The organism is Janthinobacterium sp. SUN026 (assembly GCF_030397625.1).
GTDB lineage: Bacteria > Pseudomonadota > Gammaproteobacteria > Burkholderiales > Burkholderiaceae_D > Janthinobacterium > Janthinobacterium kumbetense.
Genome location: NZ_JAPQNU010000002.1, coordinates 512,451 through 743,136, shown reverse-complemented (window position 1 = coordinate 743,136; position 230,686 = coordinate 512,451). Strand labels below are relative to the sequence as shown.

Annotated in this window: 167 protein-coding genes (2 of these 167 only partly in view); 104 read left to right on the top strand and 63 right to left on the bottom strand. The window is 64.7% G+C overall.

The features are described 5' to 3' along the window. The 4 genes in view from lpxB to OX459_RS12870 are tightly spaced (at most 44 nt apart) and all read left to right on the top strand, a layout consistent with a single transcriptional unit that may run on beyond the window. Positions 1-325: the 3' portion of a lipid-A-disaccharide synthase gene (lpxB, locus tag OX459_RS12885; protein ID WP_289905331.1), read on the top strand. 860 nt of this gene lie to the left of the window's left edge; only the last 325 of its 1,185 coding nucleotides appear in the window; its start codon lies beyond the left edge, outside the window; it ends in the stop codon at positions 323-325. A gap of 44 nt (positions 326-369) precedes the next feature. Then, positions 370-1,008 carry a ribonuclease HII gene (gene rnhB, locus OX459_RS12880; protein WP_289905330.1) on the top strand — a complete coding sequence of 213 codons (639 nt, stop codon included), beginning with the start codon at positions 370-372 and terminating at the stop codon, positions 1,006-1,008. After that, positions 1,005-1,790 (top strand): RNA methyltransferase, encoded by a 786-nt coding sequence (locus OX459_RS12875; RefSeq protein ID WP_251349116.1) that lies wholly within the window; start codon positions 1,005-1,007, stop codon positions 1,788-1,790. The genes rnhB and OX459_RS12875 overlap by 4 nt, the downstream gene beginning before the upstream one ends. A gap of 11 nt (positions 1,791-1,801) precedes the next feature. Next, positions 1,802-3,004 (top strand): aminotransferase class V-fold PLP-dependent enzyme, encoded by a 1,203-nt coding sequence (locus tag OX459_RS12870; protein WP_289905329.1) that lies wholly within the window; start codon positions 1,802-1,804, stop codon positions 3,002-3,004. A 124-nt stretch (positions 3,005-3,128) separates the two neighbouring features. Here OX459_RS12870 and OX459_RS12865 read toward each other — a convergent pair whose 3' ends face one another. After that, positions 3,129-3,977 carry a pyruvate, water dikinase regulatory protein gene (locus OX459_RS12865; protein WP_035818186.1) on the bottom strand — a complete coding sequence of 283 codons (849 nt, stop codon included), beginning with the start codon at positions 3,975-3,977 and terminating at the stop codon, positions 3,129-3,131. Positions 3,978-4,129: 152 nt separating this feature from the next. On the opposite strand from OX459_RS12865, the gene ppsA reads away from it, so the two are divergent. The 5 genes from ppsA (at position 4,130) to OX459_RS12840 (ending at position 9,703) form a co-directional block, all read left to right on the top strand. Further along, positions 4,130-6,562, top strand: a complete 2,433-nt coding sequence (ppsA, locus tag OX459_RS12860) for a phosphoenolpyruvate synthase (RefSeq protein WP_077409088.1) — start codon at positions 4,130-4,132, stop codon at positions 6,560-6,562. 146 nt (positions 6,563-6,708) lie between these two features. Next, positions 6,709-7,206 (top strand): Dps family protein, encoded by a 498-nt coding sequence (locus tag OX459_RS12855; protein ID WP_289905328.1) that lies wholly within the window; start codon positions 6,709-6,711, stop codon positions 7,204-7,206. A gap of 177 nt (positions 7,207-7,383) precedes the next feature. Further along, a complete protein-coding gene (locus tag OX459_RS12850) occupies positions 7,384-7,800 on the top strand; it encodes an NfeD family protein (protein WP_099664321.1) in 417 nt (138 codons plus the stop codon). Positions 7,801-7,815: 15 nt separating this feature from the next. Further along, the gene (locus OX459_RS12845) at positions 7,816-8,760 is read left to right on the top strand and encodes a stomatin-like protein (RefSeq protein ID WP_099664320.1); all 945 of its coding nucleotides are present in this window, start codon (positions 7,816-7,818) and stop codon (positions 8,758-8,760) included. Between the two features lie 634 nt (positions 8,761-9,394). Then, positions 9,395-9,703, top strand: a complete 309-nt coding sequence (locus OX459_RS12840) for an H-NS histone family protein (protein WP_010397665.1) — start codon at positions 9,395-9,397, stop codon at positions 9,701-9,703. A 313-nt stretch (positions 9,704-10,016) separates the two neighbouring features. Here the strand turns inward: OX459_RS12840 and smpB are convergent, their stop codons facing one another. Beyond that, a complete protein-coding gene (gene smpB, locus OX459_RS12835; RefSeq protein ID WP_034784131.1) occupies positions 10,017-10,466 on the bottom strand; it encodes an SsrA-binding protein SmpB in 450 nt (149 codons plus the stop codon). Between the two features lie 93 nt (positions 10,467-10,559). On the opposite strand from smpB, the gene OX459_RS12830 reads away from it, so the two are divergent. From OX459_RS12830 to OX459_RS12800, 7 genes are all read left to right on the top strand, one after another. After that, positions 10,560-10,991, top strand: a complete 432-nt coding sequence (locus OX459_RS12830) for a type II toxin-antitoxin system RatA family toxin (RefSeq protein ID WP_034752216.1) — start codon at positions 10,560-10,562, stop codon at positions 10,989-10,991. Next, positions 10,984-11,280 (top strand): RnfH family protein, encoded by a 297-nt coding sequence (locus tag OX459_RS12825; protein WP_289905327.1) that lies wholly within the window; start codon positions 10,984-10,986, stop codon positions 11,278-11,280. Before OX459_RS12830 ends, OX459_RS12825 begins: the two co-directional genes overlap by 8 nt. A gap of 144 nt (positions 11,281-11,424) precedes the next feature. Then, positions 11,425-12,885 carry an IMP dehydrogenase gene (gene guaB, locus OX459_RS12820; RefSeq protein WP_034752206.1) on the top strand — a complete coding sequence of 487 codons (1,461 nt, stop codon included), beginning with the start codon at positions 11,425-11,427 and terminating at the stop codon, positions 12,883-12,885. Between the two features lie 176 nt (positions 12,886-13,061). After that, positions 13,062-14,672 carry a glutamine-hydrolyzing GMP synthase gene (guaA, locus tag OX459_RS12815; protein WP_034777714.1) on the top strand — a complete coding sequence of 537 codons (1,611 nt, stop codon included), beginning with the start codon at positions 13,062-13,064 and terminating at the stop codon, positions 14,670-14,672. 261 nt (positions 14,673-14,933) lie between these two features. Beyond that, on the top strand, positions 14,934-16,706 hold the full coding sequence (locus OX459_RS12810; protein WP_289905326.1) for a ShlB/FhaC/HecB family hemolysin secretion/activation protein: 1,773 nt from the start codon (positions 14,934-14,936) through the stop codon (positions 16,704-16,706). Positions 16,707-16,779: 73 nt separating this feature from the next. Continuing rightward, positions 16,780-39,282 (top strand): filamentous hemagglutinin N-terminal domain-containing protein, encoded by a 22,503-nt coding sequence (locus tag OX459_RS12805; protein ID WP_289905325.1) that lies wholly within the window; start codon positions 16,780-16,782, stop codon positions 39,280-39,282. After that, the gene (locus OX459_RS12800) at positions 39,279-40,076 is read left to right on the top strand and encodes a hypothetical protein (protein ID WP_289905324.1); all 798 of its coding nucleotides are present in this window, start codon (positions 39,279-39,281) and stop codon (positions 40,074-40,076) included. The genes OX459_RS12805 and OX459_RS12800 overlap by 4 nt, the downstream gene beginning before the upstream one ends. A gap of 131 nt (positions 40,077-40,207) precedes the next feature. Here OX459_RS12800 and OX459_RS12795 read toward each other — a convergent pair whose 3' ends face one another. Continuing rightward, positions 40,208-40,741 (bottom strand): ankyrin repeat domain-containing protein, encoded by a 534-nt coding sequence (locus OX459_RS12795; RefSeq protein ID WP_289905323.1) that lies wholly within the window; start codon positions 40,739-40,741, stop codon positions 40,208-40,210. Positions 40,742-40,975: 234 nt separating this feature from the next. Between OX459_RS12795 and OX459_RS12790 the strand changes: the two genes are divergently transcribed. Then, positions 40,976-41,344: a cupin domain-containing protein gene (locus OX459_RS12790; RefSeq protein ID WP_215409092.1), complete on the top strand. Its 369-nt coding sequence runs from the start codon at positions 40,976-40,978 to the stop codon at positions 41,342-41,344. A 30-nt stretch (positions 41,345-41,374) separates the two neighbouring features. Here the strand turns inward: OX459_RS12790 and OX459_RS12785 are convergent, their stop codons facing one another. Next, complete coding sequence (locus OX459_RS12785; protein ID WP_289905322.1) at positions 41,375-42,574, bottom strand: YbfB/YjiJ family MFS transporter; 1,200 nt, start codon at positions 42,572-42,574, stop codon at positions 41,375-41,377. 311 nt (positions 42,575-42,885) lie between these two features. Between OX459_RS12785 and OX459_RS12780 the strand changes: the two genes are divergently transcribed. The 4 genes from OX459_RS12780 (at position 42,886) to OX459_RS12765 (ending at position 45,363) form a co-directional block, all read left to right on the top strand. Then, positions 42,886-43,560: a CsgG/HfaB family protein gene (locus OX459_RS12780; RefSeq protein WP_077403418.1), complete on the top strand. Its 675-nt coding sequence runs from the start codon at positions 42,886-42,888 to the stop codon at positions 43,558-43,560. An 8-nt stretch (positions 43,561-43,568) separates the two neighbouring features. After that, positions 43,569-43,937 (top strand): DUF4810 domain-containing protein, encoded by a 369-nt coding sequence (locus tag OX459_RS12775; RefSeq protein WP_231958215.1) that lies wholly within the window; start codon positions 43,569-43,571, stop codon positions 43,935-43,937. A gap of 47 nt (positions 43,938-43,984) precedes the next feature. Continuing rightward, a complete protein-coding gene (locus tag OX459_RS12770) occupies positions 43,985-44,596 on the top strand; it encodes a DUF799 domain-containing protein (protein ID WP_257219234.1) in 612 nt (203 codons plus the stop codon). A 74-nt stretch (positions 44,597-44,670) separates the two neighbouring features. Continuing rightward, on the top strand, positions 44,671-45,363 hold the full coding sequence (locus tag OX459_RS12765; RefSeq protein WP_289905321.1) for a hypothetical protein: 693 nt from the start codon (positions 44,671-44,673) through the stop codon (positions 45,361-45,363). 22 nt (positions 45,364-45,385) lie between these two features. Here OX459_RS12765 and OX459_RS12760 read toward each other — a convergent pair whose 3' ends face one another. Further along, complete coding sequence (locus OX459_RS12760) at positions 45,386-46,234, bottom strand: SIP domain-containing protein (protein WP_289905320.1); 849 nt, start codon at positions 46,232-46,234, stop codon at positions 45,386-45,388. 92 nt (positions 46,235-46,326) lie between these two features. On the opposite strand from OX459_RS12760, the gene OX459_RS12755 reads away from it, so the two are divergent. Further along, positions 46,327-46,905: a TetR/AcrR family transcriptional regulator gene (locus tag OX459_RS12755; RefSeq protein ID WP_289905319.1), complete on the top strand. Its 579-nt coding sequence runs from the start codon at positions 46,327-46,329 to the stop codon at positions 46,903-46,905. Positions 46,906-46,957: 52 nt separating this feature from the next. Here OX459_RS12755 and OX459_RS12750 read toward each other — a convergent pair whose 3' ends face one another. Together OX459_RS12750 and OX459_RS12745 are read right to left on the bottom strand one after the other, a co-directional pair. Continuing rightward, complete coding sequence (locus tag OX459_RS12750) at positions 46,958-48,058, bottom strand: tryptophan 7-halogenase (RefSeq protein ID WP_289905318.1); 1,101 nt, start codon at positions 48,056-48,058, stop codon at positions 46,958-46,960. Further along, positions 48,055-49,920: a LodA/GoxA family CTQ-dependent oxidase gene (locus OX459_RS12745; RefSeq protein ID WP_289905317.1), complete on the bottom strand. Its 1,866-nt coding sequence runs from the start codon at positions 49,918-49,920 to the stop codon at positions 48,055-48,057. Before OX459_RS12745 ends, OX459_RS12750 begins: the two co-directional genes overlap by 4 nt. A gap of 249 nt (positions 49,921-50,169) precedes the next feature. Here OX459_RS12745 and OX459_RS12740 point away from each other — a divergent pair, with 249 nt between their 5' ends. The 3 genes from OX459_RS12740 to OX459_RS12730 all read left to right on the top strand — a co-directional run bounded on the left by OX459_RS12740 (position 50,170) and on the right by OX459_RS12730 (position 52,393). After that, positions 50,170-50,346: a hypothetical protein gene (locus OX459_RS12740; protein WP_289905316.1), complete on the top strand. Its 177-nt coding sequence runs from the start codon at positions 50,170-50,172 to the stop codon at positions 50,344-50,346. 77 nt (positions 50,347-50,423) lie between these two features. Continuing rightward, entirely contained in the window at positions 50,424-51,089 is a 666-nt protein-coding gene (locus OX459_RS12735) for a response regulator transcription factor (RefSeq protein ID WP_289905315.1), read from the top strand. Beyond that, on the top strand, positions 51,083-52,393 hold the full coding sequence (locus OX459_RS12730; RefSeq protein ID WP_289905314.1) for an ATP-binding protein: 1,311 nt from the start codon (positions 51,083-51,085) through the stop codon (positions 52,391-52,393). The genes OX459_RS12735 and OX459_RS12730 overlap by 7 nt, the downstream gene beginning before the upstream one ends. A gap of 68 nt (positions 52,394-52,461) precedes the next feature. Here the strand turns inward: OX459_RS12730 and OX459_RS12725 are convergent, their stop codons facing one another. The 3 genes from OX459_RS12725 to OX459_RS12715 form a co-directional block, all read right to left on the bottom strand. Then, on the bottom strand, positions 52,462-59,019 hold the full coding sequence (locus OX459_RS12725; protein WP_289905313.1) for a DUF3320 domain-containing protein: 6,558 nt from the start codon (positions 59,017-59,019) through the stop codon (positions 52,462-52,464). Between the two features lie 265 nt (positions 59,020-59,284). Further along, on the bottom strand, positions 59,285-59,923 hold the full coding sequence (locus OX459_RS12720) for an NAD(P)H-dependent oxidoreductase (protein ID WP_099664303.1): 639 nt from the start codon (positions 59,921-59,923) through the stop codon (positions 59,285-59,287). 120 nt (positions 59,924-60,043) lie between these two features. Further along, the gene (locus OX459_RS12715) at positions 60,044-61,042 is read right to left on the bottom strand and encodes an aldo/keto reductase (protein ID WP_289905312.1); all 999 of its coding nucleotides are present in this window, start codon (positions 61,040-61,042) and stop codon (positions 60,044-60,046) included. A 115-nt stretch (positions 61,043-61,157) separates the two neighbouring features. On the opposite strand from OX459_RS12715, the gene OX459_RS12710 reads away from it, so the two are divergent. Beyond that, on the top strand, positions 61,158-62,045 hold the full coding sequence (locus OX459_RS12710; protein ID WP_289905311.1) for a LysR family transcriptional regulator: 888 nt from the start codon (positions 61,158-61,160) through the stop codon (positions 62,043-62,045). Here OX459_RS12710 and OX459_RS12705 read toward each other — a convergent pair whose 3' ends face one another. Together OX459_RS12705 and OX459_RS12700 are read right to left on the bottom strand one after the other, a co-directional pair. Then, positions 62,046-63,131: an ATP-binding protein gene (locus OX459_RS12705; RefSeq protein WP_099664300.1), complete on the bottom strand. Its 1,086-nt coding sequence runs from the start codon at positions 63,129-63,131 to the stop codon at positions 62,046-62,048. Beyond that, positions 63,131-63,880: a response regulator gene (locus OX459_RS12700; RefSeq protein ID WP_289905310.1), complete on the bottom strand. Its 750-nt coding sequence runs from the start codon at positions 63,878-63,880 to the stop codon at positions 63,131-63,133. Before OX459_RS12700 ends, OX459_RS12705 begins: the two co-directional genes overlap by 1 nt. A gap of 133 nt (positions 63,881-64,013) precedes the next feature. Here OX459_RS12700 and OX459_RS12695 point away from each other — a divergent pair, with 133 nt between their 5' ends. Genes OX459_RS12695 through OX459_RS12685 form a run of 3 tightly spaced genes read left to right on the top strand, consistent with a single transcriptional unit; the run spans position 64,014 to position 69,739 of the window. Then, positions 64,014-65,171 carry an efflux RND transporter periplasmic adaptor subunit gene (locus OX459_RS12695; RefSeq protein ID WP_289905309.1) on the top strand — a complete coding sequence of 386 codons (1,158 nt, stop codon included), beginning with the start codon at positions 64,014-64,016 and terminating at the stop codon, positions 65,169-65,171. A 33-nt stretch (positions 65,172-65,204) separates the two neighbouring features. Continuing rightward, the gene (locus OX459_RS12690; RefSeq protein WP_289905308.1) at positions 65,205-68,351 is read left to right on the top strand and encodes an efflux RND transporter permease subunit; all 3,147 of its coding nucleotides are present in this window, start codon (positions 65,205-65,207) and stop codon (positions 68,349-68,351) included. Next, positions 68,351-69,739 (top strand): efflux transporter outer membrane subunit, encoded by a 1,389-nt coding sequence (locus tag OX459_RS12685; protein ID WP_289905307.1) that lies wholly within the window; start codon positions 68,351-68,353, stop codon positions 69,737-69,739. Before OX459_RS12690 ends, OX459_RS12685 begins: the two co-directional genes overlap by 1 nt. A 43-nt stretch (positions 69,740-69,782) precedes the next feature. Here OX459_RS12685 and OX459_RS12680 read toward each other — a convergent pair whose 3' ends face one another. Genes OX459_RS12680 through OX459_RS12670 form a run of 3 tightly spaced genes read right to left on the bottom strand, consistent with a single transcriptional unit; the run spans position 69,783 to position 71,217 of the window. Continuing rightward, a complete protein-coding gene (locus OX459_RS12680; RefSeq protein WP_289905306.1) occupies positions 69,783-70,322 on the bottom strand; it encodes a contractile injection system tape measure protein in 540 nt (179 codons plus the stop codon). Positions 70,323-70,329: 7 nt separating this feature from the next. Continuing rightward, positions 70,330-70,902, bottom strand: coding sequence for a type VI secretion system tube protein Hcp (locus tag OX459_RS12675; protein ID WP_289905305.1), 573 nt, complete (start codon positions 70,900-70,902; stop codon positions 70,330-70,332). A gap of 42 nt (positions 70,903-70,944) precedes the next feature. Continuing rightward, entirely contained in the window at positions 70,945-71,217 is a 273-nt protein-coding gene (locus OX459_RS12670; protein WP_289905304.1) for a DUF6150 family protein, read from the bottom strand. 196 nt (positions 71,218-71,413) lie between these two features. Here OX459_RS12670 and OX459_RS12665 point away from each other — a divergent pair, with 196 nt between their 5' ends. Then, positions 71,414-73,063 carry a DUF4394 domain-containing protein gene (locus OX459_RS12665; RefSeq protein ID WP_289905303.1) on the top strand — a complete coding sequence of 550 codons (1,650 nt, stop codon included), beginning with the start codon at positions 71,414-71,416 and terminating at the stop codon, positions 73,061-73,063. A 24-nt stretch (positions 73,064-73,087) separates the two neighbouring features. Here OX459_RS12665 and OX459_RS12660 read toward each other — a convergent pair whose 3' ends face one another. Then, positions 73,088-74,569: a phage tail sheath C-terminal domain-containing protein gene (locus OX459_RS12660; protein ID WP_289905302.1), complete on the bottom strand. Its 1,482-nt coding sequence runs from the start codon at positions 74,567-74,569 to the stop codon at positions 73,088-73,090. Positions 74,570-74,721: 152 nt separating this feature from the next. Here OX459_RS12660 and OX459_RS12655 point away from each other — a divergent pair, with 152 nt between their 5' ends. The 4 genes from OX459_RS12655 (at position 74,722) to OX459_RS12640 (ending at position 78,602) form a co-directional block, all read left to right on the top strand. Further along, positions 74,722-76,002, top strand: coding sequence for an arsenic transporter (locus OX459_RS12655; RefSeq protein WP_289905301.1), 1,281 nt, complete (start codon positions 74,722-74,724; stop codon positions 76,000-76,002). A gap of 46 nt (positions 76,003-76,048) precedes the next feature. After that, positions 76,049-76,678: an NAD-dependent dehydratase gene (locus OX459_RS12650; protein ID WP_289905300.1), complete on the top strand. Its 630-nt coding sequence runs from the start codon at positions 76,049-76,051 to the stop codon at positions 76,676-76,678. Positions 76,679-76,724: 46 nt separating this feature from the next. Continuing rightward, complete coding sequence (locus tag OX459_RS12645; RefSeq protein ID WP_289905299.1) at positions 76,725-77,174, top strand: GNAT family N-acetyltransferase; 450 nt, start codon at positions 76,725-76,727, stop codon at positions 77,172-77,174. A gap of 159 nt (positions 77,175-77,333) precedes the next feature. Continuing rightward, a complete protein-coding gene (locus OX459_RS12640; RefSeq protein WP_289905298.1) occupies positions 77,334-78,602 on the top strand; it encodes a nucleotide disphospho-sugar-binding domain-containing protein in 1,269 nt (422 codons plus the stop codon). Between the two features lie 20 nt (positions 78,603-78,622). Here OX459_RS12640 and OX459_RS12635 read toward each other — a convergent pair whose 3' ends face one another. From OX459_RS12635 to OX459_RS12625, 3 genes are all read right to left on the bottom strand, one after another. Next, a complete protein-coding gene (locus OX459_RS12635; protein ID WP_289905297.1) occupies positions 78,623-79,549 on the bottom strand; it encodes a DUF2145 domain-containing protein in 927 nt (308 codons plus the stop codon). Continuing rightward, positions 79,546-79,977, bottom strand: a complete 432-nt coding sequence (locus OX459_RS12630; RefSeq protein ID WP_099664287.1) for a hypothetical protein — start codon at positions 79,975-79,977, stop codon at positions 79,546-79,548. Before OX459_RS12630 ends, OX459_RS12635 begins: the two co-directional genes overlap by 4 nt. A 92-nt stretch (positions 79,978-80,069) precedes the next feature. Beyond that, on the bottom strand, positions 80,070-80,936 hold the full coding sequence (locus OX459_RS12625) for an HDOD domain-containing protein (RefSeq protein WP_289905296.1): 867 nt from the start codon (positions 80,934-80,936) through the stop codon (positions 80,070-80,072). A 206-nt stretch (positions 80,937-81,142) separates the two neighbouring features. Between OX459_RS12625 and OX459_RS12620 the strand changes: the two genes are divergently transcribed. From OX459_RS12620 to OX459_RS12610, 3 genes are read left to right on the top strand one after another with little or no spacing between them, the layout of a single operon-like run. Next, entirely contained in the window at positions 81,143-82,228 is a 1,086-nt protein-coding gene (locus tag OX459_RS12620; RefSeq protein WP_289905295.1) for an alpha/beta hydrolase, read from the top strand. Next, the gene (locus OX459_RS12615) at positions 82,228-82,635 is read left to right on the top strand and encodes a carboxymuconolactone decarboxylase family protein (protein WP_289905592.1); all 408 of its coding nucleotides are present in this window, start codon (positions 82,228-82,230) and stop codon (positions 82,633-82,635) included. The genes OX459_RS12620 and OX459_RS12615 overlap by 1 nt, the downstream gene beginning before the upstream one ends. Before the next feature lie 36 nt (positions 82,636-82,671). Next, complete coding sequence (locus tag OX459_RS12610) at positions 82,672-83,163, top strand: cupin domain-containing protein (RefSeq protein ID WP_289905294.1); 492 nt, start codon at positions 82,672-82,674, stop codon at positions 83,161-83,163. Between the two features lie 27 nt (positions 83,164-83,190). On the opposite strand, the gene OX459_RS12605 is transcribed toward OX459_RS12610, so the two are convergent. Continuing rightward, positions 83,191-84,297: an acyl-CoA dehydrogenase gene (locus OX459_RS12605; RefSeq protein WP_289905293.1), complete on the bottom strand. Its 1,107-nt coding sequence runs from the start codon at positions 84,295-84,297 to the stop codon at positions 83,191-83,193. A 119-nt stretch (positions 84,298-84,416) separates the two neighbouring features. On the opposite strand from OX459_RS12605, the gene OX459_RS12600 reads away from it, so the two are divergent. From OX459_RS12600 to OX459_RS12590, 3 genes are all read left to right on the top strand, one after another. Further along, the gene (locus tag OX459_RS12600; RefSeq protein ID WP_289905292.1) at positions 84,417-84,710 is read left to right on the top strand and encodes a hypothetical protein; all 294 of its coding nucleotides are present in this window, start codon (positions 84,417-84,419) and stop codon (positions 84,708-84,710) included. Between the two features lie 62 nt (positions 84,711-84,772). Beyond that, positions 84,773-86,434 (top strand): SulP family inorganic anion transporter, encoded by a 1,662-nt coding sequence (locus tag OX459_RS12595; RefSeq protein WP_289905291.1) that lies wholly within the window; start codon positions 84,773-84,775, stop codon positions 86,432-86,434. A gap of 48 nt (positions 86,435-86,482) precedes the next feature. Beyond that, positions 86,483-87,103: a ParB-like protein gene (locus OX459_RS12590; RefSeq protein ID WP_289905290.1), complete on the top strand. Its 621-nt coding sequence runs from the start codon at positions 86,483-86,485 to the stop codon at positions 87,101-87,103. Positions 87,104-87,134: 31 nt separating this feature from the next. Here the strand turns inward: OX459_RS12590 and OX459_RS12585 are convergent, their stop codons facing one another. Then, positions 87,135-87,707: a DUF4337 domain-containing protein gene (locus tag OX459_RS12585; RefSeq protein ID WP_251349074.1), complete on the bottom strand. Its 573-nt coding sequence runs from the start codon at positions 87,705-87,707 to the stop codon at positions 87,135-87,137. Positions 87,708-87,858: 151 nt separating this feature from the next. Between OX459_RS12585 and OX459_RS12580 the strand changes: the two genes are divergently transcribed. Continuing rightward, positions 87,859-88,311, top strand: a complete 453-nt coding sequence (locus OX459_RS12580) for a PaaI family thioesterase (RefSeq protein ID WP_289905289.1) — start codon at positions 87,859-87,861, stop codon at positions 88,309-88,311. A gap of 22 nt (positions 88,312-88,333) precedes the next feature. Here OX459_RS12580 and gstA read toward each other — a convergent pair whose 3' ends face one another. Together gstA and OX459_RS12570 are read right to left on the bottom strand one after the other, a co-directional pair. Next, a complete protein-coding gene (gstA, locus tag OX459_RS12575; protein ID WP_289905288.1) occupies positions 88,334-88,948 on the bottom strand; it encodes a glutathione transferase GstA in 615 nt (204 codons plus the stop codon). 108 nt (positions 88,949-89,056) lie between these two features. Then, positions 89,057-89,953: a LysR family transcriptional regulator gene (locus OX459_RS12570; RefSeq protein ID WP_289905287.1), complete on the bottom strand. Its 897-nt coding sequence runs from the start codon at positions 89,951-89,953 to the stop codon at positions 89,057-89,059. Positions 89,954-90,046: 93 nt separating this feature from the next. Between OX459_RS12570 and OX459_RS12565 the strand changes: the two genes are divergently transcribed. Continuing rightward, complete coding sequence (locus tag OX459_RS12565) at positions 90,047-91,441, top strand: MFS transporter (RefSeq protein WP_289905286.1); 1,395 nt, start codon at positions 90,047-90,049, stop codon at positions 91,439-91,441. On the opposite strand, the gene OX459_RS12560 is transcribed toward OX459_RS12565, so the two are convergent. Then, on the bottom strand, positions 91,421-92,281 hold the full coding sequence (locus tag OX459_RS12560; RefSeq protein WP_289905285.1) for a LysR substrate-binding domain-containing protein: 861 nt from the start codon (positions 92,279-92,281) through the stop codon (positions 91,421-91,423). The two genes, OX459_RS12565 and OX459_RS12560, sit on opposite strands and share 21 nt — an antisense overlap. 118 nt (positions 92,282-92,399) lie before the next feature. Here OX459_RS12560 and OX459_RS12555 point away from each other — a divergent pair, with 118 nt between their 5' ends. From OX459_RS12555 to OX459_RS12515, 9 genes are all read left to right on the top strand, one after another. Then, entirely contained in the window at positions 92,400-93,932 is a 1,533-nt protein-coding gene (locus tag OX459_RS12555) for an MFS transporter (RefSeq protein ID WP_289905284.1), read from the top strand. 47 nt (positions 93,933-93,979) lie between these two features. Beyond that, the gene (locus tag OX459_RS12550) at positions 93,980-94,777 is read left to right on the top strand and encodes a hypothetical protein (protein WP_289905283.1); all 798 of its coding nucleotides are present in this window, start codon (positions 93,980-93,982) and stop codon (positions 94,775-94,777) included. A 21-nt stretch (positions 94,778-94,798) separates the two neighbouring features. After that, entirely contained in the window at positions 94,799-95,848 is a 1,050-nt protein-coding gene (locus OX459_RS12545) for a hypothetical protein (RefSeq protein WP_289905282.1), read from the top strand. 147 nt (positions 95,849-95,995) lie between these two features. After that, positions 95,996-96,808, top strand: coding sequence for a hypothetical protein (locus OX459_RS12540; protein ID WP_289905281.1), 813 nt, complete (start codon positions 95,996-95,998; stop codon positions 96,806-96,808). 268 nt (positions 96,809-97,076) lie between these two features. Beyond that, entirely contained in the window at positions 97,077-97,694 is a 618-nt protein-coding gene (locus tag OX459_RS12535; RefSeq protein WP_289905280.1) for a hypothetical protein, read from the top strand. Between the two features lie 75 nt (positions 97,695-97,769). Further along, a complete protein-coding gene (locus tag OX459_RS12530; protein ID WP_289905278.1) occupies positions 97,770-98,087 on the top strand; it encodes a hypothetical protein in 318 nt (105 codons plus the stop codon). Positions 98,088-98,181: 94 nt separating this feature from the next. Beyond that, a complete protein-coding gene (locus tag OX459_RS12525; RefSeq protein WP_289905277.1) occupies positions 98,182-98,571 on the top strand; it encodes a hypothetical protein in 390 nt (129 codons plus the stop codon). 127 nt (positions 98,572-98,698) lie between these two features. Then, the gene (locus tag OX459_RS12520) at positions 98,699-99,103 is read left to right on the top strand and encodes a hypothetical protein (protein WP_289905276.1); all 405 of its coding nucleotides are present in this window, start codon (positions 98,699-98,701) and stop codon (positions 99,101-99,103) included. A gap of 120 nt (positions 99,104-99,223) precedes the next feature. Then, positions 99,224-99,775 carry a phospholipase D family protein gene (locus OX459_RS12515; RefSeq protein WP_289905275.1) on the top strand — a complete coding sequence of 184 codons (552 nt, stop codon included), beginning with the start codon at positions 99,224-99,226 and terminating at the stop codon, positions 99,773-99,775. On the opposite strand, the gene OX459_RS12510 is transcribed toward OX459_RS12515, so the two are convergent. Next, complete coding sequence (locus OX459_RS12510) at positions 99,776-100,672, bottom strand: LysR family transcriptional regulator (RefSeq protein WP_289905274.1); 897 nt, start codon at positions 100,670-100,672, stop codon at positions 99,776-99,778. A gap of 130 nt (positions 100,673-100,802) precedes the next feature. On the opposite strand from OX459_RS12510, the gene OX459_RS12505 reads away from it, so the two are divergent. After that, positions 100,803-101,957 carry an agmatine deiminase family protein gene (locus tag OX459_RS12505; protein ID WP_289905273.1) on the top strand — a complete coding sequence of 385 codons (1,155 nt, stop codon included), beginning with the start codon at positions 100,803-100,805 and terminating at the stop codon, positions 101,955-101,957. 22 nt (positions 101,958-101,979) lie between these two features. Beyond that, entirely contained in the window at positions 101,980-103,071 is a 1,092-nt protein-coding gene (locus OX459_RS12500; RefSeq protein WP_289905272.1) for an agmatine deiminase family protein, read from the top strand. A 20-nt stretch (positions 103,072-103,091) separates the two neighbouring features. Here the strand turns inward: OX459_RS12500 and OX459_RS12495 are convergent, their stop codons facing one another. Next, positions 103,092-104,153, bottom strand: a complete 1,062-nt coding sequence (locus tag OX459_RS12495; protein WP_289905271.1) for a nitronate monooxygenase — start codon at positions 104,151-104,153, stop codon at positions 103,092-103,094. A gap of 87 nt (positions 104,154-104,240) precedes the next feature. On the opposite strand from OX459_RS12495, the gene OX459_RS12490 reads away from it, so the two are divergent. Next, a complete protein-coding gene (locus OX459_RS12490) occupies positions 104,241-105,113 on the top strand; it encodes a LysR family transcriptional regulator (protein ID WP_289905270.1) in 873 nt (290 codons plus the stop codon). Beyond that, positions 105,110-106,240 (top strand): YbfB/YjiJ family MFS transporter, encoded by a 1,131-nt coding sequence (locus OX459_RS12485; RefSeq protein WP_289905269.1) that lies wholly within the window; start codon positions 105,110-105,112, stop codon positions 106,238-106,240. Before OX459_RS12490 ends, OX459_RS12485 begins: the two co-directional genes overlap by 4 nt. Before the next feature lie 3 nt (positions 106,241-106,243). Here the strand turns inward: OX459_RS12485 and OX459_RS12480 are convergent, their stop codons facing one another. From OX459_RS12480 to OX459_RS12470, 3 genes are read right to left on the bottom strand one after another with little or no spacing between them, the layout of a single operon-like run. After that, the gene (locus OX459_RS12480) at positions 106,244-107,293 is read right to left on the bottom strand and encodes a serine hydrolase domain-containing protein (protein ID WP_289905268.1); all 1,050 of its coding nucleotides are present in this window, start codon (positions 107,291-107,293) and stop codon (positions 106,244-106,246) included. Beyond that, positions 107,284-108,099 (bottom strand): alpha/beta hydrolase, encoded by an 816-nt coding sequence (locus tag OX459_RS12475; RefSeq protein WP_289905267.1) that lies wholly within the window; start codon positions 108,097-108,099, stop codon positions 107,284-107,286. Before OX459_RS12475 ends, OX459_RS12480 begins: the two co-directional genes overlap by 10 nt. Continuing rightward, positions 108,096-109,112, bottom strand: coding sequence for a M14 family zinc carboxypeptidase (locus OX459_RS12470; protein WP_289905266.1), 1,017 nt, complete (start codon positions 109,110-109,112; stop codon positions 108,096-108,098). The genes OX459_RS12475 and OX459_RS12470 overlap by 4 nt, the downstream gene beginning before the upstream one ends. Before the next feature lie 209 nt (positions 109,113-109,321). Between OX459_RS12470 and OX459_RS12465 the strand changes: the two genes are divergently transcribed. The 11 genes from OX459_RS12465 to OX459_RS12415 all read left to right on the top strand — a co-directional run bounded on the left by OX459_RS12465 (position 109,322) and on the right by OX459_RS12415 (position 134,346). Beyond that, positions 109,322-110,059: a hypothetical protein gene (locus OX459_RS12465; RefSeq protein ID WP_289905265.1), complete on the top strand. Its 738-nt coding sequence runs from the start codon at positions 109,322-109,324 to the stop codon at positions 110,057-110,059. Further along, positions 110,056-110,631 (top strand): RNA polymerase sigma factor, encoded by a 576-nt coding sequence (locus tag OX459_RS12460; protein ID WP_289905264.1) that lies wholly within the window; start codon positions 110,056-110,058, stop codon positions 110,629-110,631. Before OX459_RS12465 ends, OX459_RS12460 begins: the two co-directional genes overlap by 4 nt. Before the next feature lie 8 nt (positions 110,632-110,639). After that, positions 110,640-111,623 carry a DUF4880 domain-containing protein gene (locus tag OX459_RS12455; RefSeq protein WP_289905263.1) on the top strand — a complete coding sequence of 328 codons (984 nt, stop codon included), beginning with the start codon at positions 110,640-110,642 and terminating at the stop codon, positions 111,621-111,623. A gap of 165 nt (positions 111,624-111,788) precedes the next feature. Further along, the gene (locus tag OX459_RS12450) at positions 111,789-124,385 is read left to right on the top strand and encodes a filamentous haemagglutinin family protein (RefSeq protein ID WP_289905262.1); all 12,597 of its coding nucleotides are present in this window, start codon (positions 111,789-111,791) and stop codon (positions 124,383-124,385) included. After that, positions 124,382-125,098 (top strand): sigma-70 family RNA polymerase sigma factor, encoded by a 717-nt coding sequence (locus OX459_RS12445; protein ID WP_289905261.1) that lies wholly within the window; start codon positions 124,382-124,384, stop codon positions 125,096-125,098. The genes OX459_RS12450 and OX459_RS12445 overlap by 4 nt, the downstream gene beginning before the upstream one ends. A 115-nt stretch (positions 125,099-125,213) precedes the next feature. Next, positions 125,214-125,861 carry an aldehyde dehydrogenase iron-sulfur subunit PaoA gene (gene paoA, locus OX459_RS12440; protein ID WP_099664257.1) on the top strand — a complete coding sequence of 216 codons (648 nt, stop codon included), beginning with the start codon at positions 125,214-125,216 and terminating at the stop codon, positions 125,859-125,861. Further along, entirely contained in the window at positions 125,858-126,817 is a 960-nt protein-coding gene (locus OX459_RS12435) for a xanthine dehydrogenase family protein subunit M (protein WP_289905260.1), read from the top strand. Before paoA ends, OX459_RS12435 begins: the two co-directional genes overlap by 4 nt. Before the next feature lie 4 nt (positions 126,818-126,821). Next, positions 126,822-129,020 carry an aldehyde oxidoreductase molybdenum-binding subunit PaoC gene (paoC, locus tag OX459_RS12430; protein ID WP_289905259.1) on the top strand — a complete coding sequence of 733 codons (2,199 nt, stop codon included), beginning with the start codon at positions 126,822-126,824 and terminating at the stop codon, positions 129,018-129,020. A gap of 133 nt (positions 129,021-129,153) precedes the next feature. Then, positions 129,154-130,791, top strand: coding sequence for a response regulator (locus OX459_RS12425; RefSeq protein WP_289905258.1), 1,638 nt, complete (start codon positions 129,154-129,156; stop codon positions 130,789-130,791). Beyond that, positions 130,788-131,816, top strand: coding sequence for an NrtA/SsuA/CpmA family ABC transporter substrate-binding protein (locus OX459_RS12420; protein WP_289905257.1), 1,029 nt, complete (start codon positions 130,788-130,790; stop codon positions 131,814-131,816). Before OX459_RS12425 ends, OX459_RS12420 begins: the two co-directional genes overlap by 4 nt. Before the next feature lie 10 nt (positions 131,817-131,826). Further along, positions 131,827-134,346: an ATP-binding protein gene (locus OX459_RS12415; RefSeq protein WP_289905256.1), complete on the top strand. Its 2,520-nt coding sequence runs from the start codon at positions 131,827-131,829 to the stop codon at positions 134,344-134,346. 57 nt (positions 134,347-134,403) lie between these two features. On the opposite strand, the gene OX459_RS12410 is transcribed toward OX459_RS12415, so the two are convergent. The 4 genes from OX459_RS12410 to OX459_RS12395 form a co-directional block, all read right to left on the bottom strand. After that, on the bottom strand, positions 134,404-134,955 hold the full coding sequence (locus tag OX459_RS12410) for a hypothetical protein (RefSeq protein ID WP_289905255.1): 552 nt from the start codon (positions 134,953-134,955) through the stop codon (positions 134,404-134,406). 158 nt (positions 134,956-135,113) lie between these two features. Further along, complete coding sequence (locus OX459_RS12405; protein ID WP_289905254.1) at positions 135,114-137,534, bottom strand: TonB-dependent receptor; 2,421 nt, start codon at positions 137,532-137,534, stop codon at positions 135,114-135,116. A 62-nt stretch (positions 137,535-137,596) separates the two neighbouring features. Further along, positions 137,597-138,565: a FecR domain-containing protein gene (locus tag OX459_RS12400; protein WP_289905253.1), complete on the bottom strand. Its 969-nt coding sequence runs from the start codon at positions 138,563-138,565 to the stop codon at positions 137,597-137,599. A 1-nt stretch (position 138,566) separates the two neighbouring features. Then, entirely contained in the window at positions 138,567-139,094 is a 528-nt protein-coding gene (locus tag OX459_RS12395) for a sigma-70 family RNA polymerase sigma factor (RefSeq protein WP_289905252.1), read from the bottom strand. A 185-nt stretch (positions 139,095-139,279) separates the two neighbouring features. Between OX459_RS12395 and OX459_RS12390 the strand changes: the two genes are divergently transcribed. Beyond that, a complete protein-coding gene (locus OX459_RS12390; RefSeq protein ID WP_099664247.1) occupies positions 139,280-140,266 on the top strand; it encodes a magnesium and cobalt transport protein CorA in 987 nt (328 codons plus the stop codon). A gap of 9 nt (positions 140,267-140,275) precedes the next feature. Here OX459_RS12390 and OX459_RS12385 read toward each other — a convergent pair whose 3' ends face one another. The 5 genes from OX459_RS12385 to OX459_RS12365 all read right to left on the bottom strand — a co-directional run bounded on the left by OX459_RS12385 (position 140,276) and on the right by OX459_RS12365 (position 144,887). Continuing rightward, the gene (locus OX459_RS12385) at positions 140,276-140,974 is read right to left on the bottom strand and encodes an alpha/beta hydrolase (RefSeq protein ID WP_289905251.1); all 699 of its coding nucleotides are present in this window, start codon (positions 140,972-140,974) and stop codon (positions 140,276-140,278) included. A gap of 79 nt (positions 140,975-141,053) precedes the next feature. After that, positions 141,054-141,992 carry an alpha/beta fold hydrolase gene (locus tag OX459_RS12380; protein WP_289905250.1) on the bottom strand — a complete coding sequence of 313 codons (939 nt, stop codon included), beginning with the start codon at positions 141,990-141,992 and terminating at the stop codon, positions 141,054-141,056. Beyond that, complete coding sequence (locus tag OX459_RS12375) at positions 141,989-142,111, bottom strand: hypothetical protein (protein ID WP_289905249.1); 123 nt, start codon at positions 142,109-142,111, stop codon at positions 141,989-141,991. The genes OX459_RS12380 and OX459_RS12375 overlap by 4 nt, the downstream gene beginning before the upstream one ends. 101 nt (positions 142,112-142,212) lie before the next feature. Then, positions 142,213-143,058 (bottom strand): universal stress protein, encoded by an 846-nt coding sequence (locus OX459_RS12370; protein ID WP_251349026.1) that lies wholly within the window; start codon positions 143,056-143,058, stop codon positions 142,213-142,215. A gap of 23 nt (positions 143,059-143,081) precedes the next feature. Continuing rightward, positions 143,082-144,887, bottom strand: coding sequence for an alpha/beta fold hydrolase (locus OX459_RS12365; protein ID WP_289905248.1), 1,806 nt, complete (start codon positions 144,885-144,887; stop codon positions 143,082-143,084). A gap of 425 nt (positions 144,888-145,312) precedes the next feature. Between OX459_RS12365 and OX459_RS12360 the strand changes: the two genes are divergently transcribed. Beyond that, positions 145,313-145,570 carry a hypothetical protein gene (locus OX459_RS12360; protein ID WP_289905247.1) on the top strand — a complete coding sequence of 86 codons (258 nt, stop codon included), beginning with the start codon at positions 145,313-145,315 and terminating at the stop codon, positions 145,568-145,570. 135 nt (positions 145,571-145,705) lie between these two features. Here OX459_RS12360 and OX459_RS12355 read toward each other — a convergent pair whose 3' ends face one another. Further along, complete coding sequence (locus OX459_RS12355; protein ID WP_289905246.1) at positions 145,706-146,608, bottom strand: LysR substrate-binding domain-containing protein; 903 nt, start codon at positions 146,606-146,608, stop codon at positions 145,706-145,708. Positions 146,609-146,731: 123 nt separating this feature from the next. On the opposite strand from OX459_RS12355, the gene OX459_RS12350 reads away from it, so the two are divergent. The 3 genes from OX459_RS12350 to OX459_RS12340 are packed head-to-tail and all read left to right on the top strand — an operon-like array spanning position 146,732 to position 149,790. After that, positions 146,732-148,129 carry an MFS transporter gene (locus tag OX459_RS12350; protein ID WP_289905245.1) on the top strand — a complete coding sequence of 466 codons (1,398 nt, stop codon included), beginning with the start codon at positions 146,732-146,734 and terminating at the stop codon, positions 148,127-148,129. Beyond that, positions 148,126-148,749, top strand: coding sequence for a glutathione S-transferase family protein (locus tag OX459_RS12345; protein ID WP_289905244.1), 624 nt, complete (start codon positions 148,126-148,128; stop codon positions 148,747-148,749). Before OX459_RS12350 ends, OX459_RS12345 begins: the two co-directional genes overlap by 4 nt. An 18-nt stretch (positions 148,750-148,767) precedes the next feature. Further along, entirely contained in the window at positions 148,768-149,790 is a 1,023-nt protein-coding gene (locus OX459_RS12340) for an LLM class oxidoreductase (protein WP_289905243.1), read from the top strand. Between the two features lie 7 nt (positions 149,791-149,797). Here the strand turns inward: OX459_RS12340 and OX459_RS12335 are convergent, their stop codons facing one another. The 8 genes from OX459_RS12335 to OX459_RS12300 all read right to left on the bottom strand — a co-directional run bounded on the left by OX459_RS12335 (position 149,798) and on the right by OX459_RS12300 (position 159,938). After that, complete coding sequence (locus OX459_RS12335) at positions 149,798-151,084, bottom strand: DUF445 domain-containing protein (protein ID WP_289905242.1); 1,287 nt, start codon at positions 151,082-151,084, stop codon at positions 149,798-149,800. 77 nt (positions 151,085-151,161) lie between these two features. Continuing rightward, positions 151,162-152,559, bottom strand: a complete 1,398-nt coding sequence (locus OX459_RS12330) for an amino acid permease (RefSeq protein ID WP_289905241.1) — start codon at positions 152,557-152,559, stop codon at positions 151,162-151,164. A 208-nt stretch (positions 152,560-152,767) separates the two neighbouring features. Next, positions 152,768-154,555: an MFS transporter gene (locus OX459_RS12325; protein WP_289905240.1), complete on the bottom strand. Its 1,788-nt coding sequence runs from the start codon at positions 154,553-154,555 to the stop codon at positions 152,768-152,770. Positions 154,556-154,605: 50 nt separating this feature from the next. Next, the gene (locus OX459_RS12320; protein ID WP_289905239.1) at positions 154,606-155,700 is read right to left on the bottom strand and encodes an N-acetylglucosamine-6-phosphate deacetylase; all 1,095 of its coding nucleotides are present in this window, start codon (positions 155,698-155,700) and stop codon (positions 154,606-154,608) included. A 3-nt stretch (positions 155,701-155,703) separates the two neighbouring features. Next, positions 155,704-156,471 (bottom strand): DeoR family transcriptional regulator, encoded by a 768-nt coding sequence (locus OX459_RS12315; protein ID WP_034781637.1) that lies wholly within the window; start codon positions 156,469-156,471, stop codon positions 155,704-155,706. 35 nt (positions 156,472-156,506) lie between these two features. Continuing rightward, entirely contained in the window at positions 156,507-157,850 is a 1,344-nt protein-coding gene (locus OX459_RS12310) for a D-tagatose-bisphosphate aldolase, class II, non-catalytic subunit (RefSeq protein WP_289905591.1), read from the bottom strand. Positions 157,851-157,855: 5 nt separating this feature from the next. After that, the gene (locus tag OX459_RS12305) at positions 157,856-158,803 is read right to left on the bottom strand and encodes an ROK family protein (RefSeq protein WP_289905238.1); all 948 of its coding nucleotides are present in this window, start codon (positions 158,801-158,803) and stop codon (positions 157,856-157,858) included. Further along, the gene (locus OX459_RS12300) at positions 158,790-159,938 is read right to left on the bottom strand and encodes an SIS domain-containing protein (protein WP_289905237.1); all 1,149 of its coding nucleotides are present in this window, start codon (positions 159,936-159,938) and stop codon (positions 158,790-158,792) included. Before OX459_RS12300 ends, OX459_RS12305 begins: the two co-directional genes overlap by 14 nt. A gap of 345 nt (positions 159,939-160,283) precedes the next feature. Between OX459_RS12300 and OX459_RS12295 the strand changes: the two genes are divergently transcribed. The 5 genes from OX459_RS12295 to OX459_RS12275 all read left to right on the top strand — a co-directional run bounded on the left by OX459_RS12295 (position 160,284) and on the right by OX459_RS12275 (position 173,134). Beyond that, on the top strand, positions 160,284-163,634 hold the full coding sequence (locus tag OX459_RS12295; RefSeq protein WP_289905236.1) for a TIM-barrel domain-containing protein: 3,351 nt from the start codon (positions 160,284-160,286) through the stop codon (positions 163,632-163,634). 104 nt (positions 163,635-163,738) lie between these two features. Further along, positions 163,739-166,684, top strand: coding sequence for a TonB-dependent receptor (locus OX459_RS12290; protein ID WP_289905235.1), 2,946 nt, complete (start codon positions 163,739-163,741; stop codon positions 166,682-166,684). 503 nt (positions 166,685-167,187) lie between these two features. Further along, a complete protein-coding gene (locus OX459_RS12285) occupies positions 167,188-170,232 on the top strand; it encodes a TonB-dependent receptor (RefSeq protein WP_289905233.1) in 3,045 nt (1,014 codons plus the stop codon). Between the two features lie 66 nt (positions 170,233-170,298). Further along, positions 170,299-171,690 carry a Gfo/Idh/MocA family oxidoreductase gene (locus OX459_RS12280; RefSeq protein WP_289905232.1) on the top strand — a complete coding sequence of 464 codons (1,392 nt, stop codon included), beginning with the start codon at positions 170,299-170,301 and terminating at the stop codon, positions 171,688-171,690. 127 nt (positions 171,691-171,817) lie between these two features. Then, positions 171,818-173,134, top strand: coding sequence for a DUF3472 domain-containing protein (locus OX459_RS12275; RefSeq protein WP_289905231.1), 1,317 nt, complete (start codon positions 171,818-171,820; stop codon positions 173,132-173,134). Positions 173,135-173,159: 25 nt separating this feature from the next. Here OX459_RS12275 and OX459_RS12270 read toward each other — a convergent pair whose 3' ends face one another. Next, complete coding sequence (locus OX459_RS12270) at positions 173,160-175,229, bottom strand: TonB-dependent receptor (protein ID WP_289905230.1); 2,070 nt, start codon at positions 175,227-175,229, stop codon at positions 173,160-173,162. Positions 175,230-175,422: 193 nt separating this feature from the next. Between OX459_RS12270 and OX459_RS12265 the strand changes: the two genes are divergently transcribed. Beyond that, entirely contained in the window at positions 175,423-176,325 is a 903-nt protein-coding gene (locus OX459_RS12265) for an AraC family transcriptional regulator (RefSeq protein WP_289905229.1), read from the top strand. Here the strand turns inward: OX459_RS12265 and OX459_RS12260 are convergent. The 3 genes from OX459_RS12260 to OX459_RS12250 are packed head-to-tail and all read right to left on the bottom strand — an operon-like array spanning position 176,317 to position 181,043. Beyond that, positions 176,317-178,041, bottom strand: coding sequence for an ABC transporter ATP-binding protein (locus tag OX459_RS12260; RefSeq protein ID WP_289905228.1), 1,725 nt, complete (start codon positions 178,039-178,041; stop codon positions 176,317-176,319). The two genes, OX459_RS12265 and OX459_RS12260, sit on opposite strands and share 9 nt — an antisense overlap. Then, entirely contained in the window at positions 178,028-179,791 is a 1,764-nt protein-coding gene (locus OX459_RS12255; protein WP_289905227.1) for an ABC transporter ATP-binding protein, read from the bottom strand. The genes OX459_RS12260 and OX459_RS12255 overlap by 14 nt, the downstream gene beginning before the upstream one ends. Beyond that, on the bottom strand, positions 179,784-181,043 hold the full coding sequence (locus tag OX459_RS12250) for an MFS transporter (RefSeq protein ID WP_289905226.1): 1,260 nt from the start codon (positions 181,041-181,043) through the stop codon (positions 179,784-179,786). The genes OX459_RS12255 and OX459_RS12250 overlap by 8 nt, the downstream gene beginning before the upstream one ends. Before the next feature lie 180 nt (positions 181,044-181,223). On the opposite strand from OX459_RS12250, the gene OX459_RS12245 reads away from it, so the two are divergent. The 3 genes from OX459_RS12245 to OX459_RS12235 all read left to right on the top strand — a co-directional run bounded on the left by OX459_RS12245 (position 181,224) and on the right by OX459_RS12235 (position 185,258). Then, positions 181,224-181,736 carry a sigma-70 family RNA polymerase sigma factor gene (locus OX459_RS12245; RefSeq protein WP_251348999.1) on the top strand — a complete coding sequence of 171 codons (513 nt, stop codon included), beginning with the start codon at positions 181,224-181,226 and terminating at the stop codon, positions 181,734-181,736. After that, positions 181,736-182,710 (top strand): FecR domain-containing protein, encoded by a 975-nt coding sequence (locus tag OX459_RS12240; protein ID WP_289905225.1) that lies wholly within the window; start codon positions 181,736-181,738, stop codon positions 182,708-182,710. Before OX459_RS12245 ends, OX459_RS12240 begins: the two co-directional genes overlap by 1 nt. 85 nt (positions 182,711-182,795) lie before the next feature. Then, positions 182,796-185,258 carry a TonB-dependent receptor gene (locus OX459_RS12235; protein WP_289905224.1) on the top strand — a complete coding sequence of 821 codons (2,463 nt, stop codon included), beginning with the start codon at positions 182,796-182,798 and terminating at the stop codon, positions 185,256-185,258. 4 nt (positions 185,259-185,262) lie between these two features. Here OX459_RS12235 and OX459_RS12230 read toward each other — a convergent pair whose 3' ends face one another. Both OX459_RS12230 and OX459_RS12225 read right to left on the bottom strand, forming a co-directional pair. Continuing rightward, the gene (locus OX459_RS12230; RefSeq protein WP_289905223.1) at positions 185,263-185,640 is read right to left on the bottom strand and encodes a SirB2 family protein; all 378 of its coding nucleotides are present in this window, start codon (positions 185,638-185,640) and stop codon (positions 185,263-185,265) included. A 90-nt stretch (positions 185,641-185,730) separates the two neighbouring features. Continuing rightward, positions 185,731-186,177, bottom strand: a complete 447-nt coding sequence (locus OX459_RS12225) for a GNAT family N-acetyltransferase (RefSeq protein WP_289905222.1) — start codon at positions 186,175-186,177, stop codon at positions 185,731-185,733. Between the two features lie 283 nt (positions 186,178-186,460). Between OX459_RS12225 and OX459_RS12220 the strand changes: the two genes are divergently transcribed. From OX459_RS12220 to OX459_RS12210, 3 genes are read left to right on the top strand one after another with little or no spacing between them, the layout of a single operon-like run. After that, positions 186,461-187,705 (top strand): nitrate/nitrite transporter, encoded by a 1,245-nt coding sequence (locus tag OX459_RS12220; protein ID WP_289905590.1) that lies wholly within the window; start codon positions 186,461-186,463, stop codon positions 187,703-187,705. Next, positions 187,702-189,087: a NarK family nitrate/nitrite MFS transporter gene (locus OX459_RS12215; RefSeq protein ID WP_251348993.1), complete on the top strand. Its 1,386-nt coding sequence runs from the start codon at positions 187,702-187,704 to the stop codon at positions 189,085-189,087. The genes OX459_RS12220 and OX459_RS12215 overlap by 4 nt, the downstream gene beginning before the upstream one ends. 54 nt (positions 189,088-189,141) lie before the next feature. Next, complete coding sequence (locus OX459_RS12210; RefSeq protein WP_289905221.1) at positions 189,142-189,837, top strand: carbonic anhydrase; 696 nt, start codon at positions 189,142-189,144, stop codon at positions 189,835-189,837. On the opposite strand, the gene OX459_RS12205 is transcribed toward OX459_RS12210, so the two are convergent. After that, the gene (locus OX459_RS12205) at positions 189,823-190,194 is read right to left on the bottom strand and encodes a ribonucleotide reductase subunit alpha (protein ID WP_099393481.1); all 372 of its coding nucleotides are present in this window, start codon (positions 190,192-190,194) and stop codon (positions 189,823-189,825) included. The two genes, OX459_RS12210 and OX459_RS12205, sit on opposite strands and share 15 nt — an antisense overlap. Positions 190,195-190,439: 245 nt before the next feature. Between OX459_RS12205 and OX459_RS12200 the strand changes: the two genes are divergently transcribed. The 9 genes from OX459_RS12200 (at position 190,440) to OX459_RS12160 (ending at position 202,844) form a co-directional block, all read left to right on the top strand. Beyond that, positions 190,440-194,138 carry a nitrate reductase subunit alpha gene (locus OX459_RS12200; protein ID WP_289905220.1) on the top strand — a complete coding sequence of 1,233 codons (3,699 nt, stop codon included), beginning with the start codon at positions 190,440-190,442 and terminating at the stop codon, positions 194,136-194,138. A 1-nt stretch (position 194,139) separates the two neighbouring features. Continuing rightward, positions 194,140-195,690 (top strand): nitrate reductase subunit beta, encoded by a 1,551-nt coding sequence (gene narH, locus OX459_RS12195; RefSeq protein WP_289905219.1) that lies wholly within the window; start codon positions 194,140-194,142, stop codon positions 195,688-195,690. A 9-nt stretch (positions 195,691-195,699) separates the two neighbouring features. Continuing rightward, positions 195,700-196,356, top strand: a complete 657-nt coding sequence (narJ, locus tag OX459_RS12190; RefSeq protein WP_289905218.1) for a nitrate reductase molybdenum cofactor assembly chaperone — start codon at positions 195,700-195,702, stop codon at positions 196,354-196,356. A 27-nt stretch (positions 196,357-196,383) separates the two neighbouring features. Beyond that, on the top strand, positions 196,384-197,070 hold the full coding sequence (gene narI, locus OX459_RS12185) for a respiratory nitrate reductase subunit gamma (protein WP_289905217.1): 687 nt from the start codon (positions 196,384-196,386) through the stop codon (positions 197,068-197,070). 15 nt (positions 197,071-197,085) lie between these two features. Next, complete coding sequence (locus OX459_RS12180; RefSeq protein ID WP_289905216.1) at positions 197,086-197,832, top strand: peptidylprolyl isomerase; 747 nt, start codon at positions 197,086-197,088, stop codon at positions 197,830-197,832. An 88-nt stretch (positions 197,833-197,920) separates the two neighbouring features. Beyond that, complete coding sequence (gene moaA / locus OX459_RS12175; RefSeq protein WP_289905215.1) at positions 197,921-198,907, top strand: GTP 3',8-cyclase MoaA; 987 nt, start codon at positions 197,921-197,923, stop codon at positions 198,905-198,907. Between the two features lie 26 nt (positions 198,908-198,933). Then, complete coding sequence (locus tag OX459_RS12170; protein WP_289905214.1) at positions 198,934-200,835, top strand: type IV pili methyl-accepting chemotaxis transducer N-terminal domain-containing protein; 1,902 nt, start codon at positions 198,934-198,936, stop codon at positions 200,833-200,835. Between the two features lie 24 nt (positions 200,836-200,859). Continuing rightward, the gene (locus OX459_RS12165) at positions 200,860-201,522 is read left to right on the top strand and encodes a response regulator (RefSeq protein ID WP_034781594.1); all 663 of its coding nucleotides are present in this window, start codon (positions 200,860-200,862) and stop codon (positions 201,520-201,522) included. Between the two features lie 110 nt (positions 201,523-201,632). Then, on the top strand, positions 201,633-202,844 hold the full coding sequence (locus OX459_RS12160; protein WP_289905213.1) for an NnrS family protein: 1,212 nt from the start codon (positions 201,633-201,635) through the stop codon (positions 202,842-202,844). Positions 202,845-202,847: 3 nt separating this feature from the next. On the opposite strand, the gene OX459_RS12155 is transcribed toward OX459_RS12160, so the two are convergent. The 7 genes from OX459_RS12155 to OX459_RS12125 form a co-directional block, all read right to left on the bottom strand. Further along, positions 202,848-202,973: a hypothetical protein gene (locus OX459_RS12155; protein WP_257218626.1), complete on the bottom strand. Its 126-nt coding sequence runs from the start codon at positions 202,971-202,973 to the stop codon at positions 202,848-202,850. 33 nt (positions 202,974-203,006) lie between these two features. Then, on the bottom strand, positions 203,007-206,450 hold the full coding sequence (locus OX459_RS12150) for a response regulator (RefSeq protein WP_289905212.1): 3,444 nt from the start codon (positions 206,448-206,450) through the stop codon (positions 203,007-203,009). 97 nt (positions 206,451-206,547) lie between these two features. Next, on the bottom strand, positions 206,548-208,011 hold the full coding sequence (locus OX459_RS12145) for a response regulator (RefSeq protein WP_289905211.1): 1,464 nt from the start codon (positions 208,009-208,011) through the stop codon (positions 206,548-206,550). Next, positions 208,008-208,370 (bottom strand): Hpt domain-containing protein, encoded by a 363-nt coding sequence (locus OX459_RS12140; protein WP_289905210.1) that lies wholly within the window; start codon positions 208,368-208,370, stop codon positions 208,008-208,010. Before OX459_RS12140 ends, OX459_RS12145 begins: the two co-directional genes overlap by 4 nt. 34 nt (positions 208,371-208,404) lie before the next feature. Beyond that, the gene (locus OX459_RS12135) at positions 208,405-209,031 is read right to left on the bottom strand and encodes a response regulator (RefSeq protein ID WP_289905209.1); all 627 of its coding nucleotides are present in this window, start codon (positions 209,029-209,031) and stop codon (positions 208,405-208,407) included. Between the two features lie 139 nt (positions 209,032-209,170). After that, on the bottom strand, positions 209,171-209,815 hold the full coding sequence (locus tag OX459_RS12130) for a hypothetical protein (protein ID WP_289905208.1): 645 nt from the start codon (positions 209,813-209,815) through the stop codon (positions 209,171-209,173). Between the two features lie 49 nt (positions 209,816-209,864). Then, positions 209,865-211,544: a methyl-accepting chemotaxis protein gene (locus OX459_RS12125; protein WP_289905207.1), complete on the bottom strand. Its 1,680-nt coding sequence runs from the start codon at positions 211,542-211,544 to the stop codon at positions 209,865-209,867. A gap of 312 nt (positions 211,545-211,856) precedes the next feature. Here OX459_RS12125 and OX459_RS12120 point away from each other — a divergent pair, with 312 nt between their 5' ends. Next, positions 211,857-214,307 carry a membrane-bound PQQ-dependent dehydrogenase, glucose/quinate/shikimate family gene (locus tag OX459_RS12120; protein ID WP_289905206.1) on the top strand — a complete coding sequence of 817 codons (2,451 nt, stop codon included), beginning with the start codon at positions 211,857-211,859 and terminating at the stop codon, positions 214,305-214,307. A gap of 63 nt (positions 214,308-214,370) precedes the next feature. Here OX459_RS12120 and OX459_RS12115 read toward each other — a convergent pair whose 3' ends face one another. Then, positions 214,371-215,465 carry a hypothetical protein gene (locus tag OX459_RS12115; RefSeq protein WP_289905205.1) on the bottom strand — a complete coding sequence of 365 codons (1,095 nt, stop codon included), beginning with the start codon at positions 215,463-215,465 and terminating at the stop codon, positions 214,371-214,373. Positions 215,466-215,485: 20 nt separating this feature from the next. Next, complete coding sequence (locus OX459_RS12110) at positions 215,486-218,944, bottom strand: DUF748 domain-containing protein (RefSeq protein ID WP_289905204.1); 3,459 nt, start codon at positions 218,942-218,944, stop codon at positions 215,486-215,488. 276 nt (positions 218,945-219,220) lie between these two features. On the opposite strand from OX459_RS12110, the gene OX459_RS12105 reads away from it, so the two are divergent. The 11 genes from OX459_RS12105 to OX459_RS12055 form a co-directional block, all read left to right on the top strand. Further along, positions 219,221-221,344 (top strand): TonB-dependent siderophore receptor, encoded by a 2,124-nt coding sequence (locus OX459_RS12105; protein WP_354669659.1) that lies wholly within the window; start codon positions 219,221-219,223, stop codon positions 221,342-221,344. Continuing rightward, positions 221,344-222,039, top strand: coding sequence for a hypothetical protein (locus OX459_RS12100; protein ID WP_289905202.1), 696 nt, complete (start codon positions 221,344-221,346; stop codon positions 222,037-222,039). Before OX459_RS12105 ends, OX459_RS12100 begins: the two co-directional genes overlap by 1 nt. Further along, a complete protein-coding gene (locus tag OX459_RS12095) occupies positions 222,029-223,054 on the top strand; it encodes a substrate-binding domain-containing protein (protein WP_289905201.1) in 1,026 nt (341 codons plus the stop codon). Before OX459_RS12100 ends, OX459_RS12095 begins: the two co-directional genes overlap by 11 nt. After that, positions 223,051-224,058: a substrate-binding domain-containing protein gene (locus OX459_RS12090; RefSeq protein WP_289905200.1), complete on the top strand. Its 1,008-nt coding sequence runs from the start codon at positions 223,051-223,053 to the stop codon at positions 224,056-224,058. The genes OX459_RS12095 and OX459_RS12090 overlap by 4 nt, the downstream gene beginning before the upstream one ends. A gap of 55 nt (positions 224,059-224,113) precedes the next feature. Next, the gene (locus OX459_RS12085; RefSeq protein WP_143451320.1) at positions 224,114-224,509 is read left to right on the top strand and encodes a DUF2946 domain-containing protein; all 396 of its coding nucleotides are present in this window, start codon (positions 224,114-224,116) and stop codon (positions 224,507-224,509) included. Between the two features lie 88 nt (positions 224,510-224,597). After that, positions 224,598-226,685, top strand: a complete 2,088-nt coding sequence (locus OX459_RS12080; RefSeq protein WP_289905199.1) for a TonB-dependent receptor — start codon at positions 224,598-224,600, stop codon at positions 226,683-226,685. 229 nt (positions 226,686-226,914) lie between these two features. Next, positions 226,915-227,136 carry a hypothetical protein gene (locus tag OX459_RS12075; RefSeq protein WP_289905198.1) on the top strand — a complete coding sequence of 74 codons (222 nt, stop codon included), beginning with the start codon at positions 226,915-226,917 and terminating at the stop codon, positions 227,134-227,136. A gap of 62 nt (positions 227,137-227,198) precedes the next feature. Beyond that, positions 227,199-227,630, top strand: coding sequence for a hypothetical protein (locus OX459_RS12070; protein ID WP_289905197.1), 432 nt, complete (start codon positions 227,199-227,201; stop codon positions 227,628-227,630). Positions 227,631-227,751: 121 nt separating this feature from the next. Then, entirely contained in the window at positions 227,752-229,083 is a 1,332-nt protein-coding gene (locus OX459_RS12065; RefSeq protein ID WP_289905196.1) for a D-serine ammonia-lyase, read from the top strand. Then, the gene (gene dsdC, locus OX459_RS12060; protein WP_289905195.1) at positions 229,083-230,018 is read left to right on the top strand and encodes a DNA-binding transcriptional regulator DsdC; all 936 of its coding nucleotides are present in this window, start codon (positions 229,083-229,085) and stop codon (positions 230,016-230,018) included. Before OX459_RS12065 ends, dsdC begins: the two co-directional genes overlap by 1 nt. A gap of 43 nt (positions 230,019-230,061) precedes the next feature. Continuing rightward, a protein-coding gene (locus tag OX459_RS12055; RefSeq protein WP_289905194.1) for a ferritin-like domain-containing protein crosses the window boundary here: on the top strand, positions 230,062-230,686 show its 5' portion. It continues 188 nt past the right edge of the window; 625 of the gene's 813 nt are visible here — the first part of the coding sequence; its start codon is at positions 230,062-230,064; its stop codon lies beyond the right edge, outside the window.

Sequence of the window (230,686 nt, the reverse complement as noted above, 5' to 3'; positions counted from 1 at the left end):
GCTGGAAGTAGCGTTGTACAAGAAACCCATGGTCATCGCCTACAAGATGATGCGGGCGTCGTGGGAAATCATGCGCCACATGGGTTACCAGCCGTGGATCGGTTTGCCGAATATCCTGGCGCGCGACTACCTGGTGCCCGAGCTGCTGCAAAACGCGGCCAGCCCGGAAGCGCTGGCCGAGGCCATGTGGCAGCAGCTGAGCGACGTGCCGGGCCGCCTGCGCCTGGTGCAGCGCTTCACGGACATGCACCACAGCTTGCTGCGCGACAGCGCGCGCGAAAGCGCCAACGCCGTCATGCAAGTCATCGCCGCCAACCGCAAGTAACTCCCGATCACCGCTTCAACTGCAGTACCAACCAAAGATTCAACGTGAAAAATATCTATCCCGGCCTGTTTGACGACTTGCCATTCTCGCTCGATGAAATCATCTGCGGTGTCGACGAGGCAGGGCGCGGTCCGCTGGCCGGCCCCGTGTTCGCCGCCGCCGTGATCCTCGACCCGAACCGGCCCATCGACGGCTTGCGCGATTCGAAAAAGCTCACCGAAGCCAGGCGCGACCTGCTGGCGCCGAAAATCAAGGCCAAGGCCCTGGCCTGGGCCATCGCCGAAGCGTCGGAAGAGGAAATCGACCGCCTGAACATTTTGCAGGCGTCGATGCTGGCCATGCGCCGTGCCGTCGAGGCTTTGACTACCGTGCCGACCCTGGCCCTGATCGACGGCAACCGCTGCCCCGTGATGCCGATACGCGGCATGGCCATCATCGGCGGCGACGACAAGGTCGATTCGATTTCCGCCGCCTCGATCCTGGCCAAGACGGCGCGCGACGCGGCACTGGTGCACCTGCATGCGGCCTATCCCGAATACTGCTTCGATCAGCACAAGGGCTATGGCACGAAATTGCACCTGGAGCGCCTGCACCTGCACGGCGCCTCGCCCGTGCACCGCCGCTCGTTCGCGCCCGTGCGCAACGTGATCGCCCTGTTTGGCGCGCAGGAGGTGGTGGCATGAAGACGATTACCTCGCGCGACAATGCGCAATACAAGGATTTGCTGAAACTGGCGGGCAGTTCGCAGGCGCGCCGCAAGTCGGGCCGCACCCTGCTCGACGGCGTGCACCTGTGCCAGTCCTATCTGCAGCTGCGCGGCATGCCGGAGCAGTGCATCGTCAGCGAAAGCGCCTTGCAGAACCCGGAAGTGGCAGACATCGTCGGCCAGCTGGAAAGCCAGCGCGCGCATGTGCTGGGCTTGCCCGACGCGCTGTATCACGCCGTGAGCCAGGTCGAGCACGGCGTGGGCGTGATGTTTCTGATCGAGACGCCGGAACGGGCCGTCACGCAGCCGCTGAGCGTGTCGGCCGTGCTGCTCGATAACCTGCAAGATCCGGGCAACGTGGGTTCCATCCTGCGCAGCGCGGCCGCCGCCGGCATCACGCAGGTGTATTGCAGCGCCGGCACGGCCTTCTGCTGGTCGCCGAAGGTGCTGCGCGCGGCGATGGGCGCGCACTTCGTGCTCGATATCTTTGAAAACGTCGACCTGGCAGCGCTCGTTTCCGGCGCCAAGGTGGCGACGCTCGCCACCAGCGGCTATGCCACGCAGCGATTGTACGACGTCGACCTGCGCCAGCCCGTCGCCTGGCTGTTCGGCCATGAAGGGCAGGGCGTGGCCGACGATCTGCTGTCGATGGCGACGCACCAGGTGGTCATTCCCCACCTGGGCCAGATCGAATCGCTGAACGTGGCCGCCTGCGCCGCCGTCTGCTTCTTCGAGCAGCTGCGCCAGGGCCAGGCCTGAACAGGGTAGCCATGTCCTTCCCCCTGCTTGCCGACGGTGCGGCCCGGGACGAGGCCTGGTGGTGCCAGGTGGCCGCCTTGTATCCTGCGCCGCCGGACGCGATCGTCAATCTCGAACACGGCTATTTCGGCGCCATGGCCGCGCCCGTGCAAGCGGCCTTCGAGCAGGCCGTGCGCTACACCAATGAACAGCTGAGTCCTTTCGTGCGCGGCGAGTTCACGCGCACGCATGTGGATATCCTGCGCCGGCGCGTCGCGGAACTGATCCATGCCGAACCGCACGAAATCCTGCTGACGCGCAGCGGTACCGAGTCCATGCAGGTGCTGATCACGCAATACCACGGCCTGGCGCCCGGCGATACGGTGCTGTGGAGTAATCTCGACTATCCGGCCATGCGCACGGCCATGCGCTGGCTGGCGCAGCGCCGTGGCGTCACCAGCACGCAAGTCACATTGCGCTTGCCCATCAGCGATGACGAGATCGTCGCCCGTTACGCGCAAGCCATGCGCCAGGTCGTCCAGCCCAAATTGCTGCTGCTGTCGCAGGTGACACCGGCCAACGGTCAGCAACTGCCGGTGCGGGAGATCATGGCGCTGGCGCGCGAGCATGGTATCGACGTGCTGCTCGACAGCGCCCATGCGCTGGGGCAGGTCGACGTGGACGTGCAGGCCATGGGCGTCGATTTCGCCGGTTTCAATCTGCACAAATGGCTGGGGGCACCGGCGGGACTGGGTGTCGTGTATATCCGCGCCTCGCAGCTGCACAAGATCGAGCCGCATTTTGGCGACGAGGATTATCCGTTGGATGATATCCGCGGCCGGCTGCACATGGGCATGCCGCCGATCGGCGCCATCCTGGCCGCGCCTGCCGCATTGGACTTCCATGCGCGCCTGGGCGGCACGCCGGCCAAGATGGGGCGCCTGGCCTGGCTGCGCAATTACTGGGTCAGCCGCGCCGCGCAACTGCCCGGCGTGCGGCTGCTGTCGCCGCTCGATGCGAAGCGGGGCACGGCGCTGGTGGCCTTTGCCGTCGACGGCATGAGCTCGCGCCAGTTGCAGCAAACCTTGCTGCAGCGCTTTGGCATCTTCACGGTGGAGCGCAACATCGGCGACACCGATGTCGTGCGCGCCACGGTGGCCATCACGACGCAGACCAGTGAACTCGATCAGCTGGTCGCCGCGCTGACGGTGCTTTCGAGCGAAACGAACGCCTGACAAAACCGTAGCGAGCGGAAGGGAGAGGTGGCCGAGAAGCGCAACCGTACTTGGTACGGGGGCGCCGAGCCGGTGAGCATCGCAAGCCGCCTATACCGACGCGCAGCAGGTTTGGTCAAGCGTTCTAGTACTCGCGGCGGTTCGGCTTGATCTCCTGCAGGATCGTCGTGGAGATCTCTTCGATCGACTTGGTGGTCGACGACAGCCAGCGGATACCCTCGCGTTTCATCATTTTTTCCGCCTCGTTGACCTCGTAACGGCAGTTTTCGATGGCCGCATACTTGCTTCCAGCGCGTCTTTCGTTGCGTATTTCCGACAAACGTTCGGGCGTAATGCTCAATCCGAAAATTTTATTCTTAAATTCAAGCAAGGCCGATGGCAGCTTGTCGCGCTCGAAATCGTCGGGAATCAGCGGATAATTGGCCGCCTTGATGCCATATTGCATGGCCAGGTACAGGCTGGTCGGGGTCTTGCCAGAGCGCGAAACACCCACCAGAATGACATCGGCCGAGGACAGGTTCTTGTGCGACTGACCATCGTCGTGCGCCAGCGAATAGTTGATCGCCTCGATGCGGTTCTTGTATTCCTCGCTGTCGACGATGTTGTGCGAACGCCCGATGGTATGGGTCGACATCACGCCCAGCTCCTGCTCCAGCGGGGCGACAAAGGTCTGGATCAGGTCCATGTGCATGCCGCTGGACTTGCGGATCACGGCCGACAGGTCGTTCTTCACCAGGGTCGAGAAAATGATCGGGCGCTGGCCATCGGTGGCGAAGGCTTCGTTGATCTTGCGCGCCGCCTCGTAGGCCTTGTCCATGGTATCGATGAAGGGCAGGCGGATCTGGCGGAAGCGCAGATCGAACTGCGTCAGCACCGAGTGGCCGAACGTCTCGGCGGTGATGCCGGTGCCGTCGGAAACGAAGAAGACGGTGCGGGCCGCGGAGGGCAGAGGAGGGCGTGGTTCTTGTGTCATGGGTTTTCGGATCAAGATTGTGCGTCGTCAATTTGCGCCGCACAAGGTAAAATGGCTGCAACGGTATGATTGTGCTGCACGACGCCAAGAATAACAAGAAGACTGTCTGTGCGCCGCGCGTAAAGATTTCTATCATCAGTAAGGGTGTCATTATGACCAACGCAGTATCGCAACAGCAGGAAGACAAGGACGCGGTGTATGTCGCCTCGTTCGAGCATTTGCGCATGACGGATGTCGAATCCGTCGGCGGCAAGAACGCCTCCCTGGGCGAAATGATCAGCCAACTGGCGGAAGCCGGCGTGCGCGTGCCCGGTGGCTTTGCCACCACGGCGCAGGCATTCCGCGATTTCCTGTCATATAGCGCCAACGGCGGCTTGCCGCTGGCCGAACGCATCGCTCAGCGCCTCGAAGGGCTGAACATCGATGACGTGCGCTCGCTGGCGCAAGCCGGCGCCGAGATCCGTCAATGGATCGTGGAAACACCATTCCAGCCACGCTTGGCCGCCGAAATCGACCAGTTCTACGCCAAGTTGGTGGCCGATTCCGACACCGAAATGTCGTTTGCCGTGCGTTCCTCGGCCACGGCGGAAGACTTGCCGGACGCTTCTTTTGCTGGTCAGCAAGAAACCTTCCTGAACGTGGTCGGCATCGACAACGTGCTCGAGGCCATGAAGCAGGTGTTCGCGTCGCTGTACAACGACCGCGCCATCTCGTACCGCGTGCACAAGGGCTTTACGCACGCTGAAGTAGCCTTGTCGGCCGGCGTGCAGCGCATGGTGCGCTCCGACCTGGGCGCGGCCGGCGTGATGTTTACCATCGATACCGAATCGGGCTTCAAGGACGTGGTCTTCGTCACTTCCAGCTATGGCCTGGGCGAAACCGTGGTGCAGGGCGCCGTCAATCCCGACGAATTCTATGTGCACAAGCCGATGCTGGAAAAAGGCAAGTCGCCTGTGATCCGCCGCAATATCGGCTCGAAACTGCTGAAGATGGAATTCACGAACGAAGCGAAAGCCGGCCGTTCCGTGAAAACCGTCGATGTGCCCGTCGAAATGCGCAACCGCTACTCGCTGAACGACAGTGAAGTGGTGGAACTGGCCAAATACGCCGTCATCATCGAAAACCACTACGGCCGTCCGATGGACATCGAGTGGGGCAAGGATGGTCGCGACGGCAAGCTGTACATCCTGCAGGCGCGTCCTGAAACCGTCAAGTCGCAGCAAAAGGCGACCGACGTGCAAGAACGCTTCAAGCTGAAAAGCACCGGCACCGTGCTGACCTCCGGCCGCGCCATCGGCCAGAAGATCGGCGCCGGCCCCGTGCGCGTGATCCACGACCCGGCCGACATGGAACGCGTGCAGCCAGGCGACGTGCTCGTTGCCGACATGACGGACCCGAACTGGGAACCGGTCATGAAGCGCGCTTCGGCCATCGTCACCAACCGTGGCGGTCGTACTTGCCACGCGGCAATTATTGCGCGTGAGCTGGGCGTACCTGCCGTCGTCGGCTGCGGTAACGCCACCGACGTGCTGAAAGACGGCACCTTTGTCACCGTGGTGTGCTCCGAAGGCGACGAAGGCAAGATCTACGATGGCTTGCTGGAAACGGAAGTGTCGGAAGTGTCGCGCGGCGAATTGCCGAAGCTCGACACCAAGATCATGCTCAACGTGGGCAATCCGCAGCTGGCGTTCGACTTCCAGTCCGTGCCGAATGCCGGCGTGGGCCTGGCGCGCCTGGAATTCATCATCAATAACAATATTGGTGTGCACCCACGCGCGATCCTGGAATACCCGAACATCGATGCCGACCTGAAAAAGGCCGTGGAATCGGTGGCGCGCGGCCACGCTTCGCCAAAAGCGTTCTACATCGACAAGCTGGCCGAAGGCATCGCCACCATCGCCGCCGCGTTCTGGCCGAAAAAAGTCATCGTGCGCCTGTCCGACTTCAAGTCGAACGAGTACAAGAAGCTGATCGGCGGTTCGCGCTACGAGCCGGACGAGGAAAACCCGATGCTGGGCTTCCGCGGCGCGGCGCGCTACCTGTCGGCCGACTTCTCCGAAGCGTTCAACATGGAATGCGAAGCGATGAAGCGTGTGCGCAATGACATGGGCCTGACGAACGTGGAAATCATGGTGCCCTTCGTGCGCACCCTGGGCCAGGCCGAGAAAGTCATCGACTTGCTGGCGAAGAATGGCTTGAAGCGCGGCGAGAACGACTTGCGCGTCATCATGATGTGCGAAGTGCCGTCGAACGCCATCCTGGCCGACCAGTTCCTCGACCATTTCGACGGCTTCTCGATCGGTTCGAACGACCTGACCCAGCTGACCCTGGGCCTGGACCGCGATTCCGGCATGGAATTGCTGGCCGCCGACTTCGACGAGCGCGATCCTGCCGTGAAAGCCCTGCTGGCCCTGGCCATCAAGGCTTGCCTGGCACGCGGCAAGTACATCGGCATTTGCGGCCAGGGTCCTTCCGACCATCCGGACTTCGCCGTCTGGCTGATGGAGCAGGGCATCGAATCGATGTCGCTGAACCCGGACTCGGTGATCGATACCTGGCAAAAGCTCGCTGCGCTGAAAGCGTAAGCGTCTTGTCCGCCCTCTGAAAACCCGCTGCCGCTCACCCGGCAGCGGGTTTTTTTATGCCTGCCATGCGGCGCACGCCTGTATTCGATGGCATTGCGCCAGATCAGCTAAAATGATTCCACCAATACATTGAAACGGGAGTTCTCATGGCAAGCAAGAAACCGAGCAAAGTGGCAAAGATCGACATCGGCATTTCCGAGGCGGACCGCGCGAAGATTGCGGAAGGCCTGTCCGGCCTGCTGGCCGACAGCTACACCTTGTACCTGATGACCCATAATTTTCACTGGAACGTCAAGGGGCCGATGTTCAACACTCTGCACCTGATGTTCATGACGCAATACACGGAACAGTGGACCGCGCTGGACCTGATCGCCGAGCGCATCCGCGCCCTCGGCTATCCTGCGCCCGGCACCTACAAGGAATTCGTCAAGCTGGCCTCGATCAAGGAAATCGACGGCGTGCCGCCGGCGCTGGACATGGTCAGCCACCTGGTATCGGCACAGGAAGCGACTGCGCGCACGGCGCGCCGCCTGTTCCCGCTGCTGGAAAAAGCCAATGACCAGCCGACGGCCGACCTGATCACGCAGCGCCTCGATTTGCATGAAAAGACGGCGTGGATGCTGCGCAGCCTGCTGGAAGAGTAATTGCCGGGCCTGCGGCGCTAATTCGCCCCTGCCTATTGACGCCATCAGGAATTGCGTTAGACTGTTTGTATATAGGTGTTTGGCAAGAATAATATCAGGCAGTAATACGCATTAAACCCCGTCGCTTATATAGGCTGCGGGGTTTTTTATTTTCGGATTCGCAAAGATGGAGGCATCATGGCTGAATGGGTAGGCTGGTTTGTGGCGGCTGGCGCGGTATTGATCCTGGAGCTGTTTACGGGCACGTTTTATTTGCTGATGATCGCCATCGGTATCAGTGCCGGAGGACTGGTGGCCCTGGCGGGCGGCAATGGCGGCTGGCAAGCCCTGACGGCCGCCATTGTCGGCGTGGCGGCCACCCTGTTATTGCGGCGCAGCCGTTTTGGCAAGGCGGCGCGGCGCGATGCGGCGCAGGATCCGAATGTCAATCTCGATATCGGCCAAAGCGTGGCGGTCGCGCATTGGGTCGATGGCGCGGCGCGCGTCATGTACCGTGGCGCCTTGTGGGATGTGGAACTGATTCCCGGCAGCGATACGCAAGCCGGCCATTACACCATACGCGCCGTGCGTGGCAGCCGTTTGATTGTTGGATAACCTGGAGAGTAGATTATGGAAGTAAGCATCGGAAGCATGTCGTTGATCTTGTTATTGTTGGCATTGGTATTTGTCTTCAAGACGGTCAATGTGGTACCGCAGCAGCATGCCTGGGTGGTGGAGCGCTTGGGCAAGTTCCATGCGGTATTGGGCCCTGGCTTGAATATCGTCGTGCCTTTTGTCGACCGTATCGCCTATAAGCACGTGCTCAAGGAAATTCCGCTCGACGTGCCGCCGCAGGTATGTATTACGCGCGACAATACGCAATTGCAGGTCGATGGCATTCTGTATTTCCAGATTACCGACGCCATGCGTGCTTCGTATGGCTCGTCGAATTATATCGCCGCCATTACGCAACTGGCGCAAACGACCTTGCGTTCGGTGATCGGTAAAATGGAACTCGACAAGACATTTGAAGAACGCGACCATATCAATACGGCCATCGTGAATGCCATCGATGAATCGGCGGCGAATTGGGGCGTCAAGGTATTGCGCTATGAAATCAAGGATTTGACGCCGCCCAAGGAAATCCTGCATGCGATGCAGGCGCAGATTACGGCTGAACGCGAAAAGCGTGCGCTGATTGCCGCCTCGGAAGGGCGCAAGCAGGAGCAGATCAATATCGCCAGCGGCGAGCGCGAAGCGGCGATTGCCCGCTCGGAAGGCGAAAAGCAGGCGTCGATCAACCGCGCCGAAGGCCAGGCCACGGCCATCGTCGCACTGGCGCAAGCCAGTGCCGAAGCGCTGCGCCAGGTGGGCGCCGCCATCCGCGAGCCGGGCGGCGAAGATGCCGTCAACCTGAAAGTGGCCGAGCAGTATGTGGGCGCGTTCGCGCAATTGGCGAAAACAAATAACTCGATTATCGTGCCGGCCAATCTGGGCGATATGAGCGGTTTGATCGCCACGGCGATGCAGGTGGTGAAAACGCAAAAGCCGAAAAGCGGCGTGGCTATTCCCTGATTGCCTGGTGAATAGCAAACTCGTAGCAAGTTAGTCGTCAAAACTGCCCGCCATATCGCGGGCAGTTTTCATTTGCGCTGCTGGAATATATGCTGGCAACAGGGCTCGAGTATCTGCGTTCTAAATGGCAATGTTGAAAATATTTTCTTTATGCTATGCTGTGCGCACTTTCGGGATTATATGCTGTCGTGCGACGCTTATCTTTTTGATTGAAGTAGAATCTGCTGCTTATGCATTGCGATGATTTAACCGATATCCGCGGCGGATACTTGAGTAGTGTTTGGGAATCGATGCATCATTGGCGATAGTATTGCTCCCATGTATATTTTGAATTGCAATTTATGATTACTATAAATTGCAATGAAGCAGAAAGTGCTGCAAAATAAATACTGCCGATGGTGCTGCATTGAATCGCGATCGCACAAGGAAGGGAAGTCGGCGCAGACAGTCGGTCCGGCGCTATGTCCGCTCCCTGGATTGAAGACTTACATCATCTGAAGGTCGGGGAAGTCGGGTTTTTGGTAAAAGAATTGTAAAAAACAATCAAATCTCAAGAAAAATCACCTCAGTCGCGTTACAATTGGATAGAATTTAACTGTTCAGTTATATTTTTCAACTCACACAAGGAAATATCATGGATCTGTCCAGCTTATCCCTGTCCGAACTGCGCACCTTGCAGGACGACATCAAGAAGCAAATGAAGAAACGCGAACAGGACGATCTGTCCAAAGCGCGTGAACAAATCCTGGCAATCGCCCAGAGCGTTGGCGTTTCCGTAAAAGATCTGGTTGGTACCGGTATCCGCGCTAAAACCGGCACGGTCGCAGTACGCTATCGCAATCCGGATGATGCGACGCAGCAATGGACTGGCCGTGGCCGTCAACCGAAATGGGTCAAAGAGTGGACCGATTCGGGCAAGTCGCGCGATCTGCTGAAGGTTTGATCCTGAAGGTTTAACAAACCGTTCATTCGGATGCTTGTCCTGTGGAGTAGTACAGGTGTAGTACAAGGCAGCATGCAAGCATCCGGAACTTTCCTGATTAATCGTCTTTGGCCAGGCAGGCAAAGCTGATTCATTCGCTTATCTCCATGGTATTTTCGATAATGCCTGTCTTATTCCCGCAGTATCTCTTCCTTTTCCTGTTTTCATCCCATTGCGCTGTGCATTTCCGTTTGCCGCAGGTACCGGCAAAATAAAACCCGGCATATAGCCGGGCTTGGTGGTATTGGCGCAGATCGCTGCGCGTGGTGCCGGATCAGCGGCGGTGCGACTTCATTGCCGCCTGCACTTCGCGCGCGCCGTCGCGGTCGCGTTCCGCTGCCCGCTTGTCGTGTTGTTTCTTGCCCTTGGCCAGGCCGATTTCGCATTTTACGCGGCCGCCCTTGTAGTGCAGGTTGAGCGGCACCAGCGTATAGCCGGAGCGTTCCACCTTGCCGATCAGTTTATCCATTTCCGCACGGTGCAGCAGCAGCTTGCGCGTGCGTACGGCTTCCGGGTGGATGTGGGTAGAGGCGGTCGGCAGGGCGCTGATATGCGCGCCGAACAGGAAGAGTTCATCGCCGCGGACGACAACGTAGGCTTCCTTGATTTGTACGCGGGCGTCGCGGATGGCTTTGACTTCCCAGCCTTCCAGCACGATGCCGGCTTCGTAGCGATCCTCGATAAAGTAGTCGTGGAAGGCTTTTCTGTTGTCTGCTATGGTCATGAGATGGTAAATGTGCGCGGGTCGGTTAAACTACTGTCTCGCGCAAGCGCGATAAAATCAAATGTATCCAACATCATAGCAAATGGTTCTTCAATGGCAGTAGTACATAAATCAGTTTTTCTCGGCTATAGCGCCGAACAAATGTTCGCGCTGGTGGCGGCGGTGGAGGATTATCCCAAATTCCTGCCCTGGTGCGGTGCGGTCGAGATTCGCGAGCGGGGCGAGAACACGGTCGTCGCCAGCGTGGGCATACATTACCACGGCGTGCGCCAAAGCTTCACCACGTCCAACGAGAACGTGCCGCCGAGCTCCATCAAGATGAAGCTGGTGGACGGTCCTTTCAAGACCCTCGACGGCGTGTGGACCTTCAAGGCCCTGCGTGAAGATGCGTGCAAGATCGAACTGGACCTGCACTACGAGTTTTCCAGCCGTGTGCTCGAGCAGATCATCGGCCCCGTCTTCGGCATGATCGCCAACAGCATGGTCGATTCCTTCTGCAAGCGCGCGGAGACCGTGTATGGCTGAAGTGAGCATCCAGGTGCAAGTCTGCCATGCCTTGCCCGATAGCAGCTTCCTGCGCACCTTGACGGTGTCTGCAGGCGCCACCATCGGGCAGGCGGTGGAGCAGAGCGGCTTGCTGCAGGAAGTCCCCGGCATCGACCTGGCCGTGAATATGGTCGGCATCTATGGCAAGAAGAAGTCGTTGGACACCGTCTTGCGCGAGCATGACCGGATCGAGGTGTACCGTCCGCTGCAGGCGGACCCGAAAGAAGCGCGCCGTCGGCGTGCCAGCGGCAAGCCCGCCAAGACCTGACGGGTCTGGAAGAGGGCAGGGCTGCGGCTTGCGGCAGGCCCTGGCGGGACATTTTTTTTGCTATTTCCAAATATCTTTTCTATGCTGCAAGGACGGAGGGCGCTTTTTTCTGTATAATCTGCTTTTGCGCCAATAGGAAATGCTATGCGTCTACTTCAAAAAGCACTCACATTCGATGACGTGCTGCTCGTCCCAGCCTACTCCAACGTTCTGCCCGCCGATACGTCCCTCAAAACTCGCCTGACCCGCAATATCACCCTGAATATTCCCTTGCTGTCCGCAGCCATGGATACGGTGACGGAAGCCCGCCTCGCGATCGCGATGGCCCAGGAAGGCGGCATCGGCATCATTCACAAGAATTTGAATCCGAAAGACCAGGCACGTGAAGTGGCCCGCGTGAAGCGTTTCGAAGCCGGCGTGCTGCGCGACCCGATCACGATTCCGCCGGAAATGAAAATCCGCGACGTGATCGCCCTGACGGAACAATACGGCATCAGCGGTTTCCCTGTTGTCAAAGGCAAGGAAGTCGTCGGCATCATCACCAACCGCGATTTGCGCTTTGAGCAGGAACTCGACGCGGAAGCTTCCGCCAAGATGACCCCGCGCGAAAAACTCGTGGTCGTCAAGGAAGACGCCGATACGGCCGAAGCCAAGCGCCTGATGAACAAGCACCGCCTGGAGCGCGTGCTGGTCGTCAACGACGCATTCGAACTGCGCGGTCTGATCACCGTCAAGGATATCCAGAAGTCGACTTCCCACCCGTTCGCGTCGAAAGACAGCCAGGGCAAGCTGCTGGTCGGCGCTGCCGTCGGCGTAGGTGCCAAGGATGAAGAGCGCATCGACCTGCTGGTCGCTGCCGGCGTCGACGTGCTGGTGGTCGATACTGCCCACGGCCACTCGCAAGGCATCCTCGACCGCGTACGCTGGATCAAGACCAAGTATCCGCAAGTCGAAGTGATTGGCGGCAACATCGCTACGGCTGCTGCCGCCAAGGCGCTGGTCGAATACGGCGCCGATGCGGTCAAGGTCGGCATTGGCCCTGGCTCCATCTGCACCACGCGTATCGTCGCCGGTGTGGGCGTGCCGCAAATCACGGCCATCTCGAATGTGGCTGAAGCACTGGAAGGCACGGGCGTGCCATGTATCGCCGACGGCGGTATCCGCTTCTCGGGCGACATCTCGAAAGCGCTGGCCGCTGGCGCCTCGACCGTCATGATGGGTTCCATGTTTGCCGGTACGGAAGAAGCACCGGGCGAAGTGATCCTGTACCAGGGCCGCAGCTACAAGTCGTACCGCGGCATGGGTTCGCTGGGCGCGATGTCCGATGGCTCGGCTGACCGTTATTTCCAGGACGCCACGATGAAGGCCGACAAGTTCGTGCCTGAAGGTATCGAAGGCCGCGTGGCCTACAAGGGCAGTGTGCTGGCGATCATCTTCCAGCTGGTGGGCGGCGTGCGTCAATCGATGGGTTACTGCGGTTGCGCTACCATCGACGAACTGCGCGAAAAAGCGGAATTCGTGGAAATCACCTCGGCCGGCATGCGCGAGTCGCATGTCCATGATGTGCAGATCACGAAAGAAGCGCCTAACTACCGCTCCGAGTAAGTGTACTGGAGAAACTGTCCAAGGCTGCGTTCCAGTGCCTCGCCGTACTATTCGTACTGTCTTCGGCACTGCGCCTTGCCCTGAACAGTTTTCCAGCTACGCTATTGTGGTAGCGAAAGTCCAGACCGGCGCCCAGTGCGCCGGTTTTGCAATTGACCCTGAATAAAGCTCCGACCATGCACTCTAAAATCCTCATTCTCGATTTCGGTTCCCAAGTCACCCAGTTGATCGCCCGCCGCGTGCGCGATTCCGGCGTGTTTTCCGAAGTCTTCCCGTATGACGTCAGCGACGAATTCGTGCGCAACTACGGCGCCGCCGGCGTGATTCTGTCGGGCAGCCACAATTCCACCCTGGACGGCGATTCGCCGCGCGCGCCGCAAGCCGTGTTCGAGCTGGGCGTGCCCGTGCTGGGCATCTGCTACGGTATGCAAACCATGGCGGCCCAGCTGGGCGGCAAGGTGGAAAACGGCCTGGTGCGCGAATTCGGCTACGCCGAAGTACGCGCCCGCAGCCATACCAAGTTGCTCAACGGTATTGCCGACTTCGTCACCGATGAAGGCCACGGCATGCTGAAAGTGTGGATGAGCCACGGCGACAAGGTGCTGGAAATGCCGCCAGGCTTCAAGCTGATGGGCAACACCCCGAGCTGCCCGATCGCCGCCATGGCCGACGAAGAGCGCCAGTTCTACGGCGTGCAATTCCACCCGGAAGTGACGCACACGGTGCAGGGCAAGGCCATGATCGGCCGCTTCGTGCATGAAATCTGCGGCTGCAAGTCGGACTGGAACATGCCTGACTACATCAGCGAAGCGGTGGAAAAGATCCGTGCGCAAGTCGGTAGCGACGACGTCATTCTGGGCCTGTCCGGCGGCGTCGATTCGTCCGTCGCGGCTGCCCTGATCCACCGCGCCATCGGTGACCAGCTGACCTGCGTCTTCGTCGACCACGGCCTGCTGCGCCTGGACGAAGGCAAGATGGTGATGGACATGTTCGCCAAGAACCTGGGCGTGAAAGTCATCCGCGTCGATGCGGAAGACCAGTTCATGGGCCATTTGGCCGGCGTCACCGACCCCGAGCAAAAGCGCAAGATCATCGGCCGCGAATTCGTCGAAGTCTTCCAGGTCGAATCGGGCAAGTTGGTCAACGCCAAATGGCTGGCGCAAGGCACGATTTACCCGGACGTGATCGAATCGGCCGGCAAAGGTAAAAAGGGCCAGACCATCAAGAGCCACCACAACGTGGGCGGCTTGCCGGACACCATGAAGCTCAAATTGCTCGAACCCTTGCGCGAACTGTTCAAGGATGAAGTGCGCAAACTGGGCGTCGCGCTCGGCTTGCCGCATGACATGGTCTACCGCCACCCATTCCCGGGCCCGGGCCTGGGTGTGCGCATCCTCGGCGAAGTCAAGAAAGACTATGCCGACCTGCTGCGCCGCGCCGATGCCATCTTCATCGAAGAGCTGCGCAACACGCCGTACGAGTTCGTCGCCGGCCAGGCCGTCGACCCGGACGCGCTGCCAGCGAACTGGTACGAAGCGACCAGCCAGGCGTTCGCCGTCTTCCTGCCCGTCAAATCGGTGGGCGTGATGGGCGATGGCCGTACCTACGAATACGTAGTGGCCCTGCGCGCCGTGCAAACGCAAGACTTCATGACGGCCCATTGGGCGCACTTGCCGCACAGCTTGCTGGGCAAGGTCTCCAACCGCATCATCAATGAAGTGCGCGGCATCAACCGCGTCGTCTATGATATTTCGGGCAAGCCGCCGGCGACTATCGAATGGGAGTAAGTTTCCTCTAGGAAGCTTTACATCCCGGAATGACTGAGTAAGTGAAAGCCCTGTTTCTACAGGGCTTTTTTTATGGCCTCGATGCCGGGGCTCCCATTGCCTGCTTTGACGCCACGAGGTCGCGTGCCTGTTTACTAGTGGTAATTCGATAGATGAGAGGCAGTTACCAAAGAGGTAAAGTTCTCAAGAAATAAATATTGTTGCTATATGGAAATGGTTATTTTATAATTTCCTTACATAAATAATTATTTGAGGCAACATATGCACCTGCGCTTGACGCCATGGTGCGGTGTATTTTTGTTAAGCGGCACCTTGTGCGCCGCCGTGTCCGCGCAGACCCGTCCTGAAATCGCGCCGCCCCTTTCCAATCCGCCTGGCGCCAGCCAGCGCGACGATGCCAGCCAAGAACTGATCCGCCAGCAAGAACGTGAGCGCCTCCTGCGCCAGCAGCAGGAACGCACTCCCGACGTGCGCCTGCTCGAGGCGCCCGCGGCCGCCTCCGCCAACCGCCTGCCCGCCGGCGAATCGCCATGCTTCACGATTGACCAGCTGGTGTTGCGTGGCGAGGACGCAGCGCAATTCCAGTGGGCGCTGGCCGCCGCCGGGCGCGACGACCTGGGCGTGCCGGACTCTGCGCTGGGGCGCTGCCTGGGCACGCAGGCCATCAATGTACTGATGGGCCGGCTGCAGAACGCCATCATCGCGCGTGGCTATGTCACGACGCGCGTGCTGGCGGAACCGCAGGATTTGAGCAAGGGGACGCTGGCCTTGAGCGTGATATCGGGGCGTATCCGCCAGATCGGCTTTGCGCCCGGCACGAATCCCCGCGCCACGTGGTGGAATGCCGTGCCGGCGCGCCCGGGCGACTTGCTCAATGTCCGCGATACGGAACAGGCGCTGGAAAACTTCAAGCGCGTGCCGACGGCCGAGGCCGATATCCAGATCATGCCGGCCGAGGGCGGCAATGAGAAACCGGGCGAGAGCGACTTGCAGATCCAGTGGAAGCAGGGCTTGCCATTCCGTTTGGCGCTGGGCCTCGACGATGGCGGTTCGCGCTCGACGGGCAAGCTGCAGGGCAGCGTGACCCTGTCGTATGACCACTGGCTGACCCTGAACGACCTGTTTTACCTGAGCCTGAATCAGAACGTCGACGGCGACCGCGACGGCCCGCGCGGCACGGCCGGCATGGTGGCCCACTATTCGATTCCCTATGCTTACTGGCTGCTGGCCTTCACGGTCAGCGACAGCCATTACCACCAGTCCGTTGCCGGCATCAGCCAGGACTACAACTACAGCGGCGCCAGCCAGAATCGCGAAGTCAAGTTGTCGCGGCTGGTGTACCGCGACGCCTCGCGCAAGACGACTGTGTCGCTACGGGGCTGGCAGCGTTCCGCGCAAAACTTCATCGATGACACGGAAGTGGAAGTGCAGCGTCGTCGTATGGCCGGTTGGGAAGTCGGCATCGGCCACCGCGAATTCTTCGGCCAGGCCACGTTTGACGTCAACCTGCAATACCGGCGCGGCACGGGCGCGATGGAGGCGCTGGCCGCGCCTGAGGAAGCGTTTGGCGAGGGCACCTCGCGCATGCGCTTGCTGCTGGCCGACGCGGCCGTGTCGGCGCCGTTCACGCTGGCTGGCCAGCCGCTGCACTACACGGGCAGCTGGCGCACGCAGCACAACCGTACGCCGCTGGTGCCGCAAGACCGCTTCGCCATCGGCGGGCGCTACACGGTGCGCGGCTATGACGGCGAAAGCAGCCTGTCGGCCGAGCGTGGCTGGCTGCTGCGCAATGAAGTCGGCGTGCCGCTGGGCAGCAGCGGCCAGCAAGCGTATGCGGGACTCGATCATGGCGAGGTATCCGGGCCGTCCGCGGAATGGCTGATCGCGCGCCGCCTGACGGGCGGCTTCGTCGGCTTGCGGGGGCAATGGCTGGGCGTGCAGTACGACGCCTTTGTCGGCTGGCCCGTGCACAAGCCTGAACTCTTCCGCACGGCCAGCCATACGGCCGGTTTCAGCCTGAACGCCAGTTATTAATGTGAGACACCGCGACTATTCAGCCGTTCTCTTCTTTCTCTATCGCATCATTTAATTGTCACTAGGACATTTCATGAACAAGAACCTGTACCGCATCATCTTCAACAAACGCCGTGGCCAATTGATGGTCGTCGCCGAAAACGCTTCGTCGCAGGGCAAGGCGGCCAAGGGCGAAGGCAGCTTGACGAATGGCGTGTTTGAAGGCGATGGCGGTGGCGGGTTAAGTTTAAGTGTGAATGGCAAGTTACGGCCGCTGGCGCTGGCCGTGTTTGGCGCGCTGGGCATGGTGAGTTTTGTCGCCGGGCCGGCCATGGGACAGATCGTGGCCGACCCGAACGCGCCGGGCCGCCAGCGTCCGACCGTGGTGCAAAGCGCAAATGGCGTGACGCAGGTCAATATCCAGACGCCGAGCGCGGCAGGCGTGTCGCGCAATACCTACAGCCAGTTCGACGTGACGGCGAATGGCGCCATCCTGAACAATAGCCGCGGCAATGTGCAGACGCAGACGGGCGGCTGGGTGCAAGGCAATCCATGGCTGGCCGGCGGCAGCGCGCGCGTGATCCTCAATGAAGTCAATTCGGCCAACCCCAGCCAGCTGCGCGGCTATGTGGAAGTGGCGGGCCAACGCGCCGAAGTCGTGATCGCCAATCCGGCCGGCGTGGCCATCGACGGCGGCGGTTTCATCAATGCCAGCCGGGTCGTGCTGACGACGGGCACGCCGATGCTCAACGATGGCAGCCTGGACGGCTACATGGTACAGCGCGGTGTGGTCAGCATCAACGGCCGTGGCCTGGACACGTCGCTGAGCGACTACACGGCCATCCTGGCGCGCGCCGCACAGATCAATGGCGGCATCTGGGCGCAGGAATTGAAAGTGGTCACAGGAGCTAACCAGATCGATGCGGCGCATGGGGTGACGGGCCCCGTCGCTGGCGTTGGCCCGGCACCGGCTTACGCGCTGGACGTGGCGCAACTGGGCGGCATGTACGCAGGCAAGATCACCCTGGTCGGCACGGAAGCGGGCCTGGGCGTGCGCAATGCGGGCGTCTTGGCGGCCACGGCGGGTAATCTGGTGCTGCAATCGAATGGCTGGCTGAGCAACAGCGGCAATATCCAGTCCGCCGGCAGCGGCAGCCAGATGAGCATTGCGGTGACGGGCGACATGGCCAACAGCGGCACCGTGTATGCGGGCGGCGACAGCCAGGTTCAAGCGCAGGGCAATATTGCCAACAGCGGCGTGATCGCGGCCCAGGGCAATGCCAAGGTTCAAGCCACGGGGGCGGCTGCGCGCATTGATGCCACCGCCGGCTCGGTGCTGGCGGCTGGCTTGAATCTGGACAATACCTTGGCCACCAGCGGCAAGCTGAGCGTTTCTGCTGGCGATACCATTGCCGTGCATGGCACGGCCGTTGCCGGCGGCGACAGCAGCCTGGCGGCGGGCCAGCTGGACCTTGCTGGGGCGCAAGTTTCGGGTGGGAACGTCAGCCTGGGCGCCAGCGTCGGCGACCTCGATGCCAGCCATGCGCAGGTCACTGCGCGCGACCGCCTGCAACTGGACGCTGCGCACACCGTGCGCAGCGATGCGGCGCAGTTGACTGGCCAGCAGCTGGGCGTGAATGCGTACGGCTTGTCGAACGTGGGCGGCCAGATCATGCAACTGGGCAACAGTGATCTGGCCATACGCTTGCCGGGTGCGCTGGACAATACGCGCGGCGTCATCGCCACGAATAGCCAGGCCTTGCGCCTGCAGGCCGCCGGCCTGAGTAATCAGGACGGGCAAATTCAGCATGCGGGCACGGGCGCGCTGGAGATTGACGCCGCGCAAATCAACTTGCAGCGCGGCAGCATCCTCAGCAATGGCGCCATGGCGCTGACGGGCGAGCACATCGACCACCGCGATGCGCGCACGGTGGCGGGGCAGCTCAGCATCAACGCCGCTACCCTGGACAACCGGGGCGGCAGCCTGGCGCAGAGCGGCCAGGGTGCGACCGGCGTGCAGGTGCGCGGCGGGTTGGATAACCGCGGTGGTGCGCTGGAAAGCAATGGCGCTTTGAGCGTGCAGGCGGGCAATGTACAAAATCAGAAGGGCCGTATCGTCTCGGGCACGGATGTGGCGCTGTCGACAGGCGCGCTGGACAATACCGAGGCGACCCTGGCGGCGGGTCGCACATTGCGCCTCGACAGCGGGGACATCGACAATACGCGCGGCCAGATCCAGGCGCCGGCGGGCGATGCGGCCTTGACTGTGGCAAAACTGAACAATACGGCCGGCAGCGTCTTTGCCGGTGGCAATCTTGCTACCCGGGCCAGTGAAGTGCTCAATAGCGGTAACCTGTATGCAGCCGGTAGCCAGGCGCTGCAGGTGAGCGGCGCCGTCAGCAACAGCGGCGTGATTGCCGCGCTGGGCGACAACCGCATCGACGCCAGCCGCATCGATAGCGCTACTGGCAGCCTGCTGGGCGCCGGCATCCGCGCCGACGGCAGCCTGGCCGGCAGCGGCCAGTTGCAACTGACGGCCACGCAGGCGATCGCGGCCCACGGCCAGAACCTGGCGGCAGGCAAGACCAGCATGCATGCTTCCGCCATCGACCTGAGCGGCAGCCAGACGGGCGGCGCGGCGATTAGCCTGAACGCCAGCGCCGGTCATGTCGTGACCGATAACGCGCTGGTGACCACTACGGGTGTGCTGTCCGTGACGGCGGCCGGCAGCGGCCAGGCTCTGTCGAACGTGCGCGGCACCCTGAGCGCGGGCCAGTTGGATATCAAAACTGGATCGCTCGACAACCGCGGCGGCACCGTGATCCAGACGGGCACTGGCGACACGGTATTGACAGGCAGCACCCTGGACAACACGGGCGGGCGCATCGCCGTCAACAGCGCCAAGCTGGCGCTGACTGCGGAACAGGTGAATAACCGCGATGGCAGCATAGAACACGCAGGCACGGGCAGCTTGCACCTGGAAGCAACGCGTTTCGACGACGAACGGGGCAAGGTGACGGGCAATGGCCTGGTTGATATCCAGGCGGAAACAATTGATCACCGTCATGCCGTCACGACCGGGCAGCAGGTCACCGTGCAAGCCGGCCAGCTGGACAATAGCGACGGTACCCTGCAGCAGACGGGGGCAGGGCAGATGCGCGTGGATGTGGCGCAAACCCTGGACAATACGCGTGGCAACATTGCCGGCAATGGCAGCGTGCAGGTGCAAGCTAGTGTGCTGGACAACAGCAAGGGCCGTATCACGTCCGCTGCCTCGGCAGATATCACCAGCAAGGGCGCGCTGACCAACATGGATGGCGTGATGGCTGCGACCGCCGACTTGCATGTGGAAGGTGTAAATATTGACAACACGCGTGGTGTATTGCAGGCGGACAATTTACATCTTGACGCGGCGACCTTGCTGAACCAGCAAGGCACGGTCAGCGCCGGTTCGGACCTGACGGCGCGCCTCAGCGCAGACTTGAGCAACACGGGTCTGCTGTACGCGGGCCGCAACCAGCAACTGACGGTGGGCGGTGTGCTGAACAACAGCGGTTCCATCGCTTCCGTTGGCAACACCAATATTTCCGCTAATAAAGTGACCAGCAGCGGCTTGCTCGGCGCCGGCGTGAAAGCGGACGGCAGCTTGGGCGTGGCAGGTGATCTCACCATCAACACGGATGGCATCTTGCAAGCGAACGGCCAGAACCTGGCGGCGGGCAGTGCGGCGCTGACGGGCGCCAACGTGGACTTGTCGGGCAGCCAGACAGGCGCGGCGAACATCGCCATCATGGCCCTTGCTGGCGATGTCATCACCAGCACGGCGGTCATTTCCGCCAGCAACGTGCTGGCCATCACGGCCAATGCAAATAACGCCCAGTCACTGGTGAACAGCCAGGGCCAGCTGGTAGGTGGACAGTTGCAGCTGAACGTCGCGAACCTGAATAACGCCAGCGGCGACATCGTGCAAACGGGCACGGGCGATACCGTTATCACCACAGGCAAACTCGACAACACGGCTGGCCGCATCGCCGTCAACAGCGCTAACCTGGCTTTGAACGCCACGGTATTGACGAACGTCAATGGCAAGCTGGAGCATGCTGGCGCGGGCGTTCTGGCCATTAACGCAGGCCAGTTCAACAACCAGTACGGCAAGATCACGGGCAACGGCAAGCTCGACATCACGGCGGCCGCCTTCGACCATCGCAATGCGACGACGGTGGCGAATCAGCTGACCGTCAACGCCGGCAGCCTGAACAATCGTGCCGGCAGCCTGGCGCAAACGGGTACAGGTTTGATGAGCCTCAATGCCGCCGGCTCGCTGGACAACACGGGCGGCAAGATCGAGGGCAATGGCGACGCGCTGGTGAAGGCAAACACTTTGCTGAACAACACTGGCCGCATCGTGGCGGCGCAGGATGCCACGTTGAATGTAGATCGTCTGGACAATACGGAAGGGATCGTGGCCGCAGGGCGCAACCTGGCATTGAGCGGTGCTGACATCGACAATACCAAGGGCCAGTTGCAAGCCGTGGCCGGCAACGCCACCTTGACCGTGGCGAACTTGAACAATGCGGCAGGCAACGTGTTTGCCGGCGGCAATCTGAGCACCACGCTCGATACCTTGAACAACACGGGCAGCCTGTATGCAGCCGGCAACCAGACACTGAATGCCAGCGGCGCCATTGTCAATACGGGCGTCATCGCGGCGCAGGGCAATACAAGCATCACGGCGAAAACCCTCGACAGCGGCGCAACGAGCCTGCTTGGTGCCGGCATGCAAGCCGATGGCAAGCTGGGCACGTCTGGAGATCTGGCGATCAGCACCGCGCGAGCGCTGCATGCACACGGCCAAGTGCTAGCGGCAGGCAATGCCAATCTGACAGGCGCCACGCTCGACATCAGTGGCAGCCAGGCCAGCGCCGCCAACATCGGCCTGACGGCAACACAGGGCGATGTCATCACGAACAAGGCCGTGGTGACGACGCCGGGCACGTTGAACGTGACGACCGGCGCCGCGTTGCACAACACGGACGGTACCTTGCAGGCGGGCCAGCTCGACCTGCATGTGGCAAACCTGGACAACGGCAAGGGTACGTTGCTGCAAACGGGCACGGGTAACACCATCATCCAGACGGGCAATCTGGACAACACGGCTGGCCGCATCGCCGTCAACAGCAACAAGTTGACCCTCGATGCGACTACGCTGACGAACCGCGATGGCAAGATCGAGCATGCGGGAACCGGCATCCTGTCTGTGCAGGCAGGTGTGCTGGACAACAGCAAGGGCCGCATCACCTCGGCTGCATCGGCGGACATCGTCAGCAAGGGCGTACTGAACAATACCGACGGCGTGATTGCCGCGACTGCTGACTTGCACGTCGGCGGCACCGCACTGGACAACACGCGCGGCGTATTGCAAGCGGACAATTTACGTCTGGACACGGCGACCTTGCTGAACCAGCAGGGCACGGTCAGTGCAGCCACGGACTTGACGGCCAAAATCAGTGGTGACCTGAACAACGCCGGCCTGCTGTATGCAGGCCGCAACCAGCAATGGACGGTCGGCGGATTGCTGAACAACAGCGGTTCCATTGCTTCCGTCAACAACACCCATATTACCGCTGGCAAAGTGACCAGCAGTGGCTTGCTGGGCGCTGGCATCAAGGCGGACGGCAGCCTGGGCACGGCAGGTGATCTGACCATCAACGCCGATGGCGTCTTGCAAGCGAGCGGCCAGAACCTGGCGGCGGGCAATGCCGTGTTGACCGGCGTCAATGTGGATCTGTCGGGTAGCCAGACGGGCGCGGCGAATATCGCCATCACGGCAAATACTGGTGATGTACTGACGAACAAAGCCGTGATTTCCGCCAGCAACGTGCTGGCCATCACTGCTAACGCGAACAACGCTCAGTCACTGGTGAACAGCCAGGGCCAGCTGGTGGCTGGTCAGTTGCAACTGAACGTGGCGAATCTGAACAACGCCAGCGGCGACATCGTGCAGACGGGCACCGGCGACACCGTCATCACCACAGGAAAACTCGACAACACGGCGGGCCGCATCGCCGTCAACAGCGCGAACCTGGCCCTGAATGCGACAGTCTTGACGAACGTCAATGGCAAGCTGGAGCATGCTGGCGCGGGAGTGCTGGCCATTAACGCAGGGCAATTCAACAACCAGTCCGGCAAGATCACGGGCAACGGCAAGCTTGACATCACGGCGGCCGCCTTCGACCACCGCAATGCCACGACGGTGGCAAATCAACTGACCATCAACGCCGGCAGCCTGGACAACCGCGCCGGCAGCCTGGCGCAGACCGGCACCGGACTGATGACGGTGAGCGCTACTGGGCAACTGGACAACACGGGCGGCAAGATCGAGGGCAATGGTGATGCGCTGGTCAAAGCCCAGGTATTGCTGAACAACACAGGCCGCATCGTGGCGGCGCAGGATGCCGGGCTTACGGTAGGCAGCCTGGACAACACGGAAGGCACGGTGGCCGCAGGACGCCATCTGCAGCTGTCCGGTGGCGATATCGACAACACCAAGGGCCAGTTGCAGGCCGTGACCGGCAACGCCACCCTGAATGTGGCGAATTTGAACAATATCGCTGGCAATGTATTTGCCGGCGCCAACCTGAACGCGATACTGGCCAGCCTGAACAACACGGGCAGTCTGTATGCAGCCGGCAACCAGACACTGAATGCCAGCGGCGCCATTGTCAATACGGGCGTCATCGCGGCGCAGGGCAATACAAGCATCACGGCGAAAACCCTCGACAGCGGCGCAACGAGCCTGCTTGGTGCCGGCATGCAAGCCGATGGCAAGCTGGGCACAAGTGGTGACCTCATGGTTAGCGCCACGCAGGACCTCGCCGCACATGGCCAGATTCTGGCTGCGGGTAGCGCCAATCTGACCGGCACCAGCATCGATATCGGCGGCAGCCAGACCAGTGCCGCCAACATCGGCCTGACGGCAACCCAAGGTGACGTCAGTACGAACAAGGCGGTCGTCACGACGCCAGGCACATTGAACATCACGAGCAATGCCACCTTGCACAACACGGAAGGTACTTTGCAGGCGGGCCAGCTCGACCTGCATGTGGCAAACCTGGACAACGCCAGGGGCACTATCTTGCAGACGGGCACGGGTGACACGAACATCGTCACCGGCAATCTGGACAACACGGCCGGCCGCATCGCCGTCAACAGCGCAAACTTGAACATCGATGCCGTTAGCGTCACAAACAAAGAAGGCAAGATCGAGCACGCAGGCACGGGTACGTTGAATTTGCAGGCAGGCGTGCTGGACAACAGCAAGGGCCGTATCACGTCGGCTGCATCGTCGGACATTGTCAGCAAGGGCGTGCTGAACAATACGGATGGCGTAATTGCCGCGATTGCCGACTTGCATGTTGGCGGTGTTGCACTGGATAACACCCGAGGCGTATTGCAAGCGGACAATTTACATCTTGACGCGGCGACCTTGCTGAACCAGCAGGGCACGGTCAGTGCAGCCACGGACTTGACGGCCAAAATCAGTGGTGACCTGAACAACGCCGGCCTGCTGTATGCAGGCCGCAACCAGCAACTGACGGTCGGCGGATTGCTGAACAACAGCGGTTCCATTGCTTCCGTCAACAACGCCCATATTACCGCTGGCAAAGTGACCAGCAGTGGCTTGCTGGGCGCTGGCATCAAGGCGGACGGCAGCCTGGGCATGGCAGGTGATCTGACCATCAATGCCGATGGCGTCTTGCAGGCGAGCGGGCAGAACCTGGCGGCGGGCAATGCCGTGTTGACCGGCGTCAATGTGGATCTGTCGGGTAGCCAGACGGGCGCGGCGAATATCGCCATCACGGCAAATACTGACGATGTCGTGACGAACAAGGCGGTGATTTCCGCCAGTAACGTGCTGGCCATCACCGCTAACGCGAACAACGCTCAGTCACTGGTGAACAGCCAGGGCCAGCTGGTGGCTGGTCAGTTGCAACTGAACGTGGCGAATCTGAACAACGCCAGCGGCGAGATCGTGCAGACGGGTACCGGCGACACCGTCATTACCACAGGCAAGTTGGACAACACGGCGGGCCGTATCGCTGCCAACAGCGCGAACCTGGCGTTGAACGCGACGGTGTTGACGAACATCAATGGCAAGCTGGAGCATGCTGGCGCGGGCGTGCTGGCCATTAACGCAGGTCAGTTCAACAACCAGTTCGGCAAGATCACGGGCAATGGCAAAGTCGATATCACGGCAGCCACCCTGGACCACCGCAATGCGACGACGGTGGCCAATCAGCTGATCATCAACGCCGGCAGCCTGGACAATCGCAGCGGCAGCCTGGCGCAAACGGGTACAGGTTTGATGAGCCTCAATGCCGCCGGCTCGCTGGACAACACGGGCGGCAAGATCGAGGGCAATGGCGATGCGCTGGTAAAGGCCACCACCTTGCTGAACAGTACGGGTCGTATCGTGACGGCGCAGGATGCCACCTTGAACGTGAGTAGCCTGGACAATACGGAAGGGACGGTGGCGGCAGGGCGTCATCTGCAACTGTCCGGTGGCGATATCGACAACACCAAGGGCCAGTTGCAGGCCGTGACCGGCAACGCCACCCTGAATGTGGCGAATTTGAACAATATCGCTGGCAATGTATTTGCCGGCGCCAACCTGAACGCGATACTGGCCAGCCTGAACAACACGGGCAGTCTGTATGCAGCCGGCAACCAGACACTGAATGCCAGCGGCGCCATTGTCAATACGGGCGTCATCGCGGCGCAGGGCAATACAAGCATCACGGCGAAAACCCTCGACAGCGGCGCAACGAGCCTGCTTGGTGCCGGCATGCAAGCCGATGGCAAGCTGGGTACAAGTGGTGACCTCACGGTTAGCGCCACGCGGGACCTCGCCGCACATGGCCAGATTCTGGCTGCGGGTAGCGCCAATCTGACCGGCACCAGCATCGATATCGGCGGCAGCCAGACCAGTGCCGCCAACATCGGCCTGACGGCAACCCAAGGTGACGTCAGTACGAACAAGGCGGTCGTCACGACGCCAGGCACATTGAACATCACGAGCAATGCCACCTTGCACAACACGGAAGGTACTTTGCAGGCGGGCCAGCTCGATCTGTATGTGGGCAATCTGGATAACGCCAAGGGCACTATCTTGCAGACGGGCACGGGTGACACGAACATCGTCACCGGCAATCTGGACAACACGGCTGGCCGCATCGCCGTCAACAGCGCAAACTTGAACATCGATGCCGTCAGCGTCACAAACAAAGAAGGCAAGATCGAGCACGCAGGCACGGGGACGCTGAATGTGCAGGCGGGCGTGCTGGACAACAGCAAAGGCCGCATCACCTCGGCCGCTTCGGCGGACATCGTCAGCAAAGGTGTACTGAATAACACCGATGGCGTGATGGCAGCGACTGCTGACTTGCATGTGGGCGGTGTGAATATCGACAACACCCGAGGCGTGTTGCAGGCGGACAATTTACGTCTGGACGCGGCGACCTTGCTGAACCAGCAAGGCACGGTCAGTGCAGCCACGGACTTGACGGCCAAAATCAGTGGTGACCTGAACAACGCTGGCCTGCTGTACGCGGGCCGCAACCAGCAACTGACGGTGGGTGGTCTGTTGAGCAACACGGGATCGATTGCTTCCGTCAACAACACCCATATTACCGCTGGCAAAGTGACCAGCAGCGGCTTGCTGGGCGCTGGCGTGAAAGCGGACGGTAGCCTGGGCATGGCAGGTGATCTGACCATCAATGCCGATGGCGTCTTGCAGGCGAGCGGGCAGAACCTGGCGGCGGGCAATGTCGTGTTGACCGGCGTCAATGTGGATCTGTCGGGTAGCCAGACGGGCGCGGCGAATATCGCCATCACGGCAAATACTGGCGATGTCGTGACGAACAAGGCGGTGATTTCCGCCAGTAACGTGCTGGCCATCACCGCTAACGCGAACAACGCTCAGTCACTGGTGAACAGCCAGGGCCAGCTGGTGGCTGGTCAGTTGCAACTGAACGTGGCGAATCTGAACAACGCCAGCGGCGAGATCGTGCAGACGGGTACCGGCGACACGGTCATCACCACAGGCAAGCTGGACAACACTGCCGGGCGCATCGCTGCCAACAGCGCGAACCTGGCCCTGAATGCGACAGTGTTGACGAACGTCAATGGCAAGCTGGAGCATGCTGGCGCGGGCGTGCTGGCCATTAACGCAGGTCAGTTCAACAACCAGTTCGGCAAGATCACGGGCAATGGCAAAGTCGATATCACGGCAGCCACCCTGGACCACCGCAATGCGACGACGGTGGCCAATCAGTTGACGGTGAACGCCGGCAGCCTGGATAACCGCGCTGGCAGCTTGGCGCAGACCGGCACCGGACTGATGACGGTGAGCGCTACTGGGCAACTGGACAACACGGGCGGCAAGATCGAGGGCAATGGTGATGCGCTGGTCAAAGCCCAGGTATTGCTGAACAACACAGGCCGCATCGTGGCGGCGCAGGATGCCGGGCTTACGGTAGGCAGCCTGGACAATACGGACGGCACGGTGGCCGCAGGACGCCATCTGCAGCTGTCCGGTGGCGATATCGATAATACCAAGGGCCAGTTGCAGGCCGTGGCCGGCAATGCCACCTTGAATGTGGCGAACTTGAACAATACCGCAGGCAATGTGTTTGCCGGCGCCAACCTGAGCGCGACACTGGCCAGTCTGAACAACACGGGCAGCATGTACGCAGCCGGCAACCAGACCTTGACCGCCAGCGGCGCTATCGTGAACACGGGCGTCATCGCGGCACAAGGCAACAACAGCATCACGGCAAAGACACTCGACAGCAGCGCAAGCAGCCTGCTTGGTGCCGGCATGCGGGCTGATGGCAAGCTGGGCACGGCTGGCGACCTGACGATCAGCACTACACAAACGCTGGCTGCGCACGGCCAAAACCTGGCGGCAGGCAATGCCAAACTGACTGGCGGCACGCTCGATATCGGCGGCAGCCAGACCAGCGCGGCGAACATCGGCCTGACGGCAACACAGGGTGATGTCATGACCAGCAAGGCGATCGTCGCGACAACGGGTACCTTGAACGTCACGACAAACGCCACCTTGCACAACACGGAAGGCAGCTTGCAGGCGGGCCAGCTCGACCTGCACGTAGGCAATCTGGACAACGCAAAAGGCACGGTGTTACAGACCGGCGCGGGCGATACCGTCATCCGGACGGGTAATCTGGACAATACTGGTGGGCGCATTGCCGTCAATAGCAGCAATCTGATCCTCGCAGCGAACGCAATCACGAATGCCGCTGGCAAGATCGAGCATGCGGGAGCGGGAACGCTGGCAATCACGACGCCAGCCTTCAATGGTGCCGGCGGGACGATTACGGGCAATGGCCTGGTCGATATCGTTGCCGGCACGTTCAACCACAGCATGGCGACCACTTCGGCCCAGCAATTGCGTATTACGGCCGATGCGATGAGCAATCAGGGCGGCAAATTGCAGTCGACAACGGCGCTCACGGTGCAGGTGGCGCAGGAGTTGGACAATCGCAGTGGCGTCATCGCAGCAAATGGCGTGCTGCAAATGACGACAGGCAGTCTGGAGAATGCAAAGGGCAATATTAGCGCACAAGGCGATGTCACAATATCGTCGCAGGGTGCACTGAACAACAAGGAAGGCACGATCGTTGGCAAGGAGAATGTGCAGGTACATGCCTTGGCCTTGGACAATACGCAGGGCGTAGCGCAAGCCGCGCGTGGTGCCTTGGGTGTGACGGCTGCCAGCCTGGTCAACGCCGCCGGCGAACTCAGTGCCGCCACCGACCTGACGGTGGCAGTCACTGGCGACATGCTTAACAGCGGCTTGCTGTACGCAGGCGCCCAGCAGTCGCTGGACGTAGCCGGCAGCCTGGTCAATACCGGATCCATCGCTGCGTTGGGCAATACGAGCGTGAAGGCGGGCAGCTTGTCCGGCAACGGCTTGCTGGCGGCTGGCTTGACGACGAATGGCGCGCTTGCGCAGGTGGGCGACTTGACTGTGCGCAGCACTGGCGTCCTGCAGGCAGGCGGCAAGAATCTCGCGGCCGGCACTGTTGCGCTCAGTGGGGCATCGCTGGACCTGGCAGGTAGCCAGACCAGTGGCAGCAATATTACCTTGAACGCTGGCAGCGGCAACATCACGACCGCCAAGGCGGTGCTCGCTACGGCTGGTTTGCTGAGTATTACGGCCAGCGCGCAGAATAGCCAGGCGCTGCTCAATCAAGGTGGCCAGTTAAGCGCCGGGCAGCTTGATGTCAAGGTGGCTAACCTCAATAATGCCGGCGGCAGCATCATCCAGACGGGAAGTGGCGATAGCGCCATCAACCTGGCTGGAGCGGGCCAGCTGGACAATACTGCCGGGCGTATCGCAGTCAACAGCCGCAATCTCCAGTTGACGGCAGGAACCTTGACCAACGTGGACGGCAAGATCGAGCACGCGGGTAGCGGCACACTGGGCATCAGCGTGGCTAACCTGTATGGGCAACGCGGCCAAATTACAGGTAACGGCGCGCTCGACGTGCGCGCCACTTATATCGATCATCGCAACGCCAGCGCCATGGCGCAGCAACTGAGCGTCACCACCGCCATACTGGACAATCGCCAGGGCGAATTATTGCAGCTGGGCAAGGGCAACACATCGCTCACGGCCAGCGCCAGTCTCGACAACGCTGGCGGCAGGATTGAAAGCAATGGTGGCCTGGCGCTGCAAACGGCAGAATTGCGCAATCAGAGCGGTCGCGTGCTGTCTGGCGGCGTGCTGGACGTAACCACCAGTGCGAAACTCGACAACAGCGGCGGCACATTGGCTGGCGCTACCGGGCTGGCCCTGACCGCAGGCGATGTCACCAACACGCGCGGTACCTTGCAGGCGGTTACCGGCGATGCCAGATTGCAAGTGAAAGACCTGGACAATAACGGCGGCAGTGTCCTTGCCGGTGAACAATTGGTCACGCAGGCAGCCAATGTCAGCAATAGCGGCAGCATGTACGGCGCATCGCAAGTGCTGAATGCCACGGGACTGGTGAGCAACAGCGGTACGATTGCCTCGCTTGCCAATACCAGCATCACGGCCGCCAGCCTCGACAGCGGGGCGGGCGGCCTGCTGGCGGCGGGCATGCAGGCGGACGGCAAACTGGCAGGCACAGGGAGTCTGCTGGTCACGACGGCGCAGCAATTGCGCGCAGCCGGGCAAAATCTGGCGGCAGGCAATATGAGCATGACGGGCAGCGGCGTCGATCTTGCTGGCAGCGTGAATAGCGCGGCGAACATCGCGTTGACGGCGACGCAGGGTAATGTCAGCACGGCCGGCGCCAGCATCGGCACGGTCGGTACGCTGAATGTGAGCGCGCAAGCCGGCAATGGCCAGACGTGGGATAACAGCCGTGGCGATATCGTGGCCGGTCAACTGGTGGTGCAGACAGCTAACCTGAACAATAGCAAGGGCAGCATCGTGCAGAGCGGCAGCGGCGATACGGCCATTGTCATGCGCGCGCCAAATGGCGCACTCGATAATACCGATGGCCGGATTGCCGTCAATAGCGCCAACCTTACCCTGGGTGCCGCAATGCTGAGCAATGCCGGCGGGCGGATCGAGCATGCTGGCCTGGGTCAGTTGGCAATCGATACCGGAGCCTTGAACGGGCAGGGGGGACAGATCACTGCCAATGGCAGCCTGAAGATCACCGCTGGCAGTATCGATTTTCGCAAGGCCAGTACGCAGGCTGGGCAGTTGACCATCGACAGCGGCAGCCTGGATAACCGTCAGGGAGAACTGGTGCAGCTGGGGCAGGGCGCCAGCAATATCCGCATCGCGCAAGTTCTGGACAATCAAGGTGGCTTGATCGCCAGCAATGGCAATACCACCGTCAGCGCGCAGGTCATCAACAACCAGGGCGGCACGGTACAGGCGGCGGGCAGCGCCACCTTGGATCTGAGCGCCGGCACTTCTTTGAATAATGACAACGGCGGCAAGATCGCAGCGGGAGGCGCCGCGACGCTTCAGGCCGGCAGTATGTCGAACCGCGGCGGCAACCTGACGACGGGCGGAAGCCTTGCACTGACCTTGAACCAGGCGCTCGACAATAAGGACGGCCTGGTGGCCGCGAATGGCAATCTCGGCATCCAGGCTGCCAGTATCGACAATACGGGCGGCAAACTGGCCAGCGTCACGGGCGATCTGCGCGCGACCACGGGCCAGCTGCGCAACGACAGCGGGCAAATCCAGGCCGGCGCGGACGTTGTTTTGCAAAGCACCAGCCTTGGCAATACGCTGGCTTCCGGCTATGCCTCCGCCGGCAGCATCGTGGGCCGCAACGTCAGCATCGATACGGCGGGACAGGGCTTGAACAATGTCCAGGGAACCATCGTCGCCACGCAAGTACTGAATCTGCAAACGGGGGAGCTGAACAATCACGGTGGTTTGCTGCAAGCAGGCAATGCGATCGTCATCAACACCCATGGCCAGGCGCTCGATAACACCGATGCCGCAGCGTATGCGGCTAGCCATGCCGGCAGCAATGGCGGCATCAGCAGCGGCGGGACGCTGACACTGGCGACTGGCGCCTGGAACAACGCGGCTGGTTTCCTGGGCGCGGCGGGGCAGGTAGGCGGCAGCAGCGGCTATATCAATAATCTGGGCGGAAAAATTGTCTCCAGTGGCGGCCTGGAACTGTCCATCGGCGGGCTGGCCAATCAGGGCGGACAAGTGCAAGTGGTCGGCAACCTGGGCTTGCAGGCGGGCGCCGGCACGATCGACAACACGTCCGGACTGATACGTGGCGGCGCCGCCGTCACGCTGGGGGCTGGCGCCATCGTCAACCAGGCAACGCAGGGGGCCGACAAGGGAATCGAAGGCCGCGACGTCAACCTGTCGGCAGGCACGATCAATAACAGCCAGGGTGGCTTGCGTGCAGGCAATAACCTGAGCATCAACAGCAACGGCAGTGTGAACAATACATCCGGGCTGATCAGTGCGAACAATACCGTCAGCGTCAAGGACGAGGGCGCCAGCCGCGGCCTGAGCATCAGCAATGACGGCGGCACCATCATCGGCGGCGAATTGACGGCGATCAAGGCGGCGGGCTTGAGCGGTAGAGGCAACGTGATGTCCAGGGGCGATCTGAGCCTGGATTTGAGCGGCAATTACATTGTCGAAGCGGGGGCGCAGGTGATTGCCAACCGTAACGCCAGTCTCAGCGTAGGTGGCAGCCTTGTCAACGCGGGCAAGGTCCAGGCAGGCCAGATACTGGCTCTCAATGCCTACAGTCTCGACAACACCAGCAGTGGCGACATCAATGCCGGCACCACCAGGGTGAATGTCGCGACGATCCTTAGTAACCGCGGCGTGATCGATGGCGTGAATACGCAGGTCGATGCGGGCACGCTCAACAATACCGGCAGCGGGCGCATCTACGGCACTGCGCTCAGTATCGGGGCGGGCACGCTGAACAACGATGTGGAGGGCGGCGTTGCCGCCACGATAGCGTCGCGCGGCAGCCTCGATATCGGCGCCACCACCATCAACAACCGGGAACATGCGCTGATCTTCAGCTCTGGGGACATGGCGATCGGCGGCAGTCTTGATGGCAACCGCTATGCCGCAGGCGCTGTAGCCAGCCTGACCAATGCCAGCGCCACCATTCAGGCCATGGGTAACTTGGCGCTGAGGGCTGGCGAAATTACCTTGTTGAACAATCACTTTGCTGTGGAGTTTTCTGCCCCGGTCCAGACGGAATATATCACTGAGTATGAAACACAAGATGGCGCACGTTATTCTGCCAATGCACCAGGCATTAAGACTATCCTGGAGAGCAACGGTAATCGGCGACTGGTGAGTCCCTATCCCGCAGCACGCAATTATGACTTCCGGAAATACACCATCACGCGTACTACCAGTACCAGTACGGTGACAGAAACGGATCCTGCTGTCATCAGCGCGGGAGGCAATCTGACGGTGGATGCCTACAAAATCCGCAATGAAAACAGCCGCTTTGTGGCGGGCCAGGTGCTGAAAGTCAAGGGTGCCATCGAAGAAAATATCTCTACAGGTAATCAGACCTTGATTACCGAAACAGGTTCGGTGACTGAGTACGAGTATCTTGACATGGCAAGGCCAGCGAATGCTGTGAATTGGGAAGTAGGTCACTATACGCGCTCTTATGGCAATACGAGAACGATCAAGGGATCGGACACGCCGTCGTCGGGCGGCGCACCCTCCAACAGCGTCGGGGCACGCGCGAATGTCTCCTCTGCCGGAGCAAGCAGTGGCGCTGGCGCCGCCAATGTCAGTGTCTGGCTCAACACGGTAGGCAATACAGCGGGTTCCGTTGCCGGCGTGGCTGCCAGTAGCGGCCAGGGTGCGGCCAGTGTTGGTGCAGCCAGTGGACCAGGAGATAGCCAACTGGGCAATGTCGGCGGCACGGGCGGGGTCGCTTCGGTGGCGGGCCAGACGGTGTCTGCGGTCGACGGCGGCAGCGCCGATATCCATATGTCCTCTATCCTGCGCTCCAACGTCGGCACGGGCACCAATGTGGCCAGTGCTGGCGTGGCCAGCGGCAGTGGCGGCTTGCAAGGCAGCGACCGGGCCGGCCAAGCTGGCCAGGCCGGCAGCATTTCCGCCGTGGCAGCGGCAGGCGTGGACGCGGCGGTTGGTGAGGGGACAGCCAGCGGCATCGGCGATCCGAGCCAATTGGCATTCCAGTCGCAGGGAGGCCCGAACAGTGTAAACGGCGCAGCAGGCTTGCATGGCAGCGACCGTGCCGGCAACGCGGGCCAGGCAGGTGCGATCGGTGCCGTTGCGGGGCCGAATGCAATGCTCAACGCCGGTACCGGCGCCGTTGCCAGCACCGGAAGTCTGCGGGTGGATGCTCAGGGCGGACCTGCGGGAGTCCAGGGGGCCAGTGGTCCTGGCGGCAGCGACCGCACGGGCAGCGCCGGCCAGGCTGGCAGTGTGGGAAGGGTAGCTGGCAGCAATGTGGCCGTGGCGGGTGCGCCAGCCTTGGGCGGCGTCGATACGGCGGGCCTCGCTGTGGGCGCCGTAGCTGGCCCGGCTGGCGTTGCTGGTGCTAAAGCGATTAATGGCAGCGATCGGACCGGCAATGCGGGTGTGGCGGTGCTGCCTGGCGCGGTGGCGGGAAGTGCCTTGTCCAAGGTCGATGGCGCGGCAGGCGCCACGCAGGCGGCTGTGGGGACGGGCACGCAAGCTGCCATCGGCACGGCGGCTGGCGCTGCTGGCAAGGTCGCGGCAGGCCCTGGCGCAGGCCAGGCGCGCTCGCCGCTGATCCGGCAAGTGGCGCTGGCCAATCCGGGTGGAAAGGCGGAAGTCGTCAGGACCGGGGCCAAACCCCTGCAACTGCCGAATGCCAGCCTGTTCAAGATCAGTCCTTCGACGTCGGCCAAGTATCTGGTTGAGACCGATCCTCGCTTTGCCGAGTACCGCACCTGGACGGGTTCGGACTACATGAGCAGCAAAATGCAACTGGATCCCGCCGTCACGCAAAAGCGGCTGGGCGATGGCTTCTATGAGCAGCAACTGGTACGCGAGCAGGTCGCCGACCTGACTGGCCACCGGTTTACTGGTGACTATAGCAACGACGAAGAGCAATTCCGCGGCTTGATGGACGCCGGCGTCAGCTATGCCCAGCAACATGGCCTGCGCCCCGGCGTGGCACTGACGCCGGAACAGATGGCGGCATTGACCAGCGACATCGTCTGGCTGGTCGAGCGCGAAGTCACGCTGGCCGATGGCAGCACGCAAAAGGCGCTGGTGCCGCAAGTGTACGTGCGGTTGCGTGCCGATGACATTGACGGCACAGGTGCCTTGTTGGCCGGCAAAAATGTCGATATCAATATCACCGGCGACCTGACCAACAGCGGCACCATTGCCGGGCGTGACGTGGTGTTGCTCAATGCGGAGAACGTCAATAACCTCGGTGGCCGCATCGATGGCGATGCGGTTGCCGTCGCCGCCCGCAATGACCTCAACAACATCAGCGGGACTATTTCCGCGAACAGCACGCTGCAAGCCAGCGCCGGACGGGACATCAATATCGCCACTGGCACGCTCGATGGCGGACACGTGATCGACCGCGTGGCGGGCCTGTATGTCAGTGGCGGCGCAAGCGGCAGCGGCAACATGATTGTTTCTGCAGGGCGCGATGTCAGCATCACGGGCGCAATCGTCAGCAATACCGAGCCTGGTGGAGCGACGAGCCTTTCGGCCGGGCGCGACTTGAGTATTGGTTCGGTCGTCGCAAAAGCCACGAACGCTGTGGGGTCGGATTTTGCCAAGGAGCTGGTCAGCGACGTGCAAAGCGACAAAGTGGCATTGATGGCAGGAAACGATATCAATATCCGCGCGAGTGGCGTCGTTGCCGAAACGCAGCTGCTGGCCAGTGCGGGCCGCGACATCAACCTGGTGACGACGATCGTCAGTGATTCCAGTGTAAATCTGCGGGACCGAAAAACCATCAGCGACAGCAGTACGGTCGTCGACAAGGTGGCGGGCCTGTACGTCACGGGCACCGGCGAGGGAAATACGCTGATTGCCCAGGCGGGGAGAGATATGACACTCACCGCTGGCGTCATCGCCAATGCTGGCGTGAATGGCCAGACCAGCCTGATCGCGGGCAATAACCTGACCCTCAATACCGTTACCGTCGCCTCGACGCACGATGAAGTGCGCAATGCGGACAATTACCGAAAAGAAAGCAAGACGGGCGAAGTGGGTAGTCAGATCATCGGTGCCGGCAATGTCAATTTGCAGGCAGGAAATGATTTGCTGGCGCGTGCAGCCGATGTGCAAGCGGGCGGGGCGCTGGGATTGGTGGCGGGCCATGACATCAGCCTGGTCAATGGCGTGGCCACCGACAGCCTGGATGTGGCAAGCAAGGTCAAGAAAAGCGGTACTTTCTCCAGCAAAACGACGACCACGCGCGATCTCGTGCAGACCGGTACGGCGCTGGGGACTTCATTGACGGGCAATACCGTCGATATCGTTGCCGGGCATGACCTGAAGGTGGCGGGTTCATCGGTACTTGCGCACGAGGCCGCCAATTTACTGGCGAAAAACGATATCAGCATCGAATCTGTCGGGCTGGACGGCAAGGAAATCCATTCCAAGGAAGTGAAAAAGAGCGGCACCTTTGGCCTGAGCAAGTCGCTGACCAGCCAGGCCGACGATGGCCGCACCGTTACCCAGGCTGGCAGCGCGATCAGCGGCGGCAGTGTGACGATGGTGGGCGGGCGCGACGTTGCCATCAAGGGCAGCACGGTGGTGGCGGATGGCAATATTGACTTGACCGCCTTGCGCAACCTGAGCATCGTCAGTGCCGAGAATGACAAGGACACGACGTCCAGCAGCTTCAGCAAGAAGTCCGGCTTTATCGGCAGCATCAACCAGCCGGCTTTCGGCACGGTAAAAACCACCAGCGATGGCAAGAGCACGGGCGTGGCGCAAGTGGGCAGCCAGATTGCCAGCCTGGGCGGGAATGTTTCGCTGCGCGCGGGCGAGACCTACACGCAGACGGCCAGCGAAGTACTGGCGACCGGCGCGGGTGCGAGTGGCGGCTTGCCTGGCGATATCAGCATCGTGGGCAAGAATGTGTTGATCAAGGAGGCGTACAACAGCAATACCAGCGAGCAGCACACGACCTTCAGCAAGGTGGCCCTTGGCGGTACGGTCAACGTGCCGATTGTTGACGCGGTGAAAAGCATCGGCAGCCTGGCACAGGCAGCCGAACAGACGAAGGACTCGCGCATGCAGGCCCTGGCGGCCGTGACTTTGGCATCGAAAGCCAAGGATCTGGCTGGATTGGCCTCGGAGGGCTTGACGGATAAGGGCATCAAGATCAGCGTCAGCCTGGGCAGCAGCAAGAGCGAAAGCGAAATGCACCAGAGCAGCAGCACGGTGGTCGGCAGCGCCGTCAATGCTGCGGGCAACGTCAGCATCATTGCGACCGGGGCAGGGGCGGACAGCGACTTGACGGTAGCTGGCAGCAAGATTGCTGCGGGTGGTAATCTTACCTTGTTCGCCGATGACAAGATCAACCTGCTCGCGGCGCAAAACACGGCGACGCAAACGAGCAAGAACAGCAGCAGCGGCTCCAGCATCGGCATCGGCTATACCATTGGTGGAGCGCAGAATGGCTTCAGCCTCGATATTGCCGCAAACAAGGCACGCGGCAAGGCTGATGGCACGGACAATTACTACACCAACACCTATGTGACAGCGGGCAAGACGGCGACCATCGTCAGCGGTGGCGATACGACCTTGCAAGGCGCGATCCTGGCAGCGGATACGGTCAAGGCCGCCATCGGCGGCAACCTGAACATTATCAGTTTGCAAGATACAAGCACCTACGCCAGCAAGAGCAGCAGCGCGGGCTTCAATATGAGCTTGTGCATTCCCCCTGCCTGCTATGGCGCCAGCACCGTCGGCGGCAGCATTTCGCAGAGCAAGGCCAAAGGTGATTTTGCCAGCGTCACGGAACAATCAGGCATCAAGGCGGGCGATGGCGGGTTCCAGATCAACGTCGCCGGCAATACCGATTTGCAGGCGGGCGTGATTGCCAGCAGCGGCAAGGCGATTGTCGATGGCAAGAACTCGCTGATCACGGGTACCTTGACGACGAGCGAGCTGCAAAACAAGGATGAGCATTCAGCGAGCGGGTTCAGCTTGAGCGGATCGTTGGAAGCCAAAGTTGGGACGCAGAATACGGCGAGTACGCCGGAGAAAATCGCTGCAGCGAACAGCAAATCGGGGTCGAGTGGCTCTGCTGGATTTGGTAGCGTGTCAGGCAGCCAAGGAAGTACCACGACATCCGGGATTAGCGGCGGCGCAATCTTGATCAGTGACGCGCAGAAACAAGAAGCATTGACGGGCAAGACAACGGCAGAGATGTTGGCAGGTCTGAATCGTGATGTGAGCAGCGAAAAAGATAGTAGTGGGGCACTAAAGAAAGGCTGGGACGGCAAAAATCTGGACCAAGAAGTGCAGGCGCAGGTGGCGATTACAGAGGCGTTCAGTAAGGCTGCCACTGCTGAAATCGGAAAATTTGCGAACGGAAAGCTGGACGAGGCCGACAAGCTGAAGAAGGCGGCAGCGGATGTACCGGATGGGGCGCAACGTGAGGAGATGTACAAGCAAGCAGCCGAAATTGAGCATAACTGGAGTGAAGGAGGTTCCTCGCGTGTATTGGCCAACGCGTTGGCTGGCGCCTTGGGGGGAGGGCTGGGTGGTGCGGTGGCAAGCGCTGGAGGGAGTAGCGTATCAGGCCTGCTTTACCATGCAAATATTCCTGAGTCCTTGAAGGCACTATCCTATGAGCAACAAGCACGTGTGCAGAAACTTGCAACCGATGCCGGGTTCAATGAGTTCACGTCGAAGGAGGATTGGGAAGCACTGAGGCTCCTAACTAATCTCCGGTTTGACCCCGAGTCTCAAAATCTTCCCCAGAATGAGGTAAATCGTCGCATAGGAAACTACTTGAGTTTGCTTGGCGCATCCCCACAACAAATTGCCGAAGTCACGGCCAATTTTGCAAATGCGGGACTTTCTGTAGTTAACACTCCACGTACGCCGAATGTGGAGGTCAGGCTGATGGGCAATACTGATGCGCCCATGGGCGACGCTGAACATCAGTATGCGCAGGTTGGCCAGAAGCCAGGGCCTTTCTTGGGTACAGAAATCATAGATCAAGGGACGCAAGGGGTCGGCGGTGTTTTAATTACTATCGGAAACTACGTCGAAAGTAATATGGTTGCCAAATATACTTTGGAAACGCTTGATTTCGCCTCTGGCCCTATCATCTATGGGGTGAAGAAGATACCCGCAGTAGAAAACCTCACCGGCCAGGTGACGGAAGTTGTGAGTGGCTATTTCGGCAGCGGATTTGAGGAGGCAGGATACAATGATGAGGCTGTCAAAAAAGGAACAATTGGTGCAACGGGTATTGTGGGATTGGGTTTCGAGGGGTTTGCGGGGACATTGAAGAAACTCGGAGGAATAGGTGGAATATTCAAGAAAGGCAAGATACTTTCTGCCGAATCTAATATTGATATACCACCAGCCAAAGATGTTTTAACAGAAATTGAAAAAGTTGAATCCATTGGGAAAATTGGAGGAAATACCGAGCAAGCCTTAAAGTCTGGTCGGACGTTATTGGAAGAAGGCCGCCTTTCGGAAGTGTGGAAGTTCCACCCAACAACTAGAGGGACGGTTATAGAAGATTTGCTTTCAAAAACAGAATATAAAGAATGGTATAATATTGGGCAAAGTAATTCCGGTTATTTCCCATTGATAGACTTTCAACTTGGAAAGAACGTTGTAAGTTTGAAGACTATAGATACTACGGGGAAAGGCTGGGCCGGAACGATGATGAAAGAAATTGAAAAACTCGGAGATCGAGCTATAAAAGTTGATGGTGTGCCAGCCAATAAAATTCTTGACATTAGAGTTCAGCCAGGAGGGATGGATGCGGCTAAGTTTCTAATTGATCACGGCGCAGAAAACGGGATAACCGTAATAATAAAGGAATTTAAATGAAAAAAGATTTCAGAGAAAGATTGGATGTTGTTTTTGCATATGGGGTTACTCAGAAAAAGATTGGACTGGTAGATGGTTCGGTTGTTTTTGAAGAAGCGGCGGAAAATTTTGGGGTAGACGGGGTATCTGTTTTTAAAAAGATAGTGGAGTATCTGAAGTCAAAGAATGTGTTTAATTGCACGACAATTGATGGGGATTTTGTTTCTTTGGATGGTTTTTATTCCAAAATAAAGAAAAGCGGAAAATGGGTTATTCCTGTGAATGCCGGAGGAATGTCATTTAGGTTTGGAAGCGTGCTGGATAGAGAACATTGCTTTTTGGTGGTGCAGGAAATTGATTTTAATTTAAATACTAATTGGGATGAGCTTGTTAGTATTTTTTGCGATGAAATTTTTTTTGTTCAGGCATGGGTTTCAAATGCTGAGTTTAATTTTTGGCAAAATCAAACAGATGTTGATTTATTTGTAAAAAAAGGTGTTTCTCAGTCCGATTTGAAAATAATTTCAAATGGTTTGCCGCCGCCATTGGATATTTCTATCGTTGATATATCAAGTAATCCAGGTAGGAGGATTCTACGGGATGGATATGTCGAGGCGATTGGCAGAAAAATGTGGCTCAGTGATTTGTTTTGGAAGCCTGTCGGATTTGAAAGAAAGATAAAGATTTTTAAAAATGATAATTTCATAGTGCGTGAAAAAGGTTCTATTGTTATCGTGGAAACAGATGGGATCTGTTTTCTCGATGATGCTAGCAGGGGAAAACAGTTATCGTTAAGAGAGGCTTTGTATGGCTAACGTAGGGCCGGAGTCAGGTCCCAATCCACCCAAGTTAGGGGGGGCGGGGTCAAGTCCGCCATTCGTACACGATTTCAGCCTTGGCCATCTCGATCTGCAGCAAGTTGCGCTTTATTAAATGCTAACATTGGCTATGCCGTCTGCCCCAAGCTGGCCAGGCGTCCCAGGGTTTCCTGCGCATTCATGCTCTTGGCCAGTGAAACGGCAGTCATGCCGCGGCTGTCCACGGCATCGATGCGGGCGCCGTGTTGCAGCAGCAGGTCGAGGATGGCCAGGCGGTTGAACATGGCGGCCATCATCAAGGGGGTCTTGCCGTCCGGGCTGGCGCCTTCCACATTGGCGCCGTGCTGGAGCAGCAGTTCGGCGATGTCCAGGTAACCCTTGTAGGCCACGCCGGCCAGCGGTGTCTGGCCCTGGTCGTTGGGGGCGTTGGCGTCGGCGCCCGCTGCGAGCAGCAGGCGCGACGTTTCCAGGTGGCCATGGTAGCTGGCCAGCATGATCAGGCTGTCGCCTTTTTCGTTGCGAAAGTTCACTGGCACGCCCTGAGCCACCATGGCGCCCAGTTGCTGCGTATCGCCTTCGCGCACCAGGGCGAACAGGCCCTGGATGAATTCCAGCGTTTCCGCATCCATCGTTGCGGGGATTTTTCGTGCATCGGTGTTCATCGTTTTCTTTCCGCGAAGGTGGGCTATGCCTGCAGTGTAAATGGATGTTGAAGCATTGGCCCGGAAGTTTCAATTGTACGATCCGGCTCCGCATTTGAGGTAAGTGCGGCAGGTGCTCTGCTTGTAAATTTCCATTATTAAACTATATTGGAAAATGATGTGATTTTTATATTGTGACAGTTATTCCAATTCGGAAATTTAATACTTCCAGAAATTCCAAAGGAGGGACGGGTCATGAGTGCAATGTTAGAAAAGAAATCCTTGGATAAGCCGGACGAAGTCCGCCCATTCAAGGACGGAGCCGGCCGGATGGCTGTCTTTACGCTTGGCGAACAGACCATGGGGCGCGGCGAATTTGAGCCTGGCTGGCGTTGGAGTCTGCACGTAAAACCGATTGCAGGAACCGATTCGTGCCAGGCAGCTCATACCGGCATGGTCCTTGAGGGACGGATGGTGGTAAGGATGAATGATGGCGCCGAAATGGAATATGGTCCGGGTGACGTCTTCTATATGCCACCAGGGCACGACGCCTGGGTGGTTGGAAACCAGCGTTGTGTACTGTTCGATGTAACAGGCGTCGCAAAGTATGCCAAACCGCAATAAGCGGGGCCAATGCATGTGCGAGACAGTCGCTTACGCGCCCGCCGCCAGCGCCTTTTGCCGCGCGGCCAGCGCCGCGCCGATGAAGAGGGCGATGGCCGAGGCGATCAAGCCCCGTTCCAGGCCGGCCGGGCCGTCGGCGATCCAGCCGACGACGATGGGGCCGACGATCTGGCCCAGCGCGAACACCGTCGTGTAGGCGCTGATGCCGGCCGTCCAGGATTGCTGCGGCAGGTTATGCCGCACCAGGGCCGTGGTCGACGCCACGACCGACAGGAACACGGCGCCGAAGACGAGGCCGGAAAGGAACACGACGGGGACAAAGCTCGTCAGCGCGGGCAGGATGGTCACCGCGCCCAGCACGCCATTCAATATCGCCAGCGATTCGCCGCCCTTGTAGCGGTCGAGCATGCGCGCCCAGATGCGCGACGACGCCACCACCGCCAGACCCAATACCGTGTAGAAAACCGTGACCAAGGTGGGCGGCATGCCTTGCTGCTTGAGCAGGGCGATGACGAAGGTCATGTAGCCGATGTAGCCGACGCCGAACATGAAGTAGCCGGCCAGGCTGGGGGAAAAGTCGCGCCAGGCGAAGCGCCGCGGCGTGTCGACGGCACGCGGCGCTTCGCCGATGGCTTTTGCCGGCAAGGCCATGATGGCGGTGGCGAGCAGGCAGGCGATGCCCAGTGCCAGCCACGGCCATTGCCACGCATGCGCGGCGCCGTGCTCCTGGGCGGACGTCAATGCGGCCGGCACCAGTAGGGCCGACAGCGCGATGCCGAATCCCGTGCCGCCGTAATACAGGCCGATGTAGAAGCCGGCGCGCTGGCTGTGCATGGAGCCGAGCCGCGCCGCCAGCACGCCGCCGGCGATGAAAATGAAGGCGCTGGCCACGCCCGCGCACACGCGCTGCAGGAACAGGGTGGCCGTATCGCTGACGAGGCCCGACATCAGCATGAAGATGCTGGCCAGCACGGAACCGACGATCAGCAAGCGCCACACGCCCAGGCGGCGCATCAGGGCCGGTGTGGCTAGGGCGCCGAGAAAGTAACCGAGCGCATTGAAGGTGTTCATGGCCCCTGCCAGCAGGTAGGACCAGCCCAGGTCGGCGCGCATGGGCGGCAGCAGCAAGCCATAGGAAAAGCGCGACAGGCCCAGGGCGACGGCGGCGCCCAGCGAGAGCGCCAGCGCCGTGGCCAGCGGATGGGCCGGGGAATGATCGTGTATCGGCATGGCCAGGAGACCCGTCTTGGTGGAAAACGTGGAGTTGGCGCCGGAGTGGGGCGGGCCGGCGGGCGAAGTCCGAGAGGGACAGTGGCACAGGGCGCTGACGGCGCGCTTTTTTACTACTAAGTTAATGAATCGGCCCCGGGAAGTCAAGCAGGGCCGCGCCTGAGTAGCGCCGGCAATCATGCAATCCTTGCCATCGTTACTTTTGGAGAGAATTATGAGACATGCAATACCATATAATTGCCATTAGGAAATTAACTTGCCAAAAATCAATTTCGCAGGTTGCTCCTGATCCTCCATATCATAAGGGCACTATGAACAAGAATAAACCCGGCGCGTTGTTGATTGCAGCGCTGATTGGCGCGGCGTTGGCTGGTTGCGCTTCCGAATCCTCGCAAGCTTTGGCTGTCCCCACGGTTGCCAGCGCAGCCCGTCCCTACGTTGGTCCACGCACCCTGATCGCTGTCGGCAAATTCGACAACCGCTCGAACTTCATGCGCGGCATCTTTTCCGATGGCGTCGACCGCCTGGGCAGCCAGTCGAAAACAATTCTGATTGCGCACCTGCAGACGTCCAATCGTTTCAATGTGCTCGACCGCGACAACATGGCGGAACTCAAGCAGGAAGCCGAGTTCAAGAAGCAGGGCCAGAACATCAAGGGTGCGGATTTCGTCGTCACGGGCGACGTGACCGAATTCGGCCGCAAGGAAGTTGGCGACAAGCAATTGTTCGGCATCATGGGCCGCGGCAAGACGCAAGTGGCATATGCCAAGGTCACCTTGAACGTCGTCAACATCGCTACCTCGGAAGTCGTGTTTTCGGCCGCCGGCGCCGGTGAATACAGCCTGTCGAACCGCGAAGTGCTGGGTTTTGGCGGCACAGCCAGCTATGACGCGACCCTCAACGGCAAAGTGCTGGACCTGGCCATGCGCGAAGCGGTCGAGCGCCTGGTGGCTGGTGTCGAAGCGGGCGCAATGCGCAAACAATAAGGTATCCCATGAAAACAATGATGAACAAGGGCGCAGCCCTGCTGGCGCTGCTCGCCTGTGCCGCCCTGACCGGTTGCGCCACGCAATCGAAGACCCTGTACCAATGGGAAGGCTACCAGCCGCAAGTGTACGAATACCTGAAGGGTGAAAGCCCGGAACAGCAGATCGCCGCCATGGAAAAAGACTTGCAAGTGATCGGCGCGAAGGGCAACCACGCGCCGCCGGGTTTCCATGCCCACCTGGGCATGCTGTACTCGATCGCTGGCAAGCCGGAGCAAGTCGAAGCGCAGTTCGAAGACGAGAAAAAACTGTTCCCGGAATCGACGCCGTACATGGACTTCCTGTTGGGTAAAATGAAAAAAGGCGAGAAATTATGATGTCGCGCATGTTGAAAATGGCCTTGTGCCTGGGTCCCGCCATCTTCATGGTCGGTTGCGCCACCAAGCAGGCGGCATACGATTACACCGCCTTCAAGGCAGCCAAGCCCCGCTCCATCGTGGTCTTGCCGCCGTTGAACAACTCGCCGGAAGTCAATGCCGGCAACAGCGTCTACGCGCAAGTGACGTATCCGCTGGCCGAAGCGGGCTACTATGTGCTGCCGGTGGCCGTGGTCGGTGAAACCTTCAAGCAGAACGGCTTGACGAACGCCGCCGATATCCACGGCGTCGATGCGAAAAAGCTCAACGAGATCTTTGGCGCCGATGCGGGCCTGTACGTGACGATCTCCAAGTACGGCACCACTTACGCCGTGATCGACAGCGTGACGGTGGTGTCGGTCGATGCCAAGCTGGTCGACCTGAAGACGGGCGCCTTGCTGTGGCAGGGCGCGGCCAGCGCGTCGAGCAACGAAGGCAACAACAGCGGTGGCGGCGGCTTGATCGGCGCACTGGTGACGGCGGCCGTCAAGCAGATCATCAACACCAGCACCGATGCCAGCCATCCGCTCGCCGGCACGGCAAACGCGCGCATGCTGTCGGCCGGCGTGCCGAATGGCTTGCTGTACGGTCCCCGTTCGGAACGCTACCTGGCGCAGTAATCGTTCGCGAATAGCGTGCTCACGCCCTGCATCAGCCAGGGCAGGGGCAGTGACAACCGGCGCCGGAGGAAATCGTGGACTCGTCCTCCGGCGCTGTCTTTCCTGAGTTCGTGCAGATTCCAGGCAGGGAGCAAGCGATGGGCATTCAATTCAACGTCCGCTACAACGTGGAAACAGACGATTTGCTAGGCAACTCCGTGCTGGTTTTCCTGAAGCTGCACAACCCGCAGGGCCATTACCGCAGCCATGCCTGGCAGGTGTTGACGGGGTCGGCCGGCGCCACCGAATCGTTCCACTACGAGGACAGGATCTCGACCGACGTGAACAGTTTCGGCATCACCGGGAACAAGATCGTCTCGGGCCGCCAGGTCATCGCGCCGGGCCAGCTGCTGTTGGCCGTGAGCCCGCATGGCTTGTCGCCGCTGCTGCAGCCGGCCGCCGCCTCGCTGGCGCAATCGAAGCTGACGCCGGCACAATGCGGCGTCATGAACGAGACCAGCCCATTCATCCCATTCAGCTGCAACTGGTACGTGAACGACCGGCCGGTTGCGACCATGCCCGATGTCGATGCCAACATGACGGTCGGTTTCGAATACCTGCCCAGCCTCTATTTTGTGGTGGCCATGCGGCCGGCGGCGGGCCAGACCTACAGCCTGGAGAGTTTCCAGGACATGACGCAATATGCGATGCCGGTCTCGGCTACCGAAGTGGACGTTACCTTGCACCGCAGCCAGGACGCGTGGCGCTTCGACTTCGCCGCCCGCTAGCGCGCGCCGCGACCGGCGCTGCTCACACTTCGACGGCCAGGTCGTCGAAATCGGCCAGGGTGCCGCCATCGGCGATCAGCTGCTCGAAGCTTTGCCGGCGGCGCAGATCGATGTCCGTGTTGCTGACGCCCCGTTTCCAGTAGCCCGCCACCAGCACCTGGTCTTTCGCCAAGCCCGCGTCGACGCGAAAATGCTGGCGGATGGCGCGCATTTCATCGCGTTCGCCGGCGCCCCAGATCGCGTAATCGTGCGGATCTTGCAACGCCCTGGCCTGGGCCGCCAGCGGCCCGTCCGGCGCCACGTGGGCCGTGCCGAGGCGTTGCAACGCCAGGCCCGGCACGGTGGGTAGCTCGGCAAAGGCGGCCGCATCATCCGTCACCACCCAGCCGATGCCGCTCGCGCCGGCGGGCCACTGTTGCAACATGGCGTACAGGGCGGGCATGCCCGTTTCGTCGAGGAAGAGGGCGATTTTCTTTTCGGCGCCGGCAGGAACGACGAACTGCGGGCGCGGCCCCGTCAGGCGGAAGACCTCGCCCACGCGCAGGTTGTTACCCCAGTGCATCATCGGACTCGCGTGTGCATGCCGTACGATATCGAAGGTAAACGCGCCTGCCTGCGCGTCAAAGCTGCGCACGGTGTAGATGCGCGACGCGCCGCCATACGCTGGCCCGTCGAGATGGATGCGGAAGGCCACGTTGGGCAGCGCCCATTGGGGATCGTCGCCGGAACGGTCCAGGCGGGCCGTGACGCGCAGCACGCTGGGAACGGGGTGCGCGATGGCGCTGACGGCGGCCGTGACTTCATGCAGGCTGCGGTCATGCTCGGCATTGCGCAGCTGGCCGCCGGATTGCTGTTCTACGGGTGTTGCCATGGTAAGTACTCCTTGGTATTGGGTAATTAGTTTCATCATGCTAAACTAATTAACTGAAACCGACAACGCAGCTGCCGCCACGGACAATAACGATGACTATTGCAAGCACTTCGCCCCGCCCCGGGCGTCCCCCCAGCATCACGCGCGAACGCATCGCCGACGCCGGCATGGCGGTGGGCCTGCCCGCCATGACGTTTACCGGTGTCGCCACCTTGCTCGGCGTCAGCCATGTGGCGTTGTACAAGCATGTGGCGAACCTGGCGGCGCTCAAGCTGCTGGTGGCCGAGGAAATTTTTGTTCGATGGAAACTGCCGGCGACGGGCAACGACGACCTGGAGGGCTATCTGCTGCGTTTCAGCGCTTCGCTGCGCGCGCTGGTCAAGTCGCATCCGGGGCTGGCGCCGTACTTGCTGCGCAGAAAAGCGACGACACCGGCCATGCTGGCCCGGATCGACGCCCACCAGGCGCACGTGGCGGACAGCTACCGGCTGCCCAGGGAGCGCGCCCGCTGGCTGCTGTCGACCGTGGCCTTCCACTGCGTGGCCCTGGCCGACACCGTGTATGCGCCGGCCGGCGACGCCTGGGAAGCAGAGGACGATGCGCTCATCGAGGCCGAGTTTGACCTGGGTATGCGCGCGCTGGTGATCGGGGCGCTGGCCATGCAGCCATAGCGGCAGCGCGTGGCGGCGCGGCGGCGCGGCGATTTTTTTGCGGGCCAGCGGGTCAGCGGGCCGCGAGCGGCCGGCGCCGGCTCCAGAATGGCGCCGACGGCCAGCGTGTTTCCTGGCCGTAACAGTATGCCAGGTGGCGTCCGTATGCCGCGCCGATGGCCGCCAGTTCCGCATTGTATTGCTGGCAAGCCGTGGCGTCGCCCTGCAGCGTGCGGTCGGCCGCTTCGGCGGCGGCCAGGCCCGTGTACAGGGCGTTGAAGATGCCTTGCGACGACAGCGGGTCGAAGCTCAGGGCCGCGTCGCCGGCGGCAAACCAGCCCGGTCCCGCGGCGGCGTCCAGGGCGGCCGTATGGGCGGGCGTGGCCAGGGCCGGTGTATCGGCCCCGTAACCTTGCTGCTCCAGCAATTCCCGCGTGGCCGGCAAGCGCCGCGCCGCCGCTTCCAGCCAGCCGACATCGCGCAGGGAGGTGTTGCCGAGCAAGTCCGCATCCGTATGCAGGGCCAGCACGCGGCGCTGGCCGGGCAGGGGCGCGCTGTACCACCAGCCGTATTCGCACGCCTCGATGTGGGCAAAGCCCCGCGTGGAGGGCGTGCGTTCATGTCCGTATTGCCATATCGATACCAGCCGGTCGCTGTGCCGGCGCTGCGCGCCCACTTTGCGGGCCAGCCGGGCGCTGCGTCCCGTGGCGTCGATGACGATGCGCGCCGCCGCGTCGCATGGGCCGCGTTGCGTTTCCAGCCGTACTCTCCAGCCGCCGTCGTCCGGCGCGATGTCCGCGACCCTGGCCGAGGCCAGCAGGGCGGCGCCGCGTTGGCGCGCTTCGTCGCGCAGCCACAGGTCGAAGGTGCCGCGCGCCAGGTGCCAGCCGTGGCCATCGGGGTCGCTGAGGAAGTGGTGTTCCGCCCAGGCGCCGTTCCACCACGCGCGGTTGCCGTGGTAGGGCGCATGGCCCTGGCGCAGGAAGGCGTCCAGCAAGCCCATGTCCTGCAGCAGGCGCGCGGCGGCGGGCGGCAGCGATTCGCCGATGCGCGCCAGCGGCGCGGCCAGCCGGTCGACCAGCAAGACCCGGTGCCGCCCCGCCAGGTTCAGGGCGGCCGTGGCGCCGGCCGGCCCGGCGCCGACGACGAGCACGTCGGCCTGCAGCACCGTCACAAGCGGTGCCGCTGCAGATGCCGCGCTTTTTCCGTGCCTTCCAGCTCGACGTCGACAAACTCGTCCGGTATGGGCGCCGCGGCGCGCAATGGATGCTTGCCGGCGATCGCTTGCGGCAGGTTTTCCACCTGCAGGAAGGCGGGGAAGCCGCTCACGTCCGTGGGGCCGGGGCGCACCTCGACCACGCCCACTTGCGCCAGGTCGGCGATCATGTTGTTGATTTGCTCTTCATAGCTGATGTTGCCCAGCGGACGTATCCACGCGGCGCGCCGGGCGAAGGCGGCCAGGCGGTCGTCGGTGGGGGCTTCCCGGTTCATCACCGTGTCGTAGGCGAGCTTGCTCATCACCTGGTTCGGCACGCGCGCGGGCCAGAAAGTCGGGACGTAGGGATCGTAGTCGGATTGGTAGCCGGAGCGGCAGCTGGCCGTGTCCGTTTGCCAAGGCACGGCCATCCAGCGCGTGACGCCGCCGGCGATCTGCGCCGAGCAGGGGCTGCCGATATTGTCCGGCGTCAACACTGCACCGTAATCCGGCTCCACCCAGCCGGGCGGCCGGTGCGCCAGGCGGAACGGCGCGCTGTACATGCTGGCCTGGCGCATGGGCCAGGTCATTTCGCAGCCGGGGTGGAAGGCGTCTGCCAGGCAGAATTCCATGGCGGCGCGCAGCAGGGTGTCCGGTTGCTGCGCCACTTCCACGTCGGCCAGGCTTTGCGGCGGCGTCTTGCCGGGCGCGTAGTCGTCCGTGAACTTGCCGTCGGCCCATTGCTTGAGGAAGCGCAACTGCAAATTGCTCAGCGCGCAGTTCTGGCGCGGCGTGTCTGCCGGCGGGATGGCCATCGCGTCGCCATACAGCCATGGCCACGGCGATGGCGCCCAAGCGTCGCGCTCGAACTGGCGGAACTGGTTATAGATGACGTTGCGCCACTCCTTGCGGTTTTCGGACGGGCTGGCCAGGCGCGCCATCCATTCGTCGCGGCTGAACGGCGTGCTGCCATCCCAGCCGAAGGCGGCCGCGAAGCCGGCGTTGACCCATTGCAGGTTGGACAGGCGCTCGAAAATGGGACGGATATCGTCCTGGAACGAGGGAACGGCAGGCGCGGTAATTTTGTCTTCGGAAACAAACAAGTCGCGCATCAAGTCCCACATGGTGCGCACCGACTTTTGCTGCGGCGCGTAGTCGGGCGGCGCGACGACCACCCAGGCCATGTCGACGGGCAAGGCATGGCCCTGGTAATGCACCGTGGCGCAGACGGGGCCGTCGGCCGTGTCGTCATGCCAGCCTTCGTTGTTGGCGAAGGTGATGGCGCGCGCGCCATTCCACGAGGCGGACTTGCCATGGCCGCCCAGCACGATCAGCCGTCCCATGGCGTCCGTGCGCAACTCGCCCAGGTAGACGGGCGTGCCCATGAAGCGGCCGCTGTCGAAGGCGACGGCCGGCTGTTCGCTGCCGCCGATCTTGCGCTCGCCCGGCGTGATGGACAGTTGCGCGCGGTCCGTGACGGCCATGTTGCGCAGGAACGAGGGCTGGGTGACATTCGCCTCGGGAATGTCGAGCGCGATCTGGAACTGGTACCACGCCGCCTTGGTGTTGGCCAGCGTGACGGACCATTCGATGTCGGCATTGCTGGCGTTCAACTCGGCCACGGCCACGCCGGCGGCGTTCAAGCCGTAGATGCGAAAGCCCGCCGCCTGGCGCTTGATGGCCCCGGACGCATCGCGGTAATAGCCGGCCGGCCGCGGCGCCGGTTCCGGCACCTCCGGTCCCATAAAGTATTCGCTGGGGCTGTTGCCCACGCGGGCAATGCCGATGGGCGGATAAATCGCCGCCTTGACGATGACGGTATCTTGGGTGGAACTGGACATGGCATGCCTTTCCAGATGCGTGGAGGGAAGGAAAATATACCGCATAAAAAACGCGCCAAATGCGCACATAGTCACGGTATCGCGAATTCACGCCATGCATGGCATGGGCGGACACGCGGGCAATTCAGTTGCTGCGGAGATTGACTTGTTGCCGGCATGTAGCTATCTTGGACTGGCATTGCCTGTTTATTAATATATGAAATAATGTATTGATCCGATATTTTTCTATGCAACCTTTGAAGGAATGATATGAAAATCAAGGCTATTTTCTGTGTTGGCGCGGTATCCCTGCTGGCCGTTCTGCCCGTATCCCAAGCGGCCCAGCCCGGCGAGGCGCTCGCTGCGGCGGCACCGCTTGCGACAGGCGTGGCGCTGTATCCGCAAGAAGGCAATATCCCGCCGTTCCGCGGGTCCGGGTCCAAGTAAGGCCACCGCGGCAGCCCCTGCGGCGCGGCGCCAGTCAAGGTAAGATGGTGGCTTTTTCAAGACTTTGAGAGGCCCGCGTGCGCGTGTTGCTGGTGGAAGACGATCCGATGATCGGGGAAAGCCTGGTCGAGGGCTTGCGCGGCGAGTGCTATGCCGTGGACTGGGTGCGCGATGGCCACGATGCGGAGCTGGCGCTGGCCGGCTTCGCCTACGATTTGATGCTGCTGGACCTGGGCTTGCCCGGCAAGGAGGGCATGGACGTGCTGCGCGCCATGCGCGCGCGGGGCGCCGAGTTGCCCGTGCTGATCATCACGGCGCGCGACGGCACGCCGGCCCGCGTGGAAGGACTCGACAGCGGTGCCGACGATTATCTGGTCAAGCCGTTCGACCTCGACGAGCTGCTGGCGCGCATCCGCGCGCTGCTGCGCCGCCGCGTCAGCCGTTCGCGCTCCGTCATCGAGCATGGCGCGCTGATCCTCGACCTGGCCAGCCACGACGTCACGTTCGAGGGCGAGCAGATCAAGCTGCCGCCGCGCGAGTTTTCCGTGCTGCGCGCCTTGCTCGACCATCCGGGCAAGGTGGTGTCGAAGCGCCAGCTGAGCGAAAAGCTGTACGGCTGGGATAGCGAAGTTGAAAGCAATACCGTCGACGTGTATGTGTACCAGCTGCGCAAGAAGCTCGGTGCGGACGCTATCCAGACCGTGCGCGGCGTTGGATACAAGATGCGACTGGCGCCATGCTGACCATCCGCCGCCAATTGCTGCTCGGTTTGCTGGCCGCCACCCTGCTGTGCGTGCTGGGCGCCGGTATTTCGTTGTTCCGTTCGTTGCTGGAAGAAACCAATGAGCTGGCCGACTTGCAGCTGCGCCAGCTGGCCGTGGCCTTGCCTGACGAGTTCGAGCCGCAGGAGGGACTGGCCGCCGCGCAAGAGCCGGAAGAAGCGTTCGTGCTGCAGGCGTGGGACGAGGATGGCCAGCCCTTGCCCGTCCTGCAGGAGCAGCCGGCACTGCCGCGCTATGCGCTGGCCGGCTTCGCCGATGTCGAGCTGCACGGCGAAGACTGGCGCCTGTACGGCGAAACGCGGCGCGGCCGCTACGTGCAGGTGGCGCAGGCGCAGGCCGTGCGCGACCAGCTGGCCTGGCGGATGACCGTGCGGGCCGGCGCGCCCCTGCTGGTGTTCGCGCTGATCCTGGCGCTGCTGATCGTCGCCGTCGTGGGACGCGCGCTGGCGCCCCTGCACCGGCTGGCCGAGTCCGTGGCGGGGCGTTCGCCGGACGCCCTGACGCCTCTGGCGGCCGACGACATGCCGCCCGAACTGCGGCCCGTGGCGCTGGCGCTCAACAGCCTGATGGGGCAGTTCGAGGCGGCGCTGACGGCGCAACGCACCTTTGTCGCCGATGCCGCGCATGAATTGCGTTCGCCGCTGACGGCATTGAAACTGCAGCTGCAGGTGGCCGAGCGGGCCGGCAGCGAGGAAGAACGCCGCGTGGCGCTGGCGCGGCTGCACGAACGGCTGGACCGCAGCACGCATCTGGTGCGGCAACTGCTCAGTCTGGCGCGCCATGAAACGGCGCTCACGGCCAGCCAGCTGCACATGGTGGACCTGGGACAATTGCTGGAAGCGGCCGTGGGCGACCACAGCGCGCTGGCCGACAGCCGCGCGATCGACCTGGGCGTGGTGGAAGCGCCGCCGGCCAGGGTGCTGGTGCAGGCCGATCCCGACGGCTTGCAAGTGTTGCTGAATAACTTGATCGACAATGCCTTGCGCTACACGCAGCAGGGCGGCCGGGTCGACTTGCAGGCAGCCGTGGAAGAGGGCAGGCCCTTGCTGCGCGTGTCCGACAACGGCCCCGGCGTGCCGCGCCAGCACCATGCGCGCCTGTTCGACCGCTTCTTCCGTCCTGACGGCAACGACGCCTGGGGCTGCGGCCTGGGCCTGTCCATCGTGCGCCACATCGCCGAGCACCACCAAGCCGATATCGCACTGGCCGACGGCGAGGCGGGGCGGGGATTGCAGGTGACGGTGCGCTTCCCGCAGGCGGCCTGAACGGTCAAAAAATAGATGTCGATCAGTATGACATCACTGCTCAACACGCTAAAAATGAAGTACCTGCTCTAGCCCATAGCATTGTCCAGTGCGGTCTCTAGCCTTTTGCGGCTACTGGCTCGAACGTGATGCATACCAAGTCGCTTGGCCATCGCCATCACAGCATTGTCGCCAGAGCAACCTTCGCCGGTAATCAGTTGGGCGAGGGAGATCAGTTCCGCCATGCAAATTTCGTCCACGCTGCGTCCGCCGTTCCCGTTGTGGCTGAATATAATAGGACGCTCAGGTTCTCGGTCCAGTGCCCAGAAGAATATGCCGACGTCTTCCTCTGTGAATTTCAGACACGAAAGCGCTATCGAGGAGACGCGCTCCTGAATGCGCGCCCCGGTACGCTGCCAACCGTGCGCCCGTGCGATCCTGCGTGCCAGTACGGTGTCGCGTGATGGCCCATCGAAATCAATGATCTGCTCAATCATCTCTCGAAGATGGCCATCGTAGGATGCTTCAAAAAAGGCGTCGGCGTTCACGCCGCATACCACTGCAGGGTCAGTCATTTCAAATTGCCGGGTGATCGGTGAGTCAATATCCTGACCGACGACAAAGCGTGAGGCGTATTGGATATCAAGAGCAGGTCTTGTTAATTCGATCATTTCTGTAGGTGCCATCGTTTCTGCTTGTGTCTTGGTTAGGATTTCCTTTGCCTCAGCCTCGGCCGCCTCGCGCTCCGCCACCTTGCTGCGCCTTTGCCGGCTGAACTCCAGCAAGCGCTCCAATGCAGCATGCGTCTTTTCAAGTGTACCTGCCCGGTCTATCCACCAGTCAGTAGACCAGATACGCACTATTTCCCACCCTAAGCTGCGCAATACCTGCTCACGTAACATGTCCCGGTCGCGCGCCGTTGCCGAGCGGTGGTAGGTGGCGCCGTCGCACTCGACTCCGCACAGGTAGATGCCAGGCGCATCGGGATGCACCACGCCCAAGTCCACCCGGAAAGACGAGGCACCGATTTGGGTATGCACCTGCCAGCCGCGAGAGGCAAGTGCTGCGGCGACTGCTTCTTCAAATGGACTGTCGAAGCCACCCAGGCTACCTTTGGTCACCTCGGCCAGTGCGCGGGGGCCACGTTCGGCAAACTCCAGAAAGTGTTTGAGGTCTCGCACTCCTGCGGCCTGCGTGCGAGACAGGTCGAACTGCTCTGGCTTCAGACTAGAAAATACTCTCAACTCCTGGCGCGCGCGCGTGATCGCGACATTCAGCCGACGCTCGCCGCCATCGCGGTTCATCGGGCCAAAGTTCATCGAGACAGCGCCCGCCAGGTCTGGACCATAGGTAATCGAGAAATAAATGATATCGCGCTCGTCACCCTGCACCGATTCCAGGTTCTTGATAAACAGCGGTTCGAGTTCCGTCTCCGAAAAATATGGTTCCAGAGCTGGGTCCTTCCGGCGCTCTTCGTCAAGCAAGTCTTCGATCAGGTTCATCTGTTCGGTATTGAAGGTGACAACACCGATTGTCAGTTTCGATTCCTGGAAGTTTGGCGCGCGCAGCTTTGCAACGATATCGGCCACCAGTTCCTTCGCTTCGCGTTTGTTGATGCGCGCGCCACCTTTCTCGTACACGCCATCTATGTGATGGAAGCTGACGGCACGGTCGTCGGCGACCGGCGATGGGAATGTTACCAGGCCACCGCCATAGTAACGATGGTTGGAAAATGCGATCAGGGATTCGTGGCGGCTGCGATAGTGCCAGGCCAGATTCATTGTCGGCAGGTTCGCCCCCATGCATTCGTCGAGAATACTTTCCAGATCGCCTTCGACATCTGCGTCATGGTCCGACGATTCGGCGCGATCAAAAAACGCGGTCGGTGGCAACTGTTTGGGATCACCCACCATCACTACCTGCTTGCCGCGCGCCATGGCGCCTATCGCATCCCATACTGGAATCTGCGATGCTTCGTCGAACACCACCAGATCAAATGCACTGGCATCAGTTGCCAGATACTGGGCAATCGATAGCGGACTCATTAACAGACATGGCGCCAGCTTGCCCAGTACCGAGGGAATCTTTTGTATCAGCTCGCGCAATGGCATGTGCTGCTTCTTTTTGTTGATTTCATGACGCAAATCGCCCCATTCCGATTGGCGCGCAACTTCCTCGGAGCGCGGCATGCCGGCGCACAGCGAGGCGCGCACCCATGCGCGCGTGACGTCCGTAAATTGTCGGTCAAGTGCGCGGAAGTCCCCGATCCGCTTTTCATGTTCGACAGAAACGAAGTTGCGTATGACGGTTTCGTTGTCGACAGCCTGATTGAGCCACCAGCGGCTGTAATTGGTTTCAAATGCGCGCAGTGCTTCCGCCTGTTTCACCGTGCCGGTCTCCATTGCGTCGACCAGCGATGCCAGCGACAATGACAGCGCTTCTGTGCGCACCTTGCGCCACGCGCACCATGCTTTCAGGCGTGGTTCTCCGGCAACGATCTGTTTGCAGCAGGTGATCAGCTCGTTTAATGGCAGCTCGTTGAACTGCATGGCTACGTCTTCGCTGAATGTGCCGACGGCGGCAAGATTGGCGAGTACGGGCTGCAGGGCGTCATGCGCGGCGCGATACTGAGCGCCAGCACTGGCTAGTACACCGGACGGTGCAAGTAGTGCGTTGCCTTCAACCACCAATTGTTCAAATGCCTGACGTAGCACGCCAGCGTCTTCGATTGTCTCGGCCAGGTTGGCAATTGCCACTGTAAGTACCGAATAAAAGGCTGCTACGCTGTCGATGTCGTCTGCGCGTGTTTGCAGGCCAGCCCAAGTGCCGCCAGTTGAGGCGCGCAGATAATCAAAGGCGCGCAGCTTTTCTTCAAGGATGGCGCGCTGGCGCACATGTTGGTAATCAGTCGCCAGCGCCGGGCCACAGTCTGACGTCGCGACCTCCGCGTGCTCGCCTTGCAGTGCGCCAGCGTCCTGCACAGCGCGCAAGGCAAGCGCGAAGCGCATGGCTGCTGCCAGCAGATGTGGACGTGTCACCTGGCCATTCCACAGTCCACCTGTCTCTGCGTTCAGTGGCTGCATGTCGGCGATCTCGGTATTGAGCGCGCGCAGTTGCCGCAAGCGCTCTAACTCCAGAGCAAGCAACTTGCCACATCGCCCGTTCTCGATGATGTCAAATCCCTGGTCATCCCAGGCTTCCTGTCGGCGCGCCTGCCCCAGCACATGCTGCAAGTAAAGCGCTGCCTGAACAAATTCAGGGCGCGTCTTCAAGCCCGCCCAGACACCTGCGCTTACCGGCCCCATTTCTACCTTGTCGATTGCGGACCGCAATTCGCGGATACGTACCAGCAAAGGCAGGTCGCGTGTGACATCGGTATTGCCGTCGCCGGTCACGCAGTCGGTCAGTACTTTGGTGATCTGGCGCTTGCGCATCCACGACAAGGGCCATGTACTGCGTTCTGCTTCGACCCAGCCACGTTGAAGCTGGTGCACATTTAGTGCGTCCACCTGTTCGCCATACTGCACGGAAAGGCTGCTTGTACTCGCGGCCAGATCGTCGAGCAGTTTCAATCCTTTCTCTAACTCGGTCAGAATATCGTCAGACCACGGTTGGCCCAGTAGTGACATCACGCGGTCACGCTCGTCGAGCAGCGCCAGCGCTTTTTTGCATCGGGCGACGACGGACTCGTTCCATGCAGGACAGATGCGCGCATTCAGTTCACGATGCTGAAGCAGCAGTTGGTGCCCTTCACGTAGATCAGCCAGAAGCTCGCGCGCCTCAGGCCGAAACACGAAGCCCCATTGACGGCCAAAGGCATCAGGCAGCGCCTGCGACAGATCTGCTACTGCCAGGCGCGCGCGACGGCCAGTCGGCAAGCCCGCAAGACTAGTTGCATTTTCAAAATTCGTGATGGCCAATTGTAGTTCTTCAGCTGCTGGCGCCACCGCTCTGGTTGCGCTGATGAATGCCTGTTGCCAGGAAGGTGTCCACTCCGCTTGCCTGACTGCCATCAGCGGTCCCTTGAGTAATTCGCTGGAGCCAACCGCCTCGGCATTGACCTCCAGGCGGACACTCAAATCGCGCATCGCCTCAAGCTGGGTATGGTCATGCGCATTGGCATCGGCCCAGGAAAGATCGAGTTTAGGTACATCTTCACCATCGACCACTATGCCGATCGCCTTGTAAATTGTCAGGCCATTGGGATGTCGATGGTGCAGTCGAGCGACATATTGGTTCAATTCATCGCGCAGTCGCTTCAACTTGACCGCCTGAGCGTTCCATTCTTCGGGATTGACTTCGCCTTGAGCCTCCCAAGCTTTTTGCAGCTGGGTGATCACATCGAGCTTGCGTGCCTTGTTCGAGTGCAGTTCTAGACAAAACTCGCCCAAACCCACTTCGCGCAAGCGCCGGTACACGACGTCAAGCGCTGCGATCTTCTCCGATACAAACAACACTCGCTTTCCCTCGGCCAGACACTGGGCGATCAGGTTGGCAATGGTCTGGCTCTTGCCTGTACCAGGTGGCCCGATCAGTACAAAATTTTTGCCCTTGGCCCCAGCCATGACTGCAGAGAGTTGTGACGAGTCGGCAGGAAGTGGACAGAATGTCTTATCAGGAGAAAATTGCGCATCGAGTTCTTTCGGCGGCGGAAACGCTACCGTGGACGGATAGGGGTCGCGCGGACTGTCGATCAAGTGGCGTACGACCGGGTTCTGGCGCAATTGATCCGTTCGCTGGGTCAGGTCAACCCACATCAGATATTTGGCGAACGAGAACGACGCTAGTACCACTTCGTCTGACACTTCCCAGCCCTTGATGTCTCGCACGGCATGAGAAACGGTACGCCAGATCAGCGCGACATCAAGTCCAGCGGCATCCTGCGGCAACTTGCCATCCATGACACCCAGGTTGAGATGGAAGTCTTGCCGCAGCATCTCGATCAGCGTCGGATTAAAGCGCGGTTCGTCTTCATGCAGGCATAAGGTAAAGCCGGAGCGCGCGCTCTTGCGCTGCAGCGACACTGGAATAAGAATCAACGGCGCCTTGCACTTCTGTCCCGCTTTGTCATCGCGCGTCCAGTTCAAAAAGCCCAGTGCTAGGAACAGCGTGTTGGCTCCCCCCTCTTGCAATACCGTGCGAGCACTACGATAGAGATCGACGAGTCGGGTCTCCAGTTCCGGCTCGTTCACGTTGACGAATACCTCGCGCCGTTTCAGTGCATCGAGGGCGTGCTCGCGACGTACATCTTCACGTGCGCGCTGTTCGTGTACTGCCTGGTTACGTGGATCTTGCCCATCCATAAGGTCCGGTCTTGGTAGCAAGCGTATCGGCGCACCGTTGGACAGCACATCCTCCAGTACGCCTGGTTCCGGTGCGTCGATCCTGAGGGATTTTTTGCCGGTTTTGAAATTGAGAAGATTGTTCCGTAGCGATAGGTCAAGCAATTTGCGTTGCCATCGGGCCAACCTGTCGTTCGGATCGAATCCTGAGGGCTCGGTCGTCACCCCGTAGTCCGGCAAATCAGGTGCACCATCGTCAAACGTGGTTGCGGTTGCTTTCATCGCACTATCGGTGGGTGGAAGGATGTCCGGGCTTGCACCGCTGGCAAGCGGTTTGATTCGTTGCATGCGGGCACGCCGTATATCAACCACCAGCTCGAATTGTTCTTCGACCTGTTCGGCGATCTGATTGGCTGCCAGATCGGTTGCATACGTAAAGGATGGCGCCGGCCGCGAGGTAATCAGTGTTGTTTCGAACAGGATCAGTTCTTTCAACCGGATGCGTTTGCGGATGGCCGTCACGTCATCGACAACTACTGTGGAAAATTCTTCCTGGCGTAGCCATACGCCAGCGAACGCGTGACCCTTCGTGAATACGACAATAGGATTCAAGCCCGCCTGCTCCAGCGCAGAGCAAAACATCAGCGTCAGGTCGAGGCAGGTGGCAATGCGGGCGTCCATCACCTGCGCCGCACTGCGTACCTTCTGGCCTCGGTGCTCGAAACTGGCTGGCGGCAGTGCGTAGTCCAATCCCAGCCCTGCCACGGCTGTCCACAGAGCCGAGGTCAGCTCCCATGCTCGTTTTGCACCCCCCTGATAGCCATCCAGCGCCGGGCTTTTTCCCGCCTGTCGCAATACCTCGGCGACTTGCTTGAGCAACCGGTCGATTGCCGGCTCATTTGGTTGCACGAATGCCGCTACAAGGTCGGGGAGGTGGGATAGTCCTCCCCACTGGTTACGCGGCAACAGCTCAACCTTGCGCTCTTCTGTCGCTAGCACACGCTCCGGGGACGAGCCGGCCTTGCCAACCAGTGTCAATGTAATTGTCGAGGTCTCAGCTTCGGTCAATTTGCCCAGTACGATGCCATCCAGCTGAACATCGCAGTCCCTGATGTCATAGTTGGACTTCGCCTGACAGGCATCTATCAACCAGGTCTTCGATTTCAAAAACGGAGGAAATGATTCTAGGCGCAACCGCAAGTCGGTGATCTCTCCATTACCGTCATTGATAATGGCCAGTTCACGTAGCAGAGGAATGGAGTTCTGGAAGTCTGCTAGGTTCAGCTTGCTGGCATTTGAGATGCGAATTGCGTACTCAGGTGCAGCTTTGACGGGCTGTTCCGCCAGGTCTTCTACTTGTTCCACTTACTTCCCCGTTAATGAATTCAATGAATTTTGTGTCTATTTTTGCAAATTAATTTGCTATAGAGATATTCATCGAACGACATTAACACATGGAAAGAGACAATTACTCACCAAATCTCACTTCAATGAGATTCGGTTCCGTTAGAGTGTTCTTACAGCGACTTGTCCGCGCTGCATGGCCAAGTTAATCAAGGGTGCGGGTGAGTCGCCATGAAAAAAGCGGATGCCGGTCAGGGCATCCGCTTTTCAGTCACTGGCGTAGCGCTTACGCCAGCTCGGTGATGAATTGCTCGCGCGCAGGGCGCACTTTTTTCAAGTCCACCAGCCAGTCGCCTTCGTCGGCGCGGTAGCCCAGCGGCAGCATGACGACGGAACGCAAGCCTTTTTCGCGCAAGTTCAGGATCTCGTCGACCTTGGCCGGATCAAAACCTTCCATCGGCGTCGAATCGACTTGTTCCTGCGCCGCGGCGATCAGGGCCGTGCCCACGCCGATGTAGGCCTGGCGTGCCGCGTGCTGGTAGTTGGTCTCGGCGTCGCGCTGCGGATACGTGGCCAGGATTTGCTGGCGGTACGCTTCCCAGCCTTCATTCTTGAAGCCGCGCACCTCGTTGACCAGGTCGAAACGCGCGTTGATGCGTTCCACCGTGTAATTGTCCCAGGCGGCAAACACCAGCAGGTGCGAGGAATCCGTCACTTGGCCCTGGTTCCACGCATGCGGCTTGATCTGCTCGCGCAGGGCCGGATTCGTCACGACGAAGACTTCATAAGGATGCAGTCCGCTGGAGCTGGCCGTCAGGCGCACGGCTTCCAGGATGCGCTCGACCTTGTCTTGCGGCACCGTTTTCGTCGGGTCCATTTTCTTGGTGGCGTAGCGCCATTGCAGTGTTTCGAGCAGTGCGGACATGTAAATCCCTTTCATAATGAATAGTTCAGATTGGAAATGATAGCGGATTCAGGCATTTCAAGTGCTGAGGGGCAAAGAATTGCTTGGCGTGCTCAACTTAGCGGACTCCAGCACGGTTGTCTACAGGCCAAGCATGGCAAGCTCATGTTGCGGGTAGCGCGCGCCTTGCACGCTGGCGGGCGCGATGGCGGCGCCGATGGCGGCCAGCTCGCTCTCGCCCAGAGTGATACGCGCGGCGGCCACGTTTTCTTCCAGGTGCGCCAGGCTGCGGGCGCCGGGTATCGGCACGAGGTCGCTGCCTTGCGCCAGCAGCCAGGCCAGGGCCAGCTGGGCCGCCGTGACGCCGCGCGCCGCCGCCAGGCGCTGCAGTTCTGCCACCAGGTGCGCGTTGGCCGCCATCGCCTGCGGCTGGAAGCGGGGCAGGCTGTGGCGATAATCGTCGTGCGCCAGCATCGCGCTGGACGTGAGCTGGCCCGTCAGGAAACCCCGGCCCAGCGGGCTGTAGGGCACGAAGCCGATGCCGAGGGCGCGGCAGGCGGGCAGCACCTCCGCTTCCACGTCGCGGCTCCACAGCGAATACTCGGACTGCACGGCCGCAATCGGGTGCACGGCGTGGGCGCGGCGCAGGGTGGCGGCCGACACTTCCGACAGCCCCAGGTGGCGCACCTTGCCCGCGCGCACCAGGCCGGCCATGGCGCCGACGACGTCTTCGATGGGCACGGCGGGGTCCACGCGGTGCTGGTACAGCAAGTCGATGCACTCGATGCCCAGCCGGGACAGCGACGCCTCCACCGCCTGGCGAATATGCTCGGGGCGGCTGTCGACGCCCGCCATGCGTGCCACGCCTTTTCCTTCAGGCAAGATATTGAAACCGAACTTGGTGGCGATGCTGACCTTGCCGCGCAGCTCCTTCACGGCGCGGCCTACCAAGTCCTCGTTGGCGTAGGGGCCGTAGACTTCCGCCGTGTCGATCAGGGTCACGCCCAGTTCCACGGCCCGGTGCAGCACGCGCAGCGAGGCGGCTTCGTCGGCGCCGCCGTAGGCAAAGCTCATGCCCATGCAGCCCAGGCCGATGGGGGCGACGCGCAAGCCGGAGTTGCCCAGTGTTCTGTGTTCCATTTTTCACTCCTCTTCAAAAAAAGATGCAAGGAGTATGGATGAAGCAACAGCATGCGATAAGATGCCTAATATTGCATGTATTACTGAATATTGCTCATGAATTGTTTTCCGAATAATGGCTGACCTGAATGAATTGACGGCCTTTGCCGCCGTCGCCCGCCTGCGCAGCTTTCGCAAGGCGGCCCTTGAACGGGGCGTCTCCGCTTCCGCCCTCAGCCATGCGCTGCGGGCGCTGGAAGAGCGCCTGGGCGTGCGCCTGCTGAACCGCACCACGCGCAGCGTCACGCCGACCGAGGCGGGGCAGCAGCTGCTGGCGCGGCTGGCGCCGGCCATGCGCGAAATCGACGATGCCTTGCTGGACCTGAGCGCCTTGCAGGATGTGCCCGCAGGCAAGCTGCGCCTGAACGTGCCCCGTCCGGCCGCCCGGCTGCTGCTGGCGCCCATGCTGGCCAGCTTCGTCGCCCGCTATCCGCGCGTGCAGGTGGAAGTGGTGACGGATGACGGCATGATCGATATCGTGCGCGACGGTTTTGACGCGGGCATCCGCTTTGGCGAGCAGGTGGCGGCCGACATGATCGCCGTGCCCGTGGGCGCGCCGCAACCGTTCGTCGTGGTGGCGTCGCCCACCTACCTGGCGGCGCATGGGGCGCCAAGCACGCCGCGCGACTTGCTGGACCATGCCTGCATCGGCCGGCGTTTTCCCAGCGGGCGCCAGTATGCGTGGGAGTTCGAGCTGGAAGGGGAAGCCGTCAGCATCGCCGTCGGCGGCCCGCTGCTGTTCGACGACGATGAGATGATGCTGCGCGCGGCCCGCGATGGCGCGGGACTGGCGTATGTGTACGAGGCCGATGCGCGCGCCGATCTCGCGGCGGGGCGCCTGGCGTGCGTGCTGGAGCGCTGCCTGCCGCCGCCGCCTCGTTATTACCTGTACTACCCGAGCCGGCGCCAGATGCCGCCCGTGCTGCGCGCCTTCGTCGACATGCTGCGCGCGCCGCCCGCGTAGTCAGCCGGCGGGCGGCGGGGCGCCGTGTTCGACCGGCCACTTGATGGTGAACAGGCTGCCGCCCGCCTTGCCACGCGTGCAGACGGCGCTGCCGCCGTGGGCGCGCGCGATGGCTTCCACCACGGCCAGGCCCAGGCCGCTGCCCGCGTTCAAGTCGACCCTGGCGCTGTCGCCGCGGCGGAACGCTTCGAACACGTGCGGCGCCAAGTCGTCGGCAATGCCGGGACCCGCATCTTCGACGCTCAGGTAGTACTGGCCGGCCTGCACGCGGGTGCGCACGCGCAGCAAGCCCGGATGCGCGTAGCGGCGCGCGTTGTCGAGCAGGGCCAGCACGATTTGCCGGATGCGCGCCGCGTCGCAGCAGACGGGATGGTCGGACAGGTGCAGTTGCAGCGTAAAACCGGCCGCTTCCATCTCCTGCGCCAGCAGGCGACGCACTTCCCCGATTTCCAGGGTCAGGTCCGTCCATGCCATGCGCAGCTGCATGTGGCCGCTGTCGGCCAGGCTCAGGGTGCGCAAGTCCTCGATCAGGCGGCCCAGGTCCTCGACTTGCGCCAGCAGGCTGGAAAACGGCACTTCCTCGGGCTTGAAGACGCCGTCGACGACGCCTTGCAAGGTGCCGCGCAGGATGGTCACGGGCGTACGCAATTCGTGCGCGATGGCCGCATTCCACGTCTCGCTTTCCTTGGCCGCCCGCTGCAGGCGCTCGGCCATGCTGTTGAAATCGTCGACCAGCATGGCCGTTTCGCCCAGGCTGCGGTCGCCCGCGAAGGCGCGCGCGGACAGGTCGCCATGCGCCACGCGGCGCACGCTGTCCATCACGGAATTGATCGGCTTGAGAATGCGCGAAGCGAGCTTGATGGCGAAAAACGCCGCCAGGCCCAGGCCGAAGATGGTGATGGCGAAGATCCACAGCCATTCGGCCGTCGTCGGCGACCAGTCGTCCGGCTCGGACAGCATGCCGGGGTCGATCTTGAAGGCGATGGCGAAGAAGGTCCAGGAACCGATCCAGATGATCAGGATGCCGCTGACCATCAGCACGGACATCGACAGCACGATCTGCCGGTTCAGGCCCGTGAAGCGCATCAGAGGTCGCTTTCCAGGCGGTAACCCACGCCGCGCAGGCTGGCCGGCATGTTCATCACGCCCGCTTCTTCCAGCTTCTTGCGCAGCTTGCTGACGTGGCTGTCCACCGTGCGTTCCATGGAATTGCTCTCAGGCATGCACGACTCCAGCAATTCCAGGCGGCTGCACACGCGGCGCGGCGTGCGCGCCAGGTGGGCCAGCAGGCGGAACTCCGTCAGCGTCAGGCTGAGCGCCACGGGCAGGCCGTCGCGCAGCACGCTGGCCACATAGGTTTCCTGGTCGATTTCGATGGGGCCGCAGCGCAGGCGCTGGCCGCCGACCGGGTGGTGGCGCACGCGCGAGCGGCGCAGCACGGCGGCCACGCGCGCCACCACTTCGGCCGGATTGAAGGGCTTGATGATGTAGTCGTCGGCGCCCACGCGCAGGGCGGCCAGCTTGTCCGCATCCTGGTCGCGCGCCGTCAGCATGATGACGGGCGTCTCGCCGCGCCGGCGCACTTCCGTCAGCACGCCCCAGCCATCGACCCTGGGCATTTGCACGTCGAGCAGCAGCAGGTCCGGCGCCAGCGCCAGGTGCTGCTGCAGCGCTTCCTGGCCGTCGTGCGCGAAGGCCGTGCGATAGCCGTCGCGCTCCAGGTAACCGGCCAGGATGCGGGCGATTTGCGGTTCATCTTCGGCGATCAGGACGAGGGCGGAAGGCGGCGTGGTGGCAAGGAAGGAGGGCTGGCTGGCGCTGTGATGATAGTTCATATAAATAGTCTAGCATTCTTCGCCGTCTCCATCGAATCTCCACATTTCTTTGACGGAACATCCATGTTGGCCTTCTATGCTCTTGTTATCTGTCGACCGGACCGCCGGTTGGGATCTGCCATAGAGAAAGACCATGCATCCGAGCCACCTCACCAAGAAAAACATGTTGATCGCCGCGGCGCTGCTCAGCCTTGCCGCCTGTTCCAAACCCGCGCCGGAAGACGCCGGCGCGCCGCCCGCCGCCGTGACGGTGCTCAAGCTGCAGGCGGCGCCCGTCGTCCTCAGCGACGAATTGCCGGGCAGGGTGGCGGCCTTCCGCACGGCCGACATCCGCCCGCAAGTGGGCGGCATCGTGCTGCGCCGCCAGTTCGAGCAGGGCGCCGAAGTGCGGGCGGGGCAGAAGCTGTTCCAGCTGAACCCGGCGCCGTTCCAGGCGGACGTCGATTCGGCCGCCGCCGCCCTGCAGCATGCGGTGGCCACGGCGAACCGCGCCAGCAGCCAGGCCGACAGGTTGAAGCCGCTGGTGGAAGCGGACGCCATCAGCCGCCAGGCGTATGACGATGCCGTGGCCCAGCGCGAGCAAGCCGTGGCCACCGTGGCGCAGGCGCGCGCCGCCCTGGCGCGCCGCCGCCTGGACCTGGCCTTTGCCAGCATCGAGGCGCCCATTGCCGGGCGCATCGGCTCGGAACTGGTGACGGAAGGCGCGCTGGTGGGCCTGGCCGATGCCACGCCGATGGCGCGCATCCAGCAGATCGACAAGGTGTATGTGGACGTGCGCCAGCCGGCCGCCGCGCTGGCGGCATTGCAAGCCTCGGGAACGGGCGGCGCGGACAAGCTGCCCGTGACCATCCTGGGCGCCGATGGCCAGCCGCATCCCGTCACGGGGCGCATCCTGTTCTCGGGCATCAGCGTCGATGCGGGCACGGGCGACGCCGTCATCCGCGTGCTGGTCGACAATCCGCAGCGCCAGTTGCTGCCAGGCATGTTCGTACGCGCCCGCATCGCCCGCGCCGTGCAGGCGAATGGCGTGCTGTTGCCGCAGCAAGCCGTCCTGCACAGCAGCGGCGGCCAGGCGCAGGCCTGGGTGCTCGACGGCACGAACAAAGCAAGTCTTAAACCCATTAGCGTGGGCGACGTGATCGAGCACCAGTACGTGGTCAACGGCGGCTTGAAGGCTGGCGAAACCGTCGTCATCGAAGGCCAGGAGCGCCTGCAGCCGGGCGCCACGGCCGCGCCGCAACCGTGGAAGCCAGCCGTCGTGGCAACGGCGGCTGCCGCCAGGGCGCGTTGATGCACCATATGAATACAATGAAAGCCTAATGACATGCCTCAATTTTTCATCAACCGCCCCGTCTTCGCGTGGGTGGTGGCGGTCTTCATCGTCCTGTTCGGACTGATCGCCATACCGCAATTGCCGATTGCGCGCTTCCCCTCGGTGGCGCCACCCAGCGTCAGCATCAGCGCCAATTATCCCGGCGCCACGCCGCAAACCATGAACGATTCCGTGGTGGGCTTGATCGAACGCGAACTGTCGGGCGTCAAGCACCTGCTGTATTTCGAGTCGTCTACCGATACGTCGGGCTCGGCCTCGATCACCGTCACCTTCCAGCCGGGCACGAATCCGGAAATGGCGCAGGTGGACGTGCAAAACCGCCTGAAAGCCATCGAGCCGCGCCTGCCGCAAGCCGTGCGGCAAAACGGCTTGACGGTGGAGTCGGCGTCGTCCGGCTTTTTGATGATCGTCAGTTTGATCTCGGACAATGGTCAGCACGATGAAGTGGCGCTGGGCGACTACCTGGCGCGCAACGTGACGGAAGAACTGCGCCGCATTCCCGGCGTGGGCAAGGTGCAGCTGTTCGGTTCCGAGCGGGCCATGCGCATCTGGGTCGATCCGGCCAAGCTGGTGTCGTACAACATCGCCATGGGCGAGCTGACGGCCGCCATCGCGCAGCAAAATGCGCAGATCGCCCCGGGCCGCCTGGGCGACTCGCCCGCCGTGCACGGCCAGCGCGTGACCATCCCGCTGACGGTGCAGGGCCAGCTGCAAACGCCGGCCGAATTTGCCGCCATCGTGCTGCGCGCGAATGCGGATGGCTCGAAAGTGACCATCGGCGACGTGGCGAAAGTGTCGCTGGGCGCGCAAAGCTTCAATTTCAGCATCCGCGAAAACGGCCAGGCCGCGTCGGGCGCCGCCATCATGCTGTCGCCCGGCGCCAACGCCGTGCAGACGGCGGCCGCCGTGCGCGCGCGCATGGCCGAACTGGCGCACACCATGCCGGCCGGGATCAAGTATTCGGTACCGTTCGATACGGCGCCGTTCGTGAAGATCTCGATCGAGAAGGTCATCGTCACGCTGTTGGAGGCGATGGTGCTGGTGTTCCTCGTCATGTACCTGTTCCTGCAAAAGATACGCTACACCTTGATTCCCGCCATCGTCGCGCCGATCGCCCTGATGGGGACGTTTACGGTGATGCTGCTGGCCGGCTATTCCGTCAACGTGCTGACCATGTTCGGCATGGTGCTGGCCATCGGCATCATCGTCGATGACGCCATCGTCGTGGTGGAAGCGGTCGAGCGCCTGATGGCGACGGAAGGCCTGTCGCCGAAGGAAGCGACCTCCAAAGCCATGCGCGAAATCACGGGTGCGGTAGTGGGCATCACGCTGGTGCTGACGGCCGTGTTCATCCCGATGGCGCTGGCCAGCGGTTCCGTGGGCGCCATCTACCGCCAGTTCACGCTGGCCATGGCCGTGTCGATCCTGTTCTCGGCGTTTTTGGCGCTGACCCTGACGCCGGCCCTGTGCGCCACGATGTTGAAACCCATCGGCCCGCACGACCATGACAAGAAGGGATTCTTCCTGTGGTTCGACCGCCAGTTTGAGCGCATGACGGCGCGCTATGAAAAGGGCGTGGTGGCGATGCTGAAACGCGCTGGGCGCTCGATGGTGCTGTACGGCGCCATCGTCGCGGCGCTGGGCGTGGCCTTCGTGCAGCTGCCGTCGGCCTTCCTGCCGGAAGAAGACCAGGGCTATTTCATCACCTCGATCCAGTTGCCGTCCGACGCCACCATGGAGCGCACGCTCGATGTCGTCAAGTTGTACGAACAGCACGTGGCCACGCGGCCCGGCATTGAGGTAAATCAATCGATCCTCGGCTTCAGTTTTTCCGGCGCGGGGCCGAATGCGGGCCTGGCCTTCACCATGCTGAAGGACTGGAAACAGCGCAACGGCGCCACGGCGCAGGAAGAAGTGGCGCTGGCGCAGGCCGCCATGTCGCAGGCGAAGGAGGGCGTGATCATGAGCCTGATGCCGCCCGCCATCGATGAACTGGGCAACTCGTCCGGTTTTTCCCTGCGCCTGCAAGACCGCGCCAACCAGGGCATCGCTGCCCTGCAGGCGGCGCAGAACCAGCTGCTGGGCCTGGCGGCGCAAAGCGCCAAGGTGGCGGGCGTGTATCCGGACGGCTTGCCGCCCGGCGCCAGCGTGCGCCTCGATATCGACCGCACCAAGGCGGAAGCGCTGGGCGTGTCGTTTACGGCCATCGCCGACATGCTGACGGCGGCCATGGGGTCGACCTACGTCAACGATTTCCCGAATGCGGGCCGCATGCAGCAAGTGATCATCCAGGCCGATGCGCCGTCGCGCATGCAGCTGAACGACGTGCTGGCCTTGCGCATTCGCAATAACGCGGGCGGCATGGTGGCCCTGGGCGAACTGGTGCGCCCCGTGTGGAGCGAATCGCCGCTGCAGCTGGTGCGCTACCAGGGTTATCCGGCGGCGCGCATTTCCGGCAGCGCGGCGCCCGGCGTGTCCAGCGGCGACGCCATGCTGGAAATGGAGCGCCTGGTGAAGCAATTGCCGCCCGGTTTCGCGCTGGCGTGGACGGGGCAATCGCTGCAAGAGAAGGAATCGGCCTCGCAAGCGCCCATGCTGATGGCGCTGTCGATGCTGGTGGTCTTCCTCGTGCTGGCGGCCCTGTATGAAAGCTGGAGCATTCCCGTCTCCGTCATGCTGGTGGTGCCGCTGGGCTTGCTGGGCGCCGTGCTGGCCGTGATGTTGCGCGGCATGCCGAACGACGTGTTCTTCAAGGTGGGCATGATCACGATTATTGGTCTTTCCGCGAAGAACGCCATCCTGATCGTCGAATATGCGCGCCAGCTGCAGGCGCAGGGCAAGGGATTGGTCGAGGCGACGGTGGAAGCGGCCAGGTTGCGCCTGCGCCCGATCCTGATGACGTCGCTGGCCTTCGCGCTGGGCGTGGTGCCGCTGATGCTGGCCACGGGCGCCAGCGCCGAGACGCAGCATGCGATCGGCACGGGCGTGTTCGGCGGCATGATTACCGCCACCGTGCTGGCCGTGTTTTTCGTGCCCGTGTTCTTTGTCGTGGTGCTGGGCGCCGTCGACAAGATGGATACGTACTTCAACAAACGCAGTAATCGCATCGCCGTCAAGGCGGTGGAAGGAGAGTTGTAATGCGTTTGATTTTTATCACGCCGCTGGCCGCGCTGGCCTTGTCGGCCTGTTCATTGACGCCGCCGCTGGTCAAGCCGGCGCCGCCGATTCCCGCCGCGTATGCCGAGGCCGCCGCGCCAGGCACGGCCGACACGGCGGCCAACCTGGGCTGGCGCCAGATGCTGCTGGACGCGCGCCTGCAGCGCCTGGTCGACATCGCGCTGGAAAACAACCGCGACTTGCGCGTGGCGTCCCTCAACGTGGAAGCCGTGCGGGCCCAGTACCAGATCCAGGATGCGGGCCGCTATCCGGCGATTGGTCTCAACGGCGGCGGCACGCGCCAGCGCGCTGCCGATGCCACGGGACAAAATCCCACGGTGCAAAACCAGTTTACGGCCGGCATCGCCATGAGCGCGTTCGAAATCGACCTGTTTGGCCGCCTGCGCTCGCTGTCGGAGGCCGCCTTTGCGCGCTACCTGGCCACGCAGCAGGGCCAGCGGGCCGCCCACATGGCCCTGATCGGCGCCGTGGCCGACGCCTACCTGGAACAGCGCCTGGCCGAGGAACAGCTGGCGCTGGCCCGGCAAACCCTGCTCGATTGGCGCCAGGCCCTCGTCCTGACGCAGCGCCTGCACGGGGCGCAGCAGGGCAGCGGTCTTGATGTAGCGCAAGCGGAAGGGCAGGCGGCCACGGCGGAAGCGGACGTGCAGGCGCGGGAACGTGCCAGCGCCTTGGCGCGCAACAACCTGGAATTGCTGCTGGGCGCGCCGTTGCCCGCCGACTTGCCGGCGGGCCGGCCGCTCGACGGCCAGCCCGTGCTGACGCAGCTGCCGCCCGGCCTGCCGTCGGACTTGCTGGCGCGCCGTCCCGACATCCTGCAGGCGGAATACGCGCTGGTGGCGGCGAATGCGGAAATCGGCGCCGCGCGCGCCGCCTTCTTCCCGCGCCTGTCGCTGACGGCGCAGCTGGGACTGGCCAGCCCGGAACTGGGCGACCTGTTCCGCGGCAGCGCGCGCAGCTGGTCGTTCGCGCCGCAAGTGACGCAGCCGCTGTTCCAGGGCGGCCAGCTGCGCGCGGAATTGCAGCTGTCGCGCCTGCGCAAGGACGTGGCCGTGCTGCAATACGAGCAAGCGATCCAGGCGGCGTTTCGCGACGTGCGCGACGGCCTGGCGGGCAGCGCCACGTATGCGCAGCAGATCGCCGCGCAGGAACGCGTGGTGACGGCGGCGCAGCAGCGCCAGCGCCTGTCGCAGCTGCGCTACGACGCGGGCCAGGACAGCCGGCTGGAATTGCTCGACGCGCAGCGCCAGTCGTATGCGGCGCAGCAAGCCTTGCTCGACGCGCGGCGCGACCAGTTCAAGTCGGCCGTGGCCCTGTACAAGGCGCTGGGGGGCGGGCTGGAAGAGTAGCCCGCTTTGCGGAGGGCGGCCAGCCGGGCGTCGGCTTGCCAGGCTACGCGCCGGGCCAGTCGATCAACAGCGGTTGCGGCATCCACGGGTGCCGGATGGCAGCCAGATTCCACGGCAAGCGGCTCAGCAGTACATCGAAGGGATTGCGCGCGACAGCCAGCGTGCATTTCCCGTCGCCTTTTTGCAGTCGGCCTTCGCGCTGCAGAAAGACCTGGCGCAATCCCTCGGGCGACGTTTGTCCCACCGCTGGCCAATGGCGCATCACGGCGGCCAGCACTTGTTCGCACAGGGCCCGTTCTTCTTCGCCGAGGTCGACGGGGGGAGCCGGGAAGTCCGGTTCCAGGCCGCACAGCAGCTTGTTCAGCAGCAATTGCTGCTCCGGCGCGTCGCTCCTGCCATCGACCAGGTATTGCAGCAAGTGAACGGCGCGTGCGCCGTGTTCGCCGCGCAGCTGCGGCCTGCCATCGCCGCCAGTGGCGAGCAAGTCCAGCCGCTGGAACATTGTGGGCAGGAACGGGTGGAGCAGCGCCAGGCCGGCGTTGCCGATGTCGGCGATGTCAGTAGCGTGTACAGCGTCGTTCATGTGCTTATCATGTAAATGCCCCGATCGGGCGGTTGCGCGCCAGGCTCCAGCCCGTCGTCTGCTGGTCGCCGGGCTGGCCGTCGGCCTGCTGCACGCTGTACGTCCAGAGGATTTCCGTAAAGTTCAGCTTGAACTGCTCGGTGGGCATGTCGTCGGGATGGGTTTGCAGCTGGATTTCGCTGATCAGGGCGTCGTGCTGGGCGATGGTGATGAGGTTGGCCGTCTTGTCGCCCGTCTGGCGGTTGATGTACAGCCTGGTCGGCTGGTCCGGGCCGCTGCCCAGCGGCTTCGCCCGCAGGCACAGATCGTACAGCCTGACCGAGGTCGCATCGACATACTTGACGCAGGTAAATTCGGTGATGACGGGCCGGCCGGACGTGCGCGCAGAGTTGCTGATGTCGGTCGTCACTTGCTGCTTCATGCCTTGATGTAATGACACCAGCTCGAAGCACCGGCCCATGCCCCGCAGCGTGGCAGCGTCGCGCCAGATGGCGTCGATACCGCCGCTCTTGCTTTCACCGTCCGGCGCCTTGCCGAACACGAGTTCCCCGTCGCCGGGTTCCAGTAAGATCAAATCCATGGCGATGCTCCCTTCCAGTGAGTGAACACGGATGCCACCCTGCTACAGGTGGAGATTGCGCGGCCGGGGCGCTTGCCAGCCTGCCTCGCCGTGGCTGTCGACAAAACAGATTTTCAGCTGCGCCATGCCCTGCGAGACGAAAAATACGCTGGCCGTGGCGCTTTGCCGGTCGCGGGTGATGTACCACAGGGCGTCGCCGTGCGCCAGGCCCCAGCTGGCCACGCGGTGCACCAGCAGGTCGGCACTGCCGCGTTCCACCAGGGCCACGCGCACGTCGGCCTCTCCCATGCTCTGCGCTTGAAATATGCGTGCCACCTGTCTTTTTCCCCGTTGCCATCGTGCCCGTGACTATACACCGGTTAAGTTGCTTAAAGACAATCATAAAGGCGCGAAGAATAACTTTTTTTGCGTCGCTGCATCCAAACGGGCGCCTGGCGAGTAGTACAGGGGTGCGCTCGCTGCGACCGCGGCATGGGCGGCACTTCCACTCACTCTTACAGGGGCCACGACCATGCCGATCCTTCCGACCTTGCCAACCTTGCCATTCGCCAAGCTGCTGCTCGCTTCCGCCGTCGCCATGTCGCTCACCGCCTGCGGCGGCAGCGGCAGCCACCATGACCCCGTCACGCCACCCGTGGTGGTGGCTGGCGATGTCTTCGTGCTCACCGCCAGCAACAAACTGCTGTCGTTCGACCGCGCCACGCCCGCCACCATTCGCACCACGGCCACCGTGACGGGCCTGCAGGCGGGCGAGAACCTGCTGGGCATCGATTTCCGTCCCGCCGATGGCCAGCTGTACGGCGTCGGCAGCACGGGGCGCATCTACACCCTGAACGGCGCGACGGGCGCCGCCACGCTGAAGTCCAGCCTGGCGGCCGACGCGGCCGACACGACGGCGCCCTATGCGGCGCTGGCCGGCACGCAATTCGGCGTCGATTTCAACCCGGTCGCCGACCGCCTGCGCATCGTCAGCGACACGGGACAAAGCCTGCGCATCAATGTCGACACGGGCGCCACGACGACGGATGGCAATATCAACGGCGGCGCGGGCAACACGGCCATCACGGCGGCGGCCTACACCAACAGCTTCGCCGGCACGGCCAGCACCACGCTGTTCGTCATCGATGCGGCCAACGCCACCCTGTACACGCAAAATCCGCCCAACAACGGCACCCTGGCCGGCGCCGTGCCGCTGGGCGTGGCGGCCACCGGCGTGGCCGGCTTCGACATCGATGCGCGCAACAACACGGGCTACGCCGTCATGACGGTGGCCGGCGTGCGCAACCTGTACACCGTGAACCTGGCCGCGACCACCGCCCCGGCGACCCTGGTGGCGGCCATCGGCGTGACGGAGGAGCTGCGCGGCATCGCCTTGGCAGGGCCGGGCGCGCCCATCGCCTACGGCTTGACGGACGACGCCCGCATCGTCACCTTCAAGACGGCCACGCCGAACACGCTGGACGCCAACGTGGCTGTCACGGGCCTGGCGGCGGGCGAGCGTTTGCTGGGCTTTGATATCCGTCCCAAGGATGGCGTGCTGTATGGAATCTCGTCGGCGGGGCGCATCGTCACCATCGACCCGGCTACGGGCGCGGCCACCGTCAAGGTGACGCTCGCCGCCGATGCGGCGGATGTCACCGCGCCGTACACGGCCATCGCCGGCACGGCCTTCGGTGTCGATTTCAACCCCGTCGCCGACCGCCTGCGCGTGATCGGCAACACGGGACAAAGCCTGCGCATCAACGTCGACACGGGCGCCACCACGACCGACGGCGCCGTCAACCGCGCGGGCGCGGCGCCTGTCGTCACGGCGGCGGCCTACACCAACAGCTTTGCCGGCACGACGGCCACCATGCTGTTCGATATCGACACGGCCAGCGCCGCGCTCGCCCTGCAAAATCCGCCCAACGACGGCACCCTGGTGAATGTGGGCTTGCTGGGCGTGGCGGCGGCGGGCGATGCGGGCTTCGATATCGCGGGCGGGGCGAACGGCCTGGCCCTGGCGGCCCTGCGCACGTCGGCCGCGGGACCGAGCTCCCTGTACCGCATCGACCTGGCAACAGGCGCGGCCGTGCTGAGCGGCGGCGCGGCCACGCCGGCGGCATCCGCCATCGGCAACGGGGCGGTGGGGCTGACCGATATCGCCATCGCGCTCAAGTAAGGCGGGCTGGCGCCGCCCGGCGTGTCACGATTTCTGCATCTGCTGCTGGAATGTGAGCTCGATGAATTCGGCCGGGCGGCTGACGGCGACCAGGATGGTGACCCGCAAGATGCCTTCCAGGATGTCTTCCGGCGTCATGGTTTCGCCCAGGCCGACGGACACGCTGAAGCTATCCTCCGGCGAGGCGCCCGCCAGGCCGCCGCGCTTCCAGACGCCAGTCAGGAAGTTGTTCGTCATTCCCCGGACGGTGACCCAGGTGCCGGACACGTTTGGCTCGAACACATAGGCCAGGTAGGCCAGGCGCAGCGATTCCGCCAGCATGATCACGGTGCGGCGGACATTAATGTAGCGCCAGTCGAGGCTGTTGCCATCGAGGGTGCGGGCGCCCCACACCAGTGTGCCCTCGCCAGCAAAGCTGCGGATGGCGTTGACCGACGTGCCGCTGCCGCTCACGTTGAGGTCTTCCTGCTCATCGTGCGAGATGTGCACGGCCGGTGCGCTGACGGCGTCGAGGCTCACATTGGCCGGTGCTTTCCACACGCCGCACGCGTTGTCGACCATCGTATATATGCCCGCCATGGCGGCGCCGGGCGGCAGCAGATTGAGCTGGCTTTGCATGGCCAGCAGCAGTTGCCCGTACACGGGGCAGAGGGCGAGCAGCGACTGATGGATGGCAGCGATGCGGCTGGCCTGACCGTCCGCTGACGCAGCTACGCTGGCCATCTGCTCGAACAGGGCGGACACTTGCCGCTGCCGGCCGGCATCCAGCGCCTGCGGCAGCAGGTTTTTCAGCGCGTCCCACTGGCTGGCGCGAAGGCAGGTGAAGTTGAGCTCGTCCAGCGAAACCACCGTGGTTTCCAGCCACGGATAATAGGCGGCGCCATACGCCAGCGCGGCGCTGCCGATGCCGTTCCGGAAAGCGGCTACGGGCCCATCCGTCAATGGGGCTGCGCCGGCATGGATGTCGAGGATGGCGAAGCGGTTGCGCATTTCCTGGCCGCAATGCTCGAGCATGTGCCGTTGCAGCGCATGGCAGTCGTCCTGCGCCAGCAGCATGGCGTCGGGCACGGCCAGCAGCGTGACTTCCGGCGCCTGCCGCAGGGTATCGATGCCGGCGCGCAGTGTGCCGAAATCGGGCGCGTCATGGTAGTTGCCGATGGAAACGATATGGCAGGCGCCGCCGCCGTTGCGGAAAAAAAGCCGCATGCTGTGATACAGCAGGAATCTTCCGCTGGCCTGGTGCAGCGCGAAGGGCGTTGCAGCGCCTGGGGCCGCCTCCGCCTCAAGCGTGAATTCCGGCACGGGCGCGCCGCCGAAACAGGCTTCAAATTCCTCCATCGAGGTGATGCGCCAAGGCTTGTTGTGCAGCGATTTTCCTTGATGGCTGGCGCCGGCCGTGTAGCCGACAAAGGCTGGCACGGCCGGCGCGACCTCGATGACTGAATTGGGGAAGGCGGTTTTTTCCACGATATACACGCCGGGAGTCTGGTATTGCGCCATATGCATGCTTTCCTGGTGGGTCAGAGGGGGGCGGGGCCGAGCGATGGGCTAGTATAATCAGTTATCAGACTGGCATGAGAATTTATGCTCACATCTATTTGATATTTCCAGTATTATTGAAGTATTGAATTCATTGTCTATTTTCGGATGCCCCACCCATGCTGACCGCTTTCCTGATCTTCCTCGCCACCCTCATCCTCGTCATCTGGCAGCCGCGCGGCCTGGGCATCGGCTGGAGCGCCGTCATCGGCGCCTGCGTCGCCTTGCTGGCGGGCGTCATCCACTGGGGCGACATCCCCGTCGTCTGGCACATCGTGTGGAACGCCACCGGCACATTCATCGCCGTGATCATCATCAGCCTGCTGCTGGACGCGGCCGGTTTCTTCGAATGGGCCGCCTTGCACGTGGCGCGCTGGGGCGGCGGCAGCGGCAGAAAACTGTTCGTGCTGCTGGTCTTGCTGGGCGCCCTGGTTTCCGCCGTGTTCGCCAACGACGGCGCCGCGCTGATCCTCACGCCCATCGTCATCGCCATGCTGCGGGCGCTGAAATTTTCCGCCAAGGCCACCCTGGCCTACGTGATGGCGGCCGGCTTCATCGCCGACACGGCCAGCCTGCCGCTGGTGGTGTCGAACCTGGTGAATATCGTCTCGGCCGATTTCTTCAAGATCGGCTTTGCCGAGTACGCGGCCGTGATGGTGCCCGTCAACGTCGTCGCCGTGCTGGCCACCTTGGCGGCCTTGCTGCTCTTTTTCCGCCAGGATATTCCCCGCGATTATGCAGTGGCGCAGCTGAAACGTCCGGACGCCGCCATCCGCGACCTGGCCACCTTCCGCGCCGGCTGGCTGGTGCTGGCGCTGCTGCTGGTGGGCTTTTTCTCGCAGGAAAGCCTTGGCGTGCCCATCAGCCTGATCGCCGCCGTGGGCGCCGCGCTGCTGCTGGGCGTGGCAGCCAAGGGGCACGTGATTTCCACGCGCTACGTGCTGCGCCATGCGCCATGGCACATCGTTGTCTTTTCGCTGGGCATGTACCTGGTCGTGTACGGCTTGCGCAATGCGGGCTTGACGGCTTACCTGACGGGCATGCTGAACCACTTTGCGCAGTACGGCGTGTGGGGCGCGGCCATGGGCACGGGCGTGCTGACGGCGTTATTGTCGTCCGTGATGAACAACTTGCCGACGGTGCTCGTGGGCGCGCTGGCCATCGACCCGACGACGGCGCAGGGCGCCGTGCGCGAAGCGATGATCTACGCGAACGTCATCGGCAGCGACCTGGGGCCGAAGATCACGCCGATCGGCAGCCTGGCCACCTTGCTGTGGTTGCACGTGCTCGACAGCAAGAATATCCACATTTCCTGGGGATACTATTTCCGCGTCGGCATCGTGCTGACCGTGCCCGTGCTGCTGGTGACCTTGGCCGCGCTGGCGCTGCGCCTGTCCTGAGTTCCGTGTATGGTGGTGGCTGTGAGCAACTTTATACTGGGATGCAATGAAAATACTGCTCGTAGGCGCTACCGGGCTCGTCGGCAGCGAAGTGCTGCGCCTGGCGCTGATGGATGCGCGGATCACGGCCATCGTGGCGCCCGTGCGCAAGCCCTTGCCGTCGCATCCCAAGCTGGCCGCGCCGCTCATTGATTTCGATCAATTGCCGCCGGACGCATCCTGGTGGCAGGCGGACGCCGTCATCTGCACCCTGGGCACGACGATGAAGGTGGCCGGCACGCGGCAAGTGTTTTCGCGCGTGGACCACGACTATCCGCTGGCCGTGGCGCGGCTGGCGCTGGCGGCCGGCACGCGCACGTACGTGCTCAATTCCGCGGCCGGCGCCAATGCCGCTTCGCGCATTTTCTATAACCGCGTCAAGGGCGAGCTGGAACGCGACCTGCAAGCGCTGGGTTTTCGTTCGCTCACGCACGTGCGACCGGGCCTGATCGGCGGCGAGCGCGCCGTGGCGCGGGCGGGCGAGGGCGCCGCCTTGCGCGTCCTGCGCGTGCTCAGTCCCATGCTGCCGCGCCGCTGGCGCATCAATCCCGCGCCGCGCATCGCCAGCGCCTTGCTGGAAGCGGCGCTGGCCGCCGCGCCGGGCGTGCACGTGGTGACGTCGGAGCAGCTGCTGTGAGTGCGCGCCCGTATAATCTGCGTTCTTGTTACTGAAGGTACAACACATGCAGACTGTACGCCCTTACCAGGTCGGCGACCGCGATGCCTGCCTGGCCCTGTTCGACGGCAATACGCCGCGCTTTTTCGACCCGTCCGAGCGCGCGGACTTTGCCGCCTGGCTCGATACCTCGACGCATCCCTACCTGGTCATTCTGCGCGACGGCCGCATCGTCGCCTGCGGCGGCCATGCCATCGAGGCGGGCGGCAGCGTCGCCAGCCTGTGCTGGGGCATGGTGGCGCAGGATGCGCATGGCCAGGGACTGGGCCGGGCGCTGACGCAGGCGCGCCTGGACGCCATCCGCGCCGTGCCGGGAATCGCCAGCGTGCGCATGAATACCAGCCAGCACACGCAAGGCTTTTATGCGGGCTACGGTTTCGTGACGGTCAACGTGACGCCGGACGGCTTCGGGCCGGGCATCGATCAATGGGACATGGTGCTGCAACTGCCGCTGTAGCGGCGGCAGGCATGGCGCCGTGCCGCGCTCAATAATTGATTGAAATGCTAACGTTAATCGCTTACTATCGTTGGGTGTTTCAACTAGGAAAGATGCCCATGCACCCCTCGTTCTTGCTTGATTTCCCGCTGAAAATTGCCGCCAGGCAAGGATGGCCGCATGGCTGACCCATCCCCGCTCGTCATCATCGCCAGCAGCGGCACCGGCGGCGACATGCAGCCGTTTATCGCGCTGGCGCAGGGCTTGCAGCAACGGGGCCGGCGCGTGCTGCTGCTGGTGCCGGGCTGGCAGGAAGCGGCCGCGCAGGCGTCAAAGTTGCCGTATCGCACCTTCGGCAGCGCGGAACAGGGGCAGGCCATGCTGGGCAACCCCGGCCTGTGGGATGAACGCAAGGGCTGGGGCGTGGTGTGGAACGGTCTCGTGCCGCACCTGGGCGCCGTGCGCGACATCGTGCAAGGCTTGCCGGCCGATGAGGCTTGCGTGGTGCTGTGCCATCCCATCCTCGTGCCGATGGCGGCCCTGGCGCGTTCCGTGCGCCCGGACTTGCGCATCGTCGCGGCGTATCTCGCGCCATCGAACCTGTGCAGCAGCCATGATTTCCTGACGGCCGGTTCGCTGCGCATTCCCGCGTGGGTGCCGCTGGCCTGGCGCCAGGCCCTGTGGCGGATGATCCACCGCGCCATGATCGACCCGGTGCTGCTGCCTGGGCTGAACGGCGCGCGCGCGCAGCACGGCTTGCCGCCGGAAGCGCATTTTTTTGGACACATGCTGTCCGCGCCGGACGCCTCGCTGGGACTGTTTCCCGCCTGGTTCGCCGCACCGCAGGCGGATTGGCCGCCGCACTTCGCGCAAGCCGATTTCACCGCCGCCGCCATGCCTGGCGCCGCAGCGCTGCCGCCGGAACTGGAACGTTTTCTGGGCGAGGGCGAGCCGCCCATCGTGTTTACGCCCGGTACCGGCCACCAGCATGCGCAACGCTATTTCAGTATCGCGCTGGACGTCTTGCGGCGGCTGGGGCGGCGCGGCCTGTTCCTCACGCCCCATGCGGCGCAAGTGCCGCAGCACTTGCCGGCTGGCGTGCTGTGGCAGGCGCACGCGCCGTTCGCGGCGCTGTTGCCGCGCGTGGCGGCCGTGGTGCACCACGGCGGCATCGGCACCAGCGCGGACGCCTTCCGCGCGGGCATCCCGCAGCTGATCGTGCCGTTCGCGTACGACCAGTTCGACAATGGCTGGCGCGCCAAACGGCTCGGTGTGGGAGAGGTCTTGCTGGCCAAGCGCTTGTCTGCCGGGCGCATGCAGCGGCAGCTGGCGCGCCTGCTGGACGCGCCCGAAGTCAGGCTGGCGTGCGGCGAGGTGGCCCGCCGGATGGGGCAGGGGCTCGAATCAGCGCGCCTGCTGGATCACGTCGAAGCGGCCCTGGCCGCTTAGTCTGCCTGGGGAATGCTGCGCTAGGTATCGTCGAGGGCGATGACCCGGTCGTTTGCGCCGGGCACGCAGCCGTCGGCGATCGGTTCCCAGCCCCGGTGCACCACCACCTGCTTGCCGTCGTGGCAGATTTCCACGCGTTCGCTGGCGGGCAGGCGCTGGCGTGCGAAAGCTTCCAGGCTGGCCGGCAGGCTCACCGCCAGCTGCATCGAGCGAATTGCCTCAGGCGGGTGGTCATCCATGTGCACGAGGGGCACGAAGATGGAGCCGAGCATCAGCCAGCGCGCACCCACGTCGACGGGGGCGGGCGCATATTGGGCGGCGCGCAGCCAGTCCTGGGCGCGGGCGCGCAAGTCGCCGCCTGCCGCCAGTTCGCCCCAGGCGGAGGCCAGCATTTCCACCACCCACTGATTGCAATTCTGGTATGTCAAATTGAAAGCATACGCGTTGGCGCTGTAGCGGCCCGCCAGCAACTGCTGCACGCGCATGGGGTCGAGCAGGGCGCGGCGCAGGGGCGGCACGGTTTCGGCCGGCAATTTCACGAGCGAGATGTAGCCGAGCGCCGGGTTTTCCGTGCCCATGGCGAAACCGGCCGTGCCCTGGTCGAAGATGCGCGGGCGGCCTTCGTCGCAGGCGTAGTACAGCTGGCGCGCGGACCAGCCGCTGTCATTGTCGTGGCGCCAGGCCAGCGCGGCGTGCGAATAGCGGATGCCGAAGCGGGCCAGGTCCAGGCCGGAGCGGCTGATCAGGGCCACGCTGCCTTCGCTGGCGGCCAGTTCCTCGCGCACGACGGCGGCAAAGCGCAAGAGCCGGTCCTGTTCCGTGGCCGTGAGTTCCTGGGCGCGGTCGCAAAAGCGCGAGGAGGACATGGAGGTGCCCGCCTGGGCGGCGCCAGCCAGGACGAGTGCGGCGCAGCCGGCCAGCAGCGGCGCCAGTTTGCGCAAGATCAAAGGCTGACGGGACGCGTGGCCATTTCGCCGTACCAGTCGTCGGCCAGCACGAGGAAGAAGGCGGCGCGCGTGTCGTTGCGCGAGAATTCGATGCCGTAGGCGCGGTTTTGCGCATGCACCACGTCGCCCTGCGCCAGCTGCTGCTTGTCGAGCGCCGCTTGCGGCAAGTCCAGCACCAGCGGCGTGGCCGTGGCGTCGGCCTGCATCGTCAAACGCGTCATGCCGGCGCGGCCCGGCACGGCGGCCACGTCGATGATGCGGTAGGGGCCATTGGCCACCTTGTTGTCGCGCGAAGAGCTGTTGCTCGAACCGTTGAGCGAATCGGAAATGCTGCCGCTCGACTGGGAACCGGCGCTGGAGGCCGAGGAAACGAAGCTGTCGGCGTTGGCGTTGCACGCCATGGTCAGAGCTGCGGCCAGGCCGAGCATGCGTAAGGAGGTAGTCAAGGCAGTTTTCCAGTGAGCATCAATGAAAGCGGACCGGGTCCATCCCGGCTCGCGCCATCATAGCAGATCGGCCATCAGCTGAGCAGTACCTCGATCAGGCCCTTCGCTTCGGCCGACGGCTGCGTGCGCAGCGCCTGCAGCACGGGATCGTGTTCCAGATAGGCTTGCAGCGCCTCGCTGACGGTGACGCCGGCCTGCGGCAGCGGCGAAGGGACGGGAGAGAGCGCCTTGGCCAGCAGCAGGGTGTCGCGCAAGCCCTCGGGCGGCAGCATGATGGTCGAGCCGGGCAAGGCGTTGACGGCATCGGCCACCGGCAGCGGCACGCCCAGCTGGCGCATCAGCGCGCGGCCGATCACTTCCAGCGTGGACGCCATCTGCGTTTCCAGCTGGGCGTACAGGCCCGGAGTCTTGTCGGCCTGGGCCAGCAAATAAAAGCCGGCCACTTCATGCACGATGCCGGCGAACAGCGCCGTATCGGCGTCCGTCTGCGTGACGGTGGCGGCCAGCCCGTGCGCCAGCGCCGCCACGTGCACGGTGTGCGCCCACAGCTGGGTGGCGCGGGCGCGCAAGGCTTCGTCGCGGATGCCCGCGTTCAGCTGGCGGATGACGGCCGCCGTCGCCAGCGCATACAGGTTGCGGTGGCCCAGCCGCTCGACGGCGGCGCGCACGCTGGTGATGGCGGGCGCCTGGCCGGGCGAGAACAGGGCCGAATTGGCCAGCGCCACGGCGCGCGCCGACAAGGTCGGTTCGCACAGCAGCAAGCGGCTGATGTCGGCCGAGTGGCAATCCGGGTTGGCCAGTTCCTTTTGCAGGAGCAGGGCCGTATTGATGCTGGTGGGAAAAGCCAGGGTTTCCGTTTCGGCGCTGGCCAAAAGTTGCGCCAGGCTGCTGAGCGTGTTGACGTGCATGGATAGGGGAGCGGGAAGTAGCAATGTCCCCATCTTATCAGGCAATCCAGGCCGCATGGCGCCCGGCTGCCTTTGCTGTCAGGCACGGCTGGCCGGCGGCGCCATTCATAAGCTGTACTTATAGACTTTAGTGGATTTGCCTGTCTATTCACGGTGGGCGAGGGCGGGTACGCTTGATCTGCCACAAGCGTGCCTCGTACGCGGCTTGTTCCATATCAATGTTTACAAGGAAAATACAGATGCGTGATGAAGTCCCCCAGCCGCAGCGGCGCACCTTCCTGAACACCTCGCTGGCCATGGTGGCCGGCGGCGCCGGCATGGCGCTGGCAGGCGCGGCCCAGGCGCAAGCGCCGGCGTCCGCGCCCACCCGGCCCATGGTCGTGGGCCATCCCCGGCGCAACGGCGTCGCTATCGAACGCGTCGCGTTCCCCAACACCAGCGCGCAGACGGTCATCGCGGCCAACCTGTTCACGCCAGCCGGATTCGATGCGGCCAAAAAATATCCCGCCATCGTCATCGGCCACCCGTTCGGCGGCGTGAAGGAACAGACGGCCGGCTTGCACGCGCAAAAGCTGGCGGAACTGGGCTATGTGACCCTGGCGTTCGACGCTTCGCATTACGGCGACAGCAGCGGCTTGCCCCGCTACACGGAAGTGCCGGGCACGCGCGTGGGCGACTACAGCGCCTGCGTGGATTTCTTCAGCAATCATCCGGCCGTGGATCCGGCGCGCATCGGCGTGCTGGGCATTTGCGGTGGCGGCGGCTATGCCGTCAGCGCGGCGCAGGTCGACCACCGCATCCAGGCCATCGCCACCGTCAGCATGTACGACATGGGCCGCGCGCGCCGCCAGGGGCTGGGCGACACGCTCACCTACGAGCAGCGCATGAAGACCTTGGACGAGGTCGGCGAGCAGCGCACGCGCGAAGCGCGCGGCGAGCCACGGCGCGACATCCGCGCGCTGCCCGAGTCGGCCGGGCCGGACGCGCCGGAAATCGTGCGCGAATTCCTCGATTACTACGCCACGCCCCGGGGCCAGCACCCGCACTCGACCAGCTTGTACGCCTTGACGAGCCTGGCGCCGATGATGAATTTCTTCCCGTTCGCGCAGATCGAGACGATCGCGCCGCGCCCGTTGCTGATGATCGTCGGCGAGCGCGCCGTCTCGGCCTACTTCAGCGAGGATGCGTACGCCAGGGCGGCGCAGCCGAAGGAGCTGTTCGTCGTGCCGGGCGCCTCGCACGTGGACCTGTACGACCGGCCGCCTTACATCGCGCAGTCGCTGGCCAGGCTGGACGCCTTCTTTCGCCAGCACCTGGGGGCGTGATGGGCGTTTTCTCGAACAGCATGGAAGCGGGCTTCCTGGCGGCCTGCCTGGCGCTGCCCGTCTTTGCGCCAGCGCAAACGCTGGATGCGCAGAGCAAGCCGCCCTCGCGCGCGCAGCAATTGATGGGAGACTTCGCGCCGAAGATGGCCGACCTCACGGACAAGGTGCTGTACGGCGACATCTGGGAGCGCCCCCAGCTGTCCAAACGCGACCGCAGCCTGGTGACCGTCAGCGCGCTGGTGGCCATGCACCGTCCCGAGCAGCTGAAATCGCACCTGCTGCTGGCGCGCCAGAACGGCTTGACGGAGGACGAGCTGGTCGAGGCGATCACCCACCTGGCCTTCTATGCGGGCTGGCCGAACGCCGTCTCGGCGCTGGCCGTGGCGAAAGAAGTCTTCCGCAAATAACGACCGCCGCCCCGCGCGGCAAGAAAGGACATCCATATGCACCGATACGCCGCGGCACTCCTGCCGCTTTGCCTGCCCGCCGGGGCCGCGTCTGCCGCGCCGGCTGCCGCGCCAGCGGCCGTCACCGTCACGCGCGCCGCCGCCATGCCCAGCAGCATGGGCGATGCCGCCTATTTCACGGGGAAGGTCGCGGTCGACGCCAGGTTCCAGCGCCTGGCGCCGGCCCGCGTGGGCGGCGCCATCGTCACCTTCGCGCCCGGCGCCCGTACGGCGTGGCATACGCACCCGCTGGGCCAGACCCTGATCGTCACGCAAGGCCAGGGCTGGGTGCAGCACTGGCAGGGCCCGCTGCAGGCGCTGGCCGTGGGCGACGTGGCGTGGATACCGCCCGGCGTCAAGCACTGGCATGGCGCGACGGCCACGTCCGCCATGCAGCACGTCGCTATTGCCGAGGCGCAAGATGGCACGGCGGTGACGTGGCTGGAACAGGTGGCGGACGACAGCTATCTGCGCCAAGGCGCTCAATGACGATGCCGCGCCGGGCGTTCAGGCAGATTACGGCAGCAGCAGCGCATGCTGGCTGGCCGTGTGGAAATCGCGCCACACGCGGTTGATGGCGCTGTCTTCGCGGGCCGCGTACAGGCCGCAATACGGATACACATCACCGACGGCCGCGCGGCATGCGGCGACCAAGTCCAGCGAACGGTCCTGCACGGCTTGCATGGCATCCGCGCCGAGCGCCGCGCCGCCCGCCACCTGCGCCCAGCTGTCGTCCAGCACGGCATAGAAGCGGGTGCGGGCGGATGTGAACGCTTGTTTCCTGGCTTGCAGCATGGCGGCCACTTCCGGCACATCGAGCAGCGGCAAGCCGGCGCGCGCATGGCGGCGGTGGCGCATGCCTTCTTCGGCCAGCTGCATGAAATGGCTGGCCATGCCGGCCACGTTGGCCGCCAGGGTTACGTAGGCCAGCGAATAGAACGGATAGCGGTACAGGGGGCCGCCGGCCGTCGCGGCCGAAGGATCGATGGTGAAACCGTGCTCCTTGGCAACCCATTGACCGTCGATGCGGTAGCTGTGCGAGGCGCTGGCGCGCATGCCGATGCTGTTCCATGAGGGCACCAGCTGCACCAGGGCGGCGGGCACGAGGAAGGCGCGGATGCGCGGCTTGCCATCCGCATCGAGCAGGGGCTGGCCATCGCGCCGCAGCCGGGCGTTCAGCGTGAAGTGGGTCGCCATCGGCGCGCCGCTGGCGTAGTCCCAGCTGCCCGTGATGCGGTAGCCGTCGCCTTCCTCTTCCGCATCACCGGTGGCCGCGCCGCTGCCGCCCAGGCAGACGCGGGGCGTGCCGATGATGGCCCGCGCCATGTCGGGCGCCAGGAAGCCTGCAAACCATCCCGCGCCCGCGCACAGGGTCAGCACCCAGCCCATGCTGCCGTCGACGGCGGCCACGGCTTCTTCCAGGCGCACCACTTGCGGCAAGGGCAGCTCGGCCCCGCCCGCGCCGCGCGGCGCCAGCATCGTCAGCCAGCCGCGCCGGTGCAGCAAGGCTTGCTGGGCCGGATGCAGGAAGCGGGCGGCGTCGGCGGCCGGCGCGTGGCGCGCGATGCGCCGCGCGTCGCGCTCGGAAAGGGTGGCAGGGGTAGCGAGGGCAGCGTGCGGCATGGGCAGAATCCGGCAATGGCGAAGGCGGGCATTTTCGCACAGCGCGGGGTGCCGGCGGTAGCCGGTGCCTGTTGCGGTGCCAGTCCCGCGCCTGTAAGCTGCAGGAAAAGGGGAAAAACATGTGCAGATTCGTCCATGCGGGAAGCGCGGCGGCATTGCTGCTGTGCCTGGCGGCTTGCGCCAGCGTGCCGCCACCGCCGCCCGTGGTCATGCTGGGCAAGGAAGACATCGCCGTGGCGGGCCGGCGCGTCCACACGGTGGACGAGATGCTGGCCGTCCTGTCCGAGGAGCACATTGCCAGCGCTGCCTTGCGCACGCAGCCGGACGTGCCGTATGAGCGCGTCGGTGCCGTGATCTATTCCATCTTTCGCGCCGGCAGGAAAGTGTCGGAAGTGGGCGCCGCAGCGCCGTAAGCCTGCATGCCGCCGTTTTGCCGCATCATGGCGCGGACCGGCGCCACCCACCAGGAGCCTCCATGAGCGCATCGGCTGCGACGCAAATGAACCGCTGGCAAGATGCCAGCGCTGGCCTGTCGATCGCCGGCCTGCTGCTGCCGGAAGCGGTGGCGTATGCCAGCATCGGCAACCTGGCGCCCCAGGCGGGCATCCTGGCCCTGTTTGCGGGCTTGCTGTGCTACGGCGTGCTGGGCACGAGCCGCTTTGCCATCGTCTCGGCCACGTCGTCCTCGGCCGCCGTGCTGGCCGCCGCCATGGCATCCATGCCAGGCGGCACGGCGGGGCACCGGCTGATGCTGATGGCGGGACTGGTGATATTGACGGGGGCATTTTTCCTGCTGGCCTGGCTGGCCAGGCTGGGCAGCATCACGGAATTCATCGCCAAGCCCGTGCTGCGGGGCTTTTCCTTCGGCCTGGCCATCGTGATCATCGTGAAACAGTTGCCCGGCGTGCTGGGCGTGCAGCCGGCGCACGGCGACGTGCCGCATCTGCTGGCGGGCCTGCTGGCAGGCGAAGGGCAGTGGAACGGGAGCGGCGCCGGCCTGTGCGCGGCGGCGCTGCTGTCGCTGTTCCTGCTGCGGCGGCTGCAGCGCTGGCCTGCCGGCCTGATCGTCATCGCGCTGGGCATAGCCGCCGGGCAATGGCTGGACTTGCCGCGCCATGGCGTGGCCCTGGTGGGCGCCATCGATGTGCGCCTGGCCATGCCTGTCTTGCCGCGCCTGACGCAGGCGGAATGGACGCGCCTGGCCGAGCTGGCGTTTGCCCTGGCGCTGATCCTGTATGCGGAATCGTATGGCGCCATCCGCAGTTTTTCCTTGAAGCATGGCGACGCCGTGGCGCCCGAGCGCGACTTGCTGGCGCTGGGCGCGGCGAACGTGGTGGCGGGCCTGTTCCAGGCCATGCCGGTGGGCGCCGGCTATTCGGCCACCTCCGCCAACGAGGCGGCCGGCGCCACCTCGCGCCTGGCGGGGCTGGTGGCGGCCGCCGTCGTGGGCGTCATCGTGCTGACCCTGCTGCCGCTGGTGGCCCTGATTCCCGTGCCCGTGCTGGCCGCCGTGGTCATCCATGCCGTCAGCCATACCCTGAACCCTGTTTCCTTGCGGCCTTATTTCACCTGGCGCCGCGACCGCCTGCTGGTGCTGGCGGCCATTGCCGGCGTGCTGCTGTTCGGCGTGCTCGACGGCTTGCTGGCAGCCATCGCCATGAGCCTGCTGCTGATGCTGCGCCGCCTGTCGCGGCCGGGCCTGTCCGTGCTGGGTCGGCTGGGCGACAGCCACGACTACGTGAAACTGGCGTTGTACCCGGCGGCCCGCGCGCAGCCCGACACGTTGATCCTGCGCCTCGATGAACCCTTGTTCTTCGTCAATGCCGAGCGCAGCCTGCACCTGGCGCGCACCCTGCTGGAGGAGCGGGCCGGTCCGCTGCGCAAGGTGATCCTCAGCCTGGAAGAGTCGCCCGACCTCGATGGCAGCAGCGTCGAAGCCTTGCGCGACTTTGCCGCGTTTGCGCGCCAGCGGGGGCTGGCCCTGGTGCTGGCGCGGCTGAAGGAGCCGGCGTGCACCGTGCTGCAACTGGCGCTGCGCGACATGCTGGCCGCCGAGGCGGCGCCGGCGCTGCTGCTCAGCGAATTGAGCGTGGCCGAGGCCGTGCGCCTGCTGGGCTGCGCCACGCCTGAAAAGTAGCGGCGACTATGCTACGCTGGCGGCCAGGCCATGCATCTGGGAGACGGTATGACAAGCGCGAAACCGCAACTGGTCAAGGGACGGCTGAACAAGCTGCTGCCCACGCAAATCACGGTGGGCATGGCCGAGGTGGCGCTCAAGCGCGCGCATTGGGCCAGCCTGGGCCGGAAGGCGCGGGCGGCGGCGCTGGCCGACCACTGGTTTCCCAGCATTATCGGTCCGGAAGGGCGCCACTACATCGTCGACCACCACCATTTCGGCCTGGCGCTGCACCAGGAAGGCGTGAAAAGCGTCAGTTTGATGATACTCAAGGATTTGTCCTGGCTGGAACCGCTGCACTTCTGGCATGTGATGGACCACCATCAGTGGGTGCACCCGTACGACAGCGAAGGCTTGCGCCGCGATTTTTCCGCCATCCCCCGGCACCTGAGCGGCTTGCACGACGATCCCTACCGCAGCCTGGCCGGCGAATTGCGCAGCGCGGGCGGCTACGCCAAGGACGTGACGCCGTTCAGCGAATTCCTGTGGGCCGATTTCTTGCGCAGCCGCATCGCGCCCGCCAGCCTGCAGAAAAATTTCCCCAAGGCACTGGCGCAGGCCATGAAGCTGGCGCGCAGCCAGCAGGCGCGCTATTTGCCGGGCTGGAGCGGCATCCTGCCGCCCGCCTGACCCAGCCTGACCCAGCCTGAACCTCCTGCCGCTACAGCAGGAAGGCGCTGCCGGCCGCCAGTATGCCGGCCGCCGCCGCACCCACGGAGCCCCACAGCAGCCATCGCCGCCGCGTCAGCACGGTGATGGCGGCCAGCGCCACGGCGATCTGGATGAAGGTCAGGGCCATGGCCAGCCGCTCGTGCGGGCGCAGCTTGGCTTCCGATGCCTCGCCCAGCTTCCTCGACTGCTCTTCCAGCTGGCGCGCCTGCGCCTGCACCAGGGGCTTTTCCCGTTCCTGCCGCGCCTGTTCCGCCAGGAAGCGGGCCCGCACCTCGGGTACGCTGGCCAGCGCGGCCGTCGCTTCGGCGATATGGCCTTTCGTCGACTTCGCCTGGTACAAGGCCCACTGGTCGCTCGCCTGCGCCTGTTTCAGGATGCTCTCGTTCTTCAGGAACATGGCCTCGTTCTGCGCATTGCCGCTCTGGTAGCTGATCAGGGCGCCGATGGTGGCGAGGATGGCCGTCATCAGGGCGATTTTCTGCGTCAGGCCATCGCGCTCCTTCTCCGTCGCCTCTTCCACGGCGTGCTCATGGGGGCTGGGTACTTCGTATTCTTCTTCCATGGCGGACCTTTCGCGGGGGCAGGAGGAGGGATCATGTGTCGACATGGCGATACTACCGCATCCGCCGTGCAGGCTGGTGGGCGCCGTGACATGGTGCGAACGGGCATAAGCGGGTACAGTAAGGCGTTCTTCCCTTGAAAGCGCACAGCCCATGAGCACGTCCCGTCTGCCCGACCCGCACTTCGCCGAAAAAGTCCGCGCCAGTTTCGATCTGCAAAACGCCATGACCCTGATCCAGGCCAGCCTGCCCGTGGTGGCGCATGGCAGCACGGAAATCCACGTGCCGCACTGGCGCGGCATCGAGCAGCAGCACGGTTTCGTGCACGGCGGCGTGGTGGGCATGATCGCGGACTCGGCCGCCGGCTACGCGGCCATGACCATGGTGGCCGACGGCGCGTCCGTGCTGACGGTGGAATACAAGATGAACCTGCTGGCGCCCGCCGATGGCGAGAAACTGATCGCGCGCGGCAAGGTGGTGCGCCCGGGGCGCACCCTGATCGTCACGCAAGCCGAAGTGTTCGCCGTGCGCGATGGCAAGGAAACCCTGTGCGCGCTGATGCAGCAAACCATCATGGTGATGCACGGCAAGTCGGAAAAGACGTGAGCCGTGCACCGGGCGATGGCGCTCAAGCCGCCTTGGCCAGTCCTTCCGCTTCCAAAGCCGCCTTGACGCTGTCGCGCCGTGCCACTCTGGCCAGGAAGGCTTGCACATGCGCCAGCGCGGACAAGTCCACGCCCACGCCTGGCGCCCAGCCCGTGATGACGAACAAATAGGCGTCGGCGACCGTGAACGTGTCGCCCGTCAGGTAGGCCTGGCCTTCCAGGCGGCTGTCCACCCATTTGTATTTTTTGGCCAGTTGCTGGACGAACAAGGCCTTGGCGGCCGCGTCGATGCGCGGATCGAACAGGGGGCTGAACGATTTGTGCAGCTCGGACGTGATGTAGTTCTGCCATTCCAGCACCTTGTAGCGGGCAAAACTGCCCACGGACGGCAGCAAGTCCTGTCGGCCAGCCTGTTCCGCGATGTACTGGGCGATGACGGGGCCTTCGCTCAAGGTCGTTCCATCGGCGAGCGCCAGCAGCGGTACCTGGCCTTTCGGGTTGAGTTCGTAGTAATTGCCGCCTTCCTGCGTTCGGTGCTGCCCCAGGTCGACCTTGACCAGAGTGAAAGGCGTGCCCGTTTCGCGCAGGAGGATGTGCGGCGCCTGCGAGCAGGCGCCCGGCGAATAAAAGAGTTTCATGGCGATCCTTGAACAGGTGGGAAAGTAGCCACTATAGTCCTGCGCCGCCGCACGGTAAACGCATGTTCGTTTGGCGACTGTCCACGCCCGGTGGACGATTGCGCTGGCTCAAACGCGGGGATAGCGCAAGGTGTCGAGCAGCAAGGTAAACGCGGGCGACGGGTGGCGCCGGCTCGGGTAATACAGCTTGTAGCCGGCATACGCGGGGCACCAGTCGTCCAGCACGCGGACCAGGCGGCCATCGGCCACGTAGGGCAGCACCACATCTTCCGGCATGCAGGCCAGGCCCAGGCCATCGAGCGCCGAATGCAGGCGCATGGCCATGTTGTTATAGATCATCTGACCTTCCACGCGCACCTTCAGTTCCTGCCCATCCTTGGCAAATTCCCAGGCAAACAGGCCGCCCAGGGTGGGCAGGCGCATGTTGATGCAGTTGTGCGCCATTAAGTCCTGCGGTGTGACGGGCGGCGGATTCCGGCTGAAATAGGCTGGCGCGGCAACGATGGCCATGCGGAAATCGGGACCGATGGGCATGGCGATCATGTCCTTGGCCACTTGCTCGCCCAGGCGCACGCCCGCGTCGCAGCGCGCGGCCACGATGTCGGTCATGCCGTTGTCGACGATGACTTCGATGTGGATGTCCGGGTAGTCCGGCAGCAAACGGGCGATGGCCGGCTGCAGCACCGTCAGCGCCGAATGCTCGCCCGCGCTGATGCGGATGTTGCCGGCCGGCTTGTCGCGCCGTGCGCTGAGCAGTGCCAGTTCCGCCTCGATCTCGTCGAAGCGGGGCGCCACCGTGCGCAGCAGCTGCTCGCCCGCCTCCGTGGGCGAGACGCTGCGCGTGGTGCGCACCAGCAGGCGCAAGTCGAGCCGCTCCTCCAGCGCCCGCACGGTCTGGCTCAGCGCCGACTGCGACACGCCCAGCTTGGCCGCCGCCCGGGTGAAGCTGCCTTCGCGGGCCACGGCCACGAAGGCGAGTATGTCGTTGAAGTTGGTCTGTGCCATGGCGGATGTCTTTTCAATTCATTAGTTGTGCTAATAAGTTCATGCAGACTTTAGCATCTATTCATGGTAATGCATACGGCTTACAGTGATGGCATGAACAATCCGCCAGTTGCTACTCCCTCTGCCGCGCCGCACAAGGCGGCCATCCTCGCCATCATTCTCGTCAGTTACGTGATGATCGTGCTCGACACGTCCATCGTGTTGACGGGCTTGCCGAACATCCACCAGGAACTGGGCTTTACGGATACGGGCCTGGCCTGGGTGCAAAGCGCCTACACCTTGACGTTTGGCGGCTTGCTGCTGCTGGCCGCGCGCGCTGGCGATGCGTATGGCCGGCGCCGCCTGTTGCAGCTGGGCCTGGCGCTGTTCACCTTGGCGTCGCTGGCCATCGGCCTGACACGCTCGCCAGCCATGATGATTGCCGCGCGCGCCATCCAGGGCGTGGGCGCGGCCATCCTGGCGCCATCCACCCTGGCCTTGCTGCAAACCACATTTGCGGAAGGGCGCGAACGCACGCGGGCCATCGCCCTGTACAGCGCCGTGGCGGGCATCGCCGCCAGCGTGGGCCTGGTGCTGGGCGGCGTGCTGGCCGAATGGCTGTCGTGGCGCGTGGGCTTCTACATCAACCTGCCCATCGGCGCGGCCATGCTGCTGGCCGCGCGCCGTTTCATCGCGGAAAGCCCGCGCAGCCGGGGCCGCTTTGACGTGGCTGGCGCGGCCAGTTTCACCCTCGGCATGTCGGCCCTCGTGTATGGCTTGATCCGTTCGGCCGGCGCCGGCTGGGGGGATTCCTTGACGCAAGCTGCGCTGGCGGCGGGCGTGCTGCTGCTGGCTGCTTTCATTGCCATCGAACGGCGCGCCGCGCAACCGATCCTGCCGCTGCGCCTGTTTGCCGATGCGCAGCGCAATGCCGCGTACGGGGCTAGGGTGCTGTTTCTGGGCGCCATGATCGGGTTTTTCTTTTTCACCACGCAATTTTTGCAAGTGCTGCTGCGCTATCCGCCCTCGCTGACGGGCCTGGCTTTCCTGCCCATGACCCTGGTCAACTTCGGCGTGGCCCTGTGCGTGCCGCGTTTGACGCGCCGCCTGGGCAATGCGCGCCTGCTGGCCATGGGATTGGCGACAACCCTGCTGGGCATGGCATGGCTGAGCCGTATCGATGCGGGCACGGCGTACTGGCTGGGCGTGGCCTTGCCCATGGTGCTGATCGGCGCGGGGCAGGGCATGGCCTTGAGTCCGCTGACGGCGGCCGGCGTGGCGGGCGTGCCCGCGCAGGATGCGGGCGCCGCCGCGGGCGTCGTCAACGTGGCGCACCAGCTGGGCAATTCGCTGGGGCTGGCGGTGCTGGTGGCGATCTCGTCCTTTGGCGCACACCAGCGCGTCGGCGCGGCGCTGCTGGCGCACCGCGTGACGGTGGCCCTGGGCGGCGCGAGCGCCATGCTGGCGCTGGCCTTGCTGCTGGTGCTGTCAAGCCGCCGCGGCGGCTGACCATTCGCGCAGCAACTGTCCGAACGCTTCGGCCGCCGCCGTGCTGCCGGCGGCGCGCCACAGCAGCTGGAAGCGGGCGGCGGGCAGGGCGGGCAAGCCATACTGGCCATCGATGACCACCATGCCGGGCTCCAGGTCGCCTTGCGGCAAGGCCGTGACGGCCAGTCCCGCCAGCACGGCGGCGCGCAAGCCCTGCTGGCTGGGCGAAGTAAATGCCACGCGCCAGTCGATTCCGGCGCCCTCGAGGGCGTCGACGCCCACTTGCCGGTGCATGCAGGGCGCCGGTGAAAACGCCAGCGGCAGGGGCAGCGCGCCGTCGTGCCGGAAATCCTGCGCCGCGGCCCAGACGAAGCGCGTGCGGCGCAGCACGGCCGCTTCATCCTGCCCGTCCGCCAGGGTCATGACGACGGCCAGGTCCAGCGCATCGGCGGCGACCAGTTTTTGCAAGTCAAGATAGGTGCCGACCGTCACATCCAGGCGCACGGCAGGAAACAGGTGGGCGAACTGCGCCAGCAGGGCGGGCAGGCGCGCGCCCATGAAATTTTCCGGCACGCCAAAGCGCACGGCGCCGGCAAGCGAGGAACGCTGGAAGCGGCGCGACAGCGCCTCCTGGGCCGCCAGCACCTGCCGCGCGTGGCGCAGGAAATCCTCGCCATCTTCCGTCAGGCGCAGGCTGCGCGTCGTGCGCACCAGCAAGGGCGTACCCGCCTGTTCTTCCAGGCGGCGGATCTGGTGGCTGATGGCGGACTGGCTCAGGTGCAGTCGTTCGGCGGCGCGCGTAAAGCCGCCCGTGTCCTGTACGGCCACAAAGGCGCGCAGCAGGGCGGTATCGAAGTCCATGGGGTTCCCGTGATTCATGATGAAAATGAATGAATTGTACAAAATTTTATCATTTCCTTCATGAGTCCAGGCTTTCTAGAATGGCGGCTCGCAGTGCGCCGCCTCTACGCGCCCCTCCATGACTACCGACATCAAGGCTTCGATGCTACCGACTACTTCGCAACAAAACGCACTGACCCTGGCCGCCGTCTGCCTGGCCTCGCTCATGTTTGGCCTGGAAATTTCCAGCGTGCCCGCCATCCTGCCCACCCTGGAAACCGTGCTGCATGGCGACTTCAAGGACTTGCAATGGATCATGAACGCCTACACCCTGGCTTGCACCACCGTGCTGATGGCCACGGGCACCCTGGCCGACCGCTATGGCCGCAAGCGCCTGCTGCTGGCCAGCCTGGCGCTGTTCGGCCTCAGTTCGCTGGCCTGCGGCTGGGCTGGCGGCACGGGCGTGCTGATCGCCGCCCGCGCGCTGCAGGGCATGGCTGGCGGCGCCATGCTGATTTGCCAGGTGGCCGTGCTGTCGCAGCAGTTCCCGGCTGGCGCCGCGCGGGGCAGGGCGTTCGGCGCCTGGGGCATCGTGTTTGGCCTGGGCCTGGGCTTCGGCCCCATCATCGGCGCCGCCATCGTCGCGCTGTCGAATTGGCCGTGGGTATTCCTCGTGCACGGACCGCTCGCCGTCGTCGCGCTGCTGCTGGCGGCCCTGGGCGTGAATGAATCGCGCGACCCGCAGCGGCGCAAACTGGACGTGGCGGGCATCGCCATGCTGTCGCTGGCCGTGTTCAGCCTGGCGTGGTGCCTCACGCAGGGGCCGGCGCTGGGTTTCGATGATCCCCTTGCGCTGGCCAGCCTGGCCGTGGCGCTGGCCGGTTTTGCCGCGTTTGCCGTCATCGAACGGCGCCAGGCGGAACCGATGGTCGACTTTTCCGTATTCCGCATCCGCCGCTTCTCGGGCGCGCTGCTCGGTTCGGCGGGCATGAACTGCAGTTTCTGGCCGCTCATGATCTATCTGCCCCTGTATGTGCAGCATGGCCTCGGCTACAGCAGCCTGGACACGGGCCTGACCTTGCTGGCCTACACCTTGCCCACCTTGCTCGTGCCGCCGCTGGCAGAGCGGCTGGCGTTGCGCTACCGGGCCGATGCCGTGATTCCCGCCGGCTTGCTGGCCATCGGCACGGGTTTGCTGCTGATGTGCTGGGGCAGCCGCGCGGACGCCACCAGCTGGCTGACGATCCTGCCCGGCTGCCTGCTGGCGGGCACGGGCCTGGGGCTGACCAATACCCCCGTCACTAACACGACGACGGCTGCCGTGCCGGGCGAACGGGCGGGCATGGCGTCCAGCATCGACATCAGCGCGCGCATGGTCAGCCTGTCCATCAATATCGCGCTGATGGGTTTTATCCTCGTCGCAGCCATCCAGTCCGCCTTGCGCCGGCATATGCCTGCCGGGATTGACGGGGCGGCATTGCGGGCGTTGGCGGAGGAAGTGTCGGCAGGCAAGGGCGGCGCGCTGCCGGCCGGCGTGGCGAAGCTTGCGCTGGCACAAGGTTTTGGCGCCGTGATGCTGTACGGCGGCGTTGCCGCCTGCCTGTTCGCCGTGGCCAGCTGGCTCGTGTTTGGCGTTGGAGGTGCGGGTGCGCCAAGGCTTGGGAGGCTATAATCTGGGCACGTTGACAAGTGTTGCTCAACGTCATTACGAGGCCGTCCATGCATAAACTGATTTCCGAACTCACCCGCCTGTACCTGTTCGATGAACAGCAGCACTATGTCGATGGCGAGGGCGGCGTGCAGCCGCTGACGCCGGCCGTGCTGGCGCGCCATCTGTCGGGCGAGCAGACGGTAGCGGTGCGACTCGTGACCGGGAGTGGCCTGACGCGCGCGCTGGTGCTGGAGTTTGGCGGCAAGGGCGGCGGCGAGGCGCACTGGAGCGCGCTGTGTACGATCGCCAATGCCGTGCAACACGAGCTGGACTTGCCGGCGCCCGCCGTCAGCATCTCGGGCACGGCGTTCCAGTTATGGCTGTCGCTGGCCACGCCCGTGCCCGTCGCCCAGGCGCGCCAGTTCGTGCAACTGCTGCGCTCGACCTTTTTGCCTGCCTCGACCGACATTCTTGCCGCCGCGCCGCCCGCCGACGTGGAACAGGTGGCGCTGCCGCCAAGCCTGCAGCCGTCGGGCAAGTGGGCCGCCTTCATCCACCCCAGCATGGGCGCCGCCTTCGTCGATGAGCCGGGCCTGGACATGCCGCCGCCGCCATCCGCCCAGCTGGGCTTCCTGGAAAGTTTGCGCAGCATCAACCCAGCCCAGTTCGCGCAGGCGCTGGCGAAGCTGCAGGGACATGCGGGCCTTTCGGAGTCTTCGCCAGCGCCTGTTCCCGTGGCCGCATCGCCTGTTGCATCTTCCGCCACCGTGCCAGGCTTGCTGTTGCAGGACGCCACCCTGGAAGACATCGTGCGCTGGCTGCATGCGCGCAACATCGAACCGACCTTCCGGCACCGGTTGCCGTAGCCACGGCATGGCTGGCTTGAGGTGAACAAGCAATATATATCGACATTCAGAACAATTGAAATTTCGGATGAAAGGCAGTATTCAATGGATTTCCATGTAGTCGCAAATTCCTATAATTGCTACGGTGGTCACACAACGTTGTCTCCGATCGGGGATTTTCTTCTCGCGGGCAGCGGCAGTTTTGGCGGCGCGATTCAGGAAATTGCGGTCACGCTTCACTTCAGGGACTCTGGTCCGGCAAAGAAGACGCTGGAATCTCTGTTGGAGAGGCACAATAATTTCCGCGCAACGCTACCGAAGGTCACTTATCGAAGAGCAAAGGGCAAGGTCGAGATCGCTATCGCCAGCGAATTGATGGAAGGCCGGGACTGGACGCATTCTTCAACATTGTCTTTGCCACTTTTTAAAGCAGGTGTGGATGAAGTCATCCATGCATTAGGGCTATTGAGCAAGCGATTGAAGCGCACTGATGATTTTAGCTTGGAGAAATTTCTGGACCACTGTGAAGCTGCCAGGAAACGCGTCCCGGATTCGGAGGAAGCTCTGCAACTCCTGGCATCCGGCTTGAAGGCAGCGGCACAAGCCAAGCGTGATGGAATGTCGGCCTGGGAGCAGTTGGGAATCGACTGGGAAGACTTTCATCCCAAGGCACGCGAGATATTGGATGATCCATTTTTTTGGAACTGCGCGGATGATTTCTCGCCGAACGGCAATGATACTGGCGCTGATCTTCTGGAGAGCTATCGCGATTGGCACAAGACGCACAAGGACGTCACACCAATTCGATTTCTCGAGAAACTGGCAAAGCAATGGGGATACGCCGACATACACGCCATGGACGATGACGTGCGCTGCGAAGCGTCGATTGCTCTCGCATTTGCGGATATAAAGTTAAGAGCGGCATGCAACCAACAGGCGCGACAACTGGCATTGGACGCTATCGGGCAGCAAAGGGCCCAGGCGCTGGCTGCGGGGGACTGGTCTCATCGCGAAGAAAAGCTACATGCTTTGGATCAGATCGAAGCAAAGTTGAAGCAGATGGATAACACCATGCTGCATTTGACGGACTGAAGCGCAGCGATCACTTTGACGTTGAATGTGATTTCGGGCGGCACAATGGGGCGGAACCTGCCAATGACAGCAGCCACAAGCGGCCATGGGAAAGCACTTTTCCGCTAACCCAGTCAATATTACAGATGCACTTGATTAGAGATGTACTTGAAAAAAAATCAGAAAATGATATGCGTGGCGCTAGGTGCGATGCTGTTGTGGCCAGTAGTGGCGCAGGCCGATATTATTCAGCGACACGTGTTTACGGCTATTTCTAACGAGAAAGATAGCAAAGGCGCCGATGTGCTGACCGTGGCGGAATCTACGGCCTGCGGCGGCAATCAGCTGCGCATAAAAGAGGGGATGCTGGAAAACAAAGATGAGTATGCGAGCCTCAGACCCGCACTCGCCGAGCGCATCCGTGACAAGACAGCAATGGTCGTGACCTTGTTTGGCTGCCCTGTCGGGAAAGCCGGCGATGAGGCCATTCCGTTTGCGCGCATGATGACCGACTGTGGCCCGGACTCCTGTCCCGACGGCAAGGCGCGCCTCTACCTGGACGAACAGCTGATGCCGCAGGTCAAGCATCGCTCGCCTTATGTGCTGGTGCTGCCCTTACCAAAAGCAGCGTTGCCCGGCACTTGGAAGGTGGAGATTTTCGATACCATCAAGAGCGATCTGGTACGAATCTCCGGACAGACCAATGCAGCCGATTTTGTTTCTGGCAAGATGGTTGGCGGTTACCGCTATTATGATCGAGATGGCAATGTCAAATCGCAGGTAGAGCTAGATGAGCATGGCCGCGTACACGGCGTAGCAACTACCTATTTTAGTGATGGCAAGCTGGAGTTCCGAGGGCAATGGCGCGATGGCCAGCCCGTGGGTGTGCAAAATAGTTACCATCTCAACGGTAAGGTAAGCATTCGTCAGGTTTACAGTGATAAGGGCGTGCTGCTGAGTACCCAGCAGTTCAACGAGTAAGGTGTGCTGGTGTATTCAAATGGTCAGAAGTCGAAAAAATGAACTGATGCGGTGTGCCAGGCTCCCAGAGTATGTAGAGAGACGTAGCAGTGATGCACGACGTCGTGGGGTTCCGGTTTGTTTTGAAGGTGGAGTGGTTGGCTGAAATCGGCCAGAAGCAGACATTCACGTTGAGGTGATAATTTGTGACTTTTCTCGCGTGGTAATTCGTTATGCTCACAGTCCGCTGGCGTCCAATTTTGGACGTTCAGTATCGCCAAGGGATTCTATGCTGCAAAAGTATTTCGATGAGCTAAAGTGCGCCGACTGGACATCCAGTTCGCTCTTTGACGCGGAGACGGTGCTAGAGCAGAGTAAACTTTTTGCGTTTCATCCGGCAGTGCGGGAACTCCACGGCTACGTGTTGGATGACGAAAAAACAAGTAACCATCATTTTTTAACTACGGTCGAGCCATTGGCTGGAGGTGTATTTTTTCTTTCGCACGACGGCGATTCGCGAATGGTGTTTGAAAGCGTGACTGATTTCTTAGACTCCGTGCGTAAGGCTCAAGCCGAAGGGCTGTCTGTATCTGACCTGCATCCGCGTTTGAGTCCTGTTGCGAGGGACCAAGCGGCACTAGCAAATTTCATTCACGCGCTCCACCGTCAGGAATGTAATGACCTAATCGTCAGCCTTCTGCCTTCGCTGGACCTTGGAGATCTGCCGTTGCTTCAATTGCTCGCCAATGATGACGACTTTTTTCTGGGTGAGGCAGTTGCCATGGAAATCGAAAAGCGACCGTCAAAGGCTCTTCTGCCGATCGCCATCACATGTGCTGACCACGTTCATCCTCAAGTTTCAGTTGCTGGATCGCGCGCTTTGCGACGCATTAAGCAGCTTCTTTAAACGTCAGCAATGGGGCTGAACCTGCCGACGACCGCCATCGGCCAGAAACAGCCGTTCGAGTTGCTAAAATAGTTGATGCGCCTTGCACTACGAGAAGTGAAAAAGAGGAAATTTTACGGGACTAATGAGATGGAAAGATATGAACTCCAATCGCCTCGCCAGCGCCGCTTTGAGCAGTTTAGGAAGTGGGTGACAATTGTTTCTAGTTTGATTGCAGCGTTTCTTTTCTGGGGTTTACTCGCTGCTGGATTGGTCAGGTATTTTTTCAAGGTTTCTGAGGAAGGTGCCCTACTGTATGTTGGCCTTCCAATTGGGCTAGTGGTTGTCATTTTCCTGTGTGCGAAACTGCCAGAACTGACGCGCGCACTGGGTTTTGATGACCATTTACGATAGCCTTGTGACGGCAGCAATCGGCCACAAGCGGTCGTTGATCATGAGTAGATCGTTGTACGGTAACGTTAATCATAGCGTGCGAAATAGGATGTATATGCCAATCAAAGCTAGACCATTTGGCTGCCGAGAACAATTCGAATGGGGGGCGGACATTCATTCAGTTACCTACAATGGACAATTGGTAATACGTGTCGTCCGCAACCATCACAAGGACGATGGAATCGAGGTCACATTTGCTCAGGTGAGCGGCTTCAGGCTCTTGGATGAAGTGCCGCTCGCCGAGTACTGGACCGATGAGGACTTTCCTTCTGGGTATCCGGTCCTTGAGGTATTCGATGGCGGATGGGCGATGGAAGAAGATAGGCGGCTTGGCTATAAGCAGAAGCAGCGAGAGTGGATCATTGTCACAGCTGGGACATGTGTCAGCGTTTTCTCAGAACACGAACCAATGATTCGCGACGCAGCCGGTCCCGCCGAGACCTAGCCGTTGATACAAGCTACGCACCTTCAGCTGGCAAGTATTTTGTCAACCGTCTATATATTCGCCACGGGGCGGAAGCAGCCAAAGACGGCAACCGGCCAGAAGCATACAAAAAACCACAGGAAGATCCATGAAGATCAAACCCTTCCCTATGAAATCCTTGTTTTTGGCGCCGCTGTCGAGTATCCCGGCAGTCACATTGGCAGGTATCGGAAGCTCCGATGCAGGTATCGCGTCTGATGTCGGGGTCGGACTTCTTTTTTCCGTACTACTCGCTGTTCCGATGTCATTTGCGGGTTTGGCACTGGTGGGCCTGCCATTACTCATACTCCTGCGCAAATATGATTCTCCGCTGCTGCTGGCCACCTGTATTGCCGGGTGCGGTGTGCCCTACATAATGTTTCTGGATGCACCGACTCGCACAGCGCTAGGTGCAATCGCTGCTGGTCTTACCGTCGGCATTACAGCCTATCTCCTTCGTCCAGTTGTACGGAACAATGAACTGGACGGCCGTTCGAACCCTCATCAAATTTAAGTATCAATGTCCGCAATGGGGCGACAGCGGACGGTCGCCCAGGCGACGAGTCTGCCTGCAGGCTGCGTTCACATTTTTTGTTCGTCCACCCCCGATTATTGAAACAGGGAAATGTCAGCGATGAAGAATTTCGTACTTGCTGTTGCGCTGTGCCTGGCTAACGGCGTTTCGCCAGCGGCGCTTGCCGCCGACACCGCGCCCGTGGTGACCATCGAGAACGCGTTTTCCCCCGATGGCGGGGCGGAGGCGCTGGTGCTTAAGGTCATCGATAGCGCGGCGTCGAGCATCCGGCTGGCCGCCTATTCGTTCAGCTCGCCCCATGTGGTCGAGGCCTTGCTGCGGGCGCGGCAGCGGGGCGTGGATGTCAGGGTGCTGGCCGATACGCGGCGCAACGCGCGCAAGAACAGCCGGGCCGCGCTGGACCGGCTCGTCGGCGCTGGCATTCCCACGCGCCTGATTTCCCGCTATGCCTTGCATCACGACAAGTATATCGTGGCAGATGGCGTGACCGTGCAGAACGGCAGCTTTAATTACACGGCCGATGCGGCCACCGCCAACAGCGAAAATGTGCTCGTCGTGTGGCACAGCGAGCGCCTGGCGCAGTCGTATCTGGCGCATTGGGAAAACCGCTGGGCCAGCGGCATCGACTATGCGCGCGTGCCGCAGCCCTGATCATTGCCCCTGCGCCGCGCCTTGCGCGCGCAGCCAGTCGAATACTTGTCCGACGATGGGCGAACGCGGATGTTCCGCCACGCCCGACAGCCACCACGTGGCGCCGGGCACGCGCGGATAATCGGGCAACACGTGCAGCAGGCCGCGCGCCAGGCTGGCATCGACCAGCAGGCGCGGCAGGCAGGCGATGCCGCGCCCATCCAGGGTGGCGTCCAGCAACAGGCGCGCATCGTCGTAGATGGCCCGCTTGCGAAAGCGCGCCAGCGGGCCCAGGAACAGGGGCGCCGTAGTGTCGCCCGTCAAGCTTTCTTCCAGACACACCAGATCCGCGTGCAGGTGATGCGCATCCTGCGGCACGCCGGCCAGCCGCGCCGCCAGCTCGCTGTTGGCGACCATCACCCATTCATCGCGCAGCAGGGGGATTTCCTGCAAGTCCGGCTGCAGGATGGGGCGCTCGCCGATGGCGATATCGACGTCGATCTCGTCGACGAAGCGGGCGCTCTCGTCCACCGACAGCAGCAGGCACAGTTCGGGCAGCTGCGCTTCCAGCGCCCGCAGCCGGGGTTGCAGCCAGCCGTGCAGCAGGGGCGCCGGACACACCAGCACGACCAATCCCGGATCGAGATAGGTGGCGATGCGCCCCAGGCCGCTGCGCAGCACGGTCATCGAGCGCTGCACGCTGCGCAGCAGCACTTCGCCTGCCACCGTCAGTTCCACACCCCGTCCCGCGCGGCGGAACAGCGGCTGCTTGACTTGTTCTTCCAGCAATTGCACCTGATGGCTGATGGCCGACTGCGTCACGTGCAGCTCGTCGGCCGCGCGCGAGAAATTGCCGTGGCGGGCGGCCGCTTCAAAGCCCATCAATAACTTCAGCGAGGGAATGCGATGTTCTGACATATGAGAAAACCTAATGAATTGGCGTAAATCATATCATTTGTTTTCATATCTTGATCGCTCCACAATGCCGTCCATGCCAGCGCGTTGAAAAACGGTGCGCGGCACTCTGACTAACTAATCAAGGATGGATATGAACACACGTCGATATTTCTTGCGCCATTGCATGCTGGGCGGCAGCGCGCTGGCCATGGGCGGCATGCTGGCCGGCTGCGGCGGCACGCCGGAAACGGGCCCGGTGGCGCCAGTGCCGCCCATCATCAGCGGCGGCGGCGTCAACCAGACCGACGGCTGGCGCATGCCCGACGAGGCCGAAGCCCACAAGGCGACGTGGATGGCGTATGGCGCCTCGAACGCCGTCTGGACGCGCGCGCAAGTGCCGCAAGTGCAGCTGGCGCTGGTGCGCATCGCCAATGCGATCGCCGCCTACGAACCCGTCAACATGCTGGTGCGTCCCGCCGAGCTGGCCAGTGCGCGGCAGTTGCTCGACGCCCGCGTGAACCTGATTTCCGCCGAGATGGATGATGTCTGGATGCGCGACACGGGGCCCGTCTTCGTGCGCAAGCCGAATGGCGAGCGGGCCGGCGTGAAGTTCAACTTCAATGGCTGGGGCAACAAGCAGCAGTCCGGCAAGGATGGCCAAGTGGCCGACGTGGTCGTCGCCCAGGCCCGGGTGCCGCTGCTGGCCACGCGCCTGGTGCTGGAAGGCGGGGCGCTGGAAGTCGATGGCAAGGGCACGGCCATCATCACGGAAAGCTGCGTGCTGAACAGCAACCGCAATCCGGGCTGGAGCAAGGCCGACTGCGAAGTGGAACTGCAGCGGCTGCTGGGCATCCGCAAGGTGATCTGGCTGCCAGGCATCAAGAACCAGGACATCACGGATGCCCACACGGACTTTTACGCCCGCTTCGTGCGCCCCGGCGTGGTGGCGGCGCACCGCGAGATGGACACTGCATCGTACGATTACGCGCTGACCCGGCGCCACCTGGAGATTCTGCGCGGCGCCACGGATGCCGACAACCGGCCGCTGCAGATCGTCGTCATCGATGGCCCCGAGAAAATTCGGCCTGGAAACAACCCGAACACCTTCGCCGCCGGCTACATCAATTACTATGCCACCAGCAGCGCCATTTTCCTGCCAGAATTCGGCGATGCGCAAGCGGACGCCAGCGCTAGGGCGCAGTATGCGCAGCTGTATCCGGGACGCGCCGTGATCCAGATCAATATCGACCCCATCGCGGCCGGTGGCGGCGGCATACATTGCACCACGCAACAGGAACCGGCGTAAGCGCGCCGCACAGGAGAACAGCATGCAACGACGACATTTTCTGAACGGTGCCATGGGCCTGGCGGCCAGCGCCGCGGCCGGTTTGCCGGCCATGTCCGCGCTGGCGGCCGGCGCCGGCTGGCGCATGCCCGACGAAGGCGAGCGCCACGCCGCCACCTGGATGGCTTTCGGCGCGAATGACGACGTGTGGGGCAAGCGCCTGAAGGCGGGCGCGCAGGCGGACCTGGCGCGCATCGCGCAAGCGATCGCCAGCGTCGAACCCGTGCACATGCTCGTCAACGAGGAAGACTACGACGTGGCGGCTCGCCTGTGCGGCAACAAGGTCAAGCTGCTGGTGCAGCCCATCGACGACCTGTGGATGCGCGACACGGGCCCCGTCTTCGTGAAAAAGGCGGGCGGGGCGCTGGCCGGCGTGAATTTCAATTTCAATGGATGGGGCGAAAAACAGGACTACGACGACGATGCGCGGGTGGCCCCTTTCGTGGCCGGACGCGCCGGCGTGGCCGTGCTGGAAAGCAGCCTGGTGCTGGAAGGGGGCGGCATCGAAGTCGATGGCCAGGGCACGGCCATCATCACGGAAAGCTGCGTGCTGAATGCCAACCGCAACCCCGGCGTTGGCAAGGCAGCATGCGAACGTGAATTGCGCCGGCTGCTGGGCATCGAAAAAGTCATCTGGCTGCCCGGCATCGCCGGCCAGGACATCACCGACGGCCACACGGATTTCTATGCCCGCTTCTGCGCCCCCGGCGTCGTCGCGGCCGGCTACGACAGCGACCCGGCGTCGCCCGAACGGGCCGTCACCCAGCGCCACCTCGACATCCTGCGCAAGGCCACGGATGCGCGCGGCCGTGCGCTGCAGGTGGTGGTCTTGCCCGGACCTAGGTCAGTCCGTCCGCGCTATGAAAACAAGGATTTCGCCGCCGGCTACATCAATTTCTATGTCTGCAACGGCGCCGTGCTGTGCCCGGAATTTGGCGATGCGGCAGCCGACCGCAACACCAGGGCCATCCTGCGCGAGCAATTCCCTGGGCGCGACATCGTGCAGTTGAATATCGACGCCATCGCGGCCGGTGGCGGCGGCATCCATTGCACCACGCAGCAGCAGCCGGCGTGAGGCGGGCGGCCCCGGAAAAGTCAGGCCGTCATTTCCCGCGCCAGGGTGGCGACCAATTCCGCCGCCCCCATTTCCCGCGCCAGCGGCGCGCCCTGGCCAGCCCACTGCGCGGCAAATTCGCTGTCGCCATGCTGGCTGGCTAGCGCGTTCAATTGCTTGGCGGCATCGTAGGCGACGGGATAGTCGGCCGGCGGCGGGCTGCCCGGCGCTTCGCCATATTCGATGAAGCGGTTCACCATGCCGCGCGCCAGGCGGCCCGAGAGCACGCTGGTCAGCCGGGTGCTGGCCGCCCGTCCGCTTTTCAGGTTGGCCCGGTAGCCTGCATTGGCCGACGATTCCGGGCACAGCACGAACGCCGTGCCCAGCTGCGCGGCCGCGGCGCCCAGGTCCAGCGCGGCGCGGATGCCTTGTCCATCCATGATGCCGCCGGCGGCGATGAGGGGCAGGGCGGTGCGGCCCGCCAGCAGGCGCAGCAGCACGGTGGTGCTGTGGCGCTCGTCCGGCGCTTGCGGGTCGAAGACGCCGCGATGCCCGCCCGCTTCCACGCCTTGCGCCACGATGGCGTCGACGCCCGCCTGTTCGATCAGTGCTGCTTCGCGCACATTGGTGGCCGTGGCCAGCGTGTAGATGCCGGCCTGGCGCAGGGCGGCGATCTGCTGCTGCGTCGGCAAGCCGAAATGGAAGCTGACGACGGCGGGACGCTGTTCCAGCAACAGGGCAAACGCCGCCTCGTCGCCGATGAACGTTTTATAGATCTCTTCCAGCTGTGTGGGCAGGGCCGCGCCCAGTTCCGCAAACAGGGGCGCCAGATGGGCCAGCCAAGCCGCTTCGCGCCGCGCATCCCTGACGGCCGGCGCATGGCAGAACACATTGATATTGAAGGGCTTGTCCGTCAGCGCGCGCGTGTCCGCGATCATCTGGCGCGCCTGTGCCACGGTGCCGGCGCCGATGCCCAGCGAACCGAGGCCGCCCGCGTTCGACACGGCGGCGGCCAGGCGCGGCGTGGAAACGCCCGCCATCGGCGCCTGGATGATGGGCAATTGCAAGCCGAGACGGTCGAGGAAACGCTGGATTGACGTCATGATGATTCCTTCATGAAGTTGAGGATGCTGCATTTGATTCGTATTTTAAGAATATAATAGCATAATCATTTTTAAAAAGAGAATGCGATGGATTCGAAATCATTGCGGATTTTTTGCTCGGTCGCCAGTGAACTGAGCGTCACCCAGGCCGCCGCGCGGCTGGGGCGCGCGCCGTCCAGCGTCACCACGCGCATCCAGCAGCTGGAAGCCGATATCGGCGCGGAACTGTTCGTGCGCACCAATAAACGCATGGCCCTGACGGCGGCGGGCGAGCGCTTTCTCGAGTATGCGCAGCGCCTGCTGGCGCTGGCGGAAGAAGCGCGGCATGTCGTCACGGGCGGGCGCGAGGGGGGCACCTTGCGCGTCGGCAGCATGGAAAGCACGGCGGCCAGCCGCTTGCCGGCCTTGCTGGCCGCGTATCATGCGCGCTATCCGGCGACGCGCCTGGCGCTGAGCACGGGGCCGTCGCGGCCCCTGATCGAGCAAGTGCGCACGGGCTTGCTCGACTGCGCTTTCGTGGCCTTGCCGCCAGAATTCGGCGGCGCCGCCGCGCTGGCGGAGCTGGGTCTGGCATCGAGGCCCGTGTGGCGCGAGGAACTGTGCCTGCTGCTGCCGGCCAGCGAAGCGCAGGCGCGCCGCGCCATGGATGTGCGCACGCGCTCCCTGGCGGCGTTTCCGCAGGGCTGCACCTACCGCGGCATCGCGGAAGAGGTGCTGGGCCTGGCCGGCAGCACGCAGTGGCGGGTGCAGGAAATGAGTTCGTATCACTGCATGATCGCCTGCGTGGCGGCCGGCGCCTGCGTGACCCTGCTGCCTGCCAGCGTGCTGGCGCTGTCCGGCGCGCCGGCCACCCTGGCGACTATTTCCGCTGGGCAAATTGACACCGTGCTGGTGTGGCGCGCGGGATTCGACGTGCCCGCGTTCCAGCACTTGCTGGCGCAGCTCGGCGAGGCGGCGTGAGCGGGGTGGCCAGGCTGCGCGCGGCCATCGCGGCGGCCGTCATCCTCGCCATCGGCATGGGATTCGGCCGCTTCGCCTTCACGGCCATCTACCCGCACATGCTCGAGGAAGGCGTCTTGACCTTGCGCGACGGCAGCCTGGCCGCCTCGGCGAACTATGCCGGTTACTTGCTGGGCGCCATCCTGGCCATGCGCGCGCGGGCAAATGGCGCGCACCGGCTGTGTTTATGGTCGGTGGCCGGCACGGCCCTGTGCCTGGGCGTGCTGGCCTGGCCGATGCCCGTCTGGCTCATCGTGACGGTGCGCGGCGTGGCGGGCGTCTTCAGCGCCCTGGCCATGGTGGCGGCGTCGCTGTGGCTGCTGGTGCAGCGCGGGCAGGCGCGCGGCGCGCCGCTGCTGTATGCGGGCGTGGGCGCCGGCATCGCCGTCTCGGCCGAATTGCTGGTGCTGGCGTCGCACCTGGGCTGGCGCAGCGCCGGCATGTGGCTGCTGCTGGCCGGGGTCACCGTGCTGGCGGGGCTGGCGGCCGCGCCAGCGCTTGCCGTGAGCGGCCAGGCGACCCCGGATGCGCCGCCCGCACCGGCCGCGCCGGCGCTGGCGCCCGTGGCGCCTTGGCCGCTGGTGCTGATCTATGGACTGGCGGGACTCGGCTACATCGTCACGGCCACCTATCTGCCTGTGCTGGTGGGTGTGGCCTTGCCCAATCTCAATTCCGCCCACGTGTGGGCCGTGTTCGGCCTGGGCGCGGCGCCTTCGTGTTTCCTGTGGCACCGGCTGCACGAGCGCCTGGGCACGCGCCAGGCGCTGCGGCTGAACTTGCTGCTGCAGGCGCTGGGCGTGGCGCTACCCGTGCTGGCGCCCTCGGCCGCCGGCTATCTGCTCAGCGCCATCCTCGTCGGCGGCACGTTCGTCGGCACGGTGACCATCGCCATGCCGGCCGCGCAGCGGGCAGCTGTCAAGGCGGGCGCCAGCATGATGGCCATCATGACGGTGGTGTACGGCATCGGACAGATTATCGGCCCCGTGCTGGCCGGCAGCCTGTATGCGCAGTCGCACAATTTCAACGGTGCACTACTGGCGGCGGCCGGCGCGCTGCTGCTGGCCATCGCGGTGAGCTTGCGCCTGTAAGCCTCAGAGGCCGAATGCGCAACGCATGAAGTCGCCCCGCAGCGCGTTGACCCGGGCGGAATCGCGCGTGTAATACAGCTTGTTCGTCAGCAGCACGGCATATCGGCCGCGCCGGGGGCTGAGCCACATGGCCGTGCCGGTGAACCCCTGGTGGCACCAGACGTCGTCTTGCGGCCCGGTGCCTGCCGCCGGGTGCCAGAACAGGCCGCGCGAGGGATTTAACGAACCCGTCTGCACCGTCAGCGAGGCGCGCACCCAGCCGGCGTCAAACACCTGGCCTGCGCCATGCAGGCCCGACGCCAGCATCGCCTGCAGGAAGCGCTGCAAGTCGGGCACGTTGGAAAACAGCCCGGAGATGCCGCACACGCCGCCCAGCAGGCGGGCCGAAAAATCATGCACCACGCCGGCAAGGTGGGCGCCCGCCTGTTCGCAATACTCGGTCGGCGCGATTAACTGGCCGTGGCGTGGCGCGAGCGGGCCGTAGCCCGTGGCGGCCATGCCCAGCGGCTGCAGCACATGCTCTGCAAGCGCCTGTTCCAGCGGCTGGCCCAGCAGGCGCTCGATGGCAAAGCCGAGGATCAGGGCGGCGCGGTCCGTGTATTCGACAGCCTGGCCCGGCGTGCCTTCCAGCGGCTCGCGCAGCACGCCGCGCACGATATCGTCGTACACCTCGCCATAGCTGGCGCGCAGCCGGGCGCGCAGCGGCAAGCCGGCCGTGTGGGTGAGCAGCTGGAAAATCGTGATGGGCGCCAGCGCGTAGCCCGCCGTGCCGGGCAAGACGTCGGCCAGCCGGTCGTCCAGGCGCAGGCGTTGCCGGCCAATCAGCCTGCCGATCAGCGACCAGACGCTGACGATCTTGGTCAGCGAAGCGATATCGAACAGGGTGTCGACCTGCATCGCGGCGCTGGCGGGCTCCGGCGTGAGCCGCCCGGCCGCGCCAGCCACGCCATGGTCGACGGTGCCGACGGCCCACGCCGCGCCTGGAAAAATGTGTTCGTGCACGCCGGCCTCTGCCAGCGCCGTCAGTTGCTCCGTGCGATAGGCTATCGGCATGATGATTGTGCCGTGTTGGTCTGCTCATCGCCTGCCGCTGCCACCCCCAGCCAGCGCGCCACCGACTGCGCCAGCCATTCCCCCTCGTCGAGCGGCAAGTCGTGCCCGGCGTCGCCGTGGATCAGGCAATCGGCTTGCCAGGCGCGGGCCAGGCGTTGCGAACAGCGGTGGTCGACCAGCCGGTCTTGCGCGCCGGCCATCACCAGCACGGGCATGGCCGGGCGGACGCCGGGAGCGCGGTAGCGGGCAGCCGACAGCAGCTGGCGCAGCGCGTTGCGGCGGCTGACCGGGTATTCCCGCTGGTAACTGAGCCAGTCGGCCAGCAGCGCGGGAGTGCCGCCCGCATGCCGGCGGCTCGTCAGGCGCAAGATCAATGCTTCCTGGCTGGCGGCATCGCCCAGCAGCAGCTGGCGCAGCAGGGCGCCGTAGTTTTGCCAGCGCAGGCGTTGATGGAAGGGATTGAACGGCCGCATGCTGGTGTTGATCAGCACGCAGCGGACGATTTCCTGCGGGTAGCGGCTGGCCCATTCGACGGCCACCATGCCGCCCAGGGACAGGGCCAGCAAGTGGTAGGGCGCCGGGATGCCCCGCGCCAGCAACTCCCGGCGGCAGTCTTCCACCATGTCGGCCACGCGGGTGGCGCTGTCCTGCGCATGGCGCGTGCCGTTGCCGGGCAGGTCGGGCGTGACGATGCGGGCGCCGGGCAGGGCGCGCGCGAGGGTGGCGGGGAAGCTGCCCCAGTGGCGCTGTTCGCGCATCAGGCCGCGCAGCATGACCCAGTTATCGTGCGTGTTGATCTGCGTCATGATTCATACCATTGCGCCAGGGCGCGCCGGCGCTGTGCCTTGCGCAGCAAGCCTTCCGGCATCCAGCGACCGTGGCTGCTGGCAGCGCGCATGAGGAAATCGAACCACACCAGGTGCCGCCGCAGCACGCGCTGCAGGCGGTGCGCGGCCGTGGGGTTGAAGATGCTGACCCGGTTGAACAGCTGGCGCGGGTTTTTCTTGACCCACAGCCAGGAACCCATTTCCAGGGTCAGCGGCAGGAACACGCGCCCGGTATAGCTGGTGCCGTTCAGGTACAGATAATCCCACAGGTCGCCATGCGTGCGGTATTGCCGGCTTTGCGGCTCGAATACATAGTTGTGGTTGGGGTAGCTCTGGCTGAACAGCTCTTCCAGCGCGCCGATTTCTGCCAGGTGTTCGATGGGCACCTTGGTATGCGCGTGGGGAAACCAGATACGGTCGCGCAAGCCGAAGCCGGAATGGCAATCGAGGGCGATGCTGAACTGGCGCGACAGCAGCTCGCGCTCGACGAGGTCGCACACGGCGGCGCTTTCCAGCTCCATCGGCCCCCCGGCCGCGCCCCGGTACCAGGGCAGGCGGGCGCTGTAGCGCTGTCCGCCCAGCATGAGCGGCACTTTTTCGCGCGCGCTCAGGGGTGCGTTGCGCATCAGGTCCACGCCGCGCGGATTGCAGCGCGTGGCTTGCCACATGCCGCCCGGATTGACCAGCGGCATGAACACGAGGCGCATGGTTTCCAGCTGCTGATGCAGGGTGGCATCCCAGCGCAGGCGCGCGACCAGGCTTTCCAGGAATGACAGGATGACTTGCGTGCCGATGCGCTCGAGGCCGTGGATGCCGCCGAAAAAGCCCAGCACGGGCACGTCGGGGCTCGGATTGCCCAGCGCGATGGAGTACACGGGAAACTCGCGCCCATCCATGGCGATGCTGCAGGGCGCGGACACTTCCAGGTGGCTGCCGCCCTCGTCGATGAGGCGCTTCAGCATGACCAGCTCGGGCAGATTCTTTTCGATCATCAGGCGTCTGAAAGGGAAAGTGACAGCCAGTGTAGCCGAAATAGGTGGCGCGCCGGACGTCCCGCATGGCGAAATTTATGCACGCTGGCGATGTCACGAAGCCGTCATTTTTTCTGTGTAGGCTATTGCAGTTGATGCAAGAGTTGTTACTTGGCAATGCCTTGTTTCCACGCAATTCCCCCCTCACACGATAGCGACTCGATAGCGATATGACAGGCAGCCCGGCATCCGTCCATGTGCTTGCGCTGGCAGGATACCTGGTTTTGCTGGGTTTCCTGGCCACGGTGGGGCCCGTGCGGGCGCAGCCGGCCGACGGCCCCGTGCTGCAGTTCGATATCGCCGCGCAAAACCTGGGCGACGCGCTGGACCTGTACAGCCGCCGCACGGGCATCGCCGTGCTGATGGACCAGCGCTACGCGCAGCGCCAGTCGGGGGCCGTGCGCGGCGCCCATGCGGCCGGCGCGGCCCTGCAAGCCTTGCTGGAAGGCACGGGCCTGCAATCGCGCCTGTCCGATGCGCAAGCCGTCATCGTGTATGCCCCGGCCGGCGCTGCCGCCGCGGCGGAGCTGCCGCAGGCCGCCGTCGTAGCCGCCGCCGACATCCCGGGCGCCGTGCAGGGCGGCGGCGACCATGCGGCCTATGTGAGCCGCCTGCAGCACGTGCTGCTGGGCTTGCTGTGCCGCGCGGCGCAGACGCGTCCCGGCGGCTACCGGCTGGCGCTGCAACTGTATCTGAACCGCGCCGGCGTGGTGGACCGCGTGCACCTGCTCGACAGCACGGGCTTGCGCGCGCGCGACACGGCCATCGCGCGCCTGGTGCTGGGCATGCGCGTGGGCGCGGCGCCGCAGCCGTCGATGCCGCAGCCCGTCTCCATCCTGCTGCTGCCGCAGGGGCCGGGCAGCGAAGTCGATTGTGCCCCCGGAACAATGGGAAGGCTCGCGCCATGAGCATGCCCGACCTGCGCACCAAGCTGAAACGCCACCTCAGTTCGCGCTACGCCGTGCTGCGCTGGCGCCTGGAGCGCGTGGTCGGCTGCAAGCACCATGCGGCCGATGCGCTGCAGGAAACGTGGCTGCGCCTCGAAGCGATGGTGGCGCCCGGTCCCACCGCCGCGCCCGTCCACAACCCGGACGCCTATCTGCTGCGCATGGCGGCCAATATCGCCACCGATGCCTACCGCCGCGACCGCATCATCGTCACCGAGCGCGAGCGCGAAGAACTGATGCACATGGCCGACGAGGCCGGCGACGACATCAGCGACCCGGCGCGCATCGTCTCGGCGCGCCTCGATGTGCAGGCGCTCGACGCGGCGCTGGCGGGCCTGTCGCCGCGCCGCCGCGCCATCCTGACGGCCGCCAGGGTCGATGGCTTGCTCAATGCGGACATTGCCGAGCGCTTCGGCATTTCCGTAGCGATGGTGAAGAAAGAATTGCAGGCCGCCATGCAACACTGTAAAACGTGCATGGCCGACGCCGATGCCGCCCAGCGCAGCGATGTGTCGGGCCGCCGTAAATATTGATGAATCTCATGACTGCTCCTGACCGCGATCCACGCGACCCTTCCAGTACCGCCGAGAGCGACGCTGACATCGGCCGGCAAGCCGCTGCCTGGTGGGCGCGGCTGCGCGGCGACGATTTTACGCAGGCGGACGCCGACGCCTTGCGCGCCTGGTGCGCGCGCAGCCCCGCGCATGCGCGCGCCTGGCGCGAACTCCAGCAAGTGTGGCAGGCGCTGGCCCCCGCGTTGGACCGCGCCGCCGATGCCGCGCCGCAGCGGGCGAACGTGCTGGCGTTCCCTGCGCGCCCCGGGCGCCGGGCTTTCCTGGGCGGCGCGCTGGCGGCCGGCGTGGCCGTGCTGGCCTTGCGCCCGCCGCTGGGCGCCTGGCCGTCGCTGCAGGAATGGAGCGCCGACTACCGCACGGGCACGGGCGAGCAGCGGCAGGTGGCCGTGTCGCAGCAGATGACGGTGCAGATGAATACGCAGACGCGCATCGATGTGCGGGCGCCGGAAGCCATCGAATTGCTGGGCGGCGAAGCGGAAATCCTCGCCAGCGGCGCGCGCCAGCCCGTCACGGTGGTGGCGGGCGCGGGGCGCCTGCTGGCGCAGTCGGCCCGCTTCAATGTGCGCCATACGGACGACGCCGTCTGCGTCACCTGTTTGGCGGGCGCCGTGGACGTGGTCTGGCAGCAGCGCCGCCAGACCCTCGATGCTGGGCAGCAACTGGTCTACGACGACCGGGGCGTGCAGGCGGCCACGGCCGCGCCAGCGGAGGAAGCCAGCGCGTGGCGCACGGGCGCGTTGTCGTTTGTCGGCAAGCCGCTGGCCGAAGTCGTCGATGAAATCAACCGCTACCGGCCGGGCCGGGTGGTGCTGCGCAATGCCGAACTGGGGCGCCGTCTCGTGCGCATGCGTTTTTCCATCGGGCAAACCGATGGCGCGCTGGCGATGATACGCGACCTGTACGGCGCGCAAATGACCAGTTTGCCGGGCGGCATCGTGCTGCTCAGTTGATTTCCGCTGATTCCAGGTTTCCCTTTGGCAGGCTTATTTGAAAATATTTAAAAATATTTTTCAAAAAACATTATCCCTTCCGCCATCCGGCTACGTCATGGAGGCATGGACGCTTGCGCTACCGCCAGGCTCCGTTCCCTTCTCTCTAGCCAGGAAACCATTGCCATGACCAAGCTTCACACTGCCCAGCGCCCAGTCCCGAACGTCGACATGGACGCGCAGCGTACCTCCACGCTGGGCAGCCGCTTGCGGCTCACGCCGCTCGCCTACGCACTGACCACCATGCTGATGGCGGGCGCCTTTGCCACGCCGGCCCGCGCGCAGCAGGCGTTCAGCGGCGGCTGGTTCGCGGCCAAGGGCGCGGCGCAGAATACGGCGGCCACTTCGGGCCGCCTGCCGAATGGCCAGCCGCTGCCGTTGGGCAGCCGGCCCGAGGGTCAGCAACAGCAGGCAAATCAGCAGTTGCAGCGCTCGCTTAACAACCTGAACCTGGCCGCGCGCGCCATCGCCGCGCAGCAAGCGATCCAGGCGCAGGCGCGCCAGGCGGCGGCTGGCGTGCCCGGCGCACCCGATGGCCTCGTGAAAGGCGGCTTGCAGGTCGACACCAACAGCCTGACGGCCGGCTGGCTCAACGCCCAGGCGCCCGTGCAGACGGTAGCGAACGGCAAGACGGCCGTGGTGGTGCAGCAAACGGCGGACAAGGCCATCCTGAACTGGGAAATGTTTAACGTCGGCAAGGACACGACCTTGACGTTCCAGCAACAAAAGGATTGGGCCGTGCTGAACCGGGTCAACGATCCGCAAGCCCGTCCCAGCCAGATCCAGGGCCAGATCAAGGCCGACGGCACGCTGCTGCTCGTCAACCGCAACGGCATCGTCTTCAACGGCGCGAGCCAGGTCGATACGCGCAGCCTGGTGGCGGCCGCGGCCCGCATCAGCGATGCGCAATTCCAGAAAAACGGCATCTACAGCCCCGGCACGGCCGGCGCCACGACGTTCACGGACGCGGCCGGCAAGGTGCAGGTGCAGGCCGGGGCGCGCATCGCCAGCAATGCGCCCAAGGGCAGCACGGAAGGCGGCGGCTATGTGATGCTGCTGGGTAAGGAAGTCCACAACGGGGGAGAGATCGGCACGCCGAAAGGCCAGGCCCTGCTGGCCGCCGGCGACAGCTTTACCATTAAAAAAGGCGTAGGCACGGATGGCAACCCCCTGTCGACCACGCGCGGCAGCGAAGTCACGCCGCAGTTCGCGGCCGGCAGCACGGCGGGCAAGGTGGTCAACACGGGCCTGATCCAGGCGCGCGAAGGCGACGTCACCCTGGCCGGGCGCACGGTGCAGCAGGACGGTGTGCTGCTGGCGTCCACCACCACGGCCACGCGCGGCACCATCCACCTCAATGCCCTGGGCAGCGACGCGGCCGTCACCGTGGGACGCGGCGCCACCACGGCCATCCTCGTCGAGGATGACGGCAAGACGACGGCGCTCGACAGCCAGCGCGACGCCATGCGCGGCCCGGCCGTGACGTCGACGGAAAACATCCTCGCCGTCAACGACCGCCGCGACCAGTCGCGCATCGAGATCGGCAGCGCCGGCACGGTGGAATTCATGGGCGACTCCCTGACCCTGGCCACGGGCGGCCAGATCGCCGTCAACGCGGCCAGCCGCAGCCTGCTGCGCGACGGCGCCCAGCTCGACGTTTCCGGCGCCGTGGGTGTGAAGGTGGCGATGGAAGCGAACAATGTCGAGATCAACGTGCAGGGCAACGAGCAGCGCGATGCGCCCGTCAACCGCGACGGCAAGGCCTTGATCAATAACAATATCTGGGTGGACCGCCGCAAGCTGGTGTTCGTGCCAAAAGGCACGAACGGCTACGACAGCGACCGCTGGTACACGGCGGGCGGCTTGCTGGAAGTGGCCGGCTACCTGGGCACGCAGGGCCACTCCGTCAGCGAATGGATGGCGCAGGGCGGCACGGTCAGCTTCGGCGGCAAGGATGTCGTCACGCAGCTTGGCTCCAGCATCAACCTGTCGGGCGGCACCCTGGACGTGCAGACGGGCGCGCTGCGCCAGACCTGGCTGAAAGGCGCGGACGGCAAGCTGTATGAGGCCGGCAGCGCGCCCGCCGACTTGCCGTATGCGGGCGTGTACAAGGGTTACGAGGAAGAGCATGTGCGCTGGGGCAAGGATGCCAGCGCTTTTTACGCCAATCCATTGATCGCCGCGCAAAAGCGCCTGGAAAACGGCTACACGGTGGGCCGCGACGCGGGCAAGCTGGTGGTGGCGACGGGGTCGGCCGTGCTGGAAGGGGGCATCGCGGGCGACGTCTTCCAGGGCGAGCGCCAGGCGCAGGCGCCGCAAGCGCTGCTCGACGGTTACCAGCAGTCGCAGCTGGCGGCCGCGCAGCGGGGCCAGCTGGTCGTGGGCCAGTACGTGCCGATGTTCGACAAGCGCACGGGCGTGCTGCAGCATGCGCTGTCCGCCGTCATGGACGAGGTGCGCCTGACGCGCGTGCAGGACGGCATCGCCGCCGGCCTCGACGTGACTGGCGTGCTGTCCACCGAGCGCGAGGGCAAGCTGCTGCTCGACACCACCTTGCTGAACAATCAGCAATTGGGCGCCCTGCGCATCGCCGCCAAGGGCGCGATCACCGTCGACAGCGCGCTGCAGGTGGCCGATGGCGGCAATATCACCCTGTTCGGCAAGGACGTGGCCATCAATGCCAGCCTGCGCAGCCGTGGCGGCAGCATCGCGGCAGGCAACGTGCTGAACCAGATCGGTTCGCTGGGCATGCTCGATACCTTCGTCAATCCTGGCGTGCCTCCGGGCACGCTGGTGCTGGCCGACGGCGTCAGCCTCGATGCCAGCGGCCTGCTCAGTAACGTGCTGCGCGACCCGCTGGCCGCCGCCGGCCTGCCTTATATGAACGGCGGCAGCGTATCGTTGCGAACGTATGGCGACGTGCGCATCGGCAATGGCAGCCTGGTCGACGTCAGTTCCGGCGCGGCCATCCTGGCGCAGGCGAAACAGCAGGGCGGCAAGGGCGGAAACGTGACCCTGGCCAGCTACGGACCGAAGGCCGACCTGGTGCTGGGCAAGGGCGCGCAAGTGCGCGGCCACGGCGTGGCGGGCGGCGGCAAGCTGGAATTGCAGGCCAACAAGATCATGATCGGCAACGTTGAAAAACCCGAGGCCGGCGCCCTGCAGCTGGACGGCGGCTTCTTCGACAAGGGTTTTTCCAGCTACAGCCTGGTCGGCAAGCAGGGCGTGACGGTAGCAGACGGCGCGCAGGTGGACGTGCGCATGCCGGTATTGCGCGTGGCGGACAATGAAAAACTGGCCCTGTGGATGCCGGAACAGGTCACGGAAAATCCGCTGAAGGGTACCTTGACGCAGCGCAAGGGCGCCAGCCTTGCCATGCAGGTGGGCGATATCCAGTCCGGCGCGGCCGACATGGCCATCGCCGAATTGCTGGTGGGCAAGAATGCCGTGGTGAGCGTCGACGCGGGCCAGTCCATCAAGCTGTCCAGCGTGGGCCAGCTGACGGTGGAAGGGCGCCTGAACGCGTGGGGCGGCAAGATCAGCCTGGGCGGCGTGGGCGTTGACCGGACGGTTTCCGAAGCGGTGGAAGCGGCCGGCCATGGCCGTTCCATCTGGATCGGCGAGCATGCCGTGCTGGACGTGGCCGCGCGCGCCGTCAGCGCCACGGATGCGCAGGGCCGGCGCTACGGCAAGGTGGTCGATGGCGGCAGCATCGTCGTCGGCGGCGAGATCGACCATGCACAGGGCAGCACTTCGGCGGCCAGCCTGTTCGTCGTCGTGCGCGACGGCGCCGTGCTCGATGCGTCCGGCGCGCATGCCGTGCTCGACGTCAATGGCGACGCCATCGGCGTGGCCAGCGCGGGCGGCAGCATCGCGCTGGCGTCGAACAATGGCTTGTACCTCGATGGCCAGCTGCGGGCCAGGGCCGGCGGCGCGGGCGCGGCGGGCGGCACCCTGTCCGTGGCCACGGGCACGCCCGAATACCTGAAAGTGCTGGCCACGCCCAAGGTGCTGCAGGGCCGCCAGCTGGCCGTGACGCAGCGCCAGGGCGCCAGCGACCTGGCCGCGCACGTGAGCGCGCAGGACGCCGCGGCAACGCTGCAGTATGGCCACGGCCGTTTTTCCGTGGAGCAGGTGGAGGCGGGCGGTTTCGCCAACCTGGCGCTGCTGGGCGCCGCTTCGTTCGATGGCGACGTGTCGCTGACGATGCGGCAAAGCTTCCAGCTGTACGGCGCGCCGCTGCTGTCGCCCGGCAGCCAGCCTGGCGCGCGCATCGGCATCGCTGCGCCGTACGTGCGCCTGGCCAGCATCAAGCCGGCTGGCCGCGATTTCTATACGACGCCGGGCAGCGCGGGGGAGTCGCCGCTCGCCAGCCAGGTCAGCATAACGGGCGGCCTGATCGACGTGCGCGGCATGGTGAACATGCTGGCTGACGACGTGCGCTTGAGCAGCCGCGGCGACCTGCGTTTGCTGCTGTCCCCGCTGGGCTGGGATGGTAACGAGGCAACGACGGTGCTGTCCACGCCGGGCGACATGACCCTCAATGCGGCCCAGCTGTATCCGGAATCGGGCGCCGGCGCCGCCGTGCGTGCCGGCCATGGCGCCATCGATGGCAAGTTCGGCTACGACCCTGCGCGCAGCCTGACCATCGGCCGCGCGACCGACACCGTGCCGGCCATGCCGTATTCCGCCTTCGGCTCGCTGGAGCTGGAAGCGGCGCATATCGAGCAGGGCGGCGTGGTGCGCGCGCCGCTGGGGCGCCTGGTGATCGGCGCGGCCCGCTATGACAATGACAAGAGCCTGAGCGTGAATCTGCTGGCCAACAGCATCAGTTCCGTCAGCGGCGCGGGCCTGGTCATGCCGTATGGCGGCACCGTCGATGGCCAGACCTGGAACGTCAACGGCAAGCCGGTCACCTTGATGGGCGTGGGCGGCATCAATTCGCAGGGCGGCCTGCTCAACGGCGTGCAATTGGGCGGCGTGGCCGTGGACGTGCGGCCGGGCGCGCTGCTCGACCTGTCCGGCGGCGGCGAACTGGCGGGCGCCGGCTTCATCGCGGGCCGCGGCGGCTCCACCGATGCGCGCTACCATCCGTTGGCGCAGGTGGGCGCGAACGGCGGCTTTGTCCTGCCGGGACTGGCCACCAACCCCGTGTACGCCATCGTGCCGGGCGCGCAGGCGCCGCAAGCGCCCGCGGGCGGAGAAAAGGCGGCGTCCGATCCGGCCGTGGGCCGGCAGGTGACGATAGGCAGCGGCGTGCCCGGCCTGGCCGCCGGCACCTACACGCTGATGCCGTCGACCTACGCCCTGTTGCCGGGCGCCTTCCGAGTGGAGCTGAACGGCCTGGCGGGGCAGGGCAGCGGCGCGGCCCCGGCGCAGCCGTTGCGCAACGGTTCCTGGGCCGCGCCCGGCACCCTGTCGATCGCCGGCACGGACATCCGCGCGCCGCTGGCCAGCCAGCTGATACTCACGCCGGCCAAGGTCTTGCGCACGTATTCGCAGTACAACGAAACGGGCTATGCCGCCTTCGCGCTGGCCGATGCGCAAAGGCGGGGCATTCCCCGCGCGCTGCTGCCGTCCGATGCGAAAACGCTCAAGCTGACCATGCTCCAGGACGGCGGCCTGGACACCTTCCAGTTCAAGGGCACCGGCAAGTTCGGCGCCGCCGAGGGCGGCTATGGCGGCACCGTGATCGTGATGCCGAGCAATAGCGCCAAGGGCGACATTGAAATCCTTGCCGACGGCGCGCCGGCCACCCGCGACGCCGGACTGGTCAGCCTGCGCGCCTCGAGCCTGAACAGTATCGGCGCGGCCCGTATCCTGGTGGGCAATGCGCCGTCGGTGGAATATGGCCAGGCCGGCAACTACGTGAGTTTCGGCGCCAATTCGGCGCGCTCCATCTACCTGCGCGCGGGGGCCGTGCTGTCGGCGCCCGAGGTGTTCCTCGTCGCGCAGGACCCCAGCAGTTATCTGCTGGGCGACGGCTTGATCGATATCGCGGCCGGCGCCGGCATCAGCACCCTGGGCAAGGGCAAGGCCGCGTATGACGCCAACGACGGCTTCATCTACAAGAAGGGCCGCGCGGACGTGCACATGCTGGCCGCGTCGAACGGCTTGCTCAATGTGGCGCCGGTCAGTGGCACGGCGCGCGGCGGCATCCGCATCGGCACGGCCAGCCTGTACTCGGAAGGCACCTTGCTGCTGTCGACCAATGGCAGCTTCGCGCTGGACGACTCCGCCCGCTACGGCACGCGCAACCTGAGCCTGGCCGTGGGCGCCATCAACATGGGCAGCAGCGAAGCGCTGGCGGCGGCCCAGGCCAACGGCACGCGCGCCAACGGCCTGGCCATGAACCAGGGCGTGCTGGACCGCCTGCTGCGCGGCGACACCAGCGCGGGCGCGCCGGCCCTGCAGGCGCTGGTGCTGAGCGCGGCGGACGGCGTCAATTTCTATGGCGACGTGGTGCTCGACACCTACGACAAGACGACGGGGAAATCCACCTTGGAGCGCCTGGTGCTGACCACGCCCGCCATGTATGGCCAGGGCGATGCGGGCACGGTGGCCACCATCCGCACGGCCAACCTGGTCTGGGGCGGCGCCCTTTCGCCGGCCGGCAATGTGATTGCGCACGGCGCCGGCACGGGCAGCGGCACCCTGAACCTGGAAGCGGAACGCATCGATTTCGGCTTTGGCCCGTTCACGCAGCCGGCCAGCGTCGCCTCGTTCGACCGCCTGGCGCTCGGTTTTGGCACGGTCAACCTGAAAGCGTCGGGACAAGTCACGGCCAACCACAAGGGCAGCCTGTCCGTCTACCAGTCGCAGGGCGGGTATGAAACGGGCAAGGGCTACCAGTACAGCGGCGGCAACCTGAACATCGGTACGCCGCTGCTGACGGGCGACGCCGGTTCGGCGCACAGCTACACGGCGGGCGGCGCGCTGAAGGTGGCGGCGCCGGCCGGCGCGGCGCCAGCGGCTCCCGCCAAAAATAGCGCCGCGCTGGGCGCCCAGCTGGCCTTGAACGGCGACAGCGTCAGCGTGGCGACGGCCGTGGTGTTGCCTAGCGGCAAACTCACCGTCAACGCCCTGCACGACATCACCGTGGCGGACGGCGCGCGCATCGACATGGCGGGCCGCAAGAGCACCTTCTTTGACGTGGATAAATACAGCTGGGGCGGCGACGTCATCCTGGACAGCCGCGCCGGCGACATCCGCCAGGGGGCGGGCAGCGTGATCGACCTGTCGGCCGAGCATAACCGCGCCGGCAGCCTGAAGGCCGTGGCGCTCGATGGCGCGGCCGGCATGGTCGATTTGCAGGGTAAAATACTGGGCGGTGCCAGCGGCAGCTACGACGCGGGCGGCACGATGGTGCCGTACAAGAAGGGCAGCGTGGACGTGCGCGCGCAGACCCTGGGCGCCGGAGGCACCCTGGACAGCCAGTTTGCGTCGCTGAACCAGCGCCTGAATGAAGGCGCGGTGACGGGCGCGCGCAGCTTCCAGCTGAAACAGGGCGACTTGACGATCGGCAACGAGTTGAAGGCGGGCGAGGTGCAGGTGGCCGTCGACAATGGCCGCCTCACCGTCGCCGGCGTGATCGACGCCAGCGGCGAGCGCGTGGGCAGCATCCGCCTGGCCGGCCGGCATGGCGTCACTCTGGCCGGCAACGCCGTGCTCGACGCGCACGGCACGGTCCTGCGCGTCGACAGCTATGGCAAGATCATCGACAGCCCGAACCGTGCCACGGTGGAACTGAATGCGGGCGAGGGTGTATTGAACCTGGCCGGCGGCGCGCAGATCGACGTGCGCCACGGCACGGCGGCCGTGGCCGGCAAGGGCAAGGGCGAACACGATGGCGCGGTGCGCGGCACGGTGGAGCTGAGCGCGCCGCGCCTGGGCAGCGGCGGTGCGCGCACAGACCTTGACGCGGCCACCTTTGGCGACATCGCCATCGCCGCCGGCGGCGGCTTGACCATCCGCGGCGCGAAATCCATCGCCGTCAACGCCATGCAGCTCTACGACGACGCGGCCTACGCCACGGACCTTTCGGCCAGCGGCCGCCCGTATCAGGTGATCAACCAGGCTTACCTCGACAGCAAGCATGGGGACAGCACGGCCTTCATCGATGCGGCGCTGGCCAACACGAACTTGCGCAACGGCAAGTTGGCGGGCCTGGCCACGGCCGCGTATGTCGATGCGCTGCATCTGCGCCCCGGCGTCGATATCGTCAGCAAGACCCAAGATGGCGACCTGGTGGTGCAGGGCGACCTGGATCTGTCGGGCATGCGTTATGCCAGCCTGAATCCGCGCTTTCAAGTAAACAATTTGCGCGGTTCGGGCGAGGTGGGCAGCCTGCTGCTGCGCGCCGGGGGCGACCTGAGCATCTATGGCAGCATCAATGACGGCTTCGCGCCGCCGCCCGCCACCCAGGACGACAGCGGCTGGAAACTGTTGCCGGGGCGCGACATCAACGGCAGCGACGTCATCGTGCCGGGCAAGGGCGTGACCCTGGCCGACGGCACGCTGTTCCCGGGAGGCATCGCGCTCAATTACGACTTGCCCGTCAAGGGCTTCAATCTGCTGGCCGACACGCGCCTGCCCGTGGCCGTGACCCTGGACCAGGCGATCACCGTGCCGGCCGGCACGGTGCTGGCGGCCGCCGTGCGCGACGGCGCCGGCAATATCGTCCACGCGGCCGGCACCCTGCTGGCCACGGCGCAGACCTTCACCGCCGGCATGCGTCTGGACGCCGGCAGCGTGCTCAAGCAATCGGTGACGCTGCGCGCCATGACCTGGCCCAAGGGCGTGCCCCTGCCTGGCGTGGCGGGCGAGCGCTCGGTGGTCGCGCTCAATGGCCAGCTGGCGCTGGCCGTGGGCTCGCTGATCCCGTCCGGCACCGACGTCAAGCTGTTGCCCAATGTGGATTCAATCGGCCTGCGTCCGGAAGTGGCGGGCAGCCAGGGCAAGCTGTGGGCCATCGCGCCCATGCTGGCCGAAGGCTCGCAAGCGTGGGGCATGCGCCTGGTGGCCGGCGCCGACCTGGACGGGGCCGACACGCGCGCCGTGCAGGCGCATCCCGCGCACGGCACCCTGCGCCTGGCCGACAGCCATTACGGCATGTACGGCATCCTGATCCCGCCGAAGGGCGTGCAGTACTGGACCAAGGAAGCGCAGGAGCTGGGCGAGCGGGAGGGCTTCCCCGGCATCGTGGCGGGCGAACCCATCACCGAGGAATTCACCAGCCAGTTCGGTCAGACTGTCGAGGTGTTTTGCGCCAACGACCCTACCATGTGCCTGCTGAAGGTGGCCTATGTATGGACCAGGGAAGGCGCGGAAGAGTTTGCCGACCCCAAGACCAAGGCGGGCGATGTGCTCGACCCGGTGGCGCTGGGCTGGCCCACCATTTGCGAGGAAAACCCCACCTGGTGCGGCACGTCGAACCCGACGTTCGACTACAAGGCGAGCAGCCTGCGCTACAGCGTGCTGCGCACGGGCACGGGCGACCTGGACCTCGTCAGCGGCGGCAGCCTGCGCATGGACAGCCTGTATGGCGTGTACACGGCCGGCATGTCGTCCACGCCGACGGCGGCCGGCGACCCGTACAACCTGCCGCGTTCGCGCAATGCGGACGGCAAGGTGCTTGGCAACCCCGACGGCGCCCATGAACGCCTGGTCGACGGCGGCGCCGACAGCATCTACCGCGCCTGGTATCCGGAGCAGGGCGGCAACCTGCTGTTGAAGGTGGCGGGCGACTTGAGCGGTTCGCTGGTCGATAAGTCCAGCGAAATCAGCCAGCGTCCGGTCAGCAAGGATGGCATGGCCGACTCCGTGGCAGTCGGCAACTGGCTGTGGCGCCAGGGCAGCGGCGGCGTGGCCACGGGTGGACAGCCCCAGCCGGTGGCGTGGTGGATCAATTTCGGCAGCTACGTGGGCCGCCCTACCCTGGCTGACACGGTGCTGGGCTTTACGGGTTTCGGTACCCTGGGCGGCGGCAATGTGCGCGCCGAGGTGGCGGGCGACGCCGGCGTGCTGGCGCCGCTGACCGCCAGCACGTATAACCGCAGCATCAATCCCCGTTCGCAGGGCTTGCTGCTGGCCGTGGGCGGCACGGGCCGCGTGCAGGCCGACGGCAGCCTGCTGCAGACGGGCGGCGGCGACCTGGAGCTGCGCGTGGGCGGCGCCCTCAATCCGGCCGGCATGGCAAGCCTCGCACACCTGAATGGCGCGCTGGTCGATTTGCGCGGCCACGCGGAAACGTCGGCCACGCAACTGGGCAGCGTGGCGCTGCAGTACGGCACCTGGGGGACCGATCACGTGCCGCTGGAATCGCGCGCCTACGACGCCTTCCGCGCCACGCGCGCCACGCCCCGGGGCGGCATGACCCTGGTACCGGGCGACGCCACGTTCAGCGTGGCAACCTTGGGCGACCTGGTGCTGCAGGACGTGGCCGACCCCGGCCGCGTGACCCCGTTCAATGGCACGCCGTTCACCGGCGCGGCGGGCGAGCAGGGGTATGGCTACGGCTGGTTCAGCCTGTGGACGCCGCGCACGGCGCTCGACCTGTACTCCGCCGGCGGCAACATGACGCCGCTGGCGGCGTCCGTTGGCACGGACACCGACCTGGCCATCGTCTATCCATCCATCGTACGGGCCGCGGCCGCAAATGGTAGCCTGTACTATGGCAAGACCATCACGGATTGGGGTGGTGCATCCGCGTATGCCCCGCCGTTGTTGCTGGCGCCGTCTCCCAATGCACAGCTGCAATGGCTGGCCAGCGATTCCATCTATGCGGGCGGATTTGCCGTCAGCCAGTCCGGCGCCGCCGCCGACAGCATGGCGACGCCGTTCAGGCCGGGTTTCACGGGCTGGGATGTCAGTCCTTACGTGACCGATCCTCTGGCCGCGAATGTCTCGAGCATGGGGGCGCCGGCGACGCAATCGAACTTCCCGCTGTTCGCCTTCGGTCCCGACTCCTCGGCCGGTCCCGCCAACAGCGGCACGCAGACGGCCCGCATCTATGCAGTCACGGGTGACCTGGTGGGCGTGAACAGCGGCCGCATCCTCGAATTTTCCAATGGCAAGCGTGCAGGCATTACCTGGTACGAGGGCGGCCAGCCCGTGTGGATGAAGGCGGGCCGCGATATCGTCGGCAGCGGCACGGCGCAGCTGGAAGCCAACGACGGCACTGCCAGCGGCAGAGACATAAGCTTCCGCAATATCAACAACCTGGTCGTGCATAACAATGTGTATGACGTATCGGTGGTGTCGGCCGGGCGCGACATCCTGAACAGTTCCTTCAACGTGGCCGGTCCCGGCACGCTGGACATCAGCGCCGGGCGCAACATATTGATGCAGGACAAGGGCAGCGTCGTCAGCCTCGGTCCCGTGGTGGCGGGCGACAAGCGTCCGGGCGCCGGCATCGCCATGCAGGCGGGCGTGGGCGCGGCCGGACTCGATTACCTGCGCTTCGTCAAGCCCTACCTGGACCCGGCGAACGTGGCGCAGAAGGGCGTGCCGCTGGCCGACCAGGCGGGCAAGGTCGTGAAAGCGTACGACAGCGAACTGGCGGCGTGGCTGGGCGAACGCTACGGTTTCAAGGGCACGGCCGCCGAGGTTCTGGCCTTTTACCTGGCCTTGCCCGAGCCGCAGCAGCGCGTGTTCGCCCGCAATGTGTATTTCGCGGAACTGAAGGCGGGCGGGCGCGAATACAACGACTGGGACAGCTCGCGTTATGGCAGCTTCCTGCGCAGCCGCAACGCTATCGCGGCCCTGGCGCCGGCCACGGACGCCAACGGCAAGGCGCTTGCCTATGCGGGCGACATCGTCATGTACCGCGGCCTGTACGCGGTGCGCAATGACGGCGAGCAGCGTTGGGATTACTACCCCCGCAGCGGCTACGTGCACACGAACTTCGGCGGCGACATCCAGCTGCTGACGCCAGGCGGCAAGCAGGTGTTCGGCATCGAAGGCGAGGCGCCGCCGGCGACCTCGGGCATCATCACCAAGGGCGGCGGCAATATCGAGCTGTTCTCGCACGGCAGCATCCTGCTGGGCCAGAGCCGCATCATGACGACGTTTGGCGGCGATATCCTCGGCTGGTCGTCGGAAGGCGACATCAACGCGGGGCGCGGTTCGAAGTCGACCATCGTCTACACGTCGCCCAAGCGCGTGTATGACAACTGGGGCAACGTGACCCTGTCGTCCGACGTGCCGAGCACGGGCGCCGGCATCGCCACCCTGGCGCCGATCGCGGAAGTGCCGGCCGGCGACGTGGACTTGCTGGCCCCGCTGGGCACCATCGACGCGGGCGAGGCGGGCATCCGCGTCTCGGGCAACGTCAACCTGGCCGCGCTGAAGGTGATGAATGCGGCGAATATCCAGGTCAAGGGCGAAGCGAAGGGCATGCCGACGGTGGCGTCCGTCAACGTGGCGGCCATGACGAACGCCAGCGCGGCCGCTTCCCAGGCCACGGCGGCGGCGCAGGACGTGGTGCAGCGCGAGCGCGCCGCCACCCGTTCCGCGCAGCCATCCGTGTTCACGGTGCGCGTGCTGGGCTTTGGCAGCGAAGCACCGCCCGACAGCGCGCAAGCGGCGCCGCAGGAGGGCGCGCGCATCGAGGCGGCCGACTACAACCCGCGCAGCGCCGTGCGCGTGCTGGGACTGGGCACCTTGCCGGAATCGGCCACGCGCCAGCTGACGGCGCAAGAGCGCAGCAGGTTGTCGCCATGATGGCCGGCATGGCGAATGTGGCTGCTGTCTTGCCCCTGCGCGCGGCGGGGCATGCCGGCATGGCCTGGTGCCGGTCCGCCATCCGGCCCCGTTTGCAGGCGGCCAACGACGTGGCGCCCCTGCCGATACCGGCGCCGGCGCAGGGCGCCCGGCTGCAGGCGGTGCTGGAAGGCAATTACGCGGGACTGCACCGGCGCCTGGCGCGCCACCTGGGCTGCGCCGAGCTGGCCAGCGACAGCCTGCACGACGCCTGGCTGCGGCTGGGCGCGCTGGCGGCCGGGGACGGCGCGGCGCTGGCGCACAGCCCCATCGCCTATGTCTTCCGCGTGGCGTGCAACGCGGCCATGGACAGCCTGCGCCGCAACCGCGCCTGGCTGTATGCGGACGAGGGCGGTGACGATGGCGCCGCCGGCCTGGTCGATTTCCTGGCCGATACGGCGGCCGGGCCGGAACGCCTGGCCGAGCTGCAGGCGGACGTGCGGCGCCTGGCGCAGGCCGTCGACTTGCTGCCGCGGCGCCACCGGCAAGTGCTCGAAGCGCTGCGCGTGGATGAGCTGACCCGCCAGGAAGTGGCCGAACGGCACGACATGTCGCTGCGCAACGTCGATACGGCCCTGCGCCAGGCGCTCGACCATTGCGCGCGCCACACGGGGTACGCGGCGCAGGGGGGCGTCGGCACGACCCGGCGCGGCCTGCGCTTGCGCCAAGGATAGGCGCTCCCCCATGTTTTACGTTCGTTTGCGTACAGACGCGCAGAAATTCCGCTGACAGACTGGAACTCCGGGCCTGCATGCGCCCACCCAGCCCACTGCCAGGAGGAAGCGCGACATGACCGAGTGTAATCACATCAATGCCGGCAGGCGCGGCGTGCTGATCGCCGGCGCGCTGTCGGCCACGGCGGTGGCCGTGCCCGGCGTGGCGGGAGCGGCGCAAGCGGTGAGCACGTCCGGCCAGGCGCCGCCCGTCCTGATGCAAGTGAGCCTGGACGTCAACGGCCAGCGCCGCAGCCTGGAACTCGACACGCGCACCACCTTGCTCGACGCCTTGCGCGAACACCTGCACCTGACGGGCACCAAGAAGGGCTGCGACCACGGGCAATGCGGCGCCTGCACCGTCCTGCTCGACGGCCAGCGCATCAATGCCTGCCTGACCCTGGCCGTGATGCATGACGGCGCGAAGGTCACCACCATCGAGGGGCTGGGCACGCCCGACAAGCTGCATCCGATGCAGGCGGCCTTCATCGCGCATGACGGCTATCAATGCGGCTATTGCACTCCGGGGCAGATCTGTTCGGCCGTGGCCGCGCTGGGCGAGATCCGCCAGGGCATCCCCAGCCACGTCAGCACCGACTTGAATGCGGCGCCGCAGGCGACGCCGGAAGAATTGCGCGAACGCATGAGCGGCAATCTCTGCCGCTGCGGCGCGTATTCCAACATCATCGAAGCCATCACGGAAGTGGCGGGGAGGCCCGCATGAGAGTGTTCAGCTACCAGAAGCCCGCCACGCCGGCCGAAGCGGCGGCCGCCGCCGTGAACACGCCGGGCGCCAGGTTCATCGCCGGCGGCACGAATCTGCTCGATCTGATGAAACTGGACATCGAAACGCCCGCGCATTTGATCGACGTCAATGGCCTCGCCCTGGACAAGGTGGAAACTACAAAGGACGGCGGCTTGCGCATCGGCGCCCTCGTGCGCAACACGGCGCTGGCGGCCCATGCCACGGTGCGCCGCGATTACGGCGTCTTGTCGCGCGCCTTGCTGGCCGGTGCCTCGGCGCAACTGCGCAACAAGGCGACGACGGCGGGCAACCTGCTGCAGCGCACGCGCTGCCCGTATTTCTATGACACCAACCAGGCCTGCAACAAGCGCGTGCCGGGCAGCGGCTGTTCGGCCATCGCCGGCTTCAGCCGGCCGCTGGCGATTTTGGGCGGCAGCGAAGCCTGCATCGCCACGCATCCCAGCGACATGGCCGTGGCCATGCGCGTGCTCGACGCTTCCATCGACACGGTGCGGGCCGACGGCAGCACGCGCAGCATCCCCATTGCGGACTTTTACCGCTTGCCGGGCAGCACGCCGCAGCTGGAAACCGTGCTGCAGCCGGGCGAACTGATCACCAGCGTGACCTTGCCCCGGCCCGCTGGCGGCATGCACGTCTACCGCAAGGTGCGCGACCGCGCCTCGTATGCGTTCGCGCTGGTGTCCGTGGCGGCGATTATCTTGCCGGACGGCACGGGCAGGCTGGCCCTGGGCGGCGTCGCGCCGCAGCCGTGGAGAATTGCCGCGGCGGAGCAATCGATGCCCCAAGGCGCCACCGCCGTGAGCGAACGCCTGCTGGCCGGCGCCCTGCCGACGGCCGACAACGCCTTCAAGGTGACCCTGGCGCAGCGCACGATCGCCGCCGTGATGGCGCACGCATCCGCACAGAAAGGCTAGGGCCATGAAATTTACGACACCGGCGACCACCAATCCCATCGACCAGCTGAAAGTCGTGGGCCGCCCCACGGACCGCATCGACGGCCCCCTGAAAACCACGGGCACGGCGCCGTACGCCTATGAACAAAACAAGGCCGCGCCGCACGCCGCCTACGGCCAGGTCGTAGGCGCGGCCATCGCCAGGGGCCGCATCGCCTCCATCGACACCAGCGCGGCGCGGCGCGCGCCCGGCGTGCTGGCCGTGGTGACGGCGGCATCGGCTGGGAAATTGCGCAAAGGCAAGATGAACACGGCCAGGCTGCTGGGCGGCCCCGAGGTCGAGCATTACCACCAGGCCATCGCCCTGGTGGTGGCGGAAACCTTCGAACAAGCCCGCTCGGCCGCGCAGTTGCTCGACGTTAAGTATGTCGAACAGCCGGGCGTTTTCGACCTGGCCAAGGCGAAGAATACGGCCACCAGGCCGAAGGATGGCCAGCCCGACAGCAAGACGGGCAACTTCGCCGGGGCCTATGCCCAGGCCCCCGTGCGCCTGGACGCCACCTATACGACGCCCGACCAGTCGCACGCCATGATGGAGCCGCACGCTTCGATTGCCGCCTGGGAAGGGGATAAATTGACGGTGTGGACGGCGAACCAGATGGTGGACTGGGGCCGTGGCGACCTGGCCCGCACCCTGGGCGTGCCGAAAGACAAGGTACGCATCGTCTCGCCCTACATCGGCGGCGGTTTCGGCGGCAAGCTGTTCGTGCGCGCGGAAGCCTTGCTGGCAGCCCTGGGCGCGCGCGCGGCGCAGCGTCCCGTCAAGGTGGCCCTGACGCGGCCCTTGATGTTCAACAACACGACGCACCGGCCCGCCACCATCCAGCGCCTGCGCCTCGGCGCCACGCGCGATGGCAAGATCACGGCCATCGGCCATGAATCGTGGTCGGGCGACTTGAAAGGGGGCCAGCCGGAAACGGCCGTGATGCAGACGCGGCTGCTGTACGCGGGGCCGAACCGCATGACGGCCATGCGCCTGGCCGTGCTCGATTTGCCGGAAGGCAACGCCATGCGCGCGCCGGGCGAGGCGCCGGGGCTGATGGCGCTGGAGGTCGCCATGGACGAAATGGCCGATAAATTGAAAATGGATCCCATCGTCTTTCGCATCCTGAACGACACGAAAGTGGACCCGGAAAAACCGGGCAGGCCGTTTTCCCAGCGCCGCCTGATCGATTGCCTGCGCACGGGCGCCGTGGAATTCGGCTGGAAGGAGAGATCGACGCAGCCGGGCATGCGGCGCGACGGCCGCTGGCTCGTGGGCATGGGCGTGGCGGCCGCCTTCCGCAACAACCTCGTCATGCCGTCCGCCGCCCGCGTGCGCCTCGACGGCAATGGCATGATCACGGTGGAAACGGACATGACGGACATCGGCACGGGTAGCTACACCATCATCGCGCAGACGGCGGCCGAAATGCTGGGCGTGACCTTGACGCGGGTCGTCGTGCGCCTGGGCGACTCGGATTTCCCCGTTTCGGCCGGTTCGGGCGGGCAGTGGGGCGGCAACAGCTCCACGGCCGGCGTGTACGCGGCCTGCGTGCGCCTGCGCCAGGCCATCGCCGCCAAGCTGGGTTTCGATGAGAAGGAGGCGCGCTTTTCCGACGGCCAGGTGAGCCAGGGCGAGCGCAGCGTGCCGCTCGCAGCCGCCGCCTACCATGGCGACGTCGTCGCGGAAGACCGCATGGAATATGGCGACCTCGATAAAAAATTCCAGCAATCCACGTTCGGCGCGCATTTCGTCGAAGTGGGCGTGGACAGCGACACGGGCGAAGTGCGCGTGCGCCGCATGCTGGCCGTGTGCGCGGCCGGCCGCATTTTGAACCCGAAAGCGGCGCGCAGCCAGGTGATCGGCGCCATGACCATGGGCGTGGGCGCGGCCCTGATGGAGGAACTGGTGGTCGACCAGCGGCGCGGCTACTTCGTCAACCACGACCTGGCCGGCTACGAAGTGCCCGTGCACGCCGACATCCCGCATCAGGACGTCATCTTCCTCGATGAAACGGATCCCATGTCCTCGCCCATGAAAGCCAAGGGCGTGGGCGAACTGGGCATCTGCGGCGTGGCGGCCGCGATCGCGAATGCCGTCTATAACGCGACGGGGGTACGCGTGCGCGACTATCCGCTGACCCTCGACAAGCTGCTGCGGGGGCTGCCCGCCATGACCTAGCCTCGGCCTGGCGTCCTGGCGTCGCCGCGCGCGTGACAAAGCGTGTATTTTTGGTAATTTTCAAGTGCTATGCTCGGAACGCATCTTGCGGGGCAAATTTCAGCTCCGCAAGGCCATGCCGCCAGGAGAATGCATGAACAGCTCACCAATGCCGCCGCGGATACTGATCGTCGATGACGAGCTGGCGCATGTGCGCGCGCTGTGCGACACCTTGCGCGGCCAGGCTTACGACACGACGGGGCTCGCCTCGGGCGAGGCGGCGCTGTCCCTGCTGGCCGTCGAATCGTTCGACCTGCTGCTGGTCGACCTGATGATGCCGGGCATGAACGGCATCGCCGTGGTGGAAGCGGCGCGGCAGATCGATCCCGACCTGGCCTGCATCATCATGACGGGCGAAGGCACGATTGCCTCGGCCGTGCAGGCCATGCAGGCGGGCGCGCTCGATTACGTCGTCAAGCCGTTCAAGGTGTCGGGCATCCTGCTGATACTGGCGCGGGCGCTGGAAACGCGCCAGTTGCGCATCGCCAATGCGCGCCTGGAACTGCTGCTGCGCCAGCACACGGCCGAACTCGACGCCATGAACAAGGATTTGCAGCTGGCCCGCGAAGTGGCCGAGCGGGCGAACCAGGAAAAGACCAATTTCCTGTCCAGCATGAGCCACGAGCTGCGCACGCCGCTCAACGCCATCCTGGGCTTTTCGCAGATGCTCACGTCCGATTCCATCCCCTCGACGGCGCAGGAAAGGAAAACCTTTGCCTCGCACATCTTCGGCGCCGGCCGGCATTTGTTGACCTTGATCAACGATATCCTCGACATCGCCAGGATCGAGTCGGGCAATATGTCGCTGTCGATGGAGCCCGTGGACCTGGCCGGCATCTACCACGAATGCTGGCAAATGATGGAACCGCTGGCGCACAAGCGCGGCATCACCCTGACGTTCGTGGAAGCGGTCGGCCTGCATGTGCTGGCCGACCGCACGCGCCTCAAGCAGGTGCTGATCAACCTGCTGTCGAACGCCGTCAAGTACAACCGCGAACAGGGCGAGATCCACGTCGATTGCCAGCCCGTCGATGCGCAGCGGCTGCGCCTGTCCGTGCGCGACACAGGCGCCGGGTTGAGCGCTGCGCAGCTGGAGGCGCTGTTCCAGCCCTTCAATCGCCTGGGACGCGATGCGCGCGACGAGGAGGGCACGGGCCTGGGACTGGTGGTCAGCAAGCGCCTGGCCGAAGCCATGCAGGCCAGGCTCGGCGTGGCCAGCACGCCGGGGCGCGGCAGCACCTTTTGGCTCGACATCGCCAGTTGCCCGGCCCGCCAGCCGCAGCAGGAAAGCCCGCGCCTGCCCGCCATTGCCCGGCCCGCCGAGCCGATAGCGTTGCCGGAGCGCAAGACGTTGCTGTATGTGGAAGACAATCCCCTGAACGTGACCCTGGTGGCGGGCCTGATCCATTTTCGCCCCGATCTCGACCTGCTGTCGGCCGGCGACGGGCAAACGGGCCTGGAGATGGCGCGCCGCCACCTGCCGCAGCTGATACTGATGGATATCGACCTGCCCGATATCAGCGGCACGCAAGTCATGCAGCTGTTGCGCGCCGATGCCCGCACGGCGCATATTCCCGTCATCGCCCTGACGGCCGTGGCGGGTCCCGGCGATGTCCGCCAGGGGCTGGCGGCCGGCTTTTACCGCTATCTCACCAAGCCGGTCGACGTGGTGGCGTTTTCCGAGGCCGTCAACAGCGCGCTGGAGTCGGCCACGGCGCAGTGCAGCGCATGAGCGGCCCGGCGCCAGCGCGGCGGACGGTCTGGCTGGCGGCCGCACTGCTGCTGGCGGTGCTGGCCGCCATCGCTCTGTGGCGGCTGTTTGCCCGTCCCGCGCCGCCGCCCGGCCCCGTGGAAGAGCTGCGCCTGGCCGTGAACGCGGAATACGTGGGCAGTTGCCCCGTGCTGGCCGCGCACGGGCAGGGCTATTTCGCGCGCGAAGGCATCCACGCGCGGCTGCAATCCTACTCGTCGGGCAAGGCGTCGCTGGAAGCCGTGTTGCAGGGCCAGGCCGACCTGGGCACCGTGTCCGATATTCCCGTGGTGCTGGCGAGCCTGAAGAACCAGTCCGTCGTCATCATCGCCAGCATCTTCGAGGCCGAACGCGACCACGGCATCGTGGGACGCCTGGACCGCGGCGTGTCCACGCCCGCCAGCCTGAAGGGCAAGCGCATCGGCGTGACCCTGGGCACCTCCGGCCAGTTCGCGCTGGACGCCTTCCTGAACCGCCAGAAGCTGCTGCCCGGCGAAGTCACCCTGCACAACTACGCGCCGGACCAGCTGGCCGCTGCGCTGGCGCGGGGTGAGGTCGATGCGGCGGCCGGCTGGGAGCCGTTCCTGACGGCCATGACGCACGCCATCGCGGGCAAGGCGGCCATCTTCTATGGCGAGGACGTGTATGCGGGCCTGTTCAACGTGGCCGGCGCGGGCGATTACGTGCGTGCGCACCCGGTGACGATGCGCAAGGTGTTGCGCGCGCTGATCGCCGGCGCGCGCTTTTGCCAGGACGAGCCCGACGCCGCGCGCGCCCTGTTTGCCAGGGCGTCGCCCGGCGAGGCGGCGCGCCTGCAGGCGGCCTGGCACGGCTATCAGTTTGGCGTCGTGCTCGACCAGGGCTTGCTGCTGGCGCTGGAAGACGAGGCGCGCTGGGCCATCAAGAACCGCCTGGGCGAGCGCGGCGACATGCCGAACTTCCTCGACGCCGTCTATCTGGATGGCCTGGAAGCCGTGGCGCCATCGGCCGTGACGGTCATTCATTGAGAGGGCCACCGTGAAAATTGTCACGCGCTTCAAGCTGGCCCAATTGTTTTGCGTGGTGCTGGTGGCCATCATCGTCGCCGTGCTGTTCTCCACCACCATGGCGATGCAGCGCGAACTGGCGAAGAACAAGGCGGCAGCCGATATCCTGCAAGCCGTCACGTCGCTGCGCTACCTGTCGATCGAATATGCGCTGCACCATGGCGCGCGCACGCGCGCCCAGTGGCAGCTGCGCAGCGAGTCGCTGTCCACGGGCCTGCTGGCCACGCCCGCCTTCAACGGCGACGAGGAGCGCAAGCTGCTGCGCGAATTGCAGGGCGACCTGGCCGGCGTGGGCGGGCTGTTCGAGCTGTTTGTCGCGAATCACCGCGAGCTGGGGCAGGACCCGCAGCGGCGCGAGGTGCTGGGCGAGCTGGAAGCGCGGCTGTCGGGCCAGATCATGGGCAAGGTGCAGGGCATGATTTCGGATGCGATGCGGCTGTCCGAATTGAGCCGGCAAGGCGTGCTGGAGGCGCAGCAGCAAGCCAACGTGGCCGTGATGCTGTTTGGCGGCATGATCATCGCGCTGGTGGCCGGCCTGATCTACTTCACCATGACGAGCGTCACGGGACCGCTGGAAAAGCTGCGCCAGGGCACCCTGATCGTCGGCGCCGGCAAGCTCGATTTTGCGCTCGGCGTGCACACCAAGAATGAAATCGGCGACCTGGCGCGCGCCTTCGACGGCATGACGGAAAAGCTGCGCCGCACCACCGTTTCGCGCGACGAGCTGGCGCACACGAATGCCGCCCTGGAAACGCAGATCGCCGAACGCCAGCTGGCCGAGCGCAAGGTGCATGAACAGCTCGAGCGCCTGAACCTGCTGCAGCAGATCACGCGCTCGATCGGCGAGCGGCAGGACTTGCGCAGCATCTTCCAGGTGGTGGTGCGCAGCCTGGAAGAGCAGCTGCCCATCGATTTCAGCTGCATCTGCCTGTATGAGCCGTCGCAGCACGCGCTGCAGGTGACGTGCGTGGGCGTGCGCAGCGAGGCGCTGGCGCAGTCGTTCATGATGAGCGAACACGCGCACATTCCCATCGACGAAAATGGCCTGTCGAGCTGCGTGCGCGGCAAGCTCGTGTATGAAGCCGATATCGCCGATGTGGCGTTTCCGTTTCCGCAGCGGCTGGCGCAAGGGGGGCTGCGCGCCCTCGTCATGGCGCCGCTGCTGGCCGAAAACACGGTCTTCGGCATCCTGATCGTGGCGCGCCGTGCCGCGCACAGCTTCACCAGCGGCGAATGCGAATTCCTCAGCCAGCTGAGCGAGCACGTGGCGCTGGCCGCCAACCAGGCGCAGCTCTACGGCGCGCTGCAGCGCGCGTATGACGATTTGCGCCAGACCCAGCAGTCGGTGATGCAGCAGGAGCGCCTGCGCGCGCTGGGGCAGATGGCCAGCGGCATCGCGCACGATATCAATAACGCCATTTCCCCCGTGGCCCTGTACACCGAGTCCTTGCTGGAGACGGAAACCAATCTCAGTCCGCAGGGCCGGCATTGTCTGGAAGTCATCGAACGGGCCATCGACGACGTGGCTGCCACCGTGGCGCGCATGCGCGAATTTTACCGCCAGCGCGAACCGCAACTGGCGCTGTCGCCCATCAATGTCAACCTGGTGGTGCAGCAGGTGCTGGACTTGACGCGCGCGCGCTGGAGCGACATGCCGCAGCAGCGCGGCATCGTCATCGCCCTGCGCATGGAGCTGGCGGACGGGTTGCCCATGCTGCCCGGCAGCGTGGGCGAAATCCGCGAAGCGCTGACGAACCTGGTCTTCAACGCCGTCGACGCCATGCCGGAAGGCGGCACCCTGACCGTGCGCACGGCCTGCATCGCCGCGCCGGGCCAGGCCGGGGTACGGCAGGTGCAGGTCGAAGTGGGCGATACGGGCATCGGCATGGACGAAAATACGCGCCGCCGCTGCCTGGAGCCGTTTTTCACCACCAAGGGCGAGCGGGGCACGGGCCTGGGCCTGGCCATGGTGTACGGCATGATGGAGCGCCATGGGGCCGGCATCGACATCGTCACGGCGCCGGGGCAGGGCACGGCGGTGCGCCTGGCGTTTCCCGCCTGCGCGGAAGGCGAGGGGATCGAAGTGCCCGACACGGCCCACGCCGTGCCGCCGCGCCTGCGCATCCTCGTGGTGGACGACGACCCGATGGTGCTCAAGTCCCTGCGCGATATCCTGGAAATCGACGGCCACGACGTGGTGTCCGCCGATGGCGGCCAGGCCGGCATCGACTGCTTCCTGGCCGCCTGCGACAGGGGCGAGCATTTCGCGGTGGTCATCACGGACCTCGGCATGCCCCACGTGGACGGGCGCAAGGTGGCCAGCGCCGTGCGCCAGCATTCTCCGGCCACGCCCATCATCATGCTCACGGGCTGGGGCCAGCGCCTGGCGGCCGACAGCGACTACCCCGAACACGTCAACTGCGTGCTGGGCAAGCCGCCCCGGCTGAAGGAATTGCGGCGCGCCTTGAACATGGTCATTTCGACGGGGTAGGGACTGGGAGGGAAGGGCAAGGCCGTCAGCGCCTTGCCGGCTTGCTGGCAGCGGGTACTATGCTTTCGTGCAAGTCGTTTCGGTAATATCCAGGTTCGCGGCCTTGCCGCTGGCATCCGAGAAGACCGTGTCATACAGGAATTGTACCGCGTAATCTTTCACCACCAGGTTGCCGCTGGCATTCAGACGGAATTCCCGGCCCCGTCCAATCGGCGCATCTTGCGTGCTATAAATACCGGCATAGCCGATTTTATCGGCAAGATGGATCACCGGATAGATGCGGTCGTTGATCAATCGGCTGGCAAGATTGCCGGCGCCGCCATAATGCGCGGTATCGGGACCGGTGATGATGCCCTGGTTCAAGGACAGCGTTTGTGCCGATGCCCCCAGATACGGGTAATAGGCGAGACCCGATATCTGCAAGGTATCGCCGGCGCCTGCGGCGATCTGGCCCAGCGTCTGCGAGCCGGTCGCACACTTCCACTTGCCGTCCAATGTACCGCTGCTGATGGTCGCGATGACCGATGGCGCAGGTGCGGCGTCGCCGCCACCTCCGCCGCCACAGGCGGAAAGCATGGTGGCAAGCATAGTGATGATCATTTTTTTCATAATAGGGTCGATGATGCCGGCAAGGCGTGCCGTAGCGCGCCGTGATTCTACGGATATTTCCGGAAGGAAAGTTCACGAATTGTCACATGGCGCGCTATTATTCTCTTGCTATGAAAAACGCTGGTGCCGGTACGCCTGGCCTGCTCCGGTGACGGGGTTCAGAACCGGTACGTCAACGTCCCCCGCACGCTGCGCGGGACGCCATACGTGCCTTGCGCGTAGGTGTTGATGTTGATGTATTTCTTGTCCAGCGCGTTTTCCACGTTCAGCTGGGCCGTCAACTGGCGCGACAGCTGGTACGTGGCCATCAGGCTGACTGTGCTGTAGGCTTCCTGCGTCATTCTTTCCTTGCCGTTCGGGCCTTCGTCGTCAAAGTAGAACTTGCTTTGCCAGTTGACGCCGCCGCCCACGGTGAGGTCGGGCTTTACCTTCCAGGTGGTGAACAGGCGCGCCGTCGAGCGGGGGGACAGGGTGTTGATATCCTGCTGCTCGCGGTCCCTGGCGCGGAAGTGGCTGGCGCTGGCCGTCACGTTCCAGCCCGGCGCCAAGCGGCCCGACAATTCTCCCTCGATGCCGCGGCTGGTGGCGCCGCGCGCCGCATAATACGCCTGCGTGGTGGTGCCGGGAATCCTGTGCGCGCCGTCCGGCTGGGCCAGCTTATCCTGCTTGATCTCGAAGATGCCGATGGAACCGTTGGCCCGGCCCCCGGCCAGTTCTCCCTTCAAGCCCACTTCCATGCTTTGCCCCGTCAGCGGGTCCAGCCAGGCGCCCGTGCGGTCCTGGTTTTCCTGCGGGCGGAAGATGTCCGTGTAGCTGGCATACGCCGAATAGGTGTCGTTCAGGTCCACCACCACGCCCGCATACGGCACGAACTTGCTCTTGGCGAAGGCAAAGCGGGCGCTGCCGTCAAAGCCGATGCGGTCCTTGTCCCAGCGGCTCAAGCGACCGCCGAGTATCAATTTGGTGTTGTCGGCAAGGTTCAGCCGCGCCGCACCATACGCGCCATATTGTTTGGTCGTGTATTTTTCCGACAGCACGAGTTCGCCCCAGGCCGGCTGCGGGTAGCTGCCATCCCAGGCGAGGAAATTGCCGATCGGTTCAGGGTCGAGCGCTTCCTTGACGCTGAACTCGGCGTGCTGCACCGTGTAGTTGGCCCCGACGATGACTTCATGCTGGCGTCCGCTCAGGGTAAACGGGCCGGACAGCTTCATGTCGGCGCTGCTCTGGTCGCGCGCGCCGATGTAGCGGTTCGGATAGCCGAGCATGCCCAGGCCCGTGATTCTATCGGGCCGATCCGCCAGGAATACCAGCGGCGTGTCTTCCGTGTGCTTGCTGTACATGGCTTGCGCCTGCGCTTTCCAGCCCTGGCCCAGCGCGTGTTCCACGGTGGCGTGCACATTCGTCTGTTCCGTGGCCCAGGCGGCCCAGCGGGGCGCCGTCGTGACGGATCGGTCGAAATTCGTGCGCGTGCCGTCGCTGTACCACAGGGGGAAGCCGCCCCAGTTGCTGCCTTTCGGGTCGTTCTTCTGGTAGCTGGCGCCCAGCATGGCCACGGTGCCGGGCGCCAAGTCCGCTTCGACGGTGGCGTAGACGAGCTGGCGCTGGTTCGAATAGCCATTGGTAAACGACTTGCGGTCTTGCCAGGCGCCCGCCACGCGGCCGCGCACGGAGCCATCCCCGTTCAACGGCGCGGCCAGGTCGAGCGTGCCCCGGTAATCGCTCCACGAGCCGGCCGCCAGCGACCATTGCCCTTCGAATTGCCTGGCGCTGGCCCGCTTGCGCACCAGGTTGATCGAGGCGGACGGGTAGCCGGCGCCCGTCAGCAAGCCCGTGGCGCCCCGCGTCACTTCCACGCGGTCGTAGATCAGCGAATCCATTTCCGATTCGCCGCCCGAATACTGCACTTTATAGGTGGTGGGCACGCCGTCGTACTGGAAGTTGTCGACGTCGAAGCCGCGCGCGGAAAAGGTGCTGCGTTCCGTGTCGAACTGGTTGACGGCGATGCCGGGCGTATTGCGCAGCACGTCGCGCACCGTCAGCAAGTCCTGGTCGTCCATGCGCTGGCGCGTGATGACGCTGACCGATTGCGGCGTCTCGCGCAGCGACAGCACCAGGCCCGTGGCGCTGGCCGTGGCCGGCGTCGTGTACGAGCCCGTGCCTTCCGTATTCGTGCTGCGCTCGGCCGTGGCGCGCACGGCGATGCCGGGCAGCGTGGCCGCGTCGGCCGCCGAAGGCAGCTTGCGCACGGCGTAGTGGCCACCGCCCTGGTCGACAGCGTATAAGCCGCTGCCATCGAGCAGGCGGGCGAAACCGTCGGCCACCTGGTAATTGCCGTTCAAACCGCGGCTGTTCAAGCCCGCATACAGGCCGGCGGCGCCGGAAATGCTGACCCCGGCGTCGGCCGCAAACGCGGACAGGACGGCACCGAGGGGGCCGGCGGCCACCTGGTAGTGGCGCGCGGGCGCCTGTTGCGGTTGCTGCTGGGCGGATGCGGGCGCGCTTAGGGCCAGACTGCCCAGCAGGGCCAGGGTGATGCTGGTGTGGCGGTAGTGCTTCATTGCTTGTTTCCCTTCGTTCATGTGTTGGTCCTGTGTGGATTGACGGGGCACATGACGGAAAGGGACATTGTTCTCAAAAATTTTTATGCGGGCTCGACGGAAATCCACCAACGGCTGTGGCGCTGCACGCGGATGGGCAGCGACGCTTGCAGCAGGGCCAGCAGGGCGTCCGTGTCGCGCAGCTGGTACACGCCCGACACGCGCAGCCGCGCCACGGCCGGATCGCAGCGCACCACGCCGTGGCGGTAGCGGGCCAGCTGCGCCAGCACCTGCTCCAGCGGCGTGTCGTCCGCGTACAGCAAGCCCTTGAGCCAGGCGGCCGCGTGCGGCGCCAGCGGCTGCGGCGCGCCGGCGGCCGTTTCATCGAAACTGGCTTGCCAGCCCGCCTGCACGATGACGGGCGTGCCGTCGGCTGGCCGCACTTCCACGGCGCCCTGCGAGACGGCCACGTGGGTGCTCGCGCCCAGCACGCTGTCGTCCTGGCGCACCGTGAAGCGCGTGCCGAGGGCGCGGATGCTGCCGTTGCTGGTGCGCACGATGAAGGGACGCCCGAGGGGATCGGGGCTGGTCGCCACGTGTATCTCTCCGCCGCGCAGCTGGACCAGGCGCAGCGCGTCGCTGAAAACGATGTCGGCGGCGCTGGCCGTATTCAGGCTCAGGCCGCTGCCGTCGGCCAGGGTGAGGTGGCGGATTTCGCCTGTCGCCGTGCGCAGGTCGGCCGTCCATGCCTGCCATGGCGCCACGCGCAGCATGGCCCAGCCGGCTGGCCCGGCGACGATCACCACGGCCAGGGTCTTCAGGATGGCGCGGCGCTGCGCGCCGGACGGGCGGTCCAGCACTTGCCTGGACAAGGGCATGGCCAGCGGCGGGGGCAGCATGCCGAAGGTGCGGCATACTTGCTCGGCCCGCTGCCACGCCGTTTCATGGTCGGGGTGGGCGGCGCGCCAGCGGGCCAGCCCCTGCTGCGCGGCAGCGTCGAGTTCGCCGCCTTGCAGGCGCATCATCCAGTGCGCCGCTTCGCGCGCGGCGCGCGCATCGAGGGCCGCGCTCATGTCAGGCCAGCAGCAGGATGCATTGTTCGAACGCCTGCACCATGTAGCGCTTGACGGTGCGCTCGCTTACTTTCAGGCGCGCGGCGATGTCCGCATACGCCATGCCTTCCAGCTGCGACAGCAGGAAGGCCGAGCGCACTTTCGCCCCCAGGCCGTCGAGCATGGCGTCGATCTGGTGCAGGGTTTCCAGGATCAGCAAGCGGTCTTCCGCCGACGGCGTGACGGGGGCGGGCAGCTGCGCCAGTGTGGCCAGCCAGGCCTGCTCCAGCGACTGGCGGCGGTAATGGTCGATCAGCAGGCGGCGCGCCACGGTGGTCAGGTAGGCGCGCGGCTCGCGCAGGGTGACGGTGCGCTCGCCGGGCGTGGCCAGCAGCTTGATGAAGGTATCCTGCGCCAGGTCGGCCGCGTGGTCCGTGCAGGACAACTTGCCGCGCAGCCAGCGCAGCAGCCACGGATGGTGCTGGCCATACAGCTGACTCAATGACACGGGGCTTTGAGAATCGGCGGCAGGCGATACGGCATACGTCACGGCACACTCCAGGTTGGCGCGGAAGTCCCGTGCCGCTGGCGCATGCAGGCTCTTCTTAAATGCGAATGGTTCTCATTTTACATTGACGTGCCCGAATGTCAATGCGGCAGCCGGATTGGCATGGCAATCATGCGCTTTCCGCTATACTGGCCCCCCAATATTGTTGCCCCTGGCCGAAAAACACCATGGACCTGAGTACCCACGCCGCCGTCGTCAATTGCGAAGCGTATCGCGACGGCAAGAAGATCGCGCACTTTGATATCGACAAGGTGGGCGACTTCCTCGGCGACCCCGATTGTTTCGTGTGGATCGGCCTGGCCAGCCCCGACGTCACGGCCATGCACGCGCTGCAAGCGGCCTTCGGCTTGCACGAACTGGCTGTCGAGGATGCGCAGGGCGCGCACGAGCGCCCCAAGCTGGAAGAGTACGGCGACACCCTGTTCATGGTGATGCACACGGCCACCCTGGATGGCGAGGCCATCGTCTACGGCGAAACCCACGTCTTTCTCGGTCCCCGCTTCATCATCACGGTGCGCCACGGCGCCTCGGCCGGCTATGCGAAGTTGCGCGAACGCAAGGAAAGCATGCCCGAGAAGCTGGCCAGCGGTCCCGGCTACGTGCTGTATTCCATCATCGATTTCATCGTCGACCAGTACCAGCCGTGCATCGACCATTTGCAGGCCCGCTTCCAGCACCATGAGCTGCAGCTGTTCAAGCCCAGTTTGAGCGAGGACAAGCTGCAGGATTTCTACCAGCTCAAGACGGAGCTGCTGAAGCTCGACGCGGCCGTCAATCCCCTGCATGACATCTGCACCCAGCTGATCCGTTTCCATGGCGATATCGTGCCCAAGGAAAACCGCATCTATTACCGCGACATTCTCGACCACGTGAAACGGGTCACGCATACGGCGGGGCAGATGCGCGAGCTGGTCAATTCGGCCATGCAGGTGGCGCTGGGACAGATTTCCATCCGCCAGAACGAGGTCGTCAAGCGCCTGGCCGCCTGGGCCGCCATCCTGGCCGTGCCCACCATGGTCTTCAGCCTGTACGGCATGAATTTCGAATTCATGCCGGAACTGAAGTGGCGCGGCAGCTATCCGGCCGTGATCGTCGTCATCATCGCCGGCTGCTGGTGGCTGCACCGCCGCCTGAAGCGCGAAGGCTGGCTGTAGCCGGCAGGCTTACGCCGCGGCCACCGCACTTGCCGCCTCCAGTATCAGCGCCGCCACTTCCACGGGGCGCGAGGCCAGCGAGGCGTGGCTGGCGTTCAGGGTGATGACCTTTCTCGCTTGCAGGCGCGCCGCCATGCGCTCCTGGTTGACGGGGGAAATCATGCGGTCGGCGCTGGACACCTGGTACCAGCTGGGCTTATGTTTCCAGGCCGGGTCGCTGACGGTGTCGCCGAAGGTGCTGGCCAGCGGCGCTTTCTGCACCACGCCCAGCACGGCGCCTTCTTCCGCGTCGAGGTCCTGGCAAAAGCTGTCATGGTATTGCTCGGGCTTGACCCACAGATAGCCGTCGCTGTCGCCTTCCAGGCTGGCCGCGCCCAGGGGCGGGTGTTCCTGCGTGATGCTGCCCGGGCTTTCGCCCGCGTCGGGGGCAAAGGCGGCGATGTACACGAGGCCCGCCACATTCGGCGCATTGCCGGCCACGCTGATCACGGCGCCGCCGTAGGAGTGCCCCACCAGCAACACCGGGCCATCGACCTGCGCCACCATCTTGCGTGTGCGCTCGGCGTCGTCGGCCAGCGACGTCAAGGGCAGTTCGACGGCGCGGATGGCCGTGTGGCCCTGGCGCCGCAATTCGAGGATGACGCGGCTCCAGTGGGCGGCGCCGCCCCAGAAACCGTGGACGAGGACGATGGTGGCTTGCTTGCTCATGCGGAACTCCTTGGGACAAGGGAAACGGAGAAGACCGCGCCGTGTGCGAGGCGGCACTGCGCGGCGGCTGGCTGCACGCCTATTGTAGACCTTCCCAGCGCATGGCCTCGATGGCGTCGACCACCGTGCTCTCGTATTCGATGAAGAAATCGCTGTGGAAGCCGTTGCGCATCACCAGGTGGCTGCTGTCGGGCAGGGCGGCGGCCAGGCGCTCGCCGTCAGCCAGGCGCAGCGGCCGGATAAAGTCGAGTACTTCCTGCGCGGCGGCCCGGGTGGCGGGATCGGCTTGCAGCAGCCATGGAAACAGGTTGCGCAAGGTGCCGGGATCGACGGTGACGATCAGCGCCGGCGCGCGCACGCGGCGGTAGTCGGGCGAAAAATTGTGCGCGGCCACGTCCATGGCCCTGGCGACGGCGGGCGGCGTGTTCGGCCGCACCGAACCGTCGGGCAGCACTTCCAGCGCATCGCGCCAGTTCGCTTCCAGCGCGGGCCACCATTGCTTGTTGATGCGCCTGCCATAGGCGATCGAGGCGTCCAGCGATGCCAGGTCGGCCGGGCCGGGCGTCGGTTCGTCGTAGGGCGTCGGTGCGGGTTCTTCATAGCCTCCGCTGGCCAGGTAATCGAAGGTCGTGTCCAGGTAGGCGAGGCCCCGCACGCGCCGCGGGTGGCTGCCGGCGAACAGGGTCAGCTCGTTGCCGGCGATGGAGTGCCCGGCCAGGATGATGCGCCCGATGCGCAAGGCGTCGAGTACGGCCAGCAGGTCGGCCACCAGGGTGGCGGGAGAGTAGCTGGCGTCGCTGGCGGGCGTTGGCTTGCTCGACGAACCGTAGCCGCGCCGCGTGACGGCCAGCACGCGGTGGCGGCGCGCCAGCGCGGGCGCCAGGCTGTCGAACGCATGCGCATTGGCGCCCAGGCCGGCCAGCAGCACGATCACGTCGTCGCTGTCGCCCCGTGCCGATGGCCAGTCGCGCACGTGCAGGCTGACGCCGGGGGCGACGCCGATCTGCCGGTCCGTCACGCCGCATGCGGCGGCAGCGAACTGCCGCCGCATGCGGCGAGGCCGGCCAGCGCCGTCATCCCCGACAGAAAGTGTCTGCGGGCGTGGAAATGCGCGGGGGCGCCGGGTGTCTTGCTCATGCTGTACTCCTGGTGTGGGTAAGGGCATGAGCAGTGTCGCCGCCGCGCATGAAGCGCGGATGAGGGGCGGGTGAAGGAAGGCTGAAGGCCCGCCGGCCGCGCTAGTGCGACACCAGCACCGGCAACGTCGTCTCTTGCAGCACCGTGCGCGTGACGCCGCCCAGCAGCGCTTCGCGCAGGCGCATGTGGCCGTAGCAGCCCATCACGACCAGGTCGCAGCGCCGCTGCGCGGCCATGGCCAGCAGGGCCGTGCCCACGTCCTGGCCCGGCGGCGTGTCGTGCTGCAGCACCTCGACGTTGACGCCGTGGCGCGCCAGGTACAGGGCCAGGTCGGCGCCCGGCTGCTCGCCATGCGCGGCCGGCTGGGCGTGCGAATTGACGACGGCCAGGGTGACTTGCCGCGCCTTTTGCAGCAGCGGCAGCGCATCGGTGATGGCGCGCAGCGCTTCGGCGCTGCCGTTCCAGGCCAGCAGCGGATGCTGCGCGGCGCCCGCCGGCGCGGCGGAGGGCGCGTGCGGCACCATCAGCACGGGCCGGCCGCAATGGAGCATCAGGTATTCGGCCGTGCCGGCGATGACGCGCGACGGCGTATCCTGCGCATCCGTCTGGCCCAGGATCAGCAAGTCGCAATAGCGCGCCTGCAGCAGCAGCGCTCCTTGCGCGTCGTCGTCGACGAAGCGCGTTTCGTAGGCGCCCAGGCCTTCCTCGCGCGCGATGCGCTCGAAGTCGTGCAAGGCTTCGCTGGCCTGGGTGCGCAGCGCCTGCATCTGCGCCGGCGCAAACTGCAGCGCGTTGACGCCGCCGCCATACGCGTAGCGCGAGATGCCGCTCATGGCCGAACCGATCAGGTGCGCCCCTTCGGCGATGGCCAGGCGCACGGCCAGGCGGATGCGCTGGGCGCAGTGGCGGGAATTGTCGACGTGGACCAGCAGGGTGGTGTAGGGCATGGCGTTTCCTCGGTTGTCAGTTGTCAGGTCTGCAGCACGTAGCTGCCCGGCGCGTCACCCAGGTCGGGGCCCATGGCCGGCGGCGCCACTTGCGCGCCCGCTTGCTGCGCCAGCCAGGCTTGCCAGGCGGGCCACCAGGAACCGTCATGGTGCGGCACGTCGCGCTGCCAGCTGTCCGCGTCGACATACGGCGCGTCGTGGCGGTGAGTGGCCAGCTGGTAGCTGCGGCGCGGCTGCCCCGGCGGTGAGACGACGCCCGCGTTGTGGCCGCCCGAGGTGAGCAGGAAGGTGACGTCCGTGTCGGTCAGCAGCTGCAGTTTGTAGACGGAGCGCCACGGCGCCACGTGATCCGTCAGGGTGCCGACGGCAAAGATGGGCGCATCGATGTCGGGCAGGGCGATGTGGCGGCCTGCCGTGCGGTAGCGGCCTTCGGCCAGGTCGTTGTGCAGGAACAGGCGGCGCAGGTATTCCGAATGCATGCGGCAGGGCATGCGCGTGGCGTCCCCGTTCCAGGCCATCAGGTCGCTGTCCTGTTCATCTTGTCCCAGCAGGTAGTGGTTCAAGCGGCGCGACCAGATCAGATCGTTTGAGCGCAGCAACTGGAAGGCGCCCGCCATCTGCTTCGTATCGAGGTAACCCTGCTTCCACATGGCCGCTTCCAGGAAGCTGACCTGGCTGTCGTCGATGAACAGCGACAGTTCGCCCGGCTCCTTGAAGTCCACCTGCGAGGCCAGCATGGTGAGGCTGGCCAGGCGCGCATCGCCGTCGCGCGCCATCGTCGCGGCGGCGATCGCCAGCAGGGTGCCGCCCAGGCAGTAGCCGGCCGCGTGCACCTGCGGCGCGCCCGTGATGCGGGCAACGGCGTCGAGCGCATCCATCACGCCCAGCTGGCGGTAGTCTTCCAGCGACAGCTCGCGGTCTTCTTCCTGCGGGTTTTTCCAGGAAATCATGAACACCGTGTGGCCCTGGCCCACCAAGTAGCGCACCAGCGAATTGTGCGGCGACAGGTCGAGAATATAGAACTTCATGATCCAGGCGGGCACGAACAGCAGCGGCGTGGCATGCACGCTCTCCGTCGCGGGCGCGTACTGTATCAATTCGATCAAGTCATTGCGGTAAACCACCTTGCCCGGCGTGACGGCCACGTTTCCGCCCACCTTGAACGTGGCTTCGCCGGCCGCGCCGGCGCCCATGGCGGCGCGCTGCCAGTCGTCGGCCGCGTGGACCATGCCGCGCGCCAGGCTGGCGCCGCCGCTCGCGAGGGTGGCTTGCTGCACCACGGGATTGGTCAGCAGGAAGTTCGACGGCGCCAGCATGTCGAGCCACTGGCGCACGGTGAACGTGACGACATCCTCGTGGTGCGGCGAGACGCCGCGCACGCCCGTGGTGGCGCGGTGCCACCACTGCTGCTGCAGCAAGAAGCCCTGGTAGACGAGATTGTAGGGCCAGCGTTGCCAGGCCGGGTCGTCGAAGCGCCGGTCCTGCGGCAGCGGCGCGATGCACGGCGGCTCGGCGGCGCCGCCGGTCAGGGCCGATTGCCAGGCATATTGCTGCCAGCGGCCGATCTTCTTCCACGCTTCCTGCAGCAGCGTTTGCTGCTTCGACGGCGCCAGCGCCAGGTGGCTGAGCCAGTCGGCATACGCGTTGCCCAGCGCGGCCGGCGAAATGCCGCCCGTGAACTTGCCCAGCCAGGCGTTCAGCAGCAGGTCGAGCGTGGCGCCTTCCGGCGCGCTTTCCGGATAGCCGGGAACCGGCACGCCTTGCCAGGCGCTGCCCAGGCGCTCATGTGCAAACTTTTGCTCCGCATTGCTCGACTGCGTCTTGTTCATCCGGGGCTCCCGTCATTTTTTTACAGGATAGCAAGAGCTTGTTCAAAAAATTATGATCTACATCAAGTTTGGCGGGATGCCTGCGGCCGGCAACCTGCCACCGGAATGATTGAGTCCGTTTGTTGCATAAACGAACTGCATTCCAATGAATTTACTGATTGCAATGATTAAAAGTGAATTTTTCATGCGGCAATATCCGGATTCGATGGCGGCGCCAGCCTCCAGTTCCCCATTTTACACTCTGTCAAGGCGGATTTCTTTGCGCAACCATGCATGCTGGCAAACCAAAAAAATTGTTTCTTTTTGGATTTATTTATTGTATTTGGTAAATTTATGCAGCAAAATTCCATTACAGCCTGAGCAGCAGGCGTGCAGGCCGTTCAAGCCGGCGGGACAGGCCGGTAACCGGAATCGAGGAGAGGGACATGCTTACGAACTGGATGACAAGCGGCAGGGCAGATGCCTGCAGGGGCAATACGGCGTTCAGGCGCGGCATGGCGCGCGATACCGCGGGCGCTGTGCGACCGGCCCTGAGCCGCCTGCAGGCGCTCGCCTACCTGGCGCTGCTGTTGGCCGTGCTGCCCGCCGTAAGCTGCATCGCCATGGGACGCGCCGGCGTGCCGGTGCTGTTCAGCACCGCGTGCGGCGTGGTGTCGTGCGCGGCCGGGGGGCATGCGCTGTAAGCAAGCCCCAATATAAGCCCCAGTAAATGATTGCGATTTCTGGCTTCCATAAGCGGCGCTGTGCGTCGCAGCGGGCGCCTTGCCTGGCATCCGATCTTGTTCTTCATGAATTGACAATAATTTCCTGAGGATTACTTAGCGCGTGGCCTGCGCTTCCTCGCAAATCCATGCCATGAATGCCTGCACGGCGGGGCGCGTGGCTGCGTCGGGCCGCGTCACCAGGTAGTAGGCAAAGCGCGCGGGCCACGGCAAGTCCAGCACTTGCACCAGGCGCCCGGCGGCGATTTCTTCCTGCGCGTACAGCTGCGGCACCAGGGCCAGGCCCTGGCCCGCCTCGGCCGCGCGTATCAACAGAAAATCATCTTCGAAGGCCGAGCCGCGCAGCGCCCGCGCCGCATCCTCGCTGCCGTCCGGCGCGCCATGCGCGGCCAGCCACAGGGGCCAGTCGGCGCTGTCCGTGTCGTGCAGCAGCGGGTAGCGCAGGCAATCGGCCGGCGTGGCGATGGGCGCCTGGCCCGCCATCAGGGCCGGGTTGGCGACGGGCACCAGCACGGGCGCCATCAAACGCGTCACCTGCAAGCCCGGATAGTCGCCCAGGCCGTGGCGCAAGGCCACGTCGACCCGGTCGCGGCGCAGGTCGACCAGCGCGGATGTCGCTTCCACGCGCACCTCGATATGGGGATGGCGCTGGTTGAAGCGGCCCAGGCGCGGCACCAGCCACGCGGCGGCAAAGGTGGCGACCGTGCTGACGGTGAGCGTCTGGCGCGCGCCCATGTCTTCCAGCGCCTGGCTGGCGCCGGCGATCTGCGTGAAGGCGCCCAGCAGGGCGGGGTGGACCCTGGCGCCCGCCTCGGTCAGGCGCAAGCCCTGGCGTTCGCGCGTAAACAGGGGCATGCCGACCCGTTCTTCCAGCAGGCGGATTTGCTGGCTGACGGCGCCCGACGTCACGTGCAGCGCTTCGGCGGCCGCCTTGATGCTGCCGCGCTGGCCCACTTCGACAAAGGCGCGCAGCGCCTGGAGCGGTAAAGGATGCGTCATCGATATAGTTTTTCTAAAGTCAAGCGCGAAAAAACATCGTTTCTGTTTCGCTCTTGGAAAACGCATTATAGGGGAGTTCGGCGTTCTTTTGACGTCGAGTAAAACTATATCGATAGGATCTCCATGTTACTTTCACATCGGCAGCTTTGCCTGCTTTTGCTGTGCACCACGCAATTCGTCGCCTTGCTCGATTTTTCCATCACCATGATCCCCTTGCCGCAAATCCAGCACAGCCTGGGCTTCACGCCCGGCGGGCTGCAATGGGTGATCAATGCGTATGGCGTGGCCATCGCCGGCTTCCTGCTGCTGGGCGGGCGCGCGGCCGACCTGTTTGGCCGCCGCCGCGTCTTCATCGCGGGGCTGTTGCTGTTCACGGCCGCCTCCCTGCTGGGCGGCTTTTCGCACAGCCCGGCCATGCTGGTGGCCACGCGCGCGCTGCAGGGCTTCGGCGCCGCCATGTTTTCGCCTGCCGCGTTTTCCCTGCTGCTGGCCGTGTTTCCCGAGCCGGCGCAGCGCAACCGGGCGCTCGGCGCCTGGACGGCCGTGGCGGCCAGCGGCTTTGTCGCGGGACTGATACTGGGCGGCTTCATCACGGACCTGCTGGGCTGGCGCTGGGTGCTGTGGATCAATGTGCCCGTCGGCTTGCTGGTGCTGGCCCTGTCGCCGGCCTTGCCCCAGGGCCGGCCCGATGCCGCCGCGGCTGGCGGCTCGCTCGACGTGTGGGGCGCGCTGCTGGTGGCGTCGGGCGCGGCGACGCTGGTGTTTGCCTTTGCCAATAGCGAGCATGTGGGATTGGCGCATCCGCTCACGTTTGGCCTGGTCGCGCTGGCGCTGGCCCTGCTGGCGCTGTTCGTCTGGGTGGAGGGGCGCGTGGCCACGCCGCTGATGCCGCTGGCCGTCTTCCTGCGCCGCTCGACGGGCGGCGCGAATATCGTCTCCCTGCTGGCCAATACGGCCCTCGGCCCCACCTTTGTCGTCGTGGCGCTGGCCATGCAGGAAGTGCTGGGATTTTCCGCCACGCGCACGGGACTGGGCTTGCTGCCGATGGCCGTCGCCTTTACCCTGGCCAGCGCATGGGCCGGACCGGCATTGATCGCCCGCTGCGGCACCAAGCCCGTCATCGTTGGCGGCATGCTGCTGTTCATCGGCGGCCTGGCCATGCTGGGCGCGTCGCTGGCCACGCTGGCGTCGTGGGCCGCCTCCATCCTGCCCGGCACCGTACTGGCCGGCATCGGCTATGGCCTGGCGTTTCCCGCCTGGACGGTGGCCGGCATCGATGGCGTGCCGGAAGCGGACCATGGCCTGGCGGGCGGCATGCTGACGACCACGCAGGAAGTCGGCTCGGCCGTCGGCCTGGCCGTGGGCGTGGCGGTCAGTATCGCCGTGCTGGCCGGCGGCGGCACGGCCGCACAAGGCTACAGCGGCGCCATCCTCGTTTCCGCCTGCCTGGTGGCGGCGGGCCTGGCCTGCGCCATCGTCATCCTGCCCGGCAAGGCCGCGCGCCAGGAGGCGGCGTCATGATGGACTTGTACACCGACAGCTCGCCCAACGGTTTCAAGGCCACCATCGCGCTGGCCGAACTGGGCTTGCCCTATCGATTGCGCCATGTGCGTATCGAACAGGGAGAACACCGCTTGCCCGCCTTCCTGGCCCTCAATCCGCACGGGCGCATTCCCGTGCTGGTCGACCACGACACGGGCATCACCGTGTTCGAGTCGGCCGCCATCCTGCTGTACCTGGCGGAAAAGACGGGGCGCCTGCTGCCGGCGCAGCCACGGCAGCGCTGGGCCGCCATCACCTGGCTGCAATTTCACGCGGCCAGCATGGGGCCGATGCTGGGCCAGCGCGTGCACTTTGAACTGGCCGACGGCGGCGCGGATGTCGCCGCCACGGCGCACTTCCGCCACTTGTGCGACGCCGCGCTGGCCACCATGGACGGCCGCCTGGCGGACCACGCCTACCTGGCCGGCGACGACTATTCCATCGCCGACATCGCCAGCTTCGGCTGGCTGCACATCGCCGACCTGGTCGGCTTCAAGCTCGATGACTGGCCGCACGTGGCCGCCTGGTACGCCCGCGTGGCGGCCCGCCCGGCCGTGCAGCTGGGCATCACGCTTCCCGCGCCCGCCACGGGCGCTTGACCTATATCAAGGAACAATATGACGATCGATACCAGCGGCGCGTCTTTGCACGCGTTTGCCCACCATGCCGGCTACCGCCGCATGTTCGCGCCCGGCGCGCTCACCCTCGGCATTTATCTGCCGCTGCGCTTTTACCAGGGCGACATGCAGGCGCTGGCCGGCCAGGCGGACCTGGTCGCCGCCATGGACCGGCAAGGCTTTGCCGCCGCCTGGGTGCGCGACATTCCCCTGTTCGACCCGCGCTTCGGCGATGCGGGCCAGTTGTTCGACCCGTGGACCTATCTGGCGTATCTGGCGGCGCGCACGGAGTCGCTGGCCCTGGCCACGGGCAGCGCCATTTTCACCCTGCGCCATCCGATCGACCTGGCCAAGGCGGCCGCCAGCATCGACCAGTTGTCGGGCGGACGCCTGGTGCTGGGCACGGCGTCGGGCGACCGGGCCAGCGAATTTCCCGCGTATGGCGTGCCATACGCCACGCGCGGCGCGCGTTATGCGCAGGCCGTGCACATGTTCCGCCAACTGCTGCGGGCAGGCCCCGCCAGCATCGACGGCCCGCTGGGCAGCCTGGCTGGCCTGGAACTGCTGCCCAAGCCCGTGGCGGGCGCCATTCCCCTCGTCGTCACCAGCTCCTCGGGCCAGCCGCTGGAGTGGATCGGGCGCCACGCCGATGGCTGGCTGACGTATCCGGAAGCGACGGATACGCCGGACGGGCCGCGCCGGCTGGCGGACAAGATCCGCGCCTGGCGTCGGTGCATCCCCGATGGCGGCTTTCGCCCGCACATGTGCAACGAGTGGCTGGACCTGGTGGACGACCCCGATTACCCGCGCACGCCCGTGCGCAGCGGCTATGTGCTGCGCACGGGACGCAAGGGCTTGATCGACTTGCTCGGTGAATGGCGCGAAGCGGGCGTCAACCATGCGGCGCTGGGCATCCAGCATGGCCAGCGCCCGGCCGCGGAGGTGCTGCAGGAACTGGCGCAGGAAGTGCTGCCGCATTTTCCCTCGCATGCGGTGCCGGCCGGCGCCGTGCCGCGCTGGTGACGGCGGCCTAAAACAGCTGGGTAGCCGTATAAATCAGCAAACCGGCCAGGCCGCCCACGACGGTGCCGTTGATGCGGATGAATTGCAGGTCGCGCCCGATGGCCAGTTCGATGCGCTCGCTCATCTCGTCCTTGCTCCACAGGTCCAGGCGGGCGGCGATGAAGGCGCCCACCTCGCCCCGGTAGCGGCGCACCAGCGCGCCGCTGCCGGCGACGATGGCGTCGTTCAGCCATGCCCGCGCAGCCTGGTCCGCGCCCAGCACCGTGCCCGTGTTCTGCGCCAGGCCGGCGATGGCTTGCGCCAGCACGGGCTGGTCGGCGTGCAGGTCGGCCAGCAGGCGCGCGCGGAGGTGGTTCCAGACGTCGCCCAGCATGGCTTGCACCGTATCGCTGGCGATCAGCTGCAGCTGGTAGCGGCGCACGGTCTCTTGCCACTGCGGGTCCGCCTTCAGGTGCAGCGCACTGTCGGCGATCCAGCCGGCGATGCGCTGGCGCAGCGGGTGGGCCGGATCGACGCGCACGGCGAGGGCGAATTTCTGCAGCGAGGCGATCATCCGCGGTTCATACGCTTTCACGGCTTTTTTCACCAGCGCGTTCTCGATCTGGAAGGCGCCTAGCACGAAGTCGCCGATGGCGGCGTGGTGGTGCTCATCGTCCAGGTAGGCGGCGCTGCGGTCGAGCAGGAAGTCCAGCAATTCCTGCGGCTTGCCGTCGGCGATCAGCGCATCGATGCAGTCGGCCGCCACGTCCGACAAATTCAATTGGCCCAGGTAGCCGCTGGCCTGCTCGCGCAGCAGACGCCCCAGTTTGTCGTGGTCGGCCATCGCCAGCAGTTGCCTGGCGACACCGGCGCCGGCCATGCCCAGCTGCCGCGCGTGCGTCTCGTCACCGAGCCAGGCGCCCAGGCGCGCGGCGGGGTCGGCTTGCACGATGCGTTCGGCGATGCCTTGCTCGGTAATGAAATGGTTTTCCACGAAGGCGCCCAGGCTGCGGCCGATGTCCGCCTTGCTGTTCGGGATGATGGCCGTATGCCACAAGGGGATGCCCAGCGGGTGGCGGAACAGGGCGACGACGGCGAACCAGTCGGCGATCGCGCCCACCATGGCCGCTTCGGCGAACGCTTCCACGTAGCCCCAGGCGGGATGGCCGCCCCGCTGCGAGCGGGCCACGGCGAAGACCAGCGCGGCCAGCAGCAGCAAGCCGACGGCCAGCCACTGCATGTTGCGCAGGCGCGCGCGTTTGAGCTGGTCCGTGCTCTGGTCCAGCTGTGCGATGAGGTCGGGGGAACGTTGCATGGATGGCGGCCTGCGGTGGTTGCGAGACCGCCATCTTAACTGGGGCAGCGACAGGATATGTCGCTGCAGGGGATTTTTTACTGCGGCGGATGCAGCAGCGAACGGCGACGCGCGTAGCCGAAGTAGATGACCAGGCCGATCACCAGCCAGATGGTGAAGGCCACCCAGGTGACCCAGCTGAGGAAGCTCATCAGGCCCACGCACAGGATCACGGCCAGCGCCGGTACGTACGGCACGCCGGGGCAGCGGAAGGCGCGCGGCAGGTCGGGACGCTTCTTGCGCAGCACCACCACGGCAACCGACACCATGGTGAAGGCGGCCAGGGTGCCAATGTTGATCAGCTCGGCGAGGATGTTGAGCGGGATCACGGCGGCGATCAGGCCGAAGACGATGCCGACCAGCCAGGTGGCGAAGAACGGCGTGTGGAAGCGCGGGTGCACGGTGGACAGGCGCTTGGGCAGCAAGCCGTCGCGCGACATGGCGAAGATGATGCGCGTCTGGCCAAATGCCATCACGAGGATCACGGTGGTCATGCCGAGGATGGCGCCCAGGTCGACGAAGCCGGCGATCCAGTTTTCGCCCGCATACTGCAGGGCCAGCGAGACGGGATGGTCGACGCCGAGGAATTTTTGATATGGCACGATGCCCGTCATGATGGCCGACACCACCACGTACAGCACGGCGCACACGGCCAGCGAGCCGATGATGCCGATCGGCAGGTCGCGCGACGGTTTCTTGACTTCCTCGGCGGCCGAGGTGACGGCGTCAAAGCCGATGAAGGCGAAGAAGACGAGGGCGGCGGCGCTCAGCATGCCGTGGTAGCCGAACGGCATGTAGGGCTGCCAGTTGGCCGGCTGCACGTGGCGCGCGCCGAAGATGATAAACAGCAGTACCACGCCTACCTTGATGGCGACCATGACGTTGTTCAGGCGCGCCGATTCGCGCACGCCCCAGCCCAGCATGGCCGTCAGGGCCAGCATGATGACGAGGGCGGGCAGGTTGATGAAGGTGGTCACGCCGGGCAGCGCGCCGGGGGCGGCGGTGAGCGCGACGGGCAGGGCGATGCCGAAGCCCGACAGCAGCGACTGGAAGTAGCCGGACCAGCCGACGGAGACGGCGGCGGCGGCCAGGCCGTATTCGAGCAGCAAGTCCCAGCCTATCATCCAGGCGGCCAACTCGCCCAAAGTCGCATAGCTGTAGGTGTAGATGGAGCCGGCCACCGGCACGGTGGAGGCAAATTCCGCGTAGCACAAGGCGGCGAAGCAGCAGGCGACGGCCGCCACGACAAACGACAGCGACAGGGCGGGGCCGGCCGTCAGCGCGCCCGTGCCGGTGAGCACGAAAATGCCCGTGCCGACGATGGCGCCGATGCCCATGAGGACAAGGTCGAAGGGCCCCAGCACCTTGGCCAGACCTCCTGGCTTCTTGCTGTGGGCAATCATGTCATCCAAATTCTTGGTTCTAAATAAGCTCACTGTGTCTCCTGGTGGTTTTTGTCATGGCGCCATTGCCGCCTCGTGAGTAGCACGACGCAGCCAGATTCTAGCCCAGGCGCCCAAGATTCCAGAAGGAAAACCGTACTTTGGCGTGCGCGCCAGCCCGGAAGCTTGTCTTGCGGGCAAAAAAACAGCCCCGGAAACGGCCGGGGCTGAAAAGGAGACTGCTACAAATGGTTACTTTGGCTTACTTTGAAAAGTGCGCCTCGATCTCTTCCAGTGTCTTGCCTTTGGTCTCCGGCAGCAGGAAGGCCGCCGCCAGGAAGTACAGCACGGTGCAGCCGGCGCCGAAGAAGAACAGCGTCGAATAACCGTGCAAGCCCACGGTCGGCAGGAAGATGGCGGCGATCACCGTCGAGACGAACTGGTTGACCAGCAGGGCGATGCTCATGCCGTTCGAGCGGATGCGGGTCGGCATCAGCTCGGACAGGGCCAGCCACACGCACACGCCCGGTCCGACGGCAAAGCTGGAAACGAACACGCAGATGGCGATCGCCACCAGCCAGCCGTGCGTGGACGAAGGCACGGGGCCCAGGCTGGCCTTCTCGATGCGCAGCGGCGCCTCGCGCCCGGCGGCCGGGTCGGCGAACGGGTTCAGGTGCAGCTTGCGGAAGAACACGCCGATCACGCTGTCGGCCTGCACGGCGTCGGCGCGGGCGATCGTCACCTGGCGCAGCACGGGATCGTCGCTGCGCAGGCTTTTCACATTGGTGAACGGGCCGTAGGCGTAGGCGATGGTCAGCTGCTGCGGCGTGCCGTCGGTTGCCGCGCCCAGGGCCGCCAAGGTGGCCGCATCGAGGTGCAAGGCCAGGCTGTCCGCTTGCACCTGCGTGGCGATGGCGGGACGCACGTCGGCCAGGTGCGCTTCGGCGCCGCGGAACAGCAGGCCGGCCGCCAGCAGCGAGACGACGATGCCGCCCGTGCCCAGCATCAGCAGGAATTTGCGGCCCTTGCGGTCGACCAGCAGCACGGCCACCACCGTCATCACGGCGTTCAGCACCTTCAACAACACGTCCGCCATGTTGGCCGAGGCGCCGGACAGGCCTGCCTGGTTCAAGATATTGACGACGTAGGCGAGGATGGAATTGATGCCCGTCGCCTGGGTGCAGGCGAGGATCAGGCAAGCGAGCAGGAAGGGCAGCACGTAGCGGCGGCTCAGCAGTGGATCCCTGGCCTTGCCGCCGGCCTTGGCCGTATTTTCCGGCGTATCCTGCATCTCGCGCAGTTCGATGTCGGCGTCGGCGGGCAGGCGCGTGCGCAGCAGCGACTGGCGCGCCTGCTCGATGCGGCCCCGTTGCGCCAGCCAGCGCGGCGATTCGGCCAGCAGCAGGGCGCCGATGGTAAATACGAGGCCCGGCGTCAGGCAGACCCAGAAGATGCTGCGCCAGGCGTGGTCCTTGGCGGTAAAAATGGCGGCGATGCGGCCCGCTTCCGGCAGCGCTTGCGCCGCCTGCGTGGCCGTTTCCACCGTCTGCGCCTGCAGCAGGCCAATCAGGGCTGCTGCCACCAGGCCGATGGTCAGCAGCAGCTGGAACAGGGCGGCGCCCCGTCCGCGCTGCTGCGCGGGCAGGCATTCGGCCAGGTACAGGGGCACGACGACGCCGATCAAGCCGCCGCTGATGCCTTGCAGCAGACGGCCCAGCAGCAGCGGCATGTAGCCGTCGGCCAGCGCGATCAGCGGGATGCTGGCGCTGAACAGGGCGCCGGCCAGGAACATCACCCAGCGCCGGCCAAGCAGGTCGGCCAGGGCGCCGGCGAACAGCGAGGAGAGGACGGAGCCCAACAGCACGGCGGCAACGATAAAGCTCAGCTGCTGGGCCGTCAGTTTCCACGCCACCGAGGCCGTCGATTCCAGGTAGGGCAGGGCGCCGGCGATGATGCCGATGTCTATGCCGTACAGCAATCCCCCCATGCCGGCAATAAATAGCAGGTAGCGCATGGCCCACACGGGGGCCTTGTGTGACGTGTCGTGCATGAAAACTCCGGGACGGGGTTGAGGTTGGGGGCTGGGTCTAGAGACTGAATCTAGCGGGTGGAAAGATCGATGGCCGCGCCTTCGACGAAGACGGACACTGGCTGTAATGTGGAATCGAGGACGACGATATCGGCCCAGGCGCCGGGCGCCAGGCGGCCCCGTTCGGATTCGCCCAGGTAGTCGGCCGGGTACAGCGACAAGCGGTTCGAGGCGTCGGCCAGGTCCAGGCCCAGGTCGACGAAGTTGCGCAGGGCCTGGTCCATGGTCAGCACGCTGCCGGCCAGCGAGCCCGTGGCCAGGCGCACGCAGCCCAGGCATTTATAGACGCGCTGCGTGCCCAGGCCGTATTCGCCGTCCGGCATGCCGGTGGCCGAGGTGGCGTCCGTCACGCCGTACAGGCGGGGGATGGCGCGCAGGGCCGCGCGCAGGGCGCCCTTGGCCACGTGCTGCAGGTCGGGGATGATTTCTGCGTACTCGGCATGCGCCAGCGCCGCGCCCACCATGCCGGGGTCGTAATGCGTCATGCCCGTCATGCCGTTGTACAGGTGGGTAAAGCCGGAGACGCCGGCGTTGAGCGCCGCCACGCCTTCGTCATACGTGCCGGCGCTGTGGCCGATCTGCACGCGGATGCCCATCGCCGCCAGTTGCGGGATCAGTTCCAGGTGGCCGGGGATTTCCGGCGCCATGGTTAGCACCTTGATGGGGGCGATGGCGTGGAAGCGCTGCACCAGCGCCAGGCTGGCCTGCACCACGTCGGGCGGCTGCGCGCCCAGGCGGTGCAGATTCAGGAACGGGCCTTCCAGGTGCACGCCCAGCATGCGCGCGCCGTTGGCGGGGCGCTCGGCGATGACGCTGGCCAGGCCTTGCAGGGCGCGCAGGATCGACGGCTCCTTGGCCGTCAGGGTGGTGCCCAGCAGGGCCGTGGTGCCATGGCGCGCGTGTACCTGCGCCACGGTGGCGCCCGCGTTGTCGCCTTCCATGATGTCGACGCCGGCCGCGCCGTGCACGTGCAGGTCGATGAAGCCGGGCAGGATGGTCAGCGCGCTGTCGGCGGCAGGGTCTTCTTGTATCTGGACGATGCGCTGGTCAAAGGTGATGGTGCCCGTGATCCAGCCAGATGGGGTAAGGATTCTGCCGCTCAGCATGTGTTATTCCGCTATAAAAAGTTCGATGCCCAGCTTTTGCAGCCCTTCGCGGTACTCCTGGCTGATGCTGGCATCGGTGATGACGGTATCGACGCGGTCCAGCTGCACGATGCGGTGCAGGCTGACGCGGCCGAACTTCGAGGCGTCCGTGAGGACGATGATTTTCTTTGCCCGTTCCACCATCTTGTGGTTCAGGCTTGCTTCCGCTTCGTGGTGGGTAGTCACGCCAAACTGCAGGTCGAAGCCGTCCACGCCCAGGAACAGCTTGTCGAAGCTGTACGCCTGCAGGCAGGTTTCGGCCTGGCTGCCCTGGATCGACAGCGACTGCTTGCGCAGCAGGCCGCCCGTGAGGATCAGATCCACGCCGGGCGCGTCGGCCAGTTCCCATGCGATGTTCAGGCCATTCGTCGCCACCGTCACGCCCGTCGCATCGCGCAGATGGCGCGCCAGCGAGATGGTGGTGGTGCCCGAGTCGATGATGATGTTGTCGCCCGGTTCCACCAGCCGCGCCGCGTAGGCGCCGATGCGCTCCTTCTGCTCGTGGTTGATGGCGTCCTTCTGGCGTATCGTGTGCTCGGGCGGCGGCGTGCGCGTCAGGGTCGCGCCGCCGTGGCTGCGCGTGGCCATGCCTTGTGCTTCCAGCGCATTCAAGTCGCTGCGGATGGTGACCGCGGACACGCCGAGCTTTTCCACCAGATCGGTCACCTGCACCGAGCCCTGCTGGGCAAGCATTTGGAGGATGGATTCACGGCGTTGGCTGGTATTTCGCATGGTGGCGGGCTCAGTAAAAAATGAAAATACCGAGCTTAACAGATTGCCGCTTCGGCAATGACGGGGACTGCCGCATTGCGGTTGCAGGCGCGCGCATATTGCGCCAGCAAGCTGCCGATCTTGTGCTCGATCAAGGCTGGCGCCTGCGCTTGCAGGCTGCCCTGCACCACGGCCAGGTACTGTTCCGGCAAATGCTGGCTCAGCAGCGGCAGCGGAATGGCCACGCCGTCCAGGTTGGCCAGCAGCTTGCCGACGGCGGCCGCCACTTCCGGCTCGCCCCAGTAATAGCGGCAACGGTCGCTCAAGCCGTAGCGGCGCATCAATCGCTGTTCTTCCGGCGTGCCCAGGTAATGCTTGATCCAGTTCTTCGGCTTGGCCACCATCACGTCGTCGAGCACTTGCATCAACTGCGAGGTGGCGTGCGCCGGCAGCAGTTCTTCCTCGATCTGGCACAGGGCGAACAGCGCCTCGCGCAGGGCGAAGGTGGCGGCCGGGCCCACTTTCAGGATGGCGAAATGGTCGCGCACCATGGCGTGCAGCGCCGTTTCGCGCTGGTAGTCGGTGGAATGGGCTTCGAACACGAGGCCAGGCTGCTCGGCAACGAAGGCCGACAGCTCGGCGGCGGCATCCGCATCGTAGTGCTGGATGCTGCTCTGGTCGAAATCGACGCCCGGCTGCACCACCATGGCGATGACGCGGCGCCAGGCGCCATGCAGGCCGTTGTCGAGGAATGCGCGGCGGTGCACGTCCAGCGTGCGGCGCGCCGCTTGCGGGCTGGTGACGGCGCCGGCCTGCGCCAGCGACGCTTCGCCGCCGGGAATCGGCACTTCCGTGCCGATCACATAGACGGGCGGCGCGAAGCCGGCGGCCGCCGCCGCTTCCTCGGCGACGATGCACAGGCGCGCGGAACGGGCGGCCACGGTTTCATCGTCGAGCTGCAAGGGGTCATCCACGCAGCGCATGCTGCAATCGAGGTGGATCTTGTGGAAACCGGCCGACGCATACGCGGCGATCAGGGTTTCGGCATGGTCCATGGCGGTGGCCGCATCGAGGTGCTGCCAGGCGTTCGGACCCAGATGGTCGCCGCCCAGCACCAGGCGGCTGGCGGGGAAGCCCTGTTCGCGGGCCAGTGCCAGCATGGTGTCGCGGAAAACGGCCGGCGTCATGCCCGTGTAGCCGCCGAACTGGTCGACCTGGTTCGACGTCGCCTCGACCAGCAGCACGGTGTCGTACTCGCTGGCCACGCGCATGGCGGCGCGCAGTACGCTCGGGTGGCTGCAGCAGACGGCGTACAGCCCCACGCGCTCGCCGCGGCGGTGCGCCTTGATCACTTGCTGGATGGGCGACAGGGTAAAAGTCGGGTTTTCCGCTTGCTTCATCATGTTTAGGCCTTTGTATGTTGTCGTATCAAAAGGGCCGCGCCGCGCGCGCCGCCGGCGTCGCCAAAGCGGGGCGGCAGGATAGGCGGCACGTGCACGCCGGGGAACAGGTGGCGCTTGACGGCGGCCGGCAGCTTGTCGTACAGGTGCGGCAGCTTGGACAAGCCGCCGCCGAGCACGATGACGTGCGGGTCGTAGGCCAGCACCAGGCCGGCCAGCGCGTGGCCCAGCACATCGAGGTGCACGGCGACTGTGCGCTGGGCCACGGCGTCGCCCATGTTGGCGCGCGCCACGATGGCCAGCGGTTCGGCGCCGTCGCCGCCGAAATGCGCGTGGAGCTTGCGCATGGCGGGGCCGGAGACATAGCGTTCCAGGCAGCCCGCCTTGCCGCACGGGCAGGGGTATTCGGCCAGGCCGTGCTGCGCCAGCAGGGTGGCGGGCAGGCTCCAGTGGCCCCATTCCCCGGCCACGCCGTTAAAGCCGCGCAGCAGCTGGCCGCCCACGCAATAGCCGCCGCCGGCGCCCGTACCGAGGATGGCGCCGAACATGCTGGCGGCATTGTCGGCCGCGCCGCCCTGCGCTTCCGACAGGGCGAAGCACTGGCAATCGTTGCCGATGGCGACAGGGCGCTGCAAGGCTTGCTGCAGGGTTTGCGCCACCAGGCGGCCGTTCAGGGCCGGCACGTTGGAACTGAGCTGGCGTCCGCTGGCGCTGTCGATCACTCCGGGCAAGCCGATGCCGACGGGCGCCGTCGTGCCCAGGGCGGCGTCGCCGCGCGCCACCAGGTCGACGATGGCTTGCACGAAGGCGGCAAAATTGTCGCCCGGCGTGGCCACCCGTTCGCGGAACGCTTCCGTCAGCACGCCATCGTCGTCACGGAAGGCGACCAGCTCCATCTTGCTGCCGCCGATGTCGATGCCGTGGTAGCCGGCGGTGCGATTAGAATTGGTCATGGCCATAGATGGTGACGCCCTGCACGACACGGTTGACAATGCCGCCGGCGAATGGATTGTCGGGGCGCAGTTGCAGCAGCGCGGACTGGTGCAGCGCATATTGCTGCGCCATCAGCAGCCACAGAGGGGCCAGCCAGGCGTCTGGCCAGGCCGGCGCATCGGCCGCTAAGTTGGCAGATAAGTCGCCGCCGATGCCCACCGTCAGGCAGCGCTGCGCCACGCTGTCGCGCTGCAGTTCCTTCAATAAATCGTCTTCGTACTGGCGCGCCAGCGGCTTGCTGCTGCGCAGCAGGATCACCAGCGACTCCGTGGTGACGGCCGATTTCGGGCCGTGGCGGAAACCTAGCGGCGTATTCGCCATCGCCATCACGCGGCCGCCCGTCAATTCCAGGATTTTCAGGGCCGCTTCCTTGGCCAGCGCTTCCAGCGGGCCGCTGCCCAGGTAGACGACGCGCTGCACGGGTGTTGATCCCAGCTGCGCCACGGGAACCGACCAGTCGCGCAAGGCTTGCTCGCCCAGTTGCGCCAGGGTGTCCAGACGCTGCAAATCCGTGTCCTTGCCAAGCACCGACAGGGCCGCCAGCAGCATGCTGCTAAAGCTGCTGGTCATGGCGAAGCCGCGGTCGCAGCTGCCTTCCGGCATCAGCAGGTTATAGGTGTTGCCGTCGTTGGCGCCCTGGCGCGCCAGCTTGCCGTCGGCGTTGCAGGTGATGTTCAGGAAACGCGCGCCGGGCACGACCTGGCGCAGCAGTTCCACGGCCGCCAGGCTTTCCGGGCTGTCGCCGCTGCGGGCAAACGAGACGAGCAGGGTGGGCGCATCCGCTTCCAGGTACAGCTCGTGATGCGTCAGCAAAGTTGTGGTGGCGATGGCGCGGATCTGCGCAGGCCAGGCCGCGTTCAGGGTATCGACGACGATTTCGCCCACATAGGCCGAGCTGCCGGCGCCCGTCAGGATGACGCGTTGCTGCGGATTGGACAGCGCATCGCCGAGGAAGGCGGCCAGGCTGACTTGCTCGTTGCGCAAAATGCCGGACAGCGCGCGCCAGATGGCTGGCTGGTGGGCGATTTCCTCGGCCGTGTGCAGGCCGCCGATGTCGCGCCAGGTTTGAATGTCACGCTGAAGAAGGGTAGTCATGGAGTGTCAGTAAAGTGTTTGTTGGAGAAAGCATAAATACTAAATTTCGAAAAGTCAAATACGAAAGTAAAACGAAAGTAAATTTTTAATCCACTTGCGAAATAGTGTCGTTTTAACGGTGTCGGAGCGTGCTGCAGTGCAGCGTGAAAGCGTGTGACGGCGCGGGCTGTCGCTGAAATGCGACGATAACGAAAGTATGTATCGTGATTTTTTAGTAAAACGTAAGATAAATGAGCTGATTTTAGGTATTTTATTAATAAATTGGCGTCAAAACTTTCTTTTGGTTGACGATATTTATTTTTCTTCTTAAAGTAATTTCATTGAATTACTTCTGAAAGCCAGCCGATGAAACCTCTCCCGCTTCCCCGCCGCTTCCTTGCCTCCTGTGTCCTCGCCGCTCTTGCCACCCTGGCGGCACCCGGCTTGCAGGCCGCGCCTATCGGCAATCTGCAGTCGCTGTCCGCCGTGCACCCGGCCGACGTGGCCAAGGGCGATGTGCTGGGCTGGGATGTGCGCAGCGACACGGGCGTGCAGCTGCGTATCAGCCTGCCGCAGGCGGACGTGCTGCGCATCCAGGCGGGCGGCAAGGGAGGCTTGACGGGGCCCGGCGACAAGGCCGCGCCCATCGTCGTGGGCCAGCCTGCCGCGCAGGTGGCATACCAGATCGACGAACAGCCTGGCCATATCCTGATCGGCACCGAGGCCCTGAGCCTGCGCATCGACCGCAAACCGCTGCGCTTTACCCTGTTCCGCAAGGGCGACGCGGTGCCCCTGTGGCGCGAAGTGCAGCCGCTGTCGCTCGACGACAAGCAGGGCGTGCAGGTGTTATCGAGCTTGCCGGGCGAACGATACTTTGGCGGCGGCCAGCAGAATGGCCGTTTCGAATTCAAGGGCAAGCAGGTGCCCGTGTCGTATTCGGGCGGCTGGGAAGAGGGCGACCGGCCGAATCCGGCGCCATTTCTCATGAGTTCACGGGGCTGGGGCATGCTGCGCAATACCTGGTCCGACGGGAACTACGACTTGCGCGACAAGGAACAGATATCGCTGCAGCACGCGGAAGGCCGCTATGACGCGTATTTCTTCGTCGGCAAGGACGTGCGCGACGTCGTCGCCCGCTACACTGACTTGACGGGCCGCGCGCGCATGCTGCCCCGCTGGGCGCTGGAATACGGCGACGCCGATTGCTACAACGATGGCGACAACGTGAAAAAGCCCGGTTCCGTGCCGAAGGGCTGGACCGATGGCCCGACCGGCAAGACGCCGGACGTGGTCGAAAGCGTGGCGCGCCAGTACCGCGAGCACGACATGCCGGGCGGCTGGATCCTGCCCAACGACGGCTATGGCTGCGGCTACACGAATTTGCCGGAAACCGTGAAGGGCCTGGCCGGCTATGGCTTCCGCACGGGCCTGTGGACGGAAAACGGCGTCGACAAGATCGCGTGGGAAGTGGGCCAGGCGGGCAGCCGCGTGCAAAAGCTGGACGTGGCGTGGACGGGCAAGGGCTACCAGTTCGCCATGGATGCGAACAAGTCGGCCTACGACGGCATCCTGAACAACTCCGACAGCCGGCCATTTCTGTGGACGGTGATGGGCTGGGCCGGCATCCAGCGCTACGCCGTGGCGTGGACGGGCGACCAGAGCGCCAGCTGGGACTACATCCGCTGGCACATCCCGACCCTGATCGGTTCGGGCCTGTCGGGCCAGGCGTATGCGTCCGGCGACGTGGACGCCATCTTTGGCGGCAGCCCGGAAACCTATCTGCGCGACTTGCAGTGGAAAAGCTTTACGCCCGTCCTGATGGGCATGTCCGGCTGGGCCGCGGCCGAGCGCAAGCATCCGTGGTGGTTCGACGCGCCGTACCGCGACATCAACCGCCGCTACTTGAAGCTCAAGATGCGTTTGACGCCGTATATGTATACGCTGGTGCGCGAAGCGGAGCAATCTGGCGCGCCGCTGGTGCGGGGCCTGATGTGGGACTATCCGCAAGACCCGGCCGCCTACACGGAAGCCTATAAATACCAGTTCCTCCTGGGGCGCGACGTGCTGGTGGCGCCCGTCTACCGCAGCCAAGCCGTCAGCGGCGGCTGGCGCAAGGGCATCCACCTGCCGCAGGGCACGTGGTATGACTACTGGGACGGCCGCCAGGCCACGGCGGACGCGAAAGGGCGCGACCTGGACATGCAGGTCACGCTGGACAAGCTGCCCGTGTTCGTGCGGGCCGGCGCCATCCTGCCCATGTATCCGGAAATGCTGTATGACGGCCAGAAGCCGAAGGATCAGCTCACGCTCGATATCTACCCGCATGGCGATTCCGAATACACGCTGTATGAGGACGATGGCAACACGCGCCAGTACCAGGGCGGCGCCTTTAGCCAGCAAGTCATCCGCATGCGCCAGACGGGCGGCGATGTGCAGGTCGACATCGGCGCCGTCGATGGCCAGTACCAGGGCCAGGAAGCGCGCCGCGGCTATGCGCTACGCATGCTGGCAGGCCAGGCCCCGGCCGCTGTGCGGGCCGGCGAACGGCTGATCGCGGCGTCCGGCGACCGCGCCGCCTACGACAAGGCGCTGGACGGCTGGTATTTCGATGCTGCCGACCGCCAGGGCACCCTGCACGTGAAGGTGGCGGCGCAGGATATCCGCCAGGCCTTGACCTTGCAGGTCGCCGGTGCGCTGGCCGTGGCGAGAGTCGACGCCGACTTCCCGGCCGCGCCCGTGCCGGGCCGCGCCTTGCCGGCCGATGCCATGCAGGTGGTGGGACGTCCCTTTGAGGAAAGCGGCTATCCGCTGGAAAACGCCTTCGACGGCAAGCCGGAGACGTGGTTCCGCACCGTGCGCAGCCCGTCCGTGAAAAGCGGTCCGCACGAATGGGTGATCGGCTTCACGGAACGGCGCCTGGTGGACGGCATCGAACTGGCGCCGCGCAACGACCAGCACTGGAAGCATGGCCAGGTGCGCGACTATGAAATCTACATCGGCGACAACAATGGCGAGTGGGGCGCGCCGCTTGCGCGCGGCACCCTGAAACTGGAACAGGGCACGCAGACGATCAGTTTCCCTGCCACGGCCGGGCGCCTGCTGCGCTTCCGCGTCATGAGCACGCAAAATCCGGAAGACGATGGCGCGGCGTCCACCGACCCGATGGTCACGGCGGCGCAGGCCGGGCCGGTGGCGCGCGCGTTCGATGCGGCGCTGGCGACCGACGTGGCGCCCGTCACCCTGTCCGAATTCCGCGTACTCGAGCACCGCGTGGCCGAAGGCGAGGAGGTGCAGCGCTATCTGTCGGACCTGGCGCTGCCGAAGCATATCGCGAAAGACAGGCCAGCCGGCAAGGCAGCCGAAATGCGCATGAACGGGCTGTGGTTCCGCAAGGGCCTCGGCGTGGGCCCCGCCAGCCGCATCGACTTGCAACTGGCGGGCAACTGGAATCTGCTGCGCGCCGACCTGGGCGTGGACGATAGCTGCCGCAGCGCGGGCGGCTTGCAATTCCAGGTCTGGAGCGGTGAGCGGCTGCTGTATGACAGCGGCCTGGTCACGGCTCCCGGGGTGGTCAAACCCGAAATCGACGTGCGCGGCCTGAGCCAGCTCAGTTTGCGCACCCTGGGCGCGCGCGGCGCCCACCCGGCCCGGGTCTGCGGCAACTGGGCCAACGCCGTGTTGACCGGCACGGAAGGCGCGACAGTCAAGCCGCGCTAAGCAACTTCACTTCATCATTTCACCAAAAACGAGCCCCTCTTCGGACCGGGGAGGGGCTCTTGCAACCTGACGAAAACAAATCACTGATAAAAAGGGAGATGGGAATGCACTTGAAAAAACTGATGGCCGCCATGGTGGCGGTAGGATTGGCGTCAACGGCGCTGGCAGCGGAGGAAGAGAAACTGACGCGCGTCGAAGTGACGGGGTCCAGCCTGAAGCGCATCAACGCGGAAACGGCGTCGCCTGTACAGGTGATCAACGCCAAGCAGATCGAAAACATGGGCGCGCTCACCTTGCTGCAAGTGCTCGATAACCTGCCCGCCGCCCGTCCGGCGCAGCAGGATTTCCGCTCGATGTTCACGGGCTCGGATGGCGGTTCGCAGGCGAACCTGCGCGGCCTCGGCGCGCAGGGCACCCTGGTGCTGTTGAATGGCCGCCGCCTGTCGTTCTATGGCGCGCCGGCCGGCTTCCAGACCATGTTCGTCAATATCGACGCCATTCCCGCCGCCGCCATCGAGCGCATGGAAATTTTGACGGACGGCGCGTCGGCCGTGTATGGTTCCGATGCCGTGGCCGGCGTCATCAACGTGATCACCAAGAAGTCGTATCAGGGGCTGGAAGCGCGCGCCAATGGCGAGTTTTCGCCCAGCGTGAAATCCTATGGCGAGCGCCAGGCCAGCGTGCTGTATGGCCTGGGCGACCTGGCCAGCGACGGCTACAACATCTACGGTTCCGTGAACGTCTACCAGCGCGACCGTATCGCGCTGGCCGACACTTGGCAGAAGCGTCCCGCGTATTTTTATGCGAATAATCCCAACTTCATTCCGAACATGCGCGTGGGCGTCGGCAGCGAACCGGGCACGATGAACCCGGGGACCTTCTTTGTCTTCGACAAGGCCAACAACAATGCCCGCACCCAGCGCGCCGCGCCTGGCTGCAACACCAGCATCACGGAAGCGTCGGGCACGCGCTGCGTGTGGAATGCGCTGCCCAACCAGCTCGACACGGGGCCTACCTCGGAGCGGGCCACGGCGTATCTGAGTGGCCGGCTGAAACTGGGCGGCGACCTGGAAGCGTTCGCGGAAGGCGCCTTCACCCACATCAAGATGCGCGGCGAAAACGGTCCGTCCAGCTTCAACAGCGGCAGCACGAACAACTGGTTCGCCCGTAACACGGGCAATACCCTGAACACCTTCGCCACGCCTTTCCTGAGTCCCAACAACGTCTACCTGAAAGGCAAGCTCGATGCCGACATGGTGGCCAAGATGGGCGGTGCGGCCGGCTTGAACTACCTGCTGCAGGATGCGACGGGCCACTTCGGCCAGAAGAACGTCGATGAAAACTACCGCGCGCTCGTCGGCCTGCGCGGCAGCATCGGCGGCGGCTGGGATTTTGAAACGGCGCTCAGCGTGGCGGGCAGCCATTCCACGCTGTTCCAGACGGCGAACATCAACATCAAGGGTTTTGAACAGGCATTCGGCCCGTTCACGAAAGACCCCGTCAGCGGCCGCACGTTCATTTCGGACAATCCCGCCTACAAGTTCGGCGAAATCAGCGAGGCCAATGCGGCGCTGCTGCGCGCCGCCTATCCCACCTTCGCCATCGAATCCTGGACCAAGCTGATGACCTGGGATGCGAAGCTGGAAGGCACCTTGTTCAAGCTGGGCGAGCGCGAAGTGCGCGCCGCCGTGGGCACCAACGTCATGCGCGAGAGTTTTCTCACGCCCGGCAACACGGATGCGGCCAATGGCCTGATCACGCAGCAGGGCGGTTCCTGGTTCGACGGCCGGCGCACCATCGCCGCCGTGTTTGGCGAGGTGGTGGTGCCGCTCAGCGACACCCTGGAAGTGAATGCGGCCGCGCGCCTGGACAAATATCCGCACTTCGCCGCCAACCTGGCGCCCAAGCTGGGCGTGATCTGGCGCGCGCGGCCCGACCTGATGCTGCGTGGGACGTATTCCGAAGGCTTCCGCGCGCCCAATCTGGCCGAATCGGGCACGGGCGGCGTCTTTGCGCAGGTGGGCGGCATCCGCGACACTGTGCGCTGCGATGAAACGAATGCCATGGCGCGCGCGCTGATGAAGTCCAAGGTGGCGACGGATGCGGATCTGGGCAAGAGCTTGCTCAATTCGAATTGCTCCACGACGGTGGGCGGCCTGACGCCGCCGAACCAGAACCTGCGTCCGGAGAAGGCCAAGATTTCCACCGTCGGCCTGGTGCTGCAGCCGGCCAAGGACGTGAGCATCTCCATCGATTACTGGTTCATCAACCGCCGCGACGAAATCGTGCGCCAGGACTTCAACGAGCTGTTTACGGAACTGGTGGACAAATACGGCCCGACCCTGGCCGGTACGCCCAGCGCCATCCGCAATGACCTGACCGATGCGGACCGTGGCAACGTGGCGGCGGTGGCGGCCATGTGCGCCAATCCCGCCAACGCGGGCGTGTGCGCGGGCGGCGTGCCCGGCTACTCGGTGGGCAACCTGGGCGGCTTGATCAACTCGTATTCGAACCGTGGCCGCACCCTGATGGACGGCGTCGACATCGATGCGCGCACGCGCTTTTCGCTGGGAGACATGGGCAAGCTGAGCACGGGCATTGCGGCCACCATCCGCAAGCACGACACCCACGACAGCGAAGACGGCAGCGACATCAAGGGCAACACCGTCGGCTACTACGATTCGCCGCGCTACCGCGCCACCGTCAACGCCGACTGGAGCTACCGCAACTTCGTCAGCAGCGTCTTCATCAACTACTCGGGCAAGACGCGCTGGGCGTATGGCCCCTGGGACAAGGACAACACGCCGGAAAACTGCACCGCCGCCTCCGTGGCGCTGCCGGCCGGCCAGTGCAAGGGAGCGCCGTCGTACACCACGGTGAACCTGGCGTTCAGCTGGAAGCCGATCAAGCACCTGGACGTGGGCCTGAACGTGAAAAACGCGTTCAACAAGCAGCCGTACTACGACCCGAACGGCTGGGAAGGCTACAACCATAGCCAGGATCTGTTCGGCCGCCAGTTTGCCCTGTCGGCCAGCTACAAGTTCTTTTAAGGCGTGACACTGCCCCGGCCCGCCAGCCTGCCTGTGGCGGCCCGGGGTTTTTCCATGGAAAAGAAAAGACAATGTTCCGAAATGCACAATACGAAAGATAAACGTAAGCGAAAGACGTTTGCCCTGTCGTCTTTCGTGTTTTCCTCCCCTGATTCCCGCACGTATCGTCCTCTGTTTGCCACCTTCTTGCAGACGCGTGTATCTGCCACACCACGATAACGAAAGTTATTTTACGCTCAACAGATTAAATCGAAAGACAAATTGCATTTATTTGCTCGATTGAGCGATAAATTACCGTTTTAACTTTCTTTTTGTTGACGATACTTATTTTTCTTTTTAAAGTAATCCCAAGAAAACGAAAATCAGCCGATACGGACTGATTTCCCGAAAGGTGCAACTGCCTGGCTGCACCGGCCGACGACCACCATAAAAATTGCGCTCCCCCGACTCCGCCCTGGAGCGGGGAGGGCGCGCATAACCCTCGATATAGACGGAGAGACATCATGCATAGCACCCGACTCAAATTGCGCGACATCAGCCGCGCCGCCGCGATCGTGATCGCACTGGCGGCCGGCGTGCCAGGCCAGGCCTGGGCACAGTCGAACGCCACGAGTACCATTTTCGGCGAAGTGAGCGCGCCGGCCGGCGCCACCGTGGTGCTGGAAAACCTGGCGACGGGCGTGCAGCGCAGCCTGACGCCGGATACGTCGGGCCGCTATGTGGCCAACTCCATGCCGCCAGGCCGCTATGCGGTGCGCGTGCTGCGCGCCGGTTCGGTGGAAGCGTCGCAGGAAGTCGAAGCCCTGATCGGCGCCGGTGCGGAAGCGAACTTCGGCCCGTCCAGCGCGGCTGGCCCCGTGGGCCAGGAGCAGACCGTCGTGGTGAAGGCGTCGCGCAATCCGATCGACGTGTCGAACACCAACAATGGCGTGATTTTCACCGCCAAGGAATTGAAAGCGCTGCCGGTCGGCAACGATGTCGCCTCCATCGTGCAGCTGACGCCGGGCGTGGCGCGCGGCACCAACAGCGTGTATGGCAATGCACCATCGATCGGCGGCTCGGGCCAGTCCGAAAACGCGTTCTACGTCAACGGCTTCCCCATCACCAACCTCCTGACCCAGGTGGGCGCGTCGGAGCTGCCGTTTGGCGCGATCTCCAACCTGCAGGTGCTGTCGGGCGGCTACGGCTCGGAATTCGGCCGCTCGACGGGCGGTGTGATCAACATTACCACCAAGAGCGGCGGCAACAAGGTCGAATTCGGCGGCAAGGTCTCCATCATCCCCCGCTCGCTGAAGGGCACGACGGAAAACCGGTATTACCCGAACACGGGCGCCAATCCGGACACGGATGGCACCTTGAAGTACTGGAACCGCGATAACGGCAGCACCAGCAAGGTGGTCGGCTTGTACGGCAGCGGACCGCTGATCAAGAACAAGCTGTTCGCCTTCGTGGCGCTGGAACAGACGCGCACGGACGGCGGCGCCGTCGCCGGTGCGCGCGATGACTCGGACAAGGTGCTGCCGAACGGCTGGCGCGAGAGCAAGAGCAAGGTTGACCGCATGATGGCCAAGCTGGACTACAACCTGACGGACGACCATCATTTTGAATATACCAAGCTGTATGACCGCACCACTACGGACAGCCAGAGCTATGGTTTCGATTATGCCACCTTGAAACGCAACAACGTGCCTGGCGGCGGGAGCGAGACCACCATCAACTGCTGCGGCTCATCGGCTGCACCGGGTGCGAATGTCGACATCTTCAAGTACACGGGCTACCTGACGGACAACCTGACGGTGACGGCGATGATGGGGCAATCGCGCACCAGCCACCGCCGCACTCCCGAAGGCTATGACCCCAGCCTGGCGCAAACCAAGTCCATCCAATCGACGCAAGTCCCAGGCCTGGTCTACATGAACCCGCAATCGGTCACGGGCACCTTGACCGACCCTTCCTCGGAGGATCGCCAGAAGGCCAAGCGCCTGGACCTGGAATACAAACTGGGCAAGCATTCGCTGCGCGGCGGCATCGACCGCATCGACGTGGAATCGAAAGTGGGCCTGAGCCTGGCCGGCGGCTATCGCTGGAACTACCTGCGGGCGACAGATCCGAATCTGCCGATCAACGGCGCCTTTGAAACGCCGGCCCAGGGCGGCGGCTACGGCAAGGATGGCTATTATGTCAGCAAGGACCTGAACGCCAACCTGGCCCGTCCTACCAGCGTGCAATCGGCGCAGTACATCCAGGATCACTACCAGGTCACGGAACGGGTGCTGCTGGATCTGGGCCTGCGCCGCGAACAGTTCACCAACTACAGCACCGATGGCGTGGCCTTCATTTCGCAGCGCAACATGATCGCCCCCCGCGTGGGCGCCACCTGGGATTATCTGGGCGACGGCACCCTGAAATTCTTCGCCAACGGCGGCCGTTACCACTTGCCGGTGCCATCGAATTTGTCGAGCAACATGGCCAGCCCCTTCCTGGCCACCAGCGAGATGTTCACCTACACAGGCGTCGATCCCGTCACTGGCGCGCCGACGGGCCTGCACGCCATCAGCAAGCCGTATTCGGCCAACAACGCGTATGGCCAGAGCCGCGATGCGCGCGAGGTGACGGCCGTGGGCCTGAAGCCGCTGTCGCAGGATGAATTCTCGCTGGGCTTCGAACGCGCCCTGAGCAAGAAGCTGGTGGTGGGCGCCAGCTTCCTGTACCGCAAGCTGAACGACACCAACGACGACACCTGCGACGAGCGTCCGCTGCAAGCCTGGGCCACGCGCAACGGCGTCGACACGGGCAAATGGAGCGGCTTCCAGTGCGCCATCATCAACCCTGGCCGCGACAACAGCCTGATGGTGGACTTTGACGATGGCAAGGGCCTGCGCCGCGTGGATATTTCGGCGGCGGAATGGGGCAACCCGCTGCCATCGCGCACCTACCGCGCCTTGAACATGTTCATCGAGCACCCGTACACGAATGGCTGGTACGGCAAGCTGACCTACACCTTGTCCGGCCTGAAGGGCAATATGGAAGGTCAGACGGACAGCATCGGCGGCGGCGACGTGGGCCTGACGGTCAGCGACGACCACAAGGAACTGATGTACAACGCGTATGGCTACCTGCCGGGCGACCACCGCCACGCCTTCAAGGCCTACGGTTTCATGCAGGTCATCCCGGACGTGATGGTGGGCGCCAACCTGTCGCTGACCTCGGGCGCACCGCGCAACTGCATCGGGGCGCTGCCCGATAACCTGAGGTTCGAGAAAGATTACGACGATTCCTACTTCTATTGCAATGGCAAGCCGGCGCCGCGCGGCAGCCAGGGCCGCCTGCCGTGGCAAGCCCAGCTGGACATGAATGTGGCCTATACTCCCAGCGCCGTCAAGGGCCTGAGTCTGAAAGTGGACGTCTTCAATGTGTTCAACAGCCAGACCGTGACCCGCTACACCGAAACGCGCGAAGACCATGGCGCCATCTCCCGCAATTACCTGCAGGTCGATGGACGCACGGCGCCGCGTTCGGTGCGCTTCACGGCTGAATACACCTATTAAACTGCAGCCGGCCCGCTGTATGGCTAGCCGGCGACGAACATTACCAATGGAAGCGAGTAGAGACCAATGACAACACAAATCAATCGACGCAATTTCCTCTCCGCCAGCGCCGCGCTGGCCGGTGGCGCCATGGCCGGCAGCGCACTGCTGCCCGGCGCCGCGAACGCCGCCCGCGTGGCCGGCCGCGACAAGGTGCGCCTGGGCGTAATCGGCACGGGCATGCGCGGCCAGGTGCTTCTGGCTGAACTGGTGCGCCGCGACGACGTGGAAGTGGTCGCCCTGTGCGATATCGAGCCGATCATGCTGAAACACGCGCTGGGCCAGGTGGAAAAGGCGGGCAAGCCCCGTCCGCGCACGTATGGCGAAGACCGCGACCAGAAAGCCTACAAGCGCATGCTGGACGCGGGCGGCCTCGATGGCGTGATCATCGCCACGCCGTGGGAATTCCATGCGCCCATGGCGATCGCCGCCATGCAGGCGAAGATCGCCGTCGGCTGCGAAGTGGTGGCCGGCATCACCCTGCAAGACCACTGGGATGTCCTGAACACCCAGCTGAAAACGGGTACGCCGTATATGTTGCTGGAAAACGTGTGCTACCGCCGAGACGTGATGGCTGCGCTGCAGATGGTGCGCGCGGGGCTGTTCGGCGAACTGCTGCACCTGCAGGGCGGCTACCAGCACGATTTGCGCGCCGTTAAATTCAACAGCGGCAATCCGGCCAAGCCATATGGCGGCGGCGTGGAATTTGGCGAAAAAGGCTGGTCGGAAGCCCATTGGCGCACGCAGCACTCGGTCGAGCGCAATGGCGAACTGTATCCGAGCCACGGCATCGGCCCGTGCGCCATGTACACCAACATCAACCGCGGCAACCGTTTTACGCGCATCAACGCCTTCGCCACCAAGGCGCGCGGCTTGCACGACTACATCGTCAAGCAGCCGGGCGGCGCGCAGCATGCGAACGCCAAGGTGAAATTCAAGCTGGGCGACGTGGTCACCACCACCCTGGCGTGCGAAAACGGCGAAACCATCATCCTGCAGCACGATACGAGCCTGCCGCGCCCGTATTCGCTGGGCTTCCGCGTGCAAGGCACGGATGGCCTGTGGATGGACTTGAACAATGCCATCCATATCGAGGGCGTCAGCAAGCCGCACCAGTGGGACGACTTCAAGGCTTACCAGGACAAGTATGAGCACCCGGTCTGGCGCAAGTATGCCGCGCAAGCGGAAGGCGCGGGCCACGGCGGCATGGACTTCTTCGTCATCCACGCCTTTGTCGAAGCCCTGAAGGCCAATGCGCCGATGCCGATCGATATCTACGATGCCGTAACGTGGAGCGCCATCACGCCCCTGTCCGAGCAATCGATCGCCGCCAACTTCCAGACCCTGGACTTCCCGGACTTCACGGGCGGGCAGTGGAAATCGCGCAAGCCTATCTTCGCCCTCGACGGCAAGTACTAAGCCCCATTCGCCCGCTACCGCGCTTGCCGCCGTAGCGGGTTTTTTCTGTCCCGATCCGTTTTTCAACCGCGGCGCACGCCGCAGGACTTCTTGCGCCTGTTGCACGCCGTACTACCAGGAGACGTTGATGAAACACAGAAGTTCATTACTCTGCGCAGTTCTTCCCGCCATGCCATTGCTGCTGGCAGCCTGCGGCGGCGCCACTGCCACCACTACCCCAGACATGGGCGGCACCGCCTTGCTGGCTACGGGCGTGGCCGCAGCGGTCACGCCCGCCACCGTGGAACTGGCCGGCAATGCCTTCATCACCAGCGGAGACAAGGGCGCCGTCATCGGCGAGCATGGCCTGGCCGGCTGGAGCAATCCCGATGCCGTCGCCAGCACGTATTTCCGCGTGGCCGGGGCGGGCCCCGTCCAGGTGGCGCTCGATGCCAGCCTGGCCGATGGCGGCAACAGCACCATCCGCGTGAAGATCAATGGCGCGCCGTTCGACGTCAAGCTGGCCGGCAAGGCCCGCAAGACCTATGCCGTCGGCACGGTCAATGTGCCGGCGGCCGGTTATGTGAAGGTGGACATGCAGGGGTTGACGCGTGCAAAGGCCACGTTTGGCGACGTCGCCGCGCTGAAGGTGACTGCGAACGCGGCGCTTAATTACGCTAACGACCCGGCCAATTACTACTGGTCGCGGCGCGGCCCGTCAGTGCACATGGGTTACACGGTGCCGGCCAATACCGAGTATTTTTATAACGAGATGACGATCCCCAAGGGCCAGGACGCCATCGGCTCCTACTTCATGGCCAACGGCTTTGGCCAGGGCTACATGGGCATCCAGGTGAAGTCGCCCAGCGAGCGCTGGATATTGTTTTCCGTCTGGGACGCCGACAATGGCGCGAAGACCACCCTGGTCAGCAAGGGCGCCGGCGTGGTCGACAACGCGTTCGGCGGCGAAGGCACGGGCGGCCAGACCTATTTGTCGTACAACTGGGCGGCCGGCACCACGTACCGCTTCATCACGCGCGCGCGGCCGGACGGCAAGGGCGGCAGCGATTACTCGGCCTGGTTCTACGCGCCCGAGACGGGCAAGTGGCGCTACATTGCCACGTGGAAGCGGCCGGCGATTTCCACGTATCTGACGGGCGTGCATTCCTTCCTCGAGAACTTCATCGATACCCTGGGCTACACGGAACGCCGCGTCCAGTTCGGCAACCAGTGGGCGAGGAACGTTTCAGGCGCCTGGTCCGAAGTGACGGCAGGGAGGTTCACGGGCGACGCCACGGCCACCAATGCGCAGCGCATGGATTACGCGGGCGGCCTGGAAAACGGCAAGTTCTACCTGCGTAACGGAGGCTTCTTTGCCGACTACGTGAAAACCAGCCAGAACTTCACGCGGCCCGCGACGGGGCAGGCACCAGCCGTCGATGTAGCGGCCTTGCCGATGCAGTAAAGCCGCTTGCGGCGCCGGGGCGGGCTTAGAAGTCCAGACCCGCGCGCACGCCCCAGGTGCGCGGCTGGCTGGCCACGACGAGGTTGTTGGCCAGCGCCCGCGTGTAGTACTGCGCGTCGCCCAGGTTCTTGCCATACAGGCCGAAGATCCATCGTTGCACGCGGTACGTCAGGTGGGCGTTGACCAGGGTGTAGGCGGGGTTGACGGTACTGCTGGCCGGGTACAGATTCGATACACCCTGGCGCGTGGCGTTCAGGCCCGTATCCCACTGCGGCGTGGGTTGCCAGTGCAAGCCCATGCCCACGCTGTGGCGCGGCGTATTGGCGAACTGCTTGCCGGTGAAATCGACGCCGCCCTTGATGTAGTCATCGTATTCGGCGTGCACGATGCCGGCGAACGCCGTCAGTTCCAGCGTAGGCAGGGGGCGCACGGTGCCCGTCAATTCCAGACCCTGGCTGTGCGAGCGGCCCGCATTGTCGATGCGGCTCTGGCCATTCGTATCCGTCACCGTTACTTGCTGGTCGCGCAGCCGCGTGTAGAACACGGTGGCGGCCAGGTCCCAGGCCCGCTGCGCGCCGTGCAGGCGGTAGCCGATTTCACCATGCGTGCCATATTCGGGACGGTACGCCGTGCTGGCCGCGTCGGGCGCCGTCGCATACAGGTTGAAGCCGGAAGCCTTGTAGCCGCGCGCCACGGTCAGCCAGCCGAATTGCGCCGCGTCGGGCCGGTATTCCACGGTCAGGCGCGGCAGGGCTACCGTATCGCTGACCTTGTTGCCGTTGCGGACGGTGGTGGCGTCGAACGGCGCATCGGGCATGCCGTCGCCATTGCTGTCGAACAGGCCCGCCTGGCGGCTGCTCCAGTCCAGCTTGCGCATATCGTGTTCCAGGCGCAGCGCACCGGCGACGCGCCAGGCGGGCGCCACCCGCCAACCCAGTTCGCCGAAGGCGGCCACGGTGCCACCTTTCACGCCGGCCGTGGTGGCGCTCAGATAATAGGGGCTGGAGTCGAACAGGTACGGCGAGTCGCGTGTGATGTGCGAGCCATAGGCGCCTGCCAGCCAGTCGAATGCGCCAGTCGCGCCGGACAGGCGCGCTTCCAGGCTGGCCTGTTCATTCTTCATGTCGTAGCCGCTGCGGGCCTGGAAGGTCGAGCGGGGCAGCCAGTAATTCCACTCGGTCCGGTTGGCGCCCATGGTCACGGCCAGCCGCGCGCCATGCGCCAGGGCGCGCTCGTATTCGCCCGACAGCAGCGTGTACTTGACGTTGTTCACGCCGGCATCGCTGGCCGTCGACCGGTGTTCGCGCGCCAGCGACGCGTCGGCGAAGTAGTCGTTGCCGCCGCGCAGATTGGCATGGTGCAGGCCGAATCGCCACGTGCCGCCCATGTCGTCGCGGTGCAGCAGCTTGATGCGGGCGAACGCGCTATCCCAGCCGCCCGTATCGCTGCGCTGCAGGCGCGTATTGTCGATGAAGCCGTCGGCCCTTTCGCCCCCGGCGACGATGCGCACGGCCGTTTTTTCACCGAGGGGTACGTCCATGGCCAGGCTGGCGCGGCGGCGACTGCCCGTACCGTAGTCCACCTGCGCGCTGCCGCCCAGTACCTGGCCCGGGTCGCGCGAACGCAGCGCCACCACGCCGCCCATGCTGCTCTGGCCATACAGGGTGCTTTGCGGTCCGCGCAGCACTTCCAGCTGCTGCAGATCGAACAGCTGGCCCAGTACCAGGCTGTACATGGGAACGCCGTCGAGCAGCACGCTGGTGCTGGTGCTGTCCGATTCATCGTCGGAAAAGCCCAGGCCGCGGATGGTCAGCGACGGCGTGCTGCGCGTGAAATTGGTCAGGTAGATGTTGGGCAGCTGCTGCGCCACGTCGCCCAGGGTTTCCAGGTGGGCCTGTTCGATGGTGTCGCCTTGGACGACGCTGACGCTGGCGGGCGTTTCCATCACCGTGCGGCCCGCCTTGCTGGCGCTGACCAGCACGGACGGCAGGCCGGCATCGGCTGGCGCAGGGGAATCGGCCGTTTGCGCCAGGGCGAAGGCGGGGGAGGACAGCAGCAGGCACAGGGTCAGTTTGCGGGGCAGGGTTGCGGACATGGCGGCTTTCTTGGCGTGTGTGGATGATGCAGCCATCGTAGCGAGGCGCCGGTGCGCGCGCTGCCCCGATCCGGTCCGCCACCATCCCAGGCGGGACTGTTTTGCAGGGCTGCATGATTCTTATTGTAAATAGGAATCATTATCATTAAAATGGGCTGATGCAAGATCGCATGGCTAGCCGACCGGGAGTGTGATGTACGAGCTGAAATCGTCCGAATTCTTTGATGCGCCACCGGCCAGCGCCGTCACGCCGCCGGGTACCCTGGTGCGCACGGTCGACATGCAGCCGGGACTGGCCGTCTCGCTCGTCTCGCTCCAGCCGCAGCAGGCGTTCCAGATGGCGGCGCTCAATGACAGCGACCACCTGCATTTCAGCTGCCAGCTGCGCGGCACGACGGAAGTGGTGCAGGGTGGTGGCGAGACGCGCAGTCTGCAGGCCAACAGCCTGGTCGCCAGCTGCGCGCCCGGCGAGCGCTTCCTGCTCAATTTCTACCCGGCCGGCTATGCCAACATCGAGCTGCGCATCCGCCCCCAGCTCCTGTGCGCGCTGGCGGGCGCCGACTATGAACGCATAGTCCCGCGCCTGCAAAGCGCCTGCTTCCTGCATCAGCAGGCGGGCCATGCGCGCGCCCGCGAAGCGGCCTTGCGGCTGGAGCAGTTGCTGACGTGCGAACAGCCGCCAGGCCTGCTGGTGCACGCGGCTACCCTGGAATTCCTGGCGTGGCATTTGCAATCGCTGCAGGGGGAGGACGATAGCGCGGGCCAGCCGCCGCGCCGCGAGCAAAAACTGCTGCTGGCCGCGCACGAGCGCCTGCTGGCCGACCTGAGCGCGCCGCCCACCATCGAGCAGCTGTCGCGCGAAGTGGGCTTGAACCAGCTGAAACTGAAGCGCGGTTTCAAGGCCATGTTTGGCCTCAGTATCTACGCGCTGTTCCAGCGCGAACGCATGGGCCGCGCCAAGGCGCTGCTGGACCGGCACGGCGTCAGCGACACGGCCGTCATGCTCGGCTACAGCAACATGAGCCATTTCAGCGCCGCCTTCCGCAAGCAGCATGGCGTGCTGCCCAGCGAGGCGCGGCGCGCCAGGCTAGTCTAGGTCCTGCGCCCGCCACAGGGTTGCATACAGCCCTTGTTCTTCCAGCAGCGTGGCGTGCGTGCCGCGTTCCACGATGCGGCCGCCGTCGAGCACGAGGATCTGCTGCGCGTGCCGCACGCTGCGCAGGCGATGGGCGACCATGATCACGGTGCGGCCTTGCGCCAGCCGGCCCAGCGCCCGTTCGATTTCACGTTGCGCCTGCGGGTCGACGCTGGCCGTCGCTTCGTCGAGCAGCAGCAGCGGGGCGTCCTTCAGCAGGGCGCGCGCGATCGACAGGCGCTGGCGTTCGCCGCCGGACAGGCGCTGGCCATTTTCGCCGATGCGGCTGGCGTAGCCGTGCGGCAGCTTGCGCACGAACGCATCGCAGTGGGCTTCGCGGCAGGCGGCCATCACTTCCTCGTCGCTGGCGCCGGGGCGGCCGATGCGCACATTGTCCAGCACCGTGCCGTCGAACAGCTGCACCTCCTGGAAGACAAAGCTCAACTGGGCGTACAGGCGTGCGCTGCCCAGCGCACGCAAGTCCACGCCGCCCAGCAGGATGGCGCCTTGCTGCGGATCGTCGAAGCGGGCCAGCAGATGCAGCAGGCTGCTCTTGCCTGCACCCGAAGGCCCGACGATGGCCGTGACGCTGCCCGGCGGCGCGTCGAAACTGATATCGCGCAGGGCCCAGGTCTCGCTGCCCGCGTACTGCAAGCCCACCTGCTCGAAGCGCAGCGCATGGCCGTGCGGCTGCGCGGCGGCGTCTCCTTGCGGCAGTGCCGGTTCGGCCAGCATGGCTTCGATGCGTGCTTCGCTCAGGGCCATGAAACGCAGTTCCTGCAGGTGGGCGGCGATATCGTGCAGCGGGTCGAGCAGTTTATAGGCCACCAGCGCGAACAGCAGCCATGCCGGCCCGGCCAGTTCACCGTGTCGCGCCAGCACGCCCGCCAGCAGCAGGAGCAGCACCAGACCCAGTTCCAGGACCAGGCGGTAGGCCTGGATGGGCCCTGCGCCCCAGGCTTCCACGCCAAAGCTGGCGCTGCGCAAGGCGGCAAAGCGGCGGTCGAGTTTTTCCACCCAGTGCGACGCGCGGCCATACAGACGCAGGGTGCGCAGGCCGGCCGCAAATTCCACCAGCATGCCGGCCGTCTCCTGCAGCAGTTCCTGCTTGTGGCGCCCGGCGGCGGCGAAGCGGCGCCGGCCCAGGCTGAGCAGCCACAGGGCCAGCGGCAAGGTGAGCACCAGGATGCAAGCGAGGCGCCAGTCCACCGCCAGCAGGATGGCGAAGTACAGCAGCGGCACGGCGCAGGCGGCCACCAGCTCCCCGCTCAGGTGCGTGAAAATATCTTCCACGCGCTTGACGTCGTCCGTCAGCAGCGATGCCAGCTGGCCGCTGCGCTTGCCCTGCACGGCGGCCAGCGGCAAGCGTCCCAGGTGGGCAATCGCGTGCTCGCGGTAGCCGCCCATCAGCTCATAGCTGCCCAGGAAGCAGTACAGCTGGCCCAGCCAGGAAAACAGCATCTGCCCGGCCAGCAGGCAGGCCAGCAGCAGGCAAAGCAGGGGCAGCGAGCGCAATTGGCCTGTCCTCAGCAGGTCGTCCAGCCACCACCAGGCGAGGAAGAAGGGCGCGATCGCGCAGGCCCGTTCGGCCACGCGCAGGGCCAGGCCGGCCAGCATGCGTGCCGTTGCGCGGTGGCTGCGCCGCATCACGCGGCGCATCAGTTCAATGGTCTGCATGGGTTTTCTTTTCCGTGATGTGCCACTGTTCGCTGTCGAACTGGCGTTGCCACAAGTCGTGGTACAGGGGGCAGCGCGGCAGCAGGTCGGCGTGTGCGCCGCGCGCGACCAGGCGGCCCTGGTCCATGACGAGAATTTGCGCGGCGCCGGCGATGGAGCTCAGCCGATGCGCGATCACCAGCACCGTCTTGTGCGGATAGGCCGCGCGCAAGGCCTGGTAAAAGCGCCGCTCCGTGCGGTTGTCGGCAAAGGCCGTCGCTTCATCGAGCAGCAAGATGGGCGTGTCGGCCAGCAGGGCGCGCGCGATGGCGATGCGCTGGCGCTCGCCGCCGGACAGGCGTACGCCCCGTTCCTCGACGTGCGTGTGCCAGCCGGCCGGCAGGGCGTCGATGCAGCCGTCTGCCTGCGCCACGCGCAGCGCCTGGCGCACCTGCGCGTCGCTGGCGTCGGGCCGGCCCAGGCGCAGGTTGTCGAGCAGGCTGCCGCGAAACAGGAAGGCATCCTGCGTGGCCAGGGCGATCAGCGCCGTGCGGGCGCCCTCGTCGAGCGCGTCCAGCGCCACGCCGCCAATGCGGATGCGGCCCGCATCGGCTTGCAGCAGGCCCGCCAGCAGAGCGGCCACGGTGCTCTTGCCGGCGCCCGATGGCCCCACCAGCGCCGTCAGGCTGCCGGCCGGCAGGTGCAGGCTCACGTCGTGCAGCACGGGCGCGTTGGCATACGCGAAGAAGACGTGCTCGAAGCGCACGTCAGGCAGGTCCGGCAGGCAGGCTGGCGCTTGCTGCGCCGCGGGCACCGGTGCGGGCAAGCTGGCCATGCGCTGCAGGCTGGCCTGCACTTCGCACAGTTCCGTCGACAGCTTGATGACCTTGAACAGCGGTTTCAACATGCCGGAACCCAGCACGAGAGCCAGCACCAGTTGCGGCAGGGTGACATGCGCCGCCTGGTACAGCCACAGGCCCGCCGGCAGCAGGGTGGCGATGTTCGCGCTCAGCAGTACCATGAAGACGGACCAGGCGGGCACCGTCTGGCGCGTGATGCGGCTCATCAGCGCCTGGTAGGCGTGCAGGCTGTCGCGCATGCGCTGGAACGAGGTGGCATCCTGGCGGTACGCTTTCATCACGGGCATGCTGCGCACATATTCGATGGTGGCGCCGTGCAGTTCGTCGAGGGCCGTGCCGTACTGCGCCATGTGTACGCCGAAACCCCGCATCATCATCGCTTGCAGCAGCAGTGCAAAGGGCACGGTGGCCAGAGCGGCCAGCGCCAGGCGCCAGTCGATGGCCAGCAGCAGGCCGGCCACCAGCACGGGACTGGCCAGGGCCGCCGCCAGTTCCACCGTGTGGTGGGCGATGAATTGCTCCAGCCGGTCCACGTCCTGCAGCACCAGCCGTTTCAGTTCGCCGCTGCCCGCCTGGTTCAGCCAGCGCAAGGGCGCGCCCGCCAGCTGGCGGACCAGCTGGCGCCGCGTATCGAGCAGCACCTGGAAGGCGCTGACATGGCTGCAGTAGTACGCGGCGCTGTACAGCAGATACTTGAACAGCAGGGCCAGCGCCAGCCAGCCGGCCAGCCGGAACAGTTCGGAGCTGGCGCCGGGCGACGTGACGGCGACGCCCGCCGCCGTGCCCAACAGCCAGTAGGGCCACAGTTCGGCGCTGGCTGCCGCCACGGCCAGCACGATGGCCAGCGCCAGACGCCGGTACTGGCCGCGCAGCAAACGACGCAGCAGCTGCGATGGCGATGCTTCAGTCATGTTTGTCGTCCAGGTGGGCCGCGTCGCGGCGTACCCACAGCAGCACGGCGATGGCCAGCAGCGCGCTGGCCACGCCCACCAGCATGCCTGCGCTGTAGCCGGCGCGGGCGGCCAGCGCAGTGGCGGCGGAAGCGATGACGATTTCGCCCAGCGTTTGCGTGCTCTGGAAAATGGAAAAATCGGTGGCCGCCTGCCGGCCCAGCTGCGCGTAGCGCATCAGCAAGGTGTACAGGCAGACGCTGGTCACGCCGATGCCCAGGCCGATCAGGATGGTGGCCAGCCACACCAGGGGCGTGCCCGCACCGGCGGGGTCGCTGCTGATGCGCAGCCACAGGACGCTGGCGCAGGCGAGGATGGCCAGGCCGCACAGCAGCGCATGCCAGCGCGCCATCCATTTGAGCAGCAGGGCGGCCAGCGCGCAGCCGGCCAGCACCATCACGGAATTGCCCGCGCCGGACAGGCCTGCCACGCTGGCGGCGCTCCAGCCAGCGTCGATCAGCACCAGCTTGGCCAGGCCGAACAGTACCGATCCGGTCAGGGTGGCCAGCATGCCGGCGACCATCAGGCGCAACGCCAGCGGCCGGCGGAAAAAGCCCCGTAAGCTGGCCCGCTGCCGGGTAACGGTGGTCGCCGCACTTTCGCGCCAGCGCCACACGGGTATGCCGCACAGCACGACGATGGCAGCCAGGGCCAGCATGCTGGCCGTTTGTCCCAGCAGTTCGACGCCCAGCAGCACGGCAGGGCCGCCCACCAGCATGCCCAGCATGAAACCGCCCACCTGCAGTACATTGATGTGCGCGATGCCGCTGCCGTGCAGCACGTCGGCTGCCAGGCCATCGGTGGCGATGTCCTGCGTGGCGCTGGCCAGCGAGGCGGCCGCGATCAGCCACAGCAAGGCCGGCGCATGCGCCGCATCGAAGCGCTGGAAGGCCATCGCGGCCAGGCACAAGGCCAGCAGCAGCTGCATGGGCACGATCCAGCTGCGGCGCCGGCCCATGGCCGCCGACCAGCGGTTTTCCACCAGCGGCGACCAGAAGAACTTGAAGGCCCAGGGCAGGCTGGCCAGCGGCACCAGCGCGATCAGCTCCAGCGGCGCGCCGCCCTGGCGCAGCAGCACGGGATAGGCCTGGAAGGCCAGGCCGATCGGTATGCCCTGCACCAGGTAGAGCAGGGCCGTCATCCACAGCAGGCTGGCGTGCGCGGCGACTGGCGTGGAGACGGGAGGGAAAGTGTGGAACTGCTGCGGCGCCATGGCGGCCTTCCTTGATTGAGCGGGAAGGCCAGCGTAGCGGGGCAGGGCGGACGCTGCTACCCGCTTCGGGATGGCGAATGCGGTTTACCGCCCGGATCGGGACTATCGGCAGTTGCGCCAGACGTGCCGGGCCAGTTAGAATGCGAATCATTATTATTTGCGACCCAGGGAGCATGCGACGTGTCGGCAGCCCAACCCGGCGTTCACCAGGAGGTGGGCAGCCTGTACCACGATCACCACCGCTGGCTGCAAGGCTGGCTGCGGCACAAGCTGGGCAACGCGTTTGACGCGGCCGACGTGGCGCACGACACCTTCATGCGCCTGCTGAACCGTGACGAGGTCATCGCCGCCCGCGAGCCGCGCGCCTTCCTCACCACCGTGGCCAAGGGCGTGCTGGGCAATCTGTACCGCCGTCGCGACCTGGAAGCGGCCTACCTGGAAACCCTGGCCAACCTGCCCGCGCAGTGCGCGCCCGATCCCGAGGCGCAGGCGATCCTGCTTGAAGCCCTGTTCGACATCGACCGCCGCCTCGATGGCCTGGCGCCCGCCGTGCGCCGCGCTTTTCTGCTGTCGCAGCTCGACGGCATGCCGCAGGCGGCCATCGCGCTGGAACTGAACATCTCGCTGGCCACCGTGCAGCGCCACCTGGTCAAAGCCATGCACCAGTGCTTCTTTTCGCCGTCGGCACCGTGATGGGCGCTCTGACGCCGGAAGCGGCCAGCTTGCAGGCTGTCGAGTGGCTGGTGCGCCTGCAGGCCGGCGACGCCACGCCTGAAGTGGAGCAAGCCTGGCGCGCCTGGCGCGGCAGCGACCCGGAAAATGAGCAAGCCTGGCAGCACGTGGAAGGCTGCATGGCGCGCATGCGTGCCTTGCCGGCGCCGCTGGCGCACGGCACCCTGGCGCGCAAGCCCGCGCATGCGCAGGCCAACGCGGCGCGCCGGCAGTCGCTCAAGCTGCTGGCGCTGCTGGCCGTGGGCGGCGGCGCCTGGCTGGCGGGCGGCGATGAACAGGCGGCCTTCTGGCTGGCCGATTACCGCACCGGCACGGGCGAGCTGCGCCACCTCGTGCTGGCAGACGGCACGCGCATCGCGCTCAACACGGCGTCCAGCATCGACGTGCGCTACGATGCGGGCCAGCGCCTGGTGACCTTGTTAAAAGGCGAGATCATGGTCAGTACGGCGCGCGATGCGGCTGGCCGTCCCTTTTTCGTGCGCACGGCGCAAGGCCGCTTGCAGCCCGTGGGCACGCGTTTTGCCGTGCGCGCGGAACGGGGACGCACGCACCTGGGCGTGTTCGCGGGCGCCGTCGATATTCTGCCGGAACAGGCGCCCGCCGCCGCGCGCAGGCTGCAGGCCGGCCAGCAAGCCAGCTTCACGGCGGCGCAGGTCGGTAGCGTGCAAACCTTGCCTGCCGGTGCGGATGCGTGGACGGCCGGCATGCTGGTGGCGCACGACATGCCGCTGGCCGATTTTATCGGCGAGCTGGCCCGCTATCGCCAAGGGCGCCTGGCCTGCGATCCGGCCATCGCCCACCTGCGCGTGTCGGGCATCTATCCGCCGGCCGACACGACGCAAGTGCTCGACATGCTGACGCGCACCTTGCCCGTCGAGGTGCGCCAGAGCACGCGCTTCTGGGTGAGCGTGGTGCCGCATCGGAAGCATCCATGATTATTTTCCGAAAAAGTGAGGGGTTTTCGATTTTCGCGTGACATAGCGAGTGAACCCTTCATTCACTTTCAGGAAAACAGTCCGCATGCCCAGCACAACACCTATTTACGCCACTTCCATTTCCAGCACATGCCGCCGCAGCGTGGCGGCGCTGGCCGTCAGCCAGGCCCTGTGGCTGCTCGCCGCCGGCGGCGCCTCGGCCGCCGCACCCCTCGCTCAGGCAGCCAATGCGGCGCGCGTCGAGCTGGCGATACCCGCCGGCACCCTGGAACAGGTGCTGGTGCGCTTCGGCCAGGAGACGGGCACCATGATTTCCTACCAGGCCGCCGCCGTGGCGGGCAAGCGCAGCGCCGGCCTGGCGGGCAGCTACAGCGTGCCGCAAGCGCTGGGCGCCATCGTCGCCGGCTCGGGCTTGCGCGCCGTGCCGCAGGCGAACGGCGGTTATGTGCTCGACGTGGCGGCGGCCGATGGCGGCCAGACCATGCCCGAGATGAAGGTCAGCGCCAGCTTTGATGCGAACGGCGCGACGGAAGGCAGCGGTTCCTATACGACGCAGACCATGCGCTCGGCCACGCGCCTGGGCCTGTCCGTGCGCGAGACGCCGCAAGCCGTCAGCGTGGTCACGCGCCAGCAGATGGATGACCAGAACCTGCAAACGGTGGAAGAGGTGCTGCAAAACGCGGCCGGCGTGGCCATCAACCGCTACGACAGCGACCGCACCTCGTTTTTCGCGCGCGGCTTTTCCATCGCCAGCTATCAGTACGACGGCATTCCCACCACGGTCGACAATGCGTTCAGCGTGGGCGACAGCACCCTGGACATGACGGCCTACGACAGGGTCGAGATCGTGCGCGGCGCCACGGGCCTGCTGACGGGCGCGGGCGAGCCGTCGGCCACCATCAACCTGGTGCGCAAGCGCGCGTCATCCCGGCAGATGGCCGGGAATGCAGCCCTGAGCCTGGGTTCCTGGCACAATGCGCGCGCCAGCGCGGACGTCTCCACGCCGCTCACCACGGATGGCAAGGTGCGCGGGCGTGTCGTGGCCAGCTACCAGGACAGCGAATCGTATGTGAGCCTGTATCACGCCAAGAAGGCCATGGCGTATGCCACCGTGGAAGCGGACCTGGCGCCCGGCAGCGTGCTGATTGCCGGCTATGAGTACCAGGATAATCGCCCGCGCGGCGGCATGTATGGCGGCTTGCCGCTGTGGTATGCGGATGGCGAAAGGGCCACCTTGCCCCGTTCCGCCACCACGGCAACCACCTGGAGCCGCTGGTTCAGCACCAGCCAGACGGCTTTTCTGCGCCTGGAGCAGGACCTGGGCAAGGGCTGGAACCTGACGGCCATGCTGAATCACGGCTGGGGCAATTATTCGGCGGCCGAGCTTTTCGCCAATACCTGGCCGGACAAGGCCACGGGCCAGGGCGTGACGGGCTACGCCGGGTTTTACTCGGGCACGCGGCGCCAGGACAGCGTCGACGCCTATGTGCAGGGGCCGGTGCAGCTGCTGGGGCGCACGCACGACCTGGCGTTCGGCGTCTCCGGCAGCAACCAGTTCTCCAGCAACCCGGGCATCTCGGGTGGCAGCGTCGACTATGGCAATTTCCATCAATGGCAGGGCGTGACGCCGGAGCCGGACTGGAACGACGCGAATTTCTCGCGCTGGCAGCTGCTCGACACGGTGCAGCAGCGCGGCATCTACGGCACGGCGCGCTTTTCGCTGGCAGATCCCTTGAAACTGATCGTCGGCGCGCGCTACAGCCGCTACAAGGCGGACCACGTCGACGACTGGGGCGGCAGTTACGCCTATGCCAAGCATGCCGTCACGCCGTATGCGGGCCTGGTGTGGGATATCGACGCGCAGCATGCGCTGTACACCAGCTACAGCAAAATCTTCAAGCCGCAGGGCTATCAGGACCGGCTCGGCCGCTACCTCGATCCCGTGCAGGGCAAGAATGTGGAAGCGGGCGTGAAGGGCGAGTATTTCGGCGGCCGATTGAACGCGGCGCTGGCCGTGTTCCGCATCGCGCAAGATGGCCTGGCGCAGGAAGATACGGGCCATTTTGTCGGCAATTCGCTGACGCAGGCGTATTACGCGGCTGCCGGCACCACCAGCAAGGGCGTGGAGCTCGATCTGTCGGGTGAACTGGCCAAGGGCTGGAATGTGTCGGCCAGCGTGTCGCATGCGGCGGCCAAGGACAATACCGGCGCGCGCCTGAACAGCTATGTGCCGCAGACGCTGGCGCGCGTGTTTTCCACTTGGCAGATGCCCGGCGACTGGCGCGCCTTGTCGGTGGGCGGCGGCGTGAACTGGCAGAGCGGCGCCTACCGCGACGCCACCGGGCCAAAGGGCACGGAGCGCGTGGAGCAGGGTGGTTACGCCGTGGCCAGCCTGATGGCGAAGTACGCGCTGTCGCGCCAGTTGTCCCTGCAGGCGAACGTCAACAACCTGTTCGACAAGCGTTACTACAGCCAGCTTGGCATGTACAACCAGGGTTACTGGGGTGCGCCGCGCAACGCCAGCGTCACGCTGCGCTACCTCTTCTGATATATCAGAGTGGCCAGGCCTGTTTGGTCACGGCCACGGCGATGATGTAGGCGAATACCAGCGCGGCGAGCGCGAAGGCGGCGCCGCGCACAACTGGCGTCTTGCCGCGTTTTAGCGCGATGGTGCCCAGCACGATGTAAGCCACCAGCGCGCACAGCTTGGCGGCCAGCCACGGCTGGCTGCCCGGCGACTGGCCGCTCCACACGGCCAGCGCGATGGCGCTGGCCAGCAAGGCCGTATCGACCAGGTGCGGCAGGATTTTTACCCAGCGCTGCTGCAAGGCGGGCGAGGCGCGCAGCATCCACGCGCCGCGGAGCAGGAAAAGAAAGCCGCTGGCGGCGGCGCAACCCATGTGGAAATGCTTGAGGCTCAGATAATCCATGCGTGATGTGGTGGTGGGCGTTGATTGACGATGGCGCCAGCATAGCCGCCTTTGGCCCGCCGCGCCATACGCCGTCGGGATAAGGCGGCCCTAGCGCAGGAATTTGACAAACACGAGTTCAGGATCGTTCTCGTCGAGATGCTCGATCTGGCCGCTGCGCACGAAGCCGGCGCTGGCGAACAGCCGTTGCGCGGCCAGGTTGCTCTCGTTCGTCGAGGTGAACAGCTTGGCTGTCTGGCACGCGGCTTCGGCGGCAGCCAGCAGGCGCAAGCCCACGCCGCGCCGCTGCTGCCCGGGGGCGACCACCACCAGCGAGACGAAGCCGTAGCCAAAGAAGTCGCCGTGCAGGAGGGCATAGCCGGCCACCTGGCCAGCCCGGATGGCCACCAGACAGTGTCCCTGGCAGACGGCGGCGCGTACGGCATCGCCCCGGCTGGCGTGCGCCTGCGCGTACGCATCGCAGGCCAGCATGGCTGCCACATCGCCAGCCTGGGCCACGCGGGTGATGATGGGGTCTGTTTCGTGCCTGTTCTGCATGCCGCTCCTTTTTCTCCAGGCGCCGAGTGTGCCAAAAATCCCTCCGCTTGTAAAACACCCGCCATCCAGGCTAGGTCCACGCCGCGCCATCTAGTCACTTTTGCCGATACGGCTATCCAGATTGCCTTTCCAGAATCACCCTGTGGCCGATAGTGCCTTTCCCCTCTGTCACGTAAGCTGGTCGGGACGGCTGGCCAGACGGCCAGTGCATTCATGGAGAAACATCGTGGCTACCCTAGATGGCACTAAGAACAACAGTAGTAACAAGGCAGTCGAACCCGGCATGCGGCGCAAGCAGTTTTCCGTGTTGGTCAGCAGTACCTTCGCATTTACCATCTGCTTTGCAGTCTGGATGATGTTTGCCGTACTGGGCATTCCCATCAAGACCAGCCTGGGATTGACTGAAACACAATTCGGCCTGCTGGCCGCCATGCCCGTGCTGACGGGTTCCCTCGTGCGCGTGCCCCTGGGCATCTGGACGGACAAATACGGCGGACGCCGCGTCTTCTTCTGGCTGATGCTGGCCAGCGTGGTGCCGATCTACCTGATCTCCTACGCCACTGCCTACTGGCATTTCCTCGTGCTGGGCATGTTCGTGGGCCTGGCGGGCGGTTCGTTTTCCGTCGGTACGCCCTACGTGGCGCGCTGGTATGAAAAGGAGCGCCGCGGCCTGGCGATGGGCATCTTCGGCGCTGGTAACTCCGGTTCCGCGCTGACCAAGTTCGTCGCGCCCGGCATCGTCGCCGCTTTCGGCTGGCAAATGCTGCCCAAGGTGTATGCGGTGGCCATGCTGGCCACTGCCATCATCTTCTGGTTGTTTTCGTACTCGGACAAATCGCATCTGGCGCCGTCGGGCGAAAGTTTTTCGGCGCAGATGAAGGTGCTGAAGGATCCCCGCGTGTGGCGCTACTGCCAGTACTACTCGGTGGTGTTCGGCGGCTACGTGGCGCTGGCGCTGTGGATGACGAAGTACTACGTGGCCGAATACGGCTTCGACCTGAAGCACGCGGCGCTGCTGGCCGCCTGCTTCTCGCTGCCGGGTGGCGTGCTGCGCGCGTTTGGCGGCTGGATCTCCGACAAATACGGTGCGGCGAAAGTCACCTGGGCCGTGATGTGGGTGTGCTGGGTGTGCTTCTTCCTGCTGTCGTATCCGCAAACGCAGATGGTGGTGGAAACCGTCACGGGTCCGCTGGCCTTCCATATCGGCCTGTCGCCGCTGTGGTTCACCGTGCTGCTGTTCATCGTCGGCATCGCCATGGCCGTGGGCAAGGCATCCGTCTTCAAGTTCATCGGCGATGATTTTTCCGATAATATCGGCGCCGTCTCGGGCGTGGTCGGTCTGGCCGGCGGCTTGGGCGGCTTCATCCTGCCCGTGATGTTCGGCGCCCTGGTGGACTTCACCGGCGTGCGTTCGAGCTCCTTCATGCTCTTGTACGGCACCGTCTGCGTTTCCCTCGTCTGGATGTATTTCTCGTTCAAGCCGCTGCGCGCGGCACCTATCCCTCAACCTGCAGGAGCAAAAGCATGAGCCGCTATATGATTAACACCTGGGAGCCGGAAACCCCGAGCTTCTGGCAAAACACGGGCAAGGCCACGGCCGCGCGCAATCTGTGGATCTCGATTCCCGCGCTGCTGCTGGCGTTCGCCGTGTGGATGGTGTGGAGCGTGGTGGTGGTCAACCTGCCCAACATCGGCTTCACCTACAGTAACAACCAGCTGTTCTGGCTGACGGCCTTGCCGGGCCTGTCCGGCGCCACCTTGCGCATCTTTTATTCGTTCATGGTGCCGATCTTCGGCGGGCGCCGCTGGACGGCCATTTCCACCGGGTCCCTGCTGATTCCCGCCATCGGCATCGGCCTGGCCGTGCAGGATGTGAACACGGGCTATCCGACCATGCTGATCCTGGCCCTGCTGTGCGGCTTCGGCGGCGGCAATTTCGCCTCGTCGATGGCCAACATCAGCTTTTTCTACCCGAAGGCGAGCAAGGGCTTCGCGCTGGGCATGAATGCGGGCCTGGGCAACCTTGGCGTGTCGGTGGTGCAGTTCGTCGTGCCGCTGGTGATCACCTTCGCCGTCTTCGGTGCCTGGGGCGGCGATTCGCTCACCTGGGTCAAGAATGGCGTGAGCAAGGACATGTGGCTGCAAAACGCGGGCTTCATCTGGGTGCCGTTCATCGCCTTGAGTACCTTGCTGGCCTGGTTCGGCATGAATGACCTGGCGTCGGCGAAGGCCTCGTTTTCCGAACAGGCCGTGATCTTCAAGCGCAAGCACAACTGGCTTATGTGCTGGCTGTACACGGGTACCTTCGGCTCCTTCATCGGTTATTCGGCCGCCTTTCCGCTGCTGATCAAGATCCAGTTCCCCGACGTGAACCCGCTCGATTACGCCTTCCTCGGCCCTCTGGTCGGTGCGCTGGCGCGCGTGGCCGGTGGCGTGATTTCCGATAAATTGGGCGGCGCCCGCGTCACGTTATGGTCGTTCCTGCTGATGATCGGCGCCGTGCTGGGCGTGCTGTACTTCATGCCGCAAGCCGGCGTGGGTGGAAGCTTCACCGGTTTCTTCTGGATGTTCATGCTGCTGTTCGCCGGCACCGGTATCGGCAATGCGTCGACCTTCCGCATGATCCCCGTGATCTTCTTGACGGAACACCAGCGCGCGGCCGCCGGCAAGGGCAAGGCGGAGCAGGAGCAAGCCATCGTCGACGCCAACAAGGAAGGCGCTGCCGTCCTGGGTTTCACCTCGGCCGTGGCCGCGTATGGCGCCTTCTTCATCCCGAAAAGCTATGGCACCTCGATTTCGCTGACGGGCAGCCCCGACGCGGCCCTGTGGTGCTTCATCGGCTTTTATGTCAGCTGCATCGCCATTACCTGGTGGTGCTATGCCCGCAAGAACGCACCGATGCCTTGCTAGTTAGAACGTCTGGCAAGTCGTTCTTGCCAGACGTTGAGGAAATGAAAGTATGTCATGGAAGAACTGGAAAAATTCGTCAACGGCTTCAGCCTGTTTCAGCAGCAGTATTTCAGCGAGCCGCAAACCTTGTACGACAGCCTGCGCGACGGGCAGCGGCCCTCCACCTTGCTGATCGGCTGCTGCGATTCGCGCGTCGATCCCATGCTGCTGACGGGCAGCGATCCGGGCGACATGTTCGTCGTGCGCAATATCGCCAACCTAGTGCCGCCGTGCACGCCCGACGCGCCGCCCGGCGTCAGTTCGGCCATCGAGTTTGCCGTCTGCAAGCTGGAAGTGGCCAGGGTCATCGTGCTCGGGCATGCGCGCTGCGGCGGCATCCGCGCGCTGCTGGAACCGCAGCCGCGCGAGGAAGGGCAGGAAACGGACTTCGTGGGACAGTGGATGCGCATCGCCGAACCGGTGGCGCAGCGCGTGCGGCGCGAGCTGGCGCATCGTTCGTCGGCAGAACAACACCATGCGTGCGAACTGGCCAGCATCCTGCAGTCGCTGGACAACCTGCTCACCTATCCATGGCTGAAACGGCGGGTGGAGCAGGGGTTATTGAAATTGCATGGATGGTATTTCGATATCGACAGCGGGGCGCTGATGGCGTATTCGGCGCGCCAGCAGCAGTTTTTGCCGCTGGTGTGTCCGATAGCGCGCGCGCGGCATTTGCACGAGCGCCCTTGGCTGGATTCAGCTAAAACGTAACAAATCCCCGCTGCGGTCAAACGCCAGCAGGCTGTCGATGCGGCCTTGCTCGATGGCCGTCACCATGGCGCGCAGGGGCGCTTCGCATTCCTGCGCCGCCGGCGGCTGGCCGTCCTGGCCCGCCAGCCCCGCCACGAAGACCACGTCCCAGTGCGTCTGCATCTGTTTCGACTCTTCCTTCAATGTTTCAAAGCTGTCCAGTTCCTCGGGCAGCTTGTCGGCGCACATCACGGGCGTGAGGGACTTGCCCTGGCCGCCAGGCTGGGCCTGCGCCTGGGTAAAGGTGAACAGCAGGCGTTGCGGCTGTTCCTGGTTGCGGGCGCTGCGCAGCAGGCTGGCGTAATCGGTAATCGACATGGTGCTCTTTCTCTGTGTTGAACGATGACGACAGGTATACCGCAGCGCCGCCTTGCCGCCCATAGGCAATAGTGACTATCCGGGTGACTACGCGCCTATGCATTCCTGGTGCCGGAAACCGACTTCTTGCCAATACCGCCGGGCAGGGCACATCGATAGACTGTTTGTATCGACGCTTGAGCCATCCTGCTTGCAGCGTTTTTTAAGACCTGGCGCCGCTGCCTGCGGCGCAATGTGGAGGTAGCATGAGTCACTTTCTGGACCGCCTGAAATTTTTTAGCAAGCCCGCCGAGCCGTTTTCAAACGGCCATGGCACCGTGGTCGATGAAGACCGTACCTGGGAAAACGCCTACCGCCAGCGCTGGCAGCACGACAAGATCGTGCGCTCCACGCATGGCGTGAACTGTACCGGCTCGTGCAGCTGGAAGGTGTATGTCAAGAATGGCCTGATCACCTGGGAAACCCAGCAAACCGATTACCCGCGCACGCGGCCCGACCTGCCCAACCACGAACCGCGCGGCTGCCCGCGCGGCGCCAGCTATTCCTGGTACGTGTATTCGGCGCAGCGCGTGAAATACCCGATGGTGCGCGGCCGCCTGATGGAAATGTGGCGCGAAGCGCGCAAGACCATGGACCCCGTCACGGCCTGGGACTGGATCAGCCAGGACCCCGTGCGCTCGCAGCAGTACAAATCCATCCGCGGCCTGGGCGGTTTCGTGCGCGCCACGTGGGACGAATCGAATGAAATCATCGCCGCCGCGAATGCGCTGACGATCAAGAAATACGGGCCTGACCGCGTCGTCGGCTTTTCGCCGATTCCCGCCATGTCCATGGTCAGCTATGCCTCCGGCACGCGCTACCTGTCGCTGATCGGCGGCGTGGCCCTGAGCTTTTATGACTGGTACTGCGACTTGCCGCCGGCCAGTCCGCAAGTGTGGGGCGAACAGACGGACGTGCCGGAATCTGCCGACTGGTACAACTCGACCTATCTGATGGTGTGGGGTTCGAACGTGCCGATGACGCGCACGCCGGACGCCCACTTCTACACGGAAGTGCGCTACAAGGGCACGAAAACCGTGGCCATCTCGCCCGACTATGGCGAAATGGTGAAGTTCGGCGACATCTGGCTGGCGCCGAAGCAGGGCACGGATGCCGCGCTGGCGCTGGCCATGGGCCACGTCATCATCAAGGAATTCCATTCGGAAGGGCAGAGCGCCTACTTCCGCGACTATGCGCGCCAGTACACGGACTTCCCGATGCTGGTGCTGCTCAAGGAGCATAACGGCACCCTGGTGCCCGACTACTTCCTGCGCGCTTCGCACCTGGACAACAACCTCGACGAAACCAACAATCCGGAATGGAAAACCCTCGTCATCGATGAAACCACGGGTGCGATCACCGCGCCGGCCGGCTCCATCGGCTTCCGCTGGGGCGAATCGGGCAAGTGGAACCTGGAACAGAAGGCGGGCGGCAGCGGCGCGCCCATCGTGCCGATGCTCTCCATGATCAACGACAGCGACGCCGTCACGGAAGTGGGTTTCGCCTACTTCGGCGGCAAGGATGCGTCCGACATGCTGCTGCGCAAGGTGCCGGTGAAAACCATCCGCCTGGCCGACGGCAGCACGGGCCTGGTGACCACCGTGTTTGACCTGACCCTGGCCAACTACGGCATCGACCGTGGCCTGGGCGGCGAAAACGTGGCCGAAAGCTATGACGACGACGTGCCGTACACTCCCGCATGGCAGGAGAAGCACACGGGCGTGAAGCGCGCCGACGTCATCACGGTGGCGCGCCAGTTCGCGGAAAACGCGGACCAGACGCGCGGCAAGAGCATGGTCATCGTGGGCGCCGGCCTGAATCACTGGTACCACATGGACATGACCTATCGCGGCATCATCAACATGCTGATGATGTGCGGCTGTATCGGCCAGTCGGGCGGCGGCTGGGCCCATTACGTGGGCCAGGAAAAACTGCGTCCGCAAACGGGCTGGACGCCTTTGGCCTTTGCCCAGGACTGGGTGCGCCCAATGCGCCAGATGAACGGCACCTCGTTCTTCTATGCCCACACGAGCCAATGGCGCCACGAAAAGCTGGAAACGGGCGACATCGCCTCGCCATCGGCGGCCGGCGGCACGGGCGACCTGACCCTGCTCGACTACAACGCCAAGGCCGAGCGCATGGGCTGGCTGCCATCGGCGCCGCAGCTGCAAACCAATCCGCTGGAAGTGGCCAAGGCCGCGAAGGCGGCAGGGCAGGCGCCGGCCGCGTATGCGCTCGACCAGATCAAGGCGGGCCAGCTGCAGTTTTCGTGCGATGACCCGGACAATCCGGCCAACTTCCCGCGCAATATGTTCGTCTGGCGCTCGAACATCCTCGGCAGCTCGGGCAAGGGCCACGAGTACTTCCTGAAATACCTGCTCGGCACGCAGAACGGCTTGCTCAGCGACGAAGACGACTGCATCACGCCGAAACAGGTGAAGGTGCGCCCGGCCGCCGAAGGCAAGCTCGATCTGCTGGTGGTGCTGGACTTCCGCATGTCGACCACGTGTCTGTATGGCGACGTGGTGCTGCCGACGGCCACCTGGTATGAAAAAGACGACTTGAACACGTCGGACATGCATCCGTTCATCCACCCCTTGTCGGAAGCCGTGCAACCCTTGTGGCAATCGAAGTCGGACTGGGAAATCTACAAGGGCATCGCCGAGAAATTCTCGGAAATCGGCGGTGAGCTGCTGGGCACCCAGCAAGACATCATTTTGACGCCGCTGATGCACGATACCCCTGGTGAACTTGGCCAGCCATTCGATCCCAAGGATTGGCGCGCGGGCGAATGCGACGCCATTCCCGGCAAGACCATGCCGAACATGACGGTGGTCGAGCGCAATTACCGCGACGTCTACAAGAAATTCACCTCGATCGGCCCGCTGCTGGAAACCATCGGCAACGGAGGCAAGGGCATCTCCTGGAAAACGGGGCATGAAGTCGAGGTCCTGCGCGGCGTGAACCGCACGGTGCTCGACGAGGGTGTGTCGAAGGGCCAGCCGCGCCTCGATACGGCCATCGATGCGGCCGAAATGATTCTGTCGCTGGCGCCGGAAACGAATGGCCACGTGGCCGTGAAAGCCTGGGCCGCGCTGTCCGCCATCACGGGACGCGAGCATACCCACCTGGCGCTGCCGCGCGAGCATGACAGCATCCGCTTCCGCGATGTGCAGGCGCAGCCGCGCAAGATCATTTCCTCGCCCACCTGGTCGGGCCTGGAAAGCGAAGAAGTCAGCTACACGGCCGGCTATACCAACGTGCATGAACTGATCCCATGGCGCACCCTGACGGGCCGCCAGCAGTTCTACCAGGATCACCTGTGGATGCGCGATTTTGGCGAGGGGCTGTGCGTGTACAAGCCGGCCATCAACACGAAGACGACGGAAGCGCTGCTGGGCACCAAGCCGAACGGCAACAAGGAACTGGCGCTGAACTTTTTGACGCCGCACCAGAAGTGGGGCATCCACTCCACGTATTCGGACAACCTGCGCATGCTGACCCTGTCGCGCGGCGGACCGCACGTGTGGCTGTCGGAAACCGATGCGCAGACGGCCGGCATCGTCGACAACGACTGGATCGAAGTCTTCAACGTGAATGGCAGCCTGACGGCGCGCGCCATCGTCAGCCAGCGCATCCCGGCCGGCATGACGATGATGTACCACGCCCAGGAAAAGATCATCAACGTGCCTGGCGCGGAGATGACGGGCAAGCGGGGCGGCATCCATAACTCGGTGACGCGCGCCGTGCCCAAACCGACGCACATGATCGGCGGCTACGCACAACTGGCGTACGGTTTCAATTACTACGGCACGGTGGGCTCCAACCGCGATGAATTCGTATTGGTGCGCAAGATGAACAAGGTCGACTGGCTCGAAGGCCCGTTGCAGGAAGAAGGAGCATAGTATGAAAATCAGAGCGCAAATCGGCATGGTGCTGAACCTGGACAAGTGCATTGGCTGCCACACCTGTTCCGTCACCTGCAAGAATGTGTGGACCAGCCGTGACGGCGTCGAGTACGCATGGTTCAACAACGTGGAAACCAAGCCAGGCATCGGCTATCCGAAGCAGTGGGAAAACCAGGACAAGTGGAATGGCGGCTGGCGTCGCACGGACGCGGGCAAGATCGAGCCGCGCCAGGGCAGCCGTCTGAAAATCCTGGCGAATATCTTCGCCAACCCGAACCTGCCCGCCATCGACGAGTACTACGAGCCGTTCACCTACGACTACGAGCACCTGCAAAGCGCACCGCTGTCGCAGACGCCGCCGACGGCCCGTCCCATCTCCGTGCTGACGGGGAAAAAAATGGAGAAAATCGAGTGGGGCCCGAATTGGGAAGATGACCTGGGCGGCGAATTCGCCCAGCGCAGCAAAGATAAACTGTTCGACAACATGCAGAAGGAGATGTACGGCACGTTCGAAAACACCTTCATGATGTACTTGCCGCGCCTGTGCGAGCATTGCCTGAACCCGACGTGCGTGGCGTCTTGCCCGTCCGGCTCCGTGTACAAGCGCGAAGACGACGGCATCGTGCTGATCGACCAGGACAAGTGTCGCGGCTGGCGCATGTGCATCTCCGGTTGCCCGTACAAGAAGATTTACTACAATTGGTCCTCCGGCAAGGCGGAGAAGTGCACCTTCTGCTTCCCCCGCATCGAAGCGGGCCAGCCGACCGTGTGCTCGGAAACGTGCGTGGGCCGCATCCGCTACCTGGGCGTGCTGCTGTATGACGCCGACAAGATCGAGGCTGCCGCGTCCGTGCCGCAGGAGCAGGACCTGTACCAGGCGCAGCTCGACCTGTTCCTCGATCCGCACGACCCGGTCATCATCGCCGAGGCGCGCCGCCAGGGCATCCCCGACCTGTGGCTGGAAGCTGCCGTCAAGTCGCCCGTCTACAAGATGGCCGTCGAGTGGAAAGTGGCGTTCCCGCTGCATCCGGAATACCGCACCTTGCCGATGGTGTGGTACGTGCCGCCGCTGTCGCCGATCCAGGCGGCCGCCGAATCGGGCAAGCTGGGCGTGAACGGCATGTTGCCGGATACGCAAAGCCTGCGCATTCCCGTGCAGTACCTGGCCAATCTGCTGACGGCCGGCGACCAGCCGCCCATCGTCTCGGCGCTGGACCGCATGCTGGCCATGCGTGCCTACATGCGCAGCAAGACCGTCGAGAAGGTGGAGAACCTCACGGTTCTGAAACAGGTGGGCTTGACCAAGGCGCAGGTGGAGGACATGTACCACATCATGGCCATAGCCAATTACGAAGACCGCTTCGTCATCCCCAGCAGCCACAAGGAAATGGCCGAGGACAGCTTCAACGAGAAGGGTTCGTGCGGTTTCAGCTTCGGCAACGGCTGCTCGGACGGCACCAGCGAACCGACCTTGTTCGGCAAGAAAAAGCACGGTTCGGCCATCTTCATGCAGATGCCGAAGTCGCGCAAAACGGCGCCCGGCGCTTAAGGAGTTCATATGGAACACGCTATGCATCACTACCAAGTCCTTTCTCGCCTGCTGCTGTATCCCGAGCCCGAGCTGATCGCGCACCTGCCGCAACTGGACGCCGCGCTGGCGGCCGTGCCGGAACAGCACGCGCTGCTGCGGCCCTTGCTGGCGCACCTGGAAAGCAGCAGCCTGATCGACCTGCAGCAGCAGTACGTGGCCACGTTCGACCGCAATCCGTCGCACTCGCTGCACCTGTTCGAGCATATCCACGGTGAATCGCGCGACCGGGGCCAGGCCATGGTCGACCTGATGGAGGAATACAAGCGCCACGGCCTGCAGATGGTGGGTGACGACTTGCCCGACTTCGTGCCCCTGTTCCTGGAGTTCCTGGCACAGCTCGACGAGGCAGCTTCGGCGCCGCTGCTGGGCGACGCCGTCCACGTGCTGGCGCACATCGGCCGCAAGCTGACGGCCAACGGCAGCCCGTATGCGCCCATCTTCACCTTGCTAGAACGCCTGAGCCCCGTGGCGGCAGAAATGCTGGCCGAACCGCCGGTGCGCGACATGGATGAAGCGCTGGAAACCTTCGGTCCCGGTGCGGACGGCGTCGAGCCGTTGCTGCGCCAAGCGCCGGGCGGCGTCCATCCCGTGCATTTTCACCCGCAGCCGCGGCGCGCAGCTTGAATCGCGTCCGCATGAGGAGAGTACATCATGAGTAATTATTTGCATCAATTTGTGTATGGCATTTATCCATACATCGCGCTGGCCATCTTTTTCCTGGGTAGCCTGATCCGTTTCGACCGCGAGCAATACACGTGGAAGTCCGATTCCAGCCAGCTGCTGCACCGCGGCAGCCTGCGCCTGGGCAATATTCTGTTCCACATCGGCATCATCGGCCTGCTGTTCGGCCATGCGGCTGGCTTGCTCACCCCCGTCTGGGTGTGGGACACGCTGGGCGTGTCGCATGGCCTGAAGCAGGGCGTGGCCATGGCGGCCGGCGGCGTGATGGGCGGCCTGTGCCTGGCCGGCATCCTGATCTTGCTGGTGCGCCGTTTTTCCAATGAGCGCTTGCGCGCCGTCACCACGGCCGGCGACAAGCTGGTGATGGTGTGGATCCTGCTGACCTTGCTGCTGGGACTGTCGTCGATCTTCGTCTCCGCTTCGCACATGGATGGCCACATGATGGTCTTGCTGATGAACTGGGCGCAGCACATCGTGACTTTCCGCGGCGACGCGGCCAGCTTCATCGTCGATGCGCCGCTGGTGTTCAAGCTGCACCTGTTCATGGGCATGTCGCTGTTCGTCATCTTCCCGTTCACCCGCCTGGTGCACGTGTGGAGCGGCTTTGGCGCCATCGGATACCTGGGCCGCGCCTATCAGTTGGTGCGCCGCCGCTAAGAAAGGAGCTACATCATGGGAATTTCCGTCAATGGCATCGATATCGACGATGCCGACATCGCGCAGGAATTGCCGCATCACGACGGCGCCGGCAATCCGCTGAAACAGGCCGTGCATGAACTGGTGCTGCGCCGGCTGCTGCAAGACGAGGCCGAACGCCTCGGCGTGCAGGGCGGCAGCCTTGACGACCGCATCGAAGCGCTGTTCGCGCAGGAAGTGCGCGTGCCGCCCGTCGATGATGCGGCTTGCCGCACCTTTTATGCGCAGCGTCCGCAGCTGTTCAGTAGCGGCGCGCTGGTCGAGGCGCGCCACATCCTGTTCCAGGTGACGCCGGAGGCGCCTTTGGAACTGCTGCGGGCCACGGCGCAAGCCGTGCTCGACGCCCTGAAGCTGGCGCCCGAGCGCTTCGGCGAACTGGCGGCGCAGTATTCGAACTGCCCCTCGGGCGCCCTGGGCGGTAACCTGGGCCAGCTGTCGCCGGGCCAGAGCGTGCCGGAGTTCGACGCGCTGCTGTTCCGCCTGGAAGAGGGCGCGCTGGCCGGCCATTTGCTGGAAACGCGCTTCGGCTACCACATCGTGCAGGTGCTGCGCCGGGTCGAAGGCCAGGCCATCGCCTACGAGGCGGTGCAGGCGCAGATCGCCGACCGCCTGTCGCGGGCCGCGTGGCAGCGCGCCGTGCACCAGTATCTGCACTTGCTGGTGGGGCGCGCGGAGATCGCCGGCGTCGAACTGGAAGGCACAGCCAGTCCGTTAGTGCAATAGACCGGAAGGCGTAGGCCGCTAGGCCTTCTGGGGCACAGCCAGATCGTGCCCCAGCCTTTACAATCAAGGAAGAAACAGGAGTAGCGTCATGGGTAGCGTCAAGTTGCAGGACCGTTTTGGCCGTTCGATCGATTATGTGCGGCTGTCCATCACCGACCGCTGCGATTTGCGCTGCAGTTATTGCATGCCCAAGGGCTTTCGCGGTTTCGAAGAGCCGAAGGACTGGCTGACGTTCGACGAGATCGAGCGCCTGCTGGGTATTTTCGTTCGCCTCGGCACGCGCCGTGTGCGCCTGACGGGCGGCGAGCCCCTGTTGCGGCGCAACCTGCCGGAGCTGGCGCAGCGGCTGTCCGCGCTGCCCGGCTTGCAGGATTTGTCGCTGTCGACCAATGCCACGCAGCTGGGCAAGCATGCCGTGGCCCTGCGTGCGGCCGGCGTGGACCGCATCAATGTCAGTCTCGATTCGCTGGACCGCGCCTGCATGCAGCAGATCACGGGGCGCGACAGCCTGCAGCCGATTCTCGATGGCCTGATGGCGGGCAAGGGGGCCGGTTTCGATCCGATCAAGATCAATATGGTGGCCATGCGCGGCGTTAATGACAGCCAGATCGAGGCCATGGCGGCCTTCTGCATCGAGCAGCAGTTCATCCTGCGCCTGATCGAAGCCATGCCGATGGGCAGCACGGGCCGCAATGCCCGCTACATGCCGCTCGGTCCCGTGCGCGAGCGCCTGGCGGCCCGCTTTGGCCTGGTGCCGCAGGCGATGGAGCTCGGTGGCGGGCCGGCGCGCTACATGGCTACTCGCGATGGGCGCTCGAGCATCGGCTTCATCACGCCCATGTCGCAGCATTTTTGCGCCACCTGCAACCGCGTGCGCCTGTCCGTCGATGGTACCCTGTACCTGTGCCTGGGCCAGGAAGAAAAATTCGCCCTTGGCCCCATGCTGCGCGGCGGGGCCACGGATGCGGAGATCGAAGCGGCGATCCGCGCCGCCATCGAGCTCAAGCCGCAGCAGCACGATTTCAATACGCAGCCGGACAAGATTATCCGTTTTATGGCCCAAACCGGAGGCTGAACGGGGCGGTGCCAAGTAAAGGGTGTATGAAATTTAAAGCGATGTTTTCCTCCTGGCAGAAGCTGTCGACCAAAATCGTCGGCGCGCTGCTGCTCATGCTGGTGCTGGCCCTGAGTGCCATCGGCTGCACCCTGTTCCTGTCGTGGCAGCTCGAAGGCAGTTCGGCCGCCATCAACGAGACGGGCCGGCTGCGCATGCAGACCTACCGCCTGACCCTTTTGCTGGCCAGCGACGCGGGCGAGCAGGCGCGCCAGCAAGTGCTGCTGATCGACGAGACCCTGGCCAAGATCGGCCATGGTGACCCGCAGCGCCCCTTGTTCCTGCCGCCCAGCAGCGCCATCAAATCCGAATTCGAGCGCATCGGCACCGCCTGGCGCGGCGCCTTGCGTCCGGCCGCCCTGGCCGCCGACTCCAGCGCACGCGCGCGCCAGTTCGAGCATGACGCCGACACCTTCGTGGGCCAGGTCGACCAGCTGGTGCGCCTGATCGAACACGATAGCGAACAGCGCACCTTCTGGCTGCGCGCCTCGCAGCTGATCCTGGTCGGCATGGCCGTCATCGGCACGGTCAGCATGATTTACCTGATGTTCATGCTGATCATCGAACCGGTCACGCGCCTGCGGCTGGGCATGCAGCGCATGAAGGAACGCGATTTCAGCGTGCGCCTGGCCGTCGAAAGCAATGACGAATTCGGCCAGCTGGCCAGTGGCTTCAACCAGATGGCCGACCGCTTGCAGGCGCTGTACGGCAACCTGGAAGAGGGTGTGCGCAGCAAGACGGCCACGCTGGAATACCGCAACCGCGAACTGGCGCTGTTGTACGAAAGCGCCGCCTTCCTGCAGCGCCCGCAGCCGCTGGAAGACATCTGCGGCGGCTTCATGCAGCGCATCGTCGACTATTTCGAGGCCGACGGCTCCACCGTGCGCGTGCTCGACGCCGAGCGGGGCAATCTGCACATGGTGGTGCACCACGGCCTGTCCGAAGAACTGGTGGCGTCCGAGCATTGCCTGAAGGTGGGCGACTGCCTGTGCGGCACGGCCGTCGAGATGAAGGTGGCGAAGGTGCACGACATGCGCCGCATCGACAAGGCGCACGAGCTGCGCTGCCACCGCGAGGGCTTCGCCACCGTCTCCGTTTTCCATATCCACGCGCATGAACAGCACCTGGGCTTCTTCAACCTGCATTTTCGCCATGCGCGCGTGTTTTCCGCACGCGAGCTGGCCTTGCTGGAAACGCTGGGCCAGTTGCTGGGCATCGCGCTGGAAAACCTGCGCCTGGCTGCGCGCGAACGCGAAATGGCCATTTCCGAAGAGCGCAACCTGGTGGCGCAGGGGCTGCACGACAGCATCGCGCAAAGCCTCAATTTCCTCAACCTGCAAGTGCAGATGCTCGACGACTCCGTGCGCAACGCCCGTTTCGACGAGGTGGCGGGCATCGTGCCGGCCCTGCATGCGGGCGTGAAGGAGAGCTACGAGGACGTGCGCGAACTGCTGGCCAATTTCCGCAGCCGCCTGATGGAAGATGACCTGATCGGCTCCCTGCGCGCCGCGGTGGACAAATTCCGCCGCCAGACGGGCATCGACGCCGAGCTGCTGGCCGATGTCGACGGCGCGCCATTCCCCCGCGAGCAGCAATTGCAGTTATTATTCATCGTGCAGGAAGCGCTGTCGAACATCCGCAAGCACGCCCAGGCCAGCCACGTCGAGGTGCGCCTCGCCGACCACCAGGACTTTACCTTGACGATCAGCGACAATGGCGTCGGCTTCGACGCTTGCGCCGTGCTGGAAAAGGGCGACAGCCATGTCGGTATCCACATCATGCGCGAGCGCGCGCAGCGCATCGAGGCCACGTTCGACGTGCACGCCTGTCCTGGCGGCGGCACCACCGTCGAACTGCATTTGTCGCGCGAACAGCGTCGCGCCGCCTAAGTAACCACCTGAAAGTACAAAAAAATGGAGACACCCGATAAACCGATCACCGTCATGCTGGTGGACGACCACGCGCTGTTCCGCAGCGGCATACGCTCGCTGCTGCAGCGGCATACGGACTTTTCCGTCGTGGGCGAGGCGGCCGATGGCGTGGAAGGCATCAAGCGCGCCATCCAGCTGCAGCCCGACGTGGTGCTGCTGGACCTGAACATGGCCGGCATGTCCGGCGTGGAAGCGCTGCAGCTGATGCAGCACGATTGCCCGGACACGGCCATCGTCATGCTGACCGTGTCCGAAGATGCGGAAGACCTGGCGACGGCCTTGCGCGCGGGTGCCTGCGGCTACCTGATCAAGAATATCGACGCCGATTACCTGGTGCGCGCCATCCGCCGCGCCGCTGCCGGCGAAGTCGTCATCGCCGAAGCCATGACGGGCAAGCTGGTGGCGCAACTGCAGGCGGGCACGCGGCGCGAGGAGCCCGTGTCGGAACTCGACAAGCTCACGCCGCGCGAAAAGGAAATCATCGACTGCCTGTCGCGCGGCGAGAGCAACAAGGGCATCGCCCGCACGCTGGACCTGGCCGAAAGCACGGTCAAGATCCACGTGCAGAACGTGCTGAAAAAACTCAACCTCACCAGCCGCGTGCAGGCGGCCGTGTACGCGGTCGAGCACCGCCAGGGCAAGTAGCCTGCGCCGGCGGCTAGTCCTTGCGGGCTAGCCGTCTAATCCTTTTGCCGATGGCGGCAGCTGCGCTTTTAAAGTAGTATATTGAATATATCTTTAAATGCGAGCCCATCATGGCCATCACCCCGATCAGCGAACCATCTCCTTCTCCCTCCGCCCCCGGCGCGGCGCCCTGGCATGCCGCCCACGCCGTCTGGCAACTGGGTTTCCGCCCGTTTTACCTGCTGGCGGCCGTGTTTGCGGCCATCAGCATTCCCCTGTGGCTGGCCAGCTACTTCGGCGTGCTGGCGGGCGGCTTGCACGTGGGGCTGGGCTGGCATATGCATGAAATGGTGTTCGGCTTCGCGCTGGCCGTCGTCGTGGGTTTCCTGTACACGGCGGGACGCAACTGGACGGGCTTGCCCACGCCGCACGGCGCGCCGCTGATGGCGCTGGCGGCGCTGTGGCTGGCGGGGCGCGTGGCCATGCTGTGCGGGCCAAGCCTGCTGGCGGCGCTGGTCGACTGGCTGTTCCTGCCGCTGGCCGCCTGGCCCCTGTATCGGGTGCTGCGCCGCTCGGGCAATACGCGCAACCTGTTCCTCGTCGGTCTGCTGGCCTTGCTGGCGCTGGCCAATGGCCTGTTCCACGCGGCCGTACTGGGCTGGCTGCCGCTGCCGCTGTTCCTGCCCGTGCAGGCGGCCATCTTCATCATCGTGCTGATCGAATCGGTGATCGGCGCGCGCGTGATTCCCATGTTTACCCGCAATGGGGCGCCTGGCAGCACGCCGGTGGACAGCCCGCAGCGGGCCTTGATCGCCGTGGCCTGCATGGCGGCGGCCGCGATCGCGTGGCTGGCCGGCGCGCCGGCCTGGCTGACGGCGCCGCTGGCTTTCTGCGCTGCCGGCGTCTCGCTGGCCAACCTGCTGGCCTGGCAGCCGCAGCGCACCCTGGGCGTGCCGCTGCTGTGGATACTGCACCTGTCGTATGCGTGGATAGGCATCGGCTTTGCGCTGCTGGCGGCCGCCAGCCTGGGCCTGCTGCCGGCCAGCGCCGCGTTTCACGCGCTGACGGTGGGCTCGATGGCGGGCCTGATCATCGGCATGATGACGCGCACCACCCTGGGCCACACGGGGCGGCCGTTGAAAGGCGGCAGGGCGGAAGCGGCGATGTACTGGCTGATGCAGCTGGGCGCGCTGGCGCGCCTGCTGGCCGCGGTCGGTCCCGCAACGCTGGCCATGCCGCTGCTGCTGGCAGCGGGCGCCTGCTGGTCGCTGGCCTTTTGCCTGTATGCGTGCGTTTATGCGCCGTACCTGTGGCGCGCCAGGGTGGATGGCCGCGAAGGCTAAGCGTCAGAAAGGGCGCCAGGCCAGCAGTTTCCTGATTTCCGGCGTCCAGTAGGACAGCGATTCGCCCACGACGAATAGCAGCAGCCCCAGCATCAAGGCTCTCAGCAGCAAATCCCTGCACCAGATCATGGCGTCTCCCAAAATTTCATATTGGCAAGTTTATCATTGGCATGCCCGGCCATGTTGCGTTTTTGGTACGGCCGCCTGGTCGGGCGGCGGCGTCCGTGCCGTAAAGGCGGCGACAGCCTCGAAGGCGTGCGCCAGCGCCTGCTCCAGTGTGTCGAGCGCGGCGGCCGCATCGTCGCCGGCGTGCAGCAGCTGTTCGGCATGCCGGGCCGCATGCAGGGTGGCGGGCAGGGCCAGGCTGCCCGCCTCGCCGGCCAGCTTGTGCGCCAGCGCGGCCGCGTCGCCGCGCGCATCGGTCGCCAGCAGCGCCCGCATGGCGCCGACCGTGTCGCCGTAGGCGTTGCTAAAACGCAACAGGTGCTGGCGGTAGGGCGCTTCATCGAGCCACTGCGCCATCCCTTGCGCCAGGTCGATCGCGGGCGCCGCGCCGGCCGGCGGCTCGATCATTGCCATTTTAACCATGGCAGGCGGCAGGGCAGGCAGCCCTTGCGCATGACGCCGGTGCGCGCGCGCGACCAGGGCGATGGTCTGCGGCACGTCGAACGGTTTGCTGATGAAATGGTTCACGCCCGCTTCCAGTGCCGCCGTGCGCTGCGTCTGGAAGGCGCCGGCCGTCAGCGCCACCACGGGCAAGTCCTGGAACTGCGGCAACTGGCGCAGCGCGCGCGTCGCCTGCAAGCCATCCATGACGGGCATCTGCACATCCATCAGCACGATGTCGACGTCGGCGGGGTGGGCCAGCAGCCAGTCCAGCGCCTGCTGGCCGTCGCAGGCGAACGAGGGCACGGCGCCCTGGTCGCACAGGATATGCCTGACCACGTCGCGGTTGATTTCGCTGTCGTCGACCACCAGCACGCGCACGCCGGCCAGCTGGCGTTCTTCCAGCGGAACCAGACTGGCGTCCATGCCGGCGTCCCTGGCGCGCTGCTGGCGCGCAGCCATCACCGCGTTGTACAGGCTGGAAGCGGTCACCGGCTCGTTGAGGATGGCATCGGCGGCATAGACCGGGTCGGTGCGCCGGCGTGCCGGCGCCATTGCCGGCGCGCCGCTGGCGGCCAGGATGACGACGGGGCAGTCCTGCGGCGGCAAGTATTCGCGCAGCGCGCGCGCCGTCGCTTCGCCGTCCAGGTCCGGCATGCGCGCGGCCAGCACCACGACGCCGGGCCGCTCGCCCTCGGCGCAGGCCAGCGCATAATCGAGTGCCGCCTGGCCGCCGGAGACGGCATGCACGCTCCAGCCCAGGCCGCGCGCCACGGCGTCCACCGCCTCGCGCGTGCCGGCGTTGTCGTCGGCCAGCAAGACATGCAGGCCCTGCATGTCGGGCGAGGACAGGGCACCGGCGGGCATTAATTGCACCGGCACCGTGAAACTGAATTCGCTGCCCTGGCCCAGGCCGCTTTTCAGCTGCAGGGTGCCGCCCATCAGGCGGACCAGCTGGCGGCAGATGGTCAAGCCCAATCCCGTGCCGCCGAAGCGGCGCGTGGTGGAACTGTCGGCCTGGGCGAAGGCGGAAAAAATCGCTTCCTGCACCTCGGGGGCGATGCCGATGCCCGTATCGCGCACGCAAAAGCGCAGCACGGCGGCGTCGCCGTCGCGGCTGTCCAGCGTGGTCAGCAGCTCGACCGTGCCCTGCGGCGTGAACTTGATGGCATTGCTGCCCAGGTTGACCAGCACTTGCTCCAGCCGCAGCGCGTCGCCCAGCATGTGGTTGATACCGTCGGGCAACGGCCCGATCCGCACCTCAATCGGCTTGTCGTGCGCGGCAACGCCCATGCTGGCGGCAATCTTTTCGATCACCTCGGCCAGGCGGAACGGCGCCTGCTCGATGCGCATGTGGCCGGCCTCGATTTTCGAGACGTCCAGCACGTCGTTGATGATGCCCAGCAGGGATTGGCCGGCGGCGCGGATCTTGCGCGTCATCAATAGTCCATCTTCATCCAGGCGGCCCCTTTCCAGCAGCCAGGCCATGCCGAGGATGGCGTTCAGCGGCGAGCGGATTTCATGGCTCATGTTGGCGAGGAATTCCGCCTTGCTGCGGTTGGCCGCTTCGGCCCCGTCGCGGGCCAGCAGCATGGCCGCCTCGGCCTGCTTTTGCGCGGAAATATCCTGGGCAAAGATCAAGGTGGCCGGCCCATCCTTGAGCATCACGCGCGTGCTGGTCTTGAGGGTGGGCACGGGCCGGCCCTGCTTGTCGAGGCCAACGGCTTCAAACACCTGTTCGCTGGCCGAATCGGCCTCGATCAGCGTCTCGTTGCTTGCCAGCGCCACTTGCGAGTCGGCCGTGAGCATGGTGCGCCAGGCCAGGCCGCTCAGGTCATCCTCGGGCGCATAGCCATGCAGGTGGCGGTAGCGCGGATTGGAATACACGAAGCGTCCATGGCGCAGGATGGCGATCGCCACGGGCGCATCTTCGATCAGGGTGCGAAAGCGCGTTTCGCTGTCGGACACGGCTTGCATGGCCTGGCGCTCCCTTTCCTGTTTCACCTGCCAGGCCGCCTGCTGCCGGCGCCGCCGCTGGCTCCAGAACAGCAGGCTGGCCGCGGCCAGCGCCAGCATGGCAAAGCCCAGCACGTAGCCCAGCGCCTGGCGCCGCAGCGGGGCGGCGATGGCCGCTTCTTCGCGGCTCAGGCCGATGATCAGGGCGCGGTCCATGTGCAGCGCGGCGGGGGCGATGGTTGCCATCGCCATGACGCGGGGGGAGGCGGATCCGCCAGCGCCGGCAATCTCGACGCCGCTCAGCACGCCCGCCTGAAAGCCGCTGTCGCGAAAGCGCCGCAGGAAGCTGCCGGGCGCGTCCACATTGCCGCCATTGGCGTTCCTGGGGGGATAGTTCAGGAATTGCCGGCCGTCGCCATGCACGACCACGGCCCAGACGTCGGGCGCATACATGGCGGTGCGGAACTTGGCCGTGAAATAGTCGGGGTCGAAGGTGGCCACGACGACGCCGGCAAAGCGGCCTTGCCGGTCCTGCACCATGCGCGCCGCCGTGATGACCAGGTCCCGCTTGAAGGACAGGAAAGGTGCCGAGATGTACAGCATGCGCGCATCGGGGGCGTCGCGCGCCGTCTGGAAGTAGCCGCGGCGCGAAAAATCCTGGCCGGCCAGTTCCGGGATGTTGGTGGAGACCGGCTTGCCGCCGGCATCGATGACCAGCATGGTGCGCACGCCCGGCATGGCGTCGACCAGCGCGGCCAGGCGTCGGGGCAGCGCTTGCCCGGCGTCGGGCGCGGCGCCGGCGGCAAGATAGTCGCGGATCACGCCGTCGAGCACCAGGTTGGTCGACGCCAGGTCGACTTCGATATTTTTTGCCAGCAGCGCCGTCAGCACGCTGAGCCTTTCGCGCTCGGCCGCATCGTGCCGCGACGCTTCGGCCAGGTGCGCGTAGGCGAGGGCGGCAGCCACGATCAGCAGCCCGAGGAGCAAAAACAGCCATTCGATCAATCGCCTGTGCACTGCCGCCGCGTCTGTGTGGTAGGTCATGTGGCGATGCTATACCCGATATGCACGGAGAACAACTTTTGCGCATGACTACGCAGGTGATAGTGTGGCCAATTTGCCGCCAGGCGGCAGGCGGAGGCTAGTGCGCCAGCCAGCGTTCCACCATGGCACGCAGCTGGGCGGCCGTGAAGGGCTTGGACAGGTAATCGTCCATGCCGGCCGCCGCGCAGCGCTGCCGGTCGTCGTCGGTGACGCCGGCCGTGAGGGCGATGACGGGCAGGCGCCGTGCGCCGCTGGCCGCTTCGCGGGCGCGCAGGGCCTGGCACGCCTGGTAGCCGTCCATGACGGGCATCATGCAATCCATCAGGACCAGGTCGTACTGCTGTTCGGCCAGCGCTTGCAGGCCCAGCGCGCCGTTCTCCGCCGTGTCGAGGGCGTAGCCGCAGGTGCCCAGCTGCAGGCACACCAGTTGGCGGTTCAGCGCCGTATCCTCGACCAGCAGGATGCGCGCGCCCGGCGCTATCTCTTGTTCCGGCGGCTTGGCGGCATCCGCTGGTGCCGCGCGCTCCTGCAGCGCCAGCACCGTGGCCGCGTCGCGCTCCTGGCGCCGCAGCAGGGCCAGGATCAGCGCGACGGCCGCGGCCAGCACGAGCAGGCTGACGACGGCCGCGCCGCCCATGGTGAGCAGCATGCGCCGCCAGCCCGCCAGGTAGACGTCGTCCGTCACGGTCACGTTGATGGCCAGCGGATAGTCGCGCACCAACCGTATGGCGGCCAGGCGGTCGACCGCGCGCCCCTGGTCGGCCGCGCGCGGCGAATCCACCTGCAGCACGCCATCGGTCTTGCCCTGTTCCAGCAGGCGGTAGGTGCTGCCCGTCAGGTTGCGCTTGCCCATCATGCCGGGCGCGGCCGGCCAGCGGGCCAGCAGCGTGTAATCGCTGCGGTACAGGGAAAAGGCCGTGTGTTCGCCGATGCTGGTGTTCTGGAAGAATTTGCTGAAGAAATCGCATGACAGGCCCACCAGCACCACGCCCAGGAAGCGGCCGTCCGTGCCGCTGATGCGCCGGCTGATATAAAAGGTCCAGGCGCCATCGCCCTTGTTTTGCACGGGCGCGCTGACATGCATGCCGCCGTCCGGGTGGCGCCGGTGATACTCGAAGTAATCGCGCTCGTCGAGGCGGAGGGACGGCGCGGGAAAGGCGCGGCTGAAGGCCAGCACCTTGGCATCGCCGCCGACGATGGATACCCCGTCCACTTGCGGCACGCCGCCGATCTTGTGTCGCAGCATCTGCTGCATGGCTGGGGTGCCGACGGCGGCGGCCAGCGCTTGCGCGTCCGCGGGGGCGGCGGCATCGATGTCGCCGCTGACGCCGTCGAGCACCAGCCTGGCCGCCGTCATGCTCTGCGCCGTGTTTTCCGCCAGCAGCAGCGACAGCTTGGACAAGTCCTGTTTCCAGTCATCGACGGCTTCGCGGTGCAGCAGCACGCCGGAGACGACGATGCGCAGCGCCAGCAGGCCCACCAGCACCAGACCCACGAAGGCCGCCGTGGTGCGCGGCCGATAGCGGTGCACCAGGCGCAGGGCGGCCTGGCGCGCGTTCATGCCTGAGCGCCCGTGTAGTCGAGCATGCTGCGGCGTACCTCCTGCTCCACGGCGCCGACCAGCGCCGCCGTTTCAGCTAGCCAGCCCGTTGCCGGCACGCCCTGGTGGCGCACCAGCTGCTCGAATTCCGCCAGGCGCGCCGCCAGGGCGCTGGCGCCCAGCAGGACGACGGTGCCGCGCAAGGTATGGCAGCTGTGCACGATGGCTTGCGCGGCACCGCCGCGCACGGCCTGCTCGACGCGGGCAAACATGGCCGGCGCCGTATCGAGGTAGGTCTGCGACAGGGCGCGGAACATTTCCAGGTCGCGGCCGGTGGCCTGGAACAGCACGGCAGGATCGATGTGGCGATAGGCTGGCATGGCGGCTCCGTGGCGAGGGGAAGGCGGTGGCCGGCTAGGCGGCCAGGCTGTTGCGCCGCGCATGGCCGGCGCAGCAGGCGCGCAGATAGCCGCGCAGTTCGTCGTAATTGACGGGTTTGGCAAAGAACACCACGCCGGGCGGCACGCCGCCCCGTTCTTGCAGTTCCTCCGGCGTCAGGCTCGACAGCATGGCGATGTGCATGTCCGCCAGCAGCGGGTCGGCCAGGATGGTGCGGATCACCTCGTAGCCGTCGATGCCTTCCATGATGATGTCGGCCAGCAAGATGTCGGGCTGGTCGCGGGCGATTTCCATCAGCGCCTGGTAGCCGTTTTCGCAAAAGCGCAAGTCCGCCTGCAAGCCCCAGGAGCCGATCTGCTTTTCATACAGCGCGCGTTCGATCGGATTGTCTTCGATGACGAGGATGGACGGCGGGCGGCCCGACGGGACGGGGCGGTTGGCGCGTGCGGCGCGCTGCTCCTGGCCCGGCTGGCCGGGATTGCCCTTGTAGGCTTCGACGGCCGCGAGGGGAATGCGCCGGTGGCCGCCCTTGGTCTTCCAGGCTTCGATCACGCCGGCCTCGACCAGTTGCTGCACGGATGTGACCGAGATGCCGAGGATTTCGGCGGCCTTTTGGGTAGTGCAAACGTCTGCAGTGTGCATGATGGGCTGTCTGGTTGCGGATGAAGTTGAAGGAGATGATACGCAATCGCGCTCAAAAAATCAATTTTAACGAATTAGATGAATTCAATAAAAACTTGGCTGGTTCAGGGCCGGGCAGGCGCGCCAGGTGGATGCGCGCTCATGGCCGGCTGCCTGCGCCGCTGCGCTCCTCTGCCAGCACCGCGCCCGTTTGCAGGGCCGTGACGGCTTGCGACAGTGTGTCGAGCGCCATCAGCAGTTCCGCATGCAGGCGGCGCAGCGCGCCGATATCGTTGGCAAAGCCCGCATGCACGGCCTGGCGCGCCAGCGCCTGCAAGGGGAGCAGGCCCATGGCCAGGCTGCCGTCGAGAATTTCCTGCGCCAGCACGCGCGCCGGGGCGGTCCGCTCGCAGCGCAGCGCATGGGCGATGCCGGCGAGGCGGTCGCGCGTCTCGGCCACGAACAGGGCCAGAATCTCGCCCTGCAGGCGTCGGTCGTGGCCGAACATGGCGTCCAGGCGGGCCAGTTCGAATGGCGGCGCGCCCGGCGCCCTGGGCGCTTGCGGCGGCGGTGCGCTGTCAGCCCCCCTGGCCGGCGGGGCCGCTTTGCGCATCTGCAGCAGTTGATGCAGGTCGGACGGCGTGCTGCTGCCGGCCGCTGGCGCGCGGCCGGCCTGGCGCCAGCGGGTGCGGCGCCAGAGCAGGGCGGCCAGCAGCAACAGTAAGCCTGCCAGCGCCAGCGCCGGGCGCATCAGCGACAGCTCTTCGCAGCGCAGGAAGGGGTGGATGGAGAGAAAGGCATTCATGGCGGTGCTCCAGTGCGGACGATGCGCGTGATCCTGCGTGAGGGCGGACCTAAAATACTTCCCAGTCGCCGGCATCGGCGCCGGCCGACGCCGTGTTCCCGGCCTGGCCCGCGTGGCGCGTGGCGACCAGCCTGAGCGTGGCCTTGTGCTGTGCGGGCCGCCGGGCGGCAGGTGCGCGGGGCGCCGCGGCGGCTTGCCCTTGCGCCAGCTTGAAGGTGCCCACCACGCCGGCCAGCTTGGCCGCCTGCTCCTGCAGCGATTGCGATGCCGCCGCCGCTTCTTCGACCAGGGCCGCATTCTGCTGCGTGACTTCATCCATCTGCGCGATGGCGCGGTTGATTTCCTCGATGCCCGTGCTTTGCTCAACGCTGGCGGCCGAGATTTCGCTGACGATGCCGGTGACGCTGCGTACCGTGTCGACCACTTCCGTCATGGTCGCGCCGGCCTGCTGGACCAGCTTGCCGCCTTGTTGCACCTGTTGCACGGAGTCGCCGATGAGTGCCTTGATTTCCTTGGCTGCCGCCGCCGACCGGTGCGCCAGGTTGCGCACTTCGGTGGCCACGACGGCAAAGCCGCGTCCCTGTTCGCCGGCGCGCGCCGCTTCCACCGCCGCATTCAGGGCCAGGATATTGGTCTGGAAGGCGATGCCGTCGATGACGCCGATGATGTCGGCGATCTTGGCGGACGAGCTGTCGATCGCTTGCATGGTGCGTATCACGTCGCCCATCACTTGCCCGCCCCGCTGCGCCTGGTCCGAGGCGCTGACGGCCATTTGCCGGGCCTGGCGGGCGTTGTCCGCATTCTGCCGCACGGTGGCCGTCAGTTCTTCCATGGCCGAGGCGGTTTCTTCCAGCGAGCCGGCCTGCTGCTCCGTGCGCGCCGACAGGTCCAGGTTGCCCGCCGCGATCTCGCTTGACGCCGTGCCGATGGTGTCCGTGCCGGCACGCACTTCGGCCACGATGCGCACCAGGCTGCCGCTCATCTCCGCCAGGGCCGTCATCAGCTGGCCCACCTCGTCGTGCGAGGCGGCGCTGACCTGCACGCTGAGGTCGCCGCTTGCGATGGTGCGGGCCACGCCGATGGCATCGGCCAGCGAGGCGGCGATGCGCCGCGCCAGCAGCAGGCCCATGCCGGCCACCAGGGCCGTCACGGCCAGGGCCAGGCCGCAGGAAATCCAGCGCGCGCTGGCCGCGGCCGCGGCGCCGTCGGCAGCCCCCCTGGCGGCCAGGGTTTCGTTGTAGCGGTGATGGGCGGCGAGGGCGTCGACCAGTTCCTTGATCAGGGGCTGGCTTGCCATCAGCAAGTCGCGTGCGGCGTCGAGTTCGCCCGCCTTCGACAGTGCCAGCACCTTGTCGCGCACGGCGTCATAGCGCAGCAGCACGGCGCGGTCCGTGGCCAGCAGCGCCTTGTCTTGCTCGTCTGAAATGTTTTCCTTTTCATACTGGTCGAGTGCCTTGCCGACCGCCGCGCGCGCCTCGTTGATGCCCGCTTCCAGCTTGTCGCGCCTGGCGGCGTCCTTGCTGGCCATGTGCTGCCAGACGGCCGTGCGCATCTGCGTGAACGGCACGAACGCCCGGTTCAGGGTCAGCAGGCTGGGAACGGTGTTGACGGTGGCATAGCTGGCCGCCGTGTACACGCGGTCCATCTGGTAGATGCCAAAGCCCGCCAGGGCGGCCAGTCCCAGGACGACGGAAAGGATCAAGACGTACAGCCGTTTAGCGATGGTCATGATGGGCGCCGCTCCAATGAAGTGAAATTCAAGAAAAATACTTTGCCTGGATGAGTTTTTTCATTTTACGCCAAAAATTTGTTTTATTCGAGAAATTTGTTGTTTATCTATTTTAATTTATGTTTTTCATCAAAATCGCATCATGGAAGCTGGCTGAACGCGCATGTCGTGTATAAAAAGCCACACGGCACGCGGCGGGCGTTCTGGCGTGTGGCACGCTTTGTCAATTAGTGAAAAAATGCAATTTCATTGATTGCCATCAAATACGGTGCGCAGGCGCGTGCCGCCGACTGACTCTTGTAAAGGAGCATCATGACTGCCTCTGCCCGGCCTGGACCCTTGCTTGTCATCACCGCAGTCATCTTTATCTTGCTGGGCCTGGCGCTCGTTGGCGGCGGCGCCTGGCTCGTCAGCCTCGGCGGTTCCTGGTACTACGTCGTGGCGGGTATCGGCATGATAGTTGCCGGTGCGCTCGTGTGGAAAAGGCGGCGCAGCGCCCAGCTCTTCCTTGCGCTGCTGCTGTTCGGCACCCTGATCTGGTCCGTGATCGAAGTGAAGTTCGACTGGTGGCAATTGCTGCCGCGCCTCGATATCTGGTTCGCTGCCGCCGTCTGGCTGCTGCTGCCGTTCATCGACCGCCGCCTCGATCCGCCGCTGATCGCGGGCGCAAAGCCGCGCGATGCCTGCAAGAGCGCACTGCTGGCGGCCGTCGTGGTGACGGCTGCCGTGGGCGTGTTCTCGCTGTTCCAGGATTACTACACCTTGCATGGCGAAGTGCCGGCCGAGAACATGGCCGCCGTGCCCGCAGGCGATTTCGCGCCCGGCGTGGCGCCCAACGACTGGGCTGCGTATGGCCGCTCCGGCTATGGCGACCGCTATGCGCCGGCCGCGCAGATCACGCCGGCCAACGCGGCGCAGCTGAAACAGGCGTGGGTCTACAACACGGGCGACTTCAAGGGGCCGACGGATCCGGGCGAGATCGCCAACGAAGTCACGCCGCTGAAGGTGAACGGCATGCTGTACCTGTGCACGCCGCATAACATCGTCATCGCGCTGGACCCGGACACGGGCAAGGAGCTCTGGCGCCACGATCCGAAGATCAACCGCGACGCGTCCAGCTACCAGCACATGATTTGCCGCGGCGTTGCCTACTGGGACGTCAATGCGGGCCGCGCCAAGGACAGCCCGGCGCCGGAAGCGGCTGGCATGGAGTGCCCGCGCCGCATCTTCGCGCCCACCATGGATGCGACCTTGATCGCCGTCAATGCCGATACGGGCGAAGCGTGCAAGAGCTTTGGCGAAAATGGCGTGATCGGCCTGTACCACGGCATGGGCATGAAGAAGCGGGGCTTTTTGATGCCGACGTCGCCGCCGGCCGTGGCGCAAAACGTGGTGGTGATGGCCGCCAGCGTGACCGACAACTTTTCCACCGAGGAGCCGTCTGGCGTGATCCGCGGCTACGATCCCGTCACGGGCAAGCTGATGTGGAACTGGGATGCCTCGAACCCGGACGACACGGCGCCGATTGCCGATGGCAAGACGTACACCAACAATTCGCCGAATTCCTGGGGCGTGTCCAGCGTGGATGAAAAGCTGGGCATGGTCTACATTCCGATGGGCAACGAAACGCCCGACACGTGGGGCGGCAACCGCAACCCCCATGGCGAGAAATACAATAGCGCCGTCGTCGCGCTGGACCTGGCGACGGGCAAGGTGCGCTGGGTGTACCAGACCGTGCACCACGACATCTGGGACATGGATATCGGCGGCCAGCCGACCCTGGTCGACATCGACACGCCGAAAGGCAAGGTACCGTCCGTGGTGGCCACGACGAAACGGGGCGATATCTATGTGATCGACCGGCGCGACGGCAGCCTGGTCGTGCCGGCGCCGGAAAAACCCGTGCCGACGGCCAACGCGGCCCCCGGCGACAAGCTGTCGCCCACGCAGCCATTCTCGGCCCTCACGTTCTTGCCCGAGAAAAACATCAGCGAAACGGATATGTGGGGCACGACGCCGTTCGACCAGCTGGCGTGCCGCATCATCTTCCGCCAGCACCGCTATGAAGGGCCGTTCACGCCGCAAACGGTGGCCGAAGGCAAGATCAAGGGCGCCATCATTTCGCCCGGTCCGCTCGGCATCTTCGAGTGGGGCGGGGCGGCCGTCGATCCCGTGCGTCAGTTGCTGCTGGTCAACCCCGACTACATGGGCTTCCTGGAACGCCTGGTGCCGCGCGCGCAAGCCAATGCGCCGGGCGGCACGGGCACGGAAATGGGCTTGCAGCCGCAGACAGGCGTGCCGTTTGCCGTGGAAATCAAGCCCTTCCTGTCGCCGCTGGGCTTCCCATGCCAGGCGCCGCCCTGGGGCTATATCGCCGCCGTCGACTTGCGCACGATGAAAAAAGTGTGGATGCACAAGAACGGCACCACGCGCGACAGCGCCCCCGTGCCCATCGCCTTGCCGCTGGGCGTGCCCAGCCTGGGCGGCATCAGCACCACGGGCGGCGGCGTAGCCTTCCTCAGCAGCACGCTCGATTACTACATCCGCGGCTACGACGTGCGCAACGGCAAGACCGTATGGAAAGCCCGCCTGCCTGCCGGCGGCCAGGCCACGCCGATGAGTTATGTCTCCGACAAGACGGGCAAGCAATATGTGGTGGTGATGGCCGGCGGCCACGGTTCGCTGGGCACGAAGATGGGCGATAGCCTGGTGGCGTTTGCCTTGCCGGACGAGGCGGTGAAGGAGGCGGGGAAAGCGAAGTAAGCGCTACGCATCCGCGGCATGGACCGGCCATGCCGCGGATGCGCTGCCATTGAAGCGTTGACCTTATTGCAAGCGGCGATTCAAGACGATCAGTTCGGCATTGCCCGCGTTATCGTCTGCCATCGGGTAGAGCACTACCGCATAAGCACGATCGCTCGTCTTGTTGATGCTTGAAATGATCAAGTTGTCACGGGGTATAGACAAAAGCTCGTTGGTCAGCAAGTTCCTGTAGCCTTGCTCATCTTTGCTATAGAAGATTTCCAATAACTCATCATTTTTCGTGGTCAGCCAGCCGTTTCCAAACTCGCTGGTGAAACGCATGACGAAAGTGTCGTCAGCGATTTCGACTGGCAGCCATGTACTGTACAGTGGATCAGCAAAGTCCACCAATTCAATGATTTCGCTTGCCCCAGCCGCATTTATTTTTTCGATAATGATTTTATCTTTATCTTGCGCCAGCAGATAAGAATCCTTGTCGAAGGATGAGCTTAATATCTGCAAGACATCGATATCCTTCGCGTCGATTTCCCGGGAACGCGTGACATTGCCTTTTTCATCTATCTCCCGGTGCAGGAGAAGGCTGCCGTCATTGGCCAGCAAATGAATCGCCTTGTCACAAATGGCAATTATGTTACTTGCGGGTAATGGAATCTTGGCATTGTGTTTCTTCCTCAGTTTCCCATTGATAAATTCGATGGCCAGGATTTTGTCGGGTTTATTATTATCGAAGATATCCACATCGTGAAATATCGAATAGGCCTGCGTCGTTCCAATGAACTTTCCTGTGCATGGACGGTTACCCTTTGGCATTTCCACATCTTCACGGTCAAAGATGGGAATGCTGATTTCCAGTTCCTTGTCAGGATGATAGGGGATGACGGAGACATAGTTTTCCTGATCCGGACTCAGGAACAGTGTCGGCAAGATGCCGTCATCCTCGAGGTAGTTGTCGATACCGCCATCAATCCCGACCACTGTATAAATCAGATGGTATACGCCACTTTTTTGGTACACATAGTTCGTTAGCAGCGTCTTTTCACCAAATGCAATGCTGTCTTTTGTCGATACGCCGACTTCGGCTACCAGCGTTGTCATGGTGCCCCAGTTGCCTTGGGTAATAGACGATGTAAAGGGTGCTACCTTGTCGAGGTTTTTCATGCTTCAGATGATTTCCGTATTTATTGCGCCGCCAGTCCCAGCTTCAATCCCACCAGCTTGCCCGGTGCGGCGTCCGTTTTTTCCGGCGCGCCCGCGCTGACCCTGGCCGCCGGCGTGCCGTCCTGCTGCAGGGCCGCCAGGATGGCCGCGCTGCGCTGGGCGCCCAGCTTGCTCAAGGCGTCGGCAGGCAGGGGCTGTTTGGCTTCCAGCTGCTCGCGCAAGCCGTTATAGAAGGCGCCCGTGTCGGCCACTTGCGGCTCGCCCTCGATCAGCTTGCCCAGGCGTTGGAAGACGGGAATCTTGGCCGCCGCCGGAGCGGAGGCTGTCGCCGCTGTGGCTGGTACGGCCGATTCCGCCGCCTTTTTTTGCTTGTCCAGCTCGGCCTTGCCGAAGCGTTCGCCGTACAGGTCGCGCAGGGCGCCCCGTATCTTGCGTTCGCCTAAGTTCAACGGCCCCGGTTCCTCGCCCGCTTCCAGCTTGATGCCGGCCTTGGCGGCGACGGCGCGGCGCACGGCCTGGGCGCGCAGGGCGGCCGCATCCGTGTCGCTGTACTGGCCCGGCACGGCCAGCTTCAGCTGTTCACGCTTGGCGAGGATTTGCGCCACCTGCTTGAGCTTTTCCCGTTCCGGCGGCAGCAGCACGGCGCTGCCCGCATCGAAGTCGATGGCTTCGAGCTTGTCGGCGCTGATGCCCAGCAAGTTGCCCAGCGCGCGGAACGGCGCCGTGACGATTTTCGTCAACACATTGCCCACGGCTTTCCAGATCAGGGCGCCATAGCTGAATTGCGGGTCGTTCATGTCGCCCGACACGGGCAAGCCCAGGTCGATGCGCCCGTCGCTATCCTTGAGGATGGCCAGCGCCAGTTCCAAAGGCAGTTTCAAGGCGTCCGGGCTGTCGATGCGCTCGCCCAGGGTCAGCTTGTCGAGCACGATCTGGTTGGTGCCGTCCAGCTGGCGGTTGCGCACCTTGTATTGCAAGTCCAGCGAAATCTTGCCTTCAGCCACCTTGTAGCCGGCGAACTTCATCGTGTACGGCGAGGCGGACACCATGTCGACGTTCTTGAACACCACGTTCAAGTCCGTATTGTCGGTCGGGGCGAACGGATTTAATTGACCACGCACGCGGGCCAGGCCGAATTCGTCGATGCGGCCGTCGAGTTCGATCTGGCTGCGCGCATCGCGCTTCGTCGACAGGCCCGTGACGACGCCGTTGAGTTCATAGATCTTCGCGGCGAACTGGGGCCGCAAGCTCAGGTCGGCAAAGTCCAGCTTGGCATTCTGCAGGCGCACGCGGCGCACGCGCACGGGGAAGGCGGCGTCGGCGGCCGGCGTGGCGGTGGCCGACGGCGCGGGCGCTGGCGCGGCCGGTTCCGGCGCTTTCACCAGCAAGCGCTGCGCGTTCAGGCTGCGGTCGTTTTCGATGATCAACTGGGCGTTCGGTTCGACCACGCGCAGCTCGGGGATGTCGACAAAATCGGGGCCCACGCTGGCCGTCAGCTTGTCGGCGCGCACGCTTTTCCACGAGGCAAAGCGCTTGCCATCCGTTTCATTGAGCACGAGGCCGGCGATGTCCACGCCGCCCACATAGCGCACTTTCGGCGCCTTCGGCGCGCCGCCGCCCGTCGTCAGGCGGCCGCTGCCGGAGAGCGACCCGCCCGCCAGCTTCAGTTTCAGATGTTGCGCCAGCAAGGGTTGCACCGGCGCCAGGGTCAGCTGTTTCAAATTCAATTGCGCATCGACGGCGCCCGTGCCCGGCACGAACTTGCCGTTGGCAGTGAGCACGCCGCCTTCGCGCAGGCCCACGCCCAGCTCGAACGGCAGCGCCTGCTGCATGTCGTTGCTGACGTTCTGCAGGGACAATCTCGCATCCTGCAGATTGCCCTTGATGCCAGTGCCCGCATCATCGAAACGGGCGCCGAACTTGCTCAGCTCTACCTTGTCTACCTTGGTGGACCACGGCGCGGATGGCGCATCCTTGGCCGGGTCGGTTTTGCCGGAGGCAAACACGGGCAGCTTTTGCGCAATCGCAAATTCGCCCTGGCGGTTGCGCGCCAGGTCGATCTGCGCGCCGCTGGCCGTCACGGAACCCAGGTGCACGGCATGCGCCGCCAGGTCTATCTTGCCTTCTGTAAAGCCCAACTGGGCCAGCTTGAACGGCGTTTGCGCCCCCCGCTGCATGGCGAGGTCGGCCAGGCTGAAGCTCGCGCCGTCGATCACGGTGGCCATGCCCGCTGAACCTTGTTGCAAGCCCAGTTGCAGCTGCAGTTGCAATTGTTTCGCGCTCAGCTGCAAGGCTGGCGAGACGGTTTCATCAATGGCGGACACGTCCACATTGGCCAGCGCCAGCTGTTTCAAGTCCACCTTCCATTTGCCAGGCTTGGCTGGTGCGGCAGGCACGGTGGCGGTAGGCGCGGGATTGCCCGGCAGCATCAGGTTCGCCACGTCGATCTCGCCCTTGCTGTCGCGGCGCACGGCCACCTTGCCGCCGTACAAGTTGATTTTATCCACGCTGACGCTCTGGCGCGCCAGGTCGGCATTCACGCCGGCGACGCCCAAAGTATTGAGGGAAGTAAATGCCTCGCCTTTTCCGTCGCGCACCAGCGCCAGGTCGTGCAGGGCCAGGCCCGCGCCTTTGACGGTCGCTTCCAGCTTGCCGTCCGCATAGGAAAAGGCGTAGGGCAGGCGCGCCGACAATTGTCCGCTCGTCACCGTGGCGCGCGTATAGGCTTTCAGGTAGGCGGCCAGGCCGGGCAGGGAAGCGTCGTTCAATATCAGTTCGCCTTCCCCCCGGATCGGGCTGAGCGAGGCCGTGCCGCGCCAGTGCAGCTTGCCGCCGCGCGCCGCATCGGCGCTGAGGCTGTAGCTGCCGTTGGCGTCGGGCAGGGTTGAGATATTGTCGAGCGTAAAGTTGATGGGCGTGAAGTTGTCCGCATAGCCCGCCTTCTGGTCGTGCCAATCCACTTTGCCTTGTTCCAGCGCAAAGTGGGCGATGACGAGGCGCGGCATGCCGCCTTCGCTTTTTTCCGGATGGTTGCGTTGCCAGGTGGCCAGCACTTCGGCCAGGTTGAACTTGCCGTCCGGCGTGATCGTCAGCTGGGCTTGCGGCGCAGTGATGCGGATTTCCGCCAGGCTCCAGGCGCGGCGCACGATGGATTTCCATTCCAGCTGCACGGCCAGGGCGCCGATCGACAGCAGCGGCGCGCCGCTCTTGCCATCCGCGCCGGCCGCTTCCTTGAAGGCGATCTGGTCCGCTTCCAGGCGCAGGGTGAACGGGTTGAAGCGCACGTCGGCGATGCTGGCCTGGCGCGCGAGTTCTTTCTCGGCAAATTTGGGCAGTTGGTGCTTGATGACGTAGGGCACCAGCCAGAAGCCGGCGGCACTGTAGGCGGCCAGGGCGCAGCCTGTGCCAACGGCCCAGCGCTGCCAGCGTTTCCAGCGAAATGTTTTCGTCTGCACGCTTTTGTTGTCGATTGTATTCACGAACTTACCTTTTGATCTTGTTGGGCGGCACATCTTGCACGCCGTGACTGTCAGTATGCCTCTTTGCGGCTGTGTCTGCAAAATCCAAACGTGTTCAAGTGATAACAGGCGGCCTGGCGGACTGTTTATCTTATGAAATTCTCTGATTCTCACGAATTGTCACTTATTTATTGCGAATGATTCTCGTTACGGATATTATGCGCGGTAACTTGAAGTTTCCTTCTATCACTGTTCTCTGTTGAAAGACCCGTTTATATGCGCGCAGCTTTTCCTTCCTTGCAACTACTTCCAGTGGCCGCAGCCCTGTCGCTGGCTTTCGCTTCCCACACGGCCTGCGCCGCCAATGGCGCCAATGGCCAGGACGACCTGACGGCTGGCGATGAGAAAGTCATGCAGGCGGTGCAGGTGACGGGTGCGCGCGCGCAAGGCCTGGTGCCGACCACCACCGAGGCGGGCAGCTTCCGTGGCGCCAACATCATGGACGTGCCATCGACCGTCAACGTGATCACGCGCGAATTGCTGGAACAGCAAGCCGTGTCCGGCCTGTATGACGCCGTGCGCAATACGGCGGGCGTGACGCGCCAGCAAAACGGCGGCGATACCTGGGATCAGCTGGTGGTGCGCGGCATCGCCGTGGAAAACCGCACGAATTACCGCCTCAATGGCTCGTTGCCCATCATGAACTTTTCGCAAGTACCCATGGAAAACAAGGAGCGCGTGGAAGTGCTGAAGGGTGCCTCGGCCCTGTATTACGGCTTCACCTCGCCGGCTGGCGTGGTCAACTTCGTCACCAAGCGCGCCGGCAGCAAGCCCGTCACGAGCATGGGCCTGAGCCTCGATGACCGTGGCAGTGCCGTGGCGAATCTCGACATTGGCCGCCGTTTTGGCGCGGAGCAGGAATTCGGCGTACGCGTGAATGCGGCCGGCGGCACCCTGGGTTCCTGGCTGGACAATGTCGGCAACGGCAACCGCAGCTTCATTTCCACGGCGCTGGACTGGCGCGTGACGAACAAACTGCTGCTGAAAGCGGACCTGGAATACGACCGCCGCCGGGTGACGGAGCAGGCGGGCGTGGCCTTGCCCACGGCCGTGAAAGGCGTGATCAGCTTGCCGCGCGCCGTCGATCCGCGCAAGCTGATCGGCCCCGACTGGTCGAATTTCGAGGCGCAGACGAAAAACGCGCAATTGCGCGCCGACTACGCCATCATGGATGGCTGGGCCCTGACGGTCGAGGCGGGTCACTCGGAAACGGCGCGCGACCGCCGCCTGGCCATCTTCCGCCTGAACAATGCGGCGGCGCTGGCCACGGGAGCGGGCCGCATCACGGGCAATATGCAGCATCACGTGACGGCGTCGGACTTGCTGCGCGCGGAACTGGCCGGCACTTTCAATACGGGTTTCATTGCCCATGAACTGACCCTGGGCGCCTCGCGCACGGACAAGTCGCAAGACCCTATTTACCAGAGCAATTACACGATCGCCTCGCAAAACCTGTACAACCCCGTGCCCGTGACGAATGTCGTGTTCGGTCCCAAGCCGACTTCGCCGACGACGGCTGCGCTGGACACGCGCGACACGGGCCTGTATGCGCTCGACCGCATGGTCTTCAGTCCGCAGTGGCAAACCGTCATCGGCGTGCGCCGCACCAGCTATCAAAGCGACCAGGGCGCCAGCCACTATGACGTCAGCAAGACCACGCCCATGGTGTCGCTGGTCTACAAGCTGACGCCGGCGATTTCGTTCTACGCCTCGTCGGCGCGGGGCCTGGAAGAGGGCGAGACGGGCCCGACGGGCACCGTCAACCAGAACGTCAAGATGGCGCCCGGCGTGAGCAAACAGAAGGAACTGGGCGCGCGCTGGCTGACGCCGGGCGGTACCCTGGTGTCGGCCGCGCTGTTCGACATCACGCGTCCCGGCTACTACACCAACAGCAGCAACGTGTTCACTTCGGATGGCGAACAGCGCTACCGCGGCCTGGAACTGTCGACCCAAGGCAAGCTGACGCGTCAGTTGTCGTGGCAAACCTCGGCCCAGTTCCTCGACCCGAAATTCGAGCACATCAACGCCGACTACAACGGCAAGGCGCCGGAAAACGCGTCCAAGCGCACGGCCAGCGCCTTCCTCGCCTACGCGTTCGACGCCGTGCCGGGCCTGTCCGTCAATGGCGGCGCCTATTACTACAGCGCCCGTCCCGTCAACGACCTGAACCAGGCATTCCTGGGCGGTGTGACCTTGTTCAGCGCCGGCGCCCGCTATGCCAGCACGGTCATGCACAAAGCCGTCGTCTGGCAGCTGAACGTGGAAAATGCGGCGGACAAGCGCTACTGGGCTGGCGCCGGCACGCGTCTGGCGTCCGGCGCGCCGCGCGCCATCAAGCTGAGCATGAAGGTGGACCTGTGATGCGTCTCGTCAAAACCGCGCTGGCGGCGGCACTGCTGGCAGGCACCTTGCATGTGCAGGCGGCGCAGATTGCACCTGGCAAACAGGTGTTGCTGGTGGTGCGCCTGGAAGGCAAGAGCCTGCCTTTCGATCAGAAAATCAAGGAACACCTGGAATCGCGCGGCTATGCCGTTACGCTGCACAGCCAGTACGCGCCCGTGTCCGGCGCGCAAGGCAAGGACCTGGTGATCCTGTCGTCGACCATCCGGGGCCGCGACTTGCTGGGCGCCTACCGCAACGTCACGGTGCCCGTGCTGACGTGGGAAAACGATTTGTATGACGACCTGGCGATGACGGGCAAGCGGGCCGGCGTGGACTATGGCACGGTGGAAAAGTCGCGCTATGTGTGGCTGGTCAACGCGCCGCACGCGCTGGCAGGCGGCTTGCCGGCCGGCACGGTAGATATTTATCAAAAGCAAGCCACCATGAGCTGGGGCAAGCCTGGTTTGGGCGCCACGACGATTGCCACCATCTATGGCGAACCGGAAAAAGCCGCCATCTTTGGCTATGAACAGGGCGCCACCATGGATTATGAGAGCCTGGCGCCCGCCCGCCGGGTCAGCTTCTTCCTCGACAATGAAACGTTTACGAATCTGTCGCCGGCCGGCTTGCGCCTGTTCGACGCGGCCGTGGACTGGGCCAGCGATGGCAAATAGCCCATCCTTGCCGCTGGCCGCACTGATGCTGGCCATGTCCGCATCTGCAGCGGGCGCAGCCGCACTCGACCCCGCCTTGCCCGCCTACGCGCCGCAGCCCGTCAAGGTGCCGGCCACGGCCGGTTACCTGGACCGCAAGACGGGCGCGGCCATGATAGGCGGCGCCGAACACGTGGCTTCCGTCGTTGGCCAATGGAATGCCCTGTTTGCGGCCAGCCACCCGGGCATCGTCCTGGGGTTTGACGGCAAGGGCACCAGCAGCGCCGTGCCGTTATTGATGCACGACAAGGTGCTGTTCGGCGCCATGGGCCGCGCCATCAATCCCATCGAGCTGGTGCCATACCGCAAGATCGTGGGGCGCGACGCGCTGGAAATCCGCATCGCGCACACGGCATCCACGCCGGGCGAGCACCTGGCCACGTCCCTGGCCGTGTACGTGAACCGCGCCAATCCCTTGACGCGGCTGACGGCGGCGCAAGTATCGCAAATTTTATCTGTCGGCAATCCAGGCGGCGACTTCAGCCGCTGGGGACAGCTGGGCTTGAGCGGCGAATGGCGCGAGCGCGCGATCCACCCGTACGGCACGGCCGCGTACACGGGCTTTGGCGACTACTTGCAGCGCGAACATTTTCAGGGCAGGGCGCTGGCAGCCGGCCATGAAGAGCTGGGCAACACGGCCGCCATCACGGGCCGCATCGCGCAAGACCCGGCCGGCATCGGCGTGGCCGCGCTCGGCGTGCAGCACCCGCAGCTGCGCCAGCTGGCCATCGTGGGCGCGGATGGCCGGGCGACGACGGGCACGGACGAGGAAGTGGTATCCGGCCGCTACCCGTACGGCCGCTACGTGTACCTGTACGTGCGCCGCTTGCCGGGCCAGGCCGTCGATCCGCTGGCAAAGGAATACCTGCGCCTGGTGTTGTCGCGCGAAGGACAGGCCATCATCGCCGCGCAGCCGGGCGGCTACCTGCCCCTGACGGCCGCGCAAGCCAGGGCTGAACTGGAGAAACTCGAATGACGCTGTTGAACAAGACCGCACTGGCCGCTTGCTGCGTGCTGGCGTCCGCCGTGCAGGCCGCGCCCCTGGCCGTTGATCCCGCGCAAACCTATGTGAACCGTGACGGCACGGTGGCCATCGTCGGCAATGATGGCCTGGAAGAAGTGATTACGCAGTTGAACGCGCTGTTTACGCGCCAGCATCCGCAGGTGCGCTTCAGCTTGCGCATGGAAGGCTCGTCGGCCGGCATGCCCGCGCTGACGGCGGGCGCCACGGCGTTTGCGCCGCTGACGCGCGACATGTGGCCGGGCGATCAGGCTGCCTTCCGGCAGGTCTTCGGTTACGACGCCACTCCCGTGCGCATCGGCTACAACGGCCACGGTCCCCGTCCGCCGGCCAAGACGCCGCCCGCCGTGTACGTGCACCGCGACAACCCGCTGGCGGGCTTGACGATGGAGCAGCTGGGCCAGGTATTCACGGCAGGCGCACCGGGAGGCGACGCCAACCTGTGGTCGCAGCTGGGCGCGACAGGGGATTGGGCGCCGCGCCGCATCCACGCCTACGGCTTGCGCGACGATGGCGGCTTCGCCACGGGCTTGCGCCATGCGCGTTTCGGCAAGCGCCCGTTTGCCGCCAGGTACGAGGCGCTGGCCTCGCGCGAAGCCGTGATCCGCGCCGTGGCCGCCGACCGCTACGGCATTGCCGTGCTGGGCTGGGTCAATGCGGCGCCCATCTCGGACCAGGTGCGCGTGCTGCCGCTGGCGGCGGCCAAGGGCGCGCCATACTACGGTCCTGACAAGGCCACCGTGCGCGCCGGCAAGTATCCATTGACCATGCCGGTGCAGCTGTACGTGAACCGCGCGCCGGGGAAGGGGCTCGATCCGCTGGTGAAAGCGTACTTGCAGCTGGCCCTGTCGCCGCAGGGACAAGCCATCATTCTGGCCCAGCAAGATAGCGAAGAGGGCTACTTGCCGCTCAGCGAACAGGACTTGCAGGCCGAGATCAAGAAACTGGACGCTTTGTAAAGTTTCTTTGACCACATGGCTGGCTGCAGGGCAGGGCGGCCGCTATAATGCCGCCATGTTTATTCGCCAAGGCCGCGCCGTCGTCGTCCTGTGGATCGCGTGCCTCGCCATCCTCATGGCCGCGCTCGCCCCTACCTTGTCGCGCGCGTTCACGGTCGCCAGCGGCCAGGCCGTGCCCAGCTTCGAGATTTGCTCGGTGGCGGGCGGCATGAACATGCTGCCCGTGAAATTGTCCACGGACACGCCCGATCCCGCCAAGGGCGGCATGCGCATGGGCGATTGCCCGTGCTGCAGCATGCATGCCGACACCCTGGCGATACCGCCCACCTCCCTCGTGCTCGCTTCCGGCGAACTGATCACGGGCTTGCTGCCCGAGCTGTTCTACCAATCCGCCACGCCCCTGTTCGCCTGGACGCCCGTCCAGCCCCGTGGCCCGCCCGCCGCTTTCTGATCTGTCCTTTCCCTGAACTGCCTTGCCTCGCACCCGTCGTGCGCTGGCGCCTGTTCGTCTTGCCCATACAGAAACTGAAAGCAGCACCATGAAACATTTACCGTTATTGATTTCCCTCGCCATCGCCATGCCTGCCGTGGCGCAAACGCGTACCGAAGCCGGCACCACCGTGCTGCCGGAAATGAAAGTCATCGTCACGGCCATAGGCGACGGCTACCGTCCTGCCGCCGACACGGCATTAATGCTGTCGAGCACGCCCGGCTACAGCGTGGCGGCCGGAGGCGGCGTGTCCGGCTTGCCGGTAGTCAATGGCTTTGCGGATGACCGCATCAAGATCCGCATCGACGGCATGGAACTGACGTCCGCCTGTGCCAATCATATGAATGCGCCGCTGTCCTACATTGATCCGCAACAAGTGCAGCGCATCCGCCTGATCGCGGGCGTGACGCCCGTCAGCGCGGGCGGCGACAGCATCGCCGGCACCATCGAGGTGCAGTCGAACGCGCCCGTGTTCGCCCGGCCCGGCGCAGGCTTGCTGACGCAAGGCAGCTTTGCCGTCTCGGGACGCAGCGTCAACAACAGCGTGGCGACCAGCGTGAATGCGTCGGCCGCCAGCGACACCTTGAGCGTCGGCTACAGCGGCGCTTACACGCGCGGCCACAGCTATGAAGACGGCCGTGGCAACACGGTGCTGGCCAGCATGTATGAAAGCATCAACCAGTCCATCGTGCTGGCGGCGAAAGACCAGGGCCAGCAGCTGACCCTGCGCGCCGGCGTGCAGCACATCCCGTACCAGGGTTTTCCCAACCAGTACATGGATATGACGGACAACTACGGCCAGTTCGCCAATCTCGCTTACAAGGGCGAATTCGGCTGGGGCGTGCTGGACGCGCGCGCCTACTGGCAGCAGACGGACCACGAGATGGGCTTTTTCAGCAGCGAGCGCAAGGGTTCGATGCCGATGCTCACGCATGGACGCAACACGGGCTATGCGCTGATGGCCAGCTTGCCGATGGCGGCGGGCGAGTTGCGCCTGGGCCAGGAGTGGCACGGCTTCCGCCTCGACGACTACTGGCCGGCCGTGCCCGGCTCCATGATGATGGGGCCGCGCACCTACCTGAACATCAATGACGGCAAGCGCGACCGCACCGTGCTGTTTGGCGAACTGGAAACGCGCCACGATGCGCGCTGGACCAGCGTGCTGGGCGTGCGCGGCGAATCCGTGCGCATGGACGCGGGCGACGTGCAATCGTATGGCACCAACATGATGAACATGTCGGACCTGATGGCCGCGAATGCCTTCAATGCGCGTAGCCGCAGCCAGCGCGACACGAATATCGATGCCTCGGCGCAAGCTACTTTCACGCCCGATGCGGCCAGCAGCTATGAATTCGCGCTGGCGCGCAAGGTGCGCTCGCCCAATCTGTACGAGCGTTATTCCTGGGGCCGCGGTTCGATGGCCATGACCATGACCAACTGGTTTGGCGATGGCAACGGCTATGTGGGCAATATCGACCTCAAGCCGGAGACGGCTTACACGGCGGCATTGACGGCCGACTGGCATGGCGGCGGCGAAGAGGGCTGGTTCGTGCGCGTCAACCCCTATTACAGCAAGGTCGACAATTACATCGATGTCGACGTGCTGGCGTCTTTCCATCCGTACATGAAAATGGGCGCGAATGGCAACTTGCTGCGCTTTGCCAACCACGACGCCAAGCTGTACGGCGCCAATGTGGCGTGGCAACTGCCGCTGGCCAGCAGTGCCCGCTGGGGCCGTTTCATGGCGACGGGCAACGCCGCTTATACGCGAGGCAAGCGCAGCGATGGCGGCGATCTGTACCGTATGATGCCGTTCAACGCCTTGCTGGCCGTCGAGCACAAGCTGGGCGCCTGGAGCAACCGCATCGAAACGAAGATCGTGGCCCGCAAGGACAAGGTCGATGCGCGCCGCTTCGAACCGGAAACGGGCGGCTATGTCCTCGTCAACCTGCGCAGCAGCGTGGCGCTGAGCAAGATGGCCAGCCTGAGCGCCGGCGTCAGCAACCTGTTCAACCGCGCCTATGCGGACCCTCTGGGCGGCGTGTACCTGTCGGGCTTGAAGGCGAATGGCGGGGCGCTGCAAGCCTTGCCGGCCGAGGGCCGGTCGATTGATCTGGGGCTGCAGCTGAAGTTCTAACCCCGGCAGTCAGGCATGGCGCCTTCCCGTTGCCGGCGCGGGAGGGGAAGGCGCCTGCCGAGTGCACCGCATCGGCGCTGGCCAGGTGCTTGTGACAATGTGTGCATGTTTCTTCTTGGTAATTTGTTATGCTGCATGGCGTCCGGTTTTCGGCGTTTGCCGCACAGGCGTGCGATGGCGAGGCTGGTTGCCATCGGTAGACAGGATGCTGGCTTACAAAAGGGTGTACATGATTGCATTTAAAGATTTCCGTTCGTCCACGTCGGGCAGTCCTCTCTCGGACGGCATGGACAGGTCGCTGGTGTTGGCCAATGAATGGCTGGCAAAAAACGGCGTTCGCCCTGTCAGCATCGAAACCCTTACGGAAACCAGGGGCACGGTATCGATATCCCAGGTCGAGCGGGGTCTGCGGGTGTGGTATGAAGTGGGCGCCGTGCCGCTAAAACCGTAAGAAGAGTGGTTTTCTCCTAGCCATCGTCGTGCTGCTACCCCCGTTCGTGCCATCGGAAACCTGTGAAATATCAAAAAATACTCGGCGAAGATGTCGCCGCCATCGTGCTGTCCCTGAGCGTTGTTGCATATGTAGCGTCCCTGTTTTTAACGGCAATCGTGGACTCCCACGAAGTCTTGCCGGGCGGGGGCGTGTTATTGCTCGGCTGGCTAGGGCCGCTGGCCGGCAGTTTTGCCTGGTTTGCCAATCCGCTGCTTATTTTTGCCATGTATTTTTCGAAAGAGAAGCCCAGTGCCGCGATGCTGGCCGTTTTTTTTGGCTTTGTGCTGGCATTGACCACCTTTGGCATTAAAGAAATTCCTAGTGATAATGGTTCTTACGCGGTGCTGGGATTCGGCGCCGGATGCTATCTGTGGCTGGCCTGTTTTCCAGCCGTGTTTATCGCATCGTTCTTGAACAGCAGAAAATCCAGGGCGCTTGCTCCTGGCAAATAGCCTTGTTTTTTCTGTTGCGGCATCACAGGTGATCTCCCGTCTCCTGTTGGCTGATCAAGCATCCTTTGCCAGCAGCGCCCGGATGCGGTCTAATCATGGCTTGTTCCTTCACGAGGTTGTCATGCTGCCCACTTCCGCCGTCGCCGCGCTGTGCGAAAAATTTCCCCTGATTACAGAACTGATGGCCTTGCAGCCCTTGAGCTGGTTCAATCCCCGCATTGCGCCGGCGGCCGAGGCCTTGCACGACGTGGGCTTGACGGCGGACGATGTGGCGGATGCCGGCGCGCGCCTGGCGCGCTTTGCGCCATATCTGGCCAAGGCGTTTCCGGAAACGCAGGCCAGCGGCGGCGTCATCGAGTCGCCCGTCGTGCCGCTGCCCGTCATGCAGGCGGCGCTGGGTTTGGCGTCAGGCATGACGAGCGGTCAGCTATGGCTCAAGCAGGATAGCCATCTGCCCATTTCCGGTTCCATCAAGGCGCGCGGCGGCATCTATGAAGTGCTGAAGCACGCGGAAACGCTGGCGCTCGACGCCGGCTTGCTGAAGGAGGGCGACGATTACAGCGTGCTGGCCAGCGACGCCGTGCGCGCCTTCTTTGGCCAGTATGCGATCGCCGTCGGCTCCACGGGCAATCTGGGCTTGTCGATCGGCATCATGAGCGCGCGACTGGGCTTTCGCGCCACCGTGCACATGTCGGCCGACGCGCGGCAATGGAAGAAGGACAAGCTGCGCAGCCACGGCGTCACCGTCGTCGAATACGCAACCGACTACAGCGTGGCCGTGGAAGCGGGGCGCAGGCAGGCGGAGAACGACCCGACCTGCCACTTCGTCGACGATGAAAACTCGCATGACCTGTTTCTCGGCTACGCGGTGGCGGGCCAGCGTCTGAAAGCCCAGTTCGCCGCAAGCGGCGTCGCGGTCGATGCGCAGCACCCCCTGTTCGTGTACTTGCCGTGCGGCGTGGGCGGCGGCCCCGGCGGCGTGGCCTTCGGCTTGAAACTGGCCTTCGGCGATGCCGTCCACTGCGTCTTCGTCGAGCCGACCCACTCGCCGTGCATGCTGCTGGGCGTGCACACGGGCTTGCACGAGGGAATCAGCGTGCAGGAAATCGGTATCGACAATGTCACGGCCGCCGATGGCCTGGCCGTGGGACGCCCGTCCGGTTTCGTCGGACGCGCCATGCAGCGGCTGATCGACGGCTACGCCACCGTCACGGATGAAGAACTGTACCGTTTGCTGGCGACGCTTGAGCAAACGCAAGGCTTGCGTTTGGAACCGTCCGCCGTGGCCGGTTTCGCCGGCATCCGGCCCGTCCTGGCCGCGCCGCAATACCAGCAGCACCTGGAAACGGCCACGCATCTGGTGTGGGGCACGGGCGGCAGCATGGTGCCGGAGCAGGAGATGGCCGCCTACGTGGCGCGCGGCCGCGCCTTGCTGGCGGCCGGAGCCGCTTGATGCCGGCCGGCGCGCCGATCAGGGCCACGCTTGGGGCCACGCTCACGGCCAGCCAGTTCGCCAACCTGCACACCTTTCTCGTGGCGGCGCGCCATGCCAGTTTCGCGCTGGCGGCGCAGGAACTGGCGCTCACGCCCAGCGCCGTCAGCCACCGTATCGCGCGGCTGGAAGCGGGGCTGGGGCTGCGCTTGTTCGAACGCCTGACGCGCCAGGTCAGGCTGACGCAAGACGGCGAGCGCATCTTCGCGGCCCTGCAAACGGGCTGGGACAGCCTGCATGCGGCCCTTGCCGGCAGCGATGCGCTGGCGGGCAGCGTCACCGTGCATGCGCGCCCGTCGGTCGCGCAATGCTGGCTGGTGCCGCGCCTGGCGGGCTTCGCTGCGCAGTATCCGGATGTGTCGATTGACTTGCGTGTGGGCAATGACGCCGTCGACTTTCGCGCCGGCCAGGTGGACCTGGCCTTGCACTATGGCGATGGCCACTTTCCCGGCCTCGTGTCGCGCAAGCTGATGGATGAATGGCTGGCGCCCGTCTGCAGCCCGCAGTATGCGCGCGACCACGGCTTGCTCGATGCTCCACACAACTTGCCTGGCGCGACGGTGCTGCACGATACCCTGGCCTGGCCCGCCTGCGCGCCCGATGCCGAGTGGCGGTTGTGGCTGGACGGGCAGGCGCCGGAGGTGACCTTGCCCGCGCGCAGCCTGCGCTTCGACCGCGCCGACCTGTGCGCGCAGGCGGCCATCCACCACGCGGGCGTGGCCATGGGCCGGCGCCAGCTGGTGCAGCCGTGGCTGGTCAGCGGCCAGCTGGTCTTGCCGTTCGGCGGATTCAACTTGGCCAGCCCGCAGGCGTATTACCTCGTGCACGCCGCGCGCACAGCGCTGCCGGCCAGAGTGCAGGCGCTGTCCGACTGGCTCGTGGGGCAGGCAATTTGATACACTGCGCGCCTTACCAAGCAACGCGCCAGAAAGCAGCCCCATGCAACCATCTCCCTTGACCTCCACCGCGCCAGCGGAATTGCGCACGTTTGCGCTGGCCTGCCTGCTCGAACCCGACCCGGCGACGAAGGTGGCGATGGTGGCGGCCATGGCCGCAGCCGAGCTGGCGCTGGACGTCAAGGCGCCGCTGGCGCCATCCGGCGCCGTGCCGGGCCGGCCCGCGCGTCCGGAGCTGGTGCCGCCGCGCCTGGTGGGACGGCGCTCGATGATCACGCCGGAAGGACGCGCCATGCTCGTCCACGCGCTGGCGCACATCGAATTCAATGCGATGAACCTGGCGCTCGACGCCCTGTGGCGCTTCCCGGACCTGCCCGCTGAATACTATACGGACTGGTTGCGCGTGGCGAAGGAGGAAGCGACGCATTTCGCCATGCTGCAGGCGCACCTGCAGGTGCTGGGCCACACGTATGGCGACTTTCCCGGCCACGACAGCCTGTGGGAAATGGTCGACAAGACGCGCGGCGACGTGCTGGCGCGCATGGCGCTGGTACCGCGCACCCTGGAAGCGCGGGGCCTGGACGCGATTCCGCCGCTGCGCGCCAAGCTGGCGCAGGCGGGCGACCTGGCCGCCGCCGCCATCCTCGACATCATCTTGCGCGATGAAG

What these genes read in the sequence shown, in the direction of transcription:
- OX459_RS12230 (WP_289905223.1), bottom strand. Translation starts at nt 185,640, where the DNA reads ATGGATTATCTGAGCCTCAAGCATTTCCACATGGGTTGCGCCGCCGCC.
- ppsA (WP_077409088.1), top strand. Translation starts at nt 4,130, where the DNA reads ATGACCAACGCAGTATCGCAACAGCAGGAAGACAAGGACGCGGTGTAT.
- OX459_RS12465 (WP_289905265.1), top strand. Translation starts at nt 109,322, where the DNA reads ATGACAGGCAGCCCGGCATCCGTCCATGTGCTTGCGCTGGCAGGATAC.
- OX459_RS12510 (WP_289905274.1), bottom strand. Translation starts at nt 100,672, where the DNA reads ATGTCAGAACATCGCATTCCCTCGCTGAAGTTATTGATGGGCTTTGAA.
- OX459_RS12730 (WP_289905314.1), top strand. Translation starts at nt 51,083, where the DNA reads ATGCTGACCATCCGCCGCCAATTGCTGCTCGGTTTGCTGGCCGCCACC.
- OX459_RS12770 (WP_257219234.1), top strand. Translation starts at nt 43,985, where the DNA reads ATGGTCGGTTGCGCCACCAAGCAGGCGGCATACGATTACACCGCCTTC.
- OX459_RS12560 (WP_289905285.1), bottom strand. Translation starts at nt 92,281, where the DNA reads ATGGACTTCGATACCGCCCTGCTGCGCGCCTTTGTGGCCGTACAGGAC.
- OX459_RS12500 (WP_289905272.1), top strand. Translation starts at nt 101,980, where the DNA reads ATGCAACGACGACATTTTCTGAACGGTGCCATGGGCCTGGCGGCCAGC.
- OX459_RS12335 (WP_289905242.1), bottom strand. Translation starts at nt 151,084, where the DNA reads ATGCAACGTTCCCCCGACCTCATCGCACAGCTGGACCAGAGCACGGAC.
- OX459_RS12410 (WP_289905255.1), bottom strand. Translation starts at nt 134,955, where the DNA reads ATGAAAAAAATGATCATCACTATGCTTGCCACCATGCTTTCCGCCTGT.
- OX459_RS12290 (WP_289905235.1), top strand. Translation starts at nt 163,739, where the DNA reads ATGCACTTGAAAAAACTGATGGCCGCCATGGTGGCGGTAGGATTGGCG.
- OX459_RS12320 (WP_289905239.1), bottom strand. Translation starts at nt 155,700, where the DNA reads ATGCTGAGCGGCAGAATCCTTACCCCATCTGGCTGGATCACGGGCACC.
- OX459_RS12830 (WP_034752216.1), top strand. Translation starts at nt 10,560, where the DNA reads ATGGCAGTAGTACATAAATCAGTTTTTCTCGGCTATAGCGCCGAACAA.
- OX459_RS12525 (WP_289905277.1), top strand. Translation starts at nt 98,182, where the DNA reads ATGCCAATCAAAGCTAGACCATTTGGCTGCCGAGAACAATTCGAATGG.
- OX459_RS12790 (WP_215409092.1), top strand. Translation starts at nt 40,976, where the DNA reads ATGAGTGCAATGTTAGAAAAGAAATCCTTGGATAAGCCGGACGAAGTC.
- OX459_RS12295 (WP_289905236.1), top strand. Translation starts at nt 160,284, where the DNA reads ATGAAACCTCTCCCGCTTCCCCGCCGCTTCCTTGCCTCCTGTGTCCTC.
- OX459_RS12720 (WP_099664303.1), bottom strand. Translation starts at nt 59,923, where the DNA reads ATGTCCGCACTGCTCGAAACACTGCAATGGCGCTACGCCACCAAGAAA.
- OX459_RS12600 (WP_289905292.1), top strand. Translation starts at nt 84,417, where the DNA reads ATGTGCAGATTCGTCCATGCGGGAAGCGCGGCGGCATTGCTGCTGTGC.
- OX459_RS12555 (WP_289905284.1), top strand. Translation starts at nt 92,400, where the DNA reads ATGACTACCGACATCAAGGCTTCGATGCTACCGACTACTTCGCAACAA.
- OX459_RS12505 (WP_289905273.1), top strand. Translation starts at nt 100,803, where the DNA reads ATGAACACACGTCGATATTTCTTGCGCCATTGCATGCTGGGCGGCAGC.
- OX459_RS12550 (WP_289905283.1), top strand. Translation starts at nt 93,980, where the DNA reads ATGCATAAACTGATTTCCGAACTCACCCGCCTGTACCTGTTCGATGAA.
- OX459_RS12285 (WP_289905233.1), top strand. Translation starts at nt 167,188, where the DNA reads ATGCATAGCACCCGACTCAAATTGCGCGACATCAGCCGCGCCGCCGCG.
- OX459_RS12160 (WP_289905213.1), top strand. Translation starts at nt 201,633, where the DNA reads ATGGCCATCACCCCGATCAGCGAACCATCTCCTTCTCCCTCCGCCCCC.
- paoA (WP_099664257.1), top strand. Translation starts at nt 125,214, where the DNA reads ATGACCGAGTGTAATCACATCAATGCCGGCAGGCGCGGCGTGCTGATC.
- OX459_RS12115 (WP_289905205.1), bottom strand. Translation starts at nt 215,465, where the DNA reads ATGAAAAACCTCGACAAGGTAGCACCCTTTACATCGTCTATTACCCAA.
- OX459_RS12155 (WP_257218626.1), bottom strand. Translation starts at nt 202,973, where the DNA reads ATGATCTGGTGCAGGGATTTGCTGCTGAGAGCCTTGATGCTGGGGCTG.
- OX459_RS12535 (WP_289905280.1), top strand. Translation starts at nt 97,077, where the DNA reads ATGCTGCAAAAGTATTTCGATGAGCTAAAGTGCGCCGACTGGACATCC.
- OX459_RS12250 (WP_289905226.1), bottom strand. Translation starts at nt 181,043, where the DNA reads ATGGCGCCGCAGCAGTTCCACACTTTCCCTCCCGTCTCCACGCCAGTC.
- OX459_RS12665 (WP_289905303.1), top strand. Translation starts at nt 71,414, where the DNA reads ATGCCGATCCTTCCGACCTTGCCAACCTTGCCATTCGCCAAGCTGCTG.
- OX459_RS12095 (WP_289905201.1), top strand. Translation starts at nt 222,029, where the DNA reads ATGGCAAATAGCCCATCCTTGCCGCTGGCCGCACTGATGCTGGCCATG.
- OX459_RS12615 (WP_289905592.1), top strand. Translation starts at nt 82,228, where the DNA reads ATGGGCGTTTTCTCGAACAGCATGGAAGCGGGCTTCCTGGCGGCCTGC.
- OX459_RS12785 (WP_289905322.1), bottom strand. Translation starts at nt 42,574, where the DNA reads ATGCCGATACACGATCATTCCCCGGCCCATCCGCTGGCCACGGCGCTG.
- OX459_RS12355 (WP_289905246.1), bottom strand. Translation starts at nt 146,608, where the DNA reads ATGACGCATCCTTTACCGCTCCAGGCGCTGCGCGCCTTTGTCGAAGTG.
- OX459_RS12865 (WP_035818186.1), bottom strand. Translation starts at nt 3,977, where the DNA reads ATGACACAAGAACCACGCCCTCCTCTGCCCTCCGCGGCCCGCACCGTC.
- OX459_RS12065 (WP_289905196.1), top strand. Translation starts at nt 227,752, where the DNA reads ATGCTGCCCACTTCCGCCGTCGCCGCGCTGTGCGAAAAATTTCCCCTG.
- OX459_RS12640 (WP_289905298.1), top strand. Translation starts at nt 77,334, where the DNA reads ATGGCTGACCCATCCCCGCTCGTCATCATCGCCAGCAGCGGCACCGGC.
- OX459_RS12215 (WP_251348993.1), top strand. Translation starts at nt 187,702, where the DNA reads ATGAGCCGCTATATGATTAACACCTGGGAGCCGGAAACCCCGAGCTTC.
- OX459_RS12705 (WP_099664300.1), bottom strand. Translation starts at nt 63,131, where the DNA reads ATGCGCTTCACGGGCCTGAACCGGCAGATCGTGCTGTCGATGTCCGTG.
- OX459_RS12570 (WP_289905287.1), bottom strand. Translation starts at nt 89,953, where the DNA reads ATGGCACAGACCAACTTCAACGACATACTCGCCTTCGTGGCCGTGGCC.
- OX459_RS12200 (WP_289905220.1), top strand. Translation starts at nt 190,440, where the DNA reads ATGAGTCACTTTCTGGACCGCCTGAAATTTTTTAGCAAGCCCGCCGAG.
- OX459_RS12580 (WP_289905289.1), top strand. Translation starts at nt 87,859, where the DNA reads ATGAGCACGTCCCGTCTGCCCGACCCGCACTTCGCCGAAAAAGTCCGC.
- guaB (WP_034752206.1), top strand. Translation starts at nt 11,425, where the DNA reads ATGCGTCTACTTCAAAAAGCACTCACATTCGATGACGTGCTGCTCGTC.
- OX459_RS12150 (WP_289905212.1), bottom strand. Translation starts at nt 206,450, where the DNA reads ATGACCTACCACACAGACGCGGCGGCAGTGCACAGGCGATTGATCGAA.
- OX459_RS12225 (WP_289905222.1), bottom strand. Translation starts at nt 186,177, where the DNA reads ATGCAGAACAGGCACGAAACAGACCCCATCATCACCCGCGTGGCCCAG.
- OX459_RS12425 (WP_289905258.1), top strand. Translation starts at nt 129,154, where the DNA reads ATGAACAGCTCACCAATGCCGCCGCGGATACTGATCGTCGATGACGAG.
- OX459_RS12715 (WP_289905312.1), bottom strand. Translation starts at nt 61,042, where the DNA reads ATGGAACACAGAACACTGGGCAACTCCGGCTTGCGCGTCGCCCCCATC.
- moaA (WP_289905215.1), top strand. Translation starts at nt 197,921, where the DNA reads ATGGGTAGCGTCAAGTTGCAGGACCGTTTTGGCCGTTCGATCGATTAT.
- OX459_RS12870 (WP_289905329.1), top strand. Translation starts at nt 1,802, where the DNA reads ATGTCCTTCCCCCTGCTTGCCGACGGTGCGGCCCGGGACGAGGCCTGG.
- OX459_RS12135 (WP_289905209.1), bottom strand. Translation starts at nt 209,031, where the DNA reads ATGCACACTGCAGACGTTTGCACTACCCAAAAGGCCGCCGAAATCCTC.
- OX459_RS12280 (WP_289905232.1), top strand. Translation starts at nt 170,299, where the DNA reads ATGACAACACAAATCAATCGACGCAATTTCCTCTCCGCCAGCGCCGCG.
- OX459_RS12325 (WP_289905240.1), bottom strand. Translation starts at nt 154,555, where the DNA reads ATGCACGACACGTCACACAAGGCCCCCGTGTGGGCCATGCGCTACCTG.
- OX459_RS12760 (WP_289905320.1), bottom strand. Translation starts at nt 46,234, where the DNA reads ATGGCAACACCCGTAGAACAGCAATCCGGCGGCCAGCTGCGCAATGCC.
- OX459_RS12075 (WP_289905198.1), top strand. Translation starts at nt 226,915, where the DNA reads ATGATTGCATTTAAAGATTTCCGTTCGTCCACGTCGGGCAGTCCTCTC.
- OX459_RS12360 (WP_289905247.1), top strand. Translation starts at nt 145,313, where the DNA reads ATGCTTACGAACTGGATGACAAGCGGCAGGGCAGATGCCTGCAGGGGC.
- OX459_RS12605 (WP_289905293.1), bottom strand. Translation starts at nt 84,297, where the DNA reads ATGCCGCACGCTGCCCTCGCTACCCCTGCCACCCTTTCCGAGCGCGAC.
- OX459_RS12235 (WP_289905224.1), top strand. Translation starts at nt 182,796, where the DNA reads ATGCCCAGCACAACACCTATTTACGCCACTTCCATTTCCAGCACATGC.
- OX459_RS12745 (WP_289905317.1), bottom strand. Translation starts at nt 49,920, where the DNA reads ATGTCCAGTTCCACCCAAGATACCGTCATCGTCAAGGCGGCGATTTAT.
- OX459_RS12685 (WP_289905307.1), top strand. Translation starts at nt 68,351, where the DNA reads ATGCGTTTGATTTTTATCACGCCGCTGGCCGCGCTGGCCTTGTCGGCC.
- OX459_RS12625 (WP_289905296.1), bottom strand. Translation starts at nt 80,936, where the DNA reads ATGGGGACATTGCTACTTCCCGCTCCCCTATCCATGCACGTCAACACG.
- dsdC (WP_289905195.1), top strand. Translation starts at nt 229,083, where the DNA reads ATGCCGGCCGGCGCGCCGATCAGGGCCACGCTTGGGGCCACGCTCACG.
- OX459_RS12090 (WP_289905200.1), top strand. Translation starts at nt 223,051, where the DNA reads ATGACGCTGTTGAACAAGACCGCACTGGCCGCTTGCTGCGTGCTGGCG.
- OX459_RS12125 (WP_289905207.1), bottom strand. Translation starts at nt 211,544, where the DNA reads ATGACCATCGCTAAACGGCTGTACGTCTTGATCCTTTCCGTCGTCCTG.
- OX459_RS12690 (WP_289905308.1), top strand. Translation starts at nt 65,205, where the DNA reads ATGCCTCAATTTTTCATCAACCGCCCCGTCTTCGCGTGGGTGGTGGCG.
- guaA (WP_034777714.1), top strand. Translation starts at nt 13,062, where the DNA reads ATGCACTCTAAAATCCTCATTCTCGATTTCGGTTCCCAAGTCACCCAG.
- OX459_RS12740 (WP_289905316.1), top strand. Translation starts at nt 50,170, where the DNA reads ATGAAAATCAAGGCTATTTTCTGTGTTGGCGCGGTATCCCTGCTGGCC.
- OX459_RS12270 (WP_289905230.1), bottom strand. Translation starts at nt 175,229, where the DNA reads ATGTCCGCAACCCTGCCCCGCAAACTGACCCTGTGCCTGCTGCTGTCC.
- OX459_RS12585 (WP_251349074.1), bottom strand. Translation starts at nt 87,707, where the DNA reads ATGGAAGAAGAATACGAAGTACCCAGCCCCCATGAGCACGCCGTGGAA.
- OX459_RS12435 (WP_289905260.1), top strand. Translation starts at nt 125,858, where the DNA reads ATGAGAGTGTTCAGCTACCAGAAGCCCGCCACGCCGGCCGAAGCGGCG.
- OX459_RS12130 (WP_289905208.1), bottom strand. Translation starts at nt 209,815, where the DNA reads ATGAATGCCTTTCTCTCCATCCACCCCTTCCTGCGCTGCGAAGAGCTG.
- OX459_RS12165 (WP_034781594.1), top strand. Translation starts at nt 200,860, where the DNA reads ATGGAGACACCCGATAAACCGATCACCGTCATGCTGGTGGACGACCAC.
- OX459_RS12650 (WP_289905300.1), top strand. Translation starts at nt 76,049, where the DNA reads ATGAAAATACTGCTCGTAGGCGCTACCGGGCTCGTCGGCAGCGAAGTG.
- OX459_RS12825 (WP_289905327.1), top strand. Translation starts at nt 10,984, where the DNA reads ATGGCTGAAGTGAGCATCCAGGTGCAAGTCTGCCATGCCTTGCCCGAT.
- OX459_RS12220 (WP_289905590.1), top strand. Translation starts at nt 186,461, where the DNA reads ATGCGGCGCAAGCAGTTTTCCGTGTTGGTCAGCAGTACCTTCGCATTT.
- OX459_RS12675 (WP_289905305.1), bottom strand. Translation starts at nt 70,902, where the DNA reads ATGGATTTGATCTTACTGGAACCCGGCGACGGGGAACTCGTGTTCGGC.
- OX459_RS12345 (WP_289905244.1), top strand. Translation starts at nt 148,126, where the DNA reads ATGATGGACTTGTACACCGACAGCTCGCCCAACGGTTTCAAGGCCACC.
- OX459_RS12645 (WP_289905299.1), top strand. Translation starts at nt 76,725, where the DNA reads ATGCAGACTGTACGCCCTTACCAGGTCGGCGACCGCGATGCCTGCCTG.
- OX459_RS12875 (WP_251349116.1), top strand. Translation starts at nt 1,005, where the DNA reads ATGAAGACGATTACCTCGCGCGACAATGCGCAATACAAGGATTTGCTG.
- OX459_RS12140 (WP_289905210.1), bottom strand. Translation starts at nt 208,370, where the DNA reads ATGCCAGCCTATCGCCACATCGATCCTGCCGTGCTGTTCCAGGCCACC.
- OX459_RS12370 (WP_251349026.1), bottom strand. Translation starts at nt 143,058, where the DNA reads ATGCCCTACACCACCCTGCTGGTCCACGTCGACAATTCCCGCCACTGC.
- paoC (WP_289905259.1), top strand. Translation starts at nt 126,822, where the DNA reads ATGAAATTTACGACACCGGCGACCACCAATCCCATCGACCAGCTGAAA.
- OX459_RS12100 (WP_289905202.1), top strand. Translation starts at nt 221,344, where the DNA reads ATGCGTCTCGTCAAAACCGCGCTGGCGGCGGCACTGCTGGCAGGCACC.
- OX459_RS12240 (WP_289905225.1), top strand. Translation starts at nt 181,736, where the DNA reads ATGGGCGCTCTGACGCCGGAAGCGGCCAGCTTGCAGGCTGTCGAGTGG.
- OX459_RS12795 (WP_289905323.1), bottom strand. Translation starts at nt 40,741, where the DNA reads ATGAACACCGATGCACGAAAAATCCCCGCAACGATGGATGCGGAAACG.
- OX459_RS12445 (WP_289905261.1), top strand. Translation starts at nt 124,382, where the DNA reads ATGATGGCCGGCATGGCGAATGTGGCTGCTGTCTTGCCCCTGCGCGCG.
- OX459_RS12490 (WP_289905270.1), top strand. Translation starts at nt 104,241, where the DNA reads ATGGATTCGAAATCATTGCGGATTTTTTGCTCGGTCGCCAGTGAACTG.
- OX459_RS12340 (WP_289905243.1), top strand. Translation starts at nt 148,768, where the DNA reads ATGACGATCGATACCAGCGGCGCGTCTTTGCACGCGTTTGCCCACCAT.
- OX459_RS12780 (WP_077403418.1), top strand. Translation starts at nt 42,886, where the DNA reads ATGAACAAGAATAAACCCGGCGCGTTGTTGATTGCAGCGCTGATTGGC.
- OX459_RS12810 (WP_289905326.1), top strand. Translation starts at nt 14,934, where the DNA reads ATGCACCTGCGCTTGACGCCATGGTGCGGTGTATTTTTGTTAAGCGGC.
- OX459_RS12460 (WP_289905264.1), top strand. Translation starts at nt 110,056, where the DNA reads ATGAGCATGCCCGACCTGCGCACCAAGCTGAAACGCCACCTCAGTTCG.
- smpB (WP_034784131.1), bottom strand. Translation starts at nt 10,466, where the DNA reads ATGACCATAGCAGACAACAGAAAAGCCTTCCACGACTACTTTATCGAG.
- OX459_RS12255 (WP_289905227.1), bottom strand. Translation starts at nt 179,791, where the DNA reads ATGACTGAAGCATCGCCATCGCAGCTGCTGCGTCGTTTGCTGCGCGGC.
- OX459_RS12180 (WP_289905216.1), top strand. Translation starts at nt 197,086, where the DNA reads ATGGGAATTTCCGTCAATGGCATCGATATCGACGATGCCGACATCGCG.
- OX459_RS12755 (WP_289905319.1), top strand. Translation starts at nt 46,327, where the DNA reads ATGACTATTGCAAGCACTTCGCCCCGCCCCGGGCGTCCCCCCAGCATC.
- OX459_RS12450 (WP_289905262.1), top strand. Translation starts at nt 111,789, where the DNA reads ATGACCAAGCTTCACACTGCCCAGCGCCCAGTCCCGAACGTCGACATG.
- OX459_RS12680 (WP_289905306.1), bottom strand. Translation starts at nt 70,322, where the DNA reads ATGAACGACGCTGTACACGCTACTGACATCGCCGACATCGGCAACGCC.
- OX459_RS12265 (WP_289905229.1), top strand. Translation starts at nt 175,423, where the DNA reads ATGTACGAGCTGAAATCGTCCGAATTCTTTGATGCGCCACCGGCCAGC.
- OX459_RS12520 (WP_289905276.1), top strand. Translation starts at nt 98,699, where the DNA reads ATGAAGATCAAACCCTTCCCTATGAAATCCTTGTTTTTGGCGCCGCTG.
- OX459_RS12085 (WP_143451320.1), top strand. Translation starts at nt 224,114, where the DNA reads ATGTTTATTCGCCAAGGCCGCGCCGTCGTCGTCCTGTGGATCGCGTGC.
- OX459_RS12805 (WP_289905325.1), top strand. Translation starts at nt 16,780, where the DNA reads ATGAACAAGAACCTGTACCGCATCATCTTCAACAAACGCCGTGGCCAA.
- OX459_RS12470 (WP_289905266.1), bottom strand. Translation starts at nt 109,112, where the DNA reads ATGATCGAAAAGAATCTGCCCGAGCTGGTCATGCTGAAGCGCCTCATC.
- OX459_RS12080 (WP_289905199.1), top strand. Translation starts at nt 224,598, where the DNA reads ATGAAACATTTACCGTTATTGATTTCCCTCGCCATCGCCATGCCTGCC.
- OX459_RS12300 (WP_289905237.1), bottom strand. Translation starts at nt 159,938, where the DNA reads ATGACTACCCTTCTTCAGCGTGACATTCAAACCTGGCGCGACATCGGC.
- OX459_RS12710 (WP_289905311.1), top strand. Translation starts at nt 61,158, where the DNA reads ATGGCTGACCTGAATGAATTGACGGCCTTTGCCGCCGTCGCCCGCCTG.
- OX459_RS12610 (WP_289905294.1), top strand. Translation starts at nt 82,672, where the DNA reads ATGCACCGATACGCCGCGGCACTCCTGCCGCTTTGCCTGCCCGCCGGG.
- OX459_RS12660 (WP_289905302.1), bottom strand. Translation starts at nt 74,569, where the DNA reads ATGCATATGGCGCAATACCAGACTCCCGGCGTGTATATCGTGGAAAAA.
- OX459_RS12260 (WP_289905228.1), bottom strand. Translation starts at nt 178,041, where the DNA reads ATGCAGACCATTGAACTGATGCGCCGCGTGATGCGGCGCAGCCACCGC.
- OX459_RS12850 (WP_099664321.1), top strand. Translation starts at nt 7,384, where the DNA reads ATGGCTGAATGGGTAGGCTGGTTTGTGGCGGCTGGCGCGGTATTGATC.
- OX459_RS12655 (WP_289905301.1), top strand. Translation starts at nt 74,722, where the DNA reads ATGCTGACCGCTTTCCTGATCTTCCTCGCCACCCTCATCCTCGTCATC.
- OX459_RS12775 (WP_231958215.1), top strand. Translation starts at nt 43,569, where the DNA reads ATGAAAACAATGATGAACAAGGGCGCAGCCCTGCTGGCGCTGCTCGCC.
- narI (WP_289905217.1), top strand. Translation starts at nt 196,384, where the DNA reads ATGAGTAATTATTTGCATCAATTTGTGTATGGCATTTATCCATACATC.
- narJ (WP_289905218.1), top strand. Translation starts at nt 195,700, where the DNA reads ATGGAACACGCTATGCATCACTACCAAGTCCTTTCTCGCCTGCTGCTG.
- OX459_RS12120 (WP_289905206.1), top strand. Translation starts at nt 211,857, where the DNA reads ATGACTGCCTCTGCCCGGCCTGGACCCTTGCTTGTCATCACCGCAGTC.
- OX459_RS12365 (WP_289905248.1), bottom strand. Translation starts at nt 144,887, where the DNA reads ATGAACAAGACGCAGTCGAGCAATGCGGAGCAAAAGTTTGCACATGAG.
- OX459_RS12700 (WP_289905310.1), bottom strand. Translation starts at nt 63,880, where the DNA reads ATGAACTATCATCACAGCGCCAGCCAGCCCTCCTTCCTTGCCACCACG.
- OX459_RS12405 (WP_289905254.1), bottom strand. Translation starts at nt 137,534, where the DNA reads ATGAACGAAGGGAAACAAGCAATGAAGCACTACCGCCACACCAGCATC.
- OX459_RS12620 (WP_289905295.1), top strand. Translation starts at nt 81,143, where the DNA reads ATGCGTGATGAAGTCCCCCAGCCGCAGCGGCGCACCTTCCTGAACACC.
- OX459_RS12375 (WP_289905249.1), bottom strand. Translation starts at nt 142,111, where the DNA reads ATGAGCAAGACACCCGGCGCCCCCGCGCATTTCCACGCCCGCAGACAC.
- OX459_RS12530 (WP_289905278.1), top strand. Translation starts at nt 97,770, where the DNA reads ATGCGCCTTGCACTACGAGAAGTGAAAAAGAGGAAATTTTACGGGACT.
- OX459_RS12305 (WP_289905238.1), bottom strand. Translation starts at nt 158,803, where the DNA reads ATGACCAATTCTAATCGCACCGCCGGCTACCACGGCATCGACATCGGC.
- OX459_RS12310 (WP_289905591.1), bottom strand. Translation starts at nt 157,850, where the DNA reads ATGAAGCAAGCGGAAAACCCGACTTTTACCCTGTCGCCCATCCAGCAA.
- OX459_RS12145 (WP_289905211.1), bottom strand. Translation starts at nt 208,011, where the DNA reads ATGAACGCGCGCCAGGCCGCCCTGCGCCTGGTGCACCGCTATCGGCCG.
- OX459_RS12275 (WP_289905231.1), top strand. Translation starts at nt 171,818, where the DNA reads ATGAAACACAGAAGTTCATTACTCTGCGCAGTTCTTCCCGCCATGCCA.
- OX459_RS12565 (WP_289905286.1), top strand. Translation starts at nt 90,047, where the DNA reads ATGAACAATCCGCCAGTTGCTACTCCCTCTGCCGCGCCGCACAAGGCG.
- OX459_RS12390 (WP_099664247.1), top strand. Translation starts at nt 139,280, where the DNA reads ATGGACCTGAGTACCCACGCCGCCGTCGTCAATTGCGAAGCGTATCGC.
- OX459_RS12205 (WP_099393481.1), bottom strand. Translation starts at nt 190,194, where the DNA reads ATGTCGATTACCGATTACGCCAGCCTGCTGCGCAGCGCCCGCAACCAG.
- OX459_RS12630 (WP_099664287.1), bottom strand. Translation starts at nt 79,977, where the DNA reads ATGCTCGGCCTGGCCGCAGCTCTGACCATGGCGTGCAACGCCAACGCC.
- OX459_RS12495 (WP_289905271.1), bottom strand. Translation starts at nt 104,153, where the DNA reads ATGACGTCAATCCAGCGTTTCCTCGACCGTCTCGGCTTGCAATTGCCC.
- OX459_RS12800 (WP_289905324.1), top strand. Translation starts at nt 39,279, where the DNA reads ATGAAAAAAGATTTCAGAGAAAGATTGGATGTTGTTTTTGCATATGGG.
- OX459_RS12350 (WP_289905245.1), top strand. Translation starts at nt 146,732, where the DNA reads ATGTTACTTTCACATCGGCAGCTTTGCCTGCTTTTGCTGTGCACCACG.
- OX459_RS12515 (WP_289905275.1), top strand. Translation starts at nt 99,224, where the DNA reads ATGAAGAATTTCGTACTTGCTGTTGCGCTGTGCCTGGCTAACGGCGTT.
- OX459_RS12170 (WP_289905214.1), top strand. Translation starts at nt 198,934, where the DNA reads ATGAAATTTAAAGCGATGTTTTCCTCCTGGCAGAAGCTGTCGACCAAA.
- gstA (WP_289905288.1), bottom strand. Translation starts at nt 88,948, where the DNA reads ATGAAACTCTTTTATTCGCCGGGCGCCTGCTCGCAGGCGCCGCACATC.
- OX459_RS12385 (WP_289905251.1), bottom strand. Translation starts at nt 140,974, where the DNA reads ATGAGCAAGCAAGCCACCATCGTCCTCGTCCACGGTTTCTGGGGCGGC.
- OX459_RS12855 (WP_289905328.1), top strand. Translation starts at nt 6,709, where the DNA reads ATGGCAAGCAAGAAACCGAGCAAAGTGGCAAAGATCGACATCGGCATT.
- OX459_RS12480 (WP_289905268.1), bottom strand. Translation starts at nt 107,293, where the DNA reads ATGCCGATAGCCTATCGCACGGAGCAACTGACGGCGCTGGCAGAGGCC.
- OX459_RS12845 (WP_099664320.1), top strand. Translation starts at nt 7,816, where the DNA reads ATGGAAGTAAGCATCGGAAGCATGTCGTTGATCTTGTTATTGTTGGCA.
- OX459_RS12455 (WP_289905263.1), top strand. Translation starts at nt 110,640, where the DNA reads ATGACTGCTCCTGACCGCGATCCACGCGACCCTTCCAGTACCGCCGAG.
- OX459_RS12400 (WP_289905253.1), bottom strand. Translation starts at nt 138,565, where the DNA reads ATGAGCGCGGCCCTCGATGCGCGCGCCGCGCGCGAAGCGGCGCACTGG.
- OX459_RS12475 (WP_289905267.1), bottom strand. Translation starts at nt 108,099, where the DNA reads ATGACGCAGATCAACACGCACGATAACTGGGTCATGCTGCGCGGCCTG.
- OX459_RS12590 (WP_289905290.1), top strand. Translation starts at nt 86,483, where the DNA reads ATGACAAGCGCGAAACCGCAACTGGTCAAGGGACGGCTGAACAAGCTG.
- OX459_RS12315 (WP_034781637.1), bottom strand. Translation starts at nt 156,471, where the DNA reads ATGCGAAATACCAGCCAACGCCGTGAATCCATCCTCCAAATGCTTGCC.
- OX459_RS12695 (WP_289905309.1), top strand. Translation starts at nt 64,014, where the DNA reads ATGCATCCGAGCCACCTCACCAAGAAAAACATGTTGATCGCCGCGGCG.
- OX459_RS12210 (WP_289905221.1), top strand. Translation starts at nt 189,142, where the DNA reads ATGGAAGAACTGGAAAAATTCGTCAACGGCTTCAGCCTGTTTCAGCAG.
- OX459_RS12840 (WP_010397665.1), top strand. Translation starts at nt 9,395, where the DNA reads ATGGATCTGTCCAGCTTATCCCTGTCCGAACTGCGCACCTTGCAGGAC.
- OX459_RS12420 (WP_289905257.1), top strand. Translation starts at nt 130,788, where the DNA reads ATGAGCGGCCCGGCGCCAGCGCGGCGGACGGTCTGGCTGGCGGCCGCA.
- OX459_RS12595 (WP_289905291.1), top strand. Translation starts at nt 84,773, where the DNA reads ATGAGCGCATCGGCTGCGACGCAAATGAACCGCTGGCAAGATGCCAGC.
- narH (WP_289905219.1), top strand. Translation starts at nt 194,140, where the DNA reads ATGAAAATCAGAGCGCAAATCGGCATGGTGCTGAACCTGGACAAGTGC.